The organism is Arthrobacter sp. DMZ02-1R (assembly GCF_057747935.1).
Window position 1 is genome coordinate 2,548,494 of sequence record NZ_CM173230.1, and the last position, 228,210, is coordinate 2,776,703.

The 228,210-nt window shown below is 63.6% G+C and carries 205 protein-coding genes and 8 pseudogenes (2 of these 213 running past the window's edge); 108 read left to right on the forward strand and 105 right to left on the reverse strand.

Annotation, left to right across the window (positions count from 1 at the left end; genetic code table 11):
• Positions 1-1,569: the 5' portion of an ATP-dependent Clp protease ATP-binding subunit gene (locus tag AC3ANQ_RS12350; protein ID WP_488301314.1), read on the reverse strand. Its footprint begins 933 nt before the window's first position; the window shows 1,569 of its 2,502 coding nt (coding positions 1-1,569); its start codon is at positions 1,567-1,569; its stop codon lies beyond the left edge, outside the window.
• A gap of 133 nt (positions 1,570-1,702) precedes the next feature.
• On the opposite strand from AC3ANQ_RS12350, the gene AC3ANQ_RS12355 reads away from it, so the two are divergent.
• The 3 genes from AC3ANQ_RS12355 (at position 1,703) to AC3ANQ_RS12365 (ending at position 3,632) form a co-directional block, all read left to right on the forward strand.
• Positions 1,703-2,167, forward strand: a complete 465-nt coding sequence (locus AC3ANQ_RS12355; protein ID WP_488301315.1) for a GatB/YqeY domain-containing protein — start codon at positions 1,703-1,705, stop codon at positions 2,165-2,167.
• Between the two features lie 32 nt (positions 2,168-2,199).
• A complete protein-coding gene (locus AC3ANQ_RS12360) occupies positions 2,200-3,063 on the forward strand; it encodes an HNH endonuclease (protein WP_488301316.1) in 864 nt (287 codons plus the stop codon).
• Between the two features lie 197 nt (positions 3,064-3,260).
• Positions 3,261-3,632 (forward strand): YegP family protein, encoded by a 372-nt coding sequence (locus tag AC3ANQ_RS12365; protein ID WP_488301317.1) that lies wholly within the window; start codon positions 3,261-3,263, stop codon positions 3,630-3,632.
• Positions 3,633-3,681: 49 nt separating this feature from the next.
• Here the strand turns inward: AC3ANQ_RS12365 and AC3ANQ_RS12370 are convergent, their stop codons facing one another.
• From AC3ANQ_RS12370 to AC3ANQ_RS12385, 4 genes are all read right to left on the reverse strand, one after another.
• Positions 3,682-5,784 carry a bifunctional polysaccharide deacetylase/glycosyltransferase family 2 protein gene (locus AC3ANQ_RS12370; RefSeq protein WP_488301318.1) on the reverse strand — a complete coding sequence of 701 codons (2,103 nt, stop codon included), beginning with the start codon at positions 5,782-5,784 and terminating at the stop codon, positions 3,682-3,684.
• Positions 5,785-5,846: 62 nt separating this feature from the next.
• Positions 5,847-6,338 (reverse strand): hypothetical protein, encoded by a 492-nt coding sequence (locus AC3ANQ_RS12375; protein ID WP_488301319.1) that lies wholly within the window; start codon positions 6,336-6,338, stop codon positions 5,847-5,849.
• A gap of 216 nt (positions 6,339-6,554) precedes the next feature.
• A complete protein-coding gene (locus tag AC3ANQ_RS12380) occupies positions 6,555-6,764 on the reverse strand; it encodes a YegP family protein (protein WP_488301320.1) in 210 nt (69 codons plus the stop codon).
• A gap of 369 nt (positions 6,765-7,133) precedes the next feature.
• Positions 7,134-8,033, reverse strand: a complete 900-nt coding sequence (locus AC3ANQ_RS12385) for a LysR substrate-binding domain-containing protein (RefSeq protein WP_488301321.1) — start codon at positions 8,031-8,033, stop codon at positions 7,134-7,136.
• A 79-nt stretch (positions 8,034-8,112) separates the two neighbouring features.
• On the opposite strand from AC3ANQ_RS12385, the gene AC3ANQ_RS12390 reads away from it, so the two are divergent.
• Together AC3ANQ_RS12390 and AC3ANQ_RS12395 are read left to right on the forward strand one after the other, a co-directional pair.
• Complete coding sequence (locus AC3ANQ_RS12390) at positions 8,113-9,027, forward strand: EamA family transporter (RefSeq protein WP_488301322.1); 915 nt, start codon at positions 8,113-8,115, stop codon at positions 9,025-9,027.
• Positions 9,024-9,707, forward strand: coding sequence for an NAD(P)-dependent oxidoreductase (locus AC3ANQ_RS12395; RefSeq protein WP_488301323.1), 684 nt, complete (start codon positions 9,024-9,026; stop codon positions 9,705-9,707). Before AC3ANQ_RS12390 ends, AC3ANQ_RS12395 begins: the two co-directional genes overlap by 4 nt.
• A gap of 11 nt (positions 9,708-9,718) precedes the next feature.
• On the opposite strand, the gene AC3ANQ_RS12400 is transcribed toward AC3ANQ_RS12395, so the two are convergent.
• Positions 9,719-11,377, reverse strand: coding sequence for a phosphodiester glycosidase family protein (locus tag AC3ANQ_RS12400; RefSeq protein ID WP_488301324.1), 1,659 nt, complete (start codon positions 11,375-11,377; stop codon positions 9,719-9,721).
• A gap of 147 nt (positions 11,378-11,524) precedes the next feature.
• Here AC3ANQ_RS12400 and AC3ANQ_RS12405 point away from each other — a divergent pair, with 147 nt between their 5' ends.
• A complete protein-coding gene (locus AC3ANQ_RS12405; protein WP_488301325.1) occupies positions 11,525-12,109 on the forward strand; it encodes a histidine phosphatase family protein in 585 nt (194 codons plus the stop codon).
• Positions 12,110-12,116: 7 nt separating this feature from the next.
• On the opposite strand, the gene AC3ANQ_RS12410 is transcribed toward AC3ANQ_RS12405, so the two are convergent.
• Entirely contained in the window at positions 12,117-14,783 is a 2,667-nt protein-coding gene (locus AC3ANQ_RS12410) for a PEP/pyruvate-binding domain-containing protein (RefSeq protein WP_488301326.1), read from the reverse strand.
• Between the two features lie 244 nt (positions 14,784-15,027).
• Here AC3ANQ_RS12410 and AC3ANQ_RS12415 point away from each other — a divergent pair, with 244 nt between their 5' ends.
• Positions 15,028-16,620 carry an AMP-binding protein gene (locus tag AC3ANQ_RS12415; protein ID WP_488301327.1) on the forward strand — a complete coding sequence of 531 codons (1,593 nt, stop codon included), beginning with the start codon at positions 15,028-15,030 and terminating at the stop codon, positions 16,618-16,620.
• On the opposite strand, the gene AC3ANQ_RS12420 is transcribed toward AC3ANQ_RS12415, so the two are convergent.
• Entirely contained in the window at positions 16,617-17,666 is a 1,050-nt protein-coding gene (locus tag AC3ANQ_RS12420; protein ID WP_488301328.1) for a glycosyltransferase, read from the reverse strand. The two genes, AC3ANQ_RS12415 and AC3ANQ_RS12420, sit on opposite strands and share 4 nt — an antisense overlap.
• A 163-nt stretch (positions 17,667-17,829) precedes the next feature.
• On the opposite strand from AC3ANQ_RS12420, the gene AC3ANQ_RS12425 reads away from it, so the two are divergent.
• The 7 genes from AC3ANQ_RS12425 to AC3ANQ_RS12455 all read left to right on the forward strand — a co-directional run bounded on the left by AC3ANQ_RS12425 (position 17,830) and on the right by AC3ANQ_RS12455 (position 22,698).
• Positions 17,830-18,159 (forward strand): PadR family transcriptional regulator, encoded by a 330-nt coding sequence (locus AC3ANQ_RS12425; protein ID WP_488301329.1) that lies wholly within the window; start codon positions 17,830-17,832, stop codon positions 18,157-18,159.
• A 1-nt stretch (position 18,160) separates the two neighbouring features.
• On the forward strand, positions 18,161-18,541 hold the full coding sequence (locus AC3ANQ_RS12430) for a DUF1048 domain-containing protein (RefSeq protein WP_488301330.1): 381 nt from the start codon (positions 18,161-18,163) through the stop codon (positions 18,539-18,541).
• Positions 18,538-19,362, forward strand: a complete 825-nt coding sequence (locus tag AC3ANQ_RS12435) for an ABC transporter ATP-binding protein (RefSeq protein ID WP_488301331.1) — start codon at positions 18,538-18,540, stop codon at positions 19,360-19,362. The genes AC3ANQ_RS12430 and AC3ANQ_RS12435 overlap by 4 nt, the downstream gene beginning before the upstream one ends.
• Positions 19,359-20,120: an ABC transporter permease gene (locus AC3ANQ_RS12440; protein ID WP_488301332.1), complete on the forward strand. Its 762-nt coding sequence runs from the start codon at positions 19,359-19,361 to the stop codon at positions 20,118-20,120. The genes AC3ANQ_RS12435 and AC3ANQ_RS12440 overlap by 4 nt, the downstream gene beginning before the upstream one ends.
• Before the next feature lie 86 nt (positions 20,121-20,206).
• Complete coding sequence (locus AC3ANQ_RS12445; protein ID WP_488301333.1) at positions 20,207-20,791, forward strand: HhH-GPD-type base excision DNA repair protein; 585 nt, start codon at positions 20,207-20,209, stop codon at positions 20,789-20,791.
• Between the two features lie 57 nt (positions 20,792-20,848).
• The gene (arfB, locus tag AC3ANQ_RS12450; RefSeq protein WP_488301334.1) at positions 20,849-21,271 is read left to right on the forward strand and encodes an alternative ribosome rescue aminoacyl-tRNA hydrolase ArfB; all 423 of its coding nucleotides are present in this window, start codon (positions 20,849-20,851) and stop codon (positions 21,269-21,271) included.
• 113 nt (positions 21,272-21,384) lie between these two features.
• On the forward strand, positions 21,385-22,698 hold the full coding sequence (locus tag AC3ANQ_RS12455; protein WP_488301335.1) for an alkaline phosphatase family protein: 1,314 nt from the start codon (positions 21,385-21,387) through the stop codon (positions 22,696-22,698).
• A gap of 64 nt (positions 22,699-22,762) precedes the next feature.
• Here AC3ANQ_RS12455 and AC3ANQ_RS12460 read toward each other — a convergent pair whose 3' ends face one another.
• The 5 genes from AC3ANQ_RS12460 to AC3ANQ_RS12480 all read right to left on the reverse strand — a co-directional run bounded on the left by AC3ANQ_RS12460 (position 22,763) and on the right by AC3ANQ_RS12480 (position 26,663).
• Positions 22,763-23,878, reverse strand: coding sequence for an AI-2E family transporter (locus AC3ANQ_RS12460; protein ID WP_488301336.1), 1,116 nt, complete (start codon positions 23,876-23,878; stop codon positions 22,763-22,765).
• Positions 23,879-23,929: 51 nt separating this feature from the next.
• Positions 23,930-24,382, reverse strand: coding sequence for a DUF1003 domain-containing protein (locus AC3ANQ_RS12465; RefSeq protein ID WP_488301337.1), 453 nt, complete (start codon positions 24,380-24,382; stop codon positions 23,930-23,932).
• Positions 24,383-24,481: 99 nt separating this feature from the next.
• Positions 24,482-25,651: a glutamate--cysteine ligase gene (locus AC3ANQ_RS12470; RefSeq protein WP_488301338.1), complete on the reverse strand. Its 1,170-nt coding sequence runs from the start codon at positions 25,649-25,651 to the stop codon at positions 24,482-24,484.
• Positions 25,652-25,751: 100 nt separating this feature from the next.
• Complete coding sequence (locus AC3ANQ_RS12475) at positions 25,752-25,955, reverse strand: hypothetical protein (protein ID WP_488301339.1); 204 nt, start codon at positions 25,953-25,955, stop codon at positions 25,752-25,754.
• Between the two features lie 102 nt (positions 25,956-26,057).
• On the reverse strand, positions 26,058-26,663 hold the full coding sequence (locus tag AC3ANQ_RS12480) for a DUF1326 domain-containing protein (protein ID WP_488301340.1): 606 nt from the start codon (positions 26,661-26,663) through the stop codon (positions 26,058-26,060).
• 296 nt (positions 26,664-26,959) lie between these two features.
• Here AC3ANQ_RS12480 and AC3ANQ_RS12485 point away from each other — a divergent pair, with 296 nt between their 5' ends.
• From AC3ANQ_RS12485 to AC3ANQ_RS12515, 7 genes are all read left to right on the forward strand, one after another.
• Entirely contained in the window at positions 26,960-27,838 is an 879-nt protein-coding gene (locus AC3ANQ_RS12485; protein WP_488301341.1) for an FAD binding domain-containing protein, read from the forward strand.
• 5 nt (positions 27,839-27,843) lie between these two features.
• On the forward strand, positions 27,844-28,368 hold the full coding sequence (locus tag AC3ANQ_RS12490; RefSeq protein WP_488301342.1) for a (2Fe-2S)-binding protein: 525 nt from the start codon (positions 27,844-27,846) through the stop codon (positions 28,366-28,368).
• A complete protein-coding gene (locus AC3ANQ_RS12495; protein ID WP_488301343.1) occupies positions 28,365-30,758 on the forward strand; it encodes an aerobic carbon-monoxide dehydrogenase large subunit in 2,394 nt (797 codons plus the stop codon). The genes AC3ANQ_RS12490 and AC3ANQ_RS12495 overlap by 4 nt, the downstream gene beginning before the upstream one ends.
• Before the next feature lies 1 nt (position 30,759).
• Entirely contained in the window at positions 30,760-31,716 is a 957-nt protein-coding gene (locus AC3ANQ_RS12500) for an XdhC family protein (RefSeq protein WP_488301344.1), read from the forward strand.
• Positions 31,717-31,818: 102 nt separating this feature from the next.
• Positions 31,819-32,742, forward strand: a complete 924-nt coding sequence (locus tag AC3ANQ_RS12505; RefSeq protein ID WP_488301345.1) for an AAA family ATPase — start codon at positions 31,819-31,821, stop codon at positions 32,740-32,742.
• Entirely contained in the window at positions 32,735-33,976 is a 1,242-nt protein-coding gene (locus AC3ANQ_RS12510; protein WP_488301346.1) for a vWA domain-containing protein, read from the forward strand. The genes AC3ANQ_RS12505 and AC3ANQ_RS12510 overlap by 8 nt, the downstream gene beginning before the upstream one ends.
• A gap of 309 nt (positions 33,977-34,285) precedes the next feature.
• A complete protein-coding gene (locus AC3ANQ_RS12515; RefSeq protein WP_488301347.1) occupies positions 34,286-34,540 on the forward strand; it encodes a hypothetical protein in 255 nt (84 codons plus the stop codon).
• 49 nt (positions 34,541-34,589) lie between these two features.
• Here the strand turns inward: AC3ANQ_RS12515 and AC3ANQ_RS12520 are convergent, their stop codons facing one another.
• The 3 genes and pseudogenes from AC3ANQ_RS12520 to AC3ANQ_RS12530 all read right to left on the reverse strand — a co-directional run.
• On the reverse strand, positions 34,590-34,961 hold the full coding sequence (locus AC3ANQ_RS12520; RefSeq protein ID WP_488301348.1) for a hypothetical protein: 372 nt from the start codon (positions 34,959-34,961) through the stop codon (positions 34,590-34,592).
• Positions 34,962-35,032: 71 nt separating this feature from the next.
• The gene (locus tag AC3ANQ_RS12525) at positions 35,033-35,176 is read right to left on the reverse strand and encodes a hypothetical protein (protein WP_488305405.1); all 144 of its coding nucleotides are present in this window, start codon (positions 35,174-35,176) and stop codon (positions 35,033-35,035) included.
• A pseudogene (locus AC3ANQ_RS12530) lies at positions 35,137-35,256 on the reverse strand (thioredoxin family protein); the annotation flags it as partial. The pseudogene AC3ANQ_RS12530 and the gene AC3ANQ_RS12525, both read right to left, overlap by 40 nt.
• A 216-nt stretch (positions 35,257-35,472) precedes the next feature.
• Between AC3ANQ_RS12530 and AC3ANQ_RS12535 the strand changes: the two are divergent.
• Positions 35,473-36,156, forward strand: a complete 684-nt coding sequence (locus AC3ANQ_RS12535; RefSeq protein WP_488301349.1) for a hypothetical protein — start codon at positions 35,473-35,475, stop codon at positions 36,154-36,156.
• 24 nt (positions 36,157-36,180) lie between these two features.
• On the opposite strand, the gene AC3ANQ_RS12540 is transcribed toward AC3ANQ_RS12535, so the two are convergent.
• Both AC3ANQ_RS12540 and AC3ANQ_RS12545 read right to left on the reverse strand, forming a co-directional pair.
• Positions 36,181-37,215: an aldo/keto reductase gene (locus tag AC3ANQ_RS12540; protein ID WP_488301350.1), complete on the reverse strand. Its 1,035-nt coding sequence runs from the start codon at positions 37,213-37,215 to the stop codon at positions 36,181-36,183.
• A gap of 8 nt (positions 37,216-37,223) precedes the next feature.
• A complete protein-coding gene (locus tag AC3ANQ_RS12545) occupies positions 37,224-38,096 on the reverse strand; it encodes an NAD-dependent epimerase/dehydratase family protein (protein WP_488301351.1) in 873 nt (290 codons plus the stop codon).
• A 253-nt stretch (positions 38,097-38,349) separates the two neighbouring features.
• On the opposite strand from AC3ANQ_RS12545, the gene AC3ANQ_RS12550 reads away from it, so the two are divergent.
• The 3 genes and pseudogenes from AC3ANQ_RS12550 to AC3ANQ_RS12560 form a co-directional block, all read left to right on the forward strand.
• Entirely contained in the window at positions 38,350-38,634 is a 285-nt protein-coding gene (locus tag AC3ANQ_RS12550) for a hypothetical protein (protein ID WP_488301352.1), read from the forward strand.
• Positions 38,635-39,088: 454 nt separating this feature from the next.
• A complete protein-coding gene (locus AC3ANQ_RS12555) occupies positions 39,089-40,003 on the forward strand; it encodes a helix-turn-helix transcriptional regulator (protein ID WP_488301353.1) in 915 nt (304 codons plus the stop codon).
• A 69-nt stretch (positions 40,004-40,072) separates the two neighbouring features.
• Positions 40,073-40,671: pseudogene (locus AC3ANQ_RS12560) on the forward strand (aldo/keto reductase); the annotation flags it as partial.
• Between the two features lie 189 nt (positions 40,672-40,860).
• Here the strand turns inward: AC3ANQ_RS12560 and AC3ANQ_RS12565 are convergent.
• Positions 40,861-41,205 (reverse strand): DUF1508 domain-containing protein, encoded by a 345-nt coding sequence (locus tag AC3ANQ_RS12565; RefSeq protein ID WP_488301354.1) that lies wholly within the window; start codon positions 41,203-41,205, stop codon positions 40,861-40,863.
• A gap of 425 nt (positions 41,206-41,630) precedes the next feature.
• On the opposite strand from AC3ANQ_RS12565, the gene exaC reads away from it, so the two are divergent.
• Together exaC and AC3ANQ_RS12575 are read left to right on the forward strand one after the other, a co-directional pair.
• Positions 41,631-43,154, forward strand: a complete 1,524-nt coding sequence (gene exaC / locus AC3ANQ_RS12570; protein ID WP_488301355.1) for an acetaldehyde dehydrogenase ExaC — start codon at positions 41,631-41,633, stop codon at positions 43,152-43,154.
• Between the two features lie 67 nt (positions 43,155-43,221).
• Positions 43,222-43,809: an adenylate kinase gene (locus AC3ANQ_RS12575; RefSeq protein WP_488301356.1), complete on the forward strand. Its 588-nt coding sequence runs from the start codon at positions 43,222-43,224 to the stop codon at positions 43,807-43,809.
• Positions 43,810-44,089: 280 nt separating this feature from the next.
• Here AC3ANQ_RS12575 and acs read toward each other — a convergent pair whose 3' ends face one another.
• From acs to AC3ANQ_RS12590, 3 genes are all read right to left on the reverse strand, one after another.
• Complete coding sequence (acs, locus tag AC3ANQ_RS12580) at positions 44,090-46,108, reverse strand: acetate--CoA ligase (RefSeq protein ID WP_488301357.1); 2,019 nt, start codon at positions 46,106-46,108, stop codon at positions 44,090-44,092.
• A gap of 262 nt (positions 46,109-46,370) precedes the next feature.
• Positions 46,371-47,393, reverse strand: coding sequence for an alcohol dehydrogenase AdhP (adhP, locus tag AC3ANQ_RS12585; protein ID WP_488301358.1), 1,023 nt, complete (start codon positions 47,391-47,393; stop codon positions 46,371-46,373).
• Positions 47,394-47,809: 416 nt separating this feature from the next.
• Positions 47,810-49,117, reverse strand: a complete 1,308-nt coding sequence (locus AC3ANQ_RS12590; protein ID WP_488305318.1) for a phosphoribosyltransferase family protein — start codon at positions 49,115-49,117, stop codon at positions 47,810-47,812.
• 258 nt (positions 49,118-49,375) lie between these two features.
• Here AC3ANQ_RS12590 and AC3ANQ_RS12595 point away from each other — a divergent pair, with 258 nt between their 5' ends.
• Positions 49,376-50,395 (forward strand): CapA family protein, encoded by a 1,020-nt coding sequence (locus AC3ANQ_RS12595; protein WP_488301359.1) that lies wholly within the window; start codon positions 49,376-49,378, stop codon positions 50,393-50,395.
• Positions 50,396-50,485: 90 nt separating this feature from the next.
• Complete coding sequence (locus AC3ANQ_RS12600; protein ID WP_488301360.1) at positions 50,486-51,070, forward strand: mismatch-specific DNA-glycosylase; 585 nt, start codon at positions 50,486-50,488, stop codon at positions 51,068-51,070.
• Positions 51,071-51,112: 42 nt separating this feature from the next.
• On the opposite strand, the gene AC3ANQ_RS12605 is transcribed toward AC3ANQ_RS12600, so the two are convergent.
• On the reverse strand, positions 51,113-51,670 hold the full coding sequence (locus tag AC3ANQ_RS12605) for a TetR/AcrR family transcriptional regulator (protein WP_488301361.1): 558 nt from the start codon (positions 51,668-51,670) through the stop codon (positions 51,113-51,115).
• 172 nt (positions 51,671-51,842) lie between these two features.
• Here AC3ANQ_RS12605 and AC3ANQ_RS12610 point away from each other — a divergent pair, with 172 nt between their 5' ends.
• From AC3ANQ_RS12610 to AC3ANQ_RS12620, 3 genes are all read left to right on the forward strand, one after another.
• Positions 51,843-52,829 carry an SLAC1 family transporter gene (locus tag AC3ANQ_RS12610; protein WP_488301362.1) on the forward strand — a complete coding sequence of 329 codons (987 nt, stop codon included), beginning with the start codon at positions 51,843-51,845 and terminating at the stop codon, positions 52,827-52,829.
• A 303-nt stretch (positions 52,830-53,132) separates the two neighbouring features.
• Entirely contained in the window at positions 53,133-53,426 is a 294-nt protein-coding gene (locus tag AC3ANQ_RS12615; RefSeq protein ID WP_488301363.1) for a hypothetical protein, read from the forward strand.
• On the forward strand, positions 53,383-58,245 hold the full coding sequence (locus AC3ANQ_RS12620) for an NAD-glutamate dehydrogenase (protein WP_488301364.1): 4,863 nt from the start codon (positions 53,383-53,385) through the stop codon (positions 58,243-58,245). Before AC3ANQ_RS12615 ends, AC3ANQ_RS12620 begins: the two co-directional genes overlap by 44 nt.
• A gap of 84 nt (positions 58,246-58,329) precedes the next feature.
• Here the strand turns inward: AC3ANQ_RS12620 and AC3ANQ_RS12625 are convergent, their stop codons facing one another.
• The 6 genes from AC3ANQ_RS12625 to AC3ANQ_RS12650 all read right to left on the reverse strand — a co-directional run bounded on the left by AC3ANQ_RS12625 (position 58,330) and on the right by AC3ANQ_RS12650 (position 64,615).
• Complete coding sequence (locus AC3ANQ_RS12625) at positions 58,330-59,319, reverse strand: class I mannose-6-phosphate isomerase (RefSeq protein ID WP_488301365.1); 990 nt, start codon at positions 59,317-59,319, stop codon at positions 58,330-58,332.
• Entirely contained in the window at positions 59,310-60,506 is a 1,197-nt protein-coding gene (locus AC3ANQ_RS12630; RefSeq protein WP_488301366.1) for an ADP-dependent glucokinase/phosphofructokinase, read from the reverse strand. The genes AC3ANQ_RS12625 and AC3ANQ_RS12630 overlap by 10 nt, the downstream gene beginning before the upstream one ends.
• Position 60,507: 1 nt before the next feature.
• A complete protein-coding gene (locus AC3ANQ_RS12635; protein WP_488301367.1) occupies positions 60,508-61,371 on the reverse strand; it encodes a ketose-bisphosphate aldolase in 864 nt (287 codons plus the stop codon).
• A gap of 40 nt (positions 61,372-61,411) precedes the next feature.
• Positions 61,412-62,305: a carbohydrate ABC transporter permease gene (locus AC3ANQ_RS12640; protein ID WP_488301368.1), complete on the reverse strand. Its 894-nt coding sequence runs from the start codon at positions 62,303-62,305 to the stop codon at positions 61,412-61,414.
• Position 62,306: 1 nt separating this feature from the next.
• The gene (locus tag AC3ANQ_RS12645) at positions 62,307-63,260 is read right to left on the reverse strand and encodes a carbohydrate ABC transporter permease (protein ID WP_488301369.1); all 954 of its coding nucleotides are present in this window, start codon (positions 63,258-63,260) and stop codon (positions 62,307-62,309) included.
• A gap of 65 nt (positions 63,261-63,325) precedes the next feature.
• Positions 63,326-64,615, reverse strand: a complete 1,290-nt coding sequence (locus AC3ANQ_RS12650) for an ABC transporter substrate-binding protein (protein ID WP_488301370.1) — start codon at positions 64,613-64,615, stop codon at positions 63,326-63,328.
• 253 nt (positions 64,616-64,868) lie between these two features.
• Here AC3ANQ_RS12650 and AC3ANQ_RS12655 point away from each other — a divergent pair, with 253 nt between their 5' ends.
• Complete coding sequence (locus tag AC3ANQ_RS12655; protein WP_488301371.1) at positions 64,869-65,717, forward strand: DeoR/GlpR family DNA-binding transcription regulator; 849 nt, start codon at positions 64,869-64,871, stop codon at positions 65,715-65,717.
• A 172-nt stretch (positions 65,718-65,889) separates the two neighbouring features.
• Positions 65,890-66,303 carry a hypothetical protein gene (locus AC3ANQ_RS12660; protein ID WP_488301372.1) on the forward strand — a complete coding sequence of 138 codons (414 nt, stop codon included), beginning with the start codon at positions 65,890-65,892 and terminating at the stop codon, positions 66,301-66,303.
• Positions 66,304-66,621: 318 nt separating this feature from the next.
• On the opposite strand, the gene AC3ANQ_RS12665 is transcribed toward AC3ANQ_RS12660, so the two are convergent.
• A complete protein-coding gene (locus tag AC3ANQ_RS12665) occupies positions 66,622-67,011 on the reverse strand; it encodes a carboxypeptidase-like regulatory domain-containing protein (protein WP_488301373.1) in 390 nt (129 codons plus the stop codon).
• Between the two features lie 116 nt (positions 67,012-67,127).
• Between AC3ANQ_RS12665 and AC3ANQ_RS12670 the strand changes: the two genes are divergently transcribed.
• Entirely contained in the window at positions 67,128-68,201 is a 1,074-nt protein-coding gene (locus AC3ANQ_RS12670; protein WP_488301374.1) for a DNA polymerase IV, read from the forward strand.
• Positions 68,202-68,312: 111 nt separating this feature from the next.
• Here AC3ANQ_RS12670 and AC3ANQ_RS12675 read toward each other — a convergent pair whose 3' ends face one another.
• From AC3ANQ_RS12675 to AC3ANQ_RS12685, 3 genes are all read right to left on the reverse strand, one after another.
• Positions 68,313-68,819, reverse strand: a complete 507-nt coding sequence (locus AC3ANQ_RS12675; protein ID WP_488305319.1) for an EAL domain-containing protein — start codon at positions 68,817-68,819, stop codon at positions 68,313-68,315.
• Positions 68,756-70,426, reverse strand: coding sequence for a putative bifunctional diguanylate cyclase/phosphodiesterase (locus tag AC3ANQ_RS12680; protein WP_488301375.1), 1,671 nt, complete (start codon positions 70,424-70,426; stop codon positions 68,756-68,758). Before AC3ANQ_RS12680 ends, AC3ANQ_RS12675 begins: the two co-directional genes overlap by 64 nt.
• Before the next feature lie 113 nt (positions 70,427-70,539).
• Positions 70,540-71,199: a peroxiredoxin gene (locus tag AC3ANQ_RS12685; protein ID WP_488301376.1), complete on the reverse strand. Its 660-nt coding sequence runs from the start codon at positions 71,197-71,199 to the stop codon at positions 70,540-70,542.
• Between the two features lie 106 nt (positions 71,200-71,305).
• Between AC3ANQ_RS12685 and AC3ANQ_RS12690 the strand changes: the two genes are divergently transcribed.
• Positions 71,306-73,030: an AfsR/SARP family transcriptional regulator gene (locus AC3ANQ_RS12690; RefSeq protein ID WP_488301377.1), complete on the forward strand. Its 1,725-nt coding sequence runs from the start codon at positions 71,306-71,308 to the stop codon at positions 73,028-73,030.
• A 209-nt stretch (positions 73,031-73,239) separates the two neighbouring features.
• On the opposite strand, the gene AC3ANQ_RS12695 is transcribed toward AC3ANQ_RS12690, so the two are convergent.
• The 6 genes from AC3ANQ_RS12695 to AC3ANQ_RS12720 form a co-directional block, all read right to left on the reverse strand.
• On the reverse strand, positions 73,240-73,995 hold the full coding sequence (locus AC3ANQ_RS12695; protein ID WP_488305320.1) for a protein-tyrosine phosphatase family protein: 756 nt from the start codon (positions 73,993-73,995) through the stop codon (positions 73,240-73,242).
• A gap of 92 nt (positions 73,996-74,087) precedes the next feature.
• Positions 74,088-74,549 (reverse strand): GyrI-like domain-containing protein, encoded by a 462-nt coding sequence (locus AC3ANQ_RS12700; protein ID WP_488301378.1) that lies wholly within the window; start codon positions 74,547-74,549, stop codon positions 74,088-74,090.
• A 199-nt stretch (positions 74,550-74,748) separates the two neighbouring features.
• The gene (locus AC3ANQ_RS12705) at positions 74,749-75,948 is read right to left on the reverse strand and encodes an alkaline phosphatase family protein (RefSeq protein ID WP_488301379.1); all 1,200 of its coding nucleotides are present in this window, start codon (positions 75,946-75,948) and stop codon (positions 74,749-74,751) included.
• 124 nt (positions 75,949-76,072) lie between these two features.
• Complete coding sequence (locus tag AC3ANQ_RS12710) at positions 76,073-78,133, reverse strand: phosphocholine-specific phospholipase C (RefSeq protein ID WP_488301380.1); 2,061 nt, start codon at positions 78,131-78,133, stop codon at positions 76,073-76,075.
• 267 nt (positions 78,134-78,400) lie between these two features.
• Complete coding sequence (locus AC3ANQ_RS12715; protein ID WP_488301381.1) at positions 78,401-79,060, reverse strand: dihydrofolate reductase family protein; 660 nt, start codon at positions 79,058-79,060, stop codon at positions 78,401-78,403.
• A 245-nt stretch (positions 79,061-79,305) separates the two neighbouring features.
• Positions 79,306-79,776 carry a cupin domain-containing protein gene (locus tag AC3ANQ_RS12720; RefSeq protein ID WP_488301382.1) on the reverse strand — a complete coding sequence of 157 codons (471 nt, stop codon included), beginning with the start codon at positions 79,774-79,776 and terminating at the stop codon, positions 79,306-79,308.
• A gap of 135 nt (positions 79,777-79,911) precedes the next feature.
• On the opposite strand from AC3ANQ_RS12720, the gene AC3ANQ_RS12725 reads away from it, so the two are divergent.
• Positions 79,912-81,306, forward strand: a complete 1,395-nt coding sequence (locus AC3ANQ_RS12725; protein ID WP_488301383.1) for a sulfite oxidase — start codon at positions 79,912-79,914, stop codon at positions 81,304-81,306.
• Positions 81,307-81,474: 168 nt separating this feature from the next.
• On the forward strand, positions 81,475-82,566 hold the full coding sequence (locus tag AC3ANQ_RS12730; protein WP_488301384.1) for a hypothetical protein: 1,092 nt from the start codon (positions 81,475-81,477) through the stop codon (positions 82,564-82,566).
• Positions 82,567-82,650: 84 nt separating this feature from the next.
• On the opposite strand, the gene AC3ANQ_RS12735 is transcribed toward AC3ANQ_RS12730, so the two are convergent.
• The 4 genes from AC3ANQ_RS12735 to AC3ANQ_RS12750 all read right to left on the reverse strand — a co-directional run bounded on the left by AC3ANQ_RS12735 (position 82,651) and on the right by AC3ANQ_RS12750 (position 85,978).
• On the reverse strand, positions 82,651-83,649 hold the full coding sequence (locus AC3ANQ_RS12735; protein WP_488301385.1) for an aldo/keto reductase family protein: 999 nt from the start codon (positions 83,647-83,649) through the stop codon (positions 82,651-82,653).
• Positions 83,650-83,660: 11 nt separating this feature from the next.
• Positions 83,661-84,713 carry a LacI family DNA-binding transcriptional regulator gene (locus tag AC3ANQ_RS12740; RefSeq protein WP_488301386.1) on the reverse strand — a complete coding sequence of 351 codons (1,053 nt, stop codon included), beginning with the start codon at positions 84,711-84,713 and terminating at the stop codon, positions 83,661-83,663.
• A 189-nt stretch (positions 84,714-84,902) separates the two neighbouring features.
• Entirely contained in the window at positions 84,903-85,100 is a 198-nt protein-coding gene (locus tag AC3ANQ_RS12745) for an NmrA family NAD(P)-binding protein (protein WP_488301387.1), read from the reverse strand.
• Positions 85,097-85,978 carry a helix-turn-helix transcriptional regulator gene (locus tag AC3ANQ_RS12750; RefSeq protein ID WP_488301388.1) on the reverse strand — a complete coding sequence of 294 codons (882 nt, stop codon included), beginning with the start codon at positions 85,976-85,978 and terminating at the stop codon, positions 85,097-85,099. Before AC3ANQ_RS12750 ends, AC3ANQ_RS12745 begins: the two co-directional genes overlap by 4 nt.
• A gap of 102 nt (positions 85,979-86,080) precedes the next feature.
• On the opposite strand from AC3ANQ_RS12750, the gene AC3ANQ_RS12755 reads away from it, so the two are divergent.
• The 3 genes from AC3ANQ_RS12755 (at position 86,081) to AC3ANQ_RS12765 (ending at position 88,920) form a co-directional block, all read left to right on the forward strand.
• Entirely contained in the window at positions 86,081-87,532 is a 1,452-nt protein-coding gene (locus tag AC3ANQ_RS12755; RefSeq protein ID WP_488301389.1) for an MFS transporter, read from the forward strand.
• An 82-nt stretch (positions 87,533-87,614) separates the two neighbouring features.
• Positions 87,615-88,499 (forward strand): aldo/keto reductase, encoded by an 885-nt coding sequence (locus AC3ANQ_RS12760; RefSeq protein WP_488301390.1) that lies wholly within the window; start codon positions 87,615-87,617, stop codon positions 88,497-88,499.
• A 19-nt stretch (positions 88,500-88,518) separates the two neighbouring features.
• Positions 88,519-88,920, forward strand: a complete 402-nt coding sequence (locus AC3ANQ_RS12765; RefSeq protein ID WP_488301391.1) for a (R)-mandelonitrile lyase — start codon at positions 88,519-88,521, stop codon at positions 88,918-88,920.
• Between the two features lie 520 nt (positions 88,921-89,440).
• Here AC3ANQ_RS12765 and AC3ANQ_RS12770 read toward each other — a convergent pair.
• The 7 genes from AC3ANQ_RS12770 to AC3ANQ_RS12800 form a co-directional block, all read right to left on the reverse strand.
• Positions 89,441-90,934: an aldehyde dehydrogenase family protein gene (locus AC3ANQ_RS12770; RefSeq protein WP_488301392.1), complete on the reverse strand. Its 1,494-nt coding sequence runs from the start codon at positions 90,932-90,934 to the stop codon at positions 89,441-89,443.
• 29 nt (positions 90,935-90,963) lie between these two features.
• Positions 90,964-91,851, reverse strand: coding sequence for a 4-hydroxy-tetrahydrodipicolinate synthase (dapA, locus tag AC3ANQ_RS12775; RefSeq protein WP_488301393.1), 888 nt, complete (start codon positions 91,849-91,851; stop codon positions 90,964-90,966).
• A 53-nt stretch (positions 91,852-91,904) separates the two neighbouring features.
• The gene (locus AC3ANQ_RS12780; protein ID WP_488301394.1) at positions 91,905-93,296 is read right to left on the reverse strand and encodes a protoporphyrinogen/coproporphyrinogen oxidase; all 1,392 of its coding nucleotides are present in this window, start codon (positions 93,294-93,296) and stop codon (positions 91,905-91,907) included.
• Between the two features lie 118 nt (positions 93,297-93,414).
• The gene (locus tag AC3ANQ_RS12785) at positions 93,415-94,464 is read right to left on the reverse strand and encodes a proline racemase family protein (RefSeq protein ID WP_488301395.1); all 1,050 of its coding nucleotides are present in this window, start codon (positions 94,462-94,464) and stop codon (positions 93,415-93,417) included.
• 47 nt (positions 94,465-94,511) lie between these two features.
• Positions 94,512-95,336 carry an amino acid ABC transporter ATP-binding protein gene (locus tag AC3ANQ_RS12790; RefSeq protein ID WP_488301396.1) on the reverse strand — a complete coding sequence of 275 codons (825 nt, stop codon included), beginning with the start codon at positions 95,334-95,336 and terminating at the stop codon, positions 94,512-94,514.
• A gap of 2 nt (positions 95,337-95,338) precedes the next feature.
• Positions 95,339-96,355, reverse strand: a complete 1,017-nt coding sequence (locus AC3ANQ_RS12795; protein ID WP_488301397.1) for an amino acid ABC transporter permease — start codon at positions 96,353-96,355, stop codon at positions 95,339-95,341.
• A 42-nt stretch (positions 96,356-96,397) separates the two neighbouring features.
• On the reverse strand, positions 96,398-97,339 hold the full coding sequence (locus AC3ANQ_RS12800; RefSeq protein ID WP_488301398.1) for a transporter substrate-binding domain-containing protein: 942 nt from the start codon (positions 97,337-97,339) through the stop codon (positions 96,398-96,400).
• 643 nt (positions 97,340-97,982) lie between these two features.
• Between AC3ANQ_RS12800 and AC3ANQ_RS12805 the strand changes: the two genes are divergently transcribed.
• The 3 genes from AC3ANQ_RS12805 (at position 97,983) to AC3ANQ_RS12815 (ending at position 99,879) form a co-directional block, all read left to right on the forward strand.
• Complete coding sequence (locus AC3ANQ_RS12805; RefSeq protein ID WP_488301399.1) at positions 97,983-98,750, forward strand: FadR/GntR family transcriptional regulator; 768 nt, start codon at positions 97,983-97,985, stop codon at positions 98,748-98,750.
• Between the two features lies 1 nt (position 98,751).
• Positions 98,752-99,489, forward strand: a complete 738-nt coding sequence (locus AC3ANQ_RS12810) for a cache domain-containing protein (protein WP_488301400.1) — start codon at positions 98,752-98,754, stop codon at positions 99,487-99,489.
• Between the two features lie 63 nt (positions 99,490-99,552).
• Positions 99,553-99,879: an NIPSNAP family protein gene (locus tag AC3ANQ_RS12815; RefSeq protein WP_488301401.1), complete on the forward strand. Its 327-nt coding sequence runs from the start codon at positions 99,553-99,555 to the stop codon at positions 99,877-99,879.
• 86 nt (positions 99,880-99,965) lie between these two features.
• On the opposite strand, the gene AC3ANQ_RS12820 is transcribed toward AC3ANQ_RS12815, so the two are convergent.
• Positions 99,966-100,667 (reverse strand): FadR/GntR family transcriptional regulator, encoded by a 702-nt coding sequence (locus tag AC3ANQ_RS12820; protein ID WP_488301402.1) that lies wholly within the window; start codon positions 100,665-100,667, stop codon positions 99,966-99,968.
• Positions 100,668-100,909: 242 nt separating this feature from the next.
• On the opposite strand from AC3ANQ_RS12820, the gene AC3ANQ_RS12825 reads away from it, so the two are divergent.
• The 4 genes from AC3ANQ_RS12825 to AC3ANQ_RS12840 all read left to right on the forward strand — a co-directional run bounded on the left by AC3ANQ_RS12825 (position 100,910) and on the right by AC3ANQ_RS12840 (position 104,658).
• Positions 100,910-102,229, forward strand: coding sequence for an MFS transporter (locus AC3ANQ_RS12825; protein WP_488301403.1), 1,320 nt, complete (start codon positions 100,910-100,912; stop codon positions 102,227-102,229).
• Complete coding sequence (locus AC3ANQ_RS12830) at positions 102,226-103,521, forward strand: CaiB/BaiF CoA transferase family protein (RefSeq protein ID WP_488301404.1); 1,296 nt, start codon at positions 102,226-102,228, stop codon at positions 103,519-103,521. Before AC3ANQ_RS12825 ends, AC3ANQ_RS12830 begins: the two co-directional genes overlap by 4 nt.
• Positions 103,518-104,297: an enoyl-CoA hydratase/isomerase family protein gene (locus tag AC3ANQ_RS12835; protein ID WP_488301405.1), complete on the forward strand. Its 780-nt coding sequence runs from the start codon at positions 103,518-103,520 to the stop codon at positions 104,295-104,297. The genes AC3ANQ_RS12830 and AC3ANQ_RS12835 overlap by 4 nt, the downstream gene beginning before the upstream one ends.
• A gap of 154 nt (positions 104,298-104,451) precedes the next feature.
• Positions 104,452-104,658 carry a YegP family protein gene (locus tag AC3ANQ_RS12840; protein WP_488301406.1) on the forward strand — a complete coding sequence of 69 codons (207 nt, stop codon included), beginning with the start codon at positions 104,452-104,454 and terminating at the stop codon, positions 104,656-104,658.
• 30 nt (positions 104,659-104,688) lie between these two features.
• Here AC3ANQ_RS12840 and AC3ANQ_RS12845 read toward each other — a convergent pair whose 3' ends face one another.
• The 6 genes from AC3ANQ_RS12845 to AC3ANQ_RS12870 form a co-directional block, all read right to left on the reverse strand.
• Positions 104,689-104,898, reverse strand: a complete 210-nt coding sequence (locus AC3ANQ_RS12845) for a hypothetical protein (RefSeq protein WP_488301407.1) — start codon at positions 104,896-104,898, stop codon at positions 104,689-104,691.
• A 42-nt stretch (positions 104,899-104,940) separates the two neighbouring features.
• Positions 104,941-106,851 (reverse strand): glycoside hydrolase family 127 protein, encoded by a 1,911-nt coding sequence (locus AC3ANQ_RS12850; protein ID WP_488301408.1) that lies wholly within the window; start codon positions 106,849-106,851, stop codon positions 104,941-104,943.
• A 43-nt stretch (positions 106,852-106,894) separates the two neighbouring features.
• Positions 106,895-107,656 (reverse strand): carbohydrate ABC transporter permease, encoded by a 762-nt coding sequence (locus AC3ANQ_RS12855; RefSeq protein ID WP_488305321.1) that lies wholly within the window; start codon positions 107,654-107,656, stop codon positions 106,895-106,897.
• A gap of 53 nt (positions 107,657-107,709) precedes the next feature.
• Positions 107,710-108,681 carry a carbohydrate ABC transporter permease gene (locus tag AC3ANQ_RS12860; RefSeq protein WP_488301409.1) on the reverse strand — a complete coding sequence of 324 codons (972 nt, stop codon included), beginning with the start codon at positions 108,679-108,681 and terminating at the stop codon, positions 107,710-107,712.
• 27 nt (positions 108,682-108,708) lie between these two features.
• The gene (locus tag AC3ANQ_RS12865) at positions 108,709-109,965 is read right to left on the reverse strand and encodes a sugar ABC transporter substrate-binding protein (RefSeq protein WP_488301410.1); all 1,257 of its coding nucleotides are present in this window, start codon (positions 109,963-109,965) and stop codon (positions 108,709-108,711) included.
• Positions 109,966-110,097: 132 nt separating this feature from the next.
• On the reverse strand, positions 110,098-111,102 hold the full coding sequence (locus AC3ANQ_RS12870; RefSeq protein ID WP_488301411.1) for a LacI family DNA-binding transcriptional regulator: 1,005 nt from the start codon (positions 111,100-111,102) through the stop codon (positions 110,098-110,100).
• A gap of 463 nt (positions 111,103-111,565) precedes the next feature.
• On the opposite strand from AC3ANQ_RS12870, the pseudogene AC3ANQ_RS12875 reads away from it, so the two are divergent.
• From AC3ANQ_RS12875 to AC3ANQ_RS12905, 7 genes and pseudogenes are all read left to right on the forward strand, one after another.
• Positions 111,566-111,786 (forward strand): annotated as a pseudogene (locus AC3ANQ_RS12875) (IS110 family transposase); the annotation flags it as partial.
• Between the two features lie 215 nt (positions 111,787-112,001).
• A pseudogene (locus AC3ANQ_RS12880) lies at positions 112,002-112,172 on the forward strand (LacI family DNA-binding transcriptional regulator); the annotation flags it as partial.
• A 57-nt stretch (positions 112,173-112,229) separates the two neighbouring features.
• On the forward strand, positions 112,230-113,030 hold the full coding sequence (locus tag AC3ANQ_RS12885; RefSeq protein ID WP_488305322.1) for a LacI family DNA-binding transcriptional regulator: 801 nt from the start codon (positions 112,230-112,232) through the stop codon (positions 113,028-113,030).
• Positions 113,031-113,510: 480 nt separating this feature from the next.
• Positions 113,511-114,557: a sugar ABC transporter substrate-binding protein gene (locus AC3ANQ_RS12890; protein WP_488301412.1), complete on the forward strand. Its 1,047-nt coding sequence runs from the start codon at positions 113,511-113,513 to the stop codon at positions 114,555-114,557.
• Positions 114,558-114,650: 93 nt separating this feature from the next.
• Positions 114,651-115,709: an ABC transporter permease gene (locus AC3ANQ_RS12895; RefSeq protein ID WP_488301413.1), complete on the forward strand. Its 1,059-nt coding sequence runs from the start codon at positions 114,651-114,653 to the stop codon at positions 115,707-115,709.
• 4 nt (positions 115,710-115,713) lie between these two features.
• Positions 115,714-116,556, forward strand: coding sequence for an ATP-binding cassette domain-containing protein (locus AC3ANQ_RS12900; protein ID WP_488301414.1), 843 nt, complete (start codon positions 115,714-115,716; stop codon positions 116,554-116,556).
• The gene (locus AC3ANQ_RS12905; protein WP_488301415.1) at positions 116,553-117,116 is read left to right on the forward strand and encodes an ArsR/SmtB family transcription factor; all 564 of its coding nucleotides are present in this window, start codon (positions 116,553-116,555) and stop codon (positions 117,114-117,116) included. Before AC3ANQ_RS12900 ends, AC3ANQ_RS12905 begins: the two co-directional genes overlap by 4 nt.
• A gap of 223 nt (positions 117,117-117,339) precedes the next feature.
• Here AC3ANQ_RS12905 and AC3ANQ_RS12910 read toward each other — a convergent pair whose 3' ends face one another.
• From AC3ANQ_RS12910 to AC3ANQ_RS12920, 3 genes are all read right to left on the reverse strand, one after another.
• The gene (locus AC3ANQ_RS12910) at positions 117,340-117,474 is read right to left on the reverse strand and encodes a hypothetical protein (protein ID WP_488301416.1); all 135 of its coding nucleotides are present in this window, start codon (positions 117,472-117,474) and stop codon (positions 117,340-117,342) included.
• 466 nt (positions 117,475-117,940) lie between these two features.
• The gene (locus AC3ANQ_RS12915; protein WP_488301417.1) at positions 117,941-118,648 is read right to left on the reverse strand and encodes an RraA family protein; all 708 of its coding nucleotides are present in this window, start codon (positions 118,646-118,648) and stop codon (positions 117,941-117,943) included.
• Positions 118,649-118,713: 65 nt separating this feature from the next.
• Positions 118,714-119,340 carry a LysE family translocator gene (locus tag AC3ANQ_RS12920; RefSeq protein WP_488301418.1) on the reverse strand — a complete coding sequence of 209 codons (627 nt, stop codon included), beginning with the start codon at positions 119,338-119,340 and terminating at the stop codon, positions 118,714-118,716.
• A 124-nt stretch (positions 119,341-119,464) separates the two neighbouring features.
• Between AC3ANQ_RS12920 and AC3ANQ_RS12925 the strand changes: the two genes are divergently transcribed.
• Positions 119,465-119,917, forward strand: a complete 453-nt coding sequence (locus AC3ANQ_RS12925) for an Lrp/AsnC family transcriptional regulator (RefSeq protein ID WP_488301419.1) — start codon at positions 119,465-119,467, stop codon at positions 119,915-119,917.
• A gap of 127 nt (positions 119,918-120,044) precedes the next feature.
• Complete coding sequence (locus AC3ANQ_RS12930) at positions 120,045-124,886, forward strand: NAD-glutamate dehydrogenase (protein WP_488301420.1); 4,842 nt, start codon at positions 120,045-120,047, stop codon at positions 124,884-124,886.
• A gap of 70 nt (positions 124,887-124,956) precedes the next feature.
• Here AC3ANQ_RS12930 and AC3ANQ_RS12935 read toward each other — a convergent pair whose 3' ends face one another.
• From AC3ANQ_RS12935 to AC3ANQ_RS12955, 5 genes are read right to left on the reverse strand one after another with little or no spacing between them, the layout of a single operon-like run.
• Positions 124,957-126,144 carry an acetyl-CoA C-acyltransferase gene (locus AC3ANQ_RS12935; RefSeq protein ID WP_488301421.1) on the reverse strand — a complete coding sequence of 396 codons (1,188 nt, stop codon included), beginning with the start codon at positions 126,142-126,144 and terminating at the stop codon, positions 124,957-124,959.
• Between the two features lie 49 nt (positions 126,145-126,193).
• On the reverse strand, positions 126,194-128,335 hold the full coding sequence (locus AC3ANQ_RS12940) for a 3-hydroxyacyl-CoA dehydrogenase NAD-binding domain-containing protein (RefSeq protein WP_488301422.1): 2,142 nt from the start codon (positions 128,333-128,335) through the stop codon (positions 126,194-126,196).
• Between the two features lie 16 nt (positions 128,336-128,351).
• A complete protein-coding gene (locus AC3ANQ_RS12945; RefSeq protein WP_488301423.1) occupies positions 128,352-129,515 on the reverse strand; it encodes an acyl-CoA dehydrogenase family protein in 1,164 nt (387 codons plus the stop codon).
• The gene (locus AC3ANQ_RS12950) at positions 129,512-130,753 is read right to left on the reverse strand and encodes a CaiB/BaiF CoA transferase family protein (protein ID WP_488301424.1); all 1,242 of its coding nucleotides are present in this window, start codon (positions 130,751-130,753) and stop codon (positions 129,512-129,514) included. Before AC3ANQ_RS12950 ends, AC3ANQ_RS12945 begins: the two co-directional genes overlap by 4 nt.
• Before the next feature lie 33 nt (positions 130,754-130,786).
• Positions 130,787-132,163, reverse strand: coding sequence for an MFS transporter (locus tag AC3ANQ_RS12955; protein ID WP_488301425.1), 1,377 nt, complete (start codon positions 132,161-132,163; stop codon positions 130,787-130,789).
• Between the two features lie 501 nt (positions 132,164-132,664).
• Here AC3ANQ_RS12955 and AC3ANQ_RS12960 point away from each other — a divergent pair.
• From AC3ANQ_RS12960 to AC3ANQ_RS12975, 4 genes are all read left to right on the forward strand, one after another.
• Positions 132,665-133,696, forward strand: a complete 1,032-nt coding sequence (locus AC3ANQ_RS12960; protein ID WP_488301426.1) for a LacI family DNA-binding transcriptional regulator — start codon at positions 132,665-132,667, stop codon at positions 133,694-133,696.
• Between the two features lie 94 nt (positions 133,697-133,790).
• On the forward strand, positions 133,791-134,792 hold the full coding sequence (locus AC3ANQ_RS12965; RefSeq protein WP_488301427.1) for a VOC family protein: 1,002 nt from the start codon (positions 133,791-133,793) through the stop codon (positions 134,790-134,792).
• A gap of 44 nt (positions 134,793-134,836) precedes the next feature.
• Positions 134,837-135,379, forward strand: a complete 543-nt coding sequence (locus AC3ANQ_RS12970) for a carboxymuconolactone decarboxylase family protein (RefSeq protein ID WP_488301428.1) — start codon at positions 134,837-134,839, stop codon at positions 135,377-135,379.
• Positions 135,380-135,436: 57 nt separating this feature from the next.
• Positions 135,437-136,546 (forward strand): alcohol dehydrogenase catalytic domain-containing protein, encoded by a 1,110-nt coding sequence (locus tag AC3ANQ_RS12975; protein ID WP_488301429.1) that lies wholly within the window; start codon positions 135,437-135,439, stop codon positions 136,544-136,546.
• A gap of 63 nt (positions 136,547-136,609) precedes the next feature.
• Here AC3ANQ_RS12975 and AC3ANQ_RS12980 read toward each other — a convergent pair whose 3' ends face one another.
• Positions 136,610-137,140, reverse strand: a complete 531-nt coding sequence (locus AC3ANQ_RS12980; protein ID WP_488301430.1) for a cupin domain-containing protein — start codon at positions 137,138-137,140, stop codon at positions 136,610-136,612.
• 297 nt (positions 137,141-137,437) lie between these two features.
• Here AC3ANQ_RS12980 and AC3ANQ_RS12985 point away from each other — a divergent pair, with 297 nt between their 5' ends.
• The 12 genes from AC3ANQ_RS12985 to egtD all read left to right on the forward strand — a co-directional run bounded on the left by AC3ANQ_RS12985 (position 137,438) and on the right by egtD (position 148,820).
• Positions 137,438-138,520, forward strand: coding sequence for a fumarylacetoacetate hydrolase family protein (locus tag AC3ANQ_RS12985; protein ID WP_488301431.1), 1,083 nt, complete (start codon positions 137,438-137,440; stop codon positions 138,518-138,520).
• Positions 138,517-139,506 carry a C-terminal binding protein gene (locus AC3ANQ_RS12990; protein ID WP_488301432.1) on the forward strand — a complete coding sequence of 330 codons (990 nt, stop codon included), beginning with the start codon at positions 138,517-138,519 and terminating at the stop codon, positions 139,504-139,506. The genes AC3ANQ_RS12985 and AC3ANQ_RS12990 overlap by 4 nt, the downstream gene beginning before the upstream one ends.
• The gene (gene eno / locus AC3ANQ_RS12995; RefSeq protein WP_488301433.1) at positions 139,503-140,807 is read left to right on the forward strand and encodes a phosphopyruvate hydratase; all 1,305 of its coding nucleotides are present in this window, start codon (positions 139,503-139,505) and stop codon (positions 140,805-140,807) included. Before AC3ANQ_RS12990 ends, eno begins: the two co-directional genes overlap by 4 nt.
• Entirely contained in the window at positions 140,804-141,865 is a 1,062-nt protein-coding gene (locus AC3ANQ_RS13000) for a phosphotransferase family protein (RefSeq protein WP_488301434.1), read from the forward strand. The genes eno and AC3ANQ_RS13000 overlap by 4 nt, the downstream gene beginning before the upstream one ends.
• Positions 141,862-142,800: a fumarylacetoacetate hydrolase family protein gene (locus AC3ANQ_RS13005; protein WP_488301435.1), complete on the forward strand. Its 939-nt coding sequence runs from the start codon at positions 141,862-141,864 to the stop codon at positions 142,798-142,800. Before AC3ANQ_RS13000 ends, AC3ANQ_RS13005 begins: the two co-directional genes overlap by 4 nt.
• Before the next feature lie 71 nt (positions 142,801-142,871).
• Positions 142,872-143,810 (forward strand): quinone oxidoreductase family protein, encoded by a 939-nt coding sequence (locus tag AC3ANQ_RS13010; protein ID WP_488301436.1) that lies wholly within the window; start codon positions 142,872-142,874, stop codon positions 143,808-143,810.
• A gap of 23 nt (positions 143,811-143,833) precedes the next feature.
• Complete coding sequence (locus tag AC3ANQ_RS13015; RefSeq protein WP_488301437.1) at positions 143,834-144,061, forward strand: hypothetical protein; 228 nt, start codon at positions 143,834-143,836, stop codon at positions 144,059-144,061.
• Between the two features lie 73 nt (positions 144,062-144,134).
• Entirely contained in the window at positions 144,135-144,275 is a 141-nt protein-coding gene (locus AC3ANQ_RS13020; RefSeq protein ID WP_488301438.1) for a hypothetical protein, read from the forward strand.
• 162 nt (positions 144,276-144,437) lie between these two features.
• The gene (egtA, locus tag AC3ANQ_RS13025) at positions 144,438-145,730 is read left to right on the forward strand and encodes an ergothioneine biosynthesis glutamate--cysteine ligase EgtA (protein WP_488301439.1); all 1,293 of its coding nucleotides are present in this window, start codon (positions 144,438-144,440) and stop codon (positions 145,728-145,730) included.
• Positions 145,720-147,069 (forward strand): ergothioneine biosynthesis protein EgtB, encoded by a 1,350-nt coding sequence (gene egtB, locus AC3ANQ_RS13030; RefSeq protein ID WP_488301440.1) that lies wholly within the window; start codon positions 145,720-145,722, stop codon positions 147,067-147,069. Before egtA ends, egtB begins: the two co-directional genes overlap by 11 nt.
• A gap of 3 nt (positions 147,070-147,072) precedes the next feature.
• On the forward strand, positions 147,073-147,837 hold the full coding sequence (egtC, locus tag AC3ANQ_RS13035) for an ergothioneine biosynthesis protein EgtC (protein ID WP_488301441.1): 765 nt from the start codon (positions 147,073-147,075) through the stop codon (positions 147,835-147,837).
• Positions 147,834-148,820 (forward strand): L-histidine N(alpha)-methyltransferase, encoded by a 987-nt coding sequence (gene egtD / locus AC3ANQ_RS13040; RefSeq protein WP_488301442.1) that lies wholly within the window; start codon positions 147,834-147,836, stop codon positions 148,818-148,820. The genes egtC and egtD overlap by 4 nt, the downstream gene beginning before the upstream one ends.
• Positions 148,821-148,842: 22 nt before the next feature.
• Here egtD and AC3ANQ_RS13045 read toward each other — a convergent pair whose 3' ends face one another.
• On the reverse strand, positions 148,843-150,039 hold the full coding sequence (locus tag AC3ANQ_RS13045) for an aminotransferase class V-fold PLP-dependent enzyme (protein WP_488301443.1): 1,197 nt from the start codon (positions 150,037-150,039) through the stop codon (positions 148,843-148,845).
• A gap of 984 nt (positions 150,040-151,023) precedes the next feature.
• Here AC3ANQ_RS13045 and AC3ANQ_RS13050 point away from each other — a divergent pair.
• Entirely contained in the window at positions 151,024-153,612 is a 2,589-nt protein-coding gene (locus tag AC3ANQ_RS13050) for a fibronectin type III domain-containing protein (RefSeq protein WP_488301444.1), read from the forward strand.
• A gap of 534 nt (positions 153,613-154,146) precedes the next feature.
• Here AC3ANQ_RS13050 and AC3ANQ_RS13055 read toward each other — a convergent pair.
• Positions 154,147-154,359: a hypothetical protein gene (locus AC3ANQ_RS13055; RefSeq protein WP_488301445.1), complete on the reverse strand. Its 213-nt coding sequence runs from the start codon at positions 154,357-154,359 to the stop codon at positions 154,147-154,149.
• Positions 154,360-154,632: 273 nt separating this feature from the next.
• Between AC3ANQ_RS13055 and AC3ANQ_RS13060 the strand changes: the two genes are divergently transcribed.
• From AC3ANQ_RS13060 to AC3ANQ_RS13075, 4 genes are all read left to right on the forward strand, one after another.
• The gene (locus AC3ANQ_RS13060) at positions 154,633-155,721 is read left to right on the forward strand and encodes a fatty acid desaturase family protein (protein ID WP_488301446.1); all 1,089 of its coding nucleotides are present in this window, start codon (positions 154,633-154,635) and stop codon (positions 155,719-155,721) included.
• 39 nt (positions 155,722-155,760) lie between these two features.
• A complete protein-coding gene (locus AC3ANQ_RS13065; protein ID WP_488301447.1) occupies positions 155,761-156,159 on the forward strand; it encodes a LapA family protein in 399 nt (132 codons plus the stop codon).
• Between the two features lie 940 nt (positions 156,160-157,099).
• Positions 157,100-157,798 (forward strand): TetR/AcrR family transcriptional regulator, encoded by a 699-nt coding sequence (locus tag AC3ANQ_RS13070; RefSeq protein ID WP_488301448.1) that lies wholly within the window; start codon positions 157,100-157,102, stop codon positions 157,796-157,798.
• A 104-nt stretch (positions 157,799-157,902) separates the two neighbouring features.
• Positions 157,903-158,655 (forward strand): SDR family oxidoreductase, encoded by a 753-nt coding sequence (locus AC3ANQ_RS13075; RefSeq protein ID WP_488301449.1) that lies wholly within the window; start codon positions 157,903-157,905, stop codon positions 158,653-158,655.
• A gap of 269 nt (positions 158,656-158,924) precedes the next feature.
• Here AC3ANQ_RS13075 and AC3ANQ_RS13080 read toward each other — a convergent pair whose 3' ends face one another.
• Positions 158,925-159,089, reverse strand: coding sequence for a hypothetical protein (locus tag AC3ANQ_RS13080; RefSeq protein ID WP_488301450.1), 165 nt, complete (start codon positions 159,087-159,089; stop codon positions 158,925-158,927).
• 255 nt (positions 159,090-159,344) lie between these two features.
• Here AC3ANQ_RS13080 and AC3ANQ_RS13085 point away from each other — a divergent pair, with 255 nt between their 5' ends.
• The 3 genes from AC3ANQ_RS13085 to AC3ANQ_RS13095 all read left to right on the forward strand — a co-directional run bounded on the left by AC3ANQ_RS13085 (position 159,345) and on the right by AC3ANQ_RS13095 (position 161,511).
• On the forward strand, positions 159,345-160,856 hold the full coding sequence (locus AC3ANQ_RS13085; protein ID WP_488301451.1) for a CYTH and CHAD domain-containing protein: 1,512 nt from the start codon (positions 159,345-159,347) through the stop codon (positions 160,854-160,856).
• 173 nt (positions 160,857-161,029) lie between these two features.
• Positions 161,030-161,221 carry a three-helix bundle dimerization domain-containing protein gene (locus AC3ANQ_RS13090; RefSeq protein ID WP_488301452.1) on the forward strand — a complete coding sequence of 64 codons (192 nt, stop codon included), beginning with the start codon at positions 161,030-161,032 and terminating at the stop codon, positions 161,219-161,221.
• 80 nt (positions 161,222-161,301) lie between these two features.
• Positions 161,302-161,511 (forward strand): helix-turn-helix domain-containing protein, encoded by a 210-nt coding sequence (locus tag AC3ANQ_RS13095; RefSeq protein WP_488301453.1) that lies wholly within the window; start codon positions 161,302-161,304, stop codon positions 161,509-161,511.
• Positions 161,512-161,572: 61 nt separating this feature from the next.
• Here AC3ANQ_RS13095 and AC3ANQ_RS13100 read toward each other — a convergent pair.
• Both AC3ANQ_RS13100 and AC3ANQ_RS13105 read right to left on the reverse strand, forming a co-directional pair.
• Positions 161,573-161,767: pseudogene (locus AC3ANQ_RS13100) on the reverse strand (transposase); the annotation flags it as partial.
• Positions 161,692-162,015, reverse strand: coding sequence for a hypothetical protein (locus tag AC3ANQ_RS13105; protein ID WP_488301454.1), 324 nt, complete (start codon positions 162,013-162,015; stop codon positions 161,692-161,694). The gene AC3ANQ_RS13105 and the pseudogene AC3ANQ_RS13100, both read right to left, overlap by 76 nt.
• On the opposite strand from AC3ANQ_RS13105, the gene AC3ANQ_RS13110 reads away from it, so the two are divergent.
• Entirely contained in the window at positions 162,014-162,247 is a 234-nt protein-coding gene (locus AC3ANQ_RS13110; RefSeq protein ID WP_488301455.1) for a hypothetical protein, read from the forward strand. The two genes, AC3ANQ_RS13105 and AC3ANQ_RS13110, sit on opposite strands and share 2 nt — an antisense overlap.
• A gap of 308 nt (positions 162,248-162,555) precedes the next feature.
• Here the strand turns inward: AC3ANQ_RS13110 and AC3ANQ_RS13115 are convergent, their stop codons facing one another.
• The 8 genes and pseudogenes from AC3ANQ_RS13115 to ribA form a co-directional block, all read right to left on the reverse strand.
• Positions 162,556-163,491: an NAD-dependent epimerase/dehydratase family protein gene (locus AC3ANQ_RS13115; protein WP_488301456.1), complete on the reverse strand. Its 936-nt coding sequence runs from the start codon at positions 163,489-163,491 to the stop codon at positions 162,556-162,558.
• On the reverse strand, positions 163,488-164,057 hold the full coding sequence (locus tag AC3ANQ_RS13120; RefSeq protein WP_488301457.1) for a hypothetical protein: 570 nt from the start codon (positions 164,055-164,057) through the stop codon (positions 163,488-163,490). The genes AC3ANQ_RS13115 and AC3ANQ_RS13120 overlap by 4 nt, the downstream gene beginning before the upstream one ends.
• Before the next feature lie 62 nt (positions 164,058-164,119).
• Positions 164,120-167,374: an aminotransferase class I/II-fold pyridoxal phosphate-dependent enzyme gene (locus AC3ANQ_RS13125; RefSeq protein WP_488301458.1), complete on the reverse strand. Its 3,255-nt coding sequence runs from the start codon at positions 167,372-167,374 to the stop codon at positions 164,120-164,122.
• Positions 167,367-168,815, reverse strand: a complete 1,449-nt coding sequence (locus AC3ANQ_RS13130; protein ID WP_488301459.1) for a beta-ketoacyl [acyl carrier protein] synthase domain-containing protein — start codon at positions 168,813-168,815, stop codon at positions 167,367-167,369. The genes AC3ANQ_RS13125 and AC3ANQ_RS13130 overlap by 8 nt, the downstream gene beginning before the upstream one ends.
• Before the next feature lie 476 nt (positions 168,816-169,291).
• Positions 169,292-169,645 (reverse strand): annotated as a pseudogene (locus AC3ANQ_RS13135) (ISL3 family transposase); the annotation flags it as partial.
• A gap of 481 nt (positions 169,646-170,126) precedes the next feature.
• On the reverse strand, positions 170,127-170,258 hold the full coding sequence (locus AC3ANQ_RS13140; RefSeq protein ID WP_488301460.1) for a hypothetical protein: 132 nt from the start codon (positions 170,256-170,258) through the stop codon (positions 170,127-170,129).
• Positions 170,259-170,261: 3 nt separating this feature from the next.
• On the reverse strand, positions 170,262-170,594 hold the full coding sequence (locus AC3ANQ_RS13145) for a hypothetical protein (RefSeq protein ID WP_488301461.1): 333 nt from the start codon (positions 170,592-170,594) through the stop codon (positions 170,262-170,264).
• 489 nt (positions 170,595-171,083) lie between these two features.
• Positions 171,084-172,952 carry a GTP cyclohydrolase II RibA gene (gene ribA / locus AC3ANQ_RS13150; protein ID WP_488301462.1) on the reverse strand — a complete coding sequence of 623 codons (1,869 nt, stop codon included), beginning with the start codon at positions 172,950-172,952 and terminating at the stop codon, positions 171,084-171,086.
• Between the two features lie 136 nt (positions 172,953-173,088).
• On the opposite strand from ribA, the gene AC3ANQ_RS13155 reads away from it, so the two are divergent.
• Positions 173,089-173,655, forward strand: a complete 567-nt coding sequence (locus AC3ANQ_RS13155) for a hypothetical protein (protein ID WP_488301463.1) — start codon at positions 173,089-173,091, stop codon at positions 173,653-173,655.
• A gap of 314 nt (positions 173,656-173,969) precedes the next feature.
• On the opposite strand, the gene AC3ANQ_RS13160 is transcribed toward AC3ANQ_RS13155, so the two are convergent.
• Positions 173,970-174,290, reverse strand: a complete 321-nt coding sequence (locus AC3ANQ_RS13160; RefSeq protein WP_488301464.1) for a helix-turn-helix domain-containing protein — start codon at positions 174,288-174,290, stop codon at positions 173,970-173,972.
• A gap of 355 nt (positions 174,291-174,645) precedes the next feature.
• On the opposite strand from AC3ANQ_RS13160, the gene AC3ANQ_RS13165 reads away from it, so the two are divergent.
• Both AC3ANQ_RS13165 and AC3ANQ_RS13170 read left to right on the forward strand, forming a co-directional pair.
• Positions 174,646-175,257, forward strand: a complete 612-nt coding sequence (locus AC3ANQ_RS13165; RefSeq protein WP_488301465.1) for a helix-turn-helix transcriptional regulator — start codon at positions 174,646-174,648, stop codon at positions 175,255-175,257.
• On the forward strand, positions 175,254-175,826 hold the full coding sequence (locus AC3ANQ_RS13170; RefSeq protein WP_488301466.1) for a DUF6036 family nucleotidyltransferase: 573 nt from the start codon (positions 175,254-175,256) through the stop codon (positions 175,824-175,826). The genes AC3ANQ_RS13165 and AC3ANQ_RS13170 overlap by 4 nt, the downstream gene beginning before the upstream one ends.
• A 57-nt stretch (positions 175,827-175,883) precedes the next feature.
• On the opposite strand, the gene AC3ANQ_RS13175 is transcribed toward AC3ANQ_RS13170, so the two are convergent.
• On the reverse strand, positions 175,884-177,347 hold the full coding sequence (locus AC3ANQ_RS13175) for an HIRAN domain-containing protein (protein WP_488305323.1): 1,464 nt from the start codon (positions 177,345-177,347) through the stop codon (positions 175,884-175,886).
• 60 nt (positions 177,348-177,407) lie between these two features.
• Positions 177,408-177,473, reverse strand: a pseudogene (locus tag AC3ANQ_RS13180) (hypothetical protein); the annotation flags it as partial.
• 664 nt (positions 177,474-178,137) lie between these two features.
• Between AC3ANQ_RS13180 and AC3ANQ_RS13185 the strand changes: the two are divergent.
• Entirely contained in the window at positions 178,138-178,374 is a 237-nt protein-coding gene (locus AC3ANQ_RS13185; RefSeq protein WP_488301467.1) for a hypothetical protein, read from the forward strand.
• Between the two features lie 428 nt (positions 178,375-178,802).
• Here AC3ANQ_RS13185 and AC3ANQ_RS13190 read toward each other — a convergent pair whose 3' ends face one another.
• Both AC3ANQ_RS13190 and AC3ANQ_RS13195 read right to left on the reverse strand, forming a co-directional pair.
• Entirely contained in the window at positions 178,803-179,255 is a 453-nt protein-coding gene (locus AC3ANQ_RS13190) for a hypothetical protein (protein ID WP_488305406.1), read from the reverse strand.
• 738 nt (positions 179,256-179,993) lie between these two features.
• Entirely contained in the window at positions 179,994-181,094 is a 1,101-nt protein-coding gene (locus tag AC3ANQ_RS13195; protein WP_488301468.1) for an ATP-binding protein, read from the reverse strand.
• A 1,023-nt stretch (positions 181,095-182,117) separates the two neighbouring features.
• Here AC3ANQ_RS13195 and AC3ANQ_RS13200 point away from each other — a divergent pair.
• A complete protein-coding gene (locus tag AC3ANQ_RS13200; protein ID WP_488301469.1) occupies positions 182,118-182,330 on the forward strand; it encodes a hypothetical protein in 213 nt (70 codons plus the stop codon).
• Positions 182,331-182,602: 272 nt separating this feature from the next.
• Positions 182,603-182,938 (forward strand): SDR family oxidoreductase, encoded by a 336-nt coding sequence (locus AC3ANQ_RS13205; protein ID WP_488301470.1) that lies wholly within the window; start codon positions 182,603-182,605, stop codon positions 182,936-182,938.
• Here the strand turns inward: AC3ANQ_RS13205 and AC3ANQ_RS13210 are convergent.
• The 3 genes from AC3ANQ_RS13210 to AC3ANQ_RS13220 all read right to left on the reverse strand — a co-directional run bounded on the left by AC3ANQ_RS13210 (position 182,841) and on the right by AC3ANQ_RS13220 (position 185,818).
• Complete coding sequence (locus AC3ANQ_RS13210; RefSeq protein ID WP_488301471.1) at positions 182,841-183,713, reverse strand: aldo/keto reductase; 873 nt, start codon at positions 183,711-183,713, stop codon at positions 182,841-182,843. The genes AC3ANQ_RS13205 and AC3ANQ_RS13210 overlap by 98 nt on opposite strands.
• Positions 183,714-183,777: 64 nt before the next feature.
• Positions 183,778-184,815 carry a zinc-dependent alcohol dehydrogenase family protein gene (locus AC3ANQ_RS13215; protein ID WP_488301472.1) on the reverse strand — a complete coding sequence of 346 codons (1,038 nt, stop codon included), beginning with the start codon at positions 184,813-184,815 and terminating at the stop codon, positions 183,778-183,780.
• A 103-nt stretch (positions 184,816-184,918) separates the two neighbouring features.
• Positions 184,919-185,818 carry a helix-turn-helix transcriptional regulator gene (locus AC3ANQ_RS13220; RefSeq protein WP_488301473.1) on the reverse strand — a complete coding sequence of 300 codons (900 nt, stop codon included), beginning with the start codon at positions 185,816-185,818 and terminating at the stop codon, positions 184,919-184,921.
• A 136-nt stretch (positions 185,819-185,954) separates the two neighbouring features.
• Between AC3ANQ_RS13220 and AC3ANQ_RS13225 the strand changes: the two genes are divergently transcribed.
• Positions 185,955-187,325: an MFS transporter gene (locus AC3ANQ_RS13225; protein WP_488301474.1), complete on the forward strand. Its 1,371-nt coding sequence runs from the start codon at positions 185,955-185,957 to the stop codon at positions 187,323-187,325.
• A gap of 87 nt (positions 187,326-187,412) precedes the next feature.
• Positions 187,413-187,823: a (R)-mandelonitrile lyase gene (locus tag AC3ANQ_RS13230; RefSeq protein WP_488301475.1), complete on the forward strand. Its 411-nt coding sequence runs from the start codon at positions 187,413-187,415 to the stop codon at positions 187,821-187,823.
• 69 nt (positions 187,824-187,892) lie between these two features.
• Here the strand turns inward: AC3ANQ_RS13230 and AC3ANQ_RS13235 are convergent, their stop codons facing one another.
• Together AC3ANQ_RS13235 and AC3ANQ_RS13240 are read right to left on the reverse strand one after the other, a co-directional pair.
• On the reverse strand, positions 187,893-188,978 hold the full coding sequence (locus AC3ANQ_RS13235; RefSeq protein ID WP_488301476.1) for an AbrB family transcriptional regulator: 1,086 nt from the start codon (positions 188,976-188,978) through the stop codon (positions 187,893-187,895).
• A 287-nt stretch (positions 188,979-189,265) separates the two neighbouring features.
• The gene (locus tag AC3ANQ_RS13240) at positions 189,266-190,021 is read right to left on the reverse strand and encodes an alpha/beta fold hydrolase (RefSeq protein ID WP_488301477.1); all 756 of its coding nucleotides are present in this window, start codon (positions 190,019-190,021) and stop codon (positions 189,266-189,268) included.
• Between the two features lie 370 nt (positions 190,022-190,391).
• Here AC3ANQ_RS13240 and AC3ANQ_RS13245 point away from each other — a divergent pair, with 370 nt between their 5' ends.
• The 4 genes from AC3ANQ_RS13245 (at position 190,392) to AC3ANQ_RS13260 (ending at position 194,817) form a co-directional block, all read left to right on the forward strand.
• The gene (locus tag AC3ANQ_RS13245) at positions 190,392-191,741 is read left to right on the forward strand and encodes an MFS transporter (protein ID WP_488301478.1); all 1,350 of its coding nucleotides are present in this window, start codon (positions 190,392-190,394) and stop codon (positions 191,739-191,741) included.
• Positions 191,742-191,858: 117 nt separating this feature from the next.
• Positions 191,859-193,280 carry an aldehyde dehydrogenase family protein gene (locus AC3ANQ_RS13250; RefSeq protein ID WP_488301479.1) on the forward strand — a complete coding sequence of 474 codons (1,422 nt, stop codon included), beginning with the start codon at positions 191,859-191,861 and terminating at the stop codon, positions 193,278-193,280.
• A gap of 100 nt (positions 193,281-193,380) precedes the next feature.
• Complete coding sequence (locus AC3ANQ_RS13255) at positions 193,381-194,319, forward strand: NAD(P)-dependent oxidoreductase (protein ID WP_488301480.1); 939 nt, start codon at positions 193,381-193,383, stop codon at positions 194,317-194,319.
• A 72-nt stretch (positions 194,320-194,391) separates the two neighbouring features.
• On the forward strand, positions 194,392-194,817 hold the full coding sequence (locus tag AC3ANQ_RS13260) for a carboxymuconolactone decarboxylase family protein (protein ID WP_488301481.1): 426 nt from the start codon (positions 194,392-194,394) through the stop codon (positions 194,815-194,817).
• 103 nt (positions 194,818-194,920) lie between these two features.
• Here AC3ANQ_RS13260 and AC3ANQ_RS13265 read toward each other — a convergent pair whose 3' ends face one another.
• Together AC3ANQ_RS13265 and AC3ANQ_RS13270 are read right to left on the reverse strand one after the other, a co-directional pair.
• Positions 194,921-195,616, reverse strand: a complete 696-nt coding sequence (locus AC3ANQ_RS13265; RefSeq protein ID WP_488301482.1) for a GntR family transcriptional regulator — start codon at positions 195,614-195,616, stop codon at positions 194,921-194,923.
• Between the two features lie 134 nt (positions 195,617-195,750).
• Positions 195,751-196,668: a helix-turn-helix transcriptional regulator gene (locus tag AC3ANQ_RS13270; RefSeq protein WP_488301483.1), complete on the reverse strand. Its 918-nt coding sequence runs from the start codon at positions 196,666-196,668 to the stop codon at positions 195,751-195,753.
• Positions 196,669-196,871: 203 nt separating this feature from the next.
• Here AC3ANQ_RS13270 and AC3ANQ_RS13275 point away from each other — a divergent pair, with 203 nt between their 5' ends.
• From AC3ANQ_RS13275 to AC3ANQ_RS13285, 3 genes are all read left to right on the forward strand, one after another.
• Positions 196,872-197,729 (forward strand): aldo/keto reductase, encoded by an 858-nt coding sequence (locus AC3ANQ_RS13275; protein ID WP_488305324.1) that lies wholly within the window; start codon positions 196,872-196,874, stop codon positions 197,727-197,729.
• 67 nt (positions 197,730-197,796) lie between these two features.
• Entirely contained in the window at positions 197,797-198,231 is a 435-nt protein-coding gene (locus tag AC3ANQ_RS13280) for a flavodoxin (protein WP_488301484.1), read from the forward strand.
• Positions 198,228-198,380 (forward strand): hypothetical protein, encoded by a 153-nt coding sequence (locus AC3ANQ_RS13285; protein WP_488301485.1) that lies wholly within the window; start codon positions 198,228-198,230, stop codon positions 198,378-198,380. The genes AC3ANQ_RS13280 and AC3ANQ_RS13285 overlap by 4 nt, the downstream gene beginning before the upstream one ends.
• 22 nt (positions 198,381-198,402) lie before the next feature.
• On the opposite strand, the gene AC3ANQ_RS13290 is transcribed toward AC3ANQ_RS13285, so the two are convergent.
• From AC3ANQ_RS13290 to AC3ANQ_RS13325, 8 genes are all read right to left on the reverse strand, one after another.
• Positions 198,403-199,455 (reverse strand): MBL fold metallo-hydrolase, encoded by a 1,053-nt coding sequence (locus tag AC3ANQ_RS13290; protein WP_488301486.1) that lies wholly within the window; start codon positions 199,453-199,455, stop codon positions 198,403-198,405.
• A complete protein-coding gene (locus AC3ANQ_RS13295) occupies positions 199,442-200,527 on the reverse strand; it encodes an NAD(P)-dependent alcohol dehydrogenase (protein WP_488301487.1) in 1,086 nt (361 codons plus the stop codon). The genes AC3ANQ_RS13290 and AC3ANQ_RS13295 overlap by 14 nt, the downstream gene beginning before the upstream one ends.
• Positions 200,528-200,636: 109 nt before the next feature.
• Positions 200,637-201,407 (reverse strand): IclR family transcriptional regulator, encoded by a 771-nt coding sequence (locus AC3ANQ_RS13300; protein WP_488301488.1) that lies wholly within the window; start codon positions 201,405-201,407, stop codon positions 200,637-200,639.
• 37 nt (positions 201,408-201,444) lie between these two features.
• Positions 201,445-202,194, reverse strand: a complete 750-nt coding sequence (locus tag AC3ANQ_RS13305) for an enoyl-CoA hydratase/isomerase family protein (protein ID WP_488301489.1) — start codon at positions 202,192-202,194, stop codon at positions 201,445-201,447.
• Positions 202,191-203,774, reverse strand: a complete 1,584-nt coding sequence (locus AC3ANQ_RS13310) for a class I adenylate-forming enzyme family protein (RefSeq protein WP_488301490.1) — start codon at positions 203,772-203,774, stop codon at positions 202,191-202,193. The genes AC3ANQ_RS13305 and AC3ANQ_RS13310 overlap by 4 nt, the downstream gene beginning before the upstream one ends.
• Positions 203,774-204,970, reverse strand: a complete 1,197-nt coding sequence (locus tag AC3ANQ_RS13315) for an FAS1-like dehydratase domain-containing protein (RefSeq protein WP_488301491.1) — start codon at positions 204,968-204,970, stop codon at positions 203,774-203,776. Before AC3ANQ_RS13315 ends, AC3ANQ_RS13310 begins: the two co-directional genes overlap by 1 nt.
• A gap of 80 nt (positions 204,971-205,050) precedes the next feature.
• Positions 205,051-206,538, reverse strand: a complete 1,488-nt coding sequence (locus tag AC3ANQ_RS13320) for an aldehyde dehydrogenase family protein (RefSeq protein WP_488301492.1) — start codon at positions 206,536-206,538, stop codon at positions 205,051-205,053.
• Positions 206,539-206,771: 233 nt separating this feature from the next.
• Positions 206,772-207,941, reverse strand: coding sequence for an iron-containing alcohol dehydrogenase family protein (locus AC3ANQ_RS13325; protein WP_488301493.1), 1,170 nt, complete (start codon positions 207,939-207,941; stop codon positions 206,772-206,774).
• A 184-nt stretch (positions 207,942-208,125) separates the two neighbouring features.
• On the opposite strand from AC3ANQ_RS13325, the gene AC3ANQ_RS13330 reads away from it, so the two are divergent.
• The 5 genes from AC3ANQ_RS13330 to AC3ANQ_RS13350 are packed head-to-tail and all read left to right on the forward strand — an operon-like array spanning position 208,126 to position 215,206.
• On the forward strand, positions 208,126-209,538 hold the full coding sequence (locus AC3ANQ_RS13330; RefSeq protein WP_488301494.1) for an aldehyde dehydrogenase family protein: 1,413 nt from the start codon (positions 208,126-208,128) through the stop codon (positions 209,536-209,538).
• Complete coding sequence (locus AC3ANQ_RS13335; RefSeq protein WP_488301495.1) at positions 209,538-210,587, forward strand: NAD(P)-dependent alcohol dehydrogenase; 1,050 nt, start codon at positions 209,538-209,540, stop codon at positions 210,585-210,587. The genes AC3ANQ_RS13330 and AC3ANQ_RS13335 overlap by 1 nt, the downstream gene beginning before the upstream one ends.
• Before the next feature lie 14 nt (positions 210,588-210,601).
• Positions 210,602-211,822 (forward strand): thiolase family protein, encoded by a 1,221-nt coding sequence (locus AC3ANQ_RS13340; RefSeq protein ID WP_488301496.1) that lies wholly within the window; start codon positions 210,602-210,604, stop codon positions 211,820-211,822.
• A 3-nt stretch (positions 211,823-211,825) separates the two neighbouring features.
• Positions 211,826-213,970, forward strand: coding sequence for a 3-hydroxyacyl-CoA dehydrogenase NAD-binding domain-containing protein (locus AC3ANQ_RS13345; RefSeq protein WP_488301497.1), 2,145 nt, complete (start codon positions 211,826-211,828; stop codon positions 213,968-213,970).
• 48 nt (positions 213,971-214,018) lie between these two features.
• On the forward strand, positions 214,019-215,206 hold the full coding sequence (locus AC3ANQ_RS13350) for a CaiB/BaiF CoA transferase family protein (RefSeq protein WP_488301498.1): 1,188 nt from the start codon (positions 214,019-214,021) through the stop codon (positions 215,204-215,206).
• A 77-nt stretch (positions 215,207-215,283) separates the two neighbouring features.
• Here AC3ANQ_RS13350 and AC3ANQ_RS13355 read toward each other — a convergent pair whose 3' ends face one another.
• Both AC3ANQ_RS13355 and AC3ANQ_RS13360 read right to left on the reverse strand, forming a co-directional pair.
• Positions 215,284-216,048, reverse strand: a complete 765-nt coding sequence (locus AC3ANQ_RS13355; protein ID WP_488301499.1) for an SDR family oxidoreductase — start codon at positions 216,046-216,048, stop codon at positions 215,284-215,286.
• Between the two features lie 28 nt (positions 216,049-216,076).
• Entirely contained in the window at positions 216,077-216,394 is a 318-nt protein-coding gene (locus AC3ANQ_RS13360; protein ID WP_488301500.1) for a carboxymuconolactone decarboxylase family protein, read from the reverse strand.
• Positions 216,395-217,018: 624 nt separating this feature from the next.
• On the opposite strand from AC3ANQ_RS13360, the gene AC3ANQ_RS13365 reads away from it, so the two are divergent.
• From AC3ANQ_RS13365 to AC3ANQ_RS13380, 4 genes and pseudogenes are all read left to right on the forward strand, one after another.
• A complete protein-coding gene (locus AC3ANQ_RS13365) occupies positions 217,019-217,252 on the forward strand; it encodes a hypothetical protein (RefSeq protein WP_488301501.1) in 234 nt (77 codons plus the stop codon).
• Positions 217,245-218,237 carry a Gfo/Idh/MocA family protein gene (locus tag AC3ANQ_RS13370; protein WP_488301502.1) on the forward strand — a complete coding sequence of 331 codons (993 nt, stop codon included), beginning with the start codon at positions 217,245-217,247 and terminating at the stop codon, positions 218,235-218,237. The genes AC3ANQ_RS13365 and AC3ANQ_RS13370 overlap by 8 nt, the downstream gene beginning before the upstream one ends.
• Before the next feature lie 68 nt (positions 218,238-218,305).
• Positions 218,306-219,982, forward strand: a complete 1,677-nt coding sequence (locus AC3ANQ_RS13375) for an MFS transporter (RefSeq protein WP_488301503.1) — start codon at positions 218,306-218,308, stop codon at positions 219,980-219,982.
• A gap of 193 nt (positions 219,983-220,175) precedes the next feature.
• Positions 220,176-222,331 (forward strand): annotated as a pseudogene (locus AC3ANQ_RS13380) (amylo-alpha-1,6-glucosidase).
• Between the two features lie 166 nt (positions 222,332-222,497).
• Here AC3ANQ_RS13380 and AC3ANQ_RS13385 read toward each other — a convergent pair.
• The gene (locus tag AC3ANQ_RS13385; protein WP_488305325.1) at positions 222,498-223,019 is read right to left on the reverse strand and encodes an alpha/beta fold hydrolase; all 522 of its coding nucleotides are present in this window, start codon (positions 223,017-223,019) and stop codon (positions 222,498-222,500) included.
• Positions 223,020-223,025: 6 nt separating this feature from the next.
• Complete coding sequence (locus AC3ANQ_RS13390) at positions 223,026-223,235, reverse strand: hypothetical protein (RefSeq protein WP_488301504.1); 210 nt, start codon at positions 223,233-223,235, stop codon at positions 223,026-223,028.
• A gap of 210 nt (positions 223,236-223,445) precedes the next feature.
• Here AC3ANQ_RS13390 and AC3ANQ_RS13395 point away from each other — a divergent pair, with 210 nt between their 5' ends.
• The gene (locus AC3ANQ_RS13395; RefSeq protein ID WP_488301505.1) at positions 223,446-224,798 is read left to right on the forward strand and encodes an MmgE/PrpD family protein; all 1,353 of its coding nucleotides are present in this window, start codon (positions 223,446-223,448) and stop codon (positions 224,796-224,798) included.
• A 1,457-nt stretch (positions 224,799-226,255) separates the two neighbouring features.
• Here the strand turns inward: AC3ANQ_RS13395 and AC3ANQ_RS13400 are convergent.
• Entirely contained in the window at positions 226,256-226,624 is a 369-nt protein-coding gene (locus tag AC3ANQ_RS13400) for a type II toxin-antitoxin system death-on-curing family toxin (RefSeq protein ID WP_488301506.1), read from the reverse strand.
• On the reverse strand, positions 226,621-226,821 hold the full coding sequence (locus AC3ANQ_RS13405) for a ribbon-helix-helix protein, CopG family (protein ID WP_133202525.1): 201 nt from the start codon (positions 226,819-226,821) through the stop codon (positions 226,621-226,623). The genes AC3ANQ_RS13400 and AC3ANQ_RS13405 overlap by 4 nt, the downstream gene beginning before the upstream one ends.
• A gap of 768 nt (positions 226,822-227,589) precedes the next feature.
• Here AC3ANQ_RS13405 and AC3ANQ_RS13410 point away from each other — a divergent pair.
• Positions 227,590-228,210: the 5' portion of a DUF3644 domain-containing protein gene (locus AC3ANQ_RS13410; protein WP_488301507.1), read on the forward strand. It continues 411 nt past the right edge of the window; only the first 621 of its 1,032 coding nucleotides appear in the window; its start codon is at positions 227,590-227,592; its stop codon lies beyond the right edge, outside the window.

Genomic DNA, 228,210 nt, shown 5'->3' on the forward strand with positions numbered 1-228,210 from the left:
ATTCTGGCCAATAACTCTCTTATGCAGTTCCTCCTCCATCCTGAGCAGGCGGCTGGATTCTTCCTCCGTCAGCTTGAAGACCGGGATTCCGGTGGAATTCGCCAACACCTCGGCAATCAGTTCCTCGTTGACCTCCGACATGCCGTCCATGCCGCCGGACTTCCATTTGCGTTCCTTATCTCTGCGCTCGGCGAGGAGATTCTGCTCCTTCGCGCGCAGGGAGGCGGCCCCTTCGAAGTCCTGGGCGTCGATGGCGGATTCCTTCTCCATCTTGACCTCGGCGATGCGCGCATCCATGGCCTTCAGTTCCGGCGGAGGGGTCATGCGGCGAATGCGCAGGCGGGCACCGGCTTCGTCGATCAGGTCGATCGCCTTGTCCGGCAGGAAACGATCGGAGACATAACGCTCCGAGAGGTTCGCTGCTGCGACCAGCGCGCCGTCGGTGATGGTCACGCGGTGGTGCGCTTCGTAGCGGTCACGCAGGCCTTTCAAGATCTCAACAGTGAGGGAGACTGAGGGCTCCTGGACCTGGATCGGCTGGAAGCGGCGCTCCAGGGCGGCATCTTTCTCGATGTGCTTGCGGTACTCATCCAGCGTGGTGGCCCCAATGGTCTGGAGTTCACCACGGGCCAGCAACGGCTTGAGGATCGACGCGGCATCGATGGCACCCTCAGCCGCACCGGCGCCCACCAAGGTGTGGATCTCGTCGATGAACAAAAGGATGTCCCCGCGGGTGCGGATTTCCTTGAGGACCTTCTTCAGCCGCTCTTCGAAGTCGCCGCGGTAGCGGGAACCCGCCACAACGGAGCCCAAGTCGAGGGTGTAAAGCTGCTTGTCCTTGAGAGTGCCGGGGACGTCCCCGCGGACGATCGCCTGGGCGAGGCCTTCGACGACGGCGGTCTTGCCGACGCCGGGCTCGCCGATCAGGACGGGGTTGTTCTTGGTGCGGCGGGAGAGGACCTGCATGACGCGTTCCATCTCCAGCTCGCGGCCGATCACCGGATCGAGCTTGTTTTCGCGCGCGGCCTGGGTGAGGTTGCGGCCGAACTGGTCCAGCACCACCGAACCGGCAGGGAGGACCTCAGCTTGGGCCGGTCCGGCACCCGTGCTGGTGCCGGATGGTTCCTTACCCTGGTAGCCGGAGAGCAACTGGATGACCTGCTGGCGGACCCGGTTGAGGTCCGCGCCAAGCTTGACGAGCACCTGCGCGGCAACCCCTTCACCCTCACGGATGAGGCCCAGCAGGATGTGCTCGGTGCCGATGTAGTTGTGGCCGAGCTGCAGGGCCTCCCGCAATGCGAGCTCAAGTACCTTCTTGGCGCGCGGCGTAAAGGGGATGTGACCGGACGGCGCCTGCCGGCCCTGGCCGATGATCTCCTGTACCTGCTCGCGTACGCCCTCGAGCGAAATGCTCATGGACTCAAGCGCCTTCGCGGCAACGCCTTCACCCTCCTGGATCAGACCCAAGAGGATGTGCTCGGTACCGATGTAGTTGTGGTTGAGCATGCGTGCCTCTTCTTGGGCAAGCACAACAACGCGACGGGCACGGTCCGTAAATCTCTCAAACATTTCGCCACACTCCTGGCAGCCGCCTACCTTGATGCTACGTCTCTGCAGGCCTTCTTGGGGCATTTGCCGGGGCACAATATTAGAGGGCCAGATTCGTGAAGAATGGAAGCAACCACTTAGGAGAGGGATCGCAATGAGCACCCTGAAAGACCGCCTGCATGCTGACGTCGTCGTCCATATGAAGGACCACAACAAGACCGCGCTCACCACGGTGCGCAACGTGCTTGGAGAGATCGAGACGCGCGAGAAGTCCGGCAAAACACCCATCCAACTGGACGACACCCAGGTGACAGCTCTGCTGCAAAAGGAAGCCGCCAAGCGCCGGGATACAGCCCGCATCTACACGGAAGCCGGTGAAGCCGGGCGCGCCGCCGCGGAAATCGCCGAAGCGGAAGTCATCGAGGCATACTTGCCCAAGATGTTGACCACAACAGAAGTTGAGGCAATCGTCGACGAAACCATCGTCGCCTTGAAAGCTGATGGTCTGGAGCTCACCATCAGGCAGATGGGTGCAGTGATGAAGCCGGTCACAGCCAAGGTGGCTGGCCGCTTCGACGGCAAGTTGGTCAGCGACATCGTCCGGACCAGGCTCGCATAGACCGGAACCTGTTTTGGCAGGGAGGAGTACCCATGGCCGCAATCATCTTGGTATGGAATCCAGGGCTTGGGAACGCTTGGAACTACGATGCCGTGATCGATCAGGTGGCCGACACGGGTCAATTCCTTGACCAGTGGAGCGTCGGGCGGCACCGGAACATCCAGCCCGGAACACAGGCGTGGCTCCTCTTGCAGGGCCAGGGCCAACATGGTCGCGGGCTCATCGGGCATGGCGTGGTCATGTCCGAAACCTATGAGGCGCAAGAATCCTCCGATCCGCGCAGAACCGTGTGGTGCGTAAACGTCGCTTTCGATGCGTTGCTTCCCCTCGGCGACCAAATACCGACGAGCGCTCTCGCCCGTGAAGCGCCCGGCGTGGTCTGGAACAGGGTCCGCGGTTCCGGAAGGGCCATCCCCCCAGGGCTGGAACCCGACCTTCAGCGCCTGTGGCGCGAGCACGGACCAACGGCGTCGGACCCGAGCCAGACCGTTCCCGGAACCTACCCCGATGAAGCCGTCAGCCGTGTTGAAGTGAACCGCTACGAGCGAATCCCCGAAGCCCGCCGGATCTGCCTGGCTTTCCACGGAACCTCATGTGCCGCATGCGGCTTCTCCTTCGAAGTCACCTACGGGGATATCGGCAAGGACTTCATCCAGGTCCACCATGTGGTTCCCGTATCGCAACTCGGTAGCGGCTACCGGCTGGATCCGGTATCGGACCTCGTGCCGCTGTGCGCCAACTGCCACGCAATGGCCCACCACGGCGTAGTCACGCCACGCACGGTGGCAGAGCTGCGCAGGGCCATCGCCGCTGCAGGTCACTTGTCCGGCCAAGTAGTGGACGACGCAGCATTGGCCGCTCAGGACGCCGCGCACCGGATCCTCGAGCAACGCTAACCGTCCCGTCCCCACCCTGCACTAGCCAGCCACGGTTCTTCCCCGTATTTTGGTTAACCACACCGTGTGGCGGGCCTCACACGCTGTGAGTCAGATGATCCATTTGCCGGACCAAACGTCCGGGGCGCGACGGCGCGTCCTGGACCCGGCGAGACCTACCGGGCGTCACCAGCCGCCCGCTGTTCAGGAGGATACGCATGACCGGAATGTTTGAAGTCTTCATCGACGAGGACACGAGCTTCAGATTCAGACTCAAAGCGCCGGATGGAACCGTGGTGGCAGTCTCCAGGTCCTTTCCCAACAAGCTCGCCGCGGTGTGCGGCATCAATGATGTGCGTGAGTATGCCGGAATGGGCCTGATAACCGATCTATGCCCGGAAGTACCCGTCCGCGGACCTTCACCAACGCCGCCGGTCCCCGCTGCAAAGCAAGCCAGCCCATCCGGGATTCCACATCTTCCCGTCGCGCCGCGGCGCCACAATCCACTGCCGGCAAGAGATCGAACCGCCCGGCCCTGGCACACCGGGGACCGGGTGGAGGCGGCTTGCGTGGGGTTGGTTGAGGCGTAGACCGATCCTGGAAGCAGACTTGGTGCAGGCGGCCCAGCCTCGGCCCTAGCTACCGTTGGCCCCGCGGAGCGGGCGGGACGCGCAGGCTGCCGTACCTCTCCATTCGGTGCCACCGCAAATGCACGCCTGCCAGGGCGGTAACCACCGACTGGATGACGACGAGATACATGAGCTGCCGATACACGAACTGCTGAAGCGGAAGCGTCCACAGCGGGCGAAGCCGTTCATTGTCGAGCCGGAACGCGTAGACGGCCATGAGGAATTGAACGAGGAGGAAGACCAGCCAGAGCGCCGCGATCCTGACCGGATCAAGGAATATCAGGCCGTAGACGGCAAAGATATCGACGATAGGCGCGAACAAGGGAAGTAACACTTGGAGGACCAGCAGGTAGCCGAGCCCCCGCCGGCCGAGCTTGCCGGCCTGGCCCCCCTGCGCTACCGCGCCGCGGTGCTTCCACATTGCCTGGAGCGTGCCGTAGCACCAACGGTACCGCTGCTTCCAAAGCGCGCCGAGGCTCGCGGGTGCCTCGGTCCAGGCCCTCGCGTCCTCTTGATACACGACGCGCCAACCGTCGCGGCACAGTGACATGGTCAGGTCCGTGTCCTCGGCGAGCGTGTCGTCGCTGACTCCGCCAACCCGGCGGAGGGCGTCGCGCCGGAAGGCGCCGATAGCCCCGGGTACGGTCGGCATGCACTCCGCAACATCGAACAGTCGGCGGTCCAGATTAAAGCCGACGACGTACTCGATGTGCTGCCAGGCGCCGAGGATCCCTCCGCGGTTGGCTACCTTGGTGTTCCCCGAAATCGCGCCCACCCGTGGATCGGCAAAAGGCTGAATGAGGGCATGGACCGTGTCCGGTTCGAAGACCGTGTCGCCGTCCACCATCACCACAAGATCGTGGCTGGCGGCACCAATTCCGGCATTCAGGGCCGACGGCTTGCCGCCGTTCTCCTTCCGAATCACAGTGATGCCGGGCAGCCCAAGCGCTTCCACGATGTCGGCGGTCCCGTCGGTCGACCCGTCGTCGACAACAATGATCTCAACCGGATGGGTCGAGGCAACGATGGATCGGACCGCGGCTTCGATGCCTGCCGATTCGTTGTACGCGGGGACAATCACGCTGACAGGCTCGGTGATTTCGGGCCGCACCGGCATGTCCACCCGCCGGCGGCCACTGGTGGCCGCCCGGAAGCGACGCGCGGCTCGCCTATGGCGCGCCGCGAAGGCGACGACGAGGACGGCCCGGATGACCGTGACAATTCCCGCCGCAACGAGAGCCCACGAAATGGCGGTGATGACAAAATCGCTGAGCCGGATCCCCCACACGAACGCCGTTCCGCTGAGCTGCTCCCCCGCTGATGTGTTCCGCATGCTTGTGATCCCGACGGCGTCACCCACGGTGGTGACCCGGAAGCCTTGGTCCGCGAATGTCGTTAGGGCGGAGTCGAGCGCGGCGACCGTCTGGTCCCGGTCTCCACCGCCGTCGTGCATCAAGAGGATCTGGCCCTGCGGGCCGGACGGGGCCAGGTTCCGCTCGATCGCGGCGATGCCGGGCCGCCGCCAATCCTCGCTGTCCTTGGTGGTGAGGACGGTGAGGTAGCCCTGATCCGCCGCGGCGCGCATGGCTCTCCATGTGCCGTCCCTGACCGCGTCGCTCTCAGAGCTGTACGGCGGCCGCAGGAGCGTCGAGGCATGGCCGGTGATGCCGGCGATCGCTTGCTGGCCTCCCTGCACCTCGAGCTGCTGGCGCCAAACCGGGGCGCTTCCGAGATCAGTGTGGGTCAGCGTGTGAACGCCGATCTCATGGCCTTCGGCGGTAATTCGGCGCAGGAGGTCGGGGTTGTCTATCGCTGCCGTGCCGACCACGAAAAACGTCGCATGGACGTGATGTTTCCGCAAGACGTCAAGGATCTGGGGAGTCCACACGGGGTCCGGGCCGTCGTCGAACGTCAGGGCGACAGTGCGATCCGGCGGACTAACGGTGCGGACAGTCCCGCCACGGGAATCGATGACCGGACCGCCCTGGGAGACGGACTTCGGGACGGAACTTGCGGGCCCGTCCGCTGGCACGGAGTCATCGCCGATCCCGCCGAGGTGGTGCATATATCCCTGCACCACAAGCGCGACACCAAGCGCCAACAGGACGGCCACAAGGATGAACCAATGTGCCCTGACACCAACCGGAGCAGTTCGCTTGCTGAGGCGACGCCCAGTCACGGGTGCGCGGGCGTGGACGGGCGCGTTGCCTGGCCAGGAGCGTTCCCACTCTTGCCCGGACTGGTTGGCGGCGTGAGGTCAGCCCGCCGTGTGGCCGCACCGTTGATCGGTTGTGCCACAGGAACGGGCGACGGCGGAGTCACCGGAGTCTGGAAAGCCACCGGCGCTACGGGCGCAAGTCGCCGATCTTCGCTTGTTGGGGGCCCAGCGGCATTGGAAACCGGTGCCGCTGGAGATGACGGAAGATCACGGGCAACCGGGTCCGCCGGAGCGGCAGGAACCGACGGCAGGGGCAGGTACGGTGCAGCAATGTTGGGCCCGCCGACTAAAGCGACCAGCAGGAGAATGACATACCCTGCCGCGAGTCCGAGTGCCCCGAGGCCGATGAGCTTAACCCGACGCAGTCTCCGACCCGATGCGTCGACAAAGACGGGCCCGCGCTGCGGCGCGGACTTGGGCTGATCGGAGGTTTCATTAAGTGCTGCCATCAAGCATCAATCCTAGAGGACTCGCTGCCGAGCCGGAAAAGCATCACGACCGAATGTCCTCCGGGTCACAGGACCGATTGCGCGCCGACAACAAGACGACGATCCATCTTTGCGGGCCAGGACGGTCAGGTCGGCGGGCAACTCCACCGAAGAGAAATTTCGGACGAGGTTTCGGTCTGGGAGTCTTCGCGGCGCAATGGGTGGAGGCAAGATTCGCTAGCCGGGCGCGTGATTTACGGGCATCACGCCGGTGAGATCAACGATGCGCCCGTTGGCCGCGGCCTCGCGCACAAACCAGATCGCTGCGATTGCCGCGTCCTCGTCCTCAAAAGCAGTGGAGATGAGCAGCAGCTCTCCATTTTCGGTGACAAGTTGGAATCTCACGCGGGCGTCCGCGTCAATGTCGAGTTTAAATTGTGAGGCCATTGCGGTACTCCCGTGCTCGTTGGTCTTGTTTTCCCTTCGCAGGTGTTCCCCGACGTCAGCGTCTTGGGTTAGCCGAGGTCTACGTTGGAGATGACGCCGATCACCGCCAAAGTAGCTGGACGGCGTATCCTCGCGTCGTGTCACTATGTCCTCCAGTACTTGGTCTTTATTTCTAAGTACAGCCGCGAGTAATTTCGTGTTGCTAAAATCTTCTCGACAGGCGAGCCGAAGAAGAACGGGATTGAATTCCCTTGTCGCACGCCATGATCCGACCTTGGGGCTCGCCCTTGCCAGCAGCTTGAAACGCCGGACGAGGCTTCCTGGCTCCGCCCGCACGCCTTGCTCGCCAGCGCAGCGGCCGCGAGGTGGTCACCCGACACGGGTGTGGTTGGGGTCGGGTTCCACGAGTTCAGTTATCGCCAGGAGCGCTCGGGTGGCTGGGCTGGGGTTGAAGTTGCTCCAGGCAAGGTATTGGGTACGGACGGGTCCGTCGGTGATGGGAATCACCGCGATTCGCCTATCGGGGCGGACGTATCGGGCAGGCAGCAGGGTAATAGCGAGGTTGCGGCGAACGAGCCCGAGCATCAGATCGGTAGCCATGGCTTCGAACGCGACATGACGGTGGAGGCCCGCTGCGGTGAAGGCGCCGTCGCTTTGCGCGCGCCCCGGCGTGCCTGCGGGGAAATCTGCGAAGACCTCGTCTGCCAGATCGCTCAGCAGAATTCTGCGACGGCGCGCGAGGGTGTGCTCACGACTGGTCACGGCTACCAACCGGTCAGTGCTCAATTGCCGCCAGGCCACTCCGCGTGGTTCACGGCCTGCGGGAAGACCGAGCAGGCCGACGTCGAGGTCTCCGTGTGCAATCGCCGCTTCCAGTTCGTCGCTCCCGGCGACCCGCAGGGCGATATGGACTTCCGGGTGCGCCAAGTGGAAGCGTTTGAGAGTCGCGGGTACATCGATGGCGGTCACGGTGGGGATCACGCCGACGGTGAGTTGTCCTCGGATCTGCCCGTTCGCGGCTGCGGCGTCGACGGCGGCGCGTTCGGCGGCGTCCAGACTGGCCCGTGCCGCGGGAAGGAACGCCTCGCCCGCCGCGGTGAGTTCGACCCGTCGGCTGGTACGGGCGAACAGGGCCACACCGAGTTCCTTCTCCAACGCCTTGACCTGGTGGCTGAGCGCGGACTGGACCACGAAGCACCGCGACGCGGCTCGGGTGAAGCTCGCCTCTTCCGCGACGGCGATGACATACCGCATCTGCTGTAACTCCATCCATCTATCTTCTCTATAGATAGATAAGATGACAATCATGTGTTGGACTCATTGACGCGCGCCCCCGCACCATGGAGGGATGAGTACGAGGACAGCACCAGCGCCGCCCACCTTCACGTCCGGGCGGGCCGGCCTGACGGTGCTGATCGCACTTGCACCCGCGGTATGGGGCACCACCTACATCGTCACAACCCAACTTCTGCCGACGGGTCATCCGTTGTTCGCGGGATTGATGCGCGCCCTTCCCGCCGGCATTCTGGCGCTGCTGCTGTCGCGGAGGCTGCCCCGGGGTGACTGGTGGTGGAAGACGCTCGTGCTAGGCACCCTCAACATCGGCGCGTTCTTCCCCCTGCTGTTTCTGGCCGCCGGGCGGCTACCCGGCGGGGTGGCAGCAACACTTGGCGCGGTCCAGCCGATTATCGTGGCGTTCCTTGCCGTCGCGGTCCTCGGCGAACGGCTCTCCCCGTGGCGGCTCGGATGGGGAGTGATCGGCGTGATCGGCGTGGGGCTGGTCGTTCTCGGCCCCGGCGCTGCCCTGGACCCGATCGGTGTCCTCGCCGGCCTGGCCGGGGCCGCATCCATGGCCCTGGGGGTCACTCTCACCAAACGATGGGGCCGCCCCGAAGGCGTCACCGCGGTCAGCCTCGCCGGATGGCAGCTCACCGCAGGCGGACTCTTCCTCCTTGCGCCCACACTGTTTATCGAAGGCATCCCCGAACGGATCGACACCGCGGCCGTAAGCGGCTACCTATGGCTTGGTCTGATCGGCGGACTTCTCGCCTACACGGTGTGGTTCGCTGGTATCCGCCGACTCCCAGTCACCGCGACCGCACTCCTCGGGCTCCTCTCCCCACTCGTGGCCGCAGCTCTCGGAGTCCTCGTCCTCGGCCAACTCCTCGCACCCATCCAGCTCGCAGGATTCGTCCTCGCCCTCACCGCACTCATGGCGGGGCAACTCTCCCCACCCGCACGGAAAGGACCCCGCACACCATGAGAATCTCCGTCTTCGGCGCCACAGGCATGGCCGGAACCGCGATCGTCACAGAAGCCCTCACGCGCGGGCACACCGTGACCGCTTGGTCCCGCAGGCTCGGCCGGTCTCCCGCCCGTCCACGACTCACCTCGAGCATCATCGACCTAAGCGCACCAGATACCCTCGGGCCAGTGCTCACTGCCGCTGACGCCGCAGTCCTCACCGTCCGCCCCGCCCCAGGGAATCAGCATCAGTTGGCACTGTGGACCTTCGGGTTCCTCAATGCCGCTGCGACCACCGGAACCCGAGTCCTGATCGTCGGCGGCGCCGCCCCACTGATCTCACCCAACGGATCGGACCTGCTCCTCGCCGATGACCCCGCCTACGTTCCCGACGAGCGGAGGTCGATCGCCCAGGCCAGTGTCGAACAACTCCGCGCATGCCGAGCCCACCCGTACCAGAACTGGGTCTACCTCAGCCCCGCCGCAGTCTTCCAACCAGGACCCGCCACCGGGAATTACGCGCGCGGCACCACCCGGCTACTCGTTGACCCCGCGGGAAACTCCCGGATCACACCCGACGACCTCGCCCTCGCCGTTATCGACGAACTTGAACAACCCGGACACGACCAGCACATCACCGTCGCCGAAGTGACAGCACTGGACAATCGGCGCGCAACGGTAGCGAAGTCTCGGAGCTGAGCCCCTTCGTTCTACTGCTCGTCTTTGCGGACAGGGAGCACGAGGAGGGCGTCCCCGACGGCACGTTCCGATCCGCCCGACGGGCTGTTCAGGACTTTTCCGCCGGCAACCGCTGTTGTTGAGCCGCCACCGTCCAGGTTCATGGCCTGAACCATGCCGAGCGACACGGCGACGTCGGCCTCTTCCTTCAAGCTCAGTCCCAGTGAGGCCGTTGAGCGTCCGTCTGCGGTGACAAGCATGGTTCTACCCTGGGCATCGGTCCCGGCGAAGGTCCGGGGGTTCCGCTTGTGGACCCAGCCGTAGTAGAAGCTGTTTCCGTCATTGGGGTGGACCATGCCGTCATGTTTGACGGTGACGTCTTCGCTGCCGTCCTTAACCAGCAGCGGGCCGCCGTTCAAGACGCTCGTGGACCTATTGGTGTGGAGGGTTTTGCCATCCTCGCCGAGCAGGCCAGCGTCGATCTTCAGCTTGGCGCCCACGGGCGCCAGTGCGCGGAGCCGTGCGACGTCGGTTCCGGTCGCCTGGACCGTGTGTCCGCCCGCAGGAACAGCCGAACCGCGGGTTTCTGCGATGGAAGTAACGGTCTCGTGGCTGTCCACCGTCACCTCAAGGCCCGCCCCGGCAGGAGTGGACAGCCCGAACTCCGGGGTGAAGGTCACGAACTCGTTCGCGTTGGTGCAGGTGGCGTCCTGGAGTGCGCGCGGGGTCGGCAAGTCGTTGGCGCCGCCGCAGTTTCGGATCAGGCCGGGAACCCGGTCGATGCCGTCCAAAGCCGTCTCCCCGGAACCCGAGGAGATCTTCCCGGCCCAGGTCAGGCGCTGGATGCCGGTGGCGTTCTTCTTCCCGTCAATGACCAAGGCCGGACGGTCGGCGACGGGTTCGCTGAGGATCTTCCCTGCGTACACACCAACACCGGCGGGGTCTCCTTCGGCACCGGCCTTCGGATCGAAGACAAAGAAGCCAGCGTTGATCGCGGCGATGGCATGCGCATCGGAAGCCAGTTGGCTCGTGGTCTCCCGCTTCTCCAGATCCGGGCCGAACGAGGCGGCAATCTGACCCTGGTACGTCCCTGGGTCGATCGTGATGACATCAAGGTTCCACGGTCCGCGGGTCTTCGTGCTGGTCCCGGCGTCGCCGTCCCAGCCTGAGTAGATCACGGACGAGGCATAACCGGCGGCCTTGATCTTCGCGACGATCGGGGCCCCGTCGGCCCGTGCGGCGAGATGGCCGGCGCGGACCCGGTATCCGAGGTCGCCCCCGGCATCAGCCAACTGGGGCGACTGGACCTGTTCGACGCGGGCATCGACGCCGGCGGCTTTGAGCTTATCGGCGGTGCGCTGCGCGGTGGCCTGGCTTGAGAGCGCTGAGGCGGGTGCGTCAGGATCCGGCGAGTCCGAGGGGATGGCAACCTCGGCCGTCCAGAAAAGCGAAGAGTCTGGTCCTCCGCGGCTGATCTTGGTCAACGTGACGCCCGGGGCGAGGGTCGTCACGGTCCGGTTCTCGGGAAGATCGGCGGCACCAAGGTTGAGGTGCGCACTCCGATCCGCACCGTTTTCACTGTTCTGGCCGCCATCGGCGTGGGTCGGGCCCACGGGGCTGAGGATCGTTGAAAAGACGGCGAGTAACAGGCCGCCAGTTAGGACCCTGCGGGACTTAAGGGGGGATTTCATGCGTCCACCGTACAAAGGCTCGACGGCGGGCCCCGTCCCGTGCGGCGGTTTGGGGCGCCTATTGACCCAACCTTCACTCTACGTTCACTCACTCAACTGCCCGCCCGGATGCGGGAGGCAGAACGAACGCAGGGCAGAATGGAAAACATGCCGCTCACGACATTCGCTCTCATCCGCCATGGCCAGACAGATTGGAATGCGCAGCGCCGGCTGCAAGGATCCACTGACATTCCCCTGAACGACGTCGGCCGCGACCAGTCGCGTGACGCCGTCGCCGTCCTGTCCGGTTACGAGTGGGACGCGATCGTATCCTCGCCGCTGAGCCGGGCCGCGGAAACCGCCGACCTGATCGCCGCCGGACTGGGGCACAGTGTGGACCGGCGCATGCCGCAGCTCACCGAGCGTCGCTTCGGACCAGCCGAGGGCCTCCGGGCCGGCCCGGAACTGGACGCATTGCGCATCTCCGGCAGTTTCCGGGGCGCAGAAAGCGAGGACGAGGCAGCGTCCCGCGGTTTAGGCGCGCTGGAAGCACTGGCCGAAGAGTTCCGCGGCCGCCGCGTCCTGGTGGTCGCCCACGGCACGCTCCTCCGGGTGAGCCTTAACCGCGCCATCGGCCGCACCCTGGAAAGCATCGACAACGCTGCACTCAACCTGGCCCACCATCACCCCGTTGACGGCTGGCAGCTCGAATACTTCAACGGCGAGCGCATCATGGCTGCAGTCGGGGGCTGACCTGCCGTTATTTCCCTGAAGGCCGCCCCTCAATCGTGACAGTGCCGGCGTCGCCGTCGACGCGGATCCGTTGACCGCTGGCAATGCGCTGGGTGGCCACTCCGGTGCCGAGCACCGCGGGGATGCCGTACTCCCGGGCCACAATCGAGCTGTGGCTCAGCGGGCCGCCAACGTCTGTGACCACGGCCGAGGCCATCGCGAAGAGGGAGGTCCATGCAGGCGTGGTGATCCGGGCGACCAGGACGTCCCCGGGCATCATCTGTGCGAAGTCCTGGGGCCCGCTGAGAACCCGGGCAGGAGCAGTGACCCGGCCTGAGCTGGCGCCGACTCCCTTGATGATGTCGCCTTGCTGTTGCTGCGAGCGTGCCGGCATCATCCCCCCGAAGGTCCGTTCCATCCAACGGCTCTCCGGTAACAGTTGGGGGGCCGCGGCCTTTGCCTGGCCGCGCCAGAGCATCTTGCGTTCCTCGATAGCTTCGGCCCGTACGGGCCTTTCCGCTCCGGTTATCGTTCCCTCCCCGGCAAGGCCGAACTCGACGGCGGCCCGCAGCTCCTGCTCGCGCAGCCAGAACACGTCGGCGGCCTGGCTGATGACACCGGAACTGGCAAGCCGTTGTCCGAGCTCTAGCAGCATCCGCCGAATCAGGGGCCAGGCCAGCCCGACGTCGGCCAGGGCGTCCTCGCGGATCGGTGCGGACTTCTGCGCCCACCGGAGCAGACGGAGGAATACGGCCCGGCGGTTCCGCCCGAGCCGGCTTTGCCCGAGCCGGGCAAGCATTCGTTCGGTTTGGTCCTCCCGTCGGTCGGCCGAGAGGCGCTGGCGCTCGTGCGGGTCGTTGCCCTGTCCCCGTAGGTAAAACTTGACCGTGTCCAGCAGCGCCGCAGGATCGTCGGCCGGGAGAGGGCTGAGAAAGTCAAGGTTGTAGACCGCGTGGCCGAACCGGTCGAGGTGGGCCTGGAAGCGTGGATGCCATTGCTCCCAGAGTGCTTGGTCCATGCCGGCAGGCGGGAGCCCGGTGTGCTGTGACTCGGCCAGCGCCGCCGTCGATTCCTTGAGGATCGCCGGGGCCAGCCCCTGAACTTCCCGGGCCCACCCTGCGAGGTCGTACAACGACTTCTCCGCCCGGATCGGTTCACTGTCGTAGCCCAGGAGGAATGTTTCGGCCGGAGGATCTCCTCGGCGCCGAACGAGTTTGTCGTAATAGGCCCGGAAAGAGATTTCGCTCACCGCGGCGATCGGAATGACTGACTCCACGGCCGTGTAGTAGACGGTCCCCGCATCCAGCAACGTCCGGACGCCCTCAAGCAGTTCCCCGCCCGAGAGCTCCCCTATCGACTTTTCCGACCATCCCTTGATCACTTGCCGGTAGCGGGGATGCGAAAATTCCCGCCAGCCATCCACGCCCATGTGCGCCTCGCCGCGAGCCAGGGCGAGCATCGCCGCCGGCGCCTTGCCCATCACCCGCCACATTCCTGAGGTGCGGTAGTAATAGTAGGCGTAACCGTTGACCGTGGGCAGTCCAAGGTCGCCGTCCCTGACGACCTCACTGCCGACGGCCTCGTTCATCAGGGCCTTGAGCGACCGGGTCACCGAGCCATCAATGAGGTCGGCGAACAGCGGCGAGAGCGGGTCCGGCAATTGTTCCACGATGCTCGCCCGGAAATAGAGCCCTTTCGGATAGGGCACGGGCCAGGTATCCGGGATGTCAGCCGCAGGTTCAGGCAGTGCCGTGATGGGCCGGGACTGCAGGATGAAAAACTCGCCGCCGGCCCGTGCCCACTCGATGTCCTGCGGGACTCCGAAATGATCGGCAATCCGGGTGCCGTAGCGGGCCAGCGCGGCCGCCGCCCCGTCGTCGAGCACTGGCTGGTTCCGGCGAGCGGCCGGCACCGGCTGCTCCATGGTTCCTTGGCCGCCGTTGGCGTAGACAGTCATCGTGCCTTTGTCTGCCGTCCGCCGCGACAGCACCCGCTCAGTCCCGGCATCGACGATGACGTCGTCCGTGGTGACGGTTCCGCTGACCACGGACTCCCCCAGGCCCCACGCGGCACCGATCACAATCTGCTCGCGCCGCCCGTTGGCCGGATTGGCCGTAAACATGACCCCGGCGGCGTCCGCCTCGACCATCTGCTGGACTACGACCGCCAGGCGCACGGCTTCCGGTCCGATGCCTTCACGGACCCGGTAGGCCATGGCACGTGCCGTCCATAGGGAAGCCCAGCAATCTCTCACCGCGACGGCCAGGGCTTCCGCGCCGCGGACGTTGAGGTAGGTTTCCTGCTGTCCGGCGAAGCTGGCCGAGGCGAGGTCCTCGGCCGTGGCAGAGGAGCGAACAGCTACGGCCTCGTCCCCGTTGCCGAGGCTTCGATAGGCCGCGCCGAGCTCGTCGGCAAACCCGGCGGGCATGGTGCCGCCGGCGAACAGGGCCCGGATCCGCTCCGAGGCGTCTTCGTAGTCCTGGGGCGTGGCTTGCGGCGACAGTGCGGCCAGTTCCTGGATGCCCGCTCCAAGGTGATTGGCATCCACAAAAGCCGAATAGGCTGCGGTGTTCAAGACAAACCCTGGAGGGACCGGCACCCCTGCCTGGACGAGGCCGCCCAGGCCAACACCCTTGCCACCGGCCACGGCGACATCGGCGCTTCCCACCTCGCGTAAGTTGTTGATGTATGTCACAACCGTGCGTCCATTCTGCCCGCGGCCGGGCCGCATTGAATTGACCCTGATTCCCAACATACTGGCACGCCCACGGGCAAGAGGCCATGGCTCACGATTGCAGTCGGGCGGCGGCCAGGGCGCCGCCCACCGTGCCGGAAGACGAGCATCCTCAGCCGAGGCGCCCCATGTCCCTGCAGTAGAGCTTGGTGGTGTAATGGACGCACGACGGCGACTCCCGCCGTCGTGCGTCGAAGGAGCCGCCATGTTCGCCAGCCCGTACCCGGACGTCGAGATTCCCGAAGCGACTCTGTACGACTACCTGTTCGGCGGGTTAAGCGTTGAGGACCTGGACCGGGTGGCGCTCGTCGACGGCACGGCCGGCGGCGAAACGACGTACCGCGAGCTCGTCAGGCGCATCGATGCCCTCGCCGGCTGGCTCGCAAGCCACGACGCCGGGCCGGGGACCACAGCGGGCCTGTTCTGCCCCAACATCCCGGCGTTCGCCGTCGTCTTCCACGGGATCCTCCGCGCGGGCGCCACCGTCACTACCGTCAACGCGCTTTACACGGCCGATGAAGTCGGCCGCCAGCTTACTGACGCGGGTGCCTCGTGGCTCTTCACCGTCTCGCCGTTCCTTGAGCGGGCCCGGGCCGGAGCGCAGGCGGCCGGTATACCGGCCGAGCGGCTCGTGGTGCTCGACGGCGGTGACGCGGCCGCCGCTGCAGGACATCCTTCCCTCGCCGAAGCGCTCGGAGCGGGCCTCCGCGCTCCGGACGTGCGCGTCGACCCGCACGCCGCGGCCGTCATCCCCTATTCCTCGGGCACGAGCGGCATCCCGAAGGGCGTCATGCTGAGCCAGTACAACCTCGTGGCGAACGTCAGCCAGTCGCGCGCGCTCCTCCGCGTCAACCAGGACGACGTGCTGCTGGCAGTCCTGCCGTTCTTCCATATCTACGGCATGACGGTCCTGCTGAATCTCGCCTTCTCGGAACGGGCCCGGCTCGTCACCATGCCCAAGTTCGACCTCGCTGAGTTCCTCCGGATCACGCGGGACCACCGCTGTACCTACCTTTTCATCGCCCCGCCTATCGCTGTCGCGCTCGCGAAGCATCCATTGATAGACCAGTACGATCTCACCTCCGTCCGCGCCGTGCTTTCCGGGGCGGCCCCACTCGATGGCGAGCTGGGGCACGCGGTTGCGAGCCGGCTCGGGTGCACGATGCTCCAGGGCTACGGAATGACCGAGCTGAGCCCCGTCTCCCATCTCATTCCGTTCGATCCCGACGCCCGGATACCCCTCGATTCGGTCGGCTACACGGTACCGAACACGGAGTGCAAGCTCCTCGACATTGCCACGGATGAAGAGATCCCGCTGCCCTCCGAGGGAGAGACCGGGCGCGGCCAACTCCTGGTCCGCGGCCCGCAGGTCATGCTCGGCTACCTCAACCGGCCGGACGCGACTGCCGCTACGATCGACCCGGATGGTTTCCTCCGCACAGGCGACATCGCGACGGTTACCGCTGACGGCATCGTGACGATCGTCGACCGGCTTAAGGAGCTCATCAAGTACAAGGGCTACCAGATCGCGCCCGCCGAACTCGAAGCACTCTTGCTCACCCACCCCCGGATTGCGGACGCCGCGGTGATCGGCGTGCCAGCGGACGACGGCGAGGAGGTGCCGAAGGCGTTCGTCGTCCGGCAGGCCGGGGCTGAGCTGGGTGACGAGGACGTCATGTTGTTCGTGGCCGAGCACGCGGCGCCGTTCAAGCGGGTGCGGTTCGTCGAGTTCGTTGACGCGATTCCCAAGTCGGCGTCGGGGAAGATCCTTCGGCGGGAGCTTCGCGCGCGAGGCTAATGACGTGTATCGGTGACGATGCGAAGGACCTCACGGGCCGTTTCTTCCCATCGGGGCAACACCCGGCTGGCTGCCGCAGCCGCATCCTGCCATCTCTTCCGCAACGCCGAATCGCTGAGCCATCTTTGGAGCATCTCCGCCAAGGACCCGGTTCCCGGGGCAAGATCGATGGCTTCGCCGGCCCCGTGGGCTCCGAGCGCTTCGACGGCACCGGTACCCTTGCGAACCACCACCGGTATACCGTGAGCCAGGGATTCCTGGACGACCATGCCGAAGGACTCCGAATGCGAGATCAGCAAACTGAGATCCGCGCGGAGCCACTGTTCCTCCAAAGCCGGACCGCAAAGTTCGCCTCTTAGTTCCACGCGCTTCTCGAGTCCATGCCGGAAGATGCGCTCTCGCACGGCCGCTGCGTAGGACGGGTCAGCGGTTGTGGAACCCACAATCGCCGCTGTCCAGGCCAGGTCCTTGATCCGCGCCAAAGCCTCGACAAAGAAGATCTGGTCCTTATTGGGAAGCAGGGCGCCAACCATGATGAAGTGCGGCGCCTCCGAAGCCCCGGACGGTCTTGGCTTTCCTCCTGGTCCCCCGGGAATTTCCCGCTTCCCGGGGCGATCTGCGCCGGCGGTCGCCACATGCACGTTTGGCAGGCCCCACCGTTTGGCGGCGTCGGCGGTACCGGACCCGGTGCAGAGAAGACCCGTCGCGGCGTGGAGTGCGCGCCTTTCAAGGTCCAGTCCTCCGGAAAGGGGCATGTGCAGCAACACCCAGACCCTGCCCCCGGCAGCGGTAGCGGTCTCGATTTCCGTGGGTGCTCTTGTGGCAATCAGGCCATCGACAATGCAGATGGACAAATTGTCTCCGGCGAGCGCCGCAGCCAGGTGGCTCTTGTCCGTGGCGGTTCCGGAAGGCCAGCCACCGTCAAGGCTGTGGACGGCGACTTCCGCGCCTTGGGCACGGAAGGATTCAACCAACCTCGCGTTGTAGATGTTGCCGCCGGAACGGTGGCGCACGTTGGCCGGCACGATCATGCGGACCTTGACCAAGAGTTTTCCCTCCCATTCACGCCGGTGAGCTAATCACCCGGTCCACCCAACCGCGCCTCTTCTCGGGCATGCCGCAACTATATCGACCGGGGCTTGCACTCCCGGTACTTAGCGATACTATGTATTGGTAGTTAGTGACACTGAGTAGTCAAGGAGAAGTCCGATGGGCAAGCAGATGACGGAGATGCTCAAGGGGACACTGGAGGGCATTGTTCTTGCCCTCCTGACCGGGAACCCGGCGTACGGGTACGAAATCACGGCACTGCTCCGGGCGAAGGGCTTCTCCGATATCGCAGAGGGCACCGTCTACGCACTGCTCGTCAGGATCGAGCAGAAAGGCCTCGTCGACGTCGAGAAGCGTCCGTCCGAGAAAGGACCCCCACGCAAGGTGTACTCGCTCAACGAGCTGGGCAAAAAAGAACTGGACGAATTCTGGAACACGTGGAGTTTCCTGTCCGAACGACTGGAACAGCTCCGAAAAGGAGGAAAGTAACATGGCCGCAGGGTGGATCGAGCAGCTTACGGGATCGCTCGAACAAAAGAAGCAGTACCGGCAGTACAAGACGCGCGTGGAGCAGCTTCCCGCCGACTATCGCGCGGCGGCGACGGCGCTGGAGCGGTACCTGATGTACTTCGGGGCCATCACCAAGGGCAACGTGCTGGTGTCGATGCTCGGCGATCTCGCCGACCTCTTCGAGCAGAGCGCCGCGGACGGAACGCCGATCCGCGAAATCGTCGGTAACGACCCCGTCGAGTTCGCGGAAACGTTCATGCAAAACTACACGGGCGGTCAGTGGATCAACAAGGAACGCGAGCGCCTGATCAAGGCGATCGACGCCGCTGCCGGCAATGTTGCAGAGGAGAAGGACTCATGACCAGTGCATCCATCACTCGCGAACCCGCAATCCGCGTGCAGGGCATGGAAAAGTCCTACAAGGATCTACACGTACTGCGCGGCGTGGACTTCGACGTGGCACCGGGGACCATCTTCGCCCTCCTCGGCTCAAACGGGGCAGGAAAGACCACGGTGGTGAATATCCTGTCCACACTGCTCAAGGCCGACGGTGGGACCGCAAGGGTCAACGGCTTCGATGTCGACACGCAGGCTGCGGAGGTGCGGGAGTCCATCAGCCTCACCGGACAGTTCGCGGCCGTCGACGAAATCCTCAGCGGGCGGGAGAACCTCGTGCTGGTCGCCCGGTTGCGGCACCTCAAGGACCCACGGACGACCGCGGCTGACCTGCTCGATCGTTTCTCGCTGACTGACGCGGCCGCACGGAAGGTCGCGACGTATTCGGGTGGCATGCGCCGCCGCCTCGACATAGCGATGAGCCTCATCGGGACTCCGCCCCTCATCTTCCTCGACGAGCCGACCACCGGGCTCGACCCCCAGGCGCGCATCGAGGTGTGGCAGGCCGTCAAGGAACTCGCCGGGCGGGGCACAACGGTGCTGCTCACGACGCAGTATCTGGATGAGGCCGAACAACTCGCCGACCGGATCGCGATCCTCCACGAGGGTCGGATCATTGTGAACGGGACCCTCACCGAGCTCAAGCAGCTGCTCCCACCTGCCAAGGTCGAATATGTCGAGAAGCAGCCTTCCCTCGAGGACGTCTTCCTCGCCATAGTCGGTGACAACGGCAACGACGACGCCATGACCGCGGCCGCGGCGCGAACGAGTAAGGAACAACAATGACCACGCATTTCTTCGGCGACACCGCCGTCCTGCTGGGACGATCCCTTCGGCACATCGCGCGCAGCATGGACACCATCATCACCACCGCCATCATGCCAATCGCCTTCATGCTGCTGTTCGTCTATGTCTTCGGCGGCGCGATCAACTCTGGCTCGGATTCATATGTGAGCTACCTGCTGCCCGGCATTTTGCTCATCACGATCGCCTCGGGCATCTCCTACACGGCGTACCGGCTCTTCCTGGATATGAAAAGCGGCATTTTCGAGCGATTCCAGTCGATGCCGATCGCACGGTCGTCCGTGCTTTGGGCGCACGTGCTGACCTCACTTGTCGCCAATCTGACCTCGCTCGTGGTCGTCGTGCTCGTCGCCATGCTCATGGGCTTCCGTTCGGGGGCGGGAGTGCTGGCGTGGCTCGCGGTCGCCGGAATCCTGGTCTTGTTCACGTTGGCGTTGACGTGGATCGCCGTCATCCCCGGTCTCACCGCGAAGTCCGTGGACGGCGCGAGTGCGTTCTCCTACCCGCTCATCTTCCTGCCGTTCATCAGCTCGGCGTTCGTGCCCACGGCCACGATGCCCGGCCCGGTGCGGGCCTTCGCTGAGCACCAGCCGGTGACGTCAATAGTCAACGCGATCCGGGACCTGTTCACGGAACAGCCCGTGGGCAGCGACATCTGGCTCGCCCTTGCCTGGTGTGTCGGCATCCTCGTCATCGCGTACATATTCGCCATGGCAACCTATCGCCGCAGGATCGCCTAATACGCATCACGGCGCGCGGGGCCCCGTCTTCAAAACCGGGGCCCGTTGTGGCAGCGGATCAAGAGTGCAGGTGGGAGGATGGGCGCATGGAATTGCATATCACTGGCGACCCCGCCGCCGACCAACTGCTCAGCGATGACGCGTTCGCACTTCTCATCGGCATGCTGCTTGACCAACAGGTGACCATGGAGTCTGCGTTTGCCGGACCTGAAAAAATCCGGACACGCGTCGGATCCATGCTCCCTGCCGCAATCGCCGAATATGACCCGGCAGGCTTCGTTGAAATCTTCAAGGAGCGTCCGTCCGTCCACCGCTTCCCCGGCTCCATGGCCGGCCGAGTCCAGGACCTCGCCGCGATCGTACAGCGCGATTGGAACGGCGACGCAACTGCCATCTGGACCCAGGACCGCCCTGACGGCCAGGAAGTGCTCCGCAGGTTGAAGGAATTGCCCGGCTTCGGCGAGCAAAAGGCAAAGATCTTCCTGGCGCTGCTCGGCAAGCAGTGCGGACTTCAGGCTGCAGGCTGGCGTGAGGCTGCCGAGCCCTATGGCCAGGAGAGTGCGTTCCTTTCCGTTGCCGACATCGTGGACGCGGAGTCGCTGAGAAAGGTGCGCGCCAGCAAGCAGGCTGCCAAGGCCGCCATCAAAGCCGCGAAAACATCCGAACGCTGAGCTGGAACCCGCGCGGGCGGGGCTTTGATCCCGCCCATATCGTGCAACGCTAGTCGCATGGATCTTGAGGTGTCGCCCGCGCTGACGATTCCGGCGTCGGAACTCAGTTGGCGGTTCTCGCGTTCGTCCGGGCCCGGCGGTCAACACGTCAATACCTCGGACAGCCGCGTCGAACTCTCGTGGAATGTCGCGGACTCCGCGGCGCTTTCTGATGACCAGCGGCTGATGCTGGTCACGCGACTCGGACGACGTCTCATCGCCGGGGTGATCACCGTGACCGCCTCCGAGCGGCGCTCCCAGCTGCGCAATCGGGAGATCGCCCTGGCCAAGCTCTCCGACCTCGTCCTGGAGGGTCTTGCTTCCGAAGCTGCCAGCCGCCGGGCGACCAAACCCACCCGCAGCTCGAAGCGGAGGCACCGAGCCGCAAAGGAACTGCGGGCGGCGACGAAACAGCAACGAAAGCGGCCGTTTGCCGAGTAACGCCTCTCAGCTACGCCTCCGATTCCTTCGGCTCTTCCGGCATAGCCACGACGACCTCGGCGTGGGAGACTGTTCAGCACGGGCAGCAGCTCTCTTCGAAGGGGATGGTCACCGTGGCGGCAAGTGGTCTCAGCGCCGTCGAGCACATCGTAGTACTGATGCTCGAGAACCGCTCATTCGACCATATGCTCGGATACCTCTATGCCGATTCCGGCAATGTGTCCCCTGCCGGAGACCCTTTTGACGGCCTAACAGGCACAGAGACCTGCCCGGGCACCGACGGCAGCCCGGTCACCGTCTATCGGCTGACTCCGTCGACCTCCGACGTCTACTTCATGCCGGGCGCCGACCCCGGAGAGGGATACCAGGCAACCAACGACCAGCTCTATGGCAGCACCAGCGCGCCGGAAGCCGGGGCTGCCCCATCGATGACTGGTTTCGTGACCAACTATGCGGGCGCCATCAAGGACAACCTAGCCAAGGGTTGGCACGTGGTACCGGGAACAACCGAGCAAATGATCATGGGCTGCTACACCCCGCAGACACTGCCTGTGCTGTCCGCGATGGCGGAGGGATTCGCCGTCTGCGACGCCTGGTTCGCATCAGCTCCCACCATGACCATGCCCAACCGGGCCTTTGCGTGCGCCGGCACCAGCCAAGGACACCTGGATGACAAGGCCAAGCGATTCACCGTCCCGAGCATATTCGGGCACCTGGGCCGCCATGGCATCCCGTGGAAAATCTACGGCGAAACAAAGTCTCCCCTGACGAAGCTGGACTTCGACGACACGCGGCATGCACCGGCGTCGAACGTTGGCCTGTTTACCGATTTCCAGGCCGACGCGGCAGCCGGGAAGCTCCCCGCCTACGCGTTCCTTGAACCGTCATGGTCCGCGACGGGCAACAGCGAACACCCCAACTACAACGTCGCCCTCGGCGAGCAGTTCCTGCTCGACGCTTATCGTGCAGTCCACGATGGGCCGGACTGGGACTCCACCCTGCTGATCGTCACGTATGACGAGCACGGCGGCTGCTATGACCACGTCGCCCCGCCGTGGGGCGCGACGCCACCGGACAACGCGCCGGGAGAATTCGGTTTTGATTTCACGCGGTTCGGGCCACGGGTGCCAACGGTACTGATCAGTCCACTCATCCCACGTGGCACCGTCTTTCGAGCTCCCGGTTCGGTCCCGCTCGATCACACCAGCATCCTCGCGACCGTCGAACGTCGTTGGAATCTACCAGCACTCACCCGCCGTGATGAAGCGGCACCTGACGTCGGCGGGGCCCTGAGGCTCACCGTCCCCCGCACTGACGATCCCCTTGCGGACGTCCGGGCACCCGCTCCCCCTCCGACCACACGAGCGTTGGCAGCTCAAACCTCCCACTTGCAGCAGTTGCACGACGAACTCCTCGCACAACCGTAGGATCGGGCTGGAACCGTAGGATCGGGCTGGAACCGTAGGATCGAGCTTTGGCAATGATCGCTGATCAGGCCACCGTTCCACCGGTGGGGTAGATCCCAGCGGAAGCCGAGTCGCCGCGCCCGGTCCACGTCTTGATAACAGTCCAGCCAACGGCGGCGGTCGGTACGGCCAACAAGGCACCGATAATGCCTGCGAGCATCGTGCCAATGGCCAAGGCCAGCAAAATGGCCAGTCCATGAATGCTCAGGACCTTACCCATCAAAACGGGTTGAAGGAAGTGATGCTCTAGCTGATTGGCCGCGATGAGGACGGCGAGGACGATGAGGGACGTCACCGGACCGTTCGAGATCAGAGCGACACCCACGGCGAGGGTACCGGCCGCAGTGGAACCAACGATGGGAATGAACCCGCCGATAAACACAAAGACGCCCAGAGGTAGGGCAAGCGGAACACCGAGGATGAGCAGGATTGTCCCGATGATCACGCCGTTCACTGCTGCGATGAGAGCCGTGCCCCGGACATAGCCTCCCAGAACGGTGGCGCTCCGTTCCGCAGCCAGATGGGCCTTGCTTCGGTGACCGGCCGGGAGAAACCCGAAGAGGAAAGTCCTGATCTTTTCGCCGTCTTTGAGGAAGAAGAACAAGATCACCACCATAAGAACCAAGCCGGCCAGAATTTCACCGAACGTACGGGCCCCGGTTAGCGCTTCGGCACCGAAGGTGCTGCTCGTGAAGAAGCGCTGGACGGAATCGATCACGGAGCGGAGTTGTTCGTCGCTGACTTTGAGTGGGCCGTTGTTCAGAAATTGGTGCAGTTGGTCGATGCCAGCAGTGAATTTGACGGCAAGCTCCTTGGATTGCTCCCTAATAAGAAAAACGATTCCAGTGACGACTCCGCCGAAGACTGCAAGGATCCCCACGAACGAAGCTGAGACAGCGAGTGCCCGGGGCCATTTGCGAGCAGTCAACCAACGTACGAGAGGTGAAATTGCTGAGGCAAGAATGAGCGCGATCGTGACCGGGATAACGGCGAGGGGCACCCTGGTCAAAGCCCACAGAATCACCGATGCCAGAGTGATGACCAGGAGCATCTGCCCTGAACGGATCCCGGCGCGGCCAAGGCCGTCGGACCAGATCGGCGACGTCGTGCGTTTGTTCGGGGAATTGTTGCCCTCAGGCATTGGCTTCCTTCCTGGTTCTGGTTCCGGCAGCAAATGCCTCGCCGCGGTGCATTACGAAAGGTCTGAGTTCTTGCCCGCAACTGTATCGATCCTGACGTTCCCTGCGGCTGCAAGTACCTGCAGTTCACGAAGGATCTCCAGTTGCTGACTGTTGATGGCCATGAGCAGATCGATCTCTTCTTTGGATTTCACATTGGTGTCATGATCGTGCCGGGACATCACCGCGGCAATCGCATCCTGACGTTTGGCCGCGATGAGAAGAATGGCTCCCTGCAGCCCTGCCAGCATCGAGAGGAAAAGATTCAATAAAATATACGGATACGGATCCCAGGCGTTGTTCGCCAACGCCCAGCTGTTGATGGCCGCCCAGAGAATCATGAACCCGACAAAGCTGCCGACGAATGGCCAACTGCCCATCCCGTTCCGCATGACATCCGCGGCGCGTTGACCCCTCGTCAATGATTCCTTGTGGTTTTCGTGCCAGGTCTTTCCTTGATCGCTCATGCCTCACCCTAACGGCGCACTCCAATGGAGCCGCAATTTCCCCCGACCGCTGCGGCATGCCCACCCAGGTCGTGATTCACCCATATAGGAAGACGGCGGCTAGCTCGCCACGAGGACGGAAGTGCCTGCGTCGGGCGCGAGGCATGGTTCGCCGGTGTGCCGGTGATCTACGGGTTCGAGGTGGGTAACGCCCGTTGCATATGCGACGACTCCGGAGAGACCGCCGGTGCGTTCGTGGGCTTGCCGTTGCCGGGCTGCTCCCGTGCCTTGGCTAAGGATCCTTTGCAATCCCTCCTTGGCGTAGTGTGCGTCCCCGGTTTCGTCCAGAGCATCGCGGACGTGGGAGTGGAGTGCGGCGAGGACATGCCTTGCGGTGCCGGGCTTATGGGTTTTCGGGTCGAGCAGGTCCCCCTGCAGGCCGAACCGGCTCGCTCGCCACGTGGCCTGGCGCAGGACAGTCGCAGAAACCATGTCCGGCCGTTGTCCGGACTGCCATTCCCTGGCGGCAGTGTCCACCAAGGCACGCACCAAGGCCGCAATCAGGACGGTATCCCGGGCATCAAGGCAAACATCCGAGACACGAATCTCGACCGTAGGGTGCCGGGCGGACAGGCGAGCATCAAAATCCGGGCTCATGACCACCCCGGTTCCCGACAGGTCCGACACCATCGAGTGATAAGCCGCGGCAGACCCGAATACATCCGTGGGACCGGCGCTGGACCAGCGGTTCCAGGCTTGGGTCCGGAAACTGGCATAACCGCTGTCCGCCCCGTTCCAGAACGGGGAATTCGAGCTCAGTGCAGTCAGCGCCGGAAGCCAGGACCTGATCCGGTCCAAGACTGCGACGCCTTCCTCATCCGAATCAACGGAAACATGGACGTGATATCCGCAGGTCAGCTGCTCTCTGGCCGTCAGAGCGAACTTTTCCAGGAGTGCGTCGTAGCGCTCGGTGTTGGTTGCATGGGGAGTGACCGGCAGCGGCGACGTCGCGAGGGCGGCAATTCTCGCACCGGCCTCCCGAGCGAGCGAATCCGCGTAAGAGCGTCCAACACGTATCTCTGCGGCGAGTGCACTCAGGCTGCTGTGCGGAGAGGTGATGACTTCAAGTTGCTCCTGCTGAAGCTCGATCTCCAACGTCGGGCGAAAAGGAGGAGTCATCCCCTGGCGACCGGCCCTATGAAGGCGCAACACCTCGCCAGCGAGAGGCACGGGGCTGCCGTTGTCAGGATCCACGATCAGAAATTCTTCTTCAACACCAAGAGTACGCACCTGCCAAGTGTGGGCCACAAAAGCTGCCGCCACCGACCACAGGTCGCAGGACCCCCAAATTCAAACGTTTTATGATCAGTTCAGGGACGCCCCACCGCTGCTAGCCGGCCGGCGTCACGACGTCCTCCAGCATTGACCTGTCGAAGAATCGGATCTCGCCCGTTGCCTGGAAGAACACTGGAACTACTGAAGTGTTCGCGTCCTTCGAGGTTTCGAAGATCTCCGGCGCGCCGCCGTGCTTTCGCGCAATGGTTCCAATCAACTCAGTGCCGCGAACCCGGACGGTTCGATACTTATAGCTCATCTGGACCCCTATCATCAGCCAAAGCAAACGCTACTCCTGTGAAGCACAGAGGCCAGCCGGGCTTCACACGACTGCGCTCATGCGACGGCCAGGACGGGGCACCTAGGCCGACCAGGCAAAGGGAGCCGAGAAGGAGTTCTTTCCGGCGTTATCCCAGGTCATCCCGAACACGTCCACGCGGGCCGTGCTGGACGTGCCGGCCGCCAAGGTGTCCGCCGGGAATCCTATCCCGCTGATTTTCACTCCGAGTCCTGTGCCATCCAGCGGAGACACGAAGTCCTCCACAGCCATGTCGACAGCGCTGCCAACGCGGACCTGGTGCGAACGCCCGTCGTCGGTGTAGGCAATTTCCAGGGACTCCATTCCCGCCATTTCACCGACCAAGGGTGTCAGGCCCTCCATCGGTCCGCCGAGTTGGCCACCGAAGACAGCGCCGAGCGCTTCCGCTTGCTCGGGTGAGGCGGCGGCATCCATCAGAACACCGAGCTTCCAACCACCGTCACTCATGAGGGCGGGTGTATCGGCGACGAGGCAGACCGTCAGGCCTCCGACGTCGACACCGTTTACCTCACCGGTGTCCACATGAAAGGCCAAGGCCACGTTGCAGCGATCGTTATCTGCCGGCGCGGTCAGCCCGGAAGTGGAACACGGGCAGACCATGTCGCAGTTGCAATTCTCAAAATACGTACCCTCGACGTGCCACGACATCTGGGGCTCCTTTCGGCGAGGCATCCCCAGAAGAAGTCTCCTCGCGGCCCGGAACAGTGTCAACGCTCCCGGCATCCGTCACGGGTCCATGGGTCGCACCTCTTCTTGTCCGTTGAAACACCGTGCCGACGGGCAAGACGTCGCGAAAAGGACACTGCTTGAGAAATTCTCTTGCAATTCAAAATGGCCATGATCTTGCCTTCATGACCGTGTTGACACCCACAATCACGCGGGCAAGACTGATCATAGGTCCGCGTCCTGCGACCTGCAGGACGTCTGGCCCTAAGGGGTGGACAATGCAGATTCCGGCTCCATTTGATTATGAACGCGCGAGCGATGTCGCAAACGCTCTGGTACTCCTCGAACGCCACGGTCCCGAGTCGCGCATCATCGCAGGCGGACACAGTTTGCTGCCGATGATGAAGCTGCGTCTGGCGCGGCCCGAGTGGCTGATCGACATCAATGACCTGGCGGAACTGGAATTCATCCGCCGGGAAGGTGACCAGTTGCGTGTGGGCGCATTAACCCGCCACACAGCGCTCCTCGAGTCCACCGACGTCGCCGAACTCTTTCCGATAATTCGCGACGCTGAGCAGGTGATCGCGGACCCTGTGGTCCGCAACCGTGGCACGATCGGCGGCTCGCTCTGCCAAGCGGATCCGGCCGAAGACCTGTCTACCGTCTGCGATGTTCTGCGCGGCCAGGCCGTGATCCGCGGGCCCGACGGCGAACGGGTCGTCGCGATGTCGGATTTCCACCGCGGCCCCTACGAAACCGCCGTGGCCCAGAACGAGCTATTGTGCGAAATCCGCTTCATGATCCGCCCGCGCTCGGGCAGCGCCTATGAAAAGGTGGAACGCCGGGTGGGTGACTGGGCGGTCGTCGCGGCCGGGGCCGCTGTCCGGCTCTCGGAAGACGGCACAGTCGAAGAGGCCGCAATCGGACTGACGGCGGTTGGACTGGACGGCACTGTCCCCGAGGCCGAAGCCGTGCTTCGCGGACAGCAGCCGCATGAAGACCTGTTCATCGAGGCCGCCCGCATCGCAGCCGCCGCCTGCCACCCGGTCGACGACCAGCGCGGACCGGTCGATTACAAACGGCATCTGGCCGACGAACTCACCCGCAGGGTCCTGCGGCGTGCGTGTGCGCGCGCTGCGGGCGCACAGGAAGGCTGAAAGCAATGCAGATCAGCATGACGGTCAACGGGGACGAAGTGACCCGGGACATCGAACCCCGCGTGTTGCTGGTCCACTTCATCCGCGAAAACCTTGGATTGACCGGCACGCACTGGGGATGCGACACCAGCAACTGCGGAACCTGCGTCGTCCTGATGGACGGACAGCCGGTGAAATCGTGCACCGTGCTGGCAGTCATGGCCGACGGACACGACATCCGGACCGTGGAGGGACTGGCCGTCGGTGGCACGCTCGATCCGGTGCAGCAGGGGTTCATGGAGGAACACGGCCTGCAATGCGGATTCTGCACTCCGGGAATGATGCTCACCGCCAGGGCCCTCTTGGACCGCAACCCGCATCCCGACGACGCCGAGATCCGCCAAGCCATTTCCGGCCAGATTTGCCGGTGCACCGGTTACGCGACCATTGTCCGCTCGGTGCAATGGGCTGCCGCCCACCCGCTCGGTGCGGACGCTGGGACGGACGATGGCGGCGCCGGAGGGACCATCGCAGAAGAGGTGACGGCATGACCACCACCCAGGAGCATGCACCCAACCCGGCGGCCGGAGACCCAGGCCGCCCGATCGGGTTCGGCCGCCTCCAGCGCAAGGAAGACCCGCGGTTCGTCCGCGGCAAGGGCAATTACATCGACGACATCGTGCTGCCCGGCATGCTGCATGGAGCCATCCTGCGCGCACCGGTTGCGCATGCCCGCCTGGTCTCAATAGATGCCACCGAAGCGTTGGCGCATCCCAAGGTACTCGCCGTCATCACTGGCAAAGACTTGCAGGCCCTCAACCTCGCCTGGGCGCCCACCCTGTCGGCGGACGTCCAGGCAGTCCTCGTCACGGACAAGGTCCGCTTCCAGGGCCAAGAGGTCGCTTTCGTCGTCGCCGAGGACCGCTATGCCGCCCGCGACGCCCTCGAGCTGATCGACGTCGAATACGAGATGCTGCCGCCCGTGATTGATGCCCGCCGCGCCCTCGACCCCGGCGCGCCGGTCATCCGTGACGACATCGAGGGCCGGACGGATAACCGGATCTTCGACTGGGAGATCGGCGATGCGGCCGAAACCGAGGCGGTGTTCGCCACTGCCGACGTCGTGGTCGCCCAGGAGGTCGTGTATCCGCGCGTGCACCCGGCGCCCATGGAAACCTGCGGTGCCGTGGCGGACTTCGATCCTGTAGACGGCAGGCTGACCCTCTACGAAACTACCCAGGCCCCGCATGCCCACCGAACGCTGTACGCGATCGTCGCCGGTATTCCGGAACACAAGATCCGGATCGTCTCGCCTGATATCGGCGGAGGCTTTGGCAACAAGGTGGGCATTTATCCCGGTTACGTCCTGGCGGTCGTCGGCTCGATTGTCACCGGAAAGCCGGTGAAATGGGTGGAGGACCGCGCGGAAAACCTGATGTCGACGTCGTTCGCCCGCGACTACATCATGCAGGGCGAAATTGCGGCCACCAAGGACGGCAAGATCCTTGCAGTCCGGACCAACGTGCTGGCAGACCACGGCGCGTTCAATGCCACCGCGCAGCCCACCAAGACCCCCGCGGGATTCTTCTCCATCTTCACCGGGAGCTATGACTTGAAAGCGGCCTACTGCAAGGTCACGGGTGTCTACACCAACAAAGCGCCCGGCGGTGTGGCATACGCCTGTTCCTTCCGCGTGACGGAAGCGGTCTACCTGGTCGAACGCATGGTGGACATCCTGGCCCGGAAACTGGAGATGGATCCGGCAGAGCTTCGGCTGAAGAATTTCATCAAGCCTGAACAGTTCCCTTACGCCAACAAGACCGGCTGGGTGTACGACTCGGGCAACTACGAGCCTGCCATGCGGCTGTCCATGCAAATGGCAGGGTACGACGATCTCCGGCGCGAGCAGCTCGAAAAGCGGGAGCGCGGCGAACTGATGGGCATCGGCGTCTCCTTCTTCACCGAGACCGTCGGCGCCGGGCCGCGCAAGCACTTCGACATCGTTGGGCTCGGCATGGCCGACGGCGCAGAACTTCGCGTCCACCCCACGGGCAAGGCCGTCGTCCGGATCTCCGTGCAGAGCCAGGGTCAGGGCCACGAAACCACTTTCGCCCAGATCGTGGCCGAGGAGCTCGGCATCCCGCCCGAAAGCATCGACGTCGTACACGGCGACACCGACCAAACGCCCTTCGGCTTGGGCACGTACGGCAGCCGGTCGACCCCGGTCAGCGGCGGCGCAGTGGCGCTTGTGGCGCGCAAGGTCCGGGACAAGGCGAAGTTCATTGCCGCCGCGATGCTCGAGGCCAGGCCCGAGGACCTCGAGTGGGAAAAAGGCCGCTGGTTCGTCAAGGGCGATCCGAGCGTCGGCAAGACAATCGCCGAGATCGCCTTCGGCGCCCACGGCACCGTAGCCTTGCCTGAGGGCATCGATGGCAACCTGGACGCGGAAGTGACCTACGACCCTCCCAACCTGACGTTTCCGTTCGGGGCCTATATCTGCGTAGTTGACGTCGACGCCGGCACTGGCCACGTCAAAGTCCGCCGCTTCATCGCGGTGGACGACTGCGGGACCCGGATCAACCCGATGATAATCGAAGGCCAAGTCCACGGCGGGCTGACCGACGGCGTCGGGATGGCGCTCATGGAAATCATCGCCTTCGACGAGGCAGGCAACTGCCTCAGCAGCTCCTTCATGGACTACCTCATCCCCACGGCGATGGAAGTCCCGGACTGGGAGACCGGCTTCACCGTCACGCCGTCGCCGCACCACCCCATCGGTGCCAAAGGCATCGGCGAGTCGGCCACTGTCGGGTCCCCGCCGGCCATCGTCAACGCCATCGTGGATGCTTTGGCTCCGTATGGCGTGACGCACATGGACATGCCTTGCACCCCGGCCCGGGTCTGGGAGGCCATGCAGGGCCGAGCCAGGCCACCGGTGTGACATGCCCCTGCACGGAGAAGCCTTGGCTGCGAGGGCGCAGGAACTTGTAGAACGCCGGGAGCCGTTTGTGCGTGCCACAGTAGTGCGCGCCCAGCACCCCACCAGCGCCCATGCCGGCGACACGGCCCTGGTGCTCGCCAACGGCGAAATCGACGGATTCCTTGGGGGCACCTGCGTCGAAGCCTCCGTGCGCGAATACGGCCTGCAGACGCTGTCCAGGCACGAACCGCTGCTATTGCGCGTCGTCCCAGGCGAGCCGTCCCGCATCCGCGAGGAAGGCGCCGTGGAGGTCGCAAACCCCTGCCTCAGCGGTGGCGCGGTGGAGATTTTCCTCGAGCCGCAGATGCCCGCTCCCCGGGTGGTCGTGGTCGGCGCAACCCCCGTGGCACAGGCTCTCGGCGCCCTGGGTGCGATCCTCGATCTGGACATGGAGCTCACGAACGGAACCGCGGCGGAACCGCGGGCCGACGACGCCGCTCTCATCGTCGCGTCGCAGGGCCGGGACGAGGAGTCCTCATTGGAGGCCGCGCTCCGAATTGGGGTGCCATACGTCGCCCTCGTCGCCAGCCGCACCCGCGGCGCGGCCGTCCTGGCCTCGCTCGACGTCGACGACCACCAGCGTGCGCGTGTACACAGCCCGGCCGGGCTGCTGCTGGGCGGCCGGACGCCTGCCGAGATCGCGCTGTCCATATTGGCAGAGCTGGTGTCCGTGCGTCACCTCGGCGCGGCTGCAGAGAGTGCGACGCCGGAGACTGGGACGGCGAATACTGCGACGGCGGACGCCGTGCTGGCGGAGCCGGTGCCGGCGAGCGCCGTGGACCCTGTCTGCGGCATGAGCGTCGCGGCCGTGGAGTCTACTCTGCACGCCGAATACGACGGGGCGACGTACTACTTCTGTTCTGCCGGATGCAGAAGGGCCTTCCTCGCCGATCCGGAGCGCTATGCCACTGCGCCTTGAGCTCCCGGCTGCCGGGCTCATTCTGATTGCTGGAGCGTCACGGCGTTTGGCGCTCGGAGGGCCTCGCCGTGAGCGAACGGCCGCGCGGCTGGAACGTGCCCGATGACCGGGCCCGCGCGGGCGGGGGCGGAAGACGATGTGCGGCGTCTGGTCCCGGACGTCGCTGCGCTCATGTCCGCGCTGGACGACGGCGACTATCTGGCCGACGTCGGACTGGCCACCGCACTGTTCTTGTCCGTCCGGCTACCGCAGCCCATCCTTCTGGAGGGCGAGGCCGGCGTCGGGAAAACCGAGGCTGCGAAGGCGCTGGCCAAGGTGCTGGACACTCCCCTGTATCGCTTGCAGTGCTACGAAGGCATCGACGCAGGCGAGGCACTCTACGAGTGGAACCATCAACGCCAGCTTCTGGGCATCCGGTTGGCGGAGGTCCGGGACGTCCACATGGAAGAGGCCGACCTTTTCGGGGAACAGTACTTGCTGCGCCGCCCGCTGCTGAAGGCGATCGAGCACCCCGGCCCGCGTCCGGCCGTCCTGCTGCTGGACGAGATCGACCGGGCCGACGCAGAGTTTGAGGCCTTCACTTTCGAACTGCTGGCCGAGGCCGCGGTGACAATTCCCGAGCTGGGGACTATTCACGCCGTGCACCCGCCAGTCGTCGTCCTGACATCCAATCGGACCAGGGACCTGCACGACGCGCTGACACGGCGCTGCCTCTACCACTGGATCGACTACCCCCAGCCCGAGCGCATCGCCGCGATCGTTCGCCGCAAGGTGCCTGGGAGCGCCGAGCCGCTCGCCCTGGATGCCGCATCCGCCATCACCAGGCTGCGGTCCCTGGACATGGCCAAACCCCCTGGAATCGCGGAGGCAATCGACTGGGTTTCCGCGCTGACGGTGCTCGGCGTAGAACGATTGGATCCAGCTGCGGTGAAACAGACCTGGGGTTCGGTCCTGAAGAATCGCGACGATCTGGATATTGCGTGGGCCCGCGGCCCGGCATGGGTGGCAGGAGCCGGTCATGCCTGAGTACGCGCTCAGGGATGGCCGGGCCGCCGTCGATGCTGCAGCCCTGGCGGTCGGGTTCAGCACGGCCCTGCGTCGGGCGGGGCTGCCTGGCTCGCCCGACCGCGCGGCTTGGCTAGCGCGGGCACTCAGGATTGTGCCCCCGGTTGCCCGGGATCCGCTGTACTGGACTTGCCGGGTGGTACTTGTGTCCTCGCGGGAACAGCTGCCGGTATTCGACTCCGTCTTTTCGGCTGCATTCGACGGGATGCTGGATCCTGCAGATACCCGCGGTGATGCGAACAGCCCACGGGCGATCGGCGCGGAGGAACGGACCCGGGCAGCACCAGCCGAGCGACGCCTGGCCAATACGGAGGGTCGGGTCCCGGCGTCGCGGGCACCCGTCGCCTTCCCCGACGCAGGCAAGGCCGACGAACCCAACGCACCGGAACGAGACGCAGTCCTGGCCATGGCCTCGGCCGACGAGCACCTGCATGAGAAGTCCTTCGCCGAACTCACCCCTGACGAAGCAGCCCAAGTACGGCAGCTGGTGCGGCGCATCGTGCTGTCCACCCCGGAGCGCCGAAGCCGTCGGACCCGCCAATGGGCGCATGGCGGTGCCAAACTGGACTTACGGCGGACCATCCGGTCGGCTCGGCGCACCGGCGCCGACACAAGCTGCCTGGTCTATGCCCGCCGTCGCGCGCGTCCGCGCCGCTTGGTGTTCCTGTGTGACGTATCCGGCTCCATGGAACCGTACACCCAGGTTTTCCTCTCCCTGCTGCAAGGGGCAGTGGCCGGGGCCCAGGCCGAGGCATTCGTGTTTTCCACCCGGCTGACCAGACTGACGCGCCAGCTTTCGAATCGGAACGCAGACAAAGCCCTGGCCCTCGGAGCCGCTGCCGCCCCGGACTGGGCGGGCGGGACAAGGCTGGCGGACAGTCTGCGAGCATTCATCGATGGCCATGGCCGCCGCGGGCTGGCCAGGGGCGCCGTTATTGTCGTGCTTTCCGACGGCTGGGCCCAGGACGCGCCAGAGCTAGTGGAGGCACAGATGGCGCGGCTAAGGCGCCTGGCCTACCGGATCGTCTGGGTCAATCCGAGGAAAGCCAGCGTGAACTTTCAACCCCTAGTGGGCGGCATGGCCGCAGCACTGCCCTACTGTGACGCTTTCATCAGCGGACACAACTACGCCGCTTTGGCCGAGGCGGCAACCGCCATTCGCGCAGACCGGCCACGTCCGGCGAGTTCGGCATGATTCAATGCGAAGGGCGCCCGTCATCGACCCCGTGTTTTGCCGGCTGGGCGTAACACCCAGAGCGGCCGGTCGACTTTTTCAAACTTCGCCTTGCGCCCGGGCCGCTGATCATTCACACTGACTACAGATCCGCAGGAAAATACTTCCGCCGATCCAGCCTGCCGGACATGACGGCCAGCCACCGCCCCATCACAGAATGCCGGGCGACCCCTCTCGAACCACCGCTTTCCGCCTCCCCGGATACGCCCGGGCCGGGAAGCCCTCCCCCATTGAGAGCCCTGGCACACCCCCGCCGAGAAAGAGACCACGATGATCAAACGCCACTCGGACGTCGTCCTGGAAATCACAGCCCACGACCCGGACGCCATCGAAAACGACCTGAATACCGCCGTCGACATCGCCCGCATGCACGCCATGCAGAACCACAGCCACGGCATCCTCGTTACCCAACACGGCTACACCAGCTACACGGTCGCCATCAGCCGTGACGTTCCCTACGGGCAGACACACGAACGGCGCGAATTGCCGGGGAGCTCGCAGATGGAATCAGGGCAAGCCTGCTGAGCAGTCGTCCTCCGACGCAACGCAACCAGCAGTCCGCGTTAGCCACGCCTCAGGAGCAAGTTCTAAGGAAGCTCGTGGCACCAGGTCGTGCATGGAAAGTCACGGTATGACCCCTGTCGTCATGGAAGACCGCCCTTTGGCCCTCGATGGCAATGGTGCCCGACTGGTAGGGGTTGCCCCAGCCTGCAGGCGGATTGCCGTGACCGTCGTCGAGCGGCTGGTCGGCTGCGAAGAAGGAGCCCTGCACCTGCGCCTCGTAGATTCCACAGTGTGTGAAGAGGGAGAAAGGGACAGTTACGGCAGCGGTTGTGACGGGACTTGCCGGAGCGTTGCTTTGCGGGGCTTCCGGGGCCGCGCATCCACTCAGCATCGCCGTCGCGACAACCGCGGCGGCGATGGCTCGAACGTATCTGCTTGCCATCCGCCAAGCCTCCCCGACGACAACTGCGCCGTCAAGAACGTTGGCCCCAGGTCGAGGTGGTATTTCGGAGTTCAGAGGTAGCTGCAGATCCGGCCGGGGTCGCACGCATCCGGGTCCGCGGCAGCCGCGACGGCGTGGTACTCCGCGACTGTCGCACGCAGTGCAACGAGTTCGGCGGGGAAAGTCTTGCGCAGGGTCCAGACCAGCCCGCCCAAAATTCCACGACAACAGGTTTGGTTGACTTCAGCACGTCGGCGTGGAAAGACGCGTCAGTGACATCTTTGGCTCGTTTCATGATCTCCCCCTTTTCTTGAATGGCCTGATGTCCTGAACCTTTGCACCTTCCCCTAAGGGAAAAGTCAAGGGGCTGTCAACCGGCGTTCGGACTGGCGGCTTGGGCGAAAAGCCATCAAGCTAGAACAGGGGTAACCAGGGAGCGAAACGCACTCCATCCGCACAGGAAGGCCCCGCAATTCCTAGACCAAACCGACCACCCAGGCCTTGGATCCGCATGTACCTCAAGGCCAGCCATACCGGCCGCGCAGGCGCCAAAGGCCTCGGCGGGCTCAAGCCCGTCGAGCCGGTCGCCTGGCAGGAAGGAGTGCCCCTCCTCGGCGAAGATCAGGTTTATGTGATGAAGAACGGGCAGGAGTACCACCCGGCGTGGTGCCACATTGTGGCCGACAAATGGAGTTACGCACCAAGGGGGCTGCGTGTGACCCTTTTGGACGACGTCGGGAAGCGGACCAGGTGCCAGGAATGCGAGCGATCGTTGAGCACAGTAGCGGAGTCCATTACGAAGAACGGCGAAACACACCCGAGGTCCACCTTCCAGCCTGACCCGGTGATCCCGCTGCGAGTGGTTGGAGACACCCATGGAATCCTCTTCTTGGCGGCGGGTCCGAAATATCAGGAACTCCTCAAGCAGACCGCGGTGGAGCCGGCCACCCCACTCCTCGTTGACGGCCGGCGCCACGGCATGCTCCTGCGGGTGGACGCCTCCCGCGACGAACCGCTCCTGGTTCTCCAGATGGACCCCCGTGCGACGTTCCGGAACGGCGCTTATCAGGCGCGCCTGCGTCGTCCCCTGCAGCGGTCCGCGACCAAACCCTATGCCGTGGAGTCCGTTGAACCGGCGTCGAGGGCCAAGCACGCGGCCTGGCACCCGGCGGTCACTGACGATATGGGAAGTTGAGCCCATACCGGCCGAAGCCCGGCTTTACCGACCGCCTTCGATCTTCCGGCTGCGCTGGTTCTGGGCCATCGGACCGTATGGATAGACGCCAACCCGGGGCTGGCTGGCCTGGGTGAGCCGCCCGGTTTCGTCGGGGCTGAGTTCCAGGTCCGCCGCGGCAAGGTTGTCCGCCAACTGCTCCGTCGTGCGGGCGCCGAGGATCACGGAAGTCACGGCAGGCCGGTTCACCAACCATGCCAGGGCCACCTGGGAGGCACTGACGCCATGATCCGCGGCGACCTTTTCCACCGTTCCGATGATGTCCCAGGTGCGCGGGTCCTCGTTCCGGGCCTGCCATGCCTCCATGCCGCGTTTCGGGTTCTCACCCAGGCGGGTGGCGCCGGTGGGCGGTTCGTCGCGCTTGTACTTACCGGAGAGCCAACCGCCACCCAATGGCGACCAAGGCAGCAGCCCGACGCCCGCATCCAGGGAAGCCGGAACAATCTCCGATTCGATCTCGCGGACCAGCAGGCTGTACTGCGGCTGCAGGGTCACCGGTGCGCTCCAGCCAAAAGCCTTGGCCACATGGACCGCCTTGGTCAACTGCCAGCCCAGGAAGTTGGAGAAGCCGTAGTAGGCGATCTTGCCGCTGCTGACGGAGTCGTGCAGGAAACGCAGCGTCTCCTCCAAGGGTGTGATGGGGTCCCACGCGTGCATTTGGTAAAGATCAATCTGTTCCACGCCAAGGCGTTTCAACGAATCATCCAACGCTCTGGTGAGGTGGCGGCGCGAGGTGCCGACGTCGTTCGGGGCGGCCGCACCCATGGGGAAGCGGCCCTTGGTGGCCAGCACCACTCGGTCCCGTGCATCGGGCCGTTCGGCGAGCCAGCGGCCGATGATTTCCTCCGATACCCCGGTGCTGTAAACGTCGGCGGTGTCGATGAAGTTGCCGCCGGCTGCGACGTAGCTGTCCAGGATGGCGCGCGACGCTTCCTCGGTGGCCTCGGCCCCGAACGTCATGGTTCCCAGCGCGTAGTTCGAAACCACGGCGCCGCTGTTGCCCAAAGTGCGATACTGCATGATGTTCCTCAATCCTCGGTGGGGGTAGTGCGGTTGGGAGGGTAAGTGCGCCAGGTGTGCTCGGGCTCGAACCCCAGTAGCCGCCTGGCCTTGTCGATGGAGAGCATGGTCTCGTGCTCCCCCAGTTCCTTGATCACCTTCACATTGGGGAACACCTCTGCGGCCAGGCTGGCGCTGGACCGGCTCATGACCGTGTCCGCGTTGGCGATGATAAACGCTTCGAACCCCGGCTTGCCGTTGTCGAGTGCCCGGGCCACAGCCTGCGCGCCATCCCGGCCATCGATGTAACCCCACAGGTTCCACTTACGCAGCCTGGCGTCGGAGTGGAAGGAGGGAAACCGTTCGTAGTCTTCCACGTCCATGACGTTGGAGAACCGCAGCCCCACGATGCTCAGCTCGCGGTCCCAACGCGTCAGCTCGATAGCCATCTGTTCCTCAAGATGCTTCACTAACGAGTACGTGCTCTCCGGCCGGGCCGGATATTCCTCATCCACCGGAATATAGGGAGGGTCGACGTCGAATGGCAGGCCCAGCACCGTCTCACTCGAGGCGTAGACAACCTTCTTGATGCCGGCCCGGCGGGCCGCCTGGAACACGTTGTACGTGGAGAGCATGTTGTTCTCAAAGGTCGCGGCATCCGGGACGATCCCGGGTGCGGGAATTGCACCCAGATGCACCACGGCGTCGAAGCCACTGTGCCGGTCATCCAGCCCCAAGAACACATCCAACACCTGGCCGTAGTCGCGCAAGTCCACGATCGCCAGGCCGGGGTTTCTCGCACCCGCGCGGTCAAGGTTCAACACCTGGTGCCCGTCCTCCGTGAGCCGGCGCACCAGGTGTCGGCCCAGCTTTCCGCTTCCTCCGGTCACTGCAATTCTCATCGTTTCTCCCTCGGTATGGCTCGGCGGCTCCGGACGCCCGGTCAAGCCTCGTTGGGCAAAACCATTGGCTTGCTTGATCCGTGCCGGCGGTGTCGAATCCACAGTAGGGTCTGGTCCAGCCTGGCGCGTGGCCCTCTCAGTCCTAGGACAGCCAGACCCCGTTCCCATGTGAACTGCATGCCCGCTCCGGGAAGCCCGCCGCCCTGGCAACCCCGACCTCGAAGTAGCGGCCGTCCAGGCGTACCCTGCATTCATGGACAACACCTTCGAGATTGAACTGGTGAATGACAACGAGTACGCCGTGCGCTCGAAGGCAGAAGGGCAGACAGTGGAGTCACTTTTCCGAACCGATCCCGATTATCTTGAACGCATTGGGCTGGCCAAGGCCGACGGGAAGCGGGTCGTGGAGGAAACTGTTCGCTTCCTTGCCGAGCATCAACCGGTGATCGATTTCCCGCCGATGATCGATCTTGAAGACATCGCCGCTGCATACGAGGATTACCCGCAGCAACTCCGGAGTCGCCTCGAAATGGATTAAGCGTCTGGCTCCCTCTGTAGGTGACGGAGCGAGGTTCGATGGCCCATGCGGCCCGGTGTAGAACACTGGCCAGCGTAGCTTGGAGGCGGGCAACCCGTTTGCGGGTGCGTCCGGCGGGTCGTGGCGCGATTACCGGGGCATTCGGCAATGCGCTGAGTGCTTCGTGGTTGATGGAGTTGATGACTGCACAAGCCATCATGAGCGAAAAATCCATGGTTCTCTTCTGTCGTCGGTTACGCACCGAAATGCGCCCTTTTGCCCGGTATATTCCGGGCGGCGTTCAGTGGGGTTCTGGAGCGACTCATCCGGAAACCGGTATTGTCGAGTCGCCACAAGTGACGTTATGCGACGTGGGGAATCATGTCAGCAGTTGTACCGCTCCCTGGTTTTCCTAGGACTGAGCGACCTACCTTCCCTATGGAAAGCCCGAATCCGGCAGCGGAGAATTGAAGGCATGGGTCAGAGTGCAGAGTTCGGAAAATTCCTGAAGGCAATGCGGTCACGGTTGACGCCGGAGCAGGCCGGAATCAGTGCCAGTTCCGGTGCCCGGCGCGTCCCCGGACTGCGCCGTGAAGAGATTGCCCGGCTGGCTGATGTGAGTACGGACTACTACACAAGGTTGGAGCAGGGCCGCAACATCCACCCCTCCCGATCGGTGCTTGACTCTGTGGCACGGGCGCTGCGCTTGGATCCGGGCGAGCATGCACACATGATGGACCTTTTGCAGAATTGTGCGATGTCCCAGCGTCCGCCCGTTTCCGGCCAGCGAGTGCGGCCCGCCCTGCACCAGCTTCTCGACGCGGTGGGCAATGTGCCTGCCCTTATCCTCGGTCGACGCACTGATGTTCTGGCCGGAAACCGCCTTGCCATCCTCCTGCTTGCCGATTTCCCCACGATGCCCGCAACGGAACGGAACCTGACCCGGTGGATCATCCTCGATCCGCTCGCACAATCACTTTTCCGGGATTGGAAGACCGTAGCATCTGATGCGGTGGGATCCCTTCGCGTGGACATCGGGCGTCACCCCAACGACGCGCAGGCAAGTCAACTCGTCGGCGAACTCGCGGTGTCCAGCGAGCACTTCCGCAAGTGGTGGGCAGGGCACCGGGTGGCAAAAGCATCGGCGGGGATTGTGCGGCTCCACCATCCCGTCGTCGGGGACTTGGAACTTAATGTTGAAGACCTGGTACTGCCCGACGATCCGGATCAGACGCTAAGGGTGTATTCCGCCCCGCCGGGGTCGTCGTCGGCGGATTCACTCGCGTTGCTTGGCAGCTTCGGCGCCGGAACCCCTGAAGCCGCACAAGCAACGGAAGAAAGGGAAGGGTTCGGCGTCACCAAAACGCCTGAACCCCGAACCTCCCCCTGAACAAACGCAAGAACATAACCGTTTCAGGTAGCTATCCAAGGGAAACTAGATTGATGAACTACGCCCCGCGGCCCGTATGGGGAATGGGGGTCCAGGAAATACCTGCTCTCGAGCCTGGACCAGTCTCTTGAACGCATGGGCCTGGACTACGTGGACATCTTCTACAGCCACCGGTCGGACCCGAATACGCCGCTCGAGGAAACCATGGGAGCGCTCGACACAGCGGTCCGATCGGGCAGGGCGCTGTACGCGGGCATTTCCTCCTATTCCCCGCAAAAGACCCTCGAGGCGGCTGCCATCCTCCAGGACCTTGGAACACCATTGCTGATCCACCAGCCCTCGCACTCAATGCTCAACCGCTGGACCGAACACGGCATCCCCAACTTGTTCCAGAACCTTGAGCAGGTGGGCGCAGGCGGGGACTCAATGAGATCGCGGCACAGCGTGGGCAGTCCCTCGCCCAGATGGCCATAGCCTGGGTGCTGCGCCCACAGAAGAAGGGAATACCCGTCACGTCGGCCCTGATCGGCGCCAGCAGCGTCCGGCAACTTGAAGACAATTTGGCGGCAGTACCGGGCCCGAGCTTCACCGACGATGAGCTCGAAAAGATTGACGAATTCGCCGTCGAGTCCGATATCAACCTTTGGGCGAAGGCACTGCAGGCGTAGAGAGTTTCTCTCCCATGTGGCGGTGTTCGGCGGCGCCGGAATTCATAGAAGGTCTGGAGGCCGCAGGCTGGGCATCGGCGCCACCTTGGTCCGGGCCAAGGTCGCCACCGGTTTCGGCAAGCCGGCCAGCATCTTCCGTCAACTCACAAGGTGAACAGCCATGTCTGCTGGGCCACGCTAGACATTGCCCTACCCTGTCGACTTAAGGGGGTTGGGGCTGGTGTGGTCGATGATGTGTGCGGTGGCAGCGTGCTCACGGATAGCCGCTACTCCCGCGGCGGCTGCTGGCGTATCCCCATAAGTCTGTGAGGTCGCCAGAGTCACTCCCGTTGCACTCACGAGAAGTATTCGGATTCCATGCGGCTCAGCATCGACGAGCTCGAAATGGCCGGGCATTGGTGGGCTCCCTTCATCGGTCAAGCCGCGGTCGACTCCGGCCGGCGATCGCATCACTACTGCGCGCAGAGAAAATCCACGCCTGCAGCTCGGATACGAGGTGGCCCGTGACGAAACGCCCCAACAAAATCTTGACATGTTTGTCAATGTTTATGACGTAAATTGTACAGGCCTATTAACAAGAAGCTTCGCAAAACGTCCATGTCGCGTCTCAGCTTTCTTTATTTTGCTCGCCGACGGGGAGGTGGATTGGCTTCAAATATCGGCTCGCGGTGATCGGCGAGGGGCTGAGCAACACGGAGATCGCAGGCAGACTGTTCATCAGTATGCCGACCGTCAAGATGGTACTCGTCTTTCGAACCGGACCACTCGGTCATTTGGGCGACGATTGCTTGGGGTGCAGGCAGTGGCAGCGGACCTTGTTCCCAGCAAAGTGGCCCGGTCCGCGGTCTTCGCTGCGCCACCAGCGTTCAGCGCTCAGGCCCCATTGCAGCCTGGTCGCAACCTTTGAACCCCTAGCATGGGGGCCAGGACGAAGACGTCTGTTTCCCAGAGGAGTGACCATGACTGTTTATGTACAGCCCGGCCAAGAAGGATCCAAGGTCCAGTTCAAGGACCGCTACGAGAACTGGATCGGCGGCCAATGGGTGGCTCCAACTACCGGCCGATACATCGAGAACGTCTCCCCCGTGAACGGCAAGCAATTCACCGAGGTGGCCCGAGGCGCCGCGGCGGACGTTGAACTCGCGCTCGATGCCGCGCACAAGGCCGCCCCGGCCTGGGGCAAAACGTCAGCCACTGAGCGCGCTGCAGTGCTGAACAAGATCGCAGACCGGATCGACGCCAACCTCGAAATGCTGGCCGTCGCTGAAACCTGGGACAACGGCAAGCCCATCCGCGAAACCCTCAACGCGGACATCCCGCTCGCGGCGGACCACTTCCGCTACTTCGCCAGCGCCATCCGCGCCCAGGAAGGCCGGCTGTCCCAGCTCGACGACGACACTACGGCCTACCACTTCCACGAGCCGCTTGGCGTTGTGGGGCAGATCATTCCGTGGAACTTCCCCATCCTGATGGCTGTGTGGAAGATGGCTCCCGCCCTGGCCGCTGGGAACGCGGTGGTCTTGAAGCCCGCGTCCAACACCCCGGCCTCCATCCTGGTCCTGGCGGAACTCATCGCGGATCTGCTGCCTGCCGGCCTGCTGAACATCGTCAACGGTTTCGGCTCTGAGGTGGGAAAGCCGCTGGCATCCAGCCCCCGGATCCGCAAGATCGCGTTCACAGGCGAGACCTCCACCGGGCGCCTGATCAGCCAATACGCTAGCGCCAACCTGATCCCCGTCACGCTGGAGCTCGGCGGCAAGAGCCCGAACATCTTCTTCAATGACGTCGCCGAATCCAACGATGCCTTCTACGACAAGGCACTGGAGGGTTTCACCCTGTATGCCTTCAACCAAGGCGAAGTCTGCAGCAGCCCGTCGCGCGCCCTGGTCCAGGACGGCATCTACGATTCCTTCATGGCCGACGCTGTGGCCAGGACCAACAAGATCATCCAGGGCAACCCGCTGGACACCAACACCCAGATCGGTGCCCAGGCATCGATAGGCCAGATGGAGAAGATCCTCTCCTACATCGACATCGGGCTCGGAGAGGGCGCCAAGATCCTGGCCGGCGGCGCACCGACGGAGCTTGACGGCGACCTGGCCGGCGGCTATTACGTCCAGCCGACAATCTTCGAGGGCCAAAACCGGATGCGGATCTTCCAGGAGGAGATCTTCGGCCCGGTGGTGTCCGTGACGAAGTTCAGCGACTACAACGACGCCATCGGCATCGCCAACGACACCCTGTACGGACTCGGCGCCGGCGTCTGGTCCCGCAACGGGAACGTCGCTTACCGGGCAGGCCGGGAAATCCAGGCTGGCCGCGTCTGGGTCAACAACTACCACGCCTACCCGGCCGGCGCCGCGTTCGGCGGATACAAGTCCTCAGGCATCGGACGCGAAAACCACGCCATGATGCTGGACCACTACCAGCAGACCAAGAACCTCCTGGTCAGTCACTCCGAAAACAAGCTCGGCTTCTTCTAAGAGCCTTGATCGACGAGCACAGCCAACTTTCAACGACCGCACACGAAGGGCTACTTGAATGACGAGAATGCTGATAATTGGTCCGCCCGGTTCCGGCAAAGGCACGCAGGCGGAACGGATCTCCGAACGCCTCGGCGTTGTTGCGATCTCCACCGGCGACATCTTCCGCGCCAATGTGAAGGGCGGGACGCCCCTTGGCATCGAAGCCAAGAAGTACATGGACGCCGGTGACTTTGTCCCCGACAGCGTCACCAACGAGATGGTGCGGAGCCGCCTCTGCCAGGACGACGTCGAGAACGGCTTCCTTTTGGATGGTTACCCTCGCACCACGGCGCAAGTTGATTACCTGGACGAGGTCCTGGCGAGAGGCGGGCAACTGCTGGACGTTGTCCTGCAGTTGACCGCCGATGACGACGAACTGGTCCACCGTCTGCTGGGCCGCGCCAAGGAGACGGGACGCAGCGACGACAACGAAGCCGTTATCCGCCACCGGCTGGATCTTTACCACGAGCAGACCGAAGCCGTGGTGGCCAAGTATGCCGAGCGCGGCATCCTGAGAAAGGTTGATGGCCTCGGCAGGATCGAGGACGTCACAGACAGAGTGATGACCACCATCGACAATCCCCTCGAAGTCTCGGTCGTAAGCGGACACTAAGTCCTGGAACCCCGGGCACCGGTGGTCCCGCAAAGGTGGTCGCCCATGTCGGATCCGTGTCTCGGAATCCGGCAGGGGCGACCACCTTCGGCGTATGCACCGACGATCCGGAATGTCCTAGGTGGGCCGGCTTCACTCGTTCTGGTTGGCGAAGACGATGTCCGGGACCACTGGCGCATTCTTGCGACGGTGGGTTTTAAGACAGAGGCGGCGGTCCCCGTGGGAGGGGACCGCCGCCTTTGCGGGGTGGTGTGGCGCCTTGTGTGGGCCGGTGAAATGCTTACTTCTTCAGGGATTCGGCGATCTGGGCCATGATGGTGGGGTCCGAGAGGGTGGTGGCGTCGCCGGGTTCGCGGCCTTCGGCGACGTCCTTGAGGAGGCGGCGCATGATCTTGCCCGAGCGGGTCTTGGGCAGTTCGGGGACCACGAGGATGTGCCTGGGTTTGGCGATGGGGCCGATTTCCTTGCCCACGTGGTTGCGCAGTTCGGCGACGGTGGCGTCGCCGTCGTTGACGGCGTCCCCGCGCAGGATGACGAACGCGACCACGGCCTGGCCGGTGGTCGCGTCGGAGGCCCCGACGACGGCGGCCTCCGCCACCCAGGGGTGGCTGACGAGGGCGGATTCGATCTCGGTGGTGGAGAGCCGGTGTCCGGAGACGTTCATGACGTCATCGACCCGGCCCAGGAGCCAGATGTCCCCGTCTTCGTCCTTCTTGGCGCCGTCGCCGGCGAAGTACATGCCCTCGAAGCGGGACCAGTAGGTGTCCTTGAACCGTTCCGGGTCCCCCCAGATGCCGCGCAGCATCGCGGGCCAGGGTTCGCGGACCACGAGGTAGCCGCCGTGCCCGTCCGGGACGGACTGCCCGGCCTCGTCCACGACGTCGATCGCGATGCCGGGCAGCGGGACCTGCGCGGAGCCGGGCTTGGTCGCGGTGACCCCGGGCAGGGGCGCGATCATCTGGGCCCCGGTCTCGGTCTGCCACCAGGTGTCCACGATCGGGGCGGGGTGGTCCTTCTTTTGCCCGTTCCTGCCGGCGTTGGCGCCGATGACGTCCCGGTACCACATCCAGGCCTCGGGGTTGATGGGCTCGCCCACGGAGCCCAGGACCCGGATCGAGGACAGGTCGTACTTTGCCGGGATCTCCTTGCCCCACTTCATGAAGGTCCGGATGGCCGTGGGGGCGGTGTAGAGGATGGAGACCTTGTACTTTTCCACGATTTCCCACCAGCGGCCCTGGTGCGGGGAATCCGGGGTGCCCTCGTACATGACCTGCGTGGCGCCGTTGACCAGGGGTGCGTAGGCGACGTAGGAGTGGCCGGTGACCCAGCCGACGTCGGCGGTGCACCAGAACACGTCCGTCTCCGGGTGCAGGTCGAAGACCGCCTTGTGCGTGTACGCGGTCTGGGTGAGGTACCCGCCGGTGGTGTGCAGGATGCCCTTGGGCTTGCCCGTGGTCCCGGAGGTGTAGAGGATGAAGAGCGGGTGTTCGGAGTCATGCCCGGCCGCGGTGTGCTCGCCGGACGCGGCGCCGACGGTGTCCTCCCACCACCGGTCCCGGCCCTCGTGCCAGTCCACCGGTTCCCCGTTGCGCCTGACGACCACGACGTGCTCGACCGCGTGGCCTGGCTTGGTCAGGGCCTGGTCCACGGCGGCCTTGAGCGGGCTGGGCTTGCCGCGCCGGTACGTGCCGTCCGCGGTGACCACGAGCCTGGCCTGGGCGTCATCGATCCTGGAGCGCAGGGCGTCGGCGGAGAAGCCGCCGAACACCACCGAGTGCACGGCCCCGATCCGGGCACAGGCCAGCATCGTGATCACCGCTTCCGGGATCATGGGCAGGTACACGGCCACCCGGTCGCCCTTGGCCACGCCCAGGGACTCGAACGCGTTCGCGCACCTTTTGACCTCCTCGGTCAGCTGCGCGTACGTGTAGGAGCGCGTGTCGCCGGGTTCGCCCTCGAAGTAGATCGCCACCCGGTCCCCGAGCCCGTTCTCCACATGCCGGTCCAGGGCGTTGTACGCCGCATTGACCTGCCCGCCGACGAACCACTTCGCGAACGGCGGCTCGGACCAGTCCAGGGCCTGGCCGAAGTCCGTGTCCCAGTCCAGCAGCTCCCGGGCCTGCCTCGCCCAGAACGCCGGCCGGTCCGCGGCCGCCTCGGCATACTCCCCGGCGCCCACGACGGCGTTCGCGGCGAATTCCGCGGTGGGCGCGAACTTCCGGTTCTCATGGAGAAGGTTTTCGAGGGCATCGCCGTGATGGGGTGCCCAGTACGGGGCTTCGGTTCGGGCGTTGGACATAGGTAAACTCCTTGGTTCTCTCTAGGCGGTTCTGTTGGAACGCGCGCGATTTGTGACCGGCGCGCCCGGCAAGCCAGTCCGGATATCCTTCGCGAAGCGTCAGCAACCGTCCTGTCCCCGTCTTGTGGCCAGGACGTGCTAGCCCGCCTATTCTTACCTTGAACTTTTCGTTTCCTTGCCGAGCATTCTCATTCAGTTCCCAGCGGCGGCGATTCCCCAGGTGTATGGGGGACACCGCCGCCGCTGGCACACTTGAATTCGATCAGTACTTAATGACCACGCGGCCGTCGATCTTGGCATGCTTCATTTCATCAAGGACCGCGTTGACCTCGGAGAGTTCACGCGTGGACACGGTCGGGTGGATCTTGCCCTGCGCGTAGAAGTCCAGCGCTTCCTCCAGGTCCTGCCGCGTCCCCACGATCGAGCCGCGGACGGTCAGGCCCTTGAGCACAATCTCGAAGATCGGCGCCGGGAAGTCTCCCGGCGGAAGACCGTTGAAGACGATGGTCCCGCCGCGCCTGGCCATGCCGATCGCCTGCCCGAATGCCGACGGGTGCACTGCCGTGACCAGGACGCCGTGACAGCCTCCGGTTTCGCGCTGGATGACTTCCGCAGGATCCTCGCGCAGCGCGTTGACCGTGAGCTCCGCGCCGTGCTTCCTGGCCAGGGCAAGCTTGTCATCGGCGATGTCCACCGCCGCGACACGCAGGCCCATGGCCACCGCGTACTGGACCGCAATGTGCCCCAGTCCGCCGATCCCCGAAATGGTGACCCACTGGCCCGGCCTGGCCTCGGTCATCTTCAATCCCTTGTAGACCGTGACGCCCGCGCACAGCACCGGGGCAACCTCCACGGGATCCGAACCTGCCGGAATCCTCGCGGCGAACCGGCTGTCCACCAGCATGTACTCCCCGAACGAACCGTCCACACTGTAGCCGGCGTTCTGCTGGGATTCGCACAGCGTTTCCCAGCCGGTCCGGCAGAACTGGCAGTCGCCACAGGCGGACCAGAGCCAGGCGTTACCCACAAGGTCCCCGACTGCCAGGTCGGTGACGCCTTCACCGAGGGCCACCACCTCGCCCACGCCTTCGTGGCCAGGCACGAACGGCGGCGAGGGCTTGACGGGCCAGTCCCCCGCAGCGGCGTGCAGGTCCGTGTGGCACACGCCGGTGGTCAAGACCTTGACCAGCGCTTCCCCACGGCCAGGAACGGGAATGGGAAGGGACTGGATCTGAAGGTCTTTTCCGAATTCGGTTACTACGGCTGCTTGCATTGTCGTCGTCATTGGCGAAATCCTTCGTCGTTTGTGCGTTGGTCTACGTGGTGCGGAACATGAAACTTTGGCGCTGGGGCCGGAAGAAGTCGACATACGTACCGAGTAGCCGCTGGCCACAAGGAGTTCGCTGGCGTGTCGCCGTCGTCGCCCGGACCGTCGCAGCCTGCTGGCGAAACACAGTCATCGCTACCCCGCTTCGAGCAGACGATGGAGTGTTCGACTTCAGCGTAGGGGCCGGAGGGTTGCGACCAGGTTGCAGCCTTGTGAGTCAGTTCACATGCGCCGAGGCGCTCGCGCTCACCGGGCAGGAACCCGCTGTTCACCGCCAACGGGCCTCGGCCTGGACGATGCGGCCTGGGTCGGCGGGGACGCCGCGCTTGAAGTTTGAAGACGACAAACGAATGCTGGCCCGGGGACCGCCCGCATTACCGCTGCGGCAAGTACCGAACAAACCAGTCCATGGCCAGAATCGCCGCCGCCTCCAATGTCCCGGGTTCTTCGAACAGATGGGTGGCCCCCTGGACAAGCTCCAGCTGGTTGGTGCAGCCCATCAGGTCTTTCGCCCGGCGATTGAGTTCGAGCACCCTATGATCGGCGCTGCCGACGATTAAGAGGGTCGGTGCACGGACAAAGGCGAGCCTCGCGCCAGCCAGATCCGGACGGCCTCCCCTTGAAACGACTGCGCCGATTTTCTCTCCCAGTTCGGCCGCCGCCCACAACGCGGCGCCGGCACCGGTACTCGCGCCGAAATATCCTACGCTGCACGAGGCTGTGTCCGGCCTGCTGCCAAGCCAAACCGTTGCCGCCGTCAGCCTGCGCGCAAGCAGTTCGATGTTGAACACGTTGGCACGATTGAGCTCCTCCCCGGGGCTGAGCAGGTCAAGCAGCAAGGTGCCCAAGCCCGCCCGGTGAAGCGTCGACGCGACGAATTGGTTTCGCGGACTGTGGCGGCTGCTACCGCTTCCGTGAGCGAACACCACCACTCCGGCAGCCGTTCCGGGAAGGTGAAGGTGTCCTTCGAGCCACGTACCGTCCGAATGGATTTGGACATCTTCATCGAGGCCAGGGGCTCCAGCGGTCGAAGACCCACGTTGCAGCCGCTCGGCAGCAGCGTCGAGCAGCCACACCACCTCGTCGTCGCCGGTCGGTGAGAAGTCACGGTAGTGGTAGCCGACAGCCGTGAGTCGCCGGGGCGTGGCAAGGCACACCACCTCGTCCGGCTCGTTCAATGCCGCGAGGATATCGGCGGAGGCAACAGGAACGGCCAAAATCACCCTCGCAGCCCCCAATTTCCGCGCGATGCCGCATGCCACCCTGGCAGTTGACCCGGTAGCGATCCCGTCATCGACGATGACCGCGATACGGCCGTTCAGATCAATGCGGCCTCGGCCACCCCGAAATCGTGTCACCCGGTCCTCAAGCACGGTCCGCTCCCGTCGCTCGACCGACCGCAGTTCTTCCTCCCTGACCCTCGTAGCTGAGAGGATGCGTCGGTCAAGCACATATGCGCCGTCCTCTCCGATGGCTCCCATCGCGAGTTCGGGCTGAGACGGTACTCCAAGCTTCCGCACGACGATCACATCCAGCGGCGCATCCAGGGCCACTGCCACTTCGAAGGCTACCGGAACCCCTCCCCGTGGCACCCCTAGGATTACTGCTTCCTGGCCGCGCAGATATGCCAGCCGCAGACCCAACTGCCGCCCTGCATCAGCCCTGTCTTGAAAAATGCCCATCGCCGCGACGTTCCCATCAAAACTGCCGCACGCCACGTCCAGACCAGAAATCGTCAAGCCAAAGAAGATAGACGCGGGACGGCCTCCTGATCCAACTATCCCCCACGAATCTGGACCAGGCGAGGCCTTTACGGCGAAGAACCGCTGAGGCGCCCTCTTCAGGTTCGACGGCGGATCTCGCGCCCCTCGGCGGACTGGCTCCAGGCCAAGAAACGGTCCATCCTGATAGCAAACGGCTGGCAGGGTTGGAGGTGAAGCATGCAGATTGCGCTCCTGGGGGACGTCATGCTTGGCCGACTGGTTAACGACCAACTGAAAGTGGCCGATCCTGCCTATCCCTGGGGCGATACCCTCCCAGTCCTCCAGCAGGCTGACATCAGGTTTGCCAACCTGGAATGCGTCCTCGCGGACGGCGGAACACCTGCGGCCGGCAAGCTGTATCACTTCCGCTCGGACGTCAAGAACGTGGCGAGCCTGCGGTCCGCGGCGATCGATGTGGTCTCACTGGCCAATAACCATGTGCTGGACTACGGAGTCGATGCGCTACGGGAGATGCTGCCGGCGCTCGAACAGCACGGAATCCTGCGGGCTGGGGCAGGAATGCACTTGGAAGATGCCAAGCGACCAGCAGTCCGGCGGGTGGGCCCAACTGCGGTCGGCTTCATTGCCTTTACCGACAATCAGCCGGACTGGGAGGCAAGCGCCCGCGCCCCGGGAATCTACTACGTCCCTGTGGACGCCGGCGACCGCAGGGTGAGTGACTTGTTGGAACTGGTTCGGCGGACGAAAAGCCGGGACCAACTGCTCGTCGTTTCGGCACACTGGGGTGCCAATTGGGGATCCGAGGTCCCGCTCGCGCATCGGAGTTTGGCCCGGGCACTGATAGACGCGGGAGCCGACGTCGTGTTCGGGCATTCAGCCCACATTTTCCGCGGCGTCGAAATCCACAGGAACCGTCCCATCGTCTACAGTGCCGGCGACTTTGTCGATGATTACGCGGTGGACCCGGTTGAACGCAATGATCAGGCATTCGTCTTCCTCTTGGAAACCGATGGAAGCGTACCCCGCAAGCTGCGCCTGCATCCGACAAACATCGCCAGCCTACAAACCCGACTGGCGCGCCGGAGCGCACGGAAAATTGCCGAGCGGATGCAATGGTTGAGCGGGCGCCTCGGCACGCGAAGCAGGTGGATCGAGGGCGACAAAGTCCTGGAAATACCGATTGGCGTAGATCAGCCGGAGAACGGTTCGGACACACCCACCCCCACTCGGGAGTGACAACGCGGCCATGGCTTCTGGCTGCTGCGGTTAAGAATGTCCAGAACGCGCAGAATTGCCTCCGGATGCTGGAGGTCCTAGTGTTGGGCGGTGCGGTTTAGTCAGTCTGCGCTTGATTCGTTCCGCGGCCGGAGCCTGCCGGACCTGCTCGGGGACCACACACGGCTTCTGTTCGTCGGCATTAATCCCGGTCTGCGCGCCGTCGCGGTGCAGGCGCATTTCGGCGGCGGCGGGAGCAACCGCTTCTATCCGGCTCTCTACCGGGCGGGCATCGTCGATCGGCGGATAGATGCTTCCGCGGGCTTCCTTCCCGAAGACCTCGCACATCTGCATGAGCGTGGCCTCGGCATCACATCTCTCGTCGCTGGAGCGTCGGCGCGCGCGGACGAACTCACCGCAGAACAACTCATCGCCGGAGCCGAAGCACTGTCAGAGCGGGTCGAACGCATCGCTCCGGCAGTGGTAGCGGTATTGGGAATCACCGCCTACCGGACCGCCTTCGCCCGGCCGCACGCGAGGGTCGGGCCTCAACCGGATCCCCTCGGCGGCACCCCCGTCTGGGTGGTCCCGAACCCGAGCGGACTAAACAAGCACGCGAGCCTCGCTGACCTCGCAAGCGCCTACCGGGAGGCCGCCATCGCAGCGGGCATCGAACTCTTCACGGCATCAGCATGATCGGCGCGCGCCTACTCAACTGATGGTGGATTCTCTTCGGCGTCACAAACCGTCGACGATGCCGTCGACGACGGCGCCGAACTTCCCCGACGACCCACCTGCCTTGACGAGCACGCTGAGCCCAATCACGGAGGCAAGCAGTTGGCTAGCGGCGGTGTCGGCAACCCGATCCACGCCGAATTCTCCAGACTCTTGTCCCTGTACGATTGCTTGCCGAAATACGGCCTCGATCTGCGTGAAAAGGTCGTCCGCCATGCGGTTCACCTCGACGTCGGCGGGGCCAAGCTCCGCGGCAGCATTGACCATGACACACCCCCGCTGGTGCTCGCCCACGCCGGCAAGGACAGTCATCGCCTCTTTGAGACGCGGTCCTATCGGCCCAGGCGTTGAGAACAGCTCGGCCAGGTACTCGAGTCGCCTCTCGCTGTAGCGCCGGAGAGCACGCAGGAACAGCGCATGCTTGCTCTCGAACGTGTTGTAGAGACTGCCTTTTCCGATCCCCAGCTCACTGGCCAATTCCTGCGGCGTCGTTCCGGCGTATCCCTGACGCCAGAAGAGGCCCATCGCCCTGTCGACAGCCGCCCCTGTCTCAAACTGCATCGGTCTACCCATGGGAAAAGCCTAACTTGCGTGATATTGTACTTCAAGGTCAAAAACTGTTTTTGCGACCACCATCTGGATCCAGCTGTCCTTTCAGGAAGGCACTCCTTTGTCCGCTCAACTGCCCTTGGCACACGCCGCCCCTGCGACACGCGCCCGAACGCGTGTCCCCTTGAACACCCTCGCCATCCCCCTGGGCCTGGCAGGCCTCGCCCAGGTCTGGACCGTGGCGGCTTCCGCGCTCGGGCTCCCGTTCGAACTCGGACAAGCGTTCTGGCTGATCGCTGCGATCGCCTGGATCTGGACACTCGCGGTGCACGTGCATCGCGGCACGCGCACCGATCATTCCCTCTCTCATCAGCTCACGCACTTCGCCCAGGGCCCGCTCGCGGCAATACTTCCCATCGCCGCGATGCTGCTCGGCGCGGGCCTTCACCGCACGTTCCCGCTTGCCGGAACCGTGCTGACGTTGATCTCCATCGCCGCCGCTGCCGCGTTCGCCGCATGGATTCTGAGCTTCTGGATGCGCGGGGAGATGCCACTCGAATCCGTCCATGGCGGCTACTTCCTGCCCATCAGTGCAGCCGGTTTGGTCGGTGCACTCGCCGCTGGCGAGACGGGGCTTGACTGGCTCGCCGTCGGAAGCTTCGCCGTCGGCATCTTCTTCTGGCTGGTGATCTCCGTGTTCTTCTTCCTCCGCCTCGCGCTCCGCCCCGCCATGCCTGCAGCGCTGGTCCCGACCCTCGCGATCATGATCGCTCCCCCGGCCGTCGCATCAGCAGCGTGGCTTACGATCTCAGGCGGCCAGCCCGATCATCTGTTCGAGGGGTTGTCGGCGATGACAGTATTCATGGTGCTAATCCAGATAATGCTCTTGCCGCGCTACCGCACACTGCCGTTCTCGCTCGGCTTCTGGTCATTCACCTTCCCCGCAGCCAGCGTCGGTGCACTCGCCATCACCTGGCTGCACCTACTCCAACCGTTTGCCTGGCAGGCCATCACAATAGGAGTGCTCGCCGCCGTTACCCTCCTCGTCGTGTCGATCGCGACGAAGTCGATCCTCCTGCTCATCGCCACGACCCGCGCGGCACGGCGACAGCCGAGTCCGGCGACACAACCAGCGCTTTTGGACCAGGTGCTCGGTGACCGGTGCCTTTGAGGCAGGTCCGTCCTTACAATTAATTGCGGGGTCCTTCGGCATCACGCCGCGACCCGCGGACGAAGGAGAGCCATCATGGGTTGGGGAGAGAGGATTCACCACGCTTCCGGGAAATTCCACCGAAGGGCGGCGGAAACAGCAGGCGAGGCCACCGGCAATGACCGGCTGGGGGCTGAGGGCAAGGCCCGTCGCGTCAGAGTTGATCTGAAGAATGCAGGCGAAAAGATCAAAGGCGCCTTCAGGAAGCACTGATCCGCCGACGCAGGGCAAGAGGGCGCGGGCCGCACGGACCGCGCCCTCTCCGTGTCTGCACCCAATCTCAAGCAGATCTACGGCGGCGCGGCCGCGTTCCTTTTCGTCCGGCGGACGTACGAGATCTTCGTCGGCTGCTGGGGAGCGATGACCGACCCGAACGCGAACCCGATCGCCTACCGAGCGGTTCTTTCGCCGCTATGGACTCCGCTAGGAGAGAAGGACATCATGAAATCAGGCGTGAGGATCCCATCTCCGGCGGCGCAAATGGAGGCGGTCCCGCGTGTTGGAGGCTTTACGTATGCCCGGCAAATCTGTGCCAGCGGAACACACCGCATCAAGTAGTCCGGCCAAGCCGGACGATCATTTCCTCGCGGATTACTACGAGCACGTGGACCCCGAGGAACTCCTCAGCTATCGCGGAGAAACTTTGGAGCGTCGGGCACGGCACCATCTTTCGCTGGGCTCGGTGCTGCGTCCGGGGGCATCGAGGGTGGATGTCCTCAACGAACCACACGCCAGCGTAGTGTTCGTGGTGGCCGAAGGCGCGCTGCAGGTGGTCCATTCGATCACCTCGGAGCTAGCCCGCGAAGGAGCGACGGTCCGGTTGCTCGTCCATCCCTCATTCCAAGTCCTTCGGGATCCGGCAACCTATGAGCTGCTCGAGATCCGCAACGCACCGCCGCGCGCCGGACTTGCTTCCGAGCTGCAGGATTCCGCCGTCACGGAAACTTGGGTTGCAGTCGAAATCGGCAGGCTGCCTAGATCGTCCAACTCCGCGGACGTCATCGCGAATGTCCAAAGGGTTCTTGCCGATGTCCGTGCAGTTACAGAAGACGCTCCTGCTCTGAAGGAACAAGTGGCTGCCGCCGTCGAATCCTTAGCCGCCTTCCCGCGCGGTTGCGCGCCGTCAGCCGAACAGCTCGGGGAGCTCCTGGTGTGGTTGGACCGAGGGAACTTTATTTTCCAGGGATACTGCGAATACAGCTTGACCGCAGGGACGGAGGGCCCGCCTCTTGAACTCCGCACGGGCACGGCACTGGGCCTTTTGCGCAGGCAGAATCCACCGCGCAGTTCAGACGAGTCTGCGTTGGGGGGTTCGCAAGTGCTTGCCCTTTACGCTTCCGCTCTTCGATCCTCAATTCCGGAACCCTCTTACCTGGACGAAATCCGTCTCCCGATGTTCGATGGTGCCGGAGTCGTCAACGGTGAACGCCGGTTTGTTGGAGTTTTCGCCCCGGGAACGGCGGATCAATCAGTACGTCGCATTCCGGTGATCCGGGACAAGGCCGTTCACCTTCGTGACAGGCTAGGTTTCGCTCCGGCGTCAACCCAAGAAAAAAAATTACTTGCCGCACTGGGGTCGTTAGCTCTTGAGGAACTGTTCAACAGCGACGAAGACGAGCTGACCCGGCTGGCGGCTGAGATTCTGCGCCTTCAGAAACGCCGTGAGACAAGGCTGCTCCTACGCTTCGACAACCACGGTCCCTTCATGACAGTTCTGATGTTCCTTCCTCGCAACCGCTACAACACGGCGGTGCAGCTCAAGATTGAAGAGGAGCTCAAAGAAGCCTCGAAGGCCTCATCGCTTGAATTTGAGGTCCGACTCACCGGATCACACATGGCGCGCATCTTCGTCCGCGTACTTTTGCCCGCCGACGCAAAACCAGAGACCATCGATACGGCTGCCCTGGAGCAGACACTCATCAATACCACCCGGACCTGGGCCGAAGGACTTGCCGAAGCCCTGCGGGAACGCATGCCCTCCAGCCAGGCCACAAGGCTGTCTGTGCTCTGGGCCGATGCCTTCCCTGCCAGCTACCGGGCAGACTTCGAGATCGCAGACGCCATTGAAGACATCGAGAAATTTGAACAATACAATCTGGACGGCACCGGCGGCCGACCCCTGGGCGATCCTGTATTGGCCATCCGTCCCAGCGCTACTCAGGCCGAGGCCGACGACACGCGGATTCGCCTTTATCTCACCAGTGCCCGAAGCTTAAGCCAGATCCTGCCGTTCCTCCACAACCTGGGACTTCAGGTGCTCAACCAGCGCCCTTTCGAGGTCCTGCGCGGCAACACACTGCCGCTGTTTCTCTATGACCTGGGCGTGAAGTATCCGCCTGGCGTGGATCCCGCTCGAACCGGATCCTTGCTCGCGGACGCGTTCGGGGCAGCCATGCGCGGTGACGCGGAATCTGACCGCTTCGACGCCCTGGTCCTTCAGGAGAACCTTGATTGGCGGCACGTCGTGATCCTCCGTGGCTACGCCAAGTATCTCCAACAACTGGGAACCACCAACTCCTACGGCTTCATCGCGGATACTTTCCTGGCCAACGCGAAGGCGACCCACGCACTACTGGACCTGTTCAGAGCCCGCTTCCATCCAGCGCTTGGCATCACCCGGCGGCTCCGCGAAACGAGGGCCGCCCGGGAAGAAGTGGCCGAGGCGATCGATGCTGTCACCTCCTTGGACGCAGACCGTCTGCTACGGACCTTCCTGAATCTCGTCGAAGCGACGACGAGGACCAACTTCTACCGCGACCGGCCGTACCTGAGCCTCAAGCTCCGGCCCTCCACGATTCAAGGCGCCCCGTACCCACGTCCGCAGTTCGAGATCTGGGTGTATTCGCCCAGGGTCGAAGGCGTGCACCTTCGCTTCGGGCCGGTGGCGCGCGGGGGCCTGCGATGGTCGGACCGACGCGAGGATTTCCGCACCGAAGTCCTCGGCCTCGCCAAGGTCCAGATCGTCAAGAACTCGGTGATCGTCCCCACCGGCGCGAAGGGCGGCTTCTACCCGAAGCTGCTTCCCGCTCCGGAGTCAAACCGCGTGGCATGGCTCGAAGAAGGCATTGAGAGCTACAAGGACTTCCTTCGCGGGCTCCTCGATGTCACGGACAACCTGGCCCCGCCCGACGTCGCCGTGCCCCCTGACGCTGGCGGCACACGGGGAGCGGTGGGACGCGTCATCCCACCTCCCAACGTGGTACGGCACGACGACGACGACTACTACCTCGTGGTCGCGGCCGACAAAGGGACCGCGACATTCTCCGACATCGCCAACGAGGTGGCCCAGGAATACGGCTTCTGGCTGGGCGACGCGTTCGCCTCGGGCGGCTCGGTCGGCTACGACCACAAGCAGATGGGCATCACCGCCCGGGGTGCCTGGGCGTCTGCGAAACAGCACTTCAGCGAACTCGGAATCGATGCCCAGAACGAAGACTTCACCGTGGTCGGCATCGGCGACATGAGCGGGGACGTCTTCGGCAACGGCATGCTGCTCTCGGACCGCATCCGGCTCGTGGCCGCCTTCGACCACCGGCACATCTTCCTGAACCCCGCACCCGACGCGGCGTCCGCCCTTGAGGAACGCCGCCGCCTCTTCAACCTGCCGCGCTCGTCGTGGGCTGACTACGCCCCCGGGCTTCTCAGCCCCGGCGGCGGCGTGTACCCGCGCACCGCCAAGTCGATCCCCATCAGCCCAGAGGTGCGATCGACTTTGGGGATCGCCCCGACGACGACGGCGATGACCCCGCCCGAACTCATCCAGGCCATCCTGCGCGCGCCCGTTGATCTGATCTACAACGGCGGGATCGGAACCTACGTCAAGGCCGCCGCAGAAACCAACAGTGAGGTGGGCGACAAAGCCAACGATGCGATACGGATCAACGGCAACGAACTCCGGGCACGGATCGTGGTCGAGGGCGGCAACCTCGGGATGACTCAACAGGGACGGGTGGAGGCTGCACTCAACGGAGTCCTCCTGAACACCGACGCGATCGACAACTCCGCCGGAGTGGACTGCTCCGACCACGAGGTCAACATCAAAATCTTTATCGACCGCATGATCGCGGCAGGCAAGATGGCCGCCGGCGAACGCGCCGACTTCCTGCACTCGCTCACCGGCGACGTAGCCCGCCTCGTGCTGGAGAACAGCCGTGACCAGAACGTCCTGCTCGTCAATGACCGTGCCCTTGTCCTCAACTGGAGCCCGGGCTTCGACGTCAACTGGAGCCCCGGTTTCGAGCGGACCATGGACTGGCTGGAAAGAGCCACGGACCTGGACCGGAGTCGTGAGGCTTTGCCCAGCACGGACAAGCTCCGTGCAAGGCTGCAGGCGGGCAAGGGGCTTACCTCCCCCGAGCTGTCCGTCCTGGCCGCCTACGCCAAGATCGCACTCGCCAAGGAACTCAGCGGGAGCGACGTCACCGACGACCCCTGGTTCGACCGGGTCCTCCGAAGCTACTTCCCTCCCCAGATCGCGGACCGTTTCGGAACCGAGCTGGAAACTCACCCCCTGCGTCGGCAGATCATCTGCACCGTCCTCGCCAACGACATTATCAATCTCGGAGGAATCACCTTCGCTTTCCGGGCCATCGAGGAAACCACCGGGAGCGCCGCCGCTCTGGCAAGGGCCTTCGTTTCAGTGCGCGAGGCCTTCGACCTTCACTGGGTCCCGGACTGGATGGCAGGTCTTCCGCCCGCCGTTCCGGCCGAAAATGCGGCGGAACTCGCCCTGTATGTGCGGAGGATGTTGGACCGGGCGACGCGCTGGTACATGACCCATGACCATCGGGACCAGGCAGTGGAACTGGCCCTCAGCCGGATCATGGCGGCCATGGACCTCCGGCGTCACCGAACCGTGGTCTATTTGCGCGGCGACGACATCGACCTTGGACAAGACCTTCTGACACGCTGGGAGGCCATTGGGATCCCGCCGGACATTGCGCGGCGCGCGTTTGAAGTTGTCCTGAGCTTCACTTTGCTGGATATCTCCGTCATTGCCGAGCAGATCCATGAGCCTATCGAGGATATTGCCGACCTCTACTCCGCCGCATTCCAGCGCATCGGGGCCCTGAAGTTGCTTCTAAGAATCACCGACCTTCCTGTGCAGAACCGATGGGAGACACTGTCCAGGGCAGCCTTGCGCGACGACGTGTACACGGCCGTGGCCGACATGACGATCTCGGTTCTCAAAACAACACGCAGCAGCAGTCCCGAGCGGGCCGATTCCACGGAACGGATCGTGGAATGGGAACGCGGACGCCAGGAGCAGCTCGCACGGATCAAGGACATTTTCGCCGAAGTCACCCAGCCCGGTCCGGTGGACATCCATTCGATCTCCGTCGCACTCAAGCTTCTGAGGACCCTCGTGCGACACTGAACTAACCGTGCTCCCCACGCGGCGCCACGAGGCGATGGCATTCGCGACCGCGCCTGTGGGCAGACTGCGGCGATGGAGGTGCCGCTACGCTCGGTCCTCTGGACTCGGGGGTCGGCACACCAGCAGCTCTCCGTGGCCGCTGACCGCGATCGGTCCTATGGAGTGAGGCGCCACCGCTGTTCGGCCGGCAGGCATTGCCTCTCCAGCGGTGACGAGGTCCCCGCGCACCGCGACCAGGACAGCGAAGCCCGGGGCGATCTCTTGCCGTCCGTCTACGAGGATGCGCTCGATGCGGAAGTATGGATCCGCCGCTCGGGGCAGCACTGATCCTGCGCTCGGGGCGCGGATAAGCAGTTTGTCGAGCTCCTCCTGGTCGAGATGCCGGTGGGACACTGCATTGAGTGCCAAATCGAAGCCGAGCCCCAGATGACCCTCTGCCGGACCGTCGAGATCGAAGTCTCTCCATTCGAGGAGGATCGACAGGTCTTCCGGTTCCTGCACTTCGAGGAGGAGTACGCCCTCGCCGATGGCGTGCAATTGGCATGGCGGGACGAATACGACGTCACCTGGTGCGACGTCGACGGGGTTCAGAAGGCTCAGCAGGCTCTCGGAGTCTTGCCGCTCGACGAGGTTGCGCAATTCCGGGCCTTCCACGTCTCGATTGAGGCCAAGGTGGACTGTGCCTCCTCGGAGGATGTACCACGCCTCGGCCTTGCCGTGGGCGTGGCCTAAGTGCGTGGCGGCGAAGCTTCCGTCGGGATGGGCGTGTACGGGCAGGCGTTGGCCGGCGTCGAGCAGCTTGACGAGCAATCGCGTATCCGGTCCGAAGGCAGCCAGATGCTCGGCCCCCAGCCATCCCTGCGGATCCTTTTCAATCGCTGTAGGCATCGGGACGCCGTTCGGAAGCGTGGTGATCCCCACACCTGGCTCTCCGAACACGGAGGTTGTGGAGGCAATCCAATCCTCGGGTTCATGGCTTTCAGCCGGCGGCTCACCGCGGAACTCGGTGATCTGGCGGCCACCTCGGTAGAAGCGGTTGGCCGGGCGATTGGATGGCAGGACGATCAAGTCCACACTGATGCTCCTTCAGTAGCAAGGGCGCCAAGGAATCCACCGACGAACGAGTCCCCGAGTCCGACGGTGGTAGGTGTACGGACCGAGATGGCCCGAGCCGCGACGGCGTGAAGGCCTGGACCGGAGATCGCGGCAGCCAGAACCGCGCCCACTTCGTTGAGCGGCAAGTCCGTGGTTCCTGCATATTGCTCCACGGTGAAGTCGTCGCCGTAGCGGTAGCGCGTACTCGCCATGGCTATCCCTCCGGCGAGCGCAGGGGCGCATCGCTCGGCGTGTCTTCCGGCGGCCAGCGCCCAGTACTTCGTGTGGACTACGAGCGTCCGGGCCGGAATGATGACCGAGAGGTCCCCCAATGCTTTCCGCACCGCGACAGGGTCCAGTAGGTCGACCCCGCGGCCGAGGTGCGCTTGCATCTCGTCCTCGTTCATTCCGTAGACGTCGATTCGGTCGAGCAATGCGGTGCGCACGAGGGCGCTCAAGGCAGGCCTATGGAACCCCGCATCCTCGTAGTACACGAAGGCGCCACCGGGCAACGCATCCAGCACTGATCGCAGTTCCGCGAGCCGGACAACCAGCACCCCCTCGTCTTGCATGGCGTTCAGACCGGACAGCAGGACGATGTGCGCCTCGGCGAGCACCCCAGGCAGGTCCGTGCTGAGGCGCATTTGGGAGTTCGGCGGGTCGTTGACATAGATGAGGCGGTTGGGGAAGGGTGCGACGAGCTCGGTGTCACCAACCCGGACTCGCGCCCCCTCCTCCCACTGCACGATCACGTGTGGCTCAATCGAGTCGTGCTCGGCGCTGGTGATCCACGAACACTCTGCAGGAAGCAGTCGCCTGAAGTGCTCGTTCACGCTGACCAGATGGAGGGTCGACGGCATGCCGAGACACGCAAGGGCGAGTCCGGCCCTCACACCAGTTCCTCCCAGCGTCACCTTGTGTGGAAACCGCGAGGCGAACGTCTCCAAGGCGTTGGCGGAGGCAACGTGCCGCTCCCCCCCGGCGCCCCGCCGGAAGTACCCGAGCACGGACAGCACCAGACTCCGTTCGTCGACGATCGGCGTGGTGTTCCCGAGTTCCTCGGTACGGATGTCGTAGCTCGCGATGAGGTCCTCGATCACTTGGGACGACCAGGCGATTTCGTAGTCAACACTGCCGCCGAGTCCGAGTACTAGGCGCGGCGTCATGTCAGTACAGCTTTGCCTTGCCGGCAGCGTTGAACAGGTCGATCTTCTCAGCCGCGGTGATCTTCATGGCCTCGATGCACGGCGGCTGGATGCTGTTCGGCTCACGCAGACGCTCGTCCGTGCCGAGGATCTCGCGCATGCGGTTGTGGTAGCTGACCTTGATGTCGCTGGAGATGTTGATCTTATTGATGCCGAGCGATACCGCACGGGCCAACTCCGCATCGGGGTTGCCGGATCCGCCGTGCAGCACGAGCGGGATGCCCACCGCCGCCTTGATCTGCTCAAGCAGGTCGTGGCGCAGCTCGGGCTTCTTTGAGGCCGGGTACAGGCCGTGCGACGTCCCGATCGCGATCGCGAGGCTGTCGACACCGGTCTCCTCGACAAAACGCACCGCGTCGTCGACGTTGGTGTAGATGATCTCGGCCGCCCCGGACTCGCCGTAGCTGTCGTTCGCGCCGATCGTGCCGAGCTCGCCCTCGACCTGAATGCCTACGGCGTGCGCCGCCTCCACAACCTTGCGGGTGAGAGCGACGTTATCCTCGAACGGCAGCAGCGACGCGTCGATCATGACCGAGGTGAAGCCGGATTGGATCGCCGTGATGATCTGCTCGTAGGTGCCGCCGTGGTCCCAGTGAATCGCGACCGGTACGCTCGACCGGTGAGCGCGCGCACGAATCGCGGCGATGAGGTCGGTCGTGATATGCGCGACCTCATCCGGGTGGATGGCGATGATGACGGGGGCTTCCTTCTCCTCGCTGATGTCCATGACGCCAAGAAACATCGCCCAGTCGCTGATGTTGAAGGCCGGGATGGCGAAGTTGTTCTGGTTCGCGATGTCCAGGATGGTCTTTCCGTCGACGAGCATTGGTTTCTCCTTTTTGTTTGGGTTTAGGTATTTTGAGGCGTCAGTCTTTGACCGCGCCAGAGGTGAGTCCGCCGATGAAGCTCCGCTGGAACAGAAGGAAGAGCAGGAGCACCGGGATCGACCCCAGGATGCTCATCGCCATCATCTGGTTCCACTCGAAGGAATGCTGGCCCATCAGCAGTTGAATGCCGATCGGCACGGTCCGCATGGCGTCGGTGCGGGTCAAGGTCAGAGCGAAGAGGAATTCATTCCACGAGATCATGAATGTGTACACCCCGACTGCCACGATTCCCGGTATCGAGATGGGCACGAGCACCCGCCACAGGGCGGTCCAGGCGTTCGCGCCGTCCACCTTGGCTGCTTCATCGAGTTCGCGAGGCAGAGTGTTGAAGTACGCGGTCATCATGATGATCGCGTAAGGGAGCGTGAACACCATGTGGGTAAGAATCAGGCCCGGATAGGTGTTGTAGAGGCCGAGTGCGACCATCAGGCCGAAGTACGGGATCACTAGTGTGATCGGCGGAACGGCTTGCACTGAGACGATCACGACGTTGATCAGCCGCTTTCCAGGGAACTGGTAGCGGCTGAAACCGTACGCTGCAAGGATCGCGACCAGAAGGGTGAGCACAGTCACCGCAATGGCCACAATGTAGCTGTTCAGGAAGAACCGCAACCGCGCCGGGTCGGTGAGGATCGCTGTGTAGGCATCCAGCGAGAAGCCCGACGTGATCAGTTTCGGTGGGAGCGCGAAGACCTCCCCATTCGCTTTGAACGAGGTGGAAAGCATCCACAACACTGGCAGTCCCGCATAGAGTGCCCCGATCACCAGGGCCGCGAAGGCTCCCACCTTGAGCAGCGGCTTCTTTCCGGCCCGCCGCTCGCGAGGGACGTCGATCTTTTCGTCCCTGCGTCCCCGAAGGGTCAAGTTGCTCATATCAATCACGCACCGTCTGATGACGCACGTAGAAGAAGGCAAGGACCATGGTGAGCAGCAGCACGATGACCGCGGCCGCGGAGGCTGTCGAGAATTCGAAGTTGCTGAAGGCCTGCTTGTAGGTGTAGGTGCTCATCACCTCCGTGGCGTTGAGTGGACCCCCGCCCGTGGTCATCCAGATCAAAGCGAACTGCTGTGACGTCCAGATGAGGTCGAGCACTGCCATGCTGACAATCACGGGACGGATATGGGGCAGTGTCACGTACCGGAACCGCTGCCACCATCCCGCCCCGTCGACGCGTGCTGCCTCGTGCAGCACGGCCGGCACGCCCTGGAGGGCGGCCAGGAGGCTGATCATGAAGAACGGATACCCGGACCAGATGTTGATGAACGTCACGGAGGCCAGTGCCGTTTCGGGTGTAGACAGCCAGTTCGCGCCCTGGATGCCAAACGTTCCGAGAACGTAGTTCACCACACCAGAGGGGTCGAGCATGAGACGCCAGACGACGGCGATCACCGCGATGGTGAACAACCACGGAAGGATGTAGACCACCCGGAAGATTGCCTTGGTGACGTTGCCGAGCAGCGAGGTGTTCAGCAGCAAGGCAAAGACGAGACCCAGCACCAAGTGCACGATGGTGCTGGACGTGATGAAGAGGAAGGTGTTACCAAGCGCCGCAAGGAAAGCAGGATCGGTGAGCACCTTCACATAGTTGGCGAACCCAACGAACACGGGGTTCGGTTCGACGATCACGTTGTCCATGAATGAGTAGCCGGCAACCATCAGGATCGGCACCACGGTGAGCAAAGTGATCAAGGCCAGCGTCGGCGAGACGAAGGCGAACGGGGCGAGCTTGCGGCCGCGCACCCCGGAGGCGCGCCGCTTCGTCGACCGCGGGCCGACGGCGTGCCGTATCCTTCCGGGTCCCTCGACGTTGGTAGAGGACAGATTCATGTCTCAAACTCCCTTGTGGGGTCGTGCCGCAAGCTGGGCGGCACGACCCCGTCGAATCTTCGACGTCAGAAGATGGATTTCCATGCGGATTGCACGGTGCTGAGTGTCTGATCGACACTCTGGCTTCCCGTGAGGGTCCGCTGCAGCTGTTCGTCGAACGTGCGCTGCAGCTGGTCGGCCTTCGGCAGGCCGGTGAACTCATTCGCCGGGTAACCGGCCTGGTAGATGTCGAAGGCCGTCTTGAACAGCGGATCGCTCTTGCTAAAGTCGGGGGTCGCCGTCTTGTTGCCCGGGAAGCCGTTCGCAAGGTTGCTCAGCTGGGCGTTCGTGTCCTTGCTCATGAGGAACTCGACGAGCTTGGCCGCTTCCGCTTTGTGCTCAGACTTGTTCGAGATGCCAACACCCCACGATGCGTACGGGATGCCTCGCTTGCCGGTGTAGCCATCCTCGGAAGGCAGCGCTGCCACCGTGAAGTTGAGGCTGGGGTTGTTCTTCTTGATCAGGTTGATGTGGGCGAGCGAGTCGATCACCATGCCTACCTGACCGTTGGTGAACTTCTCTACCTTGTCCTGTTCCTTCATGGTCAGGGCGCCGGGGACTAGCACGTTCGCGTCGTAGAGGCTCTTGACGTAGTCGACTCCGCTCTTGACTTGGGCGTTGGTGACGTCAGGTTCCCCGTCCTTCAGCATGCTGCCACCAGATGCCCAGACCCAGGACATGACGTCGTTCTGGATGCCATTCGGAACTGCGGTGTCGAGCGGCAGGGCCCAACCCTTGACGTTGCCGCCGAGGGCGCTGATCTTCTTCGCTGCGTCGAGAAACTCACTGCGAGTGGTCGGCGCCTTGTTTACCCCGGCCTGCTTGAGCAGGTCGTTGTTGACGAACAAGGGGTAGACGAAGTTGACCGCGGGGATCATGTAGGCCTTGCCATTGACCTTGACCTCGCTTGCCAGCTGGTCTTCGGAGAAGTTGTCAGCTTTCAGAAGCGGAGAGAGATCGGCGATCGCGCCCTGCTTGGCGAAATCGCTCACCCAGGCACCGTCAAGGCCGAGGACGTCGGGCAGCTGGCCCGAGGCTGCGTCGGCAACCATCTGCTGTTGGTCTGAGGAAAAGGGTGAGCTGAGGAGCTTCACCTTGACGTGTGGGTTCGCCTTCTGGAATTGGTCAATCAGGTTGGCCAAGGATCCCTGCGGGAGCTCTGGCTCCCACCACTGGGCGAACTCGAGGGTGACATCGCCGGTGGCACTGGTACCACCGGAGGGCGAGCCACTGCAACCTGACATTGTGAGTGCAGCAACGGCGGTTACGCCTAACGCTGCGAGCAGCCGCGGGCGGCGGCCTCTCCTCGTGCTCATGTCCACTCCTTCGTGTAATTGCTTGATCATGCGCATTCACTGCGTGATACAGGACACACTAGTCCTGCGTATGACGCAAACGCAAGCATAAAAATGCAAATAACCTGACTAACTGGGATAAGAACAGCAAGCATCTCTGCAGTATCGACATTTGCAACCCAACAAACCGGATACTCTCCCCGTTATGCAACACTTCTGCAGTTCTTTGCTGTAATCGCTTCGAATAGCGCCGGTCCGGTGCTAGCATCGCAGCGTGAGCGAGTTAAACAGCGTGGCCATAGACGAAGGGCGTTCGCGCCGACACCCAGCGGGCAGGAAGGCGCAGCTTGTCGCATACGTCACTGAAGTCGGCCAGGTGACAGTGGGATCGCTGGCCGATCGTTTCGGTGTCTCGATCGACACTGTCCGCCGCGACCTCGACCAGCTGGACGGTGAGGGCCTTCTTGTGCGCACTTACGGCGGCGCGGTCAGTGTGGCTATGAGTTCTCGAGTTGAGAAGGCCGTGGATCTGCGCCTTGGCTTACAAGCCACGGAAAAGGATAAGATCGGCACCCTTGCCGCTCAACTCGTTCGCGATGACACAGGGATCATCATGAATGGTGGGACCACGATGCTTTCGGTGGCTCGTGCACTCCGCAACCACCGGGACCTAACCATCGCCACGAACAATCTACTCGTGCCGGCGGAACTGGACCCGGCCGTCTGGCGCGAACTGTACATCTTCGGCGGCTCCGTCCGCTCGACAACCCTTGCGACGACGGGGCCGACGAGTCTGCGGATCGCAACGGGCGGGGCAGATCTGGACATTCGCTGCGACTTGGCGCTCATTGCCATCGGTGCGGTGTCAGTGCAGGGCGGCTACACCACAAGCAATGTCGGAGAAGCCGCAATGATGAGCGAGATGATGTCCCGCGCCACTCGGGTTGCTGTACTGGCGGACTCGTCGAAGTTCGACAAGCAGCTGTTCGCCCAGGTCGGCTTGCTGGATAGCGCTGATTATTTCGTCACCGACACCCACCCTCCCAAGGAGCTTGAAGCGGCATTTCGGGACAGCGGCGTGCGTGTCATCACCCCGGATTCGGGTCCGGTGCCCGTCTCCTGATCCAAAGATGCCGGACTTCGACAACGCCTCGCCACGCACGGCCACGGCATGTCGGACGAAGCTTGCGGTCTTGCCAGGTCATCCGGGAATCATGCCGGGGTCCCGTCCGTTCTCATCGCAGAATGACCTGCCTCGCAGGCGGGGACAAGTAACGGAAGTCTGGGGACTGACCATGGAGTTGAACGAAACAATTGCCCGTCTACGCGCCGGACATCTCATGGTCCGCGACGCCCAAGAGTGGGACGAGCTATCCACGAACCTGGGACGCGCTTACGACAGCAAAGACGACGAACTCATTGAACAGCTACGGCCACCGTTTCTTCAGTCATGGAGGACAGTCACAAGATACGTCCTCCGCGACACATTCGAGGCGGCAGGCATCGCAGTCACTGAGCCCAGCCACCCTTGGGGAATCGCAACACTCACCGCAAAGGGAACCAGCTGCGAGCCACTCCTATCCCGCGCCGACGAAGCAGACACCGAAAGGACAGAGTCCCTGTACGGCGGACTCCACCTGTTCACTTTCACGGAAGCAATCAGCAACTACGCCGACTGCCTGACGCGCCTGTTCGACGAGCTGGACTGACCAGCGATTTCCAAGGACAGATCGCACTCGAACACCTCGGAATCGTACCTGGGGCCGTGCCCGGCGAAGCCATGCTCCAGCACCGAGGCTCCCGCACCGACGCCGGATCGACTCACGTCAGGCCCCTGCGCGGCGAACCGCTGAGCACGGTGGGGACGTACTCGAGCAGCTGGATCCGACCGTCGAAGGGAAATGATCAGGTCGACCATCAGGTCAGCTGATGACGCCTCCGCAGTTGCCTCGCCCATAGCCGCCTCGTCCCCCGCCGTACAGGTGCGCCGTCGGCGCGGAGGGCGCGGAGACATGACAGCGGCTTGCTTAGCGAATCCCGCTGTCAACAACCAGCGTGATGTGAACGGGGGTTTGCGAGATGACCACTTGCTCGCTGGCTGTCGAAGCGTAACCGCCCACGTTGCGCGCTTTGATGACGTAGCGACCGTCAGGCAGCTTGAGGCTGAAGGCACCCGTGCTGTCGGTCAGTGTTGAGCCCCGCACAATTTCCCCATCCAAGGCGACAACCGCTGCCCCTGACAGTGGGCGCGGCGGACACTCCTGACCAATACGTTCCACAGGACACACCGGGGCGGTCAGCACGGAGCCGTCAACAACCCCGGAATGCCCAGTGACCGAACCGCTTTGACCGGCGCACCCACACAGCCACATGACCGCCGCCAACAAGGCCCAGCCGAACCGCTTCACTTCACTCACCAACATTCCAGCAGAAGGCTCAACGATTAGTACACAACACCGAGTATCCACCCTGCCGGGCCACCGGGAGCCCCAGAACCCATGCTTGCCAGCGATATCTAGGGCAGACTGGTGGCGTGAGCCGCATCCGGTGGGTACTACACGTCGATCTCGACCAGTTCATCGCGGCTGTCGAAGTGCTCCGACGGCCGGAACTTGCGGGCAAGCCGATCATTGTAGGCGGTCGGGGCGACCCCACGGAAAGAGCTGTGGTGTCTACTGCATCCTACGAAGCCCGAGCGTTCGGCGTAGGTTCCGGAATGCCCTTACGCATCGCGGCTCGGAAAGTGCCCGACGCCGTTATCCTGCCCGTCGATCACGAGGCTTACCTCGCGGCGTCTGAAACGGTGATGGCTACCCTGCGCGCGCAACCCGGCGCCACCGTGCAGGTGCTGGGTTGGGATGAAGCCTTTGTGGGCATTGAAACGGAGAATCCGGAAGCCTACGCCCGGCAGGTGCAGGCCGCAGTCCTTGAGCGAACGCAGCTGCATTGCAGCGTGGGCATCGGCGACACCTTGGTCCGGGCCAAGGTCGCTACCGGTTTCGGCAAGCCGGCCGGCATCTTCCGTCTCACTGCCGGGAACTGGCTTGACGTCATGGGCAGCCGGCCCACCAAGGACCTGTGGGGCGTCGGAACCAAAGTGTCGGCCCGGCTGGCCAAGCTCGGCATCAACACAGTCGCCGAGCTCGCCGCATCCGACCCCCAAGACCTGGTCCCGGAATTCGGCCCCAGGATGGGTCCGTGGTACGCGCAGCTTGGGCGCGGGGACGGCGCCAGCCTGGTGGACGACACCCCGTGGGTTGCCCGCGGGCATAGCCGGGAGACCACCTTCCAGCAGGACCTGACAGAGCCCGCCCAAGTGGACGACGCCGTGAGGGAGCTGACAGCGCGTGTGCTCGAGGATGTTGTGGCCGAAGGACGGCCCGTGGTTGGGCTGACCCTCAAGGTTCGGTACGCGCCGTTCTTGACCACGACCCACGCGAAGAAGATTCCCGAGACATTCGACCGTAACGAAATCCTTGCGCGGGCCATGGACCTCGCGGCCGGAATCGAAGCGGGCCGTCCGATCCGGCTCCTGGGCCTGCGGGCCGAAATGGCAATGCCCGACGATGCCCGAAAGGGACATACGCCGACGCGCGGAGGTTGGTGACGGCGTCGCTCCCCTCCTTACCGGCGCGGACGGTGGACGCATCTCAGAACTGCGGCGGGATGCTGGGTATGGAGCGGTGGAGCATCTTGAATGCCCGCCACGTCCCGGGGATCAGATCGGTATCCCTCCCATGCCTTCGACCGGTTCGTCGGCCGGGCAAAGCTCATCACGGCTGACGGTCGTGCCCGCTGAGTACGAGGCCCGCCAGGCATCGAATTCTGCTGCCGGCGCAGGGCGGCAGAAATAGTACCCCTGGGCAACGTCGCAGTCGAACGTCATCAGATGCGAGAGTATCTCGGCGGTCTCGACGCCCTCTGCAAGGACGGTCAGTCCGAGGCTATGGCCCAGGTCGATGACGCTGCGCGCAATCAGGGCGTCGCTGGGCTGCGTTGCCATGTTTATGATGAACGATTTGTCGATCTTGATCTCAGTGACGGGCAGGTTCTTGAGCTGGCCCAGGCTGGTATACCCTGCCCCGAAGTCGTCAAGGGAGAGCCGGACACCCATCAAGGCGAGGGTTTCGAGCAGCCGCTGGGCCCGTGCAGGTTCAGCCATTAGTGCGCTCTCGGTGATCTCGAGCTCGAGCAGTTCGGGCGGTACCCTGTGTAAAGCGAGCAGATCGGCACGTGCTCGGGCAGGCTGTCATCGAGCAGGCTGCGGGCCGACAGATTGACCGATAAAGGCAAAGGGCGCCCGTCGTCCATCCAGGCCCGGGCCTGTGCGAGGGCGGAGTCCAGCACGTGGCTGGTCAGGGGCCCAATCAAGCCGGTGTGTTCGGCGAGCGGAATAAAGCCGTCCGGGAAGATGAGTCCTCTCTCCGGGTGTTGCCACCGGACCAAGGCTTCAGCCCCGATGATTTCCCCATCGCCGAGGCTGATCTTGGGCTGGTAGTCAAGTACCAGCTGGTTCTCGGTCAGAGCGCGACGCAGGTCTCCGAGCAGGGCCAGCCTGGCCGGGCTGTGCCCGTCCGCGCCCCGGTCGTAGGCGAAAACGCCGAGGTTCTGGGCCTTGGCAACATACATCGCGACGTCTGCCCGCTGCAGCAGGGTCGTCGGGTCGGTCCCGTGCTCGCCGGAGAGCACCACTCCGACGCTGGCTTCGACATCGAGGGCAACGCCGTCGATCAGGAACGGCGTCTCTAATGCGTCCCGCAACCTGGCGCCGACGTCCGTGGCCGCCAGGACATCAGTGACGTCCGGGAGCAGGACGGCGAACTCGTCCCCGCCGAGTCGGGCGATCGTGTCGCGTCCGGTCAGCACCGAGCGCAGCCGTGCGCCGACCTGTTTCAGCAACTCGTCGCCGTAGTGGTGGCCGAACGTGTCGTTGATCTCCTTGAATCTGTCCATATCGATCAGCAAGAGCCCGGCGGTCGTGCCGGTGTGCTGGGCCGCAGAGATCGCCCGCCTGCAACGCTCGAAGAGCAACGTGCGGTTCGGCAGCCCAGTCAGGGCGTCGTGTAGTGAGCGGTGCAACGCCCGGCGCCGTTCGGCGTCAAGGAGCCGGCGATGGCCCCGCGTGACCGAGGCCGTCGCCAAGGCCATCAGGAGCCCCAGCAGGAAAACCCACGGGGTCAGCCAGCCCTGAAGTTCCTCCAGATGCCGGAGCTGAGTCAGTTGGGACAACGAAGTCTCATGGTGGCTACCGTCCGCCGAATGCACAGCCTCCGCGATGGCAACGAACTTGGGGTCGACCTCTTCGGAGTCGATTTTCAGGGCAAGCGGAGTGTCCTGTTTGTCGACGGCGTCGAACAGGCGGCTGATCGACGAGCGATAGTCCTGATGCGCCGCATTTACCCGCGATGCCTGCTCCCGGTCGCCCTGGTCCCCGTTCCGGGCCACGAGATCGAGCGCATTCACCAGATCAGCGGAGGCTGCGTCGTATTCGGCCCGCACGCCCGGACCGGGCTCAAGGCGGTACTTTCGCTCGAGTGATTCCTCCGCCGTGACTGCGCGATCGGCCTGGTCATAATAATCAGACAGCTTGCTCGCGAGGTCAGCCGAACGGGCCGCCGTGGATGTGGACTGGGAGGACCAGACTGCAAAGAGGGCGAAGCCGAGCAGCACCAGCACCAGCGCCAAGGAGGCCACCCGGCTGCGCCTAGCAGTGCGGACATCGGCGTTGGACTGCACCGCGAGGAATTCGGGGTCGTTCTCAGCCGTCTGCGTCGCCACCGATTCAGGGCGGCTCCGGTCCGCTGGCTTGCGCGCAGCTATCTTGTCAATCATTTGGTCCCCCCAGTGCGTCGCACGCCCCGGTTCAAACGCGGGCGCGGACATAACCAATGTTGAAGTCCCGTCAGCCTACGGCATACGAGACGAACCGGAGTCAGATCCGCCGATCACACCGGCTGCGGAACGATCCGAATGTACGGCTTGGGCTCCTTCCAATCGCCAAAGATCTCCCGGGCCTCGCTGTTCGGGACGGAGCCGGCGATGATCACGTCCTCGCCCTGCTTCCAGTTGACCGGCGTCGCCACCCGGTGCTTCGCCGTGAGCTGAAGCGAGTCGATGACACGCAGCACTTCGTCGAAGTTACGTCCGGTTGTCATGGGATAGACGAGGATCAGCTTGATCTTCTTGTCCGGCCCGATGACGAACACGTTACGGACGGTCTGGTTGTCCGCGGGCGTGCGGCTCTTGGCGTCCCCGGACGTGGCTGCCGGGAGCATGCCGTAAAGTTTCGCCACGGTGAAGTCCTCGTCGCCGATCACGGGGTAATTAGGGCGAGTCCCCTGCGTTTCTTCGATATCGGTGCCCCACCGCTCGTGATCAGCTGTCGAGTCCACGGACAAGCCGATGATCTTGACCCCGCGCCTGTCGAACTCTGGCTTGATCTTGGCCATGTAGCCGAGCTCGGTCGTGCAGACCGGTGTGAAGTCTTTCGGATGCGAGAACAGCACTCCCCACGCGTCTCCGAGCCAGTCATGGAACCGTATGTCTCCAGCGGTCGTCTTGGCGGAGAAATCGGGTGCGATCTCACCGAGTTGCAGTCCCATCATGTCCTCCTGGGCGTTTCGATGTGATGACGGAGCCAATTGGCTCGCCGTCACTTCCGACGGTAAGGCGACACTGTTCCCCGATCGTTCCCCCGGATACCATGAGGGCATGGAGACGTGCGCCATCGTCGTGCTGGGCGCGTTCCGCGTCGTGGTTGACGGCCGGGCGGTTCCAGGGGACGCGTGGAAACGCACCAAGGCGGCCGGGCTCGTAAAGATCCTCGCCCTGACGGAAGGGCACCGGCTGCACAGGGACGCCGTCGCCGATCTGCTCTGGCCCGATCTCAGCGCACAAGCTGCTGCTTCGAACCTACGCAAGGCAATGCATTTCGCGCGGGCTGCGCTCGGCTCGTCCGACGCCGTACAGGCGCACGGCGACCTGCTGGTTTTACTGCCCGACGCCGAGGTCTCCATCGACGCGGAGCGGTTCGAAGTGGACGGGCGCGCCGCGCTCGCCTCATCAACAGGGGCGGCCGAGGTGCTCGCCCTGTACCGAGGCGACCTGCTTCCTGAGGATCGATTCGCCGTGTGGGCCGAGGACCCCCGCGATCGGCTGCGCACGCTGTACCTGAGTCTGCTCAAGGCCGCAGCTCGGTGGGACGACGTGGTAAGGGCCGAGCCAACGGACGAGGACGCCCACCGCGCGATCATGGTTCGCGCGCTCGACGCGGGCGATCGCCAAGGCGCTATCCGCCAGTTCGAGCGACTCTGTCGGCAGCTGCGCGCCGACTTGGGCGTCGGCCCAGGGGCGGCGACGGTGGCGGTCTATGAGAAGGCCATCGCCGAGGACAGCCGTCGTGCGGAGAATCGCACTCGAGCCACGTTGGCGCGAGCACTCATCGCCTTAAACAGCGGTGACCCCATCGAAGCCACTTCATACGCCCTGCGTGCACGCGAGCTGGCCATGGAAGCGAACCTGGGCCTAGAGATCGGCGAGAGCAGCGCAGTGTTGGCGATCGCCGCGAACATGCAGAACCGCTGGCCCGAGGTGTTCGAGACCGAGTTCGTGGAGTTCACCCAGCACGACTCCGTGCGCTCCGGCTATATTCTCGACGCACAGTTGTGCCTCGCTGAGTTCTGCCTGTGCGGGCCGGACGGGCATCGGAACATTATGCGGCGAGTAGTGCGTCTACGCACGATAGCCGAGCGAGCGGGCTCGGTGCGTGGCCAGGCCATCGCCGACCTGTTGCTTGGGGAGGCGGCCCTGTTCTCCGGTGAACTCGGCGACGCCCGCACTCTGCTCCAGTCGGCTCTTGAGCTGCACCGGCGGGCCGGGGCCCGAGCCGGCGAGATCGTGACACTGCAACGACTGGCTGAGGTTGACCTCGCGCAGGATCGGCCCGACGAGGCCGCCCGGGCAGCCGGTCGCGCCTTGCCTGCCGCCGCCTCCACCTGGCTTGAGCCACACCTCGTTGTACGCCTGTACGAAGTGCTCGCCGAGGCTGCCAGGTCTCCGATGCAAGCGGTCCACATCATCGAGCGAGCCGACGCCGCTCTGGCCGGTAGGAGCGTCTGCCCGCCGTGCTCGATGGGTTATCAAGTCGCCGCAGCGAGAATTTACGCTCTGGCAGGGAAGCTGGACGCCGCCCGCCGTCGGCTCGCCAAAGCCGAACAGCTCGCTGGCATGTGGCCTGGCGGCCCATGGCACGCCGCCCTCTGGGAGGCGCGAGCCATCCTGCGCCGCGCAGAGGGTCACGAGAACCAAGCCATCGCCCTGTTCCGGGAGGCGGCAGATGGTTTTGCCGAACTCGGCAGGCGCCAAGACGAGCAACGCTGCCTGGCCGGAGCAGCACAGCGATCACTAATGACGAGCGGAAAGTCCCTTGCCGGCTAGGCGGTCTTCCGGGCACGCTCAAACCCGGCCACTTACCGAGAGCACCCTACGGGCCGCTGCACCTTGGCTTTGTCCCTGAGCTGCTTAGGAGACGGCATTGCGCCGCCACTGCACCACCCGGGTGCCTCCCTGACAGCTTGTAACTCAGCCTTAGAAGGATACGTGATCCAGTGCGAACGCTCGCAAACACATCTCCATTGACTGATCGGTCAGTGGTCTAGGTCAGCGTGTTGAACGAACCACCGTTGCCACGGCGTCTCTACAGCTCCAGCTCGGTAGTTAGCTCGCGTCCAGGCGACTGCGTTCTCCGCCGGTACACCTGCGAACCGGGCGAGGAGCGCGATGGCCGTTCCAGTTCGCCCACGGCCTCCGCCGCAGGCAACCTCAACTCTTGTCTCGGCGGAGCGTTCGTAGAGCTCTCTGAGAGGGGCAATGGCGTCAGCGGGAGTTGTGGGAAGACGAAAGTCAGGCCACCGCACCCAATGGGACTCCCAGCCCTCTTCGAGGTGCGGTTTCGCCGTCAGGTAGAGCCCGAGTTCTGGCGCCTCTCCACCCGGAGGGAGGCCGTCGCGGAGCGCGCGGCCACGCACGAAACGCCCGCCGGGTAGGGCGACAACTCCCGGGAGATCAGCCCGCCACGTAGTTACTTGAATAGTCTGACCTTCTTTCGCTGTGTTCAACGTCCAATGAGGAGGCTTCCTGGTCCAAAAGTAGCAGTCGGCACGTCCCGGACAATTGAATGCGATTTCCGAGGGCGCGGCTTCACGGGACGAGGACACATGGGTCCAGTCTGGCATGGCTGAAGATGGCTGACAGTAAGGCTCGGTCTCCGGGAACAAGGTCCTGAGGCGACTGCCGTCGGCCAGCGAATTCGTGCGGCCAATGGCTTCGGGCCTTCGCAGAGGACCACCTTGATGCTCCAAAAGGGGCGCTTGGTGCAATATCGATCTTTGGTCTCGTCCCATCTCAATGGGGCATGTCACGCGGATTTAGTCGCGGCGTTTGGCGAACGGGCGATTGGGTGCTGCCTTCCCTGCTGGACGCCCCTCACTGACACCTATTTCAGCAAGTGCACGACCGTCGTTTCGGTGTGGGCCGGATCGGGTGCCGGATCTCCGTAGATCTCCCAGGAATGCCCGGCAGACTCCCGGTGATTCGTCGCCATCCACTCGTCGATCGCGTTGTATGCCTCGTTCATGCGGTGGTATGGCCCGTGGTGGACTGCCACGGCGGCCTCGCCCCCAGGCGTTTCGGTCGCGTATACCTCGCCCGCCGTTTCAAAGATGCGCGTGACTTCGACGCCGAAGTCGCAAAGAATGGGCGCGTCGCGTTTGTTCGAGTGGTGGTAGAGGAAGATATTGTGGCCGTCCGTCCACAGACCCGGCTGACTGCGAATGAAGTCCCAGACCTTGCCCACCGCAGGACCCCATGCCGAGCCAACTTCACTCGGCGGCACCTCGCGCCGGACCGCCGCCAGGGTGCGGGGGCGAACAGTCTGCAAGTTGACGGGGACCGTCATGCGGAGATCTTACATCGCACCGCGCCATTCAGGCGATGCTTACACAGAGTCTGATCGATGGCAGGAATGCGCAGGGGCCAATCGGACCACTCGTGCGTCGGCAAGCGAGCTTCGATGTCGACGCACCGACGGCCTGCCCGCACGTGGCGTGCAGGCAGGCCGTCACTGCCTGAACCCTTTGAATGAATCCGAGCCGGAGTCAGGGACGGAAGAGTTCCTCGAATGTGCCCGATGTGGTCGGCGAGCAGGTGTTGGCCAGGCAGCCGAGGTGCCACAGGTGCTCGATCGTGGAGAGCAGGGTGTAGTGGTCGGAAAGCTGGCTGCTTATCTTGTGGGGGCCTTCAGCCGAGTTGATCACGATCATGGGGGCATGCCCGCCACCAAGGACCGCGCCGTTCTGTCCGACCGGGCTGCCCGGGCCGCCGGTGGATCCGGAGTAGTCGTTCTCGTCCCAGGCCAGGACGATGCTGGACTTGGTCGTTTTCCACGTTGGGGAGTCCATGATCTGTTGGACGGTCTGCTTGAGGTAGGTGTCGCCGAGCTGGATGGCGCCGTGGTCCAGGCCTGAGTCAGGGTACCCGCACTGGGGCAGGCCGATCAGGGCCGCACCCGAGGGGGAAATTCCGTGCATGTCGTGGCACTGGTTCGGGCTGATCCAGACGAAGTTCGGCACGGACCCGCTGGCGAGGTCGGCCTTAAGGTTGTTCTCCAGGGGCACGATGTTCTGCAGGCGCGGGCTGCCCGGGTAGTTGATGTCCGAGAAGTACATGAAAGGGTTGTGCTTCTGCGCGTACAGCTTGACCGTGGTGGATCCGATCGTGGGGGCGTACTCGACCTGCGAGCCGGTGCTCGGGAGGTTCTCCATGTACGCCTTCCAGCTCAGGCCTTTATTCTCAAGCTGGTCAACAATCGTCTTGCCGGAGAACATATGCGGCGTCGCCGAGGCGCTGGCGACCTGGGCAGGGGTCAGGAGGCCGGTAGCTCCCGTGTCGCTGGAACCGGGGACAAACTCTTCCGGGGCGCACTTGACCCCCGCGCCGGCTTTGCAGTCATCCCAGATCCCCTGGGTGCTTCCCGAGATGGTCGCAAGGTAGTTGGGCAGGCTCGGGTGGGTCACACCGTGGTAATTCGCCGCGGCGTTGTACCGCTGGGCAAGGGTATTGATGTACGGCGCGTCGGCCGTGTTGCCGATGACCTGGTCGTAGCCGTGGTTCTCCATCATGATGACGAAAACATGGTCAGGGCCATTCTCGCCCTGCCCGTTGGCCTGGACGACAGTGCCCGACGTCGTTTGGGCGCCGGCGGGTGCGGCCGCACCGGCGGCTGCGGATCCAGTGAGCGCGATGGTGGCAGCGAGTGCTGCTGCGCCCATCGCCCGGTTTTTCAGCATGCTGAGCATTGAATAATCCTCTCGGTTCGCGCCCCGGATGGGGCACCTGTCTCTGGGGTACAGCAGCAAGGTAAAGCCCAGTTTCCGGCGGAGTACTAAAGCACTCCGGCCGTCGCTCCCCCGCGCGGTCCTGCTATCGGCCCAGTTGGGGGTCGCTCGTGAGCTGACGACCGTTTTCGAGCCGGCCCGCCAGGACGCGGACGAGCTTGGCGTTTGCGGCGGAGGTGATTGTCAGGTCGTACCAGCCGCCCTGGGTGGGGATGACCACAGTCTTGCTCTGGCCAGGGTTGAGGGAGAGCATCTGGGTACCAGCGCCGTACGCGTCCGTCAGGGTGAGGGCTTCGCCCGTGGAGCCGGTGTTCTCGATCCGGAACTGCGCGTGCGGTGATTTGCCATCTGCGGCGACGGTGACGCGGAGGTCGGCGGCCGCCGTCGTGCCCGCCAAGCGCCGGTACCAGCCGGCCGGGCCGTGCATGTGCACGTCGTATTCGACACCGAGCGCCCAGGCCGCGTCCAGTGAGGCTGTTGCCCCGATGGTGTACGAGTAGGGAGCCTGCGGCAGCGAATTGGAACGGACCTGCACGTGCGCGCCCAAGGTGCCCCGGTTCGCCCAGCGGGCGGTGAGTTTGCCGACGTCGATCTTCGTTTCGACGTCGAGGGCGTAGCCAAGCGGGCGGGACGGACGCGTGCCCTTCTCCTGAGCGAGCATCGAGTTCGTCGCCGGCGGGGTCGGAACATAACTCGGATGGCGGTTATGGTCAGTTGGCTTGTAGGCCGAGGTGTCGGGCATGGCTGGCGCGGCGCCGCCGGCCACAGCGAAGTCGAAGGCGCTGGTGAGGTCGCCGCTGACAGCGCGGCGCCACGGCGTGATGTTCGGCGAGGCGACGCCGAATCGGGCTTCGAGGAACCGGATGATCGACGTGTGGTCGAAAGTCTCGGAGCAGACCCAGCCGCCCATGCTCCACGGCGAGGCCACGATCATCGGAACGCGGACACCAAGGCCGAAATGTCCCGGAACGTCCTTGCTGCCGTAGAACGTCGGGGTGCCGTCGTACCACTCGCCGGCGGTCGAGACGGTGGACGCTCCCGGGATTTGGGGGGTGTTCGGGTGCGGCGGGACGATGTGGTCGAAGAAACCGTCGTTCTCGTCGTACATGAACAGCACCGCTGACTTGCTCCACACCTCGGGGTTGGAGGTAAGGATGTCCAGGACGTTCGCCGCGTACCAGGCGCCGAAGTTCGGCGGCCAGTTCGAGTGCTCCGTGTAGGCCTCAGGCGCCACGATATAGGACACCTGGGGAAGCTTGCCACCTGCAACGTCTTCGCGGAGGACCCGGAAGAGGTCATCGCCAGCCTTCGCGTTCGTCCCGGTGCGCGCCTTCTCATACAAGGGTGTGCCCGGCTTCGCGTCCTGGTACTGCTTGAAATACAGGAGCGAGTTGTCGCCGTAGTTGCCGATGTACGGGTCGCCAGTCCAGCCCTCATAGTGCGCCGGGTCGAGGCCCTCGCCGACGTCCTGGTAGACCTTCCAGCTCACCCCGGCCTTCTCAAGCTCCTCCGGGTAAGTGCTCCACCAGTACCCGTTCTCATCGTTCCACAGGTCAGGGCCCCCGCCTTTGCGGTCAGGGTCGTCCCCGCCGGCGAACATGAAGTACCGGTTCGGGTCCGTCGGGCCAAGGACCGAGCAGTGGTACTGATCGCAGACCGTGAACGCGTCGGCAAGGGCGAAGTGGAACGGGATGTCCTGGCGTCCGTAAAACGCCATCGTCGCGTCGGTCTTCTCCGGCAGCCACTTGTCGTACTTGCCGTTGTTAAAGGCTTCATGGGTGAGCTTCCACGAGTGGTCAAGGTCCTCCATGAACTGCATGCCGAGGTTCGGCGCCGTCGGGTGGAAAGGAGTGACCTCGCGTGCGGCGTTTGCCTGGTGGAACGCGTCCTTGCCGGACGACAAAATCGCGGGGTGCGGGTCCGAGAACCCTCGCACACCTTTGAGCGTGCCGAAGTAATGGTCGAACGCACGGTTCTCCTGCATGAAGATCACCACATGCTCAACGTCCTTGATCGAGCCCGTGGCCCTGTTGGCGGGGATCTCCGCCGCCCTGGCGATGCTCTCCCCCAGCATCTGCGAGATCGCGGTGCCGGCGGCGCCGGCGGCCGAAAGCTGAAGGAAACGTCGACGGTCCAAACCTGCCATGAGCTGCTCCTAGTGCGTTGTGGTCCGGTGATCCCCGATGGACTCTTCCAGCGCCAAGTTACTGCCCGGTATAGGTGTGGTGAACTTTGAGCGACATGCTTACCCGGGACAGCGGACCACGGCCGCAACATCCGGGCACCAATAACAAACGACGTGCGGTGCTGAGAAAAGCCGCTTAGTGATCTGCGCCGACATGGTTTCCACTGCCTCGCGCGGTCAAGGCGCTACGTGCCCAAATTCCGCGGGGGCGATTGCTCCCGCGTTGGCCTACCGGGCCGTTCGACGAGTGAAGACCAGATGGAGAACTCCGGCTGGAGAAGGGGTCGCTTCGATTTCAAAGCGTTGTTCGAGTCCTTCGAGTCCATCCCAGAGCCGTTCGCCCCGGCCCAGGACGATCGGCACGAGGACAATGTGCATATGGTCGATCAGATCGGCCTCGAGGAACTGTCGAATCGTGCTGACGCCGCCACCGATCCGGACGTCGAGGTCGCCGGCCAGGGCCCGAGCCTTCTCTAGCGCGGAGACGGGGTTGGCGTCAACGAAATGGAAGGTTGTTCCGCCTTCCATCTTGAGCACCGGCCGAGGATGGTGTGTCAGAACAACGACGGGGGTGTGGAAGACAGGGTTATCGCCCCACCATCCCTTCCATTCCTCATCCTCCCAGGGACCGCGTTGAGGGCCGAACTTGTTGCGTCCCATGATCTCCACGCCGATCCCGGGCCCCCATGTGCTGGCGAATGCCTCGTCGACGCCGAAGGATCCCTCCGTCTCCCCGGAGATGCCCATCTCGCGGAAGGTTCGCGTCCCGAAAGCCCACTCCATTAGCCGTGAGCCTGCGTGACCGAACGGCGCGTCGAGTTGCTGACCCTCGCCGGTGCCGAAGCCGTCGAGGGAGACCGAGAAGTTATGCACGCGGACGAGGGACATGTCATCTCCTGAAGTGGTTGTCAGTCGCAATCACCTTATGGTGATCGAACCCAACCACTCAAGACCGACGGTTGGAGAGTCAAACGCAATGTACACGGAACCGCGTGGCGCGCCGGGCTCGCATCGGCCGTGCGCGTCGCGCTGGGGTCGATGAGCCGCACCGTGCGACGCCTCAAGGAGCTCGGACCAGGCACCCACCGGTACCGGTTCCTTCTCTACGCGGCGGCTACTCGGCTCGACCGGATTCAGGGATGCGGATGAATCGGATCGACCCAGTACACCTCTTCCGGCGGTTCGACGGGCTCGATATCCAGGTTGATGACAACTGGATCTTGACCGCTGCGGACAAGCACGCAGCTGAGGGCCTCGGTCTTGCTCGCGTTGATCTCTTGATGGGGTACGAACGGGGGAACAAAAATGAAATCGCCTGGCCCCGCCTCTGCGACAAACTCTAGGTTGTCGCCCCATCGCATACGTGCCCGGCCGCTGACAACGTATATGACACTTTCCAGTTCTCCATGATGGTGAGCCCCGGTTTTGGCGTTGGCATCAATGGTGACCGTGCCTGCCCACAGTTTGTTGGCCCCCGCCCGGGCATGTGTTATCGCGGCCGCTCTTGACATACCAAGCGTTTGCGGCGTATTTAGATCGAGTTGCGATCCCGGAATGATCTTGACTCCGCGGTCGCGCCAATTCGGCTGTGGCTCAGAGCTCATTTCATCCCTCCGCCAAGCACTGGTAAACACCGCCCTGAACGATGATAGACCCGCCCAGTGCCACCGAAGTACTGCAGCCCGAAGCCTGGCCCGGGACGGCGAGTGGTAGAATCGGCGACACGCGAAGGAGTGAACATGGCTCTGTTTGTTGTGCGTCATCAGCATTCAGCTGAGCGATGTCTCACGCAGGACCCCCACATGGGAGCCATGCTCTTGAATCACTTGGGCCGCCCGAATGCCAGACAGTACGGCGTGGAGATCCAGGGCGAGGCGGTTGTACAGGGTGCACACACGCTGTACTTCATCGCGGAGGCCAGCGACGAGAACTGCCTGCGTGACTTCATGCAGGCGTTCCAAGGGATGGGCAGCCTGGACATCTACCCCGCCTCTACGTGGGCCCTCGCCGTCGCCGGCGGCGGCTGCGCCACCCCGGCGCCCATGAGTGAGTCCGCGTCGGCGATCGATCCCGCGGATGCCTGCCAGCGGGCCATCGACGCCGGCCTGGTTGTTCTGCGTGCGGACCCGCTCAACTGCGAGACCCCGATTCCGGCGCTGATCGGCGCCATGGTGCCCAACGCCCATTTTTACGTGCGCAATCACTTCCAGATCCCAAACCTCGACCCGTCCGTCTTCCGGCTCGAGGTCGGCGGGCTCGTAGAACGGAAGCTCAGCCTCAGCCTGGACGATCTGCGAAACCTTCCCTCGCAGACTCTCACCGTCACCCTCGAGTGCGCCGGCAACGGCCGCGCACTCTTTGAGCCACCGATCGAAGGTGAGAGATGGAACCTAGGGGCGGTGAGCACCGCGGAATGGACGGGTGTGCCGCTGGTGGAAGTGCTGGATCGGGCCGGCGCGCGGCCGAGTGCGCGCGAGGTCCTGTTCAGCGGCGCAGACAGCGGGACCGTAGCGGGCCACTTGGGACCCGTCCGCTTCGAGCGCAGCCTCCGGCTCGACCAGTGCCGCGACACGGACCTGCTGCTCGCCTACGCGATGAACGGCGAACCGTTGCCGGTGCAGCACGGCTATCCCTTGCGCCTGGTCGTTCCCGGCTGGTATGCCGTGGCATCGGTCAAATGGTTGACCGGCATCGAGCTCCTCGATCGGCCGTTTGGTGGACACTACCAACACGATAAGTACTGGTATGAATGGGAACGCGACGGCGAACCGGTCCGGGAGCCGGCGACGCTGCAACGGGTACGGGCCCTGATCACCGAGCCAGCGCCGAACCACCAGACCCAGCGCGGTGACGTCGCCATTCGCGGCGTAGCTTGGTCCGGAGCCGCTCCGATCGACCGGGTCGAAATCAGCGTGGGCGGAGGACGCTGGCAGCCCGCCCACCTCGTCGGCGAACGCAGGCGGCACAGCTGGCAGCCGTGGGAGCTCATCATCACCGTCCCGGAGCCTGGCGTCCTGACGATGCAGGCCCGCGCAACCGACCTTGCCAGCCGAACCCAGCCCGAACGGGCCGAGTGGAACCGTCTGGGTTACGGCAACAACGCGATCCATCAGATCGATGTCCGCATCATTTGAACAAACCGACCAAGGTCTTCGGGAACACGAGATGCATTGCCAAACCGACCGTCGTACCAATGCGGTACCCGCCTCGTCTCGCGTCGACACCCGCAATGCAGAACAACGGCGCCGCTGCCAAGGGGATTGCCTCTCGCCGCGGAAGGCGGGGAGACCTACTGTGGAGCTATGGACGCCACAGCAGCTCATGCCTTTGCGATTCCGCCGGCATCGGTTCACCGCCCCACCACTGCCGTTGAAGACGTCATCACCCTCGCGGCCGGCGTCTGGCTCCTCACCGGAACCTATGTTGACGGCTGGGCGCACAACAACCTCCGCGACCTGGAGACGTTCTTCACTCCGTGGCACGCGATCCTCTACTCAGGCTTCGCGGCCTGCGCCCTCTGGATCGCCGCCCTGACCTGGCGCCGGCACGCCCAGGGCGAGCGGTGGACGGAAGCGATCCCCGCCGGCTATGGGGCCGCGGCGGCCGGGGTCCTCCTCTTCCTCATCTCCGGGGCGGCCGACTTTGCCTGGCATTCGGTGTTCGGCATTGAGCAGGGCATCAAGGCGCTATTCAGCCCGTCCCATCTGGGGCTCGCCACGGGCGGCTTCCTCATCCTCAGCGCGCCGTTCTCCGCAGCATGGCACTCACCCGAGCGGTCATGGCAACGGCTGATGCCCGCCTTCGTGAGCGCCATGCTCTCTGGCATGGTTGCGGCGTTCATCCTGCAGGAGTTCGCAGTGTTCGCGCGTCATGGGCTCATCCAGACATACAGCGGCGCTGCCGGGCAGCAGCCCGCGGTGACGGTTCCGACGTCGTCGAGCATCATGGTCTCTTTGGCATCGTTCTTCGTCTCAACGGCCGTGCTCTTCGTGCCCGTCCTATTGCTGTCGCTGCGTTGGCGCCTGCACGCCGCGGTGCCCGCGGCCATTGCACTACTCCCCTCCGTAGCCCTGCAGATCATGGTCGCGCTGCGGGACGCCTGGCTCGTGCCGGTTGCCGTCGTCGGTGCCGTCCTCGTCGGAGTGGTGTGGGCGGTGGTGCGACCCAACCCGGATCGTCACGCAAGGCTCATGACCGCGATTGGCCTCTCCCCCGTTGTGTTCTGGGCCCCGTACTTCGCTAGTGTGGCACTCCACGACGGGACACTCAGCTTCTCCCCCGAAATTTGGGGCGGGACGCTCGCATGGACCGGACTCGAAATGCTCGCGCTGGCCGTGCTCACGCTCAAGGTGCGAGCCACAGCAGGCACCATCCCCGTTTCACCGGCCCGCTGACTGGACCTTTACCAGACACCGCAATTGCGGCCGACCCTCCGCGTGACTAGGGCGGCGGAACACATCGTTCCTTTCACGGCGCCGTTAGACGCGTTCCGGGAAGGATTCGACTTTGGCGGGGTCCCGCTCGACGACGTCGCCCAGCGCGCCGTCGATCCGATCGAGAGTCTCCCGGTCCAGGACCACGTCGGCGGCTTTGACGGTGTCGTCGAGCTGCTCGGGCCGGCTCGCGCCCACGATTGCGGCGGAAACGTTGGGGTTGGCCAGGACCCAGGCCACGGCCAACGTGGCCAGCGGCACGCCGAGGTCTTCGGCTATCGGTTTGAGTTTCTCCACCCGTTCCAGCACCTGCGGCTGCATGAAGTTGTGCTCTGTCTTCAGCGCGCCGCTCTCGGAAGTGAAGCGCGACGCGGACGGAACGGAACGGCCGCCGTCGTACTTTCCCGTCAGTACGCCTTGGGCCAGAGGGGACCAGCACACCTGAGTGATCCCTATTTCCTCGCAGGCGGGAACCACTTCCGCCTCGATGACCCGCCACAGCATGTTGTACTGAGGCTGGCTGGACACCAGCTGGATGCCCAGCTCGGACGCCAGCGCTGCCCCGGCCCGGATTTCCTCCACGGTCCACTCGGAGACGCCGATGTAGTGGGCCTTTCCGGCGTGAACGATGTCCGCGAAGGCACCCATGGTTTCGGTCAATGGGGTCTCGTAGTCGTAACGGTGCGCCTGGTAGACGTCCACGTAGTCGGTCTGGAGCCGGCGCAGCGAACCGTTGATGGACTCCATGACGTGCTTGCGGGACAGTCCCCGGTCGTTCTTTCCCGTGCCTGTGGGGAAGAACGCCTTGGTCATGATCTCGATACCTTCGCGGCGCACACCCTTCAGGGCCTCGCCGAGCATGGTTTCGGCCTTGGTGTTGGCATAGGCGTCGGCCGTGTCGAAAGTGGTGATGCCCAGGTCCAAGGCCTTGCGCACGCATACCGTGGCGACGTCCTGGTCCACGGTTTCGCCATGGGTTGCCCAGTTGCCCAGCGCGATTGCGCTGACGTACATGCCGCTGTTGCCGAGTTTGCGGTATTGCATGGAAGTTCCTTTCAGAAGGTTGCCGGAAGAACCGGCCGAGCGGTGGGATTCCTGCGCAGGGCCCGCGGAGGTGCGGTGCTCTCGCGGATCACAAGCCGCGCAGGCCAGCTGAGGGCCGTGGGTTGTCCGCCGTTCATGGTGTCCAGGAGGAGCCGGGCAGCCTCCTGGCCTTGTCCGGCCACGTCGTGGTCCATGGTTGTCAGGCCCACGACCTCGCAGAGTTCGTGATTGTCGAAACCAAGCACAGAGAAATCCCCGGGGACGTCCAGACCCGCCTGACGGAGGACCATAAGCGCACCGAAGGCCATCTCGTCGGAGGCGACGAAAGCTGCGGTCGGGGCGCGGGCCGCGACCAGCAGCCGGGACATGGCCGCTGCTCCCCCGGCAACACTGTTCTCATCGAACTGTTCAAGGATGTCCTCCTGGGCCACTCCTGCCTCTACCAGTGCCTCGCGGTAGCCGATGAGCCGCTGCCGGGGCGGCACCCCGCCGAGATTGCTGTTTTCCTCGTCGCGGATGCCGATGAACGCTATCCGTTCGTGGCCGAGGTTCAACAGGTGCCTCACGGCATCCCGCCCGGCCCCGACGTCGTCAACGGACACGGATCCGATACCGGGGCCCTCAGCGCCGAGCAACGCCACGGCTTGTCCCTGGGACGCGAGCGATTCCAGTTCTTTCTTGCCCGGCTGCAGGGCCATGATGATGACCCCGTCCGAGCGGCCGTGCAGGCGCGGGGATCCGAAGAATCTCTCACGCTGTCCAGGAGTGGCGAGTTCGTACAGAAGAACGTCGTACCCGGCGTCCCGGAGCTCCTGTGTGGCCGCGCCAATGGTCTTGCCGAAGAACCACTTGGCCAACACCGGCACAACGATGGCCACCGTCATGGTCCGGCCCGTCGCAAGGCGCGACGCAGCCGGGGACGCCGTATAACCCAACTCGGCCGCCACCTCCTGCACGCGCTTGCGTGTCTTCAACGAAACGCCCGGCATCGACCGCAAGGCCCTCGACACCGTGGAAACTGACACTCCTGCGCGTTCCGCAACTGATTCAACACTGATAACCACATGTTCAACCCTAGACGCCAAGTCATCCACTTCGCAAGCGCTTGCAAAAGGCCTCATGTCGGCGTGCACTCGGATGCGTGAGCTTTGGGCAGCCTGGGCCGGGCCTCGCAAATGGACGATGGACGAGGCGGCCAGCCGTCCGCTTATCGACAAGCACTCGAGGCCGGCATCAACTTCTTTCGACTGCGTCTACGGCCGGGCCGAGAGTATCGGGACGGGTCGGGTCACCGATCCCAGGTCCACCCCGTCGGGAAGAACGCGGACTGCGCGTGCCCGGTCGCGTACGAGTGCCCGGACCGCGTAGCCCTGCCGCAGCGCCTCCACGGCATGGCGGCCGATGCTGCCGGTGGCGCCGACGATCAGGACCGTGGTGGGACGGTCGTTCATTTTTTCTCCTTGACCGATAGGCGGGGGGTGTCGCGCTGGGTGGCTGCCCAGCTGGCCAGGACTTTCAGGGCGTCCTCGGAGGGTGTCCCGGGGTCCGCTGTGTAGACGTTGATGCGCAGTCCCGGGTCTGCGGGGAGTTCCAGCGCTTCAAAGCTCAAGTCAAGGTCGCCGACGATCGGGTGGTGGAGGTGTTTGCGGCCGGCGCGGTGGTACTTCACGTCGTGACGGGCCCACCGGGTGCGGAACTCCTCGCTGCGCGTGGAGAGTTCACCGATCAGGTCCGTGAGGTCCTTGTCGTACGGGTTTTTCCCGGCGGTGGAGCGCAGGACCGCGACGATGTCATCCGCAGCGCGTTCCCAGTCGGCGAAGAACTCCCGCGCTTTCGGGTTCAGGAAGGTGAAGCGCGCGCTGTTCGGCGGAGTGGCCACCTCTGCCATCATGTCCAGGTAAAGGGCACGGCCCAGTTCGTTGGCGGCGAGGACATCCCCGCGGTCATTGCGGACCCAGGCCGGTGCGGCCGTGATCGCATCGATGACGCGTTGCACGCTCGGCCGCACTGTCTGCGGGCTGTGCTTGCGCCGCACCCGTGGGGAGGCGGTGGCGGCGCGGGCCAGGTCAAAAAGGTGGGCCGTTTCGGCGTCGTCGAGCTTCAACGCACGCCCGAGGGCTTCGAGGACACTGTCCGAGGCGCCGGAGAGGTTTCCGCGCTCAAGGCGTATGTAGTAGTCGATGCTCATCCCGGCGAGCATCGCGACTTCCTCACGGCGCAGCCCGGTAACGCGCCGGTTGCCGCCGTAGACAGGCAGCCCGGCCTCATCGGGGGTGATCCTTGCGCGGCGGGAGATCAGGAACTTCCGCACGTCCTCGCTATGTGTCATGGCATCCACGCTACGCGCGGTCGATGGGACGAGGGAGGCACTGGCGTTACCCGGAACGGCCGTGACTCCCGGCCCGTAGGGAATCAGGGTTGCATTGAAGCCATGAAACCTGAACCCGCAACAGCTTCCCACCCGGGAGCGATCCTGGCGATCATCCTCGTCAGCTACTTCATGATCCTGCTGGACAACTCGGTCATCTTCACTGCCCTGCCGAGCCTGCAGGCAGACCTAAAGCTGAGCACCGGTGAGCTCTCCTGGGTTCAGGATGCGTACACGCTGGTCTTCGGCGGCCTGCTGCTCCTCGGAGCCCGGGCAGGAGACCTGCTCGGCCGCCGGAGGGTTTTCGTGTTCGGGCTGGTGGTGTTCTCGATCGCGTCGCTGCTGATCGGCGTCGCACCGGCGGGCTGGTGGGCAATCGCCGGCCGCGCCGTGCAGGGTGTCGGGGCAGCGATCGTCGCGCCCGCCTCACTCTCCCTGCTCACCGCGAGCTTCCCGGAAGGCCCTGAACACACCCGGGCCGTGGCCCTGTACGGCGCCACAGCAGGGATCGGCGCCAGCCTGGGGCTGGTCATCGGCGGTGCGCTTGCCCACTGGATCTCCTGGCGGGCCGGGTTCTTCGTCAACGTACCCATCGGTGCCGCGATGATCGCACTCGCGCCGCGTTTCATCCCGGAATCAGACCGGGCCCGCGGCCGCTTCGACGCATTCGGCGCGCTCAGCGCCACCCTCGGTGTCGGCGCGCTCGTGTTCGGCATCATCAACACCGCCGACGCCGGCTGGAACTCGCCGGGCACGGTCACAGCCGTCAGTGCCGGCGTCGTGCTCCTTCTCGTGTTCGTGCTGATCGAGCGCACGGCGGCACAGCCGATCATGCCGCTGCGGCTGTTCGCGAGCCGCCGCCGAACCGGCGCCTATGTTGCCCGCTTCCTGTACCTGGGCGCAATGATCGGGTTCTTCTTCTTCACCACCCAGTTCCTGCAGGAAGTACTCGGCTTCGACCCCCTGCAGGCCGGCATCGGATTCCTGCCCATGACCGCAGTGAACTTCGCCGTCGCGATGAGCATCCCGCGGCTCATGGGCCGGATGCCGGGTTCCGTCCCGCTCGTGGCCGGCATCCTGGTCACTCTTGCCGGGATGTTCTGGCTCAGCCGGGCCGGTGTCGACTCCGGTTATCTGACCGGGGTGGCCCTGCCGATGGTCCTCATCGGGGCCGGACAGGGTCTCGCGTTTGCGCCCTTGACCTCCTTCGGCATCATCGGAGCCCCCGCCGCCGACGCCGGCGCGGCATCGGGCCTGGTGAACACCTTCCACCAGGTGGGCACCTGCCTCGGGCTTGGCATCGCGGTCGCGGCGGCAGCGACCGTCCCGACCGCGGGTTCCGCCGTCGCGCACCTGGCCGCCCAGGTCAGCGTCGCCCTCACGACCGGCAGCATTCTCCTGCTCCTGGCCCTGGCCGTCACAGCGGCCCTCATCCTTCCTGCCGACCTGGCCGCCCGCCGCACCAGGACACCCCGGCAGCCCGCCCCCGCGCCGCAGCTCGAAACCGCCCGCTGAATCTCCGGACCACCCATTCCAAGGGGGTACTGACATGCACTCCCACAACCCCGCACATCTGCATACCGTGAAAGGCATGGACATGGAACTTACTCTCAATAACGGCGTCACAATGCCAGCCCTGGGCCTGGGCGTCTTTCAAAGCGCCCCGGAACAAACGACGGCGGCCGTCGCAGCCGCGCTGACGACCGGCTGCCGGCACATCGACACCGCTGCCGCGTACGGCAACGAGCGGGAGGTCGGCGAAGGCATCCGCCGCACGGGCCTGGACCGGGCGGAGGTGTTCATCGAGACCAAGGTCTGGGTCAGCGACTACGGCCACGACCAGGCCCTGCACGCCTGGGATAAGGCTGTTGGCAAGCTGGGCGTCGACTACCTGGACCTGTTCATCCTGCACCAGCCCGCCCCCGACCGGTTCGAGAAAACCATCGCCGCGTACAAGGCCCTGGAGACCCTGCTCGCCGACGGGCGTGTGCGGGCGATCGGCGTCAGCAACTTCATGCCGCACCACCTGGAGCAGTTGCTCGACTCGACCGACGTCGTCCCGGCCGTGAACCAGATCGAACTTCACCCCTACTTCACCCAGCCCGCCGTCCAAGCCGCCCACGCCGCGCACGGGATCCTCACCCAGGCCTGGTCGCCGATCGGAGGGATCACCTTCTACCCCGGATGGGGCGGCCAGGAGCGGCGGAACGTCATGGAAGACCCGGCAATCGCCACCATCGCGCGGGCGCATGGCAAGAGTCCGGCCCAGGTCATGCTCCGGTGGCACCTGCAGCAGGGCCGCTCAGCCATCCCGAAATCGACCAACCCGGCACGCATCGCCGAGAACTTCGACGTCTTTGACTTCGGACTCAGTGCCAACGAACTCGCCGCCATCGACGCGCTCGACGCCGGCGTGCGCAACGGTCCGGACCCTGACGAAGCCCGCGAGGAACGCTTCGCCATGGTTATCCCCGAAGCCTAAGACAGAGAGAAGGAACACCATGAATATCGAACCCACTGCGCCGACCACGAAGAACCCGCCGGCCCAGTTCGCCGGCGACGTCTGGCTCGACCCGATCGCATTGCCCCATGAAAGCGACCAGACGATGGTCGTCGCGACCGTTCGCTTCGCTCCCGGTGCCCGCACTGCCTGGCACTCCCACAAGCACGGCCAGTACCTACGCGTCACCCAGGGCGTCGGCCGCTTCGGCACCCGAGACGGCAAGATCATCGAGGTCCGTCCGGGCCAGACGCTCTACACCCCACCGGATGAGGAGCACTGGCACGCTGCTGCCCCCGGCTGCTTCATGGAGCACATCGCCATGCTTCAGAACGGCGAGGACCCCTCCAAGACCACCACCTGGCGCGAGCACATCACAGACGACGAGTACAACGGTCGCTAAACACCGGACGCCATTATCATCAGCCCAAGACGTTGCGGGGCGGCGTTTCCCATTTGCATGTCCCTCGACATCCAACGCACTGACGAACAGTGGGGTGTCGCTCGCTTATGGCACGGCCGTCAGGGCATAAGTCGAGTTGATGGTTTGGCCGTTGAGTGTCCCGGTGAAATTCAGGGTGTGGGTGCCAGGAAGCACGTCGTGGATCATGGCGTAGTAACCGGCATCGGCTCCAGGTTCGTAGACGCCGGCGAAGGTCGGGTCACGGTTGGCCCGTCCATCCGGAACGGATGGACGGGCCGGCCACCATGAACTTTCGGGACAACGCCCAGACTGCGGCGTGACAAGATGCCGCCGAATTCCCAGCCGGTCTCCCGGCACAGCGGTGCGAGCGTACCCGGGCTGAAGCCGTGAGCCCAAGAGTGGCGACTACCTGTCTCCCCTGCTAACTACTCACCCTGCACGCCACGCCCGCCACCGATTATTCCGACCGACGGTGGTGCCACCGATTGCTTATCGCGCCTCAGCCGCGGTTGTACATGACGTGTTTGGTGCGGGAGAAGTCCTCCAGCGCGTAGATGGAAAGGTCCCGGCCGTAGCCGGAGCCCTTGAAGCCGCCCCACGGCATTTCGTTGGCGATGACGAGGTGTGAATTGACCCAGACAGTGCCGAAGTCAAGGCGGCGCGGGATGGAGAGCGAGCGGGCGGCGTTCGTGGTCCACACCGAAGCGGCGAGCCCGTAGACGGTTTCGTTGGCCCGGGTGACGGCTTCCGCGTCGGTGCCGAAGGTCTCCACCGACACGACCGGTCCGAAGATCTCCGTGCTCGTGATCGCGGCCCCGGCTGGAACATCGGTCACGAGAGTGGGTTCGATGAAGTAGCCCGGGCCCTCCATGGCGTTGCCGCCGACGGCGATCGTCAGGCCGTCCTTGCGGATGTCCTCGAGTGCGGCCAGGACCCTGTCGTAGTGGGCCTTCGAGATCATGGAACCGATTTCGACGTCGTTCCCCGCGCCGGGAGTGCCGACGGAGATGTCGCTGACCTCCCGTATCAGTAGTTCAGTGAACTTTTCTGCGACCGATTCGTGGACGAGGACACGGCAGGCCGCGCCGCACTCCTGTCCGCTGTTCCAGAATCCGGCCTCGCGAACGCCTTTGGCGGCGGCTTCCAGATCGGCGTCGTCGAAGACGACGACGGGCGCTTTGCCGCCGAGTTCCAGGTGCACGCGCTTGACGGTGGACGCTGCACTTGCCGCTACTTTCTGACCGCTGCCTACGCTTCCGGTGATGGCGACAAGGTCGACGTCGGGGTGTTCCGAAAGCCGGTTTCCCACCACCCGTCCGGAGCCGGTAACGATGTTCAGTACACCGGCCGGAACCTCGGCAGCGATGAGCTCGGCGAGCTTGAGCGTGGTCAACGGCGTCTGCTCCGAGGGTTTGAGCACCAGCGTGTTGCCGGCGGCCAGGACCGGGGCGATCTTCCAGGCGGCCATGAGCAGGGGGTAGTTCCACGGAGTGATCACGCCGACCACTCCCACAGGCTCGCGCAAGATCACCGAGGTGTGGTTCTCCGCATAGTCGCCCGCGCCGGGCGTGGTGAAGGCCCGGACAGCGCCCGCAGAGAACCTGAAGACGTCAACCGCACTCGAGATATCGTCCTCAGCTACGGCGGCCGGCTTACCGGTGTTAGCGGATTCGAGGGTTTCGAGAAGCTCGCGGTTTGCCTCGATGATGTCCGCGATGCGCAGAAGGACGGCGGAACAATCCTTGGGGGCCTTCGCTGCCCAGTCCGTCTTGGCCGCGACGGCAGCTGCTACTGCGGCGTCGACGTCCTTGGTCGAACCGGCGGGAACCTGCATCAGGATTTCTTCAGTGGCCGGATTCACCACATCGACGGTTGAGGCCGAACTGGACGCGACGAACGCCCCATTGATGAACTGGCCGAATGGAGGCAGGGATGGCGCCGGCGCGGCTGACGCTCTGCCGACGGTGAACAATCCTGTGTTTGTCGTGGTCATGTTTTTCCTTGTTCCTTCGGTCCTGTTTGCTACTTCTGGTTGAGGGCAGCGAGGGCGTTCTTGACCCGTGCCAGGTCCTCGGCGTTGAGGTCCGCCGTGGGGCGCCGTGGCGATCCGGCCGGAAGCCCCTGCAGGGAAAGTCCGGCCTTGACGGACGCGATGAACGGCGCGGAGAGGAGCGCGTCGATGACCGGGTACAGCTGCTTCCACAGCTTGAGGGCGCCGCTGAGGTCGCCCTCGGCGATGCGACGGCTGACCGCGACGATCTCGTTGGGTACGACGTTGGCTGTGCCGGCCATCACGCCGGCGGCGCCTTCGGCGAGGGCGCTGTAGAGGTAGGCGTCCCAGCCGATGAAGGTGCCGATGACGTCCGCGTGGTGGTGGATCAGCTGGAGGGCTTGTTCCCAGTTCGCGCTCGAGTCCTTGATGTAGCGGATGTTCTCCACGTCTTCGGCCAGCGAACGGACGGTGGCCGGATCCAGGTTGACGCCAGTGACGGCCGGGATGTTGTAGAGCATTATCGGGAGATCGACGGACGCCGCCACATCCTTGATGTACGTGACAGTTTCCTCCAAGGAGAGCGGTTCGTAGTACGGCGTGATGAGCATGAGGACGTCCGCGCCCGCCTTCTCAGCCGCCTGCGAGAGCCGGATGGCCTCGGCTGTCGACGTGGCGCCGGTCTGGGCGATGACCGGGACCCGGCCGTTCGCCTGCTCGATGACCGTTTTGATCAGGAGCAGGCGCTCCTCGGAGGACAGGGCGCCGACCTCGCCGGTAGAGCCGGCGGCCACGACGCCGTCGACCCCGGCGTCGATGGAACGGTCAACGATGCGCCGCAGGGTCTCGACGTCAATGGCGCCGTCGTGGTCGAACGGGGTGGACAGTGCGGTGAGGACACCTGTGAGTTGGTGTGACATGGTGGGCTGTTCTCCTTGGTGGTGTTGGATCGAAGGCGGGGGCACGCGCCGGATTAGGTGCCTGTGGCCAGGTGCAGGGCGGGGGCCGCGGTTCGCTGTTTGTCGGTGGCCAGCAAGCTGGCAGCTTCCTGGGCCGCGGAGAAACCGGTGGTGATGGAGCTTTCGGTGTAGAGGGTTCCGAGGAAGTCTCCGGCCAGGAACACGCGTTCGGTCCCTCGCATGAGCGTCGACTGGAGCTTGGCCCGGCCAGGGAAGCAGTATGGGGACGCGATCTTCCACCGATCCGTTTTGGCCTCCACCACGCTGTCCGCGAATCCGTGGCCCAGAACCTGGTCCAGGTCGGTGAGGTGGGTCTGGATGACTTCCTCATCGCTCTTGTCCAGAAGCGCCCGGCCCAGGCTGGCCGGGGAGAAGGTCATGAAGCTGCCGCCGGGCTTCCGCACGGACTCGGAACCGCGGACGATGCTGGCCTGGTTCAGGGCGATCGCGAACGAGCGCTTCGGTGCTGCGATGGCGTAGATGTCGTCCCAGGGCCTGGCTGACGTCTCGTTGGTCAGGAATGCCGTGCTCACATGCGGGCCGTACTTGATCTGGCTCAGGGCCCCGCGCAGGTCCTCCGGAAGGTCCACGCCGATCCTGTGCGACACATCGGCAGTCGTCGCCAGGACCACGGCACGGGCCTCCACTTCACGGTCCACACCGCCCTGGCTGTACTTGACCAACACTGAGTTCTTCCGGCGCACTACTTCCTGCACGGTTGCTCCGAGCTGGACGCGATCGCCCAGGGCGGCCGCGATTGACTCGGTCAGGGTGGACGGGCCGCCGACAATGCCCTGGCTGAGCCCCTGCCCGATGCCAAGTACCAGGCTGAAGTAGCCGATTCCGGCACCGGCAGAGATCTGGTCCATGTCACCGGCGGAGCGCGTGACAGTGGTCTTGAACAGGGCGGCCGCGTCCTCGGACAGATTTCCGATGAAGTCCTGGAAAGAGCTGTCGTTTGCGAAGTCGTAGATGCGCTGCTGCCGCATGGCGCCGGATTCCCCCGAACGCTTCCGCACCACACTGGTGTACTTGGCGACGCCGCTCACGACCTTCAGGCCGGCCCGCAGGGTGTCGATCCGGGACGTGAGGGACATCGGAATGCGGAACGGGTAGGTGGCGATGTGTCCCTCGCGGATGAACTTGCCGTTCATGGACAGCGCCTGGAGGGATCCGGGGATCTGGACGGCCGTCACGCCGACTTCATTGAGCAAGGCGTCCGTGGAGGAGCCGGCCCCGGCGAAGACGTGCCCGCCCCAGTTCAACCAGTAGGCACCCCGGCGTTCGGAGCGGATCCGCCCACCGACGCGGTTCCCGGATTCCAGTAAGAGTGTGTCCCAATGGCGGAGGCGCCATCCGGCGGAAAGACCGGCGAGACCAGCGCCGACGATGACTACATCTTTCATGCTTTGAACTTTCCTTTTTGAAAATCTGTGGTGTACCGGACTGCCTGGAGCACGCTCTAGGCAGTAAAGAGCAGGGATCGGTTGCTGGGGATGTACGAGCTAGCGCGGAGAAGCGGAATTATGAGGTGACTGTGCTGCTGCTTCGCATCCAGCTGTCGGAGAGCACGTATCCCAGCGGAAAGGGATCGGTTGGGTCGAGGCCGACCTGGGACATGTCGGTGATCCACGCTTGCCCAGCGACGCTAGGCACTACTGCGTCGTAACCGCCAACCGTGGTCAGCGACTCGATGCTGCTCTCGAATCGGCTGCCGATCAGCGACTCGTGAATGAACTTTTGTCCGGGGACGATAAGTCCACGGGCGTGCATCACGGCGAGCCGGGCAGATGTCCCTGTACCGCATGCGCACCGGTCAATCCTCCCGGGAGACACGACGACGGCATTCTGGGAATAGATGACATCGCCTCGGCGCTGTAGCGGTTTCGTAAACTCGGTGTTGGTGATCCCCGCGAACTTCGGATTCTCGGGGTGAACCGTCACCAGTTGCTCTGCAGCTGCCGCCTTGATGCGCTGACCCATGAGACACAGATCCCTTGCCTCATCAGGCACCAGATCGAATCCAAGGCTTGCGGCATCGATGATCGCGTACGCCATGCCGCCCCACGCCACGTCCAAGGTGACGGTACCAAGACCGGGCACTTCGATCTTGGCATCCAACTCGTAAACGAAGGCCGGCTGATTCGTGAAACGAACGCTGAGTACTTTCCCGTCCCGGCACTCGCAACGTAGTCGGATGAGGCCCGCGGGTGATTCCAGGGTGAGTTCGGTGACAGGTTCCTGCATCGGCACCATGCCCGTCTCCAACAAAACCGTGGCGACGGCGATCGTGTTGCCGCCGGACATGACCGGGTATTCTTCAGACTCCATGATGACGTAGCCCATGGCTGCGGCTGGGTCGGCCGAGGGAAGGACCACGTTGACTGACCGGATCATGGATCCGCGGGGCTCCTTCAGCAGAAGCTGTCTGATGTCGTCGCGTTCCCGCTCAAGGTAAAGGCGTTTTTCAAACATGCTGTTCCCGGGAACGTCGCCAACTCCACCGACAACCACGTTGCAGACTTCACCGCCTACGTGGCACCCCACGATGTTGAAAACTTTGCTAAAGCGCATTCAAGTACTCCAGGTGTGAAAGTAGATCTCTTGTCAGGGCTGAGCCGTCATTGAACAGGAGTGTCCCGGCGTTCGTTAAGGGTGCGAAGGAAGGTCTTGGTGGCCTCGGCCTGGGGGTTGTCGATCACCTGCGATGGGGGGCCTTGCTCTGCGACGCGCCCTTCGGCCATGAAGACAACCTCGTCGGCGACTCCGCGGGCGAACCCGATCTCATGGGTCACCACGATCATGGTCATGCCGCTTCGCGCCAGCTCCTTCATGACTTCAAGAACCTCGCCAACGAGCTCGGGGTCGAGCGCTGAAGTGGGTTCGTCGAAGAGCATCACCGAAGGCTTCATGACCAGGGCCCGCGCGATGGCGACCCGCTGCTGTTGGCCCCCCGAAAGAGTGCCGGGATAGACGTTGGCCTTCTCGGCCAGACCTACGCTGGTGAGCAGCTTCATTGCCTCTTCGCGAACCTCATTGGGGGATCGACGCAGGACCCGACACGGGGCCTCAAGCAGGTTCTCCAGGACGGTGAGGTGCGGAAACAGGTTGAAGGATTGGAACACCATGCCTGTGGCCGCCCGTTGGCGGGCAATTTCGTTCGGCCGCAGCTCATGAAGTTTCTCGCCCTTGAGGCGGTATCCTACGACCTCACCGTTGACCAGGACTGCTCCGCCAGAAGGCTTTTCGAGGTGGTTGATGCATCGCAGCATGGTCGACTTGCCCGAGCCGGATCGACCGAGGATGACAACAACCTGGCCAGGGTAGACGTCCAGGTTGACAGACTTGAGAACCTCTAAGTCACCGAAGCTCTTGCGCAGTTCAACAATCTTCACGATGGGATCAGACTGATCCCTCATGTGTTCCGTGTGGGCGATGGCGGTCATGACTAGCCCTCCTCGGCAGTGGTTGATGACAATGTCGTACGGACGCGTTTACGCGGTACCCCCAGGCCGAGGATCCGGCCACGCGCGGGAGTGGTGCTCTGGTGTCCTGCAACCCCGCGTCCGTAGTAGCGCTCGATGCGCTGCTGGAATACGGTCAGGATGCTGGTGCACAGCAGGTACCAGAACGAGACAACGATGAGAAGCGGGATGGTCTCGAAGGTCTGGGTGTAGATCATCTGAGCGGAGTACAGCAAATCAGGCAACGCGATCACACTGACGAGCGAGCTGTACTTCAGCATGCCGATGACCTGGTTGCCCGTCGGGGGCACGATCACCCGCAGTGCCTGGGGCAGGATGATGCGTCGAAAGGACATCACGTTGTTCATCCCCAGGGCCGCGGCCGCCTCGGTCTGGTGCCTGGGCACCGAGAGCAAGCCGCCCCGGACGATCTCGGCCATGTAGGCAGATTCGTGCAAGGCCAGACCTACCAGGGCAACTGTCCACAACGACAGGACGGAATTGGTGGAGCCCCCGAGCAACTCCGGCCCCCCGAAGGGGACGCCAATGCCGAGCCGAGGGTAGAGCGCCGAAAGGTTGTATAGGAAGATGAGCTGGATCAGCAGCGGCGTTCCCCGGAAAAACCACAAGTATGCACCGGCTACAGCCTGAAGGACCTTGTTTCCTGACAGTCGGCACGCTGCCAGGAGGATCCCCAGCACAATCGCCATTGTCATGCTTACGACGGTGAGGATCAGGGTGCGCCCCAGCCCCGCCATGATCTCCGGGAAGAACAGGTAGTGCCACACGGTCGGCCACTGGAAGTTCTGGTTGGTCACCATCGAGTGGACGAGGTTCGCGACTACCAACAACAGGAAGACAGCGGCGACGGTTCGACCGTGGTGACGCAGCGGGACGGTTTCCCTAGCCAAGGTCTGCTGATCGGCGGTCAATGCAGACGTGGCGCTGGCCGCGTTGGACGGCGTATGTTGTGGCTGCGTCTTTGCTTTAGCGCTTTCCATAGCAATTACTGCCTTTCGATTCTGTGTGACGCCAGCTGAATGTCAGCTGCTCGGGGCCGGGACGATCTCGGACTTGTCCACGGCACCGAGACCGCCGTTGAGCTGGCCCAGGACCTTGGCCAGGTCGCCGTCCTTGATGAGCTTGTCGGTGGCGGCCTGGAAGGCCTTGGCGAGCTGGGCGGTATCGGCGTTGTTGGCCAGAGCGAGGCCCGTCTTGATCTCCGGGCCGAAGCCGAGCTTGGCCAGTTTGAACTGACCCTTGGTCTGATCGACCGTGTAGGCAGCCTGGCTGCCGCTGGCCAAGGCGGCGTCGAGCCGTGACTGGCTAAGCGCGAGGTTGACCTGAGCCTGCGTTTGGAAAGTTTCGACTGTGGTCGAGGCGCCGCCGGAAGACTTGCACTCGTCGGCCATGGACTGGGCGCTGGCTGCTTCGGAGGATCCGAGGGCAGCCCCGATCTTGAGCCCACAGACGTCGCTTGGCTTGTCAAAGCCGACCTTGGCCGAGTCAGCCTTGACGATGAATGCATCCTTTGAGACGTGGTTGGTGACGAAAGTGACCACCTTGGTCCGGTCCGGGGTCACGTTGATTTCCCCGGTGGCTGCGTCGTAGCGGGCCGCCTGCAGTCCGGGGATGACGCCGTCGAAGGGAATGATCTTGAAGTCAATTTTCAGGCCGAGCAGGGCCGCTGCCTTACGTGTGAGCTCTATGTCCCAGCCCGTCACCTCGCCGCCTCCTGAGGGTTGCATGACTGCTGGCGCGTAGACGGCTGCGGCGACTGTCAGGGTTCCCTTGTCACGGATCGAGGCCGGCAGCATCTGGACCAGCGTGGAATCCGTGCTGGGCGTGGAGCCCGCGCTGGACGCACCTCCAGCAGGCTGGGTCTGCGGGGAAGAGCCACACGCGGAGGCTCCGAGCAAGGTGGTGACGAGGATGGTCGCTGTGAGGGTGCCCCGCGTCATGCGGGAGAACGGGCGAAGGTTCATGGGTCTCTCCTGAGGTGACTGTCGTTGATGGTTATCCGCCAGAGGTGGCGAGTTGGTAACTGCGCGGCCGAACGCCGGAGCCGCAGTTTGATTACCGCCTCCCCCGGACCAGGGGCGCTGGGTTGCACGGGGGCGAAGGAAGATCTGCTAACGCGGTACGGGGATCCGTCTCTGGCAGGCAGGGAACGAGAGGACATGCCGATCTCCGATGGGCTGGGCTTATTCGTAAGTCATCTCTGGCCGCTTCCCTGCCGTGAGTGCCATTGCTGAGCGTCGCCTGGACGCTCATAGTTCTCGACCGACGGATTTCCACCAGGATCGGCTGGTGGCCAACGCATCCATCGCGTCCCGTCCCCTGCGGGTATATGAAGTAGATCACAGAAATACCGGTTCAAGCAATAGTTTATGTTTGTATGTTTTAGATCGGAGGCTCCGCGGCCGAGGATCCTTGCAGAGGAGGCGCTCCGGCAGCGCTGAATCGCCCCTTGGACTCGCCGGGCCTCACAATTAAGTTCACTCGGAACAGCGGGCCGGTAGTTACCAACGGACCGTGAATGTGTAAAGATTCAAGGTAATAGGGAAATCGGGGCGAGCTCCGCTTCCCCTTACCGGTAGCAGGAAGGGACGTCGCGGAATGCAGAGCATGGCAATCTCCAGTCGAGCCCTTGACCTGCTCTTGTTGCTGCGCGGGAGCGAACCCGAAGGCCTCGGCCGCGCAGACCAGGTGTCCTACCAGATTGAAACTGCGATCCTGATGGGCATTCTGACCGAAGGTGACAGGCTCCCAACGGAGTCTGTCCTTGCAGCAGAGCTTGGCATCTCCCCAATTACCCTTCGTCAGTCCCTTGCCGCCCTCCGAACCAAAGGCCTGATCGAAACCAGCCGCGGTCGCAGCGGGGGCAGCGTCATCCGCCGCCAGATCGACCTTACAGATACGCAGCTGCAGCATAAGCTCAAGGAGACGAGCACTGAAGCCCTCAGGGATCTGGGAGATTTGGGGGCCGCTATCGCGTCAATGTCTGCCCGGCTTGCTGCCAGCCGCGCAGATCCGCAAAACATTGAGGATCTGGAAAGCCTGGCAAAGCGCCACCGGGATACCGTCGATGAACGTGCCCGGCGCCGAATGGACAGCCGCTTCCACGTGGCCGTCAGCATAGCCGCGCAGTCAAGCAGACTGACCTCGGCCGCGCTTCAACTCGAAGCCGAACTCATGACGCTTTGGTGGGGTATCCCGGTTCACTCCGGGAGCCAGAACTCACTGGTGAAACAGCACATGGCAATCGTCGATGCGATCAGGGGCAGGGACGCCGACGCCGCGGCCCACGCAGCTGAGCACCACAGCAGAAGCGAGATGGAATATTTGATAGAGCAACACCTCGGGCTGACAATGCGGGCTGAAGAAGGTGCATGACATGGAACCAGTGATGGAAGCCCTCGAGCGGACCGCCGGCACCCTCTCCTCCAGCATCAACGGCCTGTTCACGGATCTGGAAAAGATCGCAGACGCTGTCACGGCCGCCGCAAAAGCCGCCCCCGGAACCCCCCGCCGCAGCGAGTTCCTCTTCCTCAAAGAAGCGCTGGCGGATTTCATCAAACTGAACTCGGACCTCATCAACGGCGCCGGGATCGCCTACGCGACCGGCAGCCTCCCCGAGGCTCCACATTGGCTGGAATGGTGGAGGGGCCAACCCAAGGGCGACCCCCGCTTCGTCACCCACGACCTCAACCCGGACTCGCTGAACTACTACGACTACACAACCCGTGAATGGTTTACTCTCCCCGTCTCCACCGGACGGTCTGTGGCAGTCGGCCCCTACGTTGACCTCGGCGGCATCAACGTCAACATCATTACCCTCTGCGTTCCAGCTCCGACCCCACAGGGCGTCCACGTCCTCGGATGCGATCTGACCCTCGCGAAGCTTGAGAGAGTCTTTCTCCGGACGCTTCAACTTCGCGAACCTGCGGTCGTCCTGCTTGGACCCAACGGCAGGGTCATCGCCTCCAACAACGCCCGCATCGCCACCGGCACCCTCCTCCTGGCGGAGGACCTGGGACGAGTCGAAGCATCACTTGGAGTCACCGCCGGCCATCCCAGCCGCCTTCCGTGGAGGCTGATCAGCCTTCACAACAAGGCCCGCATTCCGACGTAACCCAGCACCGCCCGAGGACTGTTCAGCCGCTACCTGCCAACGCGCGACGATGGAGATGTTTCAATGGAGAAGACCATTTACGAACTCCGAAAGTATTTTGCTCTCCCTGGAAAGTGGGAAGAGCTCCTAGGCCAATTTAGCAACCACCTTGTCGCGATCTTCGAGAATCACGGAATCATTAGTCACGGTTACTGGCGGGACCTCGAACAGCAAGACGTATTGGTCTATCTCGTCAGCCACCAAGGCGATCCAGAAGAAAATTGGAACGCTTTCCGGATCGACCCCCAATGGATAGCCGTCCGTGATGCCTCAAGCACAGGGGCTAAGTGGCTTGTCTCGTCGATCGAATCGTCACGCCTGGCACCTACCAGCTTCTCCCCTCTTGGATGACGAACTACTCGCCCCCCTTCAGGAACTGAGTATATTTCGATGTCGCAACGTCCCCGCCGGAACGGCTCGGTGCCCGCGGGCGATCGTCACCTGAGTAGATCGACGTCGGAGACAAGCTCGATGTGCGTCAGCATCGCTTCCGCTGCGGCGTCGGGGTCCTGGGCACGGATAGCATCCGCTATCTTGCGGTGGGAAGCGAGTGATTGCTCGGGCCGCCCTGGCTGCCCCAGGGATTCCAGGCGTGTTTCGAGGATCATCTCGGCGATGAAGGTCATGAGCTGGGCCATCACCGATGAATGTGCCGCAGCCGTGACCGCCTGATGGAATAGTTCGTCGCCGTGCAGGCCTTTGCCTCCGTTGGCGATCTCATCAGCCATCACCTGCAGCGCCAAGTCGATTGCCTCCATCTCGGCATCGGTGCGCCTGACCGCGGCGAGTCCGGCGAGTTTCACTTCAAGGGTGCTTCGGGCTTCGACGATCTCGGGAAGCCTGCTTCTGTGTTCCCTGAGGCTTTTGATCACGGTGGCGATGCTGGGCCGGTATACGAGGACGGCGCCGGTGCCGTGCTGCACGTCGATGACGCCCAGAACCTCCAGTGCCACGAGTGCCTGGACAAGTGTGGCCCTGGATACTCCGAGCCGCTCCGCCAGATCCCGTTCGGCGGGCAACAAATCACCCGGACCAAGCTGGGCAGACTCGATATAGCCAAGGAGCTGCGTCACGAGCTGTTCGTACAGGCGGGGCCTGGAAACGCGCGCCAATGGATCAGATGGTGCAGTCTCGCGCACTCATGCCTCCTCACATAGTCCTCTGAGTAATAAGAATACACGGAGGAGTGTTGACAAGGTGACCCACTGTACTAGAGGCTAGTCCAGTGCTAGTGTAATCAGCATCACATCAGATCTTCCGTCCGGGGCGGCCCCAACGACCCGGACACGGCGAACTCGATGAATTCCCCTGAGACGCATAGCCACAACCCCAATATCCCTACCGGGCATCGCGCCCGGAACATCAGACCAATGGAGCGATGATGACTGTTCAACAAGTGACCCGGGAGCAGGCCGTACGGCGTGCCACCGTGGCCAGCGTGGTTGGAACAACAATTGAGTGGTACGACTTTTTCCTGTACGGAACTGCGGCTGCCCTCGTTTTTCCGCAGCTGTTCTTTCCGGGCCAGTCTGCCTTTGCCGGCATTCTGGCGGCCTTCGGCACCCAGTTTGTCGGCTTCGTGGCACGTCCGGTCGGGGCTGCGATCTTTGGTCACTACGGTGACCGCATCGGCCGTAAGACCACGCTGATGGCAACCCTGTTCCTGATGGCCTTCGGCACGGTACTGATCGGACTCCTTCCCACGTATCAGAGCATCGGCGTCGCCGCTCCGGTGCTGCTGGTGCTGCTGCGGATCATCCAGGGCATCGGCGTCGGCGGGGAATGGGGAGGATCCGTTCTGCTCAGCATGGAATGGGGAAACCAGAAGAGACGGGGCCTGTCAGCCAGCTGGCCGCAGATGGGGGTGCCGCTGGGCCTTGTTCTGTCCACCGGAGTCGTGCGCCTCACCTCCGCAGCCACGGGCACAGAAGGATTCGCCGCTTTCGGCTGGAGGATTCCCTTCATCCTGAGCATTGTGCTGATCGGCGTCGGCTTGTTCGTGCGGCTGCGCGTCGTCGAAAGCCCGGAGTTCGAGGCCGTCCGCACATCGAACAAGGTGGTCAAGAGCCCGATTCTGGAGGCCATCCGGCGCCAGCCGAAACAGATCCTGCTCTCGGCCCTGCTGCGGACTTCCGAGCAAGCCCCGTTCTACCTGTTCATCACCTTCGTCCTCACGTATGCCGTCAAGCATCTGAAGCTCAACAGCAACTCCATTTTGGATGACACCCTCATCGCGGCCGCACTGGGACTGATCAGCATCCCCGTGTTCGGGCGGCTCTCGGACCGTTTCGGCCGCCGCCGGGTGTACGGGACCGGCATCATCCTGACCGCGCTGTTCGCTTTCCCCTACTTCGGCCTGCTCAACACCGGCAATGCACTCCTGGTCGGAATCGCCGTCGTCGTGAGCCTGGTAATCCACGACATGCAGTACGGGCCGCAGGCAGCACTGATTGCCGAAAGCTTCGATCCGGACATCCGCTACACCGGTGCGGGCATGGGCTACCAGCTCGCCAGCGTTGTTGCCGGCGGCCCAGCGCCACTGATTGCTGCCGCCCTCCTGGAACACTACGGGGATTCAACGGCCATCTCGATCTACATCATCATCTGCACCGTCGTCAGCATGGCCGCCCTGATCCTGCTGCCCAAGGCCGCACACGCCCTCGCCGCCACAACCCCGAAAGCCGTAGGAAAAGCCGCATGAGCATCCAAGAAGAAAGCGTCCGGGACACGAGGGCCCGCAGTGGCCGTCCTCAGGAACCAGCCCCGGACCTGATCCCCCTCACGGCACCCTCCGAGGAGGTGTCCGGCGGTGCCCTGACAGATTTATTGGTGCTGGACCTGACCCGGATACTCTCGGGCCCCTTCGCCACCATGACCCTGGCAGACCTTGGCGCTGACGTGATCAAAATCGAACAGCCCGGCCAGGGCGATGACACCCGCCAGTGGGGCCCGCCCTTCCAAGGTGAAGAAGCTGCCTACTTCCTTTCCGTCAACCGCAACAAGCGCAGCCTGGCCGTTGACCTGAAGTCAGCCGAAGGCCTGGCCACCGTACGCCAACTGGCTCTGAAGGCGGACGTGTTGGTGGAGAATTTCCGGCCGGGGACGGCGGCCCGCCTTGGCCTGGGCTACGAGGACCTCTCCAAGGAGAATCCTGGCCTTGTTTACGCGTCCATCAGCGGCTACGGACAGACCGGCCCGGATGCGCTGCGTGCCGGTTACGACGCGATTGCCCAGGCCCGGAGCGGCATCATGAGCGTGACCGGTGAAGCAGACGGACCGCCGGTCAGGGTCGGCGTCAGTAGCGCCGATCTCGTCGCCGGCATGTGGGCGACCATCGGCATCCTGGCCGCGCTGCACGAGAAAAAGCGCACCGGGCGCGGCCAGTGGGTTGACATCAGCCTGCTCGACGGCTCGGTCTCCTGGCTGACCTATGTTTCCAGCGGGTACTTCGCCAGCGGCCAAACACCCAAACGCTATGGCTCGGCCCACCCCACCATCGCCCCGTACCAGGCATTTGCCACCGCCGATGGGTTCGTCATGGTCGCCGTGGGAAACGACAGAATGTGGAGAAGCCTCACTTCCGCCCTGAACCGCACAGATCTGGCGGCCGACGAACGGTTCGCGAGCAACCCCTCCAGGGTCGCTCACCGCACCACCCTCATCCCCCTCCTCGAAGAGATCATCATCACCCGAACCACCGACGAATGGGTACAGGCCCTGGACCAGGCAGGTGTACCTGTCGGCCCCATCCAGACCGTCGACCAGGCCCTCAAAGACCCACAGGTCATCGCACGGGGCATGGTCGCAGAACTACAGCACCCCACCGTCGGGGCACTGAAAATGGTCGGCTGTCCCGTCCGCCTCACCCGAACCCCCGCCTCCATCAGGACCGCCCCGCCCCTGCTGGGCCAACACACGGATGACATCCTGTCCGGACTTGGCTTCAGCACAAACCGCATAGCTTCCCTACGCGAAGCCGGTGCAGTCCAATGACCTCACCGAGCCCGGCCGGCCTGGACACCATGGCCCTCGACGACTCCAGGTCCGTCGCAACCCTGACCATCGGAACAGGCCAACGCTTCAACGCCCTCGGACAGCAGGAATGGGAAACCCTGGAACACGCAGCCGCCTCACTGGCAGAACACGAAGCGCTCAGAGCCGTCGTCATCCGCGGCCGGGGAGGCGTGTTCTGTTCCGGCTCAGACCTCAGGGAATGGGAAGACGCCTCCCCCGATGCCGTCAGCGCCAGCTTCGCCGCCATGGAAGCCGCACTACAAGCCATCGAAGACCTTCCCGTCCCCACCGTCGCCGCCGTGGAAGGCTTCGCGACCGGGGCAGGATGCCAACTCGCACTGGCCTGCGATCTTCAACTCATGAACCACACCGCCAAAATCGGCATGCCCATAGCCCGGCTCGGCCTCCTGGTGCCGGCGACCTTCGCCAACCGGATGTCTCTGCGGATCGGCCCATCCAGGACCAAAGACCTGCTCTACGGGGGACGGCTGCTCACCGCCCAGCAAGCCAACGAAATCGGCCTCATCACCACAGTGGTAGCCGACGACGACGTCGACGCGGCACTAAGTGAACTCCTCACCCGCTGGGACGGCCTATCGGCCGCATCACTGCGGGCATCCAAAGCCGCAGTGGACCTCGGGCTCAGCCCTGTCGCACACCCCGCCCGGCACGCACCACAAGGCCCCGCATCCGACCCACATGAATTCGCCTGGCGAGTGAACTCCTTCCTCCACCGCCACAGCCCGCGGCACTAGGCAGGAACGGCAATGGGAGCTATCCGGACCGGCCAGGAATTGTCTGATCTGGCCGTCATCATCCAACCAGACCCCCGGGTTTTACATGAGCGAGATGTGCGGGGACACCAAGCCGAGGGGGAACCAACCGAAACCAACCACAAAGGGCACGACTATGGCAGCGCAATTCAAGCTCTATGCTGACCCGGACGCCCGCTTGAGGTTCCAACTCGTCACGGACAATGGAGTTGTACTTCTCACCTCGGTTTCTTATGAGAACGAAGATGCAGCAATCGCAGCAATCTGGTCCGTACGTGAAGCCGCGGCCAACGGACGCATCGTTGACCCCAACGGTTTGGTATCCGAAGCACTAGATCCCTGATGTCCAGCGTGGACTCGGACTGTGTTGGAGTCAGCGAAAGAGTTCACGGGTCATTCCGAAGGGTACCTGGTCGGAAAGTTCAGCCGTGTAATGGCCCGGTACGTGGCGGGTGATGAGGATCCCGCGCGTCCTGGTGTGCAGGGCGGCTGCCTTTAGCTCTCGCACGGCGGCCTCGAGATGATCGTCGAGGTCCTGGCGGCTATTTACTCGTATGTCGATGCGTTCGGTAAGGGTGACCATGGAAAACGTCCTTTTGGCGGGTTCAGATATTGACGGAACTCACTAGGCGATGGGGATCCAGACGCGCATGGCGCTCGGTCCCCTGTTCGCCCAGCGGTGGTAGGGCCGCAGGGTGATGTCGAGCATTGCGTCTGTTGTGTTTGCTAACGGCGCTCCGTAGGGCCAGTCATCCCTCCCTCCACCCGGCCGGAGGCGGGCGGTGAGTGTGGCGCCGTCGTCGGTTGTTTGGGGGATCTGTTGCGGATCGATGGTGATGTCATCGAACGAGGCGTGTTCGGGAAGGTCGATCGATTCCAGGCAAAGGACGAGGGGGCCGCGCTCGATCGCTGCTGTGCCTCGGATGCCATCTATCCGGGGAGAGGGGACGACGATCCGGGCTTCCATCGGCAAGGACACTTTCACCATGCTGCCTGGCGTGAAGTCGCGGGTGATCTTCAAATAGTCCCCGTCGACGGGGACTGGTTCGTCGTTGACCGTCGCGGTTGCGGCTCCGCGGGCCCATGACGGGATGCGGATGCTCAGGGTCAGGTGGGCTTCTTCAAGCACCGTGATCAGGACCTGGCCCTCGAGCGGGTATGCCGTTCGAACGCTCAGCGAGACGGGCTGACCGTTGCCGGTTGTCGTGGCGATGTCCAGATCCGCGAACTGGTGCAGCTGGACGCCGTCGTCGTCTGTTGTCGCGAAATACGAATGGATGCTCGCCAGGGTGCGGGCCACATTTGTGGGACAGCACGACACTTCGAACCATGGCGCGCGCATGCTTGCCTCGGCCCGCTCGCTTAGTTGGTCCTGCGCCAGCATCTCCCCCGGGACTCGCTGGTGCAGAGTGTTGGTGTAGTAGAACGCACGTCCGTCCTCCCTCGGGGAGGCGAGGACGTTGTTGAGCAGCGTGCGTTCCATGAGGTCGGCGTATTTCGCTGATCCGGTTTCCAGCAACAGGCGCCAGCCGAGCATGACCGACGCGATGCCCGCGCAAGTTTCTGAGTATGCACGGTCCGCGGGCAGTTCGTAGTCGTGGCCAAACTCTTCGTTCTGGTGGTGGGCGCCCAGCCCTCCCGTGACGTAGGTTCGGCACGCCACCGTGCGGTCCCATTGCCGTTCAACTGCCGAGAGAAGCTGCTGGTCCGCGGTGTCGGAGGCAATGTCGACGGCGGCAGCGGACAGGTAGAGAGCGCGAACGGCGTGCCCGCGAAGAACGGTAGCGTCGCGGACGGGTATGTCGTCCAGGAAGTATTCATGTCCTTGGAACAGGGTGGTTTTCAGGGTCCGGTGTCCGCGGCGTTCCAGGAAGAGTTGGGCGAGGTCCCGGTAACGGTCGTCGCCTGTTACGCGGGCGAATTCAGCAAGGGCGGTCTCGATTTCGGGGTGCCCGCAGACGGCGTTTCTTCCCTCCGGCCCGAATTCACGGTAGACGTGGTCCGCCAGCTTCCTCGCGGTTGTCACCAGAAGGTCGTCGTGGCCGGTGCGGAAACGTGCGACGGCGGCCTGGATGAGGTGCCCGAAGCAGTACAGTTCGTGGCCCCATTCAAGGTCGGAGTAGCGGGCCCGCTGGCCGGGGTGCCCGAAGCTCGTGTGGAGATAGCCGTCGGCATCCTGCACCGCGGCAACACGGCGGACGATGTCCTCGAACCTGGACTGCAACTCCGGGCTGGGCTTGCGGGCAAGTTCCCACGCCATCGCCTCGAGGAGCTTGTACACTTCCGAATCCACGAATTCGATGCCCGTGTGGGTTGCGGCGATGGTCCCGTCAGCCACCCGGTCAAAGTTCGCGATCCATCCGATGCGTTCCATCCAGGTGCGGCAATGCTCAATGATGGTGTCGGCGTTGAGCGACTGCTTTTCGCCCCAGAATCCGCCGATAATGCGGATTTCGTCCTGGGCCAGCGGCGTGAGGCGGGATGACACGGGCCGGACAGGTCCGCCAATCATGGTTGTTTCCTTGATGATGGTCACGAAATTTCCCTTTCTCGGGTGGAATAGCCGGCGTCGAGGCGCGTTAGTCTTTGACGGCCCCGGCAGTGACTCCGGCGGCGACGTACTTCTGGGCCAGAACCAGCAGCACCGCAGCCGGGACGGACGCGACGACGGCGGTCGCCATGATCGCGTTCCAGTCCTGGTTGTTGTTCCCGATGTATTTGTAGATTCCGAGAGTGATGGTCTGCATGCTTCCGCCGCTGTTCAGCGTTGACGAGAAGATGAAATCGGACCATGCCCAGAGGAACGCGAAGAGCGAAACGGTGACGATCGAGTTGCGGCTGACCGGCAGGACGATCGACCGGAAGGTGCGCCAGGTTCCGGCGCCGTCGATTTTTGCCGCCTGCATGAGTTCATTGGGGATGCCGGCCATGAAAGCGGAGAAGATCAGGACCCCGAACGGCACGGCAATCGTTGAGTCGGCAACAATCAGCCCCCACACGGTGTTCAGGACGCCCATGCCAAGGAAGATGGCGTAGAAGCCCATGGCCATGATGATTCCGGGGATCATCTGGGCGATCAGCAGCACGAAATTGAGAATCCCTCTTCCGGCCGGCCGCAGTTTGGCCAGCGAAAACGCGGCCGGCGCGGCGAGGGCGACGGTCAGGACCACGGTGCCTAGCCCCACGATCAGGCTGGTCCCCAGGTAAGGGAGCTGTTGGCTCAGCACGGCCTGGTAGCCCTCAAACGTTGGGTGGATGGGGAACCAGTCGGGCGGGCTCTTGCGCATCTCCTTGGTAGGAGTGAGCGAGACATTGATCATCCAGTACACCGGGAAGAGCATCAGGGCCGTCAGGACAATCCCGACGATTGTCTTCCAGAGGCTGGAACGGCGCTTCACGAGAGGTCCTGCTTTCGCTGAATACGGATGTAGACGAGCCCGAAGACGAGCGCGAGGATGATCAGGAGGTTACCGACCGACGCGGCGGGGCTGAACGCGGGCAGTACCGATCCGAAACCGAGTTGGTAAGACCAAGTCGCGAACGTGGTCGAGGCGTTGCCCGGACCGCCTTTTGTCATGATCCAGATGATGTCGAAAACCTTCAAGGTGTAGACCAGACCCAGCAGGATGGTGATCGCCGAGACGGGTCGGAGCAACGGGAAGGTGATTCGCCAGAAGGTCTGCCAGGCATTGGCGCCGTCCAGCGATGCCGCCTCGTACAGATCTGTAGGAATGTTCTGCAGGCCGCTGTAGAGAATCACGAGGTTGAAAGGGATGCCGATCCAGATGTTCGCGATGATCACGGAGGTCAGCGCCCATTGCGGGGACGTGAGCCAGTTGATCTGACCGATGCCGAACGCCTCCAGGAAGGAGTTGACGACGCCCGAGTCGCTATTCAGCATCCAGGACCACGTTGAGGCGGACACGATCAGCGGCAGCAGCCAAGGGACCAGGAACAGTGCCCGCAGCGTGCCCGACAGGCGGAAGTGTTGGTAAAAGAAGACCGCAAGGGCCATGCCGATGGTGAACTGGAACACGATCGAGATGACGGTGAAAAGCGCCGTGTGCAGAAGCGCCGGGCCGAAGGTCGGGTTCTCGAAAACCTTGACGTAATTCTCGAACCAGACAAACGGGGCATTCCCCTGGACGAATGACCGGACGGTGTAGTTCCTGAGGCTGAGCTCAACGTTTCGAAACAGCGGGTATGCGTAGAAGGTGACCATGTAGATCACAAGCGGTGCCAGGAAGGCCCAGGCGGCCCATTTTCCGGACGGTGTTTTCTTCCTGCCATCGCCGTGCGGCGGGGTGTTGCCCACCCCGCCGCGACGTTGGACAGATTGCGCAGGAAGGGTCTGCGAATTCGTCATGGTGCGACTCTCAGCTACTTTGGGTGCCTATTTTGTCGCCGCTGCTGCCGCGGACTGGGCGGTTTGCAGGGCCGTCTGCGGGGTCTGGGAACCGCTCAATGCGTTTTGCACAGCGCCCCAGAGCTGCTGGGAGATCTTCGGGTAGTTGGTGCCGAGGTTGTCGCTGGTGCGACCCTTCGCGGCAGCAACCGCATCCACCCACGGCTTCAGTTCAGCATTCTGTGCGACCTGCTGGTCCTGAGCGGGCTTGGTCGGGGCGATGTAGGACAGGGTGTTGTCGGTGGTCACGGAGTTTGCGGTGTTGGTGAGGCACTGGGCAATCTTGACCGAGGTGCTGTAGCGGGCTGTGTCTTTCTGGACCGGAAGGGTCATGAATTCTCCGCCGGTCGGCGCGGCGGCCGCTCCGCCCTTGGCTGCGGGGATGGTCAGGATGCCGTAGTCGATCCCGGCTTTCTTCACATTGCCGAGCTGCCAGGTCCCGTTTTCGCTGAATGCGTAGTCTCCGCTGGCGAATTCCTGCCAGCTGGTGGTCTGGGTGTTGTTGATGACCGAGTTGGGGGCGTAGCCGTTCTTCACCCAGTCCGTCCACAACGCGAGGGCTGAAGCCGCCTGGTCGGAGTCGAGCTTCTTGAGGTCCGCGCCGGCACCCCAGAACCACGGCAGGAACTGGAAGCTGCCCTCTTCGGTTCCGATGGCAGAGAACGTGATGCCCTTCTTACCGGCAGCCTTGACCTTCGCCAGTGCGGCGGTGAGCGAGTTCCAGTCCTTGACGGAGTTGATGTCCACCCCTGCCTGGCTCAGGACCTTCTTGTTGTAGTACAAGGCGAGCGTGTTGGCGCCGATCGGCACGCCATAGGTTTTGCCGTCGACGACGCCGGCCTGGAGGATGTTCGTCTGGACAGCGCCCGTGTCGAGCTTGACGTCGTCGGTGGAATTCAGGACACCGGCCTGGGCCAGGGTGGAGACCACCGGGTTGTCGACCAGAAGGAGATCGGGGGAATTGCCCTGCTGGCCAGCCAGCAGCGCTTTGTTGGTCAGGTCCGAGGTGTCGTAGCCGGTGCGTTTGATCGTGACGCCTGCGTCCTTGCCGCACTTGTCGATCAGTTTTGCCCAGTCGCTGGAAGTGTCGAACTGCGGGTAGGGATCCCAGAAGCTGTACTCCCCGGACGGCGCCGCGGCGCTCGTGCTGCTGCCCGCCGTCGACGCGCAGCCAAAGAGGCTGCCGGTAACGGCCGCGGCTACGACGGCGGCCCCCAGGATCCGGGTTTTCTTCTTGGTGATCATGATATTCCTCCTTGAATAATCCATATGTTTGTCGAATCGGTTCGACGATGCGTAGGGCGTTGTTGTGCATTGAACGGTGCTGCTGCGGTGAAACGGTGTTCCCGTGTTACTTGGTGGGGCGGGATGGCGGCCCTAGCGGGTACTGCCCCGGTCGGTGAGTTCGGGGGCGATGAATCGGGTCACAGGTGCGCCCGCTTCGGCCGGATTGGTGATGCGGCGAACTAGCTGTTGTACAGCGTGCTGGCCGAGCAGATCGGGAGACGTCTCGATGGCGGTGTACGACAACGAGAACGCGCGGCCGAAATTTCTGGAGTAGAGGCTGACCACCGAGAGGTCGTCAGGAACCTTGACCCCGCGCTGGTTGAGTATGGTCGGGAGCGCCGCGATCGAAGCATCGTTGTGCACGATCATCGCCGTGGCACCCGGACGAGCATCAAGAAACGCGTTAATGCTGCCCGTGATGGCCGGCTGCCGGGACTCTCCGTAGTAGGGGTAGATCCGGAGCCCATAGCGGGCCGCGCGTTCCTGGGCTGCGTCCCGGAAACGCCACGCATACGCTCCGCCACGTTCGAACACGTGCTTGGGCGGGGAAACCAAAATGATTTCCCGGTGGCCCAGTCCGTACAGATGATCCACCGCCATTCGAGCGGCCTCGCCGAAATCGAGGTCCACGACGTCGAGACCTTCCGTTTCCGCGGGCAGGCCGACAAGCGCCCCGGGCTGCTGGGCCCCGCGCAGAACAGGAAGCCTCGGATCATGGTGGGTGACGTCAAGAAGCACGACCCCGTCCACCATTCCCGACCGGGTGATCCGCTCCAGAGCCGAGGGCGCATTGCTGTCAGTCACCATCAGGATGTCGTACCCGAGCTCACGTGCCGAATCGGAAATCGGCAACATGTACTCGAGCATGGCCGGAGCAAACTCGTCCTCGTGGAACTGCAGGAGAAGACCCAGCACCATCGTCTGGGACGTCGCAAGCGCCCGGGCGCCCGCATTCGGCGTGAAACCGAGGGTTTCGATCGCGTCCTCGATCCGGCGTTGGGTGCTCGCCGAAATGGTCCGCTTGCCGGACAACGCATACGAGACCGTGCTCCGGGAGACACCCGCAATACGGGCCACGTCTGCGATTGTCGCCATTGCCATCCTTCGTTGCTTGAGGAACCGGCACTCAACGAACCGGTTCGATGAAGTTACCAAGCCAAGCCGACTTGCACAAGTCGAATCGGTTCGATCTTTGAAAAATGTTTTCCCGGGACCCGAGTTGAATGGGTCCTCGAAGGGGAGATATCTGGCCCTCATTCGGGGATTTTCTCAGCATTTTTCGCAGGCAGCTATCCGTCAGGGGATGTTTGCGCGTCCACTTTTGTGAAGATCCTGTTAGCAACGTGCCGCAGGTCACATACACTCCCGTCTATTGTCGAACCGATTCGAATCGCGGCGTAGCGTCGATAAGAGGTCCGGAAATGCCCTGGAGTCAGCTTCGGCGCCCGCAAATGTCTGCCTGCTCCTGCAGATCTTCCCCGCCCTGGAGCACGTCTGAACTCGTGATTCCACGCGTCGCCGCCCAGATCAAGGAACTCAAAGAACGGCGTGCAATCGTCGTTCCGGCAACAAACAGCTCAAGAACGCGTTCTTCAGATCCGCATGGATCGCCAGCCACCACCACCCGGCGTCCAAGGACTACTACGAAAAGAACGGGCACAGGGAAAGAAACACAACGCCGCGGTCATCTGCCTGGCCCGCCGACGCTGCGACGTCATCTTCCCTGCCGAGCGCCCTGGATCTCCCGGGACGGCACGCAGAGACCTGCCCACAAAATGACCACACGAAGCAGCCTCAAGCATGAGCGTCGGTGCCGGTGGTGGTTGCATCTCGCCGCGCCGCGACTACTCCGAATTGGACCCGCCGGGGCGGTAGGATGTTGCGCGGATCTCCGGCTTCGCCTAAATGACCAAGTGATACGCTCGGGACCGTCAGTACAAGTCAGGAAGCTCGGAAGGCCTACGGCCATAGCCGACGATGGGAACCGATTCGAGATGGTAGTGCACGATAAGCAGAATCGGACTCCCGTGCGACGTGTGACGCTCGAGGACGTCGCTAAACAGGCTGGGGTGTCACGTGCGATGGCTTCCCTTGTCATTCGGGAAGAGCCCGGCCCTACCTCCATGACTCGCCTCCGGGTTATGGCCGCCGCCCGAATGCTCAACTACAGGCCGGACCGCCGTGCCAGGTCCTTGGCCAGCCCGACGTCTCGCCTAATTGGCGTGACATTCGGCGGAGCCGGCCACTTCCACTTCGATCTCCTCGAAGGCCTCTACGCGGCGGCTGCCGATCATGGATACGACCTCATCCTCAGTGCCCTCACCCCGGAACGGGGCGAACAACAGGCGCTGGATTCTCTTGCCGACTTCAGGTTCGACGGTCTCGTCATGCTAGGACCGCCCGTGGCGCAGCCGGCCATGGCCGGGACCATTCCCGTGACAGTAATGGGCTGGAGTGTCGATCACGAGTCCGTCGACGTCGTTCGGACCTCCGACGAACACGGAATGGCCTTGGCGGTGACCCATCTCGCCGATCTTGGGCATCGGCGCATCGCCCACCTGGATGGCGGTAGTGGCCTGGTGGCCAACGCGCGCCGCGAGGCGTACATCAAGGCCATGGGACAGCGTGGACTTAGCGGGGAAACTATGGTGGTCTCCGGCGGGGAAGATTCCCTTGACGGGCTCAGGGCTGCGGGCGAATTACTTGCCGTGGCCGAATTGCCGACCGCGGTGGTCGCCTTCAACGACGATACGGCGGCAGCTGCCGTGAGCCTCTTCGCCCGCGAAGGAATCGACGTCCCCGGCGGCATCTCGGTTGTTGGGTGGGACGATAGCCATCTCGCCCACAATCCCGCCTTCGACCTCACCAGCGTTGCCCAGCGGCCGCACGAGATGGCCCGTGCCGCCATCGAGCGGATCGTCGCCCGATGCGATGGCTCGGACGTTGAGGGACGGGAAATTGTCCTCGAGCCAACACTCGTCGTCCGTTCGAGCACGGGGCGCCCCAGGGTGATGCACCGCTGATTGACCTCTGGTCGACGCTTGGAGCCGCCTAAGTTCGACAACTCTCCCGAGTCCTGGGGGCGCGGATAGCTTTCGGGGGTCCCCGTGTCTCAAGCCTGCCGGTTCAGATATGGCCCCCGCTCCCCTAGCTGATGGCCCGCGCGCTCCAGCCTCAACGGCACTCCGCCCTGACCTATCCCGGCCACTTCGCCTCCCGACGCGCAAAGATCGCGTTCATCTGCCCCTAAGGCGCTCCTCCGCTCTGGCAGACCGCGGCGGATAAGCACTGTGGATCCGCCCACCCCAAAACATGGCGGTTGCCGCGTTTCAAGCGTCGCTGGCGGTCCAGTCGAGAGCAATCGTAAGAGCGCTCCAAATTGTTCTAACAAAGTATTGACATCGGCCATTGCCATGCGCCATTGTGTGATGGGCGCCACATTGGAACGCCTTGGATTTGGACCGCTCCATAAATCGGTCCGGCTCTGTGAAAGGGAATATCTGATGACGATGAAGTCAATCGCCCGAATGGCGAGGAACCGCCGGGTCATGGCCGCAGCAGCGGTACTCGCCGTACTGGCGACAAGCGCGTGCTCCCAGTCCGGTAACGCGTCCGGCTCGAACAGCGGCGCGGCCGCGGGAGGAAACGGCAAGGCCAAGATCTTCGTCATCGGAGGCAAGTCCGACGACCCGTTCTGGTCAAAGGTCAAGCGCGGCGTCGACGACGCAGGCAAGGTCGTGCAGGCCCAGGGCGGCTCGGTGACATTCCTCGGCCCGCAGAACTACGACAACCTCGGCCCCGACGCGGCCAAGCTGATCGACTCGGCCTTGAGCCAGGGCGCTACGGCGGTCATCGCCCCGGACTGGGTGCCCGACGCCGAAGACGCAGCCCTCAAACGCGTGACGGATAAGAAGATCCCGCTCATCATCTACAACGCCGGGGGCCTCCAGGCCGCCGATAAGGCGAGCGCGATCAACTACGTCGGCAGCGAGGAATACACCGCCGGGTCGGCCGGCGGCAAGTATCTCGGCCAGCACGACGTCAAGCACTCCCTTTGCGTGAACACCCTCCCGGGTTCGACGAACACCGAGGACCGGTGCCGCGGCATTGCAGACGGGATCAAGGCCAACGGCGGAACCTCGACCGAGCTGCCGCTCCCCTCCTCCCAATTCGGCAACCAGACCGCCGTCGCCCAGGCGATCAAGGCCGCGGTGCTCAAGGATCCCAGCATCGACTCGGTCGTCACGATCAGCACCTCTGATGCCGGCAGCGCGGTCAGCGCGGTTCAGCAGGCGAACCTGACCGGGAAGGTCAAGCCGGCGACCTTCGACATGGACACGGCAACGCTGAACAACATCAAGAACGGGTCCGTCCTGTTCGCGATCGACCAGCAACCCTACATGCAGGGCTACCTCTCGGTGTCCATGGCCAACTCCTATGTTTCATATGGCCTCAACCTTCCGCAGCGTCCCGTCCTGACCGGTCCTGCGATTATCGACTCGCAGAACGTCAACCAGGTCCTCGCCGGCGACCAGGCCGGCGTCCGCTAACGACGAGCCGGGCCCTGAACCCACAGGGCCCGGCTCCCGATTCCCGGGCGCGTCAAAGCCGTCGCGTCCCGTATTGAAGGTGGTAATCCAACCATGGCAGTTAACATGACCCACGGCCCGTCCGAGGTCTCCGCCAAACGGAAGGCGCGAACAGCGCCTCCGGTATCCTTGTCCTTCCTCCGTCGGCCCGAGGCCGGTGCGCTCATCGGCACGCTGGCGGTCTTCGTGTTCTTCGCCATCTTCGGCGGCGGACAATTCCTCTCCAGCGGCGGTTCGGCCAGCTGGCTCAATGTTGCCGCTGAACTCGGCATCGTCGCCATCCCGGTCGGCCTCCTCATGATCGCGGGCGAACTTGACCTCTCGGTCGGCTCGGTGATCGCCGCAAGCTCGATGACCACGGCGATCGTCTCGGGCTATTGGGGCCTGCCTACGATCGTCGGCATCGTCGCCGCCCTCGTCGTTGGCGGCGCCATCGGGTTCGTCAACGGGCTCCTCGTCACCAGGACCAACGTGCCGTCCTTCGTCGTCACATTGGCGACGAACTTCGGCCTCGCAGGCATCACGCTGGGCTTTTCCCGCGTCATCACCGGCACCACCAGCGTCTCGCTTAACCCCGATGAATGGGCAAAAGGCCTGTTCGGCACCCTCATCGCGGGCCAGTTCGAGGTCGCCATCTTCTGGTGGATCGCCGTCGTTCTAGGGGTCGGGTGGTTCCTTCACTTCGCCCCCCGCGGGAACTGGATCGTCGCCGTCGGAGGTGACACGATCAGCGCCCGCTCCACGGGTATTCCCGTCGAGAAGGTAAAGATCGGGCTCTACATGAGCTCGGCGCTGGGCGCGTCGCTCGTGGGCGTGATCCAGACGATCCTCTACAACGGCGCCCAGGTCGCCAACGGCCAGGCGTTCGTATTCAACTCGATCATCGCCGTCGTTGTCGGCGGCGTGCTCCTTACCGGCGGCTACGGATCGGTGGTCGGCGTAGTACTCGGAACCCTCACGTTCGCGATCGTCAGCCAGGGCATCTACTACACCGGCTGGAACTCCGACTGGGCAGCTCTCATCCTCGGCATCCTGCTGCTCGTTGCGGTTCTCATGAACAACACCTTCCGGAAGATGGCCCTGTCCTCCGGCACTCCGAAGAAGAAGGCCTGACCAAATGAATGCCCCATTCCTGAAGCTGACCGACGTCTGCAAGTCGTTCGGCTCAACCCAGGTTCTCAACGACATCTCCCTCGAGGTCAAGCGCGGTGAGGTCCTCTGCCTGCTCGGAGACAACGGCGCCGGCAAGTCCACCCTGATCAAGGTGCTCTCGGGCTTCCACGAGCCGACCTCGGGAACCATGGACGTCGAGGGCGAGCGCGTCGTGTTCAAGAGCCCCCGGGACGCCAGCGACCGCGGGATCGCCACGGTCCACCAGTTCGGCGGGACCTTCCCCCTGATGAGCATCGGCCGATGCTTCTTCGTCGGCGCCGAGCCCAAGAAGGGGTGGGGACCGTTCAAGCGCTTCGACCGCAAGTTCGCAGGCGAGGTCGCCGTGCGCGAGATGCGGAGCCTCGGCATCACCCGCATCACCGACGGGGACCGCCTTGTCGGCGGCCTCTCCGGCGGCGAGCGGCAGGCCCTTGCCATCGGCCGCGCCGTGCACTTCGGCGCCAAGCTACTCATCCTCGACGAACCCACCGCTGCGCTCGGCGTCAAGGAGGCGACCCACGTCCTGCGCATCATCATGCAGGCGCGCCAGCAAGGCCTTGCCGTCATTCTCGTGACCCACAACGTCACGCACGCGATGAAGGTCGGAGACCACTTCGCCGTCCTCATCCACGGTGCACTGGCCGCCGACTTCCACAAGGGCGAGCGCACACGCGAGGAGATCACCGACCTCATGGCCGGGGGCGAGGCCATGGCCGAGCTCGAAGCCGAGATCTCCGCCTTTGAGCAGGCCCACGACGGACACGCACCTGAACCAGAGGACCTCGAAAGGATTCTGAACGAGAAATGAGCCCAAACGTCCCGGAGCCGGGCCGGCAAGACCGGCCGATCCGATCAATCGCGCCGTCCCGGCTCCGGGACTCACGGCATCAGGAGGGCTTGGCAGTACCGAGCCCCAAGAGGACATCCTCTGGTCACTCCAAGAGGATCCAAGCCACGGTCGCACCGCAGCGGGGAGCATCCCGAGCAACCGTCCCGGATAACCGCGGCCCCGGTCGGGAAAAGGAAGGAAGCGCGCCCGTTCTCGACCCGAGCCTACTTTTCAGCCCCGCCAAGCTCCACCTCCTGTCCCTCCTTCTGGAGGGACAGGACACGGTCGGCGACTTTGCAGCAGCGCTGGATATCTCGCCGTCCAGCATCTATCAGCACCTGGCCGCACTGCATGGGCGGGGCTTCGTGATCAGCTCCGCCCACGGGCGGAGCAAGACCTACACATTCGCTCCCACCGTCGACCAGATCGCCCTACGGCGTGCGCTGCTCGACGCGACTCGGGACGGCACCGCCACGCGGAGCGGAGCCGACCACCTGAATCATCTACGCGACTGGGCCGCTTCCTCGACCGCTTCCTGAACTTCCCATGGATGTTCATACCCGTCCCGGCAAGCGTATCCGGAGGCCGGGCCTTGCGCCCGCAGCGGACAGCATTGCCGGCGGGCGGGAAAGGAACACCGTGGAAGAAGCGATGTCGGAGCGAGCAGGGCGCCGTGCCGTATACCCGCTGGAGGCTCTCGTGCGCGCCGCAGGGGCCACAGCGGCCGCCGGCCATACAACGATGACAGCAATCGACGAGGCCCTAGCTGTAGGTGAACAGGGCGTGTGGCTCCCAGCCCTGATGGCTGGCGCCGCCATTCTGGCGCAGGCCGAATTCCGGGACCGTCACGAAGGTCTCAGCCTTGCCATCCTCGACCGAGCGGAGCAGATCCTCCACGATACCGTGCACCTCCGCCCTGCGTCGCTCACCCCAGCGGGCCCACGGTTTCAGGATTCGTGCTGCGCAGACGAGGAACCTCGTATTGGAACCGATCGGACCCCGGGACCCGTCACCGGGCCTGGGCCAGGCTGAGATTCACCTGACCCCCGCACGTCAACCGGGACATGCGGTGCCCGACGTCGGATCCGGCACGGCACGAACACCGGCGCCGGACTTCTAGCCAGGAGTCTGCAAGATTATTCTTCTGGCCGGGGTGGTGCGGGTCTTTCGCCGCTGGCAAAAGCTATAAGGCGTTCGAGCATCTCCGAGTTTGTCATTGATTCCCGGCGAGCTTCGTCCTCCCGCGCAAGGCCGTCGGTAAGTCCGTAGCTGCCCGATTCCAAGACCAACTGACGGTCTCCGCGGAGGCTTTCCTGCGGGTAGGTGGCGATAGCAGATCAAGCGTGGTCCGGAGGCATTGACCCTATTCTTCGATCTCTCCCCCGATCGAGCGGAGGTGCTGCCGGAAGGTCACGTCCGGGTTCGCGTCCCGGGCGACGAGGTACTCCGCCAAGCGCGCCTGATTCCTGAATGGGGTGCCCATCAGCATGCGTGCCGCCTGCGCTCGTTCCGTATCCCGGATGGAAGCCGCGGCGTCAGCCACCTCCCGGGCCCGGGCCAGTGGTACAAACACGACACCATCGTCATCGCCCAGGACGAAGTCTTCCGCGGTCACTTCGTGCGGGCCGACCATCGCAGAGATCAGGGCTTCGGGATGACGGGGGTCGAGGCGTTGGGGCCCGACAGGAAGGGACCCCTGGCTGAACACGGGGAGCCGGATGGTCCTGAGTTCGGACGCATCGCGGTGCAATCCCCAGATAGCAATCCCGGACAGGCCGGCGCGGCTTGCTTCGAGTGCTACCAGGTCCCCGATGCAGGCTTCATCCTGCCTGCCGTCGTTGTCCACCACCAGGACATCCCCGGGTTCGGCGCGGTCGATAGCCTCCTGGAAAACGTCGACGCTCCCGGCGTGCCGGGCCGGTAGAACACGACCCACGAGATGGCTTCCCGTCCAGAGCGGGGCGGTTCCCGCCGGTGCGCACCGGACCGCGATCCCGAGACGCATGCAGGCATCGGCCACGTGAGGGGTCGTGAGGTCCAGATAGGTTCGGTGGAGCAGTTCTGAATGCAAGGCTAGGGTCTCCAAAGCTTCTTGGTTGTGGACGATGGCAGCGGGCTAAACAGCTTTCGGCAAGCCTACGATTTCCAATGGAGGACCTGTTCGATCAGCAGGACCACTCCGATGAGCATCATGGCAGCCCCGGAAAACAGGGACACCGTGCGGGCAGCGGTGGGCCGGGCCCGCAGCACCACGCGGGCCCCGGCTCCCACGCCGGTATAGATGACTGCGCAACTGGCAACGTGCACCAGTCCGAGCGCCACGATCTGCCCGGCGACGGGCCACGAATTATCGGGGTTCGTGAACTGCGGCAAGAGCGCGAGGAACAGGAGAAAGACCTTGGGGTTCAGGCCGCTGATCCCGGCGCCCTTCAGTGCCTGCCGGACCCAGCCGCCCTCCACCTGATCCACACCTGCCTGCGGGACCGACGGATGTCTGAACATCCCCAGACCCAGCCACACCAGATACGCGGACCCCGCCACAGTTAAAACGGTCAGCACCAACGGCGAACCGGCAACGACGGCGCCCACCCCCGCCGCGACCACCAAAGTAGCCACCACGTGTCCGGTCAGGAGCCCGGCGACAGCCGGCACGACGCTCCGGTGCCTGAGCCCGGCCGAGATCGCGTATGCCCAGTCCGCACCCGGTGTCACCACGAACAGAAAGGACACCGCCCAAAAGGCGGCCACGGTCCCGAAAGGCATGTGTTCTCCTTAGCACTGAAGGACCCCATGGTGTCTGGGCCCTTAGGAAAGCTTAGGAAATTCTGGCCCAAAGGCGTTTCCAAGTTCTTTGGGATAGCTGGCGTTTTGAGGGAGAATTTTCCCCATGGACAGTCTGGATAGGAAGATTCTTGCTGAGCCGCAGATGGACGGCCGCCTCTCGCTGACCGACTTGGCTGAGCGCGTAGGGTTGAGCCTGTCGCCCTGCCACCGTCGGCTCCGAGCATTGGAGGAGTCCGGCGCCATCAGCGGATACCGGGCACAACTGGACGCCGAGATTCTTGGCCTCACATTCGAGGCGTTGGTTTTCGTCACGATGCGCGACGGAGACCGCGACACAGTGGCCGCCTTCGAAGCAGCCGTTGCCGGCGTACCAAACGTCCTGAGGGCGCAGCGCCTCTTCGGAGACCCCGACTACTTGCTACACGTCGTCGCCCGCGATGTACGGGCATTCCAACGGCTCTACGATGAACAGCTCTCCGCGTTCCCCGGCGTACAGCGCCTAAGTTCGACACTGGTCATGAAAAACATCGTGGAAAACCAGCCACTACCACTCTGAAGGAGCCCTGAGCGGCGCGGTGCCTCTGGACGTGTTTACGGGCGGTGGCGATGATGAAGACATGCGCGAGGACGAGATAATCAACCGCAGTTTGCGTTAGCACCCCGCGTTGTGGAGGCGCATTGGCATGTCACCCAAATCAGGCCACCCGGAGCATACTGCTGCCGTCGGCGCCTTCAGGCCAGACGGGCATTTCCTCGCCGACTACTACGCTCATGTGCCCACGGAGGACCTGCAGAACTACAGCCCTGAGACGCTCCGGGCGCGGGCCGTACACCATCTGAAAGTGGCGACGTCGCGGGCGCCCGGGCAGGCCGCCGTCGGGATCCTGACCGAATTGGATGCCAGCGTTGTCGCGGTGGTGACCGAGGACATCCCGTATCTGGTCCATTCCGTGGCGGCGGAGCTCACCCGCGGCGACGCGTCGATCCGTCTGCTTGTTCATCCGGGCTTCCGGGCGCTCCGGGACCCGGTGTCCCACGAGCTATTGGACGCCCGCCCTTGCCCTGTAAGAGAAGGCCTCCTGGAAGGGACCCCACCGGAGGCCGGGGAAACCGAGGTCTGGATCGCTGCGGAAATCGGCAGGCTGCCGGATGCGGCGGCCGTAAGGGAACTAACGGAACGCCTGCAGAGGGTGTTGGATGATGTTCGGGTTGCTGCCGAGGACGCCGCTGCCATCCACGGCAAGTTGCAAGACGCCGTGGTCTCCGCGACCGGATTCCCGGATACCGTTGCTCCGCCAGGGGACGAGATCCGCGAGCTGCTTCTCTGGCTCGGCGATGGCAACTTCCTGTTCCTGGGGTATGACGAATTTGAGCTCGCGACGGCGGGGGGCCGGGAGCTGCTCTCCGGGCGGCAGGGTTCCGGGCTGGGTCTGCTGAGGGGAGCGCGGGGGGACATGTCCGCAGGATGGCCACCACCGTGGTTGCCGGGGGAACTTGGGTCCCAGGCGCTCACGCTTGCGACTTCGGAAGTGCGGTCCACGGTCCTGCGGCGCTCGTACTTGGACGAGGTGCGCGTGCAGGTGTTCGACGCGGCCGGGAGGGTCACCGGGGAACGGCGCTTCGTGGGGTTGTTCACGCCCGGCGCCGCGCATCAGTCGGTCCGGCGGATTCCGGTGATCCGGGAGAAGGTCCAGGCAGTCAGCGGAAGTCTGGGATTTACGCCCCGATCCCACCAGGCCAGGGAATTGATGGCCATTCTGGAGACCTTTCCGAGGGACGAACTGTTCCACCTCGACGCGGATGACCTCACCCGGCTGGCCGGCGAAATCCTCCGTGCCGAGGTGCTACAGCGGACGCGGGTGTTCCTCCGGCCCGACAGTTCGGGCCGATTCGTGTCCGCGGTGGTCCTCTTCCCGCGCCACCGTTACAGCACTGCCGTCCGGCTGTTGATGGAAGAAGAACTCAGGCAGGCGTTCAAGGCGGACTCTGTCGATTTCGAGGTCCGTCTGACCGGATCGCCCATGGCCCGCGTCTTCTTCCGGATCCATGGTGGTGCCGCTCCGGGCGCCCCGGCGTCCATCGCCGTCGACGTCGATCCGTCCGAACTGGAGCGGCGGCTGGTCTCAGCCACCCGGCCGTGGGCCGAGGGTCTTGAAGAAGTAATCCGTGAGCGCTTCACGTCCGCCGAGGCGGCACGGCTCTCCGAACTGTGGTCGGACGCGTTCCCCCCGGGTTATCGCGCGGTCTACACGGCGGAAACCGCGGTCGGGGACATCATGAATTTCGAGACGTTCGACCTGGACGGGGCGGGCGGCAGACCCTACGGGGACCCGCTGCTCACGGTCTACCTCGGGAACGGCGCGCCGGGCACCCTCGTGGAGGACGCCCGGATCCGCCTGTACCTGACAAGGCCCAGGAGCCTGACGCAGATCCTGCCGTTCCTGCATAACCTCGGGCTCGAGGTGCTGGACCAGCGGCCCTTCGAACTCCGGCGCAGTACCGGCCAGGACGTGTTCCTTTACGACCTGGGCGTGAAGTATCCCGCCGGAGTCGACCCGGAGGCTACCAGGGAGCTGATCGCTGATGCCTTCGCCGCCGCCATGCGCGGCGACATCGAGTCCGACCGCATCGACGCGCTCGTCATCCGGGAGCGGGTGGGCTGGCGGCAGGCGGCCATACTGCGAAGCTACGCGAAGTATCTCCAGCAGCTGGGGACCACCAACTCGTACGGGTTCATCGCGGAGACGCTGATCAGCAACGCCCGGGCCACCCGAGCGCTCCTGGCCCTGTTCCACGCGAAGTTCGATCCCGGGCTGGACGGGCCCGACCGGGCCAGGGACACTGCTGAGGCGAAGAAGGAGTTGCTGGCCGCGATCGACGACATCCCGGTCCTTGACGCAGACCGCCTGCTGCGCACCTTCGTGAACCTCGTGGAAGCCACAACGCGGACCAACTACTTCCAGGGCAAGGCACACCTGAGCTTCAAACTCAATCCTGCCGCGATTACCAATGCCCCGTTTCCGCGGCCCAAGTACGAGATCTGGGTCTACTCCCCGCGGGTGGAAGGCGTCCATCTCCGTTTCGGGGCCCTGGCGCGCGGGGGTTTGCGCTGGTCCGATCGGAGCGAGGATTTCCGGACCGAGGTCCTGGGACTGGTCAAGGCACAGAACGTGAAGAACTCCGTCATCGTGCCCACCGGGGCCAAGGGAGGCTTCTATCCCAAACGACTGCCGGACCCGGCCGCCGACAGGGAGGCGTGGCTCGCCGAAGGCCTGGAATGCTACCGGATCTTCGTCAGGGGGCTCCTGGACCTGACAGACAACCTGGTCACTACGGCTCGCGGTGAGGCGGTGGTCCCGCCGGAGCGCGTGGTGCGGCACGACGGCGATGACTACTACCTGGTGGTGGCCGCCGACAAGGGAACAGCTTCGTTTTCCGACACAGCCAACGCTGTGGCCCAAGAATATGGCTTCTGGCTCGGCGACGCGTTCGCATCCGGCGGGTCCGTGGGCTATGACCACAAGCAGATGGGCATCACGGCCCGCGGCGCATGGGAATCCGTAAAGCACCATTTCGGCGAGCTCGGCCTGGACCCGCAGGGAGAAAACTTCGCGGCGGCCGGCATCGGAGACATGAGCGGGGACGTGTTCGGAAACGCGATGCTGCTCTCACCGCACATCCGCCTCGTGGCCGCCTTCGACCACCGCCACGTCTTCCTCGATCCGAACCCCGACGCGGCAGCGTCCTTCGAAGAACGCAAGCGGCTCTTCGGTCTTCCCCGTTCGTCCTGGGCCGACTACGATCCGGCCCTGATCAGCGAAGGCGGGGGCGTCCATTCCCGCAGGGCCAAGAGCATCGAGATCACGGAACAGGTCCGGGCATGCCTCGGCCTGGAGCCCGGAACCGTATCGCTGGCACCCCACGCACTGATGGAGGCCATTCTCCGCGCCCCCGTGGACCTGCTCTACAACGGCGGCATCGGAACCTACGTCAAAGCCTCCACGGAAAGCCACACCGACGTCGGCGACAAAGCCAACGACGCCATCAGGGTCAACGGCAACGAACTGAGGGCCCGCACCATGGTCGAAGGCGGGAACCTGGGCGTCACCCAGCGCGGACGCATAGAGGCGGCCCTGAACGGGGTTCTCCTGAACACCGACGCGATAGACAACTCGGCCGGCGTGGACTGCTCGGACCACGAGGTCAACATCAAGATCTTCATCGACCGGATGATCGCGGCAGGGAAGATGCGGGCGGCGGAACGGACAGGCTTCCTGCAGTCCCTGAGCGATGACGTCACCAGGCTGGTCCTGGCAAACAACAGGGACCAGAACGTCCTCCTGTTCAACGACCGGCACCAGGCACTCGAGTGGAGCCCCGGCTTTGAGCGCATGATGGACTGGCTGGAAAACGCCGCGGACCTGGACCGCGGCCTGGAGGGGTTGCCGAGCACGGAACAACTCCACGACAGGCTCCAGTCAGGAACCGGGCTGACCGCCCCGGAACTATCGGTGCTCGCCGCCTACGCAAAGATCGAACTGGCCACGGAACTCACCGCCAGCGACCTCGCCGACGACCCCTGGTTCAAACGGATCCTCCGCGGCTACTTTCCGTGCCAGCTGTCCGGGCGCTTCGACGCGGAACTGGACGAACACCCCCTGCGCCGGCAGATCATCTGCACCGTGCTGGCCAACGACATGATCAACCTCGGCGGAATCACGTACGCCTTCCGCGCCATCGAGGAAACCACCGCCACCGCCGCGGCCGTCGCCAGGGCCTTCGTGGTTGTCCGCGAGGCCTACGGGCTGCAATGGATAACGGGCAGGATGGCCGCCCTTCCCCCCGGGTTTCCCAGCGAATACGCGGCGGAAATGGCACTGTATATCCGCAGGGCCCTGGACCGGGCAACCCGGTGGTACGTGACCCACGACCATCGGGACCAACCCGTCGAGGATGCCCTTGCGAGGATCGCACCGACCTTTGGGCTGCTGCGGACCCGGACCCTGGACTTTCTGCGCGGCTCCGATCGTGACCACACAGAGGACCGGCTGGCACGTTGGGCCGACGTCGGGATGCCGGATGAGCTGAGACGGCGCGCCTCCGATCTCCTGGAAAGCTTCGGGCTCCTGGACATCTCCTTGATTTCGGAACTGGTTGACGAACCACCCACCACGATCGCAGATTTGTACTATGCGGTTTTCCATCGGATCGGTGCGTTGAGTCTGCTGCTGCGCATCACCGACCTGCCCCGGCAGAACCGCTGGGAAGCCTTGGCGCGGGCCTCATTGCGCGATGATGTGTACTCCGCCGTCGCAGACATGACCATTTCAGTCATGCAGACCACCCAGGTCCTTAATGCGAGCGGTGCCAGTACCGTGGAACGCATTGTGGAGTGGGAACGCGGACACCAAGAGCAACTCGGACGGATCAAGGACACCTTCGCGGAGGTCACCAAGCCCGGGCAAGTGGACATCGCCTCGATCTCCGTGGCCCTGAAACTCCTGCGAACCATGGTGCGGCGGTGAGGGACCGACCAGCGGCTCAGGACGGGGAAATCCGTTTGAACGCACTGTTTCAGTTCGGGAGTACGCTGAGTCAGCGTGAGAGGAGCAGCGCTTCGCCTTGGCCGCCGCCGCCACAAAGGGCCACGGCCGCCTGGCCCGAGCCGCGGCGCATGAGCTCGTAAACGGCCGAGACCACAACCCGCGCGCCGGAGGCGCCGATGGGATGGCCGAGGGCGATCGCTCCGCCGTTGACGTTAACTCTGTCCATGCCGATCCCAAGCTGTGCCGCCGAATGGAGGGCAACCGAGGCGAACGCCTCATTGATCTCCACGAAATCCAGATCCCTCACACTCCAGCCGGACGTCTCAAGTGCCTTCGCGATGGCACGCGCCGGTTTGTCCGGCAGTGATGTGTCTGGGCCGGCTGTCTGTCCCGGGGCGCCGAGCACCGCCATGATCTCGAGTCCGTAGGCGTCTGCATAGCCGCGGGTTGTCAGGACGGCGGCGGCCGCGCCATCGTTGAGCGGCGAGGCATTGCCCGCGGTAACTGTGCCAGTTGCGGAGAACGCCGGCCTGAGCCTGCCGAGCGACTCCTCGTTGCTGTCCGGACGCACACCCTCGTCGGTGCATGCCAGATCGGCCTCCCCGCGGCGCCGCGGCACCCTGACTGAGACTATCTCCGCGTTGAAGATCCCCGCGGCCTCGGCGGCCGCTGCCCGCCGGTGGGAATCGGCTGCGGCCTTGTCCTGCTCAGCGCGGGAAATGCCCAAGGCGTCATTGGCATGGTCGGTGGCTAAACCCATGGCCTCGTGATCGAAGGCATCGGTGAGTCCGTCGTGGGCGGCCGAGTCGATCAGCGCAGCGTCGCCATAGAAGTGTCCGGCGCGGGAACCCCGCAGCAGATGCGGAGCGTTGCTCATGGATTCCTGTCCGCCGGCGACCACCACCGCGGCTTCTCCGAGCCGCAGCAGCCGGCCCGCGTCGATGATGGCACTCAGTCCGGACAGACACACTTTGTTAACGGTGGCGGCGTGGGCGCTGAGCGGAATGCCTCCGGCTACAGCAGCCTGCCGGGCAGGATTCTGTCCAGCCCCGGCCTGGAGCACGTGTCCCAGGATGACGGCGTCGACGGCATCCGGACGGATCTTGGCCCGGTCCAGAGCCGCGGCGATCGCAGCGCCGCCGAGCTCGACGGCGGACAACGGAGCCAGCTGCCCCATCAGTCTGCCCTGCGGCGTGCGGGCGGCTCCAACGATGACGACATCTGTGCTGCGGTTCATTTCTACTCCTTGGACGGGCGAGGGACGGACTACCGGCACGTGCGTTGGTCTAGGGGCGGCCGGGCCCGGGGGTGTCGGACTGCTGTGAAGAGGGAACGGGCACCCGCAACTTCGGATGGAAGGCGGTGCCTGCTTCCCGGTCCAGCAATGGGGTCAGACCGCCGGTGTGGAAGGGGTAGTTGGCGCCGAGGATCATGCACAGGTCGATCTGCTCCGGCCCGGCCACCACCGACTCGTCTAGCATGGCCGTGACTTCCTGGGCCAGCGCGGCCAGGATTCTGGAGCGGATTGCGCCGGCATCTGCTGGGTTCGACGCCGGCAGCAGGGCAGCGGCGGCGGGTGAGAGGCCGCCGTCGTTATCCAGATAGCCGGGAAGTCCCGCGGCGACCAGCTTCGTGAGGCTGGTGCTCACGCCGAACCGCTGCGGATATGCCCGGTGCATAGTCTCGCAGATATGCAGCTGAACGGCCGGGCCGATGAATTGCAGCAGTTGCAGCGGTGTCATGGGCAGGCCCAGCGGGTCCAGGGCGTGGTCCACGGTCTCGGGATCGGCGCCGTCGTCGAGCAGGGTGAGGACCTCGCTGAAGAGCCGGGTCAGCACGCGGTTGACCACGAAGCCGGCCGTGTCCGTGACGAGCACAGCCGTTTTGGACAATCGTTTGGCCAGCTCGAACGCCGTCGCAAGCGTGGTTTCGTCCGTGTGCGGCGCGGTGATGATTTCGACGAGCGGCAAAACGGCCACCGGGTTGAAGAAGTGGAAGCCGATCAGCCGCCCCGGGTGGGTGAGAGACAGGCCCATTTCCGCGATGGACAGCGAGGAGGTGTTGCTCAGCAGCAGGGCCTCCGGGCGCAACAGCGGTTCAAGCTCGGCGAACACGGCGCGCTTAACCTCCAGCTCCTCGAAGACTGCCTCGATGACCACGTCGCAGTCCGCGAAGGCTGCTTTGTCCGTGCCTCCGGTGACCAGGATGCGGACGGCCTCGGCCTCGCCCGCCTGCAAGTGCCCGCGCCCCACGAGTTGGTCGAGTTGCCCGCCGGTCCACTCCAGTGCCCTGTCGATGCGCTCCTGGGACAGGTCCGTGATCCGTACGGGGACGCGCAGCTGCCGCGCGAAGAGGAGGGCGAGCTGGCTCGCCATCAGCCCGGCACCGACAACGCCGACCGAGCGCAGCGGCAGCGGCGCCGCGGCCGGTGCGCCCGCGGGCTTCTTCGCCAGGGACTGCGTGAGGTGGAAGGCGTAAATGCTGGCACGGGCCTCGCCGGAGCGCAGCAGTTCGCCGAAGGCCCGGATCTCCGCCGTCCGTCCGGCGGTACCGGCGGGGGTAGCGGCTGGGGTGGCGTCCGCTGCGGCGATCAGCTCCAGGGCCCGGTAGGGGGCGGGCGCGGCGCCGTGCAGGCGGGCGTCGAGCCGCGTCCGGACAGACTCCAGTGCCACGGAACCGACGACGGCGCCAGAGCGCTCCTGCTCCGCGCTGCGGCCAGCGCGGGCGGGCGCCGCCGAACCGGACAGGATCCCGACGGCGAAATCCAACGATGCCACCAGGAACCCGTCCTGCGGCAGGACGGCATCGACCAAGCCAAGCCCGGCGGCCCCCCGGGCCGAGAGGCTTTTACCTGCGAGTGAATCCGTGACCACCAGACGGGACGCCGCCGCGGACCCGATCAGGGCCACGCTGAGCGGGATGCCGCCCCAGCCAGGGACCAGGCCGAGGCGGACCTCGGGAAAACCCAGGGCGCGGACCGAGTCCGCGGCGGTGAGGTAGTCCGCATGCAGAGCCAGTTCCAGCCCGCCGCCCAACGCGGCCCCGTTGACGAACGCGAACGTGGGCACCGGTAGCGCCGCCAGCCGTCCGAGTGCCTGCAGGCCCAGGCGCGCCACGTCCTCGGCCTGCTCCGGAGTCGCAGCCTCCGTCATCGTCTTCAGGTCCGCCCCCGCGCAGAAAACCGGGCCCTTGCCGGTCACGGCCACGGCATCCACCCGGGACAGGTCCACGGCGCACACGGCGGCCTCGAACCCGGCCAGGGATGCCGGACCCAGGCTCACGGGGCGGCGGTCGGAATTCTCCAAGGTCAGGACGGCAAAGCGGAAACCGGCATGGTCCAGATAGGTGGTGAAGGTCTCGGTAACGATTTCGGCGGATGCGGCCCCGCGGCCCGGAACGGATTCCCGGAAAGCCTGCTTCTCGGTCACGATGCTCCCCCGCACTCTACGAGAAGCTCGGGATGCCGGTGATCGCGCGGCCCATGATCAGGGTATGGATCTCGTCGGTGCCCTCATAGGTTCGCACGCTCTCAAGATTGTTGGCGTGCCGAAGCGGCGAGTGCTCGAGGGTGATCCCATTTCCGCCGAGGATCGTGCGGGCGGAACGGCAGATCTCGATCGCTTGGCGGACGTTGTTGAGCTTGCCGAAGGAAATCTGCTCGGGACGCAGACGGCCGGCGTCTTTGAGCCGCCCTGTCTGGAGGGCCACGAGCGTTCCTTTCTGGATCTCCAGGACCATGTCCACCAGCTTCTGCTGAGTGAGCTGGAAAGAGGCGAGCGGTTTGCCGAACTGGGTGCGCTGGTTCGCGTATGTCAAGACAGCCTGGTAGGCGTCACGGGCGGCACCCATGGCACCCCACATAATGCCGTATCTCGCTTCGTTGAGGCAGGAGAACGGACCGCGGAGGCCGGCCACGCCGGGTAGTGCGGCACTGCCCGGTAGATGGACGTCCTCCATGGTGATATCGCACTGGATGGACGCGCGCATAGAGAGCTTCTCGGAGATCGGGGTGGCCGAGAAGCCCGGCGTGTCAGTCGGGACGACGAAGCCGCGGATGCCGTCGTCGGTGCCAGCCCAGATGATCGCAACATCGGCGATGGAGGCAAGACCGATCCAGCGTTTGGCTCCGTTGAGCACCCAACCCGACCCATCACGCTCGGCTCGGGTGAGCATGTTGGCGGGGTCGCTGCCCGCGGTGGGCTCGGTGAGACCGAAGCACCCGATCAGCTCCCCTGCGGCCATGCCAGGCAACCACCGCTGCTTGTGCTCCTCCGAACCGAACTTGGAGATTGCGCTCATGGCAAGCGAGCCCTGCACGGACACGAAGGTGCGGATGCCGGAGTCGCCGGCTTCAAGCTCCATGGCGGCGATCCCGTACTCGACGGCGCTGCGGCCGCCGCAACCGTACCCCTTCAGGTGCATGCCCAGCAGGCCAAGACTCCCTAATTCCTTAACCAGCTCCTGGGGGAAGACTGCTTCCTCATACCAGGACTTGATGTTGGGGCGGATCCGGTCGTCGACGAACTGGCGGACCTGGCTGCGCAGATCGATCTCCTGCTGGGTGAGCAGGGAGTCGATGTCGAGGTAGTCGGTGGCGAAGTCGGTCACTGGTGCGCTCCCATTGGCTCGTGGTTGATGCTGCTGTGGCGGTGTTGCGGAAGTTCGTTGGTGGTCTGGCTGTGAAGCCAGGCGCGCACTTCTTCGGCGTGCTGCCCGAGCCGTGGTGGCCGGCGAACGTAGGTGACTGGCGTGTCGGACAGTGTGATCGGGTTGGCGGCCAAGTCAACGCTGTCCTGGCCGGCCCCCACGGCAACGCGGGCGTTGAGCCCCAGCTCGCTGGCCATCGCGAAGGCACCGGCGATGTCGTTGACGGGGCCGCAGGGGACCCCGCGAGCCGACAGGACCCGGTACCAGTGCTCGGCGGGCTGCTTGATGGTTCGCACCGTGATGGCCTGATCGAGTTCGTCGATGTGGGCGACGCGGGCCGGGTTGGTCGCGAAACGTGGATCGTTCGCCGCCTCGGGGATTCCGAGTTCCTTACACATCAGGGCGAACTGCCGGTCGTTTCCGACCGCGATGACGACCGGCCGGTCGGAAGCCGGGAACAGCTGATAGGGCGCGATCGAAGGGTGCCTGTTCCCGAGGATGCCCGGAACCGCACCACCGGCGGTGTAGCCGACGCTCTGGTTGACCATGCTGGACAGCAAGGTACTGAGCAAGTTGACCTCAACGAGTTGGCCCCGACCGGTTGTCTCCCGTGCACGCAGCGCGGCCAGAACGCCAATAGCGGCGTGCAGGCCCGTCAGCACGTCGACCAGGGCGACGCCGGCCTTGACCGGCTCACCCGGGCCCGTGCCGGTCACGCTCATCAGTCCTCCCACGGCCTGCACCAGCAGGTCGTAGCCGGGCAAGGCCGCGGCAGCCTCCCCCGAGCCGAACCCTGTGATCGAGCAATACACCAACTGCGGGTTGATCGCGGCGACCTCCTCGTAGGACAACCCGTGCCGTGCCATCGTGCCCGGACGGAAGTTCTCGATCAGCACGTCAGCCCGCCGAATCAGCTCGATCAAGTCGTCGTGGTCTGCCGGGTCGGACATGTCGGCCGTGAATGATCGCTTGTTGCGGTTCACCGACAAAAAGTACGTCGCCTCGTGATCATCGGTGAACGGTGGCCCCCATTGACGAGTGTCGTCACCAAGACCTGGGCGCTCTATCTTGATCACGTCGGCGCCAAGGTCACCGAACAGCATTGTCGCGTAGGGTGCGGCGAGTACCCGGCTGAAGTCGGCAACGACGATCCCGGTCAATGCGCCGAGAGCGCGATCATGCGAACTGGCTTCACGCACTTGGTTCTCCTTCCGTCGCGATCACGGGGGTGATCAACGGGTGGCCGCCAGGGTCGCGTTGTTGAACAGTGAGGTCTGCACGATCAGCATGATCGCGGCCGCCACCAACGGCAGCACGGTGACCTGCAGCAAGCCGGCTCCCTGCCAGCCGAGCATCGGCACCAGCGCCGCGAACAGCAGCCCGGAGAAGGCGGCCGATCCGTAGTAGCAAGTGACGAACAGACCGGCGGCTCTCCCGACCTGGTGCGGGCGGACCGCCCGCTGGATCGCGCTATTGGTGTTGGGGAAGAAGACACCGGTACCGAACACACCCATCAGGCAGGCGAAGACGCACTGCCAAGCGAACGATGCCTGCACCTGGTAGATCAGCACGCCGATCACCGCCATCACGACCAGGGAAACGATCAAAAGGATCCGCTGGTTGATCCGGTCGCCGATCCAGCCCCCGAACAGGCCGGCCAGTCCCCCCAGGCCCACGAAGCTGAGCGCCAGCGCAGACTGACCGGTGGACACGTGAAGTTGAGTAGTCAGGAAGGTCGGGTACAGACCCAGGAACCCGTACAAAGCGAGGGCGCCGCAGCCCGAGGCTGCGGCGATCGCCAAGGAGTTGCGGTTGTAGGCTTTGGCCGGCATGTAGTCGTAGGAGCCTTCGACGCCGGTCATGCTGATTGCCCGCTCGGTGAACTTCCGGCTGACGGCGAACGCGGCGACCATTGCGACCAGCAGGCCGAGCAGCCCGAAGATGATGAACGGGGACCGCCAGGATCCGAACTGGCCGGCAAACGTGACACCGAGCGGTGGGCCGAATATCGCCCCTAGTCCGAATGCGAAGCCCAGGACCCCCAGGGCGAGGCCGCGACGGTGGTGGAAAAACGCGCCGACGGCGGCGAAAAGGGCCGCGGCCTGCATCCCCTCACCCAGCCCCGAGATAATCCGATACAGGGCCATGTCGCCCCACGAGGAGGCCAGCGGGGTCGCCAGGGTGCCTAGGGAGTAGATCACGACGCTGACCACCAGGACGGTCTTGCGCGAGAACCGCTCGACCAGGAATCCGGCGGGGATGCCTGCGACCGCCATCCCGAGGGTGAAGATCGTGGCCAGCAGTCCACCGGCCTGAAGGCTGAACCCGTACTCATTGCTGATTGTGGTCAGCAGGGGCGGGAAGACCTGCCGGTCCATCGCATTGAGCATGAACGTGAACGCCAGGACGCCGAGCGAGACGGCGGCGACGGCCTTAGTGGCTTTGCCTTCAGGGTTGTTCTTCACCCGGGATGGCGCCGGGCTGGCGGGGATCGCGTCCACGGAGATCGCATCCATAGGCTCGGGGTAGGTAGGTACGGCGTGTTCAACGGCGGAACCGGCTGCACCGGGGGCCCGGTTGGCGCCGGAAGGGATCGGGTGGGACATCATCGTCTCCTAGTCGAGAGGGGTTGTGTTCGCATGGCCGAGGATCGCGCGCCGATGTGATCGGAGCCGACGCGGCATCGGCACGCCGGTGCGGCTGTCGGAAGCGCGTCCTCGAAGGGTGGAACGGGTGTGTACTGGGTACCTGTGCTAACGATAGCATGACGCATGCCAGCGTCAAGAGGGATCTTTCCGGAGGTCCTGGCGCGCGCGGCAACAGGACAAAGGGAATGCCCGGGCTTACCGTCATACCACGAGGCGGGGGCAGGATTTCCGGCAAGCCGGTTGAGCCGACCCCGGCAATCCGGACGCGCCCCCTCTTGACCGCACCCCGGTTCGTGCTATCGTTAGCACAGGAATGGCAAGCAGTTCCAACCTTCGAGCAGGTACTTCGGATGGACGCATCGGCGCGCCAACGCCGCGTCGGCTCCGATTGCATCAGCGCCCGACCCTAGGCCATTCCGCCGTATACGATGATCTGCTAACAGACTTGCGTCAGGAGGAACGATGGTCACGACCAAGGATATCGCTGCACATCTGCAGCTGTCGGTCTCCACCGTCGGACGGGCGCTGGCCGATGACACCCGCATCAGTGAGCAGACCAAGGCCCGCGTCCGTCAGGCGGCCTCCGAACTGGGCTACGTGGGCAACCACGCGGCCCGAATGATGCGGGGCGCCCCGAGCAATGTCGTGGGGCTGGTCATCCCCGACATCCGCAACAGCTTCTACTTCACCATCGCCCACGAGCTGTCCGCGATAATGGCCGCCGAGGACTACCAGCTGATGCTGGCCGAGACGTTCGACGATCGCCTCATCGAGCGCCGCCACCTGCGCGAACTGTCCGCCAGCCGCGCGGCAGGTGTGGTAATCGCACCGACCCCGAGCCCACACAGTGACTCGGTCAACCTGCTGCGGGGCATGCCGCACGTCCAATTGCTGCGCAGGCACTCGTCACTGGGCGCGCAGTGGTTCGGTCTCGATGATCACCGGGCGCTGCACGATGCCACGACGCATCTGCTCGATCTCGGCCACACCCGGATCGCCTACATCGGCGCACCGGCTGACCTGCCCACAGGCCGGGAGCGACTCGAGGGCTACCGCCAGGCCCTCCGTGACCGGGGCGTTTCGCCGCGCTCCAACCTGGTCGAACTTGGCGCCCCGGCCTCACCCGAGCACGCTCGCGAGGCGGTGCATCAGTTGCTGAACCGGCCGAGCCCGCCGACCGCCGTCGTCCTCGGGTCCGTCCTACACACAGTCGGCGCCCTGGACGGCTTGCTGGAAATGGGCGTCGACGTCCCCACCGAGCTGTCGGTCGTCGGCTTCGGCGATCAGAGCGGGTTCTCCTGGTGGGGACCCGGACTCACCACTATCAGTCTCCCCATCGGCGATGTGGCCACCTCCTGCGGACTCTGGTTCATCCGCCGACTCAACAACCCGCCCACCGGCAACGATCCTTACGAGTCGGTGTCGGTAGGCTGGCTCGTGCCTCGCGGCAGCACCGCACCGCCCCCGGCGGCGACGCGCGAGCGCTCCGCCTGAAACCGCACCACCCACCAAAAGATGCGCGCTCTCGAGTGCTTCAAAAACAAAATTTGCTAACGATAGCACCACACCGTACCCATTGGAGGACATCTTGCTACCACCGGTCGATCTACGCCCCCCGTTCAACATCAGCCGAACCAGCCACCTGCGACTAAACGTCGCCGACCTGGCGGAGAGTCGCGACTTCTACACCAAGGTCCTCGGCCTGGTGGTGAGCGAGGAGGACGACTCGACGGTGTACCTACGCGGCCTGGCCGAGGCCTGTCACCACAGCCTCGTGCTGGAGAAGAACCTCGACGGCGGCACGGCCCGCCGCATCGGATTCCGGGTCTTCTTCGAGGAGGACCTGGACGAGGCCTACCGATACTTCCGCGATCGCGACCTCCCGGCCGAGTGGGTGGACATGCCGCACCAGGGCCGCACGCTGCACGTCTCGGACCCGGTCGGGACGCCGCTGGAGCTGTGCTCCACGATGGAGACCCGGCCCCGGCTGCACATCAATTTCGAGCAGTACCAGGGGGCCCGCGCCCAGCGACTGGACCACTTCCAGCTCCTCACACCCGACGTCTATGAGTTGTGCGCGTTCTACAGTGCCCTGGGGTTCCGCAATTCGGAATACCTGGAGCACGGCGATGAGCTGATCGGTGCCTTCATGTACCGCAAGGGCACCTGCCTGGACCTGGCCATGGTGACCGGCGACGGCCCCAGTCTGCACCATTTCGCCTACACCGTCTCCGAGAGCCATGACATCTTCACCGCCTGCGACTTCGCCGGCATCATGGGCTACGGAGACGGGGTCGAACGAGGCCCGGGCCGGCACGGGCCGGGGGGCATGCTCTTCGCCTACCTTCGCGATCCAGACGGCCATCGTGTCGAGGTCTTCAACAGCCACTACCAGACCATCGACATCGAGACAGAGCCGGTGCGCTGGGACGCCGAGGCTGTCAGCACCAACGCTCGCTGGGGACTGCCTGCCCTGGAGAAGTGGTACTTCGAGGCTTCGGCCTTCGTCGGGGTCCCGCTGAAGTCGCCGGCCGTTCCTCCTGCCCCGATGACGTTGGAGAAATTCCTCGCCAACCCCCAGACCCGCTGACGCCCAGACCCGCTGACGCCCCAACCTGACTGGAGTATACAATCATGTCCCGAGTTCCCTCCCTGTCCCGCGACGCCGCCGTTTCGGTCCACCAGCAGCCGCTGTGGGACCGCCTCGAGGCCGAGCGCAAGGTGCCGACCGCCAACATCTTCCGTGCACTGGCGAACGCCCCGGTCCTGCTCGACGCATTCTTGTCCTACGCCAACGCCTTGCGTGACGGCTCACAGCTGAGCCCGAAGCTGAGGGAGCTGGCGATCTTGTCGGTCGGCCACGCCACCGGCTCGGAGTATGAGATCGCCCACCACCAGTCCCACGGCCGCAAGGCCGGACTCACCGACGAGCAGCTGGCCGCGGTGGCGGAAGGCGAGAGCTCTGAGCTGTTCGACGACTCCGAACGTGCCGTAATTGCCCTTGCACGCGAATCGACCACCAAGGTGCACGTGTCCGACGCGACCTGGGCTGCCGCGGCCGCGCACCTCGACGACCAGCAGATGGTGGAGCTCACCCTGACCATCGCCTGGTACAACTCCGGCGTACGGATCATGGGCCTGCTCCACATCGACCTCGAGGACAGCTACCGCAAGTAGCTCCCCCGCCCCATTCCCCCACAACAACCCTTTTCTTTCCCTAGAAGGAGCCCGTCAATGGCGACGATGCGCGCAGCCCGACTGCACAAGATCGGCGAACCCATGTCGATCGACACCATCGAGGTACCCAAACCCCGACCCACGGATGTACTGGTCAGGGTCAAGGCCGTCGGCATCGTGCCGAACATGGCCAACGTGATCAACAACTGGCCGACCTGGTTCCCCCACCAGCCCATCCCCGCCTTCCCGGCGATCTTCGGGCTCGATCCCACCGGGGTGGTGGAGGAGGTCGGAGAGTCGGTCATAAACGTCAAGCCCGGTGACCGGGTGTACGTGAACCCGCTGCGCTCCTGCGGGAGCTGTTACGCCTGTTCCGGGGGCACTCCCAGCCGCTGCCGCTACTACACCCTCAACGGGTACTTCAGCACCTCGCGTGACGGACAGCGGATCTTCGACCTCTACCCCTATGGTGGGTTCAGTGAGTTCATGACTGCTCCGCAGCAGGCTCTGGTCAAGATCCCCGACAACCTGCCGTTCGAACTGGCTGCCCGGTTCGGATATATCGGCACCGCCTACGGGGCGCTCCGCCAGGCCGGCGCTGGACCGGGCACCGTGGGCCTCATCGACGGGATCACCGGCACGCTGGGGGTGGCAGCGACCGTGCTGTGCCTGAGCATGGGGGTGTCCAAGATCCTTGGCACCGGACGCAACGAGGAGCTGCTCGAGCGGGTGAAGGCCCTCTCACCGCGCAGGATCGAGGTCTTGAAGCTCGGCGAACAGTCGTCCGCGGAGTGGGCCAAAGCCCAGACGCGTGGCGACGGAGCCCACTTTGTGATCAGCGCCCTCGGGGCCCGAGCCGACGCGGCTACCATGGTCGACTCCATGCGAGGGGTCCGGCGCGGCGGTCGGGTGGTCAATGTCGGCGGGGTGGCCGACGAGGTCGCGGTCGACATGAAATGGCTGATGGACGAGCAGGTCCAGATCATGGGCTCGAACTGGTTCACCGCGGCCCAAGGGCAGGAGATGGCCGACATGGTTGAGACCGGCACCCTTGACCTCAACTACCTGGAGACCGAGGCGTTCCCGTTGTCGGAGGTCAACACTGCAATCTCCGGGCGGCTGAAGGATCCGCGCGGCGGCTTCAGCAACTACGTCGTCATTCCCTGACGACCCGCTAGGCCGGGTCGTCCTACCGGCCTGGCCGGGGCGCACGCGCGCCCCGGCCAGCACTTAGGCGCCGACGCCGGTGAGCACGAATGCCACCGTCGCCGGCGCCTTCGTCTTGTTCCGCCAGGCATGCCGGGCGGCGAGCTGCACGATTGTGTCGCCCTGCGTCAGCCGCACCTGCGCGCCGTCGTCCAGCTCGAGCCACACCTCCCCTTCCAGCACCACCCCGTAGTCGACGCTGCGGGTGCGGTGCATACCGTCCGGCTCGAACACCTCGGCCAGATCCGGCGCGTAGGTGGCCAGCTCCTGGCCGGCTGCGGCCGGATCGAAATCCGGTCTCTTCACCACGGAATCGGGGGCGTAACGCACGATCACGAAGCTTGCACCGCCTGGGCCAGGGACCACCGGGCCGTGATTGTCGGTGGGCTCCGCGTCGGGTGGCATGGTGGACGGCGCTCCGGGGGTGAACCAGACCCGGATCTGAGCTTGCCCCGGCATGGTCTCGAAGTCGTGGCTGTGGGGTACTGCTCCGTCGGAGACGAACACCGACTTCCCCGCCCCGTCCGTGCCGGTGACTACTCTTCGTACTGTCACTTCAGTTCCTCTCAACGATTCCATGCGATCGTTAGCACTATCCCTCGACCGGACTGCCCTGTCAATGGGTCACTCCAAGTCTGCCAGCAGCCGCACGACAGTATCCAGGACGCGTCGCGGCCGGCCACACGAAGGCTGACCCCGCCCGATTAAAAGCCGCTGGCTGCGGCGTCAGCGCGGCGTGTCGCCACAGCGGCTCGGCCTTGCCGCCGTCGTCGTCGGCCTCTCCTATTAACGCGACGAGCCCGCAGCTCGAGGGGGGGTGAAATCCTAAACCCGCTATGCTATCGTTAGCACATGCTTGAAGATGACGGCAGACAAGCCGACCTTGCCCCCACGGGGATCGTGCTGGCCCAGACAGCTCACGCTGTGGAGACGACGGCGGTCTGGCTGGTCCATCGCGACCGCGCTCTTCCACTGCGGACGTGGGCCTCGGACTGGCCGTGCGCAAGGTTCGCCTCAATCACCGACCTGATCCGACAGTGGGGCACCCATCACGCCGAGCTTCGACGACTGACCGAGTCTCCACAGACGGCGGAGGCGATCGCCGAGCACGGCCTGCCGGCCGGCTCGCTGCTGTTTGAGGCACCGCTGCGGCCCACGCAGCTGTTCTGCACCATCGGCAACTATCGGCGGCAAGTCATCGAGGCCGCCGTCGACGGCGCTGACCCGGCCGACGCCGATCGCGTGCGTGCCGCCACCGCGCAGGCTCTGAAGCAGCGACGCCGCGACGGCAGCCCCTACATCTGTCTGACCAGCATCGACCGGGTCGGCACCCCTCTGGGTGAACTGGAGCTGGGTCCGGACGTTGACACCCTGGACTGGGAGGTCGAGATCGGTGCCGTTATCGGCGGGTCCGGCTCCCGGCTAACAGTGTCCGAGGCGCACGCGGCCATCGCCGGCTACTGCGTGGTCAATGACCTGACGATCCGCTCCCGTGTCCTCCGGCCAGACCTGCCCGCGCTGGGCAGCGACTGGTTGCAGTGCAAAGGCCTGCGGGGATCGCTCCCTCTCGGACCGTGGTTCGTTCCCGCTTGGCAGGTCCCCGACCCCTCCGGCCTGCGGCTGCGGCTGTCGCTCAACGACAAACTCATGCAAGACGACACGGCCGACGACATGGTGTTCAGCATTCCCGAACAGCTCTCGTACCTGTCCCAGCACACCCGGCTTCGCCCCGGCGACTTGCTCTGCACCGGCTCCCCCGCCGGATTCGGCCTCCACCACGGCCGCTTTCTGAGCGCCGGAGACACCGTCAAGGCGTCGGTGACTGGGCTTGGCGAACAGATCACCCGGTGCGTGGACCCGACATTCAATCAAAACCCGTCCGACCCCAACCCGGCCGTTCCAGGCCGGACCACGAAAAAGGAGCACGCGTCATGACCCCACAGCAGACCGTCCTGCTGACCGACCGGGCCTGGCCCGACGACAGCATCGAACGAGGCATCCTCGAAGACGCCGGCTTCCGCCTCGTCGTCGGCCCGGCCGACCCGGCACCGGTCGAGACCATCGACGCCCTGATCGCAGAACACCAGCCCGCCGCCATCCTCACCTGCTGGGCCACCGTGTCCGCTACAGCGATCGCGTCCTCGGCCCCGCTGCGGGTCGTCGCCCGGATGGGAGTGGGCCTGGACAACATCGCAGTGTCCGCCGCTACGGATTGCGGCGTGCAGGTCACAAACGTACCGGACTACTGCGTCGCAGAGGTCTCCGATCACGCCGTCGGGCTGGCCATGGCCTGGACTCGCGGGCTGGTCGCCGCCGACCGCGAGGTCCGCGCCGGCAGATGGAACCCCGCCGGGGCGCGGCTGCGGCGGCTGTCCACTCTGACGTGCGGTGTCGTCGGATACGGCCGCATCGGCAGAGCCACGGCGGCCAAGCTGCAGGCGCTCGGAGCCCGCGTCGTGATCAGCGACCCGCACCCTCCGGCCGACACCGGGGGCATCGAGGTGATGCCCCTTGACGGCCTCCTCGCCGCCAGCGATATTGTCGTCCTGCACGCGCCCCTGATGCCGCACACGCATCACCTGATTGGCGAACGGGAACTGGCGCTGCTGCCGACGGGCGCCTTCGTGATCAACGTCAGCCGCGGCGGACTGATCGACACCGCAGCCCTGCTCGCCTCCCTGCAAACCGGACATCTCGGCGGAGCCGGCCTGGATGTATTGGAAGAGGAGCCGACGGTTCCCGCCGAGCTTTTGGCGCACCCCGGCGTGATCGTCACCCCCCACATCGCCTTCGCCTCCGACGCGTCGGTGATCGACTTGCGCCGCAGCGCCGCCCAGGAAGTCGTCCGCGTCCTGCACGGCGAACCGGCTCACCACCCCTGCAACACCCCGTCCCCGCTGACCACTGGAGTGTCCTCTTGAGCACCATCCGCACCGTTCACGGCCGCCAGATCTTCGACTCCCGCGGCCGCCCGACCGTCGAGGTCGACGTCGTCCTCAACACCGGCGCCCTCGCCCGGGCCTCCGTGCCCTCCGGAGCCTCAACCGGCACCCACGAGGCCCACGAGCTGCGCGACGGCGACTCGTCGGTGTTCGACGGCCTCGGCGTCACCGCCGCAGTCGACCACGTGAACGGCGAGATTGCATCCGCGCTGCGCGGCCACGACGTGGACGACCAGCGGGCCATCGATGAGCGGCTGCGGGACCTGGACGGGACCCGTACGCTGTCGCGGCTCGGTGCCAATGCCGTCCTGGGCACTTCACTGGCGGTCTGCCGTGCCTCCGCCGTGGCCAGCGGGCTGCCGCTGTATCGGCGAATCGCCCAGCTCGCCGATGCTGGCGAGCCGGTGCTGCCGATGCCGATGGTCAACATCCTTTCCGGCGGCCTCCACGCCGGACGGGGCATGGACTTCCAGGACTTCCTGGCCATACCGGTCTCGGCCACCTCCACACTCAAGGCAATCCAGCTCACCTCCCGCGTCCGCGCCGCTGCCACCACCCTCTGCGCCGAACGGGGGCTGCCGACCTTGCTGGCCGACGAGGGCGGCCTGAGCCCGGGCTGCCGCACCGGCGAGGAAGCCCTTGAGCTGATCACCCAATCCATCGAGGCCGCCGGTCTGGAGCCCGGCACTGACATCGCCATCGCCATCGACGTCGCTGCGACCTCGCTGTACGACAGCAAAGCCGGCGACTACCACCTGCGCCGGCAGGAACGGCATCTCAGTACCGCCGAGATGATCGACATGGTGTCGTCCTGGGTTGACCGCTTCGCGATCGTCTCGATCGAGGACCCGCTCGACGAGGAGGACTGGGAAGGCTGGCAGACCCTGACCAAACGCCTGGGACATCGGATCAGGTTGATCGGCGACGATCTGTTCACCACCAACAGCCAACGGCTCGCCAAGGGCATCGCCCACGGGGTTGCCAACGGCGTCCTGGTCAAGGTGAACCAGAACGGCACACTGACTGGCACTCTCGACGTGGTCGCCGAGGCGCGCGCCGCCGACTACGCCCCGGTGGTGTCGGCCCGATCCGGGGAGACCGAGGACGACTTCCTGGCCGACTTGGCTGTCGGGACCGGGGCCGGGCAGATCAAGATCGGGTCCGTGCGGAACTCCGAGCGGCTGGCCAAATACAACCAGCTGGTGCGCATCGCCGAGGACTCAACCCTGGGCTTCAGCAATCTGCCCATGCTGGCCCCAGCCGCGGTGGCTGAACGGTGAACGACGCCGAGCCCGCGGCCCGCGTGCAGGAGTTCCTGCTCCGCAACGGACTGATGCGGGCATCGGAGACTGCGATACTGACCCCCCTGACCGGTGGCGTGAGCTCGGACCTGTGGCAGGTGGACCTGCCCGGTCGTACCCTCTGTGTGAAGGGAGCGCTGGCGCAGCTGAAGGTCGCGCAGGAATGGCTCGCGCCGACCTCCCGCAACCGGGTCGAGTACGAGTGGCTGCTGTTCGCCGGAGCCGTCGCTCCCACGCAGGTCCCGCAGGTGTTCGCCTATGACGAGCAGGCCGGACTGTTCGCGATGCAATTCCTCCCGCCCAAGGACTACCCGGTCTGGAAGGCCCAGCTCCTTGGCGGGCATATCGACCCGGCCGCCGCGCACGCCGTCGGCGACCTGGTCGGCCGGCTGCACACAGCGAGCGCCAAGGATCCGGCTGCCGCGCAAGCATTCGCCACCGACGGCAACTTCGACGCGTTACGCATCGAGCCCTATTTCCGGGTCACCGCCCGGGCGAATCCCGACCTGGCCGACCGGATCGAGGGGCTCGCCGCGGTGACCGCCGGCACACACCTGGCGGTGGTGCACGGCGATGTCAGCCCCAAGAACATTCTTCTCGGTCCGCGCGGCCCGGTATTGCTCGACGCCGAGTGCGGCTGGTTCGGTGACCCGGCGTTCGATCTCGCGTTCTGCCTGAACCACCTGCTGCTCAAGTCGATCATTCTGCCGGACCACACTGAGCGGCTGCACCGCTCCGCCCGCCTGCTGCTGGACAGCTACGCCCGACACATCGACTGGGAACCGCCGGCGGACCTGATGGGACGCGTCGCGTCTCTTCTGCCGCTGCTCGCGCTGGCCCGCGTCGACGGCGCGTCCCCCGTGGAGTACCTCACACCCCCGCAACGCGAACAGGTGCGCGGCGCCGCCCGTGACCTGATGTCTAGGCCCACCGCGACTCCAGACTCGATCGTCGACGACTGGATGCTTACAGCCCGTGCGGCGGCCGCCGGCACGGCGCAAATCAACACACCACAAATCAAGGAGCAGAACCCGTGACGTTCTCCCTGTCCACCGTCCGGATCGACGGAATGCCCACCCCCGTGATCCGACTCCCTAACGGCCGCCTGTACCGGGTCGCCGACCTCGCCCCCGAGATACTGGCCGCCGGTCCGGCGGCCGGGCTGATGACCGTCTTCGCCAACTGGGAGATCGCCGAGCCGGTGCTGCTCGCCGCCGTCGAATCCCTCTCCAGCAGCGCAGTCGATCCAGTCGCCGAGCCGACCGAGCCTGAGGACTGGCTCACCCCGCTGCAGTACCCGAACAAGGTCATCTGCACCGGCGCCAACTACTACGACCACGTCATCAACGACGGTGGTCACACGGGCTTCTCGAAAGAGGACAACATCCCGGTCTTCTTCCTCAAACCGCCCACCACCACGCTCGTCGGCCAGGGCCGGTCCGTCCACTACCCCACCGAGACCGAGAAGTTCGACTACGAGCTCGAACTGGCATTCGTCATCGGCCGCCGCGGCCGGCACATTCCGGTGGACCGGGCCCGTGAGCACATCGCCGGTTACACGATCGCGCTGGATCTCTCGGCCCGTGACTGGCAGCGCCACCCCAAGCACCTCGTCAGGTTCGACCTTTTCGGCGGCAAGGTCTTCGACGACAGCTGCCCGCTCGGGCCCGGCATCGTGCCGGCCCGCTTCATCGACGACACCAGCCTGCAACTGCAGTTCTGGCTCAACGGCGAACTCCGACAGAACGCCAACACCTCCGACCTGATCTGGCCGGTGCCCGAGCTCGTCTCCCGGATCAGCGAGCACGTGACCCTCGAACCAGGCGACGTCGTGCTCACCGGCACCCCCGCCGGGGTCGGACTCAGTACCGGGACCTGGATGCACGTCGGCGACCAGCTCAAGGGGCAGATCAGCGGCCTCGGATCGATCAGCGTGCAGATCATCCCCGCCGACACCGACCGAGCGAGCTGACCCTCCCCCGCCGTCGCACATCACAGAGTGCGCACCGCCCATGCCCCAAGCAAGACACGAAGGAGCACACCATGAAAGCAGCCGTTCTGACCCAGACCGGAACCAAGCCCGTTTACGCAGATTTTCCCGATCCCCGGCCCGGCACCGGACACGTCGTCGTCGACGTCACCGCGGCCGGTGTCCACCATCTCGACCTGGCCAAGGCATCCGGCGCCTATGGCGACCCGGGCACTCTGCCGTACGTGGTCGGGGCCGATGGCGTAGGCCGGACCGCCGCCGGCCGTCGGGTCTTCTTCACCTCACCGGTGGCGCCCCACGGCGCCTGGGCCGAGCGCACGCTCGTCGCCGAGCAGGATCTGCTCGACCTCGCCGACAGCGTCGACGACATCACCGCGGCCGCGCTCGGCAACACCGGACTGGCCGCTTGGCTCGCCCTCACGTGGCGCGCGGACCTTCAGCCCGGCCAGAACGTGTTGGTGCTCGGCGCGACCGGGGCTCTCGGATCAGTCGCCGTCCAGCTCGCCAAAGCCCTCGGCGCGGCCAAGGTGGTCGCCGCCGACCGGGATCCCGACCGGCTAGCCCGCTCCCGCGAGAACGGCGCCGACGCCACAGTGACGATCACACCGGACACGGACCTGGTGGGCGCCTTCCGCGACGCAGCTGGTGAGCACGGGTTCGACGTCATCATCGACCCGGTCTGGGGCGACCCCGCCCTGGCCGCCATGCACGTCGCCGCGCGGGGCGCCCGTCACATCCAGATCGGCCAATCCGCCGCGGCAACCATCCAGCTGCCCGCCCACATCGTCCGCGGAGCACGCCTGGAGCTCCTCGGGTTCGCCCACGTCGACCCGCCGGTCCAAGTCCGCCGCGACGCCTACCTGAAACTAACCGAGCTCGCAGCCACCGGCGCCCTGACCGTGGACACGACGCCGCTCCCGCTCTCGGACTGCCAGCAAGCTTGGGAGCTGCAGCAGCAGGGCGCCCCCCGCAAGCTCGTCTTAACCCCCTAACTCCGGTCAGAAGGATGAACACAATGATTGACCAGAAGATGCGCTACGCCGTAGAGGTCAGGATCACCCATCGCAAGGAGCTCGAGAACAAGCTCGACCGAGCCGTCGAAGGCGCGATCCGGGAAGCTCTCAAGGAGCCCGGGTGCGGAGTACTGGTGACCCGACATGGCCACCAGACGTTCACTGTGGAGCTCTCCCACGACGTTCCACACGGGACCATCTCCGAATTAGCCCTCTACCCTTCTGCATGAGAGCCGGTACATACCGCATGTCCGGCGGACGCATCGATGCTCCGTTGTACATGCATTTATCAAGGAGGCGACGATGTCCGATTCACGCATTGAGGATGCCAAGGAAGAAACCGACGAACTGTCTATGAGGGCTCTGCTTGAGGAAGAGTTCAGGGCCGTATTTGGTGGCATCACGCCCGTCGCCACTGCCTGGGCCGGCCTGACATTCAGCTGACCCTCGCACATTAGCCCCAATACTGAGCACGGCGCGGACCCTCCAGAGACTGTTCCGTGCAGCTCGTGGACGCGCCTGCAGTTTGGTTTGGCCGTTGACAGAGCTGAAAGGGGGCTGTTTAGCTTGCCGCTAAGCTAGCCGCCGTGGAAGGAGTGGTGCTGCATGATTTCTGTTTTGCAGCCCGGGCGTGACATGGGTCCGCTCTCCGAGTCCGATGCCGAGGTGTATGTTGCCTCGGTGTGCTTCAAGACCGGGCCGCCGGGTGCTGCGGGGGTGGAGGTCGAGCACCTGGTCCACGATGTTGCGGACCCGCGGCTCCCCGTGCCGGTTGCGCGGGTCAGGGGCGCCATGACGGCGTCGGAGGAACCGTTGCCTGGCGGAGGGGTGATCACCTTTGAGCCGGGCGGTCAGCTGGAAATCAGCTCCGCCTGCGCGGCTGATCTTCCGGCTCTCATCACCGCGACCCGCGCAGACCTTGCCGCCGTTGAGGGTCTGCTGACGGAGGCGGGCCTTCGCTTCGGCGCGGTGGCGTTGGACCCCGGTAGGCCTCCTGTGCGGTCACTGGATCATCCACGGTACGCCGCCATGGAGCAGCATTTCGACCGCTTTGGCCCTGCCGGGCGAACGATGATGTGTTCCACGGCTTCCCTGCAGGTTTCCCTGGACGCCGGATTCGACGGCCCCGGCTCCACCGGTGCAACCCAACGCTGGATTCGCCTGCACAATCTCCTGCCGGTTCTCGTTGCCATGTTCGCCAATTCCCCGTTCCTTCACGGCGTCCCCAGTGGCTGGCGCAGCAACCGTCAGCGCATCTGGCTGGCCACGGACCCGACCCGGACCGCCGTGGTCCCCCGCGCCGCGGACCCCCGACTGGCCTGGGCACGCTACGCGCTGGACGCACTTGTGCTCTGCATTCCCTCGGAGACGGCTTCCTGGAAAGCCCCGCGCGGGCTGACGATGCGCAACTGGCTGCGCGGGGAAGGCCCCCGGCCCGCGACGCTGGATGACCTGAGATACCACCTGACAACCCTGTTCCCGCCTGTCCGGCCACGGGGGTTCCTGGAGATCCGGGTGATCGACGCACAGGCAGGCAGCGAATGGGAGACGGTCACGGCCATAGTGACCGCGCTCATGGACGATGAACGCGCAGCCGACCTCGCCGAAGAGGCCTGCGCCCCGCTTGCTTCCCTGACCGATCCGATCAGGACGGCCGCCCGTGACGCGCTGGCGGATCCCGTGCTCGCCTCGGCAGCCCTCGGCTGCGCCGAGGCCGCTCTGATGGCATTGCCCCGATTGGGAGCTGACGCCGCCGCGAGAAGCCGGGCGGAAGACTTCGTTGACCGCTATACGGCGCGGGGCCTATGCCCTGCGGACGACCGGATGGACCGGTGGCAAAGAACCGACAGCTTTTTTGGTTCGGCAGAATGTGAGAAGGGTCCCGAAAATGCCAGGTAACTTTCCCGGATCCGATACGGGTCCGGAAACTCTCAGGGCTTTCATCGCCGACGGGCTGGAAAGGGCCCGGAAACGGACACACGCGTTGACGGCCTGCGACGAGGAAGACCTGCTGAAGCAGCATTCACCGCTGATGTCACCGTTGGTCTGGGATCTGGCGCATGTGGGCAGCCAAGAGGAAATCTGGCTGGTTCGCGACGTCGGCAAAATGGAGCCAGTGCGGTGCGACATCGACCAGATGTACGACGCGTTCGAGCACCCGCGCAGCGCTCGCCCTTCGCTACCGCTGCTCTCGCCCGAGGAGTCCCGGAAGTACCTCGCCCAAGTGCGAGCCAAAGCGCTGGACATCCTGGACCGGACCCCTTTGGAAGGCCCGCCGCTGCTGGATCGGGGCTTCGCATTCGGCATGATCATCCAGCACGAGCAACAGCACGACGAGACGATGCTGGCCACGCACCAGCTCCGCGTCGGCGCGCCGGTCCTGCAGGCCCGGACCTTGCCGGCCGACGTCCTGCCCCCGGACCGGCGCTCGCTCACGAAAGAAGTGCTGATTCCTGCCGGGCCGTTCATGATGGGGACCTCGGTGGAGCCGTGGGCCTTGGACAACGAACGCCCCGCCCATGAAGTCCACCTGCCGGGCTACTGGATCGACACCGTTCCGGTGACCAACGGCGCTTTCCGGTCCTTCATCGACGACGGCGGCTACCGGAACCCTCGCTGGTGGACGGCCCAAGGATGGAACCACGTCAAGGAAGCCGGGTTGGTGGCCCCCAAATACTGGGAACGCGACGGTGACCAGTGGATCAGGACCAGGTTCGGCGTCGTTGAACCGGTGCCGGAGGACGAGCCGGTGCAGCACGTGTGCTGGTTTGAAGCGGACGCGTACGCCCGCTGGGCGGGGCGCCGGCTTCCGACCGAGGCTGAGTGGGAAAAAGCTGCGCGTCATGATCCCCAGTCGGGGCGTTCGCGCCGCTACCCCTGGGGCGACGAAGATCCTTCACCCCATCACGCGAACCTTGGCGGATCGGCCCTTCGGCCCTCCCCCGCCGGTTCCTATCCGGGCGGAGCCTCACCGCTGGGCGTGCGCCAGCTCATCGGTGATGTCTGGGAATGGGTCTCCAGTGACTTCCGCGGGTACCCCGGATTCAACGCCTTCCCGTATCAGGAATACAGTGAAGTGTTTTTCGGCTCTGACTACAAAGTGCTGCGCGGGGGGTCCTGGGCTGTGGACCCGGCCGCGTGCCGTGGGACATTCCGGAACTGGGACTACCCGATCCGGCGGCAGATCTTTTCCGGGTTCCGCACAGCCCGTGACGCCGCAATGGACGAGGTGCGTTAGCCCGTGTGCCGCCACCTTGCCTACATCGGATCCCCGATTTCACTGGCGGAGCTGCTGCTCACCCCCGGCCATGGGCTGTTGACGCAGTCCTGGGCGCCCAGGCATCAGCGGCACGGGACCGTGAACGCCGATGGTTTCGGCGTAGGATGGTACGCCCCGGGCGATCCTTTGCCAGCCCGTTACCGCCGCGCCATGCCGATCTGGGCGGACAGGTCCTTCGCCGACGTCGCCAGGGTTACCTCCAGCCGGGCCGTTCTCGCGGCCGTCCGGTCCGCGACACCAGGGATGACACAAGAGGAGTCAGCTGTTGCCCCGTATGCGCACGGACCCTGGCTATTCAGCCACAACGGACGCATCGAAGGCTGGCCGGGCGCGTTGGAAGTCCTGGCCGCGTCGCTTCCGACCGCCCGTCTGCTGGCACTCGAAGCCCAAGTCGACTCCGCCCTGCTCTGGGCACTCGTCCTGGAACAGCTCGATGACGGGGACACCGCCGGGGAAGCGCTGACGCACGTCGTCAGCAATGTGGCAGCAGCCACCGGGGCCCGGCTGAATTTTCTGCTCACCGACGGCACGCACATCGCAGCGACGGCCGCCGGGGACACCCTTTTCTGGAGAACGGGCCCCGGAAGTGTCGTGGTGGCCAGCGAACCCTTCGACGACGGCCCCGGCTGGCATGAGGTGCCGGAGAACTGCCTTCTGACCGCCACCGCCGGCCACGTCGACGTACGTCCGATTCCGAACCTCACGAAGGAACAGGTGGCCCCATGAGCCTCTCCACCGACCGCTCCGACATCATCCACCACCTGCCCCCGGACCATCTGGGGCGCAGCCTGCGCGCCGATGTTCGCGCCGGGCTCACCGCCTCGCCGAAAACACTGCCGCCCAAGTGGTTCTATGACAAGCTCGGCAGCGAACTGTTTGAGCGAATCACCGAACTGCCGGAGTACTACCCGACACGGGCCGAACGCGAAGTGCTGGAGCTCTACTCGGCAGAGATGGCGGCAGTGAGCCCGGCAGAGACGCTGATCGAGCTCGGCTCCGGGTCTTCGCGGAAGACCCCGCTGCTGCTCAACGCCCTGGCGAAGGCCGGATCCCTTCGCCGTTACGTTGCCGTGGATGTCAGCGACAGCGCACTGCTGGATGCCCGGAACGAACTGGCTCCTGCGTTTCCCGACCTTGAACTGCAAGCCGTGGCCGCGGACTTCGAGACCCAACTGCACCTGCTGCCCCGGGCCGGACGCCGCATGGTCGCGTTCCTGGGCGGCACCATCGGAAATTTTGAGCCGGAGGCCAGGGCCCGCTTCCTCACCGACGTCCGCGGACTGCTCGGCGACGACGGCGGTTCCCTGCTGCTCGGCACGGATCTGGTGAAGTCACCCCACGTCCTGGTTCCCGCGTACGCCGACGCCGAAGGAGTCACCGCCGACTTCAACCGGAACGTGCTACGAGTGCTGAACACCGAACTGGGTGCCGATTTCGACGTGATGGCCTTCGAGCACGTGGCGGTGTGGATGCCTCAGGAGGAGTGGATCGAGATGCGGCTGCGCGCCAGCAGACCAATGCTGGTCCGTCTGCCAGGGGTGGACATGGACGTCCACTTCCACGAGGGGGAGGAACTGCGAACGGAGATTTCGGCCAAGTTCCGCCTTCGGGGCGTGGTCCAAGAGATGGAAGCAGCCGGGTTCACCGCCGTCGGTCAGTGGACCGACCGGCAGAACCGCTACGCCATGACCCTGGCCGAAGCCATCTAGGCTGGCCGGTGAACCGACACCGTCAGGTACCCGCGAAGAGGTACCAAACGAGGCCGACCAGCCGCTGGATCTCGGCCTCGGTGTTGTAGTAGTGCACCGAGGCCCGCACCACCAGGCCCTCCCCCGGCCGCATCCCCGTGGGGAGGGAGTCGGCAATGACGGAAACGGGGGCCACGGAGACATTGATCCGGTGCTCCGCCAGCCGGGCCCTGATGTTCCGGGCGTCGCGTCCCTTCACCGAGAAGGTGACGATGCCGCACCGGGTGATCCCGCGGTCGTGGACGGAGACCCCGGAAACCGCCGACAGTTCGGCCCTCAGCTTCTCCGCAAGCCCGACGACACGCTCCTGCACAGCGTCCAGACCCAGGGCCAGGGCATACTCGGCCGCCCTCCCCAGTCCCAGCCGTCCGGCAGCACTCGTCTCCCAGCTCTCGAAACGCCGGGCATCGCCGCGAACTTCAAAGCCCCCAGCGCCAGCCGCAACAGCGGAATGCCCGTCCAACATGGCAGGCTCCAGCCTTTCCAGGACCGAGGCGCGCACATAAAGGAACGCCGTTCCGCGCGGTCCGCGTAGGAACTTCCGCCCCGTACCCGCCAACACGTCGCAGCCCAATGACTGCACATCCAACGGCATCTGCCCCACCGATTGACACGCGTCGAGCACAAACATCACCCCCGCGGCGCGGCAGCGTCTGCCCACCTCAGCAGCCGGATTCACTAGACCGTTGGCCATGGGCACATGTGCCAGGGCAACCATGGCCACATTTCCGCGCTCAAGCTCCCGCTGCAGGACTTCCAAGTCCACCTGCCCGTAGGAATCGTCCTCAAGCACCACTATCTGCAGATTGTTGCGACGGGCAAGCTGCCGCAACGCAATGACATTGCCGGCATACTCGGAGCGTCCGATCAGCACCCGCGTCCCGGGGACGAAGGGGAAACTGTAGACCGCCCCCGCCCAGGCACGGCTGCCGCTTTCAGCCAGTGCTATCTCGTTCGGCCCCGCCCCGATCAGCCGCGCCACCGAGGAGTACACACCCTCCAGCCGATCAGAAGCCTCCTCCGCCGCCTCATAGCCGCCGATCTCTTCCTCGCGGCGTAAATGACTCACCACTGTGTCCATCACAGGGCCGGGGGCCAGTGAACTCCCCGCATTGTTAAAATGAGTCACGCCGGGAACGCCCCGAGTCTGCCTGCGCACCGCTTCGACATCAATAGACATAACCACATCCTGCCCCAACTGAGTCAGGATGTTGTCGCACCTCCTGCCGCAGGAAGCCCGGCCAAGATTGCCATCATCGCTGAATCCGGGGTGACACGGCGGTGTTCCCAACCGCGGAACACCTGCCGGGCCGGCACAGCCCACAGGACCAACCAATCGTCAGAGCGGCTAAACGAAGTCCGGTCGGATGGGAGTGCTCCGGAACCCAGGAAATGCGAGTATTCCCGCCAAAAAACAGGTGCCGCCCACTCTCGCCCCGGCCGCTGGCCGGCACTTAAGCTCCGGATCGGGCTGCTATCTCGGCCGGCCGTTGTGAGGTGGGCCCAAATGATACGAGGACAGCTTTCGATCGCGCGGCCAACGAGGTACTGACCATGAACGGCCCGATCCATCCACAGGAGGTCATGATGCGGGTGAGGATGACCGGTGAAGTCACTAATGCCGGCGGTGGTCCTTGGGCTTGCCCTCTGACTGGTCAGCGGCAGCCTCAAGGTCCGGGCAACCCGGCACCTCGCGCACAGGCGTACCAGTGCCAGCCCTCTGAGGAACCCAGTCCTCCGAGGCCCGTTGGAGTGGCCCGTACCGCACAGTTCGCAGGTATAGCACCTGCACCGATACCACCTCATAAGGGACACTCCCATGGCAAATACGGGGCATAAGGGAAATTCGGCAGGAAGAGGGCGCCACCCGGCTCTGGCGGCCTCGCTTGTAATGGCCGCTTTAGTGATTTATGCAAGCTTTGGTTCGGGAGGCAGCGTTCAGGCCAGTACGTCCCCCTGCAACCCGACCGCTCCGGCTCCCACTAACGCTGACCCCGGCACAGTCGTTCTGGCCGACAACTTTGAAACCGATGATTTCAGTAAATGGACGACTGTCACCCAGTTGGGCGACGCCACGGCTACGGTGCAATCGGCAATTTACAACTCCCCCGCCTGCGCCGCACAAATACATGTGACGGGGAACAGCGGCTCCGAGGCTAACGTGGTGAAAAATTTGCCGGCTTCGGCCAGCGAAGTTTGGGCCAGCGGCTGGTTTGACATCACGCGCGAAGGCAACGCTTCGAACAGTAACGTTCCCACCTTGCGCTTCTTCAACGGCAGCAACCGCCTGTTTGACGTATCGCGTCAAAACGGATCGGGCAGCCTGTTCGTAAGGTGGGCTACCGGATCCAGCTTCACCATCGTGGGCGTGGGCAACGTAGCCGTCGGCCAAAAGTTTGCCCTGAAAATTCACCTGGTAGTCAACGGTGCGCAAAGCCAGGTGCAGGTATGGCAGGACGGCACAAAACTCTTTGACCGCTCCAACAGCACGACCGGATTTATAGATCTCGGTTCAAATACTTCGATGAATGTCCTCCAGTTGGGAGCAGAGCATGTGACTCAGGATGGCGATATGATCGCCGATGACATTATCCTGAAGACTGTGGCTGCCGGCATACCGGCACCCCCGGTGTTCACCGCGGCCACGCCCCCGGCCACCGCGACCGCCGGTGCCGCATATAGCTACACCTTCGCCGCGACCGGCAACCCGGCCCCGACCTTTGCAGTGTCCTCCGGTGCCCTGCCCGCCGGGCTGGGCCTGGACACCACCACCGGGATCCTCTCCGGCACACCCACCACGGCCGGCACAGCAACGTTCGCGGTCACCGCGACCAACGGGGTCAGCCCCGACGCGGTCACCCCGCCCCTCACGATCACCGTGGCAGCAACGGCGACGGCGCCTGCGGCTCCCACGGGGGTGAGCGCGACGGCGGGGAACGCGTCCGCGGTGGTGTCGTGGACGGCGCCGGCTAACGGCGGTTCTCCGATCACCTCGTACGCCGTGACTCCGCATGCGGGCACCACTACCCTGGCCACGGTCACCGTGTCCGGGAATCCGCCGGCGACGACGGCGACCGTCACTGGCCTGACGAACGGCACGGCGTACACGTTCACGGTGACGGCCACGAACGCTGTCGGCACGTCGCCGGCGTCGGCCGCGTCGGCAGCGGTGACTCCGACAGGAACGACTGCGTCGACCATCGCGAACGGCGGCTTCGAATCCGGACTCACGTCCTGGTCCACCGGCGGAGTCAAAGCACCCGTGGCCTCCACCGTCGCCCACACCGGCACCGGCTCGGCGCTTCTGGGCCTGGCGTCCGGGGCAGAGCCGCTGGGCGACAGCTCTTTGTCCCAGACCATCACCGTGCCTGCCGCGGGGACGTCCACGCTGTCCTTCTGGTACCAGCCCCACACGAACGATGACACCTGCAGCGGCACCACGTGCCGGTACGACTGGATGGAAGCCCAGGTCCGGAACACCAGCGGCGCCACCCTGGCCAGCCTCTTCAAACTCAGCAGCAACTCCGGTGCCTGGACCCAGCTCAGCGCCGACCTCTCCGCCTACAACGGGCAGACCATCGTGCTCTGGTTCAACGTCCACCTGGACGGGTCCAGCCCGGCGGACGACACCTGGATGTACCTCGACGACGTCAACCTCAGCAACAGCCAAACAACCCCGACGGCGCCTGCCGCACCCGCCGGGGTGAGCGCGACGGCGGGCAACGCCTCCGCAACGGTGTCCTGGACCGCCCCGGCCAACGGCGGTTCTCCGATCACCTCCTACGCGGTCACCCCGCACGCCGGCACCACCACCCTGGCGCCGGTGACGGTGTCCGGTAACCCGCCGGCGACGACGGCGACTGTCACGGGCCTGAGCAACGGCACCGCCTACACGTTCACGGTCACGGCCGCCAACGCGATCGGCACCTCCCCGGCGTCGGCGGCTTCGGCCCCGGTCACCCCGACAGCGGCGGCGACGGCGCCTGCGGCCCCCGCCGGGGTGAGCGCGACGGCGGGGAACGCCTCCGCCACCGTGTCCTGGACCGCCCCGGCCAACGGCGGCTCTCCGATCACCTCCTACGCGGTCACCCCGCACGCCGGTGCCACCACCCTGGCGCCGGTCACCGTCACCGGAAACCCGCCGGCGACCAGCACCAACGTGACGGGACTGAGCAACGGCACCGCCTACACCTTCACCGTCACCGCCACCAACGCAATCGGCACCTCCCCGGCGTCGGCGGCGTCGGCACCGGTCACCCCCACCGCAACAACCACGTCAGGCATCGCCAACGGCGGCTTCGAATCCGGGCTGACCTCCTGGATCACCGGCGGCGTCAGGGCACCCGTGGCCTCCACCACCGCCCACACCGGCACCGGCTCGGCGCTCCTGGGCGCGGCTTCGGGGGCCGAGCCTCTGGGTGACAGCAGCCTGTCCCAGACCATCACCGTCCCCGCCACCGGAACCACCACGCTGTCCTTCTGGTACCAGCCCCACAGCGCGGAAGACCCCTGCACCGGCAACGCCTGCCCGTACGACTGGATGGAAGCCCAAGTCCGCTCCACGAACGGCACGGTCCTGGCCAGCCTGCTCAAACTCTGCAACGACAACGGCACCTGGACCCAGTTCACCGCCGACCTCTCCGCGTACAAAGGCCAGACCATCACCCTCTGGTTCAACGTCCACCTCGACGGCTCCACCCCGGCGGACGACACCTGGATGTACCTCGACGACGTCACCCTCACCAACGGGTGAACGTCCGGGGTCTGAACCGCCCGCCGCGACAGAAGGGTCATGACCTCCGCAATCACCGGAGCACTAGGGGGAAGGTCGCCGCTCGATCCGGGCCTGTCATCCTGCTGGATCGGTCCGTCGAAAAGCAACTGCATCCGGCCCTAATCCTTCTCGTGTATAGACCTCAGCGCTCAGCTGAACAAAAATCTGACTTCAGCTTGAAGGGTGAAGGCGCCTCCGTCCCGGGGCAAATGCCCTACGATCCGGGAACGGTTCCGGGACGCACTGCCACCTCGGAGATCGGCCAGTACGCCGAAGGAGACTGCAGAACCAACGGCGAGGATAGTCTCTTCCGCAAACCAACAGACCATCCAGGCGCCCCGGCGAGGCACGGCGACGACTTACAGGTAACCCGATCTGTTGCCGGGTCATCCGGGGCCGGCCGCAGATCGCGCTTCATCGTCACCGCTCCAAGACGCTGCAGAGCCTATTGCCAAAACGGCAAAGCGATGTGTACTACCGACACCCCGCACGGTACCCCGATAGCCGCAGGACTTATGCGATCAAGGCATGGAAGTCGACCCCGAAGAGGGCCACTAGAGGCCAGAGCACAATCGCCACCAGGCCTTCCAGAATGTTGCCGGGAATGTTCCATGCCACGAGATAGCCGTGGGTACCGGCGACCAGCACCCCGACGGCCAGATAAATGATCCCAAACAGACCAATTCCGCGCCTGCCCATTTTGCGCCTGCCAAATCCGCGTACCATCGCCCATCTCCCGCTGCGGGGTATGAACCAAATTATAGTGGCGCCACGGGTATTCGAGGAGGCTCGGGCTCCTTCCGGTTTATTGGTCTGAGACGCAGTTTTCGAAACTCTTCCCCCAGATGAGACTAGTTGCGGCGGGCCGACGACGACGGCGCCACCCAAAGCGGCCATCCTCGCGATGAGCCGTCGCAATCGTGTTGGCGTATGCTGAAGGCTAGGGTTTGAAGTGCCGAAGTAGAGTGCCGCACTCGCCCGTGAATGGTTCGAGGCATCATGGACACAACACCGTCTCCCGCTGAAGGTCCGCAGCAGCGCCGGTCCCCGAACCAAGTGGTCAACAGCTACGTCATCCTCTTGAAACAGGTACGGGAAGCAGGTCTCCTGCGCCGACGTCGCGGTTTCTACATCGTGCTCTTCACCATCCTGATGGCGGCATGGGCAGGCACGTGGACAGGGTTCATCCTCCTTCAGGACACCTGGTTCCAGTTACTGGTCGCCGCCGGCATGGGTGTGGTCCTTACCCAGTTCAGCTTCCTGGCCCACGAGGCTGCGCACCGCCAGATCTTCGCCTCCCAGCGGATTAATGAATGGTCCGCCCGGTTGATCGGCACCGGTCTGGTGGGGATCAGTTACGCCATGTGGGCGCAAAAGCATACCCGTCACCACAACTACCCGAATGTGATCGATAAGGATCCCGATATCCACACCGGGGCGATCGCCTTCCATCCGCAAGCCGCGGCATCCCGGCGCGGGCTCATGGTCACGGTCACGCGCAAGCAGGGATGGCTGCTGTTGCCGCTTTTGTTCTTCCTGGGCCTGAGCCTTCACGTTGATTCGTTGAAGTACCTGTTCCGCCGCGGAAAAGTGGACCATCGCTGGGTGGAAATACCAATCGTGGTGCTGCGTCTGCTCGTGGTCCCGGCCCTGGTGTTCTGGCTGCTGCCGTTGGGTATGGCGTTCGCGTTCCTGGGGGTCCAAGTGGGTGTGTTCGGCTTCTACATGGGCGCCTCATTCGCACCAAACCACAAAGGCATGCCGATCCTGGCCGCCTCCAGCCGGGCCGATTTCCTTCACCGGCAGGTGCTCACCGGACGCAACATCAGCGGCGGCAGGCTCATGGACGCGTTGATGGGCGGACTGAACCGCCAGATCGAGCACCACCTCTTCCCGGACATGCCGCGGCCACACCTGCACCGCGCGGCCACGCTGGTCCGCTCGTGCTGCCAGGAACAGGGAATCCCCTATACCGAGACCAGCCTCGTCACCTCCTACGCGGTGGTCATCCGGTATCTCAACACAGTCGGCCTGTTTGCCGGCGGCCCGTTCGAATGCCCCGTCGTGGAGAGCAACCGGCCCCGCTGAGCAGGATCCGAACAACAAACTCCAAAGGGGTCAACCATCATGACGTCGAACCCAGCGACGCCTCAAATGCCCGGAGAACAGCCTCAAGGTCCCGCGCCGACCAACACCACGCCTGGGACGGCAGGCACCTCGCAGCCAGTCGAGGAGGCGCCCCGGGCTGCCGCTGCACCAAAACCCCGAACAACCCGCGCCGGCGTCATTTGGGCCGCCGTCATCGTTGCCCTGCTCGCGCTGATACTGCTAATCATCTTCATCCTGCAGAACCAGCAACCAGTCCAGGTTCTATTCCTCGGGCTGGGAGGCTCGGTCTCCCTGGGCATGGCACTGTTCATCGCCGCCGTGGCCGGAGGAATCCTCGTGGCCGCGGCCGGTGCGGCAAGGATCATCCAACTGCGATCCAACGCCCGCAAAATACGAAGAACCCACAACAAGACCTAACCAGGGAGCGCCGGGGGTGCTGCACGGTGCCGCACGGCCGAGAAGAGAGTCGCCTTGGGCTCGAGGACGCTGCCATCCGGATTAAGGACGTTGAGCTTGTCTGGCATGATGCTCCTGCCCGCCCGAAGCAAAACGCCATTCAGACCCTAGCGATTAGACCGGCCCGCACGGATCACGTCATGCCTCATCCTTCCCAAGCGACCATGAAGGACCGGAAGTGCTTGGCTGTTTGTCGTTCAGATACTCCATCGTCGCTGGGCGGGTCCTCCGCGCAACCAGGGCGCCACGCGCCGGTCCCGATCCAAAACTTCGTTCAGCGCTCCCCAAGTTGCACTCCGGCTCCTCGGCCCAGCCGAGCTCCCGCTATCGCCGCCCGAATCCGACTGACACGCGCGGTGTATAAGCGGGCGGTCGATGCAGAAGGCCCCTCGAACAACAAGGCGGCTGAGCCGTGACGTCCAAAAGGACGTTGCCTTTGCAAGCATCGGCCAGCAGGGTGGAGGCCAAGTCCAACCCTCGGGGTCACCGGACCGAGTTGGCGGCAGCCCAACGCGGGACCTGAAGTCATCTGGACCCGGGCCCGCGGCGCATGGAATTGCACACGCCACCTTGGAAAGACTGGAAAGTCTTGGAAATATGCCGAGTACGGCCAAACCGACCGATGTACGCCCCCGTCCCCGCGGGGCACATGGAGGCGATATCTCCGGCGTCGTGGCCTGCGCCCGATGTTATTTCCATGTAGCTGAAGCCTAGGTTTGTCGCCTTCTTCGCGACCAGTTCCCGCATGTCCATAGGGAACGCGACCGGCGGGGTTTTTGCCGTGGTCCGGGAGGTGATCGAGACTCCAGTTTCGCATTCGATCTCGGCGAGGTAAGGGGAGATATCAGCGGCATCGGATCGGAGGTTGCAGCGATACCCGATAGGCGTTATCGTTGATTACATGAACACGAGATCAGTGATAATCGAAGCGGCGGCGGATCTCTTGGCGCAGTCGCCGAGCGGTGACATCTCGACCCGCGCAGTAGCCGAGACGGCCGGAGTGCAACAGCCGGCGATCTACCGGCTGTTCGGCGACAAGGAGGGTCTACTCGCGGCCACCGTCGATCATGTGTGGAACGAGTACCTGGGCATGAAGCGCTCCGCGGAACGCTCCGCGGACCCGCTCGAGGATCTGCGTTCGGGATGGGACAGCCACACGAGGTTCGCCATCGCTCATCCGAACGCCTATCGGCTGCTGTTCGGATCAGGGGCCGTCGGTCAGGCCGAGTCCGCGACCGAAGCGATGCGGTTGCTGCGTCAGGTCCTCGACCGGCTGGCCGCACAGGGACGCTTGCGTCTCGATCCCGAGGTCGCGTCGCGGGTGGTGATGGCGGCGAACACCGGTGTCGCTCTCGCGCTGGTCCTGCGTCCCGAGCTGTACGCCGACGCGACGTTGTCGCCGATGGTGCGCGACATCGTTCACGGCGCGCTCGTGTCGGATGCCGCCCCGGCCTCGGATGCAGGTGAGTCCAGCCGCATCGCGGCTATAACCCTGCGGAGCACGCTCCCGGCGACGTCCGGCGATCTGTTCACCGAGCGCGAGGCAGGGCTGCTGGACGAGTGGCTGGAACGCATCCAGTCCCGACCTCGTCCCAGCTGATCACCGCCGCGACACCACTGAACGTCACCCGGTGTGCGGGGACGTCATCCGGCGCGCCCGAAACGGGCACGCACCACAGAAACTCACACGAAGGAGAACTCAACATGGCCAATACCATCGACACCGCTCCCACCCCTCGGGTCGCCCTGGTCACCGGCGGCTCCGGCGGCATCGGCCGCGCCGTCGTCGACCGGCTCGCGGGCGATGGGATCGCCGTCGGCGTGCACTACGCCGGCAACAAGGCCAAGGCCGACGAGAGCGTCGCTGCGGTCCTTGCCGCGGGAGGCCGCGCGATCGCCGTCGGCGGGGACGTCGCCGACGAGAACGCCATGGCGGCCGCCTTCGACAAGGTGGAAGCAGAATTCGGCGGGATCGACATTGTCGTGAACACGGCGGGCATCATGATCCTGGCGCCGATCGCGGCGTTGAACCTCGACGACCTCGACCGGATGCACCGCACAAACATCCGCGGCACCTTCGTGGTCTCACAGCAGGCCGCCCGCCGGGTCCGTTCGGGTGGGGCGGTCATCAACTTCTCGACCTCGGTCACCCGTACCCAGTTCCCCACTTACGGCGCGTACGTGGCGAGTAAGGCCGCGGTCGAGAGCATCACGCTGACCCTCGCCCGCGAGCTGCGAGGCAAGGACATCACCGTCAACGCGGTCGCCCCCGGCCCGACCGCCACCGCCCTCTTCCTCGACGGCAAGGACGAGACCACCATCGCGAACCTGTCCAAGACCGCCCCGCTGGAGCGACTCGGCCAGCCAGACGACATCGCCGAGACCGTCGCGTTCCTCGCCGGCCCCGCCCGCTGGGTCAACGGCCAGGTCATCTTCACCAACGGCGGCCTCGCGTAGCCAACCTCGAGATCACCCGCATCGTTGGGTTAAGTGGCCGATAAAGTCGGCTGGCGGAGGACGACTGTCCGGGTCGGCTGCATCGGTTCCACGGCCTCGGTGGTGCTGATGTACGTGGGAACGCTGTGGGCAGGCTCGGGCATCCGCCGCCTCAGGAACGGCGGACTCCGTTGTCCCGCTCATCCTCCAGCCGATCCCGTCAAACTCGCCAGCATGGGCGGCGGCTGCCCATTTTTAGATCTGCGGGTAGTTGTCCATTGGCGTGTCGCTCAGCTGTGAGTTGTTTCGACCCCGCGGGCGCTCGGACCGAGCCCGAAAAACTCGGTGATGCGGCCGGCCTTCAGAATGGCGCGGTACGCGGTAGGCGCCGTGAACAGGATGGAGGCACCGGCGTCGGCGGCGTTTTCCGCGAATTCCACCGGAGCCTTTTCCATCCGCCTTTGGCTGATGGACGCCAGCTACACTGGCCCACCGCCCTCGCCCTCCGGATATTCCGCATTTTCTTCTTTTGCATTGTTCGGCTGACTTTCTTGCTCCGCGTCGCACCCGGCACGGCCAGTGCCCCGTTTCCCGGGGTTTTGGTGACTGACCTTGGCGGTGATCCGTTCGCGATTGATCTCAAGTTCCGTTGGGTCAAAGTCGGGTCTCTTGGCCCGGTTGTGACAAGGTCCGCGGACTTAAACTTGATCATGACCGGGCAAGACACCGTAGAGGTGGAACGGAAGTACGAAGTCGAGCAGGGTGTTCCGTTGCCGGAACTGGCCATGCTCGCCGGCGTGGACCGGGTCGGGTCACCGGAAGAACAAAACCTGGATGCCGTCTATTTTGATACCGGGGATCTGGCGCTGGCCACTCACGGAATCACGCTGCGGCGGCGCAGCGGCGGCGACGGCGCCGGCTGGCACCTGAAACTGCCTCTCGGGGCTGGTGAACGTCGCGAGGTGACCGAGCCGGTGGGAAGCGACCCCGACACCGCACCGGAACGCCTGCGGAGGCTCGTGCTCGTTCACACACGCGACCGCGCCCTGGTCCCCGTCGCACGCCTGAGCACACGGCGCACGGTTCTGTCCCTGCACGGGCCGGCCAACACGGTCCTGGCCGAATTCTGCGATGACCGGGTGGACGCCCGCACGCTCCTTGGCAGGGACGAATCCAGCAGCTGGCGGGAGTGGGAGATCGAACTTGTTCACGGGCGCCGTGACCTGCTTGAGGCGGCAGACACGCTTCTGGCGGGGCACCCGGCGGCGCTGCCCAACAAGCTTGCACGTGCCCTGGGCGCCACCTACCCTGACAAGCCCGCATCCCCGCCGAAACCGAGGCGCAAGGGCCCGGCCTCGGCGGTGCTTCTGGCCTACATGCACGCCATGGTGCAGGCCCTGAAAACACATGATCCCGGCGTGCGCGAAGACCTGCCGGACGCCGTGCACCAGCTTCGGGTCGCCGCCCGCAGCATGCGCTCGGCACTGGCCACCTACCGCAAACTCACCGACCCCGCGATCGCCCGGAGTCTGCGGGAAGAACTGAAGTGGCTGGCAGGCGCCGTGGGCGCAGCCCGCGACACGGAGGTCATCCTCCAGCGGCTCAGGGACATGATCGGCAGCGAGCCGGCGGAGCTTCTCGTGGGCCCGGTCCAACAGCGGATCGAGGAACACCTCGGCGCGAGAGCCCACGACGCGCGGGCGGCCGGACTGGCAGCCCTTGACAGCGACAGGTACTTCCGGCTGCTCGATTCCCTCGACTCCTTCGTCACCGACCCGCCGCTTTCGGACCTGGCCCGCAACCCGGCCGGGACGTGCGTCGCTGACCGGGTAGCCGCCGACCGTGCCCGCCTGAAACGGGCCGTCGAGGCCGTCGACGACGCGCCGGACGGGGCTGCTGCCGATGCCGCCCTCCACGAGGTACGCAAGTCCGCGAAACGGCTCCGGTACGCGGCCGAGGCGGCGGCCGCGATCCACGCGAAGCAGGCCCGCCGGCTGGCACGGGCCGCGGAGCACATCCAGCAGGTCCTCGGCGAGCACCAGGACAGCCTGGTCACCCGCGAGGTGCTCCGGGACCTGGGCGCGAGGGCCCATTCCGAAGGAGCGAACGGCTTCAGCTACGGGCGCCTGCACGCCATCGAACAACAGCGCGGATCCGACTCCCGGGCACAGTTCCTCCTCGCCTGGGCACAGTTCCGGCCCAAACCCCTGCACAGGAAGTAAATGCTCCGACGGTTTTGCTCCTCCCGGATCTGCCGGCACGCCGGCGGCCGCTTCGAACGCACCGCTGCCGGCATGCCCGGCTGACTCCTCGGGTGCCTGGCATCCGGGGCATCCGGGGTTACTAGAGCTATCGTTTCTTGACCGGGCAGCGCCGTCGGCGCGAAACTGGGCAAATGAATATCGACGACGAAGCGAAAGCCATCGACAACGTGGTCGACCGCCTCGCCGAACGATTCCCGCATCTTCCACGCCTGAGCATTGAAGAGACCGTCCGCGAGGAACACCAGGCTTTGGCCGGAGGCCGGATACGCGACTATGTCCCCGTCCTCGTCGAGCACGCGGCCAAGGCCCGTTTGTCCCGTTGAGCACGCGGCCAAGTGCCCGCTCACTCAATCAACCGGTGCCATGATGTGACAAGATGGGCCTCCACCTAAGGCAAGGGACCATGAGCGAGGTTGAGTTCGACACACTGGATGAGGCTGTGACATTCGTGCGTGAACGCAGGAAGGCACTGCACCTGACCCGGGCCCAACTGGCTGAAAACGCAGGAGTTTCACGCGAATTCGTCGTCGGCCTCGAACGCGGGCAGACGAACAACGAGTCCGGCCAGACACTGCAGGTGCTGACAGCCGTCGGGTTCCGGATCCGCGCCTGATGAAGTTGCGGAAGCCTCGGGCTATTCTGCGGGTGGTTTCGATGACTCCGTTGATCGCTTCGGTGGGTCCGTTGGAGACGCCGTGGGTGTCGAAGTAGGCCGGGATCGCCGTCTTCCATTGTTTGAGTGTCCGGCCCAGTCGTGAGACCTCGGGGATCGGGCAGGACGGGAACCAGGCGCTTACCTCGTTGACGAGTTCCCTGCCCCGCTCCGGCCTAGCGTGGTAGATGTTTCGAGCTTCTGGTAGCGCTGCCAGGCTAGGGTGACTTCGTTGCCGGGGTCCCCGAGGGTGAGTTTCGCGTCGAGCCGGTCTGCCTGTTTGTCGGTGAGGTGTTCGGCACCGATCTGCAGGGTCCGGCGGCGGACCTCATCGACCGTGGCTGATCCCAGTTTCACTACCTGGAACGCGTCCAGCAACCGGGCGTGCACCACACCGTTCGCGTCGCGGGTGTGGTCCACGATCCCCGCGGCCGGATCCGGGCGGGCCGGTATGGGACCAGGCATGCTCATCGACTCCGAGCGCGTTCACCCCTTCGAGCCTGTCCGTCGCTGCGATCCGCCGGGCAGCCTCTGCCTTGATGGCGTCCCAGGCCGTGTGCCAGGAGACGCCGAACTCGTGAGCCAGCGCGGAGACCGAGGTATCGAAACGCTGCAGGCCGTCGGTCACCCACCCGACGGCCCGGGTAGTGAGGCCGTGCCCGACCGCGACGACACCGCAGTCCGGGACAACCGCTAACAGTTTCGGCTGTCTCAACGTGAAGAACTAGGCCGGTCCCGGCCGCTGTGACAGAGCAGACGTGGATGCCGTCGACACCAAGAAGCGCGCCGGCCCGCTCGCACCAGCGACCGTCCGGGCAGGAAGTAGCATTGGCAATATCAGGGTCTCTTTTTTTATTTGGAAGCTTGGTCGCTACCAATTCAAAGAGGCCCTGGCCTCTCTCCTCCCGCACCACGCCGCAGCGGCATCCGAACACGCTCCTGCCCTAGGCGTCAGACGGCCCTAACCACGCTCATCTGCGAAGGGCCGGATATCCCAGTGTCTTTTCAGAGGTCTTCACGGAAGACGTCTGTGATCGTCCTTTGCTGAAAATCCGGTTGGTACATACGGAATTTGGTGTCATCGAAGATGAAGTCCTGGTCGACCTGATACATCATTTCCAGTTGTTCCCTCGCCACCGTGCTGACTACAGACGCGGCATTCATGAGCAGCGGCGGGATCGGACGAACAACGACGCGACACTTGAGCATCTCGCTCAGCACTGCGCCGATCTCGTTGCCCGTCGCCCCGCTGACAACGGGCAGGTGCACCAGTGCCGTCCCTCTGCTGGACTTGTCTTGGTCAAGAAGAACCAGGCCCTGCGCAATATCCCTTGCGTATGCGTACGTGTGCCTTGTCGACGGATCGCCAATCCACGGCAAAGACCTGACACGACGTCCGGATTGCGCGAGGCCCTGGATACCCTTCCACGGAATGACCGAATTGTTGACGTCTTTCCCAATGAAGTCCGCTGCGCGACCCATTACGATATCGGCGCCGGCCCTAATCCGGTCCTCGATCAGCCTCCAGCCATTTAGCCGCGCATTCCCTTTTTTGCTGCATGGTGAAAGCGGGGACTCTTCCGTCATGGGCCCGTGCGAGCGGCCATACACGTACGCGTTGTCAAGCACAGTAAGCGGAAGCCGCAATTTCTCCGCAGTCTCCAGAACAGACCGGATCATTGTCGGCCACTGCGCCAACCACGTCGCCGACTTATAGGGCAGGCCCAGAGCCGAGATGATGGAGCTGCACCCGGCCAGCGCCCGGGCCAACGACGCGGTGTCGAGTGGGTCGATGGGCAGGTAGCGAACATCGCCTCGCTGCTGACTGCGGAAATTCCGGCCGCAAGCCAGTGCCGGGATGCCCGAACTGCCGAGTTCCTCGACAAGCAGCTGTCCGATCTGGCCGGAGGCTCCAAGAACCGCTACTCTGCCCATGCTCATACCGCCCCTTCCATCCACGTCGAGGACGTCTTGGTCGCCCAGACGCAGACATCTTGCGCCATCCTGTCCCCTTCGATATTTCCCCTTGAAGCGAACTCGGTACTTCCGGCCGTCATCGGTGTGACCGTTGTGAGCTGCGGACGTGCCATGGGTTGAAGTATGCCGGCCCCCCACAATTTGCATAAGCACTCCACAGCGCACCATCCTTCAACAAGGGACCCCTCGCTCACAAGCATCGAGAACTCTTCCTCGGAAAAAGCCACTCGCCCCGCGGAGAGAATTTCACCGGCACGGTTCGAAGCGCAGCAGTCGATTGCTATTTCCTGATTCGAGAAAGCCACGTAAGTCGCCCCGGCCTCGTGAGAGGCGGAGACTCCGAAGGTGACCCCCGGACCGGACACGTCTTCCGAGTCGAAGTAATAGGACCCCACCGTGTCGAAAACAAACTCCTTTGCGCGCTTCAGAACCTTCACAGTCGCGTTTGCCTTCTCGCATGCTATTTCGATTAAGGGTGTGACCCAATCAGCGATTGCGGGGTGTTGACGCCAGGGAAGCTCGGATTCCATGCGCACAATGTGCAGGACTTTCGAGCCGCTAGCGGTAAATACCGGCTCCAGGCGGTGTCCCACTAGACCATGATCTTCTCCGCGGACCGCACGGCACTTTCCAGAGCCGATAAGGTCTCGTCGATGAGCTCGGGTGTGTGCTCGCTGGTGATGAAGAACCGGAGGCGAGCCATTGATTCGGCCACGGCCGGGAAGATGATCGGGTTTACGCTGACGCCGTGATTGAACATGAAGTTGGCGATGGAAAGCGTGGTTTGGGAATCCGCAAAGATCGTCGGGACAACAGGTACGCCCACGGCGGTCCCACAGTTAAAGCCCATCTCTGTGGCTCGTGCAAGAAAGTATTTGGAGTTTTGTCGAAGCCGTAGTAGCCGGTTCGGCTCTTCTCCCATGACCCGAATTGATTCGAGGGCCGCCGCAGTATTGGCCGGCGTCAATCCGGCGCTGAATATGTATCCCGAAAGAGAATAACGCAGGTTTTCAATGAACGAATGACTCCCCGCGAGATATCCGCCGCAGCTGGCGAATGACTTGGAGAGGGTGCCCATGAGGATATCGATCCTCGTCGGGTCGATACCAAGTTCTTCGCAAATTCCACCGCCATGTCTGCCAAGGACCCCGATGCTGTGAGCCTCATCGATCATGAGCGTCGCACCAAACCGTTCCTTCAGTTCGATGAGTCTCGCCAGGGGCGGCAGATCACCGTCCATGCTATAGATGCCCTCGGCAATGATCAGGGCCCGCCGAAATTTTCCTCGGCGCTTGATGAGCGCGCCTTCGAGTTCATCGGCCTGGTTGTGCGCGAAGCTGTGCCGGGCAGCGCCCGAAGCCTGGATTCCGCGCAGAAGACTGTCATGAACCAGAGAGTCGTGAAAGACAATGTCCCGTTGGTCCAGCAGATGCGGAATTATGCCCATATTCGTGCTGTGGCCGCCGACCAGAACGACGGCATCCTCGACGTGGAGCAACTCTGAAAGGGCTCGTTCAAGATCGGAATGAAGCGGCCGGTTTCCGGACAGGATACGCGCGGCGGACACAGATGTTCCATACGTTTCGATCGCTTCTTTTGCCGCGTTGGCGACTCGGGGATGGGTGCTTAAGCCCAAGTAGTTGTATGAACTGAAGCTGACGAGTTGCCGGCCGCCGATAGAAAAATGAGACCCGATCGCGCCGTCGATTTCGAGATAGTACGGGTTTGCGGAGTCGTTCTCAGACATCATTTTTATTCTGTCTTGCATCGCAATCACTTCAGGGAAACTATCAATGAATGGTTCGCTCTGCACCGTATCTTGCTCTTGTGGCTGTAACGGGATGTCGAGCGGTTGGTCGACAACGACCTGTTTCGATGGGACAGCTACTGCACCCTGGTAGGCATCCGCAATGCTCTGCGAGAGATCTCTTACTGTCGTAATGGACGTGAAATCTATCTCCTGCGGAATCCACATTTTGAACTTTCTATGCAGCCGCTGTGCCGTGTCAGCGACAATCAGAGAATCCAGTCCCAGTCCTTCCCCGAGGCTGTCGTTGAGACCAACCTCACGGGTTGAGTATCCCGCCTGCGCGGCTATCGTCTGGATGACGACGTCTGTAATTTCCCCGAGAGCGTGACCTTTAACTTCGGCTGAAGATGGGGTTACGGGGGCGGACACGGGTGTGGGTGCCGAGACGGGTTTGGGTGCCGAGACGAAGGTGGGTGCCGAGACGGGTGTCGGTGCCATACCCGCTCCCTGTTGAATCTCGGACGGAGAGTCCCGCAACAGAGCAACCTGACCGGTGAACAAGTCCAGCAGTTCTCGCTGATACGAACTGGAGTCGTTGCCAGAGTCGGCCGAAATCTGAACATTGGCGGATACGCTGTCTTTCACCGGTGATCCTTGTAGATCGACATCGTTTTTCATCAATTCGTCGGCCATTTCGACATCCCTTTTACTCGTGTTGTGGAGGCGGACCGACTCGTTCTCGGTGACCTGTTTATGTCCGAGAGCCGCTGTTCCTTGTCTCGCAAGAATCATGGAGGCATCAAAACTCTCCACAGCGAGAAACAATTTGCACAGGTTCTGCGATAACTGGCGAGACTGTCCGGTGTCGGCTCCACCGAATGCGATCTCCGTGCCGAGAAAACCTGGGTTAACAGCCTTGTACATGCTGATGAGCGATCGGCCGCCGTACATCTGAATCAATACTGTCGGTTCCTGGTCCCCGAGCGTTGTGAGGGCTGATCGGAAAAGAACAGGGCGGGAAATCTGGCACCCTAGGAGGGCCCGGCATTCCTCTGCGTCTGAAACGGGCTGGCCGGATACGCTCGAGATGAGGGTCACCTGCGATGGCTGATGATTCTTCCTTGGATGGTCGATCAGGAACCGCTGGAACGCCTTATCGGCTGCATCCAAATAGGGCGTGTGGAAGGCACCTTGGGTCTTCAACAACGCTGCTCGTACGTCCAGTCGTTCGGCTTGGGCCGCAAGCTCCCGAATGGCAACCATCGGACCGGCGTAAACGACCTGACGGGTACTGTTATCGCTCGATAGGCTCACCTCTTCCGGAACATCTATCAAGGACTCTGCCTGTTCACGGCCAAGCCCGATGGCAAGCATCCCGAATTCTCCCGGCGGCATGGAGTCTTTCATGCAACTGATGCGGGCCTGGACGTACCTGCAAGCTTCGTCCTCATCGATAAGTCCGCTCACGTAGGCGGCACCAAATTCTCCCACGCTGTGCCCCAGGGCGACGTCGGGTTTGACGCCGAGCTGAGCGAGGGCGTCTGAGACTGACACCCCGAGAACTGTCAGCATGGCTTGGGCGATTTCGGTCGAAGCAATTCCGTCCTCTGCCGACCGTGGATTCCCGATGTCGCTCCACGCCTTCGAGAGGAAGCTGGCGACGTCGATCGGCGAGAACCGCGCTTCGAGTGCCCTAACTCTTTTCCTGTACTCGCGCGACGCCAGAGCGAAAAGAGAATTTTCGCCGTAACGCTGGCTGCCTTGTCCCGGATACAGGAACGCTATTTTCTGGGATCCAGCACGGCTCTCCGATATTTCTGCCGAGTCGCTGTGCAAAGCCCATTCGCCGCCAAGTTCTCTTTGTTGAAGAGCGTTGAGAGTCTTCGTAAGGTCGGCGAGGCTATCAACGCTGATGGCAAGGCGCAGGCGCTGAGGAGTCTGGACTGAAACTCTTGCAGCGATATCTGAAAGTGCAGCAGCGTCAGCGTTCGTATTTCGGTGGCTCAAGGACTTAATGAATTGATCAATGTTGCTGACCTCCCGCAGAAGACCTTCACGATTTGCCGCTGAGAGCAGGATGGGAACGTATTCAGGCACTTTGGCTCCTTTCAGGGCTATCCAGAATCAGATGTCCGTTTGTTCCACCGAATCCGAATGAGTTAATGGCCACACGCTCCACACGTGGATTTCTGCGGTTCGCATACGGGCTGTCCAGAGGGATATAAAGGCGCGAGTCCGTCAATGCTTCGTTGGGCTCTGTCCCGGAATCTGGCTGGGGAACAACGCAGTTGTTGGCGATGCTCAAAATTGCTTTTACAAAAGAAAGTGCGCCGGACGCAGCCATAGTGTGTCCTATGATGGCCTTCGCGGAGCCCAGCGGGGTTTTCGATTCCCCCGTCGTGTCCATAATCTCGTTCAGGGTATCGAGTTCCGTTGCGTCACCGACCACTGTCCCCGTCCCATGACCCTCTACAAAGTCGACATCCAACTTGGAACCACCCAGTCCGTCGAGTGCCTGCTTGATCGCGCGGATCTGCCCGCGCTTCGTTGGGGTCATGATGCCTGGCGCGCTCCCGTCGCTGGACAGCCCGCGGGCACGGATGATGCCGAATATCGAATCATTGTCCTCCAACGCGTCATCGAGTCGCTTGAGGAGAACGAGCGCACCACCTTCCCCAAGGACAAATCCGTCCGCACCTTTTGTATAGGGGTTGCATTCGCCGGATTTCGACAGCGCCCCGATCGCGGAAAAGCAGACATGCGCTTCCGGAGTAAGCGCGACATATACTCCGCCCGCGATGCACGTTCTGGCGTGTCCCAGCTCCAAAAGGTCGCACGCTTGGTTGATCGCGACGAGACTGGATGCGCACGCCGCATCAACCGAAAACGCCGGCCCCTGGAAGTCCCAGACAGACTGCACTGTTGCCGCCACCATGTTTGCAAGGACTCCCGGCATCGTGTGGCCTGAGATGTAGTTGATACTTGATTTCTGCGCGGTGGAGAGCACTCGCGCGCCGTCTTCAGAAACATGTCCGAGGGAACCGTCGACCAGCATCTTCGACGTTGCTCCGACGTTGCTCAGCGAGCGGTAGTCGGTCGAGCTTACGCCGACAATTGTTGCAACATCGCTTCCCTTAAGCGCAGTGGACCCTGTGCCGTAGCGCTCAAGAAGCTCATCCGTTAGCGTAAGGGCCAGCCGCTGTTGAGGGTCCATCCGCCGTGCTCGTCCCAGCGGGATTTTGAATTTCTTCCGGTCCCACGCATACGGGTTTTCCAGGGCGGCCATCACATCCGAGTAACTTCCGTTCCGTCGGTGATCGCCGCCCTCCTCCTGATCTCCGGGTGTTCTCCATCGGTCCGAGGGAATGCGTGCAAACTGGGGACGCGCGGCCTTCAGAATCCGCCAATATTCGTCTGCATTTGATGCGCCCGCGCTGCGGGCGGAATAGCTGATAACTGCTATCGCTGACATATGACCTGCCTGGTATTCCAAAAGTGTTTCGGGGATAGGGCGGATCGCGTGACGTTCTTCAATCATCAGGCGTTAGAGGCTCTCAATGTCCGGAACCGTAGGAGACTGTCCGGCCTAGCCGAAAACAGCGAGGACATGTGTCGGCTTTTGGCTCACTTGATGCTCGTGCTTTCCCAGCATAATGACGTTTCAACCATGGTCAGCATCCGGGCTATCAATATGATCGATGTCCCGACCGTCGAGATTCGAGCTGCCAAAATTCGAGGTAGCCCGATTCTGAAAGGCTCCGATTTTCGGAGGGTGAGGTGATTTCTACCTGTCTTAAAGGACGTTAAGCCGACCTCGCCGACAAATCAAATTTCAGGGTTCTCCGGGTCTGTGATACCGCAATCCACGATTCGGGCCGATTTTGTTAATGCGCGGTGGAAAATGACCTGTTTACTTGTTAATGCCACGTGAATAGTTCCCGTCGAGACTTAGGACTGTTCTGGATCAGGACCCCCTGACCGGCGGGCGGACATAGCCGACTAACGAGATCATCCTCGTAGGGCGTAGAGCGGGTCCCCGGACCGTCCACGGTGACCAATGGTCTGCTGCTGGACACGCTGGCAGCACCTGTCCAGTTTCGAGCGGCCCTCGACCATGTCCAGCAACCGTGCCGGGCCCGTCCTGTCCCGGACCGCGGTGAGGTCGATAATCACGGTGGCGTACTTGTCCCCGCGCCGGGTGTGCCGCCAGACATGCTCATCGACGCCGATCACGGCCACCGCGTTGAACCGGGCCGGGTCCTCGATCAACACCCGCTTGCCCTCGGCAAGGATCGCGCTGTTCGCCGTATGCCAGGACACGCCTCAGCCTTCCGCGACGCGGGCGACGGTGAGGTCCTGGCACACGACCAGATTGTCGCGTGATCGTGACCGTGTAGAACTCGCCATTGATCGAGACGAAGGAGGCCACGACCAAATCCCCTTTTACCTTGCCAACGAACCCACATTCGCCCGTTCCCCAGGCGGGGGCCGTACCGTCCGAGGGTAGCGTCCATACAGGCTTGAATCATCGGGGAACAGAAACCCGCAGTTGGCCGTCGAGGAAGCTTTCGCTCCAGGGAGTCCGAAACCTTCGGACGATGACCGGACCAGTGCAGTGGATGATGGCCGCCAATGACTATGGCCACATTGTCGCCAGAAACGTCAAACGACGATGGCGTATGCCGAGTTCCAAATAGGCCGAGCGGCACTTATCGTAGTGCGGCGTGCACACCTAACCACTTCGACAAGTCAAGCTTCGTCAACAGTCAGGAGCCAAATAGGCCCCTGACCTGATACGCGCCATGCCGAAAATTTAGCACAAGCGAGCTCCAAGCAAGCGGCATTGCTCTTAGGGGGCCAGTTCGCCCGCCCAAGTCCAGCCGAGGACCTCGTACCGGTCCGCCGCCCCGGCGTCCACGGGCGCATAGACAACATCCGCGCCTTCGACGAAGGCTTCCTCCGCCAGGCGGGCCAGAACCACGGCCTAGTGATCGAGCGCCACAGCGTCGCCGTCCACTGCGCGCACCGGGCCCGCCACAGCGAAACCATCGCCGAACGCCACCCGGCCCCGCGCCAGGGGGCGGTCGAAGCGGGTCAGCTCCACGACGTCGTAATCCTCCAAGGGCGCCTGGAACACGCCGAACTCGGACTCCAGCGGCGGCGCGCTGTTGACCTCGCCCGGCGGGGCAGTCATCAGGACGCCGACGGGAAATGTTCCTCGCCCTCGTTGAGCCGTGCCCACAGGGGCCGCCAGTCGTGTGTGGTATCCGGTGAGCCCATGCACCAACCCTATCGTCGTCCCTGACTGCCGGTACATGCGGAGTAGCGGTTGAACGAATAGCCGGCCGAATGCGGCAGGGGTAGCGATCGGTTGAAAACCGGCGTCACCCGACCGTTGACTGGGTTCCCCAGCGAGCATCTTATGGGAGTGTGGGAAACAACGCCGATCCTCACCTCATTGTTGTCTTCGGTGAGTGTCTTCAAACAAAGGACGCAAGCAAATGTTGCAGGAAGCGGCTCTGTGGTTAGCCAGATTCATGCCGACGCTTTTCGTCATTGCGGGAGGTGTGGCCATTTATGTGTTAGCAAAGCGCCGCAAACCAGTGCCCTATCCTCCCGGCCGAGGGCTGCGGCTATTCGACAAAAAGACGGCAACGAAGTCAAAGGTCCACTCAGGATTGTCACGGCCGTCGTCTTGGCCATTATGTTGACGTAGCCCCATCGCCCCCGGCCATCCTGATCGGCCCCCACTCCGATCGTTGCCCAGCTGAGTCCGGGAGCGAGGGTCAGGCCTTCGGCTTCGTGCCTAGAACGCAGGAGTCGTGAATCCAAGACCGAGAAGGCCCCGGCCTGCCTGCTCGAGGATCGGATCCATGCTGAGGGTCGGGTGGTTCAGGAGGACATTCACGTCGCGCTGGATCCGCTGAAGGGGATGCGAAAGCCGGTGGGCGCTCCCTCCCGATCCCGAGGTGATGAGACGGACGGCTTCTTCCGACGCCTCACCGCTGAGAGCCAGGGAGAGCCGGTACGCGGCCCTCTCCTCGTCCGTCAGCAGTGACGGCTGGCGTTCGTAGGACGCAGCGACCACCCGGACCGCTTCTTGCCAGTGCAAGCGCGCCGTTGCGACCATTCCGTAGGCCCTCGAGAACCGGGCTTGCGCGAGCGGGGAATCTGCCTGGCGGTTCTCCACAGTGTTCTTGACCTTGCGCCCCATCATCCGTTCCCGGAATACGTCGACGGCGTATTCGGCGGCTCCCAGGGCAACGGTCGGAGCCACCAGGTTCAGCAGGGCGGCCATGGGGGTGTGGATCATCGGGTCCTGGTGGATCATGCTGCCGGGGTTCCCCGCTGTACTCAGAAGCCCCCAGTCCAGCGCCCGGTGCTCGGGAATAAACAAGTTCTTGGCCCGGAGGTCGTTGCTGCCTGTCCCCCGCAATCCGGCCGTGTGCCAGACGTCCAGCAACTCGAGCTCAGCGACCGGGGCGAGGCACTGCAGACGAACGTCTTCGCACTGCACGGCCAGCAGCGCCCACTCCGAATGCATCACCCCGGAAGCGAAGCTCCAATGCCCCGAGATGGAGAACCCTCCCGGAACCTTCCTGGCCGTACCCACAGGAGCCCCGGTAGCGGCCGCCAAGGGGGAAGGCCCGTTCGCGAAGACTTCGTCCTGGACCCGTTGCGGCCACCGTGCCAGCATCCACACATGTTCGATCAGGTGCCCGGCAGTCCAGGCAGTGGACGCGCATCCTCGGGCAAGCCGCCGAATGACTTGAACATAGGTCTCCACTCCCAGGCCCTGGCCCCCCAGGTCCTTCGGAGTCAGGATTCGGAAGACCCCGGCTTCCTTCAGCTCCTCCATGGTGGATTCGGGGAGGCAGCGCAGCCGCTCCGTTTCCTCCGCCCGCTCCCGCAGACGGGGAATCAGCTCTTCCACGCGGGCGAGCACGTCCTCGTGGCTGGGTTCGGCTCCGGGGGTTGCGGAGATCAGGGCGGACTCGACGGCGGCCCCCGGGAGTTCCAGCGTATGTCCGGTACGGTCCCGCTTCGCGGCCAGGTAGCGGTGGTTGTCCGGGGAGAGGTGGACCCCGGTGGGGACCTGTTCGGTGACGTGGATGCCGAGGGCGGTGAGCTGCGCGGCTTTGTCCGGGTTGTTGCTAAGCAGGCGGATCGTTGTGGCACCGATGGCCTCCAGCATCTGAGCGGCGGCTGTATAGTCGCGCTCGTCCTCCCCGTGGCCAAGGGCCAGATTGGCCTCGTATGTATCGAGGCCGGTGTCCTGCAATGCGTAGGCGTCGAGCTTGGAATACAGTCCTATGCCGCGGCCTTCCTGACGGAGGTAGAGCAGGAAACCACCGACGGCGACAATCTGCTCGACGGCTTCACGCAGCTGCGGACCGCAATCGCATCGCTGGCTGCCGAACACGTCCCCTGTCAGGCATTCGCTGTGCAGCCGGACCATCGGCGCCGCGTCCCCCAGTGCCTGGTCCAGAAGTGCCTGCTCCCACCGGCCCAAGGCGAGCAGCAGGTGTTCCTTGCCGTCGGCCAGACCACGGAACGTCAGCACCTCGGCAGTGGCGGTGAATCCGTCCGGAAAGCGCAGCGGCACCGCGACCTGGCTGCGCACGGTGGCCGTAGGCAGGGTCACGGCCTGGGCGGTCTCAACAACAGCGGTCATCTGGGTCCTCGACATTCGACATGAAGGGGGAATTACTTGAAGGTTGAACTAACCGTATAGTCGAGTAGTTCATGCTGCAAGTAATGTGACCCCGAAATAAACTCAGGCATGAAGTTTCCAGACCTATGCTTTCAGCATGGAAACCTCCGCCGAGCCCCAATGGCTTAGCCGTGAAGAACGGCAGTCCTGGCCGATGCTCGCTGGCATGATGATCCGACTGCCTTCAGCGCTTGACGCCCAGCTGCGACGCGACGCTGGGCTCAGTCACTTTGAGTACATGGTGCTCGCCGGCCTCTCCGCAGCCCCCGAACGCACACGGCGCATGAGCGATCTGGCCAGCTTCGCCGAATCCGGCCTCAAGGCACTGAAAGAAGCGAATTTCCTGACAGCCACCGGGACCCCATCTGACCCAGCCCCATTGACGGTGAACCGTACACCACCGTGTGCGCATGACCTTATTGAAGCCGATCAACTCGCAGCTGACCTTTTCGCTTCCCTCAGGGCCCAACCGGTTCTGGGACACACGGGGCTGGGATTGATGGAGGCGGGGCTCGGGAATGTCGCCCACGAGGTGGGTACGCTAAGAATGGCTGGCGACGGTTCCGGTGTCGTTGATGCAGATCTGAAATTCCTCGTTACAAAAACCTTTTTGCCTGTGACAACTCAGTCTTCCCTACGTCTCCCGCAGCCAATCCAAGCCTGACCCTAAGACCGCAGCCCCCCCGAACCAAGAAAGCGAGGCAGAGGACCAAAAGGCCCCGAAGGGCCCCACAAAAAAGCTGATTTGTGCACAGTCAGAGGGCCAAAGGCCCCTGACCTGCGACAACATCGTGCCCGAGGTGGGACTCGAACCGCATTCCAGGCCCCGGAAACACAGGGAACTCCCGAAAACATACCGAGTAAGGCCCAATCCGGCCGATGTACGACCCAGTCCGACGGCAAAAGTGTTGACACTGTCAACACACCCTCTTTTCCCACTTCTGAACTGGTTCCAACAGGACCAAGGTGTTCAAACGTTCAGAAACGGGTCGCCGGGTCAGGCGATCTGGATCCTTTCGTCGCCGAGTTCAACCTCGATACGAAGCCGGCCACCGCTTCGACATACTTCCGCAGCGTGTCGACCTGGGCGCGGTCAATGTCGCCGTGCTCGATCCGGGACACCCTGTTCTGACTGACGTGCAGACGCGCAGCCAACTCGACCTGCGTCAGGTCGGATGCCTCACGGAGCTCCCGAAGCCGGTACGCCCGGACCTGATCGAGCAGGTGCTTCTTATGGGCGCCGACAGCAACAATGTCAACAGACCGCTTGGTCAAGAGTTCCTCTAATGATTTCGCCACCACGTTGCCTCCTTTCTGCATCCCGTTCCGGAGCCGGGCCCGAGCCGCGAGCTCAGCCCTCCTCAAGACGCTTCAACAACCTCGCATCGTGGCGCAGCACGAAGTCCAAGCCAGCCCTGACAACGGGACCGCGGCCGTGACGATGAGGGTCCAACTCGGGCCCTTGACGGACACCGTCCGGTCCGCCGACTGACCCGCCCGACGGACGCTGTCTTCTGGAAGAGGCCGGTTCATATCCATGCCCGATCGTACCAACGCATCAAGGAACACAGTTCGTTGACGGACAAGTTCAACTGGCCATTGCTGACACCATTCGGTGACATAATGAAATGATGAAGGAGGGCATTTGACGAACATGACCAGCATCGACACACCCGCGGCGGCCGGTTCGATCATCCGCGCCCGGCGCCAGGAACGAGGGCTTTCACAACAGTCGCTCGCGGAGGCGAGTGGTGTTTCACGGAAGTTCCTTGTTGACCTCGAAGCCGGTCACGAACGCGCCGAACTCGGCAAAACCATGGCCGTCCTCCACACACTCGGGCTCTCGCTAACCGCCTCCGACCCTATGCCCCGCGGAAGCGACTACGACCCGGCACGGCGGGACTACGCCGAAACCTTCGCCCAGCTGATCGGCTCGCGCGACTTCGAGTTCGCCATCAAGATGCTCGCCGACTACGCCACAGCCTCCCTCAAAGCCGGGAGGCCGCTGCTCCAGCGCAGCCCCCGGCTCAAGGACCCGCACTGGGCGGCGGCCCTGGCCGGCATCACCAACTACACCGCACACCGGCTAGACCAACCCGCCCCGTCCTGGACCAAACGCATCAAGCCCCTCAACGAGGCATGGATGCCCACCGAGTCCTACCGGACCGTCAGGGAACCCATGAAACAACTCACCATGTCCGAAACACCCGCCGAACTCGCCGCCCTGAACGTCTTCATCCGCGAACGCAGCCTGGGAACCGCATGAGCGGCGGAGAACTCACCGCTGATCAAATCCGGGCGCTGCTCCACGAACTCGGCCGGCGCCTGCAGGCCCGAGGTGTCCATGGCGACGTCAAACTCCTCGGCGGGGCCGCGCTCAACCTGCAAGGAATCGGCAACCGCCCCACCGCCGACATCGACGCCAGCTACGCCGACCCCGCCACCGTCAACACGGTCGTCACCGAGATGGCCGAAGACTACGATCTTGCGCCTGATTGGCTGAACTCCAACGCAGCAGCGTTCGTCCCCGACAACGCCACCTGGGTAAACCTGGAACAAACCGACGGACTCACGATCCAGGCCGCGGACACCCAAACGCTCCTGGCCATGAAAATCGCCGCCGAGCGCGACAAGGACACCCTCGACATCGCCCGGCTCCTCCGCCGGCTCAACATCACCAACGCCGACGACGCCGTCGACCTCGCCTACAACAAATACGGCGACCACTCCATCCCCCTCGCCGCAGGCCGGGACAACTACCTCATAGTCGTCGACGACGCACTCGACGCAGCCGCAACCCTCAAACCGGAGAATGGGCCGGACAGTCCGACATGACCTTCGATTTCCCGTCGGGTATCCGTCCTGTTTGATGGGATCCGTGTCCGGCATCTCCTATGTGGAGTAAGCGGGTGGGACGTCATATTCCGTGGCCCATGGTAGGAGCTTTGGTGCGGGGTGCGGGCTGTCGGATAGCCAGTCGTCACTGATTTCGGTGGCCTTGGCGGCGTGCAGAACGAGCTGGGCAGCGAGGGCCGAACCGGTGATTTTTGCGTAAGCGAGGGCGGTTTCCCCGATAGTCTCGGTGTGCTCGAGAAGCGGCAACAAATGCGCGGAGGTGACGTTGCTGAGCTCACCGACCCGTTCGCCGTCGAGCCGGACTTCGACAAATGGACGCTCCGTGCCGTTCTTTAGCGTGCGGGTCGCCTTGTGGAGACTGACCAGCAGGAGGCCGACCCCTTCCGGTGGCACGTGGTTGCACAGGATGTCGAAATGGTCCCCTTCCTTGAGGACCTGGATCGCTGATCCCCACGGGACAAGAGTGGTCACGCCCGCCGGGGCCCCGTTGAGCGGCGCGATCATCTCCGGCTCCGGCAGGGCGACGGTGACCCGGGCCTGGAGCCGATCGCCGGCGTCGTACGCCCAGATGCGGGCCGACGTAGCCGCGGTGAACCCGCTGGCAATAATTCTTCTGAGCGGTTGTGCGTAGCGGATCGCGTCCTCACGACTGAGATAGCCCAGGACCTGATCCCGCCAACGAACGCTGATGGCATTCACGTCATACGGGTTATCCGGCTCGGCCACGAGTTCGACCGGAACGCCTTCAGCTTCAGCGTCGCGCCCTATGGCGGTCGGCGCCTTGTTGGCGCGGAGGGCGGCTTTGATCGCCTTGCTGTACGCGTGCTCTCCCACGACTTCGACGTTCGGCCATTCCGAACGGCCGAGCGACACACGGTACAGCCGTTGGCTTGGGGAAACGGGCCGGGTTAATGGCGAAATTGGTGCCTGAGCATCAAAAGCGATCTGGTGTGGCGCGGGATGATTCGACGGCGCGTCGATCCGGGCATTCGGAACCGTGATTCCCTGCACAGTGCCGGCCGGACTCCCCGACCAGTTCGTGTCCTCCCACGCCTGCCGGGCACGGCGCCGCTTCCGCAACAGGAACATCAGCCCGATGATCCCCGCGGCCAGCAGGAACCCTGCGGGCGAGGATACCGTCACAATCAGCACCAGCATCCCGAACAAGGTCCACTGGGCCACCGTCCCGGCCTTCTCCAGCGCCGGGACTCCGCGGCCGCCGGCGGTCAGCTTAGCCGGGCTCTGACCGACACACTCCAGCACGCGCGCGGCCTGTCCTAGGGTCAGGTGCATCAGGCTCGAGCGCTTGCCCGTCGCGCGCGCGACGGCCGCGCGAACGAAGTCACGCTGGAACTTAGATGCCGGGGCCGTCCCATCGGCGGCGAGGAACTCCCGCCACGTCTCGTCGCTGATGATCTGGCGCGCGGTCTTCGGGCGGGCCGGTTGAGACGCCCGCGCAGCAGACTTCCGGGCCGGGCGGCGGTTCGAGCTGGTGCTCACGTACGAGACGCCCGTTCCGGGGATCCTCGCCGTGCTCGTCGTGCGGCCCGTCGTGGACTTCGTCACCCGGAACGGGCCAGCCCCGATGCTCGCACTCACCCCACGCTTCGACGCCGTGATCCGCACAGGCCCGAAACTCTTCGATTTGCGATAACGGAACCCCAACTCGCACCCCCAATAGAAAACTACGAGGACGCGTTTGTCCCCGTGAGGGAGATTCTAAGCCTCAGGGAGTCATGAACGGGCTTGGGGTCTGTCAGACACAGAAGGGATGCTCTCATCAACCGTCTCATCGTCTGTCTTGTCTGTGGAATCAAGGAAATTCGAACTCCTCACGAGAATCCGTGGAATCTAGCTGACTTCCGCGCGGCGCAAAGCGCACTGCTGTGGCAGCTGCTCGGGCACTTCCCCGGAGTCATCTACGGAATTCTCGTGGTCACCAACGCCCCGGAGAGGAAGTAACGCCCGGTCGCTCAGCGTGCCAGGGCCGAGATCGCACGCTGCTTCAGGCTGGACTACGCCGAGACGCTGACCGGGTTCTAATGGATCGCCCGCGTCCAGGGCATCGCGTACGGGTTCGAAGAAGCACTCGGATATCTGGTCGACCCAGACAAGATCGTGGCCGGGCTACGAGATCGCGGCCTAACCGTCGAGCAGCACCTGAACCACATCGCAACGCTCATCGGCGGCCACGCATCAGAGAAGGTCTCGATCCGCACGAATTCGAGCTCGCAGATAGCCGCCGTGGCGTCTCCGATCCGCTCCCCCGAGCCACGTCGGCACCGACCCCGTGCAATCCATCGATGACTTTATCGACTGTCACGACCAATTCCCGCCCAGCGACATCATCCGGATTTTCCTCGAGGGCGGTACCCGCATAGTCGTCCGGCCCTCGGGGACAGAACCGAAACTCAAGGCCTACATCGACACCTGCAGCTCGGACGGCACAGGAGAAGAACGCCTCGCCAAGGCCAGAGCAGACGCATCCCGGATCGCCGCGAGCGTCCACGACCTCCTTGAGCCCTGAATCGTCGCTGCGGACGGCACTGTAATCGCTGTGATCATCCTCCGCGCAGCCCTCGTTGGAATCGCATCACCGGACCACGCCAAGGAATAGGCACCCAAGAAGCGGCGCCTTCCACGGGCGCTGCCCGTTCTCAACTCAGTCTCAGTCGTGCCTAGGCATCTTGTCACGCCAGACCCAGAATTGTAGGCGGGCCCGGGATCCTGCGGCACGCCTGGGCGGGAACTCCTCGCAATCGGGCGCGCTCATGGATGCGGGCCACGCTCGAATCGCCCGGTGGCGGGCGTGGGTCCTCCCCGGGTGTGGCCAGCTGGCCGCCGTGATGGCGCGCCCAGAAAAGCGTCCTACCTACGGAGCCTCATCCGGCGAAGCGGGGGCGCGGTTTCCAGACAACTCTTTCCGGACGAAGGCAACGGTGCCGTGTCGAAAAATCAGTATTCCATCGCAGGAACGCGGACTATTCTTCCGGCAGCCTCCGCTTTCTCCCGGATAAAATCGCGGTCGTCCCGGGAGAGTACAACCTGCCCGTCCGGGTCACACGCAAAGTCACCGCGCGCATCCTTGCTGAACCTGGCCAACATGCCAGGTGGCAGGACCAGACATGTCGGATTCTCCAGAAGCCAAGTACGGGTCCCGGAATCGAGCCGGTCCCACTCGTCCTTGAGGCTCACGCTCGCGAATACCGCCTTGCCACACAATCCCCCCGCGAAGCAACGGGTATCAAATCCTCGACACAAGCCCACTGCGCATCCAACAACACCTCCGCCAAGCCACCACATCAACGACGACGCCGTCTTTTCGCCGATCCCGGCGACTCCCGGCAGCCCGTCGGAGGCGTCGCCGCGCAGCCTGCCGTCGTCGTCGTCGGAGTAATGCTCGGGCAAGCCATGGGCCTCTCAGAATCCTCCCGGGAGCCTCCGCTCGCTAGTCCAAGAAGTCAACAAAACCCGAGGCAGTCTCGTATGTCGCTCCGTAGCTCCGAGCCCGCACCCGCGTTGGAGGCACTTACGCCGAAGGCTCAGGGGCGGAGCACCATCGGCACTTCCATAAATCAGACTTAAGTGTGGACACTGTCCACACCCCCTTTGGCAGGACAAAGCGGGCACGCACAGCTCCCACTGACGACCGGGAGCGGATTTCCAAGAAGCTTCGGCGTCAAAGTCGGTTTCATCATGTTGTACCCCGGACCCTGAGCCATGAACCGGTGTTGGCCATCGGTGACCAACCAGACAGAACCCGAAACGAGGACCGCATAACCCCACCCCGGAGCAGGCGGAAGGCCCACCAGCCAGGACCCTGAACCCGTCACCCACACACCTGAATAGGCCACCGCGGCGGCCAGGCCAAAGCCCGCGAACCTAGCGTCAGAGGGACGCCACCACAAGCTTTGTACACACGTTAAAGCAAAAACCCCTCTGACGAGGGGGAATGCTGTGCCCGAGGTGGGACTCGAACCGCATTCCGGGCCTTGAAAACACTGGGAACTCCCGAAAACATGCCGAGTACGGGCCAGTCCGGCCGATGTTCGACCCAGTCCGAAGCGAAAGATGTTGACACTGTCAACACACCGGGAATGCCAACTCATGGACTAGGGAGATCCGAACTTCTGCCGGCCGCGCGGCTTATTTTCTGGCCGGACCGGCGGTCATGTATTCGCGCAGTCCAGGGATGGCGAAGTCCACGAGCCCGTAACCTGCCGGTTCGATCAGACCCGCATCCATCAAACGCGTCCGGTAGTTACCGACGGCATTCGGCCGCATCCCCGTACGCCTGCCAATATCGGTGGTCGACGACGGCCCGGGATCTTCGGCCATGGCCTGCAGGAAATCACGGTCCCGCCCGGACGTCGTGGACAGCGCTGCTTCAATGACCACCCGCTCGTTCCGACGCCGGCCCGCCGTCACCGCGCGGCCGACGGCGGCGGCATCCAGACCGCCCGGGGCCTTTTCGGCTTCCTGCCAAAGGTAATAGCCGATCAACTGGATCAGAAACGGATAACCGCCCGTGCCCTCCGCCGCGACCCTGGCCAGCTCACCGTCCAGGGCCACGCCCGCCGCGGCGAAGGTCTCCGCGAACGAACGCTCCACCTCCGCGATCGAGGCCGCATGCAGATCGATCCGGTCAGCGCGCCGCAGGAACGTGGCCACTCCCTCGTTCAGCAAATCGGAAACAGCCGCAGGCAAACCCGCGAAAATCAGCCCGATCGGCAGGCCCTCGCGAATGAAGTGCTGGACATCCGCGGCAAGCTGGGACAACTCGGCACGGTCCGCCGCATGAATCTCATCGACCGTGATGACCAACCCCGTCCCCCGCTCCGCCAGCAAACGCAAAAGCACCGCTCCGCGCGCCCGCCAATCGACCTGCTCCTCCGGGGCAAGCTGGGTCGTGACCGAGAACCCGGCCACCGACACCCCCGTCACCCGCCGGCCCGTCGGCCCCTCCCCCAGTTCGTTCGTCAGCCTGCGCATCGCCTCCCCGATGCGGCCCAGGAATCCGCCGGTCGCGGTCTCGGACACCACCGCCCAGCCACCGGCCACGGCCAGGTCCTCGGCGGCACCGAGCATGACGGTCTTGCCGATCCCCCTCGCCCCGGTAAAGATAGTCAGAAGCCCCGGCGCCCCCGACCCGATCCGCAGACCATAAGCGAACTCGTCCAGCACTCCCCCGCGCCCGATAAGATCCGGCGGCGTCGCCCCAGCCGTCGGCCGAAAAGGGTTCTCCACACCTGCTCCTGTGAATGTCGATGAATCTTATGAATCCTGTGAATCTCACACTACCAACCAGCCAACCGTTTGCGGGAACACTGAACCCAAACTGGTCGAACTGACAGGTTGACCGGGGTCGGGCTCGGCTAATACGCAGTCATCACAGATCTGACGATGCGCGGACCGCTTAAGCGTGCCGACTGGAAACGTGACACTTCGCACCAGTCTTCGCAGGCGGACAGTGTGTCACTCTCCAAAGTCGTCTGCACGGAATGTCCAGAGTCGCATGCACAGCGGCTGACCCTGAGCCTGGTTGCACCGGAGCCCGACATCGCCGCACACGGTCAGCCGCCGGCAGTCCAGAAAGGAACCACGAACGATGGCTCTGGAGTCCTCAAGACCAGCCACCACCGGTCAGCGGCAAACTTGATGCACTGAGGCAAAATCCATGAAATCAGGCAGCCTGCCTGGCTTGAATCCCCGGAAACCGCCGCTCAGGAAAGTTCAAGGTGAAGTCCAGCAAAGGCTCGAGCCCCTTTCTCTTCCGTGCTCGACCGGGAGGATGGACACTAATTTCAGGGGTGTCATCGGCGAACAGGTGAGGCCAGAGCTGTCATGAATCCTTTGATCACGTTGTCTGCGCTGAGCGGGCCGCAGGACAGCAGTCCGTTGACAGTCCCGGTCCGGCCCATGCAAGCCAGGGTTCTTCCCGAACCCATACGGGTGTATCCGCAAGCTAATATGGAGGGCTCCGCGCGCCTGCACGGCGGAAGCAACGGAGGGACCGCGGATCTCTTCGACGACGTCCTCGGGCTCCCTGTCGCCGAAGCATCCTTGGTGACCGCCACCCGGACGGGCACTTCACTGATGCCATCATCACCACTGACACGACATTGGGGGGCGAACAATCCACTGTGAGGCTTTCACCGACCCCGCCCATCGCCGCCAAGGACTGAACGAAGAACCCCTGCACCTCCGAGGGCACCGGACCCGCTGCCCTCGGGCACCCACACAACACAACCGGAACAGGACGCGCCGATCATGACCCAGCTCAAGCCCACTCTGGAAGTCAGAGTCTCGACCGCGGCAGCGATGGAGACCGAACTCACCGAAGCCGTTGAAGCGGTCCGGCAGGCAGCCCTCGCCGAACGCCGCTGCGGCATCCTGATCACCCGACACGGGGTAGGAGAATACACAGTGAGCCTCAGCGAGGACGTGCCGTTCGGCCTGACCTGGGAACGGGACGCCGGATAACGCGCCGGAGTTGTCGGCCCGGGGGCCGAACAAGGCGACTACGGCGAGGGACCCAACAACCCCCGTCGGGAATCAGCAGCCGATTTCACGGGCTCGCCCGCCGCACGCTCGTTGATGATGCCCCTCCCAGCCCCAACGGGTGGCCCGATGCGTCTGCGGGCCTGGCCGAGTTCCCCTCGTTCATGATTTCGCGCAGGCGGACCATGTGACACACGTCCTTTCGCTTGAATGGGAGCCAAAGGGCATCACGGTTGACGCTATATCCCGGACCGTTGTGGAAATCCCCTCGGGAAAGGGCCTGGGCAGGGGAAAAGGGCGAGAAGGCCAAACGGGAAATCCCGGCCGGCCGATTCGCACAGCCCGAGGAAGTGGCGTCGCTCACCGCCTACTTGGCCGGCGAAGACGCAGCGACGGTCACCGGCACCGACGTCCTGATTGACGGTGGATTCACCACCATCTCGGAGACTGCCGAACCGGAGTGCGTGGGAATCTGCCGGGCTGTCGAGCTTTTCAGGCTTCGGGTATCTCCCGCGCGAATGCCTCCGGGGTCACTATTTCTGGTTCGGGTCCGCCCCGCACACCAGTGTCGAGCCCATCGATGGTTGTGACCTGATCATCGGTGAGTTCGAAGTCAAACACATCGAAGTTCGCGGTGATCCGTTCGGGCTTGACCGACTTCGGGATCGCGGAACGCCCCTCTTGGAGATGCCACCGCAACATGACTTGAGCCGGAGTCTTGCCGTGCTCGGCAGCTATCCGTGCGATCACCGGGTCGTCGAACGTGCTCTGCCCGGTCCCACGGTAGTCGGTGATCCCGCCCATCGGCGACCACGCCTGCGTGAGGATCCCATGGTGGGCGTTCGCTTCTTGGACGTCAGGCTGCGTGAAGTATGGGTGCAGCTCGACTTGGTTCACCGACGGGACGACGGTGGACCGATCGAGGAGCGTTGCGAGGTGTTCCGGCATGAAGTTGCTGACGCCGATGGCCCGGACGCGACCGTCCGCGAGGAGCGTTTCCAAGGCGCGGTACGCCTCCACAGTCTTGTCGAACTGAGTCGGAACGGGCTGATGCAGGAGCAACAGGTCAATCTGTTCCACCCCGAGTTTTCCGGCACTCTTGTCGAAGGCATGGAGTGTCTCGTCATAGCCGTAGTCGCTAATCCAGACTTTCGTTTCAATGAAGATCTCGGACCGGTCGATCTCAGAGCGGCGGATGCCATTCCCGACTTCTCGTTCGTTGAAGTAGGACGCTGCTGTGTCGATGAGACGGTAGCCCACGCGCAGTGCTTCGGCAACGGAGGACTCCGTCACGTCGGGGGGCGTCTGGAAGACACCGAAACCGAGGGCGGGCATTTCGACACCATTGTTGAGGTTCACATTCACGTTCAATCCTGCTTTCTGGAAATTGTGGTTCGCGGGTCGTACGAGGCCGGACGAATTGCCGCTGTCACATACCGACGCGGAGGAGGGACTTGACGGCGCGACGTTCGTCCATCGCCTGATAGGCGTCGGCGATGTGATCAAGATCAGTGACGTAATCAAAGACCCGTCCCGGATTGATCCGACCCTCGAGAACGTCGCCAAGGAGTTCCGGGATGTAGCGGCGGACTGGGGCGACACCGCCGCGCAGACCCACGTTGCGGAAGATCACCGTGTTGATGGGCACGACGACGTCGTGCGGCGCGCCGACTGCCCCCACAACGGATCCGACACGGGCGATGCTGAACGCGGTCTCCATGGACGGCCCGGTCCCTACGCACTCCAGGGCGGCGTCGACGCCGATCCCCTGGGTCATCTCCATGATCCTCTCAGTTGCGTCGTCACCTCTTTCGGGAATGACGTCGGTTGCCCCGAATTCCTTGGCGAGGGCTTGGCGTGCGGGATTGCGGCTGAGGGAGATGATGCGTACGGCGCCGAGCCGCTTGGCGGCGATCACGGCGCAAAGTCCGACGGCTCCATCCCCCACGACCGCCACGCTATGCCCCTGTTTCACCCCACCGCTGACAGCTGCGTGGTGGCCGGTGCACATCACATCGGAGAGCGCCAGGAACGATGCGAGCATCTCGTCGGAGTGTCCGTCGCCCGGGACGCTAGCGAGTGTCGCATCGGCGAAAGGGACCCTGATAGCCTCGCCCTGCCCGCCGTCAACACCGTGGTTGCCGAACGAGCCACCATTAAGACAGTTGGAGGGCCACCCCGCCAAGCAGTTCGCGCAAGTCCCATCGCAAAAGGTAAACGGGGCAATCACAAGGTCCCCTTTCGAGATGCTCCGGACATCGGCGCCGACCTCATCGACGATGCCGATAAATTCGTGCCCGATAGGTCCAAGTGCGTGCGGAGATTCGCCCCGGTAATACCACAAATCAGAGCCGCAGACGCAGCCAAGCAGCACCCGCACGATGGCATCGGACGGGTTCTGCAGTTGCGGATCGGGCCGTTCGCCAAGGGTGATGTCGCGGGGACCGCCGTAAATTACTGCTCGCATGGAGGGTTCCTTACATTCTGGGCACTCGATTGTTGCCGACGTTACTCCGCTCCATTCCGGCGAAGGAGGCACTGGGAGTACACATTAGGGACGCAGGCGTCGTTCAGTTAGGCAGGTCCTTCGGGTGCGCGGGATCGTCGGGATCGGGTCCGACGGACGCCGGATGGGTGGCGTTCCAGCTGGCGAGGAAGTCCAGCTGTTCTTGGGCGTGGCTGCCTGGTTCGGCCGTGTAAGCGATCAGGGTCAGGCCCTCGCCGGGGAGCTCGAGTGCGTCGCAAGTGAGTTCGATGTCGCCGACAAGCGGGTTGCTCATTGCCTTGCGTGCCATGCGGTAGGGGCGGACGCTGTTTCGGGCCCAGCGAACTGCGAAGTCCGAGCTTCCCGTGGCAAGGTCGCCGATGAGGCTGCTGAGGGCTCGGTCGTGGGGGCTGCGTCCCGCTTCGATGCGGAGGGCAGTGGCGAGATCTTCGGCGATTGCATCCCAATCAATGAAGAAATCCCGCGACCGGTGGTCGAGGAAAACGAATCGGGCGAGATTAAGAGGCAAGCCACTGGGTCGGAGGATGTCCGTGTACAGGGCGAAGCAGAGGCTGTTCGCGGCGACGACGTCCATCCGGGCGTTACGGAGGTAGGCAGGTGCGCCTGTGATTCCAGCTAGGATCCGCTCGACACTCGGGCGCACTTCTGCCCGTGCCCGACGTGCCCCTGCCGCCCGCGGCCTTGCGGCGGTCTTGACCAAGTAGAACAAATGGGCACGTTCAGCCTCGTCGAGCCGAAGGATTCGGGCGATCGCTTCAAGAACGGATTCGGAAACCCCGCTCAGGTTTCCACGTTCAAGGCGGGCGTAGTAGTCACGGCTGACGCCAACAAGCATGGCGACTTCCTCACGTTTGAGTCCGGAGACCCTCCTGGAGCCTCCGCATGGGGAGATCCCGGCGTCGGCTGGTGTGATGCGAGACCGCCTGCTCATAAGGAACTCGCGGACGCTTTTGCTGTTGTCCATGGCTTCTACGCTAAGACGCCAGAACCGGCTCTAACAGGAACTGCCAGTACACCGCACGCCAGGTACTCCCACACGCACGCAGTAGCTGGTCTTCTTAAGTGTGTTCAGAATTCCTTCCTGAAAGGACACGGTATCGGTGACCATCATCAAACCTCCTCCAGTGGCCGTCGCCCCGCCGCGCGCATCTCTGGCTGTTGCCATGCTGGGGTTCTTCGTCGTCGCCCTGGACGCCCAGATCGTCAACGTTGCCCTGCCGGAGATCCGGAATGACCTCGGAGGCGGCTTTTCTGGCCTGCAGTGGATAGTCACCGGCTATACCTTGATGTTTTCGGCCTTGCAGCTGTTCGCAGGAAGCTTTTCCGACGGGGTCGGAGCCCGCCGCGCCTACGGCATTGGCATGATCCTGTTCAGCGTGGCTTCTGTGGCGTGCGGGTTCAGCCCCAGCCTCCCGGCACTCATCGCCGGCCGCGTGCTGCAGGGCATCGGGGCGGCAATGATTACCCCTACTTCCCTCGCGCTCATCCGTGAGGCGTACCACGATCCTGCGCGTCGCGGCAGGGCCATTGTGTACTGGGGCTTGGGCGGTTCGGTCGCCGCTGCTGCCGGGCCCGTGCTTGGAGGAGTCCTCACGCAGATCGACTGGAGACTGATCTTCTTTGTCAATCTTCCGGTCGGCGTCGCAGCTCTCGTCCTGCTCTCCCGCGTTGCTCCCTCACCGCGGCGCCCGCGGCCCTTCGATTTGTTCGGGCAGACCACGGCCGTACTGGCCCTTGCAAGCTTGACCTACGGCATCATCGAGGGCGCGGAACTGGGCTACGGAAGCCCCGCGATCCTCTCCATGTTCGCGGTGTGCGTCATATCGGCGGCAGTCTTCGTGGTGGCGCAAGCCCGGGGCCGGCACCCGATGATCCCGCTTGACCTGTTCCGCTCTCGCACAGTTTCCACCGCGCTGCTCATTGCCGGCGTCACTATGGCCGCGTTCTACGGCGTCGTCTTCCTCCAAAGCCTCTATTTCCAGCAGCAACGCGGAGTCACCGCGCTGGGGACCGGACTTCTCTTCTTGCCTATGAGCGGACTAGTTGCCCTCCTCGTTCCCCTTGCAGCACGGCTCGTGAACCGTTTCGGACGCATTGCAGTGATCGTGGCGGGCCAACTAGTCATGGCCCTGGGCCTGGCTGGACTTTGCTTGCTCCCCACGGATTCTCCGACCCTTCTCGTCGCGCTCCTCATGGTCCCGGTCGGCGTTGGCGGTTCCTTCACGGTTCCCCCGATCATTGCCCTCATCATGGACCATGTGCCGGCAGAACGGGCGGGGACCGCCAGCGGAGTCATCAACACCGCACGCCAGGTTGGCGGCGCGCTCGGCGTCGCCGTCTTCGGTGCCGTACTGGCCGGGCAAAACTTCATGGACGGTCTCCGCGCCGGGCTCGGCGCCACCGCCGTCCTTCTCTTGTTGCTCGTCGTCGCGTCCTTGCCGCTACGGCACGCTAAGCAGGCACGGTATTAACGAACGCGCCTGAGGATCGGAGGGCGCAGTCGGGACAGCAGCAAAGACCATGAACTAACCAGACCGAAACTGCTAAAGGAAGACACGATGAAACTTATACCCCCTACCCCCACGGCCAAGGCCCCGCAGGAGAGGTTCAAGGGAGATGTCTACCTCAACTCCCTTCACAGCGGCGAGGCGCCCTCGCGTCTCGTGGCGGCGCTGGTCCGCTTTACCCCTGGCGCCCGTACGAACTGGCATTCCCATCCCCTTGGCCAGACCCTGCACTGCACCGACGGCATCGGTTTCGTTGCTACACGGGACGGCAGCGTGATCCTTATGCGCGCAGGAGACACGGTCCACACGCCGCCCGGCGAGGAACACTGGCACGGCGCCACCCAGGACAACATGATGTGCCACCTTGCTTTGGTGGAGCGCGACAACGGGGAGAGCGCCACGTGGCTTGAACCCGTCAGCGAGCAGGACTACGAAGCCGCGAACGCCCAAGCCAGCCGATAACCGCGTCGGCTGATTCCGACATTCCGTCTCCGTGGCTTGCCAGCCACGGAGACGGAGGCTCCGTTGAGGTCAAGACGCCTCGTCATCATCTATGAGGCTGCGGTTTCGGCTGCGCAAATACCTCGCCACGAGGGGCGCCATCATGAGTGCAGCGACGAGGCGAAGAATCTGCATGGTAAGCACCAGGCCCACGTCGGCGCCTGAGCCCATCGCCACGGCTACGACAACCGGGATCCCGCCGGGGCTCGTCGCGAGGTAGCCGTCCAAGTCTGAGATCCCGACACTTCTGGCGAAAACGATCCCGGCGAACGCACACCCGACGACACCGATCACCAGTTGAATCAGAGCGAGCGGCATAAGGGTGGCGAGGCGTCGCAGGGATGAACGCGTCAGCGAAAGGCCTACCGCGAGACCGATAAGCCCGTAGGCGAAATTGAGCACTGACGGGGGAACTGTTGAACTGGGCATCAACTGAGTCAGCGAGAGGACGACGGCAACAGCCATTGGCAGGATCAGGCTCGATGCGCTGAACCGGAGATATCGTGCCATGATCAGTCCCGCCGAGACGGCGAGGGCGGTAAACCCCAAGCCCGACCAGTCGCCCATGGACGCTGCTGCCACTTGACCCGGGCTGCCCGCCCCAAGCAGCACAGACACAAACGGCACCGAGAGCACCACGACGACGACACGCAGGTACTGGATCGATAGCACGATCCCCTCGTCCGCGTCCATCTCCTTTGCAACGGCGCTCACGCCTGAAGCCCCGCCTGCGATCGAGGCCAGCATGGCGGTCGGACCATCTACATGACGTGAAAAACGAAGAACTTGGCCAGCCGCCAAGGTGATTGCAATAGTGCCCGCCACACCGGCCAGCATAACCAGCGGCCTCTGAACGACTTCGGCCACAACAGCACGATCGACCATCGCCCCGGCGCCAACGCCGACCAAGGCGAGGGAGAGTTTGCGTAGGCCGCGCGGAAACGGCCTTGGTGTTCGCAGGCCGACGGCCGCAAACACACCTGTGATGAGACCCGCGAAAAGGGGCGGAGAAGGCGCCTGAACAATGCTGAGGATCCAACCTAGCAAAACGATCGATGCCGCGGTTGCCAGCCAATAGAGGACATCGCTCGACCGGCGGCGGGCGTCGCCCGTCATCTGCCACTCCTAACCGGCGATGGGCCAGCGACCGAGGTCGAGAGCACGATCCTCCAAGTTTCCTTGGACCGCGACGCCTGGGACGAGTCTTCCCACTGCCTACTGGCGTGCACCCGGTATATGTTTGCCATCATCACTCCGTTCGTATTTACGAACCACTGTTCATGATTGCGATCATATCATCGTCACGCCAAAAGCCAGGCGATGTTCGTCCCCGGATTGGAGGCTGCGGCCGAACGCGGCCGACCATTCGCGAGAGCCAGGAGCCCCGCCGCACCACTTGAGATCTAGAGGGAATCGGCGATCCGCGCCGCCTCCAGCAAAATCTCAAGCGTGCCGTCCGGATTGGTGAGCGGCGCCTCGTGGGTGCCCTCCAAGGTCCGGTACCAAAACTTTTCATCCCGAACACTGCGATCCCGCGCCCTTTCCAGGACGAAGGGCTCCGCTCTCGTCGGTAGGCATTCGACGAACATTCCCGGATGGGACCAGGCGCGCTCAGTGGAGCCCACTGGATCCCGGTACGTCTTAATCGGCTGCGGGGTCAGCTTGGAATTCACCCAAGCAATGATGTCCGGGTCTGTTATCCCGTAATAAGACGCGTCGGACACGGGAACCGTCCAGCCATGACCGTGGTTGCGAGCGTTTTCTTCAATCGCTGCAGCCCGCTGGGGACCAACTAGATCAAAAACGCTTTCGCCCGCAAGAGGGATGAGTGCATCCACGTAGACCATGAACCTCACACGATCGGCGATCTTCTCCATCGCCGCGCTTGCCACGACACCCCCGTAGCTGTGCGCTACCAAGATCGAGTCGGTCAGGTCTTCATACTCGAATGTCGCGACCAGATCCTGAACATGGGTATCCAGCCCGATCGAGGGATCGAGGAGGTGCGAACGGTCGCCCAGACCTGTCAAGGTCGGCGTCAGGACGTCGAACCCCCGCCGTCGAAGGCGGCTCGCGACCGGCCCCCAGCACCACCCGCCATGCCGGCCTCCATGGAGGAGAACGAAGGGTCTGGAATTCGAAGCAACGCTCTCAAGCACGCAATCCTCCTGATGGATCAAACGTTACGCCTTCCCTCATCAAGGGAGACGGAATTACTCGCGTTCTGTGACTTGCACCACAGCGGTAGAGAGTATACTCTGGGAAGGTCAGTCAAGCCAATGGCCTGGCAGCCTTCGCGATTTTCAGGAAGGAAACAGACAGGATCGGCCACCGCCGAAACCCGCTGCAGGCCATCCCCCGCTGCCACTGCGTTGTTATCGGATCGCCCGCCTCGGCGGAAGGTCTGAACGGTACATCGGCAAATCCCGATACAGGCCCCTTCGCTTCCTAAGTGAATGAGAGCGTTCGCTGATGCGCCACTGAAGACGCACTGAGTCTGCTCAACCACCGACCTTCAATGGAGAAGACATGTCCGATCACCTTGGGGTGGACCAACTTAGCTCATCCGAAACCACAGCAACGCCCAAAGCCCGTCAGGGTAGAGGGCGGGTGCTGTTCGCCAGCTTCATCGGGACGGTTATTGAGTTTTACGATTTCGGTATCTATGGAACCGCCGCGGCGCTCGTGTTTCCGCAGGTGTTCTTTCCGGCGCTGGGTCCGGCCGCTGGCACTGTGGCCTCTTTCGCGACCTTTGGCGTAGCTTTTGCTGCACGACCGCTTGGAAGCATCATCTTTGGTCACTTCGGAGACATCCTCGGCCGTAAGCGCAGCCTGGTGGCAACGATGCTGATGATGGGAATCTCGACATTCCTTGTAGGTCTCCTGCCCACGGCATCGCAGATAGGGGTAGTGGCGCCGCTCCTTCTCACCGCGCTGAGGATTTTCCAGGGTATTGCCGCCGGCGGTGAGTATGCGGGAGCAGTCCTCTTTGTTTCCGAGCATTCTCCTAAGGCGTCGAGGGGTTTGTGGTCCGCAGCGCCCAACCTGGGCGGCAGCGGGGCCATCATCTTGACGAACCTCACCTTCCTGCTGACCAGCCTCACGATGAGCCCGCAGGCGTTTGTGGCCTGGGGCTGGAGAATCCCGTTCCTCACCAGCGCAGTCTTGGTTCTTCTCGGCCTGTGGGTGCGTCTTAGAGTCAGCGAAACCCCGGTCTTTATCTCGCAACAGGCCCGCGGCACACGGTCCCGCGCGCCGTTCCTTGAAGCCTTCCGTGTGCAGAGCCGCCAAATCTTCCTCGCCATAGGATCCATGATTTGCCTTATGGCCCTCGTCTACGTCGGCGGACCCTATCTGACCTCATATGGGTCGAAGACCTTGGGCATGGATCAAACATTCGTCCTTGCGATTGCGACGGTCGGAGGACTCATGACCGGGGTCGGAATCCTCATCGGCAGCGCGTGGTCCGATCGCATCGGGCGTCGAAAGGTGATGATCGTGGGGGCCGCAGTAGGTACAGCATGGACTCTCGCACTGTTCCCCATTCTCGACACAAAAACAACATTGGCCTTCGCGATCGGTATGCCTCTGACCTCCCTCATCGCAGGGGTCGTTACCGGCCCTGTCGGAGCCTTCTTGTCGGAGCTCTTCCACACGCGTTACCGCTACACGGCTGCAGGGATCTCGTACAGCGTCGCCGCAATGATTGGCGGCGCGCTTCCGCCCATTATTGCTCCGATCGTCATTGAACGCTGGGGCAGCCTCGCCTTTGGCTTCTTGCTGGCATTTGTCTGCCTGCTCAGCTTGCTTTGCATAGTTGCGCTCAAAGAAACGCGAAATTATGAGCTTGACCGCGTAGACACCGACGTAAAGAACTGACAGACACTCTCAACATCTACACATGTCAACGCGACTGTTCCCGCGGATCTAGATGGCACAGCCCGTGCCGGGATAGCAATGGACGGGAACTCGTCCCAACCCACTTGGAAGAGAGAAATGCTAAAACATACCCAGATTTTCGTGAACGGACAGTGGATTGACTCCACCGCGACGGATTCAATTGACGTCGTCAATCCCGTCACTGAGGAAGTAATCGCCACCGTTCCTCGCGGAACAGCGGTCGACGTCGACCATGCCGCAAGCGCAGCTGCCGACGCCTTTCAGGAGTGGTCGCGTTCCTCCATCGAAGAGCGAGCTCATGTCCTGCGCAAACTCGCGGATCTGATCGAGGAGCGAGCCGAGGACATCACGCGGACGATCGTCTCCGAGATTGGCCAGCCGCTAGCGCAGACAGGCAATGCCCAGACCGCCACTCCGATTGCAGATCTCAGAAACTACGCGGACTCGCTCCGGGACATCGTGTGGAGAGAACCCATCAGGTCTTCAACCTCGGTGGTGCACAGACTTCCTGCAGGGGTGGTCGGAGCCATCGGCGCTTGGAACGGTCCCCTCAGGTCGGTAGTTCTCAAGGCCGGCGCAGCTATCGCGGCTGGCTGCACCGTCGTCGTGAAGGGCAGCGAAGTCGCCCCGCTCACGTCCTTCGTTCTTGCCGACCTCGTAACGGAGGCGGGACTTCCGCCTGGAGTGTTCAACCTCGTCGCTGGGGATGGGCCTGAGGTTGGCGAGGCTATTGCCTCCCATCCGCTGGTGGACATGGTGTCCCTGACCGGATCCGTGCGTGCAGGTCAACGCGTCATGGAGCTGGCGAGTCGTTCGATCAAGCGAGTGGCGCTTGAACTCGGCGGCAAATCGGCCAGCGTGGTGTTGGAGGATGCAGACCTGGAGCACGCGATCACGCTGGGCCTCGAAGACGCTTTCCGCAACTCAGGCCAGGTTTGCGGGTCTCTCTCCCGGGTTCTGGTTCCGAAATCGAGGTTACGCGAAGCAGAAGAACTCGCAGTTGCCAAGGCTGAGAGCTATGTATTGGGCGACCCTTACGACCCGGCAACAACGCTCGGCCCCGTCGCAAATGCGAACCAGCGCGACCGCGTGCGTTCCCACATCCAGCGTGGACTCGACGACGGCACCCGGTTGCTCACGGGAGGTCCGGAAAAACCTGAACTGCTGGAGCGTGGATTCTTCGTCAAGCCGACGCTCTTTACTGGCGACAATCAATCGCGAATCGCCAGGGACGAGGTCTTCGGACCCGTCGTAGTCTTCATTCCGTATTCCAATGAAGACGAGGCAATCAGCATCGCCAATGATTCCAGCTACGGTCTTGCCGGCGCCGTCTGGGCGGCAGACCCGGCTCGTGCCCGTGAGGTGGCGGGACGGATTCGAACCGGAAGAGTACGCATCAACGGAACTCCCATCGACATGCGGGCTCCCCACGGAGGCTTCAAGCTCTCGGGCATCGGCCGGGAGATGGGAAGACATGGGATCGAAGAGTTCCTTGAGTACCAGTCAGTGCATGGGTGACAACCGGCGCAAGCAAGGTCGGTGCGCATTTTCGGCGCATCTCCACCCCACCAAAAGCAATCACCAGCCCAACAAGGACACGTAGTCGAGGTATTACAAAATGGAAAATGAATTGAAGCTGGGCTTTATCGGCCTGGGAGCCATGGGCAAAGGCATGGCACACAACCTGCTCTCTACAGGTCATGAGCTCCTGGTTCACGATGTCCGGAAAGAGGCGGCAAACGAGCTTATTGAGCGCGGGGCCCGATGGGCAGATTCGGTTGGGGAGATTGGTCGCGAGGCGAGCGTGATTTTCACCTCATTGCCGGGCCCTCGCGAGATGGAGGCCGTCGGTCTCGGCGAAGGTGGGCTCTTGGCTTCAATGCGGCAAGGCTCTGTGTGGTTCGATATGTCGACGAATTCGCCCGCGACACTGCACAAGGTCTTCGAGGCCTGCCGCGCCGTCGGCGTTTCTTTCCTCGATGCGCCAGTGAGTGGCGGACCCGCCGGAGCGAGCAGCGGCAAGCTCGCGATCTATGTCGGCGGTGACTCCACGACATTCGAACAGCACCTTCATCTCCTGAAAGCTCTAGGAGACGAGGTGATGTACATGGGAGATATCGGCACCGGAACAAGCACCAAACTGGCCCATAATGCTGCCAGCGCAGCGATCCGCATCGTCACAGCAGAAGTGTTTTCCATGGCAGTCAAATCGGGTGTGGAGCCGTCCGCGCTCTGGAAGGCACTCCGGAACGGGGCCATCGGCCGAACGCGGACCTTCGATCGGATGGAAAAGTACCTGAACGGAAACTATGATCCGCCCACTTTCACGGTCACGCTTGTCAACAAGGACATTGGTTTGGCGCTTGAACTTGCCAATTCGATGAATGTGCCCATGAGATGCATCGAAGCCGCATACAAGGACTATCAAGAGGCCTTGGACAGAGGGTGGGGTGCACGAGACTCACGATCCCCAATGTCCCTGCAGAATGAACGTGCCGGCGTCGAAATCAGCGTGCCCCAGGAAGTGATCCAAGAGGTTCTTACTCTCGATCCGTAAAGCCAACGTCGATCCTCAATTTGAGACTAGATACCAGATCGCAAAAACATGACGAATACATTGGAGAATCACGTGAACGAACGGGATACCGGACGTCAAATCCTCACCGACTTGATGGGAGCCGCCTATCTGGACCAAAGGGACGAGCAGCGAAATGCCTTTAATGCTCCCCTCCAGGACTATTCCGATGAGGTTTGCTTCGGTCGAGTATGGGGACGTGACGGGATCGACAAGAAGCTCAGGAGCATCTTGAACCTTGCCATCCTGACGGCCCTGAATCGTCCCGCGCAACTCAAGCACCACCTGCAGGGTGCGCTCAACAACGGGTGCACTCCCGAGGAAATCCAGGAGATCCTCCTCCACACCGCAGTATATTGCGGGCTCCCGGCGGCCGGCGAAGCCTTCAAAGTGGCAGAAAGGGTACTCCGCGAGCGAGGACTCATTCCCGTCGAATCCTCGGAGTCCACCGGCCCGGGAGCACGGGTCAACGCCTCCTGAGCGGATTCATGAGGGCCCCGGTGAGTTTTGTCATAAACTCACCGGGGCCCTCGTCGACAATGCCGATTATCAACATCCGAAGTGAACGAGTCTTTTGGACGCGTCAGACCTTTTTCAAAGATTCGCCAGACTCCTCAGGCTGATCACCTTCCGCAACTGCAGCCCTCCGCTTCACGAGGAACTCCCGGTGCCCTTCCATGGCCTCAATCACGCCCTGCGCGTTGCGCTGCTCAAAGTATGGCATTAGACGGAAATGGTCTTTGTATCCGGTGGTGCTGTCAACGAGTCCGACTGCAGCGTAAGGCTCCCGAGCATCCCACAGGTAGTTCAGGAAGTGGAGCAATCGCGTCGAGCCCGTGCGCTCGAAAGCTACAAAGTGAAACTGCCGGTTCAATTCCAAGTATCGCAGACGGTCTTCGGGCGCAGTCTTCTTGCCCATCTCGGCCAACAGTGCGCGCATTTTAGAGATGTCGTCTTCAGTCAGCTTCGGGACAGCCATGAGATAAGCCTCGCGCTCAAGGATCCGACGCCAGTGATAGATGTCCTCAAGATCACCTTGGGTGAGATTAGTCGTAAAGTATCCGTTGGCCCGCAAATGATCGACATATCCCCGGGCTGCCAGCGACGCAAGCGCTTCCCGCACGGGTATGTGGGAAATGCCCAGAGCTTTCGCAATAGTTCGAGGTGATAGGCGAGAGCCAGGCGCATATTCTCCTTGTGCGATCGCGGTCTGGATCCGCCTGCTCGCATAGGCCACGAGGGTCTCGGGCGGTCCCTCGCCGTTGTTGGCCGTATACACATTTGCTCCCGTTGCCGTATGCCGGCGATCTGCCCTTCGACCCCACGGGCCGCGTCCAACTCTATTTTCCCACAATATACTCTTCCGACGGGAGCGCCCTGCAGCGCGGATGAGGTTCTTGGAGCGCGGTTAGGTCAGTGGTCCTGGGAGGAGTTCCTGGCCTCGGACTCCACAGACTGGTCAGCAGCACCCGTCTTACCGGCGGCACGCTGGTCTGAGCTCCAGCTGGCCAAGAAATCGAGCTTTTCTTGGTCACGGCTTCCTGGCTCGGCGGTATAAACGACAATCGTCAGGTCTTCTCCGGGCAGTTCGAGGGAATCCCCAGTAAGTTCGATCTCCCCGACAGCCGGGTTCCTCAAAACCTTCCGTGCGGTGCGATGGAATCGCACGTCGTGTCTAGCCCAGCGCGTTGCGAAGTCTTGGCTCCCTGTTATGAGCTCACCCACGAGGGACTTCAGTGCGGAGTCGGTTGGGCTCTTCCCGGATCTCACTCGCAGCGAAGATGCGAGGTCATCGGCAATGGAATCCCATTTGACGAAGAAGTCATGCGATCTCGGATCGAGAAACACAAAGCGAGCCAGATTGACGGGTAATGTCTCGGGTTCAAGGACGCCTGCATAGAGCGCGAAGCAGAGGCTGTTCGCAGCAACGATGTCCATCCGTGCGTTGCGGACATAGGCTGGAGTGCCAGACATCCCGCGTAGCACCCCTTCAATGCTCGGGCGCAGCTCTGTGCGAGGCTTTCGGGTACGCGCCGGTCGTGATGCGGCCATCGCCGCCCGGGCTAGGTTAAACAAATGGGTTCGTTCAGCTTCATCGAGCTGCAGCGCAGAGGCTAGAGATTCCAGGACCGGCTCGGACACACCGCGGAGATTGCCCCGTTCGAGCCGGGCATAGTATTCGGTACTCATCCCCGCGAGCATCGCCACCTCCTCCCGCTTCAGCCCCGCTACTCGGCGAGTGCCTGCAAACGTAGGGAGCCCGGCCTTGGCGGGGGTAATTCGCGCCCGCCGGGTCGTCAAAAACTCACGGACATCGTTGCTGTAGTTCATAGAACCGACGGTACGTCAGTCCCACCTCGCGTGGGAGTCACTGCCAGTACACTTTTCGCCAGTCCGGTTTGTGAGCGACGACGCCCGGACCGGCCCTAACAGGAACTGCCAGTACACCGCACAACAGTTCCTCCCACGCGCACGCACGGACTGGTTGACTTGAGTCTGTTCAGTTTCCCTGCACGTAAGGACCCATGTCTGTCATGAAGAGCGTCACCCTTAACAACGGCGTCGAAATGCCGATCCTCGGCTTCGGCGTCTTCCAGATCCCCGACGAGGAAACCCAGGCCGCCGTCGAGGCCGCCCTCGACGCCGGTTACCGCCACCTGGACACCGCCGCCTCCTACCTGAACGAGGCCGCCGTCGGCGCCGCGATCAAGGCGAGCGGCATCGCCCGCGACGAACTATTCATCACCACGAAGCTCTGGATCCAGCACGCCCCGGCAGGCAGCGTCCAGGAAGACACGAAGCGCGCCTTCGACAACTCGCTGAACCGGCTCGGACTGGACTACCTCGACCTGTACCTGATCCACCAGCCGCTCGGGGACTACTACAGCGAATGGCGCGCCATGCAGGAACTCCACAAGGACGGCCTCGCCCGCGCAATCGGTGTCTCGAACTTCCACCCCGATCGGCTAGTGGACCTCATCGACCACAACGAGATCGTCCCGGCAGTCAACCAGATCGAGACCCACCCCTTCCACCAGCGCGCCGCCGACCAGGCAATGATGCGCGAACGCGGCGTCCAGATCGAATCCTGGGGACCATTCGCCGAAGGCCGCAACGAACTCTTCACCAATCCGGTCCTCAGTGCCATCGCCGAAGCGCACGGCAAGTCCGTCGCCCAGGTGGTACTCCGTTGGCTCATCCAGCGCGAAGTGGTCGTCATCCCCAAGTCGGTCCGGCCGGAACGGATGGCCCAGAACCTCGACGTCTTCGACTTCACCCTCACGGACGAGCAGATGAACCAGATCGGAACCCTGGACACCGGCGCCAGCCTCTTCTTCGACCACCGCGACCCGGCCATGGTCAGCTGGCTGGGCGGACGCAGGATCAACTAACCCGTCCTTCCTTGCGTTCCCGCGGCCGCCCCGGCCGCGGGAACGCGAGGAACCGATCCGGGAGACCATGACCCCCCAAAGAGAAACGCAGCCTGCCCAGACCACGCCCGTGCCCGGCGGCAATGGCGCGCGGGTTCTGCTCGCTTACTTCTCACGCGCCGGGGAGAACTACCACGACGGCGGACGCGTTCACCTTGACGTCGGGAACACCGAAGTGCTGGCCGGCATGATCAGCACACTCATCGCCTGCGACGTACACCTCATCGACCCGGCCGAGCCGTATTCCGTGAACTACGACGCCACCGTCGCGCGCAACGTCCAGGAACAGAACGAGAACGCCCGCCCGGCCATCTCAGGCCCACTGCCCTCCATCGAGCAGTACGACACGGTGCTGCTAGCCAGCGGCATCTGGAACGTCCGAGCACCGATGATCATGACCACGTTCGCCGAGAGCCACGACTTCGCCGGCAAAACCGTCCACCGGTCACCACCCATGCAATGAGCGGGCTCGGAACCACAAAAAGGGACTACGCCCAATCCTGCCGTGGCGCGATCATCGGTGAAGGACTCGCCGTCCGGGGCGAGCGCGTCCGGGACTCAGGACCGGACATCGAATCCTGGCTACGACGCAACGGACTCCTCCAGCGCTGAACACCTCCGGCAGCGTGAGCCCCTAGGGCAAATGGAGTCCCATGGGCAAGGCACCAACGAACTCGATATACATTTCAGTTTGCGCGAGTGCTGACTGAAGTCGAGTGGCGGAAAGATTTGTCCAGCCCCCGCCCCACGAGAGAGATGACGCGAGCCCCCATGTGGTGGCCTGTGGCGTGGATTTCAGTGCTTGGGCGACCTCGCCGGCACGACGGAGCACATGATCTCTGATTCGTGTCCTGCGCGCACCGAGATCGAAGAAGCGATAACCGTGTCCCGGTGCGGTCTCGCCGTCGTCGTGCTGCGCCAGTCGGTCCAGCGAAAGGAGGTACTCCCCCACTGGATTTTCCCCGCCCGGGCCACCACGGCCTATCCCAGGGTTCAGGTGTGGCAGGACATGGTCGCCGCTCAGGAGCAGCCCCTCGTCGGGCAGCGAAAAGCAGACATGACCGCGGGTGTGCCCGGGAGTGTGCAGAACACGAACGGTCCGGCCGGGAATCGGCAGCACCTCACCGTCATCGAGCGGGCGGATGCGAGCCGGAATCGGGCTGGCCCCCGCAGTTGCGCTTCCCGTGTGCAGTCGCTTGCGCTCGTTCTCAGGGACCCCCCAACGCAGCCCCAATACCTCCAGGTCATCGGAATAGCGGGCATTGGACGCACCGCTGATCAGATCTTCCTCATCGTCGATGTGGAGTTGGAGAGCGAGATCGTTCCGGTCCATCAACCATGCAGCGAGGCCAAGGTGGTCACGATGCAGGTGGGTGACTGCGACCGAACGAATATCACCAAGATCGGCCCCAATCGACGACAGATTCATTTTCAGACGATCGCGGTTGGACGGTGTATCCGCGCCTGGATCTATGACATGAAATCCGTTAGTGGAGTCCTCGATGACGTAGCACAGCGTGTAGGGGACGCCTGGCAGGAACGGGATGGCGAACGACCAGATGCCGGGTCGGAACTCCTCGGGATCCGGAATCCCTCCGTTGAGGTGCTGGGCGTACTGCTTGGCGCTTGCCGGTCGCACCCCACCGGACGAGATGGGATCCTGCCGCGCGGCATTAGATCGCGGCATGCTCGGCTATGACGGGAGTCTCGGCGTTTGCTTTGATCGTGCTCGTATCGATGACGAAGCGGTATCGCACATCTCCCCGGCTGAGACGGTCATAGGCGTCATCAATCGAATTCGCATCGATGACCTCGACCTGAGCCCCGATCCCTTTCGCTGCACAGAAGTCGATCATCTCTTGGGTCTCGGCTATGCCTCCGATGGAGGACCCGGCAATGGAGCGACGGTTGATGAGCAGGGAGTGGGGCACGATGCTGAGCGGTTCAACAGGCACGCCGAGATTCACGAAAGTTCCATCGACGTCCAAGAGACGGAGGTATGCATCGAGGTCAAGTTTGGCGGGCACAGTTGAGATGATGAGGTCGAGCGAGCCTTCCAGGCCATCAAATGCGTTCGGCTCGGTCGTGGTTCGGAATTCGTCGGCGCCCAGACGGAGCGCGTCCTCTCTCGCAGCGGGATTCAAATTGAAGACGATCGTGTGGGCGCCAAGCGCAGACGAGATCTGCGTGCCGATGTGGCCCAGACCCCCGAAGCCAACAATTCCGACCCGTTTCCCGGGGCCCGCGCCCCAATGGCGCAATGGCGAATAGAGGGTGATTCCCCCGCACATGAGCGGCGCGGCCTGCTCAAGCGGGATGTTCCCGGGAATCTTTACGGCGAAGGCCTGATCGACGACGATACTTTCGCTGTATCCGCCAAATGTGCGACGCCCCTCGCGGTCGATCATGTTGTAGGCGAGAACGTGTCCACTGCGGCAATACTGTTCAAGGCCTGCCCGGCAGTAGTCACACGTCCTGCATGAGTCCACCATGCAGCCGATTCCGGCCCGGTCGCCGATCGCAAATTTCGTCACGGCAGACCCCACGGCTGTGACAATGCCGGCTATCTCGTGCCCGGGCACGATCGGGTACATGGTGTGCCCCCAGTCGGCACGTGCATGATGCACATCCGAGTGGCAGATCCCGGCATAAGCAATCTCAATGAAAATGTCCTCAGGACCGAGCTCGCGCCGGTCAATGAGCATTGTCTCAAAAGTGTCCTTCGGCCCGCGCATAGCACGAGCTGCAACCTTGGTCAACGTCCCCTCCTTTGGGTACGACAAATCTGTCCAGGTCCGTTCGGGCCCGGCTTGCGTGTTTAGGTTTCTATCGGTCGATGCCTGAAAGCGTGCAGGCGAAGCGAACTCGCTAGAGTGCCTCGCGGGCTTTTGTAGACCGGTTTCTCCACGAGTCCACGTGTTCAAGCAGCACCCGGCCAAGTTCTTCTGCCCTTGGTTTCATTTCGGAGGTCGGGCCGACGAGCGTGACTTCGGCGACCACTTGTCCGGATTGATTGTGCACGGTCGTTGCAATGGCGTATCGCGCTCCGCCCCTGAGAGTGTTCTGGGCGAGTCGTGTCTTCCTGATGTCGTCGAATTCGGCCAGAAATTGTTCAACAAGGTTCGCCTCCTCCGGTGTGCAGCGTCGAAAGTAGGCGTTGCGCTCAGTGTCAGAAAGCGACGCCAAGATGGCTTTGCCGCCTGCCGTGTCAAGAAGAGTGCGTCGAATGTTACTGCGGGCCCCGAATCCGCCCAGGGTTTCCGACCCTGCTTCGGAGACATAGATCAGGTGGTCACCAGCCTTGACCCCAAGGAAGGTGGTGGCTCCCGTCGCCTCGTGCAGCGCAGCAACGTCGGTGTCAGTCACTAGTCCCGCGCGTATGTGGCCAGTGGCGAGGGTGAGTCCATACACCGCTGGGCCCAGGTAGAACCGGTGGTTGTCCTCGTGCAGCCATCCAGCTGCCAAGAGTCCTCGAATGAACCCGTGCACCGAACTCTTCGGGGCGTCCAAGACTCGAGCGAGTTCGGCGAAACTCATCCCGGGGTTGTAGACGACCTCTTCTACAATCCGCGTCACCCTGTCGATGGTCCGGTGGTTTTGCGGTGCGCGGTCGGAGTCCTGCGTTGGAATATTGGTCACGACAGCCATCTAACCTCATCCTGCCCATGAGTGCGATTCATCTGCCCACGAACTCAGGCTGGCGCTTTGCGACCGATGCTGCAACGCCCTCGCCGAAGTCCGCTGTACCCAGGAGGTGCGACTGGGCCGTCGCTTCCACATCCAGCGCTGCACGCACGTCTGCGACGAGTTGACGACGCATAGTGGCCCGAATGGCGAGCAATGAAAGCGGAGCGGACTCAGCGATCTCCACAGCCAGACCTACGGCCGCTTCCCTCGGGTCGGACTCGACCAGACGGTCGCAAAGACCGATCTCAAACGCTTCAGCGCCCCGAATCGAACGGCCGGTGTAGAGCAGGTCGAGAGCCCGTTGGCGTCCGACGACGGCGGGCAGCGTTACGGAGAGACCGAATCCGTGATGGAAACCCAGCCTGGCGAAGTTCGCAGTGAAGCGGCTGTCGCCTGTGGCGACCCGGAAATCTGCGGCCAACGCCAGTCCCAGTCCCCCACCGACTGCCGCTCCCTGGATAGCAGCGACGATCGGTTTGCGCGCAGTGAAAATTGCGAACGCCTGCCGATAGACGCTTCGGAGCCCATTCGCATCCACGCCACGGAGGTCCGCACCGGCGCAGAAGTGCTTGCCCTCCGAACACAGGACAATGGCGCGGACGTCGGGGGCTGCATCCAGTTCGATGACAGCAGATGCGAGTTCCGCGAGCATGGCCTCATCGAAGAAGTTGCTTGGCGGCCGGTGCATCTCGACAATTGCGATGCCCCCCTCGACCTGGGCGGACACGAGTTCGCTCATATTCCTGCTCCCCCTGTCGAAACAACCTCGGCCCGCCCTTCCGCCACCAAAGTCGCACGGTCGATCTTGCCCGCGTGGTTCAGCGGCAGCGGTTCAGTACGGATGTTCCACCGACTGGGTACAGCGAAGGAAGCCAGCCTTCCATGGAGGCCCGCGCGCAACTCGTCTGCTGTAGTGTCCGGCGCTACCACGATCGCCATTACTTCCTCGCCAAGGTCCGGATGAGGAACACCGAACACAACTGACTCGGAGACCATCGGAAGCTGAGCAAGCACCGCCTCAACGGCGGAAGGTGCGATGTTTTCGCCTCCACGGATGATCATGTCCTTCGAGCGGCCGGTGATCCAGAGGTATCCGTCATCGTCAAGATGACCGAGGTCTCCCGTGTGCAGCCAACCCTCGCTGTCAATAGGAGACTCGTCTTCTCCGATGTAGCCGCTCATCTGAGTGGGGCTGCGAACGAGGATCTCCCCCGCATCGAATTCAGCGGCCGTAGCAATGGTGATCTCCACGCAGGGAAGTGGCTTTCCGGTCGTCCCAGGTCTGTCGGTGGTGTCTTTGCCTGAAGCGGCAACCGCTTGACCGCCGTTCTCGGTCAACCCATATCCAGTGGCAATGCGCGGTTCCACACCGGGGAGGCCGGTCCGGATGCGCTCAAGGAACTCGGCATGCACGGGGGCTCCGCCCACAGTGAGTGAACGCAACGATCGCAGGTTCCTCGTCTGGACATCGGGGTGCTCGAGCAGTCTGGACACCATGGTCGGGACTGCGCTCCATCGCCGGATCTTCCATTCTTCGATGAGGCGAAGGGCTTCCTCCGGGTCGAAGCGTCCACTGGGCATAACCAAGGTGTCGCCCACCGTGATCGCTCGGAGGAGGGTCTGCACTCCACCGATGTGGAACATCGGGCCCGTGTGCAGCGCGGCTTCTCCCGTCTCCTCACCGATCTGTTGTGGCAGTCGCTTGGTGATGTGCAGGAGCATATGAAGGCCGGCCAGCAAGGAGCGGTGAGACAGCACCACTGCCTTCGGCCGGCGTTCGGTTCCGGAGGTGAAGATGATGACCGCAGGCTCGTTCTCGTCACCGTTGACTTCCTCAGTCTCGACTTCGGAGGAGCCATCGGCCGGCGCAGTCCATGAACCGGTTTCCCAGCCCGACGGGATGCGCTTTGAGTTTCTTTCGTCCGCCAAAACGAGTGATGGTGCAATTCGGTCCAAGGCATCTTCGAGCTCATTCGGGCTCCACCAGGCGTTGGCAAGGACGGGAACAGCACCGGCCGCGACGCTTGCCCAGAAGTTCGTGATCCATTCGGGACTGTTCCACCCGAGGATCATGACCCTGTCGCCGGCGCGAATACCCAGCCTCCGCAAGTTGGTTGCCTGTGCCGCTATCGCGCTCCGGAGGTCCGAGAAGCTGACGACTCTTTCACCTTGCACGATGTGAGGGCGGTGACCCCAACGGTTGGCAAAAGCGAGAAGCGAGCCCAGGCGCTGCGGACGGTTCGTGTACATGCGGAAGGGCACCCCTTCCATGTCGACGACGCTGACATCTGCGCCCCACTCATCAATAGCTGTTGACATCAGGCTTCCCCTTCCAGGGGAAGGAGCTCTGCTTCGGTGCGCTTGGGAAGGCTGACGACGGCGGAGCCCGGCATGACGTTCTGTCCGCGCTGGTTTTCGGCCCAGGTTTCAATGCGAACTACGTGGTCGCCGGAGTCGTCGATCGACTTCTCGATCACGCGTCCGCCGAGCCGAACGACGTCGGACAGGTAGACGTGAGAACGGTACTGACCGTGGATCGCCTTGAGGAACCCGGCGTCGCCCATCCAGTTCGTCAGTGAGTGGATCTGCCAGCAGGTCCGCTGGATTCCGACATCGTAGGCCATCTGTGCGCCCTGTAGCCGCGCGGCGTAGTCGCTGTAATGCACCGAGTAAACCGGCTCCAGGGCACCGGTGTTGGGATCCCGGTAAGCCCAGCTCGGATGCTTGCGGTACCGGCGGAGCGCGACACCATGGGCGGACAAGCGGGGAATCGGTGCCGCTCCGGCGGCTATGAAGGCGATCTCGTCCGTGAGGCCGATCGGTCCCTTGGTGATAACGTCGAGCTCATCGCCGACGTTGATGTCATCCCAATACCGCGGCTCAGCACCCCGGGGAGATTCGGCCAGGATCTGGTCCTCGATGCCAGCCAGTTCTTCGTCGGTCCAGGGGTGCGGGAGCTCGATCGCGCGGGACTCTCGCCGTTCCTGCATCTCGCCCCGCTCGAACCTCATCCGCGAGCAGATGAAAGTCGCAACGAGCTCGTCGTTCTGGTTCCTGTATTCCTGTCGCAGGTAATCCTTAATGCGTCGTCCGCCGAAAGAGCTATCCGTGGGACCATCGAAGCCGTCGAAGACGACCTTGGCAGTGATTCGGTCCCCGACCCGGATAGGACGATGGAAGTTGATGTTGGTCTCGGCGTGGAATCCGCCCAGACCGCGCCATCCGACCTGGATCGATCCGAGGCAGCAGAAGATGAAGCTCGGCGGTGCAATCAATCCTGCATGGGGACTCGCGGCTGCATAGTCTTCGTCGGTCCACAGGGGATTGTCATCGCCGATGCCCTCTGCGAAGCGGAGGATGGCCAAGCGTGTGGCGTACTCATTGTTTACGGAGGCCGCCGTACGAAGCTCGGTGCCGATGAGTGCCCGCATTTCTTCAAGCATTTCATCAGTAAAGGTGGCGCAGACTAGTTCCGCGCCGATCTCGGCCTTTTCGGTGGTGTGGCTTGACGTCATTGTCTCCTCATTCGGATATGCGAACTACAATTCGTAGTTGCGAATTTACTAGGATTTCTTGCTTGGGTCAACAGCTTGGCTCAACTTCCCAGTTCGGCAACCACGGACTTGGTCTCGAGGTAGCTTTCAAGCCCTTCGGGCCCGTTCTCGCGCCCCCAACCGGACTGGCGATATCCGCCGGCTGGCATGTAGACGCCCCCCGCGCGGTGAATGTTGATACCGACACGGCCTGCACGAAGCCGGCGGGCAATGGAGTGCCCCGCCGCGCCGTCCCTGGTCCACACGCTCGAGGCCAGCCCGTAGGGAGTGTCATTAGCCAGTTCGATGGCGGTTTCAACATCGTTGAACGGCATGACTCCGAGTACGGGGCCGAAAATTTCTTCCCGCATGAGAGCCATGGACTGGTCTACATCGACGACGACGGTCGGTTCGAAGAAGAATCCGCGGTCGCCGATTCGAGAACCGCCGCTCACCACACGACCACCGGCGTCGAGGCCCCCCTCTACGTAAGCGGTCACACGGTCGAGTTGCTTCTGCGAGATGAGTGGACCTAGATCGACGCCCGGGTCCATCCCATAACCCACCTTGAGCGAGCGGCCGATCTCCGCCACTCCTTGCACAACCTCATCGAAGACCGCCTCGTGCACGAATAGTCGGGTTCCTGCGGCACACACCTGCCCGGTGTTCCAGAAAACGGCGCCGGCAACGCCGGGGATCGCTTTCGAGAGATCCGCATCCGGCATGACGATTACGGGGGACTTTCCGCCCAACTCGAGTGAGAGCTTCTTCATGTTGGCCGTCCCCGCGTGGACAATAGACCGTCCCACCTCAGTCGAACCAGTGAAGCTAACCGTGTCCACTCCGGGGTGCTCGGCCAAGGCTGCGCCGATTGTCTCTCCGAAGCCCGTAACGACGTTGACAACCCCGTTGGGAACACCGGCTTCTTGGAGAATCCGTCCGAGCCACAGGGCCGTCAAGGGCGTTTCCTTGGCTGGCTTCAGGACGCAGGAGCATCCTGCGGCGAGAGCGGGGGCAAGTTTCTTCGCGGCCGAGATGAGTGGTGCATTCCATGGCACGATAAGGGCGGCAACGCCGACAGGCTCACGCAACGTGTACCCCTGGACGCGACGTCCGCCCGGACCAAGGTCAATTGTCCGGCCGTGGATCTTGTCCGCCCAGCCCGCGTAGTACCTGAACTGCGCGGACGCCTCAAGAACCATGGTCCGGGCCTGGCTGACGGGGATACCCATGTTGCGGCTCTCCAACTCGGCCAAGCGGTCGGCCTGCGCGCGCATGAGATCCGCGGCCCGCCAGAGAACTTCACCTCGCTCCTGGCCCGTCAGGCCCAGCCAACGCTCTTCTGCAAAGGCCCGACGGGCTGCGGCCACGGCCGCATCGACATCCGACCTTTCGGCCCGGGCAACCTCCGCGATCACCTCACCCGTACCGGGATCCAGAGCGGGAAACGTCTCCCCTGAGGCCGAAGCCACCCATTGTCCGTCGATAAGGAGTCCAGTGTGGCCGGTCTTGGTTTCGAATTCGCTTATCAGCATTTCCGGGGCAATCATGATGTCCTCTCTTGACCGCGCAGGCGGTCGATCGTGCAAATTGGGTATGGGAACGCAGACTCATCGACCGTGTCGCCGAGGCCAGCGGGCCTGAAAGGCACTTGACATATACCTTCCCTGAGTTCGTATATGAGAACTCCAATACCTAAATAGGAACTTCTTCGAAGCTACTCTTCACTCTGGCGGGCGTCAATGGGCCGTTTGATCGGTTCGTCAGTCAGGAGGCTGCCAAGCTACCAAGCCCCCTCGAGGAGCTTCGTTAAGTCCTCGCGGCTCGCACGACGGGGCACGCGGGTAATGGCCCAGTCCTCCATTGCATGGTCAACGACAGCGTCCAGCGAGTCCCTGGCAATCCCTACATCGCGCAGCCGGCCCGGTACACCGCGGGACCGGAGGAACTCTTCAGTAGCAGCCACAACCGGTTCCGGGGTGGACTGTCGTGAACCGCCGTGGTTCAGAACGGGAGCCAAGGCAGAGAGACGGGCCCCGACTACTTCGGCATTGAAGCGCATGGTGTGGGGCAGCAGCATAGCCTCGACGACGCCGTTGGCCGTAGACGACCGAGGCCCCATTGTGTGGGACAGGGCTTGCGCGAGGCCCGTGCCGACATAGTCACTCCCCTGTCCAGCGAGGAGGGAAGCATGCATGAGGCGAAGGCGTTGCTGGGGATCAGGAGCGACCGAGGCCTCCGGGAGCCATTCGACGAGAAGTCGCAACGCATGCATAAGAAGGGCATGGGCAAGCGGGTCATCAGTGTCTGACTGCAATCCGTCAATGGACATCGCAAAGGCATTGAGGGCCGAGGACTGAACAAGCGGCGCCGGCGCCGTCGATGCCAGCATCGGATCGAAGAAGACCCCTTGCGCGCGCGCCTTCGGATCGAAGAGGGCGAGTCGCTCGCCCGTGATTGGGTCCCGAACTGCACAACCGGCCTTGGCATAGGCCGTCGTTGGCGTGGTCGGAACGATCCACTGGGGCACTTTCGGTGCGGTCAAGCGCGGACTGACGAGGCGCCCATCCGGGCCCCGTCTTGTGCAGAGCTCCCGGACATCGGCTTGCTCGGCCAACAAAATCGACGCAGCACGGGCTGTGACGATCGCCGACCCTCCCCCGACGACGATGATGGCGTCTGCCCGCGCCTCGCTAAGGAAGGATCGCGCGTTCTCGACGGCCGGCAACGGACTGTGTTCTTGTGCACCTTCGAAGCGACCCACGAGGCGATCGCCGAGTGCCGCTTCCACCTTGGCCAACGCCTCCGGGTATCGAAGCATTGAAGCACTGCAGATGATGGCAGCCCGCTGGGATCCGACGCGCTTCATCTCGCTGGGAAGGGACGTCAGAGCCCCTTCCCCCCAGAACGTACGGAACTCAGGCGTCGCGTGGCGGAAATGCTGTTCGTTCATTCGTTCTTCCCCGATCCTGTCGACCTTGACAGCGTTGAAGTGGTTGCCGTAACGTCCCCATCATACCCATATATGAACTACTGATCGTATATAAGAACTCAAGCGCAAATCAGGCCTCCTTCGGGAAGTTCCGTCCTGGGCGCTTGGACTAAGACCATGAGCAACGGCGCGAAGGGATCCCTCCATGATCGAACGCAACCAGATATTCCTTGACGGAAAGTGGACGGAATCGTCGGGGACGGAAATCCTCGCAGTCATCAACCCGGCGACGGAAGAGCAGCTCGCGACGATTCCCGCAGGAACCCCGGAGGACGTCGACCGGGCTGCACGCGCAGCTGCCGCCGCCTTCCCAACTTGGTCGCAGACATCGACCCAAGAACGCGCTCTGCTCCTTAAGAAGCTGGCGGATGCTCTCGAAGCCCGGGCCGAGGAAATCACCCGCACAATCGTCAGCGAGGTCGGGCAGCCGGCAAAGCAGGCTGCTACTGCCCAGACTTCCACTGCGATCGCGGATCTGAGAATCGCGGCAGAGAGCCTGGACGAGATCGCTTGGGATGAGCGCGTCGGGAACACGATCGTCCACCGCGCGCCGGCCGGCGTCGTCGGGGCCATAACGCCATGGAACGCCCCTCTCAAAATGGTGTGCATGAAAGCGGGGGCTGCTCTGGCCGCCGGCTGCACCGTCGTTCTTAAGGGCACCGAAGTCGCGCCCCTTAGCTCCTTCATCTTCGCCGAAGCCGCAGCCGAAGTGGGCCTCCCCGAGGGCGTATTCAATCTTGTCTCAGGAACGGGCCCGAATGTCGGCGAGGCAATCGCCACCCATCCGCTCATCGACATGGTCTCCCTCACTGGCTCTGTGCGCGCCGGACGGCGCGTCATGCAGCTCGCTGCGGGATCGATCAAGCGTGTTTCTCTGGAATTGGGTGGGAAGTCAGCAAACATCATCCTCCCGGACGCGGACCTGGAGACCGCGATCACCGACGGCATGGAAGACTCATTCCGCAACTCCGGCCAGGTGTGCGGAGGCCTCAGCCGGGTGCTCGTTCCACGGGCCCGGCTCACGGAAGCCGAGGAAATCGCCCGGGCGAAGGCTGACAGCTACATCCTCGGCGACCCGTTCGATCCGGAAACCACTCTGGGACCTGTGACAACTGCAGCACAGCGCGACCGTATCCGCACTTACATCCGGTCGGGGCTCGATGAGGGCATGCGCATGATGACAGGCGGCCCCGAGGCACCGGACGGTCTGCCCCGCGGATACTTCGTACGTCCCACCGTTTTCTCAGGTAACAACCAGAACCGGATTGCACGCGAAGAGATCTTCGGCCCGGTCGTTGTACTCATCCCCTTCGACGGCGACGATGAAGCGATCGAAATTGCAAACGACAGCGACTACGGCCTTGCGGCCGCGATCTGGAGCGGTGACGCCGAACGCGCTAAGAGGGTTGCAAGGCGAGTACGTGCCGGGCGAATTCGCATCAACGGCTCCCCCATCAATCCCAGGGCTCCCCACGGCGGCTTCAAACTCTCCGGCATAGGACGAGAATTCGGCCGATTCGGCATTGAAGAGTTCACCGAATACCAGGCGATCGGCTGATGGCGATGGTCAAGGCACGAATCGCGGATGCGCCTGGCGCAAGATTCACTTCCACGACTATCGAGCGCCGGGCAGTCGGGCCGCACGACGTGCTCATCGACATCCTGTACTGCGGTATATGCCATTCAGACGTCTCCCACGCACGCAGCGAATGGGGACACAATCAATTTCCGATTGTCCCCGGACACGAAATTGCAGGCGTGGTGTCCGCCGTCGGCCAGGAGGTTACGAAATTCTCCGTCGGGGACCGTGCCGGGGTGGGCTGCTTGGTGGACTCTTGCAGGGAATGTAGAAACTGCAAGCTCGGGCATGAAGAGCAGTGTCTCAACGGCAATACGAAGACTTACGGCACGCGGTTGCCGGACGGGTCCTCCACGTACGGGGGATACAGCGAGAAGATCGTCGTGAACGAGGACTTCGTCCTCAGGTTGCCAGAGAATCTCCCGCTTGAGCGAATCGCACCCTTACTATGCGCGGGAGCCACAGTCTACTCGCCGATGGTCCGATGGGGTGCGGGCCCGGGCCGCAGGGTGGGGATCCTTGGATTCGGCGGTCTGGGACATGTTGCAGTCCAGATCTCGAAAGCCCTTGGAGCTCACACGACGGTGTTCGACCTCTCCCTCGATAAGAAGGACGACGGAATCGCCCTCGGCGCGGACGAATACTACGCCGTAACCGATCCGAAGGCGTTCGCCGAGCTCGGTCAAAGCCTTGATCTGATCATCTCGACCGTCCCGGCGAATGTGGATCTCGACGCCTACCTCGGGCTCCTCATGCTCGACGGGGTCTTCGTCAGCATTGGCGTGCCAAGCAAGGCACTGTCTCTGGATGCGTTTTCGATCATTGTCAACCGCAGAGCTTTGGCGGGATCCCGAATCGCCAGCATCCGGGAAACGCAGCAGATGCTCGACTTCTGCAGCGAACACGAGATCGGCGCGGTAGTCGAGGTGATCGACGCCTCCCGCCTCGATGAGGCCTACGACCGCCTCGTCGCCGGCGACGTGAAGTTCCGTTTTGTGCTCGATACCGCTTCGATGGCGAACGGATGACCAGGGGACCTCTCATGGAAAGCAGACAAAAAGTGACCACACCCACGAATGTGTACTTCGTCGACGGAGTGCGGACCCCCTTCGGCCGCGCCGGCGAAAAAGGGATGTACCACAACACCCGCGCCGACGACCTTGCCGCCAAAGCAATTGCCGGACTCATGGCACGAAACCTCGATGTCCCCGCCGAACGCATCGACGAGGTCATCATTGCCGCGACGTCCCAACAGGGAGACCAGGGCCTGACTCTGGGCAGGACGGCCGCGCTTTTGGCTGGACTTCCGGAGTCTGTCCCTGGATTCGCCATCGACCGCATGTGCGCCGGCGCCATGACGTCCGTCACGACCGCCTGCGGGGGAATCGGCATCGGCGCCTACGACTTTGCCCTCGCCGGCGGCGTCGAACACATGGGCCGTCACCCCTTCGGCACCGTCGTCGACCCCAATCCCCGCCTGGCCGGCGAAGGGCTGGTCTCGCCTGAGGCATTGAACATGGGAGCAACCGCTGAGCGGATCCACGACCGTTTCCCCGAACTAACGAAGGAGCGCGCCGACCGTTTCGCAGTGCACAGCCAGCACAAAACGCACGCCGCATATCAAGCAGGCAAGATCCAACCCGATCTCGTGCCGGTCGCCGTTACCGACTCCGACGGAGCTATGTCTTTAGCCGTAGAAGATGAGGGACGGCGACCGGAGACAACCATGGAAGGACTAGCGGGCCTACGGACACCGTTCCGACCTCACGGCAACGTCACGGCCGGAACATCATCTCCCCTCACTGACGGCGCAACCATCAGCCTTCTGGCAGGCAGCAGAGCAGTCGAAGAATTCGGACTCGCCCCCAAGATGCGTCTTGTATCGTTCGCATTCGCCGGCGTCGACCCCGAGATCATGGGAATCGGGCCAATCCCATCGACGGAGAAAGCCCTCCGCAAAGCCGGACTCACTATCGACGACATCGGCCTTTTCGAACTGAACGAAGCATTCGCAATCCAAGTGCTCTCGCTCCTCGACCATTTCAGCATTGAAGACGACGATCCCCGCGTGAATCCGTGGGGCGGCGCCATTGCGATGGGACATCCCCTCGCTGCAACAGGTGTACGGCTCATGACCCAACTGGCCGCTCAGTTCGCAGAACGACCGGACGTGGAGTACGGACTCACCGCGATGTGTGTAGGGCTCGGACAAGGCGGCTCCGTGATCTGGGAGAACCCGCACTACAACGGAAGGCGGAATTGAGCCATGTCCGTGGGCCAGTATGACCAGACAGACTTCTCAGAAATCAACTCCATCAGCGCCGATGAAGTTCCAACCCGAGCGCGCGTCCGAGACATCAGGCTCAACAGCGGCCGAGTGCTTGCCCTCATCACACTCTGCAGCGAGCAGCAGGGCAGGCCGAACACGCTCTGGGCAGCCTCGCTGACGGAACTCAAGCATGTACTCGACGAACTGAAGGGCCGCGCCACCGCAGGGGAGATCCACGCCGTAGGCATCATCGGCAGCGGCCGAGCGTTCTCCGCGGGAGCCGACCTGTCCATGATGCCCGCGATCGCTTCAAGGGACGCCGCGATGCAACTGGCTCAGCTTGGCCATCACGCGCTCGGACGCCTCTCTGATCTAGGCGTGCCCTCATTCGCATTCATCAACGGCACAGCCCTCGGTGGCGGCCTCGAAATTGCCCTCCACACGAGCTATCGCACGGTCCACCCGTCGGCTGTCCTTGGACTGCCAGAGGTGGGGATCGGACTCCTTCCCGGGTGGGGCGGCACATTCCTGCTTCCGAACCTCATTGGAGTTGACGCCGCGATCAAAATCATGGTCAGTGACGCACTCAAGAACCGCGGAACTGTGGCAGCGGCGCAGGCCGTAGAACTAGGCATAGTCGATGCGCCCTTCCCCGCGTCGAACTTCCTTGAGGACTCCCTGAAGTGGGCGGATTCCATTTTGGCAGGGTCTAGCTCGGTCATCCGCGACCAGCAGCCCAACGCCAACGTGCGCGGTACGCCGTGGACCGCAGCGGTTGAGGCCGAACGTTGCCGTCTCGCCAGGAAGGTCGGCATCGTTCCGAAAGCTCCATACGCAGCTCTCGAACTCATTGAAAAGGCCAAAGACGGCGAGCGCAAAGCAGCATTCGAGCGCGAGGATCAGGCGTTCACTGAGCTCATCCTCGGGGAGCAGTTTGAGGCATCCCTCTACGCCTTCAACACAGTGCAAAAGCTCTCGAAGCGCCCTTCAGGCGCTCCCGATTCAGTTTCTGCCCGGAAGGTCACCAAAGTTGGCATCATCGGGGCGGGCCTGATGGCACGCCAATTCGCACTCCTATTCGCCACTAGGCTTCGGGTTCCCGTCCTGATCAGCGACCTCGACGACTTCAAGGTGACCGAGGCAGTTAGCCGAATTCATGACGAGATCGACGGGTTGGAGGCGAAGGGGCGACTCGACCACGACACGGCAAACCGGATCCGAAGCCTTATTTTGGCCTCTACCGATCTAGCTGAGTACGCCGACTGCGACTTCGTCATCGAGGCAGTATTCGAAGAGACAAGCGTCAAGCAGAAGGCCCTGGCATCGATCGAACCGATCATCTCCGCTGAGGCTGTCCTGGCGACAAACACGTCATCCCTCTCAGTCGAGGAGATCGGCACGGCACTGGAGAACCCCGAACGCCTGGTTGGCTTCCACTTCTTCAACCCAGTCGCCGCGATGCCCCTGCTCGAAATCGTCTCGACACCAATGACAAACCAAGAGACCTTGGCTGCTGCTTTCGCCACCGCCAAGGCTCTCGGAAAGACTGCGGTTCTGACAGCCGACGCACCGGGCTTCGTGGTGAACCGGATCCTTGCCAAGGTTATGGGGGAAGCTGCTCACGCCATCGAGCAGGGAACCTCGCTAGAAGCCGTCGAACGCGCCTTTGCCTCATTGTCACTTCCGATGAGTCCAATCGAACTCATCGACCTGGTGGGTTGGAAAGTGGCCGCACATGTGCAGGACACCATGCACGACGCGTTCCCGGATCGATTTTTCGCCTCGGAAAACCTCCATCGGCTGGCCACGATTGACGGCAAGGTGTTGGAGAGGAACGAGAGCGGCCGCGTTGTCGGATGGACCCACGCCGCACAAGAAGTCCTCGAAACCGGTGTAGCCCCCATTGGCATGACGGACCTCCTTCAGCGCATCCAAGACGGTCTCGCCGACGAAGCGAGGATCATGCTTAGCGAGCGAGTCGTATCCAATGTTGAAGATCTCGATTTGTGCCTGATCCTGGGAGCCGGTTGGCCATACATTAACGGAGGCTTGACGCCCTACCTGGATCGAGTCGGCGCGTCGAGCCGCTCATTCGGCGCCGCATTTCACGAAGGGAAACACGTTGCCGCCCCAATCTCGTGACCCAGACGGCAAAGCACAAACTATGTCCAGGATGAGGAAGAATCAGCGATGAATGCGTTAGCAGGCCTGAAGGTCATTGACCTCGGCCAGTTCTACATGGCCCCGTATTGCACGATGCTCCTGGCGCGGCTCGGGGCGGACGTGATCAAGATTGAGTCCCCCCAGGGCGACCCCTACCGACGACTTCCCACGGTGGACGAACAGGGAAATCCGCTCCAGTTCAACTTTCTGAACTCAGGCAAGCGAACAATGCGCCTCGATCTCAAGCGCGATGAGGGCCAGGAGATCATGCGCGAGCTCGCCCGCTGGGCCGACGTACTTGTGCAAAACCTCTCGCCAGGAGCGATGGACCGGTTCGGCTTGGGCTATGAAGACCTGCGGAAAATCAACCCTAGGCTCATCATGGCTTCAGGCACCGGATTCGGATCGTTCGGCCCCTACGCCGGTGAACCCGCGATGGACCTCACGGTCCAAGCAAGGACGGCCGTCATGAGCACGACGGGATTTCCGGACGGATCTCCAGTCCGAACAGGACCGTCAGTCGTCGATTTCATGGGTGGGACCCACCTTGTTGCGGGCGTGTTAGCTGCCTTGGTGCAGCGCGGGCAGACCGGACGCGGCCAACATGTTGAGGTCTCTCTCCAGGACGCGATTCTCCCCTCCCTCACGTCAAACATCGCCGGGTTCCTCAGTTCGGGTGGAACCATCCCTGAACGCACCGGTAACCGTCACGGCGGAGGAGCCGTCACCCCTTACAACGCCTATCCGGCCCAAGATGGCTGGATCACAGTCCTCTGTCCTACGGACGCCCACTGGAGGCGGCTGCGCGAACTCATCGCAGATCCTTCCGCAGAAGATCCGAGGTTCGACGATATGCATGGCCGGTGCCTACACCACGAAGACGTCGATGCCATCGTCAAACGATGGACCAGTCTGCACACGAAGTCCGAGCTCGAAGTCTGGCTGAAGGACGCAAAGATTCCATGCGCCGCCGTCGTGACCCTTCCCGAACTACTCGAGGACCCTCACGTTCGAGAGCGTCGAGTCGTCAGAACTGTGACGGACGACCTTGGTGACTTCATGACGCTCGGGAGTCCCTTGTTTCTGTCCGAATCACCGACGGTCGAGCCTACGCGCGCAGGCGGGCTCGGGCAGCACACTGACCAGATCCTCAGCGACGACCTTGGCCTGTCGCCTCACGAGATTGCGGACCTTCACAGCGCAGGAGTGATCTGAGCGGTGTTCCGGTTACCGCATCGGGGCGTGTCGACCTAGCGTGTCTCCACACAGGCGTCCCGGTGACCGGCGCAAGGTCAGCGTCGGCGCGATCGGACCAACTCGAACTCCCGGGCTACGACGTATGGCTCCCCTTCAAGTGGCATGTTGTCCGTGTCGAGGACGCCGTCGAGCGAGCCGATTGGATCGGGCCGTAGTGCTGCGAAGAGCGGATCAAGATCCTCTTGCGCCCAGCCGCGTTCGGCGACGAGCTCAAGTGTCTTGCGATCGGCCACATCCGAGGTCAGGCTCGCGACGAGCACCTCTGCTATCTGCAGGCGCGAGACGACGCCGTCGGAGGGGCTGCTCGCCCACCGGCGATCGCCCTGGAGCATCACCAGGCGACGCTGATCGGGCTCGTTGTAGTCGAACCATCCGGGTCGCACAATTGTGTACGGCAGTCCGCTAGCGCGCACGAGCCGCTCGCCGCGGCGCTTCCAGTCGTGCCCGGGGGTATGCTTCGTCACTCCGATGGCCGTCATGAGCGCGATCCGTGCTTTCCGCCCACCGAGGGCCTCGAGGATGATCCGCACGGCACCGTAGTCGACACGTTCCGCCTCGGCGGCGCCTCCGTGGGAGCCATGTGTGAAGACGATCCCGTCGACGCCGTCGACCGCCGGCGCGAGAGTCTGGGCGCGGGCCAAGTCGCCCACGATGGCCTCGGTCGCCTCAGGGAGCGAGGCGCCCCTGCCTGCGTCTCTGACCAGTGCGCGGGTGCGGTGGCCACGTCGAAGTGACTCGGCCACCGCGTATCGGCCGATGCTGCCGGTCGCTCCGACGACCAACACTGTGAACTCGCTCATGTTCTCCTTCTGGATTCTATTTCTAGCCTCAGCCGCGGCTGACCTCGCGCAGCACGCCGATGGCGCCCACCCCGCAAGGCCATCCGGCATAGAACGCGAGTTGGGTTATGGCCTCGACGAGTTCTTCCTCGGTGAGTCCGTTATCGAGTGCGCGACCCAGATGTGACTTCAGCTGATCGGTGCGGTAAAGCGCCACGAGCGCCGCAACTGTCACGAGGCTGCGGTCCCTCGGCGACAGACCGGGACGCTCCCAGACGTCGCCGAACAGCACTTCGTCCGTCAGCTCCGCCAACTTGGGGGCTAGATCTCCCATTAGCTGCTGTGCCCTGCTCTGCTTGTCGGTCATGATTTCTCCCTAACGCTTCCTTCTCGATGTCGTTCGCTTCGTCGAGGCGCCGCTTCTGCCCCGGTATCCATGAATCCGAGGCTACGTCGGTCCCACCGCGTCAGGGAGTTACTGTCAGTACACCCTTCGCCAGTGAACCCCACGAAAGAATTCCTCCACCCGTTGAGGCCCGTTCCTCTGTAGGCGGGGCGTGGACTAGCCATCCGCAAGGCGTGCCTACTTATGGGAGTCGTACAGCCAAAAGATTGACAAAGTTTTTTCAACTTTTGCTTGCTCATCGACAGAAGTCGTCGTAGGTTGTTCGTTAGGAAGATCGCGCATCCCAGAACGGAGCCTAAGACTCCAAGACGGCACGGGCTTCGAAAGGCTGCTCAAGAGCGAGACGGTGGACTGTTCCGGCACCGCTCATCCAGATGGGAGCTTGGGCGACTACATCCGTTCCCCAGCGGAACCGTCGGCCACCCCGCGGACTTGCCGGTCGACGTCGTCGTTGTCTCCACCCAGCGGCTGGGCTGCGCCGCTCAACACGTGGCCCCTTTGGTGGCCAGGAACCCTCAACGTCATCAAGCTTGTCACGCGATTCCAAGCGGATCGTTTTTTGCATACCCAAACCAAGGATTCCCAATGACTGACACCACATCATCTCGGCTCAGCGAACTGCGGCAGCACGAAGACGAATTGGTCTTCGAACGGTTTGACCACCACGACGCCTGGCGTCTGGGATCGCTCATGGCCGTCCGGGCAATTGCGGAGGGGCATGCCGTCGCGATTGATATCCGTCGGCACAACCTCGACGACCACCAGTTTGTCGTTGAAGGCATCCGGGCTTTCCTGAAAGAAGGTGCCTTCAATGACTGACGAACCGATCCGTTGGGGAATTCTCGGTACGGGATTCATCGCAGGCATTCAAACGCAGGACTTGGTCGAGAACGGTTTCACTGTCCAGGCCGTAGGATCCCGCACGATGGAATCGAGCCGGTCGTTCAGCGACAAGTTCAATATTCCCACCGCCCATGAAAGCTACGAGGCACTGGTCGCGGACCCGAAGGTCGATGTTGTCTACGTTGCCACGCCGCACACGTTTCATCACGCTCACGCCCTCCTCGCCTTGAACGCTGGAAAGCACGTGCTGGTCGAGAAACCCTTCACTATCAACGCCCGGCAAGCCCAGGACATTGTGGCGTTGGCGGAAGCCAAGGGACTCGTGGTTTTGGAGGCCATGTGGAGCCGTTTCCTCCCTCATATGGTCCGGCTCCGCGAAATCATCAAGGAGGGCACCCTCGGCGAGGTCCGGAAGGTTGTTGCCAGCCACAACCAGAACCTGCCGAAGGATCCGGCCCACCGGCTAAACGATCCGGCGCTGGGTGGCGGAGCGCTGCTGGATCTCGGAATTTACCCTGTCTCCTTCGCCTTTGACGTCTTTGGCGCTCCTGAAGGCATCAAGGCAAGTGCCTCAATGACAGCAACAGGCGTGGACCGACAGACCGCCGTGATCTTTGAATACGAACAGGGACAACAGGCCCTGGTGGACTGCGCATTGGACATCGCCGGAGCCAACCGAGCCGCCATCATAGGGACTAAAGGATGGATCGACATAGATTCCGTATGGTACACAGCTACGACCTTCACCCGATACGACGCCGACGGAAACCTCGCCGAAAGGTTCGACCAATCGGTGAACAGCAGGGGAATGCAATTCCAGGCGCGCGAGATGGAGCGTTTGATCAGGGACGGCGCTTTGGCCGGCACCGTCCTTCCACCGAGTGAGAGCGTCTCCGTCATGGCCGCGATGGACGAGATCCGCCGACAGATCGGTCTCAGTTACAGCGTCGACGCAGCGTAATCGCGGCACCGCCAAGCTGCACCGCCCTCCAAAGCATTTCCCCAAGACTAGGCAAAGGTTTTTACAAGTTGAGAAGCAAGAAGAGTAGGAACCCCGTACCGACAAGCACTAAAGAAGCCGCCTCGCCGTGGGCGCCCTTCCGCCACCGGGCCTTCCTATGGCTCTGGCTCGGTGTGGTTGCCGCCAGCATCGGTTCCTGGGGGCAGACAGTCGGGGCCCAATGGCTCTTCGTGACTGATCCGAACGCGTCAGCGATAGTACCGCTTGTACAAACAGCCAATCAATTGCCGGTGATGCTCCTCGCGCTGCCTGCGGGCGTGCTCGCCGATGCATTTGACCGCAGGTGGCTCCTGTTCGGCATCCAGACGTATTTCGTCATTGTCGCATCCTCGCTGGCCATCCTGACAGCACTCGGGATGATGCCGCCGGCACTGCTGCTCACCTTCACGTTTGCGGTGGGCTGTGGTGCCGCGATGTTGCAGCCGGTCTGGCAGTCCCTGATAGCCGAAATCGTCCCACGTGATAAATTGGCCGCCGCCACCCGGCTCGACATGGTCAGCGTCAACGTCTCGCGCGCGGCTGGCCCCGCGCTGGCCGGGTTGGTCATCGCCCACCTCGGGGTTCCGCCCGTCTTCGTCATCAACGCCGCTGCGGGCTGCACCCTAGCCATCGTGCTGCTCGCATGGCGTCGGCCTCGGGTCGCCCGCGGCGAGCGAGAGCGATTCCTCCCCGCACTTCGGGCCGGCGCACGTTACGTGCGGCATGAACCCGTAATTCGCCGGATCCTACTGCGCTTTGCCATTTTCGTTTCACCCGCCTGCGCAGTCTGGGCCCTTCTGCCGCTCATCGCAAACCGCCAGCTCGGCGTCGGGCCGGACGGTTATGGACTGCTGTTCGCATCCATGGGTGTTGGCGCGCTCATCGCCGCGTTCAACCTTGGCAAAGTCAAGCAATACCTTTCGTCGAATGCGGTGCTGGTCCTGGCCGCGGTCGCCTACGCCCTGACGTTCGGTGCTCTCGCTTTTGCCACGAGTATTTGGCTGGCAGTGCCGCTGCTGGTTGTGTGCGGATTCGGCTGGACAGCCACCGTCGCCACCACAAACTCCGAACTCCAACTCTTCCTGCCTGGATGGGTACGCGCCCGCGGCATTGCCATCTACGTCATGGTGTTCCTGGGAACGCAGGCCCTCTCCGCGGCCATCTGGGGGCTCGTAACCCAGTACTTCGGCCTACAATTTTCCGTCTTGGCAGCAGCGGCGCTCGTGGCCTGTAGCGCGTTTACCGGTCGCCTCCTTGCTGTGCAAGAGGCCCAGCACATGGACCGCTCCCCGCTCTCGTACTGGAGGACGCCCGAAGTGACCGTGGAGCCCGACCCGGCCGCAGGACCGGTCCTCATCTCCGTCGAGTACGAAGTCGCCGACGACGAGGAGACAGCCTTCTTGCTCGCCCTACAGGAACTGCGCCGCTCGCGGTTGCGCAGCGGCGCCTCACGCTGGGACCTCTATAGGGTCGGAGAGTCCCCGAACATCTTCCTTGAGCAGTTTGAAGTTCCCACCTGGCGGGAGCACCAGCGCCAGCACGAGGGCCGGCTCACGGCCCAGGACAAAGCAATCGAGGACGCGGCCTTCGCGCACGTTATTGGAACCCCGCGCACCCAGCATTTGTTGCCGCCATCGACACCGCGGTTGGCAATGAGCGTCGGCTCTGATCCCGATTTGCTCGCCTTGCCCGAGGCCACTATCTAAGATCCCGTCCCCTTCTCGGATTCCTTCGCGGTCCGGGTCTACATCAATAAGGAGGACTCGCCAGACGATAGAGTCAACGGGGCTCTGGCATGCGCGAACCGGCAAGAGTAGCGTCGACACGAGAAATTGGTAGCGACGGCAGCAGCCTTTTAGATGGGGCCGAGGCATGCCGGTGTTGACTTGAGGGGGCCGGATGGCCGGATGGAATGCCGACACGGCGGCGGGCCCCCTTGGCGCCGGAACGGTTACCTTGGTAGAAGGATCGTCCTTCTGCATCTCGCTGCCGAATGGCGACATCCATTCCGAACATCCCCACGGACTTTTCGTCCAAGACACGCGCATCCTCTCCGTTGGAGCCTCACAGTAAACGGTCAGCCTCTCGAACCCCTGGCGGCCGAGACCAAGGCGCCGTACCGGGCACTATTTGCCGGGCGAGTTACACGCTCGGACGGGTATGCGGACAGCCCACTGATCGTAGAGCGGCTCCGCGAAGTGAGCAGCGGCATTCAGGAGGAGGTCACCGTCAGGAACTACTCCCCGGAGCCGGCCGAATGCTTGATCTCCCTAAAGATTGAGGCGGACTTCGCCGACCTTTTCGAGGTGAAAGAGGCACGGATCCAACGGCACTGGGACGAAACCCGCCAACCAGACGGGGACACACTGAGCATCCGGGCAGTCTGGCAGGACATCAGTAAGGGCATGGTTGTCCGGGCGCCGGGGGCAGACATCACGCCGGAATACCTGAACTACAAGGCGGCAATCCCGCCGCACGGCCACTGGAGCACCGTACTGACCGTCGTCCCCGGCATCGAATTAGCCAATCCCGCCCATCCCTTCGGACATCCTGAGGGAGACGGATTGTCCCCCCAGGACCGGCGTCGCCACGAGTGGGTGGCCAGGATTCCGATGCTACGGATGGGAAACAGGTCCATCGAACGGACTTTGCGGCGCAGCTACGACGACCTTGGCGCCCTTCGCATCGAAGATCCAAACCATCCGGACCGCGTCGTGGTGGCCGCAGGGGCGCCCTGGTTTATGACGCTGTTCGGACGGGACTCGCTGTGGGCCTCGCAGATGGCACTGCCGGTGGATCCCTCGCTTGCCCTCGGTACGCTGCAGACCCTCGCAGACCTCCAGGGCACTGTGGTGGATCCGATGAGCGAGGAGGAGCCAGGCAAGATCCTGCACGAGGTCAGGCTCGATGTCTCCAGCGGGCTCGCTTTGGGCGGGAAGTCCGCTTACTACGGCAGTGTCGATGCCACCCCGCTCTTCGTGGACGTCCTGGGGGCTGTCAGCCGCTGGGGATTCGCCAAGGACACCATCGCCGCGCTGCTCCCCCACGCAGACCGCGCGCTGGAATGGATCCGGGACTACGGAGACAAGGACCGCGACGGGTTCGTCGAGTATGAGCGCCTCAACCCACGAGGGCTGATCAACCAAGGGTGGAAAGACTCGTGGGACGGGATCAACTTCGCTGACGGCCGGCTGGCTGAAGCGCCGATCGCTCTCTGCGAGGTGCAGGCCTATGTCTACGCCGCGTACTTGGCACGGGCCTGGATGGCGTACGACGCCGGTGACGCGACCTTGGCAGACGAGCTCACCGATCGCGCGGCGCAATTGAAGAAACGGTTCAACGAACAGTTCTGGATTCCGGAGCGCGGGTACTACGCCATCGCCCTCGATGGCAGGAAGCGTCAGGTCGACGCGTGTGCTTCCAACATGGGCCACTGCCTGTGGCTCGGCCTCATCGACCAGGACAGGGTCCCGCAGGTGGCCGAGCGCCTGATGTCCCCCGAGATGTTCAGCGGCTGGGGCGTGCGGACCCTGGCAAGCGACATGGGCGCCTACAATCCCGCGAGCTACCACAATGGATCAGTCTGGCCGCACGACAATGCCATTATCGTAGCTGGGCTGTTGCGCTACGGCTTCGTGGCGGAAGCCCAGATGATCTCCACGGCCCTGCTTGAAGCAGCCGAGTACTCAGATGGCAGGCTGCCTGAGCTGTTCTGCGGGTTCAGCCGGGACCAGTTTGCCGCACCCGTCCCGTATCCGACCGCATGCTCGCCCCAGGCCTGGGCGGCGACCACACCCATCCACCTTGTCACCAGCCTGATGCGGTATGACGCCCATGTTTCCCGCGGCGGACTATGGATGGATCCAGTCCTCCCGGAGTCCTATGGTGATCTGCACATCACCAATGCACCCATGGCCGGCGGCCGGATAACAATCGACATCGCCAAGTCGGTCGCGTCGGTCCAGGGACTGCCCGAAGGAATGGTGTTCCACCGTGGACACCGGCCATGGTTTACGGAACTCGTGGAACAGGCCAGTCGGCGCCGAAGGGCTTAGCAGACGGGACCCTAAGAGGAACCGACGTACAAGGCGAACAATGAATCCGGAGACGGGCGCGTCCTGCCCAATAGAACACCTCGCTGGCGGCTGGCCCTGCATCCTCGGGTTACCGCAACGCGTAGACCTCAACCGGTGTCAGCTGCCCCCGTCCCCAACGCCACACTTACAGGTTGTCGATTGCCTCAACCAACAGCTTGGTGAGTTCATCCGGATGGGTGAGCATCGGCTCGTGACATGCGTCGATCGTCCGGTGATGGAAGCGCAGGTCCGACTCGGCACGCGCTCGCTGACGGGCTCCTTCGATGGCCGGGAGCCTGCTCGGATTGCACTCGATCATCGTTCCCGGGTGCGACCAGGCCCGGTCCGTTGGCCCAATCTTGTCCATATATGTCTTGATCGGCTGGGGAGTCGTCTTGGAGTTGACCCACGCGATCTGCTCGACGTCAGTCAGGCCCCACCAGCTCGCATCGGACGTCGGCACGTACCAACCCTCCCCATCCCGGTCCGCCATCCTCGTCATCTCCGCGGCCCGCCTGTCTCCGATGAGGTCGAAGATCGACTCGCCCTGCTGCGGGAGGTGTGCGTCCACCCAGACGACGCTGCGAACCCGGTCGAACACGTGTTGCATTGCGCCTGCCACGGGCATGCCACCGTAACTGTGCGCGACCAGAACGACGTCACTCAGGTCCTCTTACTCAAAGACTCCAACAAGATCATTGATGTGAGTTTCGAGACCGATGTCCGCGCACAGAAGATGCGCCCGCTCACCGAGGCCGGTGAGGGTCGGCGTGTACGTCGAGTAGCCGAGGGCGCTAAGGCGCGACGCGACTTCACGCCAGGCCCAGCCACCGTGTCTCCCGCCGTGGACCAGTACGAAGCTGGATTTTTGCTTGCTGACCATGACTCTCCTCAGCGAAAGTTGGTGGCCGACCCGGCATGTTGCGAATCTTTGCCATTCCGTTCGAAACTACGAACGCTTGATCGTATGTAGGAACGTTATGTTACTCTTGTCACACTGGTCAAGGCCCGGGTGAGGTTCTCAATGAGCACTGCCCGGACAGATCCCCGTTCGCGCCCACGCTGGCGCCGGACCTTTGAAAGGACTGGCGGAATGGACGTTTCGCTCACTCAAACACTGGCGACGTATGCCGCATCGACATCGATCGACAAGGTCCCCGAACAAGTCCGAGACCGGGCCAAGCAGATCATTCTCGATGAGATGGCGAGCGCCTACCTCGGCCATCGGCGGCCGGCCGGAGCGCTGGGTGCGAAGTACGCCGCCCGGTACGCCGGGAAGCCCGAGGCGTTGATCCTCGGGAGCGATCTGCGTGTTCCAGCGCCATTTGCAGCGCTGGCCAACGGCACCGCGGGCCACGCAGACGAAATCGACGGAGCGCACGTCGTCGGCGGACATCCCGGAGCCACGCTCGTGCACGCGACCGTCGCGATTTCCGAGGCTCAGCACTCCACCGGGGCGGAGCTGCTCAACGCAGTGATCCTGGCCTATGACATGGGTACCCGCTTCATCGAGGCCTGCGGCGGGTTGTTCGGGATGAAGAATCGCCTCCATCTCCACTCCGATTCGCTCCACGCCTTCGCCGCGGCCTTGGCCTGCGGAAGATTGCTGGGCCTCGACGAGGGCCGCCTTCGCCACGCCCTGGCCTTGGCCACTTTCCAAGCCAATGGGGTCTGTTCCCTGTTCAGCGAGCGACGACACATTAGCAAGGCGTTCTGCAACGGACAGTACGCCTTCGCGGGAGTGAGCGCGGCTCTGATGGCGGCGGACGGACTCGAGGGTTCAGACGACGTTCTGGGTCACGAGCACGGTGTCCTTGATGCGTGGGGCGTCGAGGGAGGATCCGCGGCGCTTACCCGCGGTCTCGGTGAGAGCTACGCAGTCATGGGCGCCAACTTCAAGTACGTGCGCGCCGGCTACCCGATTCACGCCGCTGTCGAGGCGGCGATGGATGTCGTTGCCCGGCACGGCGTCGCGCTCGAGTCAATTCAAACCGTGACGGTCGGCATGCCGGAGCACGCTTTGCGAGTCGTCGACAACCGAGCTATGCACAACATTTGCCTCCAGGACATGCTCACCACCGCTCTCCTCGAGGGAGGGCTCGACCTCGGGAGATCTCATTTCCCCGAAATCCTCGCCGTCCCGGAGTTCGGGCCCTTGCGGGAACGGGTTTCTCTTGTCGTGGATGCCGACCTCGACGGTCGACAACCCAACGGGCGGGGGGCCCGCGTCACGGTAGTCACCACCGGAGGCGAATCACTTTCCAGCCTCGTCGAAGCGCCTCGAGGGCACAGCTCCCGCGGCGGAGCCACCTGGCCGGAACTCGCGGTCAAGTGGGAGCAGGCGCTACCCGGCGCCGACGTACGCAGGATGCTGGCCCTCGCTCAGCGCCTCGACGATCTCGACGACGTGCGCGAACTCACCGAAGCGTTCCAGCAGACCGGATGAGCGCCTGTGTGGTGTTCTACGAAGCAATGATCCCTGAACATGCGCTTGTCGAGGGTGGTCGACTCCATCGCCTCCCGGGGCACGCCTTGTTCGACCAACAAGCACACACGAGAACCAATACTGGCGCCGCTTAGAGGATCATTTGATCAGGAAACAGACCTACGTGCTCTACGGCTACATCCGGCACGTCGCACGGGCACAACAATTCTCAGTCCTCGGAAGATACTTCCGCATCGGCTATTCCTAGCATCCGGCCTGTCGGGTGTTACAGCGGTGCTTTGATCTGGTTCTTCAGCACCTTTTGAAGTTTTGGCAACAAGGGCTGCCGCAGGGGCCCTAACCCCAGCAGCTCATACAGAAGCGCGAACGAAAGAGCCTCTCCCTCAGAATCAGAACGACCACTCTTTGCTCGAAAATAGACTACTCGCGGCATCCGTGCTCTCTGTGGTAGCTCGCTGCGGCATAACTTGGCTACCCAACAGGCGAAGGCACAGTGCTCCTCTTGACCTCACCATCAGTTGACCCGTGGCGCTTCGTTCGGTGACTTGGTCGCGTGTCCTCACCAATAAACCCAGCAACCTCAAGATAAGGGCTGGCCGGATACCGCTGTCTCCATTGCCCGAGCGAACTCCCCCAACCTCGCAGTCCGCTGCGGTTGCAATGCCAGCCGGTCAGCGAGCGGAAGTTGACGCCCCGCCGCTGAGGCCTGGTTGCGAACCTCGTCAGAGGATCCGCTAATGGAAACACCGAGGGTCCCCGCCCCAGACGGGCGACCGAAGAGCACGTAGCTCTCGATGCGCAGCCGCGATGAAGGCGTGCAGTCCTCAAAGAACTTGCAGGACAACGCGACCGAGGCACAAGTTAAGAACACACTTAAGTGTGGACAGTGTCCACATCCTGTTTGGCACTACAAAGAGAAACACCAGCAGCCTTCTTGGCGCCTTAGAGAGCGAGTCCCGAGAGCTGCACGCCAAAGACGTTGTCGTCGTGTTGTTCCCAAAGCTGGCAACCATGAGCTGGTGTTGGCCATCCACGACCAACCAGACAGAACCGGAACGAGGAGCCGCATAACCCCACCCCAGAGCAGGTGGAGGGCCCACCAGCCGGGCCCTGAACTCGTCTCCCACACATTTGAATAGGCCACCGCGGCGGCCAGGCCACAGCCGCGAACCAGCGTCAGAGGGACCCCACCACAAGCTTTGTACACACGTTAAAGCAAAAACCCCCTCTGACGAGGGGGAATGCTGTGCCCGAGGTGGGACTCGAACCGCATTCCAGGCCCCGGAAACACAGGGAACTCCCGAAAACATAGGCAATACGAGCCAATCCGGCCGATGTACGACCCAGTCCGAGACCCAAAGTGTGTATGTTGTACACACCCCAAATCTCACCCTGACTCCCCTGCTCACCGCACGTCAAAGAATTGAGACAATCAACTCGGGGTCCCGCCATCGGACCTACCGTCGGATCAGGTGTTTCTGGATCAGGATGGCGCTGCGCTGCAAGTCAATGTCGCCGGCGGCCACTCCCACAACCAGGTCGAATCCCTCGTCGGTGTTGAAGTCGTGGCGGTAGCCGTTGATCCAGAGCAGCAGGACCATCAACGTCCAGGCGGTGCGTTTGTTGCCGTCAATGAGCGGATGAAACCTGGCCACGGACTCGAGGAGCGCTGCGGCCTTCATGGCCAGTTGAGGATAGGCATCCGTGCCCATGACCGTCGTTGCCGGGCGCGCCAAAGCCGAGGCGAGCAGCCCGACGTCACGGATGTGGAACCCGTACCGGTCGATCACTTGCAGTGCGTCCTCGATTTCGAGGTACGAACTCATGCATCCTCAAGGCGTTTGAGCAGCTCTGCGTCATGGCTCATCACGAAATCCAGACCCTCATTGATCTCGCGGCGGCGGCCGTGCCGTTGCAGGACCAGCTCGGCACCCTGGAGCAGCAGCGCGGATTTGGATGTGTGCTCCTCGGCAGCAAGCTCATCGAGACGGCGGTCGAGGTCCTCGGGAACACGCAGATTCATGGCCATAAATAATGGTACCAACCCAGTACCGCGACAACCCGCGGAATTTAGAGGATTGCAGTGCTGCGCGAGGTGCCTATCACCGTCACAGCAAAGAAGCCCGTCGATCCGGTGTGGGACGACCTCGGCCACCATTCGTCGGATATGAGAACGGCATCACCCCGGACGAGGTGTACGGGTATGCGTCGTAGGCGAGTTCGTCCAGGGCGGCAGCCAGCGCTGCCGCCTTAGCCTCCGAAGGTGCCCAACCTGCGTCCGTCCCATTCACGGCCACAGCGTTCGCATCCCAAATAATCGCTCCCGTTTGTCTTTGGGGCGTCCCGAATCAGTTACCCAGAATCCTGATCCGACAATTCGGAACCGGCTGGAAGGAAGTTCATGGAGTTCGAGAATCGATAACCCGGGCCTCGTCGAGCCCAGCCTTCCTTGCGCCCTCACGCCGCAAACTCAGCCTTCGGCTCCGAAGTACGAGTTCTAAGGGAACTCGGGAACGAGAGGGCGGCTCTACAGCCGCAATCGGACTACGAGGTTGGTGCGTCGTCCCGCCCAAGATTAGGGGCGTCCGTTACGAATCGGCTGGGCTCCATCGCCTCCTTTTCGGCAGCCGGACGGAACCAAAAACCTTCTGAATAATCCCCATCAGCGAGGCATAACAGCCGTCTATTCAGTTCTGACCTGACAGGATGGGGTGTTGCCGCAGCGACGTCCGGCGGCGGCGTTCGTCGTTGAGGGAGGAAAGTGGCTCGTAGACCTGACTGGTGGTACACCATGGGCGAGGCTCGGCGCCAAGCATGTGTGGCCGTTGACTTTTACAACAGGCCGGGTGAGCGCCAGAGCTATGCGGACTTTGTTGTTCATATGCACCTCGCTTGGCAAAACCTCCTTCACGCCCAGTTCATGCGGAAGAAGACCAATATCTACTTTCGTGCATCCAAGGGCAGCCGTCTTTACAAACGCGACAAGTTCGGTCAGAAGCAGTCCTGGCACCTGCAAACATGCCTTGATGTTTCTTACAAAGAAAAGGACCCAATTCGGCTCAACGTTGAGTTCTTCATTGGCTTGCGAAACTCCATCGAGCATAGATTCGAGCGAAGCCTAGTTATCGCTACTGCCGCTCACGCCCATGCCTACGTGATCAACTTCGAAGCTGAACTTACGCGACTCTTCGGCGTGGCGGAGTCGCTCGCAGACGAGTTGCGGTTCCCCGTGTTTGTCCAGTCCCTTTCACCTGAGGGTATGGACGAGCAACGAAGCCTCCGGCGTGGTCTGCCCTTGGAAGCTAAGACTTACATTTCCGAATTCGAAGCGAGCATCCCCGACGCTATCCGCCAAGACCCCCGCTTCGAATATCGAATCCAACTCCAGCCCATCCGCGGAGTGAAAGACGAA

Excerpts from the sequence above, each read along its gene's own strand:
- AC3ANQ_RS12425 (WP_488301329.1), top strand. The coding sequence starts at position 17,830 with ATGGGCAAGCAGATGACGGAGATGCTCAAGGGGACACTGGAGGGCATT.
- AC3ANQ_RS12360 (WP_488301316.1), top strand. The coding sequence starts at position 2,200 with ATGGCCGCAATCATCTTGGTATGGAATCCAGGGCTTGGGAACGCTTGG.
- AC3ANQ_RS12750 (WP_488301388.1), bottom strand. The coding sequence starts at position 85,978 with ATGACACATAGCGAGGACGTGCGGAAGTTCCTGATCTCCCGCCGCGCA.
- AC3ANQ_RS12505 (WP_488301345.1), top strand. The coding sequence starts at position 31,819 with ATGACCGGGCCCGCGCGGGCGGGGGCGGAAGACGATGTGCGGCGTCTG.
- AC3ANQ_RS12855 (WP_488305321.1), bottom strand. The coding sequence starts at position 107,656 with ATGCTCTTCCCGGTGTACTGGATGATCAATGTCTCGCTCACTCCTACC.
- acs (WP_488301357.1), bottom strand. The coding sequence starts at position 46,108 with ATGTCCAACGCCCGAACCGAAGCCCCGTACTGGGCACCCCATCACGGC.
- AC3ANQ_RS13250 (WP_488301479.1), top strand. The coding sequence starts at position 191,859 with ATGCTAAAACATACCCAGATTTTCGTGAACGGACAGTGGATTGACTCC.
- AC3ANQ_RS12520 (WP_488301348.1), bottom strand. The coding sequence starts at position 34,961 with ATGGCAAGCAGATACGTTCGAGCCATCGCCGCCGCGGTTGTCGCGACG.
- AC3ANQ_RS13055 (WP_488301445.1), bottom strand. The coding sequence starts at position 154,359 with ATGGTACGCGGATTTGGCAGGCGCAAAATGGGCAGGCGCGGAATTGGT.
- AC3ANQ_RS12970 (WP_488301428.1), top strand. The coding sequence starts at position 134,837 with ATGTCCCGAGTTCCCTCCCTGTCCCGCGACGCCGCCGTTTCGGTCCAC.
- AC3ANQ_RS13085 (WP_488301451.1), top strand. The coding sequence starts at position 159,345 with ATGACCGGGCAAGACACCGTAGAGGTGGAACGGAAGTACGAAGTCGAG.
- AC3ANQ_RS12845 (WP_488301407.1), bottom strand. The coding sequence starts at position 104,898 with ATGGTCACCCTTACCGAACGCATCGACATACGAGTAAATAGCCGCCAG.
- AC3ANQ_RS12930 (WP_488301420.1), top strand. The coding sequence starts at position 120,045 with ATGTCACCCAAATCAGGCCACCCGGAGCATACTGCTGCCGTCGGCGCC.
- AC3ANQ_RS12445 (WP_488301333.1), top strand. The coding sequence starts at position 20,207 with ATGGAATTGCATATCACTGGCGACCCCGCCGCCGACCAACTGCTCAGC.
- AC3ANQ_RS12720 (WP_488301382.1), bottom strand. The coding sequence starts at position 79,776 with ATGAGCTCTGAGCCACAGCCGAATTGGCGCGACCGCGGAGTCAAGATC.
- AC3ANQ_RS12690 (WP_488301377.1), top strand. The coding sequence starts at position 71,306 with ATGGAGACGTGCGCCATCGTCGTGCTGGGCGCGTTCCGCGTCGTGGTT.
- AC3ANQ_RS12650 (WP_488301370.1), bottom strand. The coding sequence starts at position 64,615 with ATGAGCACGAGGAGAGGCCGCCGCCCGCGGCTGCTCGCAGCGTTAGGC.
- AC3ANQ_RS13170 (WP_488301466.1), top strand. The coding sequence starts at position 175,254 with ATGAGCGGCGGAGAACTCACCGCTGATCAAATCCGGGCGCTGCTCCAC.
- AC3ANQ_RS13215 (WP_488301472.1), bottom strand. The coding sequence starts at position 184,815 with ATGCGAGCAGTAATTTACGGCGGTCCCCGCGACATCACCCTTGGCGAA.
- AC3ANQ_RS12755 (WP_488301389.1), top strand. The coding sequence starts at position 86,081 with ATGAAACCTGAACCCGCAACAGCTTCCCACCCGGGAGCGATCCTGGCG.
- AC3ANQ_RS12635 (WP_488301367.1), bottom strand. The coding sequence starts at position 61,371 with ATGCTCGTCGACGGAAAGACCATCCTGGACATCGCGAACCAGAACAAC.
- AC3ANQ_RS12415 (WP_488301327.1), top strand. The coding sequence starts at position 15,028 with ATGTTCGCCAGCCCGTACCCGGACGTCGAGATTCCCGAAGCGACTCTG.
- egtD (WP_488301442.1), top strand. The coding sequence starts at position 147,834 with ATGAGCCTCTCCACCGACCGCTCCGACATCATCCACCACCTGCCCCCG.
- AC3ANQ_RS12810 (WP_488301400.1), top strand. The coding sequence starts at position 98,752 with ATGGAACCAGTGATGGAAGCCCTCGAGCGGACCGCCGGCACCCTCTCC.
- AC3ANQ_RS12510 (WP_488301346.1), top strand. The coding sequence starts at position 32,735 with ATGCCTGAGTACGCGCTCAGGGATGGCCGGGCCGCCGTCGATGCTGCA.
- AC3ANQ_RS13325 (WP_488301493.1), bottom strand. The coding sequence starts at position 207,941 with ATGAACGAACAGCATTTCCGCCACGCGACGCCTGAGTTCCGTACGTTC.
- AC3ANQ_RS12565 (WP_488301354.1), bottom strand. The coding sequence starts at position 41,205 with ATGTCAAGATTTTGTTGGGGCGTTTCGTCACGGGCCACCTCGTATCCG.
- AC3ANQ_RS12805 (WP_488301399.1), top strand. The coding sequence starts at position 97,983 with ATGGCAATCTCCAGTCGAGCCCTTGACCTGCTCTTGTTGCTGCGCGGG.
- AC3ANQ_RS12990 (WP_488301432.1), top strand. The coding sequence starts at position 138,517 with ATGACCCCACAGCAGACCGTCCTGCTGACCGACCGGGCCTGGCCCGAC.
- AC3ANQ_RS13020 (WP_488301438.1), top strand. The coding sequence starts at position 144,135 with ATGTCCGATTCACGCATTGAGGATGCCAAGGAAGAAACCGACGAACTG.
- AC3ANQ_RS13405 (WP_133202525.1), bottom strand. The coding sequence starts at position 226,821 with ATGAATCTGCGTGTTCCCGAGGACCTCGACCGCCGTCTCGATGAGCTT.
- AC3ANQ_RS13165 (WP_488301465.1), top strand. The coding sequence starts at position 174,646 with ATGACCAGCATCGACACACCCGCGGCGGCCGGTTCGATCATCCGCGCC.
- AC3ANQ_RS13275 (WP_488305324.1), top strand. The coding sequence starts at position 196,872 with ATGAAGAGCGTCACCCTTAACAACGGCGTCGAAATGCCGATCCTCGGC.
- AC3ANQ_RS12630 (WP_488301366.1), bottom strand. The coding sequence starts at position 60,506 with ATGACGCCGCGCCTAGTACTCGGACTCGGCGGCAGTGTTGACTACGAA.
- AC3ANQ_RS13355 (WP_488301499.1), bottom strand. The coding sequence starts at position 216,048 with ATGAGCGAGTTCACAGTGTTGGTCGTCGGAGCGACCGGCAGCATCGGC.
- AC3ANQ_RS13080 (WP_488301450.1), bottom strand. The coding sequence starts at position 159,089 with ATGGAAAAGGCTCCGGTGGAATTCGCGGAAAACGCCGCCGACGCCGGT.
- AC3ANQ_RS13290 (WP_488301486.1), bottom strand. The coding sequence starts at position 199,455 with ATGCCGCGATCTAATGCCGCGCGGCAGGATCCCATCTCGTCCGGTGGG.
- AC3ANQ_RS13090 (WP_488301452.1), top strand. The coding sequence starts at position 161,030 with ATGAATATCGACGACGAAGCGAAAGCCATCGACAACGTGGTCGACCGC.
- AC3ANQ_RS13345 (WP_488301497.1), top strand. The coding sequence starts at position 211,826 with ATGTCCGTGGGCCAGTATGACCAGACAGACTTCTCAGAAATCAACTCC.
- AC3ANQ_RS12830 (WP_488301404.1), top strand. The coding sequence starts at position 102,226 with ATGAGCATCCAAGAAGAAAGCGTCCGGGACACGAGGGCCCGCAGTGGC.
- AC3ANQ_RS12710 (WP_488301380.1), bottom strand. The coding sequence starts at position 78,133 with ATGGCAGGTTTGGACCGTCGACGTTTCCTTCAGCTTTCGGCCGCCGGC.
- AC3ANQ_RS13105 (WP_488301454.1), bottom strand. The coding sequence starts at position 162,015 with ATGCCTGGTCCCATACCGGCCCGCCCGGATCCGGCCGCGGGGATCGTG.
- AC3ANQ_RS12620 (WP_488301364.1), top strand. The coding sequence starts at position 53,383 with ATGCCCGGCAAATCTGTGCCAGCGGAACACACCGCATCAAGTAGTCCG.
- AC3ANQ_RS13245 (WP_488301478.1), top strand. The coding sequence starts at position 190,392 with ATGTCCGATCACCTTGGGGTGGACCAACTTAGCTCATCCGAAACCACA.
- AC3ANQ_RS13060 (WP_488301446.1), top strand. The coding sequence starts at position 154,633 with ATGGACACAACACCGTCTCCCGCTGAAGGTCCGCAGCAGCGCCGGTCC.
- AC3ANQ_RS12535 (WP_488301349.1), top strand. The coding sequence starts at position 35,473 with ATGTACCTCAAGGCCAGCCATACCGGCCGCGCAGGCGCCAAAGGCCTC.
- AC3ANQ_RS12440 (WP_488301332.1), top strand. The coding sequence starts at position 19,359 with ATGACCACGCATTTCTTCGGCGACACCGCCGTCCTGCTGGGACGATCC.
- AC3ANQ_RS12960 (WP_488301426.1), top strand. The coding sequence starts at position 132,665 with ATGGTCACGACCAAGGATATCGCTGCACATCTGCAGCTGTCGGTCTCC.
- AC3ANQ_RS12770 (WP_488301392.1), bottom strand. The coding sequence starts at position 90,934 with ATGACCACGACAAACACAGGATTGTTCACCGTCGGCAGAGCGTCAGCC.
- AC3ANQ_RS12730 (WP_488301384.1), top strand. The coding sequence starts at position 81,475 with ATGGACGCCACAGCAGCTCATGCCTTTGCGATTCCGCCGGCATCGGTT.
- AC3ANQ_RS12485 (WP_488301341.1), top strand. The coding sequence starts at position 26,960 with ATGCAGATTCCGGCTCCATTTGATTATGAACGCGCGAGCGATGTCGCA.
- AC3ANQ_RS12780 (WP_488301394.1), bottom strand. The coding sequence starts at position 93,296 with ATGAAAGATGTAGTCATCGTCGGCGCTGGTCTCGCCGGTCTTTCCGCC.
- AC3ANQ_RS12550 (WP_488301352.1), top strand. The coding sequence starts at position 38,350 with ATGGACAACACCTTCGAGATTGAACTGGTGAATGACAACGAGTACGCC.
- AC3ANQ_RS12695 (WP_488305320.1), bottom strand. The coding sequence starts at position 73,995 with ATGGGACGAGACCAAAGATCGATATTGCACCAAGCGCCCCTTTTGGAG.
- AC3ANQ_RS12680 (WP_488301375.1), bottom strand. The coding sequence starts at position 70,426 with ATGATTGACAAGATAGCTGCGCGCAAGCCAGCGGACCGGAGCCGCCCT.
- AC3ANQ_RS13350 (WP_488301498.1), top strand. The coding sequence starts at position 214,019 with ATGAATGCGTTAGCAGGCCTGAAGGTCATTGACCTCGGCCAGTTCTAC.
- AC3ANQ_RS12785 (WP_488301395.1), bottom strand. The coding sequence starts at position 94,464 with ATGCGCTTTAGCAAAGTTTTCAACATCGTGGGGTGCCACGTAGGCGGT.
- AC3ANQ_RS13235 (WP_488301476.1), bottom strand. The coding sequence starts at position 188,978 with ATGACGGGCGACGCCCGCCGCCGGTCGAGCGATGTCCTCTATTGGCTG.
- AC3ANQ_RS13220 (WP_488301473.1), bottom strand. The coding sequence starts at position 185,818 with ATGGACAACAGCAAAAGCGTCCGCGAGTTCCTTATGAGCAGGCGGTCT.
- AC3ANQ_RS12745 (WP_488301387.1), bottom strand. The coding sequence starts at position 85,100 with ATGAACGACCGTCCCACCACGGTCCTGATCGTCGGCGCCACCGGCAGC.
- AC3ANQ_RS13370 (WP_488301502.1), top strand. The coding sequence starts at position 217,245 with ATGACTGACGAACCGATCCGTTGGGGAATTCTCGGTACGGGATTCATC.
- AC3ANQ_RS13365 (WP_488301501.1), top strand. The coding sequence starts at position 217,019 with ATGACTGACACCACATCATCTCGGCTCAGCGAACTGCGGCAGCACGAA.
- AC3ANQ_RS12895 (WP_488301413.1), top strand. The coding sequence starts at position 114,651 with ATGGCAGTTAACATGACCCACGGCCCGTCCGAGGTCTCCGCCAAACGG.
- AC3ANQ_RS12390 (WP_488301322.1), top strand. The coding sequence starts at position 8,113 with ATGAGTACGAGGACAGCACCAGCGCCGCCCACCTTCACGTCCGGGCGG.
- AC3ANQ_RS12790 (WP_488301396.1), bottom strand. The coding sequence starts at position 95,336 with ATGACCGCCATCGCCCACACGGAACACATGAGGGATCAGTCTGATCCC.
- AC3ANQ_RS12840 (WP_488301406.1), top strand. The coding sequence starts at position 104,452 with ATGGCAGCGCAATTCAAGCTCTATGCTGACCCGGACGCCCGCTTGAGG.
- AC3ANQ_RS13230 (WP_488301475.1), top strand. The coding sequence starts at position 187,413 with ATGAAACTTATACCCCCTACCCCCACGGCCAAGGCCCCGCAGGAGAGG.
- AC3ANQ_RS13255 (WP_488301480.1), top strand. The coding sequence starts at position 193,381 with ATGGAAAATGAATTGAAGCTGGGCTTTATCGGCCTGGGAGCCATGGGC.
- AC3ANQ_RS12765 (WP_488301391.1), top strand. The coding sequence starts at position 88,519 with ATGAATATCGAACCCACTGCGCCGACCACGAAGAACCCGCCGGCCCAG.
- AC3ANQ_RS12955 (WP_488301425.1), bottom strand. The coding sequence starts at position 132,163 with ATGATGTCCCACCCGATCCCTTCCGGCGCCAACCGGGCCCCCGGTGCA.
- AC3ANQ_RS12540 (WP_488301350.1), bottom strand. The coding sequence starts at position 37,215 with ATGCAGTATCGCACTTTGGGCAACAGCGGCGCCGTGGTTTCGAACTAC.
- AC3ANQ_RS12555 (WP_488301353.1), top strand. The coding sequence starts at position 39,089 with ATGGGTCAGAGTGCAGAGTTCGGAAAATTCCTGAAGGCAATGCGGTCA.
- AC3ANQ_RS13390 (WP_488301504.1), bottom strand. The coding sequence starts at position 223,235 with ATGGTCAGCAAGCAAAAATCCAGCTTCGTACTGGTCCACGGCGGGAGA.
- AC3ANQ_RS12870 (WP_488301411.1), bottom strand. The coding sequence starts at position 111,102 with ATGGCGACAATCGCAGACGTGGCCCGTATTGCGGGTGTCTCCCGGAGC.
- AC3ANQ_RS13010 (WP_488301436.1), top strand. The coding sequence starts at position 142,872 with ATGAAAGCAGCCGTTCTGACCCAGACCGGAACCAAGCCCGTTTACGCA.
- AC3ANQ_RS12515 (WP_488301347.1), top strand. The coding sequence starts at position 34,286 with ATGATCAAACGCCACTCGGACGTCGTCCTGGAAATCACAGCCCACGAC.
- AC3ANQ_RS12385 (WP_488301321.1), bottom strand. The coding sequence starts at position 8,033 with ATGGAGTTACAGCAGATGCGGTATGTCATCGCCGTCGCGGAAGAGGCG.
- AC3ANQ_RS13095 (WP_488301453.1), top strand. The coding sequence starts at position 161,302 with ATGAGCGAGGTTGAGTTCGACACACTGGATGAGGCTGTGACATTCGTG.
- AC3ANQ_RS13065 (WP_488301447.1), top strand. The coding sequence starts at position 155,761 with ATGACGTCGAACCCAGCGACGCCTCAAATGCCCGGAGAACAGCCTCAA.
- AC3ANQ_RS12935 (WP_488301421.1), bottom strand. The coding sequence starts at position 126,144 with ATGAACCGCAGCACAGATGTCGTCATCGTTGGAGCCGCCCGCACGCCG.
- AC3ANQ_RS12700 (WP_488301378.1), bottom strand. The coding sequence starts at position 74,549 with ATGACGGTCCCCGTCAACTTGCAGACTGTTCGCCCCCGCACCCTGGCG.
- AC3ANQ_RS12825 (WP_488301403.1), top strand. The coding sequence starts at position 100,910 with ATGACTGTTCAACAAGTGACCCGGGAGCAGGCCGTACGGCGTGCCACC.
- egtA (WP_488301439.1), top strand. The coding sequence starts at position 144,438 with ATGATTTCTGTTTTGCAGCCCGGGCGTGACATGGGTCCGCTCTCCGAG.
- AC3ANQ_RS12795 (WP_488301397.1), bottom strand. The coding sequence starts at position 96,355 with ATGGAAAGCGCTAAAGCAAAGACGCAGCCACAACATACGCCGTCCAAC.
- AC3ANQ_RS12545 (WP_488301351.1), bottom strand. The coding sequence starts at position 38,096 with ATGAGAATTGCAGTGACCGGAGGAAGCGGAAAGCTGGGCCGACACCTG.
- AC3ANQ_RS12595 (WP_488301359.1), top strand. The coding sequence starts at position 49,376 with ATGCAGATTGCGCTCCTGGGGGACGTCATGCTTGGCCGACTGGTTAAC.
- AC3ANQ_RS12575 (WP_488301356.1), top strand. The coding sequence starts at position 43,222 with ATGCTGATAATTGGTCCGCCCGGTTCCGGCAAAGGCACGCAGGCGGAA.
- AC3ANQ_RS12890 (WP_488301412.1), top strand. The coding sequence starts at position 113,511 with ATGACGATGAAGTCAATCGCCCGAATGGCGAGGAACCGCCGGGTCATG.
- AC3ANQ_RS12640 (WP_488301368.1), bottom strand. The coding sequence starts at position 62,305 with ATGAGCAACTTGACCCTTCGGGGACGCAGGGACGAAAAGATCGACGTC.
- AC3ANQ_RS12365 (WP_488301317.1), top strand. The coding sequence starts at position 3,261 with ATGACCGGAATGTTTGAAGTCTTCATCGACGAGGACACGAGCTTCAGA.
- AC3ANQ_RS13320 (WP_488301492.1), bottom strand. The coding sequence starts at position 206,538 with ATGATTGCCCCGGAAATGCTGATAAGCGAATTCGAAACCAAGACCGGC.
- AC3ANQ_RS12380 (WP_488301320.1), bottom strand. The coding sequence starts at position 6,764 with ATGGCCTCACAATTTAAACTCGACATTGACGCGGACGCCCGCGTGAGA.
- AC3ANQ_RS12495 (WP_488301343.1), top strand. The coding sequence starts at position 28,365 with ATGACCACCACCCAGGAGCATGCACCCAACCCGGCGGCCGGAGACCCA.
- AC3ANQ_RS12920 (WP_488301418.1), bottom strand. The coding sequence starts at position 119,340 with ATGCCTTTCGGGACCGTGGCCGCCTTTTGGGCGGTGTCCTTTCTGTTC.
- AC3ANQ_RS12465 (WP_488301337.1), bottom strand. The coding sequence starts at position 24,382 with ATGAGCGATCAAGGAAAGACCTGGCACGAAAACCACAAGGAATCATTG.
- AC3ANQ_RS13270 (WP_488301483.1), bottom strand. The coding sequence starts at position 196,668 with ATGAACTACAGCAACGATGTCCGTGAGTTTTTGACGACCCGGCGGGCG.
- AC3ANQ_RS12835 (WP_488301405.1), top strand. The coding sequence starts at position 103,518 with ATGACCTCACCGAGCCCGGCCGGCCTGGACACCATGGCCCTCGACGAC.
- AC3ANQ_RS12905 (WP_488301415.1), top strand. The coding sequence starts at position 116,553 with ATGAGCCCAAACGTCCCGGAGCCGGGCCGGCAAGACCGGCCGATCCGA.
- AC3ANQ_RS12800 (WP_488301398.1), bottom strand. The coding sequence starts at position 97,339 with ATGAACCTTCGCCCGTTCTCCCGCATGACGCGGGGCACCCTCACAGCG.
- AC3ANQ_RS13045 (WP_488301443.1), bottom strand. The coding sequence starts at position 150,039 with ATGTCTATTGATGTCGAAGCGGTGCGCAGGCAGACTCGGGGCGTTCCC.
- AC3ANQ_RS13395 (WP_488301505.1), top strand. The coding sequence starts at position 223,446 with ATGGACGTTTCGCTCACTCAAACACTGGCGACGTATGCCGCATCGACA.
- AC3ANQ_RS13310 (WP_488301490.1), bottom strand. The coding sequence starts at position 203,774 with ATGTCAACAGCTATTGATGAGTGGGGCGCAGATGTCAGCGTCGTCGAC.
- AC3ANQ_RS12705 (WP_488301379.1), bottom strand. The coding sequence starts at position 75,948 with ATGCTCAGCATGCTGAAAAACCGGGCGATGGGCGCAGCAGCACTCGCT.
- AC3ANQ_RS12500 (WP_488301344.1), top strand. The coding sequence starts at position 30,760 with ATGCCCCTGCACGGAGAAGCCTTGGCTGCGAGGGCGCAGGAACTTGTA.
- adhP (WP_488301358.1), bottom strand. The coding sequence starts at position 47,393 with ATGACGACGACAATGCAAGCAGCCGTAGTAACCGAATTCGGAAAAGAC.
- AC3ANQ_RS13070 (WP_488301448.1), top strand. The coding sequence starts at position 157,100 with ATGAACACGAGATCAGTGATAATCGAAGCGGCGGCGGATCTCTTGGCG.
- exaC (WP_488301355.1), top strand. The coding sequence starts at position 41,631 with ATGACTGTTTATGTACAGCCCGGCCAAGAAGGATCCAAGGTCCAGTTC.
- AC3ANQ_RS12815 (WP_488301401.1), top strand. The coding sequence starts at position 99,553 with ATGGAGAAGACCATTTACGAACTCCGAAAGTATTTTGCTCTCCCTGGA.
- dapA (WP_488301393.1), bottom strand. The coding sequence starts at position 91,851 with ATGTCACACCAACTCACAGGTGTCCTCACCGCACTGTCCACCCCGTTC.
- AC3ANQ_RS12685 (WP_488301376.1), bottom strand. The coding sequence starts at position 71,199 with ATGATGGGACTGCAACTCGGTGAGATCGCACCCGATTTCTCCGCCAAG.
- AC3ANQ_RS12430 (WP_488301330.1), top strand. The coding sequence starts at position 18,161 with ATGGCCGCAGGGTGGATCGAGCAGCTTACGGGATCGCTCGAACAAAAG.
- AC3ANQ_RS12480 (WP_488301340.1), bottom strand. The coding sequence starts at position 26,663 with ATGTCGTGGCACGTCGAGGGTACGTATTTTGAGAATTGCAACTGCGAC.
- AC3ANQ_RS13340 (WP_488301496.1), top strand. The coding sequence starts at position 210,602 with ATGGAAAGCAGACAAAAAGTGACCACACCCACGAATGTGTACTTCGTC.
- AC3ANQ_RS12645 (WP_488301369.1), bottom strand. The coding sequence starts at position 63,260 with ATGAATCTGTCCTCTACCAACGTCGAGGGACCCGGAAGGATACGGCAC.
- AC3ANQ_RS12605 (WP_488301361.1), bottom strand. The coding sequence starts at position 51,670 with ATGCAGTTTGAGACAGGGGCGGCTGTCGACAGGGCGATGGGCCTCTTC.
- AC3ANQ_RS12975 (WP_488301429.1), top strand. The coding sequence starts at position 135,437 with ATGGCGACGATGCGCGCAGCCCGACTGCACAAGATCGGCGAACCCATG.
- AC3ANQ_RS12400 (WP_488301324.1), bottom strand. The coding sequence starts at position 11,377 with ATGAAATCCCCCCTTAAGTCCCGCAGGGTCCTAACTGGCGGCCTGTTA.
- AC3ANQ_RS12375 (WP_488301319.1), bottom strand. The coding sequence starts at position 6,338 with ATGGCAGCACTTAATGAAACCTCCGATCAGCCCAAGTCCGCGCCGCAG.
- AC3ANQ_RS13280 (WP_488301484.1), top strand. The coding sequence starts at position 197,797 with ATGACCCCCCAAAGAGAAACGCAGCCTGCCCAGACCACGCCCGTGCCC.
- AC3ANQ_RS12660 (WP_488301372.1), top strand. The coding sequence starts at position 65,890 with ATGGAGTTGAACGAAACAATTGCCCGTCTACGCGCCGGACATCTCATG.
- AC3ANQ_RS12725 (WP_488301383.1), top strand. The coding sequence starts at position 79,912 with ATGGCTCTGTTTGTTGTGCGTCATCAGCATTCAGCTGAGCGATGTCTC.
- AC3ANQ_RS12860 (WP_488301409.1), bottom strand. The coding sequence starts at position 108,681 with ATGACGAATTCGCAGACCCTTCCTGCGCAATCTGTCCAACGTCGCGGC.
- AC3ANQ_RS12925 (WP_488301419.1), top strand. The coding sequence starts at position 119,465 with ATGGACAGTCTGGATAGGAAGATTCTTGCTGAGCCGCAGATGGACGGC.
- AC3ANQ_RS13400 (WP_488301506.1), bottom strand. The coding sequence starts at position 226,624 with ATGAGTTCGTACCTCGAAATCGAGGACGCACTGCAAGTGATCGACCGG.
- AC3ANQ_RS12865 (WP_488301410.1), bottom strand. The coding sequence starts at position 109,965 with ATGATCACCAAGAAGAAAACCCGGATCCTGGGGGCCGCCGTCGTAGCC.
- AC3ANQ_RS12985 (WP_488301431.1), top strand. The coding sequence starts at position 137,438 with ATGCTTGAAGATGACGGCAGACAAGCCGACCTTGCCCCCACGGGGATC.
- AC3ANQ_RS13120 (WP_488301457.1), bottom strand. The coding sequence starts at position 164,057 with ATGGAATCCGAGCTTCCCTGGCGTCAACACCCCGCAATCGCTGATTGG.
- AC3ANQ_RS13075 (WP_488301449.1), top strand. The coding sequence starts at position 157,903 with ATGGCCAATACCATCGACACCGCTCCCACCCCTCGGGTCGCCCTGGTC.
- AC3ANQ_RS13130 (WP_488301459.1), bottom strand. The coding sequence starts at position 168,815 with ATGATTGAAGAACGTCACGCGATCCGCCCTATCCCCGAAACACTTTTG.
- AC3ANQ_RS12490 (WP_488301342.1), top strand. The coding sequence starts at position 27,844 with ATGCAGATCAGCATGACGGTCAACGGGGACGAAGTGACCCGGGACATC.
- AC3ANQ_RS12900 (WP_488301414.1), top strand. The coding sequence starts at position 115,714 with ATGAATGCCCCATTCCTGAAGCTGACCGACGTCTGCAAGTCGTTCGGC.
- AC3ANQ_RS12715 (WP_488301381.1), bottom strand. The coding sequence starts at position 79,060 with ATGTCCCTCGTCCGCGTGCATAACTTCTCGGTCTCCCTCGACGGCTTC.
- AC3ANQ_RS13285 (WP_488301485.1), top strand. The coding sequence starts at position 198,228 with ATGAGCGGGCTCGGAACCACAAAAAGGGACTACGCCCAATCCTGCCGT.
- egtB (WP_488301440.1), top strand. The coding sequence starts at position 145,720 with ATGCCAGGTAACTTTCCCGGATCCGATACGGGTCCGGAAACTCTCAGG.
- AC3ANQ_RS12735 (WP_488301385.1), bottom strand. The coding sequence starts at position 83,649 with ATGCAATACCGCAAACTCGGCAACAGCGGCATGTACGTCAGCGCAATC.
- AC3ANQ_RS13330 (WP_488301494.1), top strand. The coding sequence starts at position 208,126 with ATGATCGAACGCAACCAGATATTCCTTGACGGAAAGTGGACGGAATCG.
- AC3ANQ_RS12475 (WP_488301339.1), bottom strand. The coding sequence starts at position 25,955 with ATGAGCTATAAGTATCGAACCGTCCGGGTTCGCGGCACTGAGTTGATT.
- AC3ANQ_RS12460 (WP_488301336.1), bottom strand. The coding sequence starts at position 23,878 with ATGCCTGAGGGCAACAATTCCCCGAACAAACGCACGACGTCGCCGATC.
- AC3ANQ_RS13335 (WP_488301495.1), top strand. The coding sequence starts at position 209,538 with ATGGCGATGGTCAAGGCACGAATCGCGGATGCGCCTGGCGCAAGATTC.
- AC3ANQ_RS12590 (WP_488305318.1), bottom strand. The coding sequence starts at position 49,117 with ATGGGCATTTTTCAAGACAGGGCTGATGCAGGGCGGCAGTTGGGTCTG.
- ribA (WP_488301462.1), bottom strand. The coding sequence starts at position 172,952 with ATGACCGCTGTTGTTGAGACCGCCCAGGCCGTGACCCTGCCTACGGCC.
- AC3ANQ_RS13145 (WP_488301461.1), bottom strand. The coding sequence starts at position 170,594 with ATGTACCGGCAGTCAGGGACGACGATAGGGTTGGTGCATGGGCTCACC.
- AC3ANQ_RS13110 (WP_488301455.1), top strand. The coding sequence starts at position 162,014 with ATGCTCATCGACTCCGAGCGCGTTCACCCCTTCGAGCCTGTCCGTCGC.
- AC3ANQ_RS12435 (WP_488301331.1), top strand. The coding sequence starts at position 18,538 with ATGACCAGTGCATCCATCACTCGCGAACCCGCAATCCGCGTGCAGGGC.
- AC3ANQ_RS12760 (WP_488301390.1), top strand. The coding sequence starts at position 87,615 with ATGGAACTTACTCTCAATAACGGCGTCACAATGCCAGCCCTGGGCCTG.
- AC3ANQ_RS13015 (WP_488301437.1), top strand. The coding sequence starts at position 143,834 with ATGATTGACCAGAAGATGCGCTACGCCGTAGAGGTCAGGATCACCCAT.
- AC3ANQ_RS12355 (WP_488301315.1), top strand. The coding sequence starts at position 1,703 with ATGAGCACCCTGAAAGACCGCCTGCATGCTGACGTCGTCGTCCATATG.
- AC3ANQ_RS13315 (WP_488301491.1), bottom strand. The coding sequence starts at position 204,970 with ATGACGTCAAGCCACACCACCGAAAAGGCCGAGATCGGCGCGGAACTA.
- AC3ANQ_RS13360 (WP_488301500.1), bottom strand. The coding sequence starts at position 216,394 with ATGACCGACAAGCAGAGCAGGGCACAGCAGCTAATGGGAGATCTAGCC.
- AC3ANQ_RS13200 (WP_488301469.1), top strand. The coding sequence starts at position 182,118 with ATGACCCAGCTCAAGCCCACTCTGGAAGTCAGAGTCTCGACCGCGGCA.
- AC3ANQ_RS13305 (WP_488301489.1), bottom strand. The coding sequence starts at position 202,194 with ATGAGCGAACTCGTGTCCGCCCAGGTCGAGGGGGGCATCGCAATTGTC.
- arfB (WP_488301334.1), top strand. The coding sequence starts at position 20,849 with ATGGATCTTGAGGTGTCGCCCGCGCTGACGATTCCGGCGTCGGAACTC.
- AC3ANQ_RS12405 (WP_488301325.1), top strand. The coding sequence starts at position 11,525 with ATGCCGCTCACGACATTCGCTCTCATCCGCCATGGCCAGACAGATTGG.
- AC3ANQ_RS12395 (WP_488301323.1), top strand. The coding sequence starts at position 9,024 with ATGAGAATCTCCGTCTTCGGCGCCACAGGCATGGCCGGAACCGCGATC.
- AC3ANQ_RS13155 (WP_488301463.1), top strand. The coding sequence starts at position 173,089 with ATGGAAACCTCCGCCGAGCCCCAATGGCTTAGCCGTGAAGAACGGCAG.
- AC3ANQ_RS13115 (WP_488301456.1), bottom strand. The coding sequence starts at position 163,491 with ATGAGCATGGGCAGAGTAGCGGTTCTTGGAGCCTCCGGCCAGATCGGA.